Raw genomic sequence first — 163,359 nt, 5'->3', positions numbered from 1 at the left:
GTGGCTCTCGCCTTTCCAGGCAGGGTTTTCACCTGCTAAGTTACTCAACCTACGCTCGGTCGCTTCTACCATTATCCCTTCCGATCAGGACCGATCAGGACCGATCAGGAGGTTAACCCTTGTTCTTGCTTTTGAAAACAAACTCGTAACGTTGAATTTTTTTACCACATTATTCTTGCACCGGTTCTCGTTGTATATTTCGGTGCTGCAGAACCGCTTGGTTAACGAATGAGAGCCACTATGTTAATGAAATAGAGCCACCTTTTCGTAAAGGAGAGCCACCTCGTTCTGAGGTGGCTCCCGTCCTTGTAATATTGAACTAACGTTTCCGTTAGCGTAAAAATGAACACATTTTTAGCATTGAACAGTAAATTTATAAAACTTTTTATCAACCGCCATAACGGGGAAGTTAGCTGGCAACTCATCCACCGATACACTTACAAAACCATTTTTCTCATAAAATCTATGAGCGGCAACAAATTGAAGTGTAGTCCCTAGGATAACTTCTTTGATTGACTTGACTTTTGCCCATTCTAGTACAGTACATAAAAGCTGACTTGCGGTACTGAATATTTTACCTCTGTAGCTTTCTTCAACAAACATTTTTCTTAGAGCAACTTGATTATTTCCTATGTCGACCAAAGCAATAGTACCAATAACTCGGTCATTATGCAAAGCAACCCAAAAGTTACCCGTCCCATTCTGATAAAAACTTACGATATTAAAGAGATCGGGTTGATCGTGCTTCGTTATCGGGATATTATATTCGTTTTGCTGAATATTAAGGATTAATTCAACAACTTGAGATTGAAATTCATCGGAATATTCTTTAATAATAATACCTTCTGCCATAGTCACACCATCCTAAAATTATGTTTAATCACTACTAAAATACTATCATCCGTATCCTTGTTTCTACAATCTTTCCAAGTCTGAATATTCAGCTCTTCTGCCCCGTTAGTTTAGTCCCCGCCTGGCTCTCTAAAATAACATAATGGCTCTATTTTATTAACACGGTGGCTCTCACAGATTAACCACATGGCACCTCGGCACCGAAATATTCACTCGTCGTTCCTTGGGTGGTCTCGGGAAGCAAAGCGAAGTGGAAAGGTCAATATCTCAGTCTATGGAACGCCTGATGCATGGGATGCTTGTTTTTTAAGTTGCCGATAACCCGTTCCACTCTAAAATGAAACGGCAAAATCGAACGTGATATCCGGGAATCCGTTCTCCATTCTCCATTCTCCAATCATAGCATTCAAAAATCCGCTGATAGGCACTCCTTCTGAGGCAAGGGGATAATGGTACGATTGTTCCAAAATGACACGGAGATTAGGTTAAGCCTAGATGAGTAGATGTCCATAAAACTTATACTTTCTGATGATTGAACGAAGCCCGCTCGTCGAAGACGACCAGGTTATCATGGCGACAGTTATTGCACCAAATAGCTTGCCGCCAATTCTTCGCTCGTCCACTCCGTCGGCCATTGCGGAAAAAGGTCAGTCTCGGCGCACACGGCCATTCGGTGGCCTTCCATGGCGTACAGTCGCAAGGCGCGCTGAACGGATGACGGCTGGGTTTGCAAATAAGGCAATTCTCCTTGGAATCGCACGGAAAAAGACTGCAAAGGAATCGAAAGTCCCCGTCCCTCGGCTTTCACGTAGCTTTCTTTGCAAGCCCAAATCTCGTAAAACCGCTCTAGGCGCAGCGTCTCGGGCATGTTAAAAATAGAGTCGCATTCTTCTCTTGTAAAATAACGGCTCGCGATGGATAAATCGATGGCGCGAATCCGCTCCACGTCGATGCCGACGGGGCGATCGTGAACCGCCGCCGCGATCCAATGACCGGAGTGGGTTAAATTGAAATGGAAATCGCTTCGTCCTTCGAGAAAAGGCTTGCCGAATTCATTACTTTGGAATGATGCTCTCGTCATCGATATCCCGAGTCGCATCCGGATCAGATAACGAATCAAAATATCGGCCAGCAACGTACGCTGCGCATCCTCGTCCCTTCGGAAGCGTCTCAACCGCTCCCGCCTATCATTCGGCAAATCATCCGCCAAGCGCATGAACAGATCCGCCGACAGCGGCTTCGTCATTTTGACGGCGAATACGTTAACCATCCGAAACTTCCTTCCTGTAGGTCGATACGACAATTATACTTCCATAACTACCGCTTCTTGAAAACTTGCGGCGACCTCCTCCAACTCTGCCTCCAGTCCGGAGTACTCTTCTTCAAGCGTCCATGCGACAAGCTGGTGAAAATGCGACGAGGTTTCAACAACCGTAACAAGGTATGTAGTCGGAATGTCATCTACCGTAATAGGAAAAGAAAATTGGATGGCGGAGTTGCCGTTAACCAGAATGTTATGGGGAGCCACGATGAACTCCCGACTCTTCATTTCCGCGACGAAATTATCCTCGACGATCGTCTCATATTCCTCGAGAGTCGTCCCTTCGTCAAACGCCTGTTTAGACTCCGAGAGAACAACAAAATATTTTTCCTCGTACCGATTCGAAATGGAAATATCCGCATCTTCATGTAGTTCCGAATCGCTGCTCCAACTGGACGGGACCGTAATTTGGAATTGTTCGTCTTCGCTTAGGTAAGTTTCGCTCATTTGGCTGTCCCGTATTATCGAGGATATGCCATATACGCCAGATGAGACTGACACTATAGCAAGAATAGAAAAAGCAACCGCCAATATCGTCGTTTTGCCTTTGCTATTGATATTCAAGTCCCGAACCTTAACGACGAATGTCTTCGCCGCCATATCGCCCAACCGCTGCTTTTTTCGCGTGGCCAACACGCTTATTCCTGCCGGAAGCCCTCCCATTAATAGAGGATTCGTATCCACGAGACGCAATACCGTGCGTATCAACGACTTCACGAATCCGGGTACCCTTCCCTCCTCGTTCACTGCTTGAATACGAAGAAAGAATTTCCCGAGCGTATAGCCGGTGAACCCTTCAAGCAGCAGATAATAGGAAATGATAATTGCAATCCACAGTAAGAAGGCAATCGCTAAATAATCGTCTCCCATTTTCTCGCCTAATGCCATCATGCCAATGAAACCCGCCAATATCAGAGTATCAATAATCGTTGCGGCCCATCGCCTAAAAAATAGTGAAGGTCCATAGGTCGAAGCAATCGATTCTATCGTCGTAGAAGGTAAATAATCCGCTGTTTTCTGGTCCATTGGTGTGCGCCTCATCATCTTTTGTCTTGGTCAAATATATTCCATTCTATTCCTTAGATTCCTTCTTTATCAGATAAAAACCGACAAAACATCCTACAACGTTTCGACAGCAGAATGACTGCATTCTCCCACGCGAGAGCCTGCAGTCATTCTTAGTTCATGCTTGTTCATGCCATACTTCCTGCAGCGAAGAGCGGAACAAGGTGTCCAGCTGTTCATCCATTCTGCTCTCGCCCGTTCTCGACTTCGCTGCCGCCTGTTCGAGATATCGCAGTCTATCTTCCAGATACTCGTTGATCGGATTCAGCCGCGGCTCGTAATCCAGCTCCTCGCCCGCCTTCTTCCGAACGAGCAATTGCTGCACCTCTTGCCACAACGCTCCGTCCTTAGGTATGAGCCGTTCCACTAGTAAGTCGAACTCCATCGGAGGCATTTCGCCGTATTGCTCTATCCACTCGCAAGCCAGGACGGGACGCAACACGTAGAAATACTTCTTGATCCGAACCTGCTCACCTTGCAAATACATCCGGTAATTGCCGCGGGCCATATTCAGGTAGTGGTAAATGCAAGACTTCGGCGAAAAAGTTAACGGGGAAAATTCGCGAAGCCGAGACGTTGCGCTGTATCTTTCCGCGTACCGTATCGGCGATTGCAGCCACTCCAGCAAAGGCGGGTTCGACTTGCGGTACAGGTTAAGCGCTTTACGCAAATCCCAGCCGCTAATGTCCAGTTGGTCGTTGATCGGCCGCTCGATGACGTCCCGCTTATCGAAGATGGACAGATACCACTCCGGTTGGCGAATATAGATGAACCTCACATCGTAATCGCTATCTTGCGAAGGAAAGCCCCATGCCCTGCTTCCCGATTCGCACGCATAGAGGATGCGGACTTGCTCTTCCCTTTCTATATGAACTAATTGTTCGGCTATCGTTTGATGGATCTCTCTCATGTCCTTTCCCCCATTCCTACGGAGCGACCATGATCGGAATCTTCATGTTCGCCTGATTTGACGCGTTACTCGGCATCCAGATCTATGCCGTCGACTTCTTGGACGATCGTGCCGTAACCTTTCGCCGTCCGTGCAATGTAATGAAGTACCGTGTCGCTCCAACCGTATACGTAGAACGTATTGCGGTCTTGAGTCGGAACCATAGCGCTGCAATAGGGTGCGATGTCGATAATAAACGCTTTGACGTTCGGATTTACTTTCGCGCGATATTTCGACAGAGCCTCGTAAAACGGGCTTCCGCTGTTTTGTTGTTCATCCGTGATGATGACGATCTGGTCGACTTTGCGCCGCTCTTCCAGCAGCTTCCGTACCGGAGCTCCCGTATCCGTACCGCCGCGGGCCCGAATCCGCTCTGCCTGCGACAAGATGCTGTCCCGACGGGAAGGCCTCGCATCCTCAACCTCGGTATCGAATAACCAGAACAAGGAGTTTCCTTGCGTTTTCTTGTACAAGGCCAGCGCGAACACCGAGCCGATCTGCAAGTACTCCCCGTCCATCGATCCGGAGATATCGAGGAAGATCGCCGTTCTGTCTTCCAAGTCGGGCAGATTCTCGAACGTAAACTCCACCGCGTCCCGAAGAGCATCTTGCAAGATGGGATGTTGTACCTGACGGAACGCTTTGGCGAACCTGAAAGGCAGTATCTTGGCCTTCCGAAGCGTACGCCGATCGGTCAATCGGGCAACCACCGTATCTAGGTTGTTGCGATCTTCAAGAACGCCTGCGCGCTCCAACGTGTTCAAGTGACGCAACAACGCGAACGTCGGCATTTGTTCGATCAACGCTTCCCACACCGCTTTCGTCGGCTTCACCGCCCCCGTCACGACTTCATGCGGAAGCTTGCCCGTTTCGATCCAATGCAATTGCTCCGCTTCCGTAGCCGCGCGTTTCAAATACTCAAGCGCCTCCACTTGCGGTAGCAAAGCCAGATTAGCTTCTTGACCGCGCAAGTAACGGAACAGCGCTTGCTGTTTCAAATCCGCGGGCTTCGGGTGAGCCGTCGCGATCGCATCGCCCAAGCTGTACCCTCTGCCGCGCCCGTTGTACTTGATCGCCCAGTACTCGGACACCCCGCTCAAGAAACGGTTTACTTGCCGTTTCACCGCTCTGCCGCCCTCGCCGCGCCCCATGCCTTGAAGAATCGTCAGGAAGTCGGACAAGTCGGAAGGAATTCGGACGACGTGCATGAAAATCTTCGCGAACAGGTCCGGCCGGATACCCGACAGAATCGCCAAGCCGAGTAAGGGCTGCAAGCGCATATAACCTTCGTTCCTTGCATAGACAAGCGACTTCGCCATGAATTGCGGATTGCTCTGCGCCATTTCCCGGTGCTGCTCTTCGGCCTCCGCAAGGAGTGTTTGCTGGTCCGCATAGTAGGTATTGCCGAATGTATTGGTTGTCAGCATCTGTAGATACTGTTCTTCAATTGAACGGGTATAGGCAGGATATCCATCCTTGTTCCACGTTGTCGGCCTCATGGCCGAAAACAGTTTTTTCGCAAAACTCATCGATAGAACCTCCTTAGATTAGAACCGGCGAAGAATAAGCGGGGAAGGTAAACTGCAGGACTCGAACCTGCCGTATAGCCCGGGTATTCCATTGGTGCGCTTCAGTAGCGAAGAAACCCTCCCCGGCGCCTCGCCGGTCGTCATCCTTCATAAATGACATCGTTGAGGAAAAAGTCGGAAAGGTACGCTGCTCTACCAGCTGAGCTACCCCGCCTTGCGGCGGGAGTTGGACTCGAACCAACGACATGCCGAGGGAATTCGAAGTAACCCTTCCATACGCCTCAACGATATCCGCCTTAGCCTTTCGACGTCGGCTTCATGAACCTATCTTCGCTCATCCGCGGCTTCGCGAACATGGCGTAAGTATGGCGACGAATAAAAATCTTCCATTTCCCCCAACATCCGTGCTTGGTACAATGAAGATTAATCGCGATTCGGTACAGGCTGGAGGTACGCAGGTGGCTCGAGAAAGCTTCGATAAGGAAATTCAATTCCTTCGCATGCTGGCGCTAGCCGGCGGCGCTTATAGCAGGCAACAATTCGCCGAACGTCTCGGTATTTCCGTCCATACCTATGACAAGACGCTTCGGAATCTCAAGGAAATGCTCGGCACTCTTCAACAAGGCAACTTGAATGAGCAAGGATCCGAGTTATCCGAAGGGCTTCGTTACAACTACTATGAATCCGCCGACCCGCTGCTCCTCTTCCTATTCCGCGCCAAGTCGTTGAAGGAAACGGAAAGCATTCGGCTTACATTGCTGTTGACCGCGCTCCAGTCGCAAGAACTAACTGCCAAAGACCTGCAAGATCTGTGCAGCGATCAGATGCCGGCCGAATTCCCGTTGCCGGATGAAAAGACGGTTCGGGGCGACCTGAAGTATTTGGAGGACGTCGGCGTTATTATGCGTATGAGCGGAACGCGCCCCTATAGGTACAAAGCGTCCAACGACTTAATCGATCGATTGTCGGAGGAGGAGCTTCTGGATCTCTTCGACTACGTCGATGTCGTAGCCAATACCCAGGTACCTTCCGTACAGGGCTATCTGTTAAGAGCCACTCTGAAGAAAGCGTTGCTTAAGCGCGGCTTCGATACGGATGCCGCCGAGTCTCATCGCTATAAATACCACTACCATTCGCGCATTCTAGACGAAGCGCATCTTTATCCTATTTTTCGTGCGATCCAGCGGCGCAGGACGCTTAGGTTTCTCTACTTGTCGCCTAAGAAAGGAAAGAACTATTCTTCGCAGAATACGAACCCTCTCTTTGAACGGGAAACGGAAGGCAACATGCAGACGCTTCTTCCCCTTCGGGTCGTATATGACCACCAGTACGGGCGTTGGTATGTCATTGGACATAGTCCTCGGCTGGGGTTGATGAAGTTCCGGATGGAAGGATTAACCCAAGTCGAAGAAGGAGAATCGGTTTCGGAAGACTATTTCACACAGCGATTGAATGCCATCCTAGAGCAAATGAAATATAGCTGGGTAACGGATACGTTGCGGCCTATTAAGGTTGCGGCGCGTTTCTACAACCCTGATCGATCGGGAGCGAATTTCGTTCGAGAGCGCGTAGAGGCGCAAGGACAGTGGGGCACGATTACGGAGGAATCCGATTCGACGTTCCGATTCGAAATCATAGTTAACGGAGTAAACGAAATCAAGCCGTGGCTGCGCAGCTTCGGGTCTAGCTGCGAAGTGCTGGAGCCCTCATGGTTACGTCGGGAGTTCATCGCGGAGTGGAAGGAGATTCGGGATTACTATGAATCTGTTCGAGAAAATCTTTAACTACAGGATCATTTCGCGTCTGGACGAGACAGGCTCCTTCGCGCTGACCTCTCAAGAACGGACATGGCTGAAGACGATGCTCGAGCATTCCGCCTCGGCCGCGGCCTTCACCCCGGATACCTTAAGCAAATTGGGGGAACTCTTGCAGAGCGAATCCGCCGATGATATTCGCGAGATTATTATCGAGAAAGCCAAAAGCCGCGAACGCCAAGTCTACCATCCGATGCTTCGAACGCTCCGCAGGATGATTATGTTGAACCTTGGCATTCGCCTTACCTACGGCATTAAGCATGGCGGGGTAAAGTCTAACCAGACCGGCTTCCCCTATAAGCTAGAGTATAACATGGTCAAGAGAGAATGGTATCTGCAATGGTACAGCACGCGCAACCACTCTCTTATGTCTACCAAATTGCATAACATCGTGTCCGTCGAGGAAAACGTTCTGTCCTCTGAGCGGATCGCAGCCTTAAAGGACTTATTGAATCACTTATTGGAGAAACGCAAAGAACGCGCCGTCGTCCAGGTTATCCAGACGTACAACGCGGAGCTGTCGCGCATTCTATATGCCTTCTCCTGCTTCGAGAAGTCCGTGTCTTACGATGAAGCTTCTAACGTCTACTTCATCCACATTACCTATCTCGCCGACGAGAGCGAGTTTCTATTGTCGAAGATCCGGTTTCTCGGCTTGAGAGTAAAAATCGTAGAAGGCGAGCGACTTCAAGAGCGTATGCGGGATTCAGCTGCCAAGGCTCTCTCGCGGTATGGGGTGACGGAGAGATAATAACCGCTCTACGAATGGAATATCCGCGGGAGCCCAATCATACTCGCTAAGCTCAGAACGACCTGCCCATCGATATTCGTCATGGTCGGTTAACTTTATTTCGCCTTGCGAATATTTAGCCATGTAAGCGATCAGCTTGATTTGGACGGTTCCGTAATCATGCTCGTTATTACCGAACCACTCATAAGGAATAATCTCGATTCCCATTTCCTCTTGAAGCTCACGAATGAGACAAGTTTCCGGCGATTCGCCAGGCTCGAGTTTTCCGCCGGGGAATTCCCACATCCCCTCTTGCGACTTCCCCTTTTTACGCCTTGCGATTAAGATCTGTCCTTGGTCGTTTTCAATAATTGCCGCTGCTACTTCGATCATCTTGTTCACTCGCTTCCTACACGATCACTTTATTCGCCGCTGGCATCATAGCTGGAGTCGTTTCCTATTACATTAAATTTAACATTAAATTAACCATTTGTAGTTTCATCGAATTTTCTTCATCTTCAGGAAACTTTACCAATATTCCCTTTGCACTAATTAAATGCTCTCTACAAAGCTTATCGTTACCTTTTCTACGATAGATCGTAGCTATTTGAATATGTATGTCAGCAATTCTCGGATGATCATTTACAAATTGACTTCGAAATATTAAAAGAGCTTGATTAAATATTGCCAACGCTCTATCAACTTCGTTAATTGTAAATAATAATCCACCATAATTAAAATAATCCTTTCCCACTTCAATGTGATTCTCATGATAGCACTTGCAATCTATAGATATTCCTTTTTCATATTTTTCTTTCGCCAATTGAAAATATTTTGAATCAAGCTCTCCCATCTTAGAATAAACCATGGCAAGATTTATATATGTTGTTGCTATCTCAGGATGAATTTCCGTTCCATAGATCATAAAATTCATTTTTATTGATTTCAACAAGTAATTCTCAGCTTGTTCTAACTCGTCTAAAGATTCGCAGCACCATCCAAGATTATTTAATAGTTTCGACATTTCAGGATGTGCATCCATTTCCGAATATACTTTTTCGGCTATTTCCAATGCTTTGTTAAAGTAAATATAAGCCTCACGAGGGTTATTTTTTTCCATATATGCTAGACCAATATTAATGAAGGTTTTTGATGTATTCGGGTGTTTAGTTCCATAAATCGCGATAACACTTTTTAAAGCATCTTGAAAAACTTGCAGGGCTTTTTCTATGTTAAACTGAGAGATGTATAACAACCCCATATTATTTAACACTTTTTCCTTTAATGGATTATGGTTTAAGTAATAATTATCTGAGATTGTAATTGATTTTTGGTAATAAACCAATGCTTCTTCATATTGGCCAATTTCTTTCAGTGCTTCAGCGTAATTATTATATTGATTTGCCAGGTTAATATGGCTATATCCATACAAACTTTCTTCAATTGAAATTGTTTCTCTTAATATTTGTATGGCATTTTCAAACTCACCAAGTAAAAAATAAACTGCTCCAATATTACTCTTTGTTTGAACAATAAATTCTTCAGCATCATTTAAGTTACTATATAAATGTAGACTCTTTTGAAATGCGGCTAACGCTTCTTTATACTTCCCCATTTGCTGATATAGCACCGCTATATTATTATAACTTTTTGCTAGGTTAACTGGATTTAATGTATGTAGTTTTAAGTCTATATTTAGAGCATTCATATAGTGAGAGAGCGCGCTACTATAATCACCAAGATTCTCGTAAGCATACGCCAATTCATTAAAATTATGTGCCAACATGACTTCACTTCTCGTAGAACTAGCATCATCGAGATGTATGCTCCATATCTCCAGAGATTTCTTCAAGTGTTCAAGCGAACCATAATAATCTGCCACTTCACGCACAAGAAATTTGCCGCATGTAAAACTTAACTGAGCTGTCTCAAGTGCGTTTGATTTTAGAACATCTAATTGTCTTGAAATACTAATATAATGGGGCAGTAGTAAGTAAAGTTCTTCACGGATATTTCTTTCTTTTGTGTTGAAATGAGAACCATCAAGTAACAGCTCTGAAAGAGAACACAATATTTTTGATTTATCTGTTTGTAGTTCCATCTGTGTTACCCATTGCACTAATTTATGAATCGTTATTCCACTATCAAATATATTAATTAACGAATAACTAGTTAGGTACCCGATTACAGTATCAACTTGATTCTCCAAGCCGAATTGCCTTTCTAAATGTTTAATTAATATCCTTAATAACCTAATAGGGAATATAGAATTAGATATAAACGCCAACCAACAAATTACTTCACTGGAAATCCGAGAGCTTTTGGATATATTATCAAATGTCTTTCTCCAGACCGTAGTCACTACAAAGTCATATTCAGCTGAAACACCCTTTATTTTTATCGGACTAGAGGTGGCTAGTAAATACGATTTTCTTTTTTCATCACGTATTTCAATTAAGTATTGTTCAACTGTAATTTTTGCCATACGAATATAAGATCCGGCTTGTACCAATGCGAGAGGAAAATTAGCTAACTCATCTGCAAGTTCTGCAATAAAGTTATTTTCGTTCTTTTGTTGTGCATAAGTACTTAATAAATTTTCTGCCTCGTTGTTTGATAAGCCTTGCAACTCTACCGGCAAATCTATATTGAACCAATGATCACTTTGTGAAGTGATTAATACATCACCATTACCAGTTCGAGGAATATACGGTGAAAGTAAATCTTCACTCGGTGCATTATCCAATATCAATAACCATTTTCGAGCAGTATCATTGGCTTCTAACATTTGTATAAAACTGTTGTTTTTATTTCTTCCAATATTTTTTTTACCTTCAAGAGATATTCCCAGTTGATTACATATTTCAGCTGTATCTGATTCAATGGTTTCAACACTTTCAGCATTTATCCAAAATATCGAATTATAGCAATCAATAAAATTGTACAAGTACTTTAGTGCTGTTTGTGTTTTACCTATCCCCCCCATTCCTTTAATCACAACCGTTTGAATACCTTTCTTTTTATCCAGAAACTCTTTGATTCCTTGAATAAATATTTCTCTCCCAACAAAATTACGGTTCTCTTGCAAACTCAAGTATCTAAATCCACTCCCATAGACTAATTCATAATTTTCATCAAAATCTCCGATTATTGTTTTCATTTTATCTATATCCAGATTGATAAACATTTCTTCAAGATCTTTAACTAGTAATGGCTTACATCGAATTCCATGGGAATCTTGAAGCTCTTGTAAAGTAAGTTCAATATCAGGGTGAACACCATTATATTTATCATTTACTACAAAGAAGAATTGATTAATCCCTGGCCATTGATTATACAACCCCAAAAAATCATCTTTGATTTTTTTTATAGTCACTGCTGTTTTTATCCCGATGTTCTCAGGGGCATAAACTTGGTAATATACTCCAAGTAAATCATCGAACCCGTCATTTTTCCTATCTCCTACAGCACCTTGAGGCTTTACGGGCCGAAAGTTTTTATTGAAGTACATCATGACTTTACAAAATAAGTCCTCAAACGCTTGACCATTACTTGCCAATATTTTATTTTTAAATAATATTCTCTGAATCATTCTTGTGGAGCTCCTCATTGATACCACTTCCCTTCCCACATTTATCTATCTACTTCTTTATGTCATATTCAACTTTTAAACTCTTTTATCTACCGATAATGTTACTACGTGAGCAAACTACTAATTTCCACTTGATCACTGAAACCACTTCCCAATCCGTCATTCCTTTGTTTGATCCACCATTATCTCCGACAACACGCTAGCCTGATCCACATCCTGCGAATCCCACTGCACCTTGACCTTGCCTTGACGCCGCTTCTCTCGCCACTCACGAAGTTGTTCGTCCGTCTCCAAGCGAAGCTCAGCCACTTCTTCTGCCCGATCGAAGATGTATGCGCTTGTCACCAGCACATGCTTGATTCCATATACGCCAGGAAGGATCGGCTGCTGTAACGGCAACCACTCTTCCACGTCGAACCTTACGTATAGCTCGCTACTGGCATTGCGCCGTGAAGGAATTTCGATAATCTGCTCCCTCGGCAACACTTGCCACGACCGAATTCTGCCGCGAAGGTAGATCCCCGCTTGATCTCTCCCGAACTTGGCAATCGATTGAAAAATTGCGATATGCTCGAGCCCCGCCAACTGTCCATGGTCTGAAAAATGCTTCAAAGGAACGTGGTAGAACCGATGCTTCCTTAGATCCTCCAACTGATCGCGGTGGCTGAGCGCGCCGACCAATATTGTTTTGCCCGACAGCTTGTCCGCATAGTAGTCCTTCGTTCCGCGTTGCTGATTGGCGCGTTCGTAAGCTTTCTCCGGGCTATCCATAATCAGTTCATCCAGGAACTTTTCCATTAGCGAAGTCGCGCTTGGCAGGAAAGGCAAAGCCCCTACGTTCACCAGCTCGATGCTTTTGTAGAATTTATGCTCGCGATATTCTTCCTCGTTAGGATAAGGAAACAAGACGTATGCTCCGAACATCGCGCGCTCGTAATCCGCACGTTGTCCCGCTTCTGCCGTCTCATATACGATGGCATCCCGGTATCGATGCATCGTGTTGATATCGTCCTCTTGCGGCCCTGGCGTGACATAGTCTCTTCGATAGGCGGTTCCTTCATAAGCCGGATTAATCCGATACTTAGCATCGAACACGTATTTGTACTCGATCGCGGAATGCTCTTTTTGCAGCGTCAGGATGTTATCCGGTCTCTGAGCGACAGTGCGACTCCTATCGCCGGATGGCAACGCATTGTACTGCAGCGAAAACTTCTCGCCGTTACGAGGGTTGCAATAGACGATGCGAGACTCTTTGGTTCGATCCAACGTTACGAACAAACCTCCGTGATTCAGCTTAATCACGTTCTGCGAGACGAGCTCGTATTTACGACTTAGCAAATCATTGATTTTTAGGAAGCACCAATATTCATACAAGGTAGCCAGATCCTTCAGGGACAACCGGAACAAGTCATTCTGGATCGATAACCCCTTCATCAGCACCAGGTAATTCCGGTACACGTCTCTGTAGCCGGGCGCCATCTGCAGCACAAGCGTAATCGAAAGCTGCTTCATATCCCTTACCTGAAGAAAATCAATCCGAAGGAGCCGTTGCAGTTCATTTTGCATTTTATCGATTTGCGCGATAAGGTCCGGATCCTGTGCCCTGCTCTTTTCGCTGAGCAACCTCTTGAAGGTTTTGAGCCGTTGCTGCACCCGAAGAAGAACCCATCTTACGAATCGATTTGCCGGAGTGTCGTAATCGATATGGCGACGCGTCTCCAGCAACCGTGTCGGAGAGTATCGTTGGCCTTGGACATTTAGCTGGCCGTTTACTTCGTTGGGCGATAGTAAATAGGGACGTTTAGCAAGATAAGCCACATTCGCGCGGCCGGGCTTCTTCACTCGCGCGGAATCAATTAAGCGATTCTCCATTAGAAGTTGATAATTGGGCGCATTTCTGATGAGTTCAACTTGATGGGTCAGGTTACCGAACAATTGCCGGAGAATGACGAAGAACTCCGAGAGACTCTGGCGACGAGTCTCTTTTAACCCCATAAAACTATGCGTCTTCCGCAAGAAGTCGAAGGATAGATTGTACATTTGTGCGTTGACGTCTTGAAGAATCGCCTCGTAGTCTTTCTTGTATTCCATCTTAGATGGGAAGATTTCGAGTTGTAGGAGAAATACCGTACGGCCATGCAGCCGAAGTTCCAATTCGGTAAACCCGACCTCGTTCTGAAAGTTCAGGATACCGGAAAGCAGACGTTTCCCCTTCGGAAGAACCGCTTCACGAAGCGAAACATTATCATGGTAAAAAGTTATCGGGAGGTCCGCTTCCAGCTCAATAATCAACTCGTAGTTCTGCGTTTCAAATAATAATGGCGGGCTCGACACATCCCGATCCCACGACACCAGCCGACGTTCTTCTGGCGAAAAACGTTCGACAGAAAGTAATTCCAGTTCCTCGCTAATCGCTTGAGGCAGGAATCGAGCACTCATCCATGAGGAATCCTCCTGACGGTGGAGCTGAAGCGCCTCTACTGCTGGATGGAACGGCTTCCCCTGCAGGTAGAGATTAAACCAATTCGTCTCGATGCGAAGAAGTTCGACCGCCCGACTAGGAGAGCCAGTAGGAAGTGAAGCCATCCTCTTCCAACCTCCGCAACATAAAGAGGATTTTATTCGCGCTTAAAGGATAAATGGCTTGTTCGGTTGTCTTGGCAAGATTCCCCCACAGTTCGGATGAATCGTCCTCCAACTCATTTTTGTTTAACCTCTTGTTGAGAGCCGTCTCAAGGAGTTGCAATAATACCCGCTTCACCGAGCGATTGCTGCCTTGGATTCTGGGTAGGATTTTCTGGAGCATTTGCAAGTCGAATGCTTGCTCATCGCTCATCAGGTTCGCCTGCGTGTTGTACAGCAAATAGAAGCAAACGGCATCGCGAATGCGGAATCCGACATGGGCATGCACGGTTTCCAAAATATCATTAATTCGAACAAGTTGCTCCGTCGTGGATTGAATGGCACTTACTTGCTCGCCGTAATATGCATCGACAAGCTGCAAATATTTCGAGCACAGAAAGTCGTTCGGAGCAGGTTGGGGCATTACCTGGTCTACCGTACTCGGTTCGGGATATTGATTCAATTGAATGTAGTTGAACTCAATCGTATTGGCACGGTCAAGTACCTTTTTACTGAATGGATGGGTCGTCTCGTCCATATTAACGGTTCCTACCAGATAGACGTTACCGGGGATACGGAGATCTCCGTATGTGTCTCTATCTTCGGATGTTGTCAGTAGAGAAGGCTGAATGAGAACGTCCGTGACGACTTGATCGTCTTGGCGCTTTTGCGTTTCAAGAATGCTCAGAATATCACTGAAATAGTGTTCCACTCGAGCAAGATTCATTTCGTCCAGACAGACGAAATATGGCTTGTTCTGATTGGCTGACTGGGATGCTTCGAGCATGATTTCTGCTAGCGGCCCGGGGCGGAATCGTTCATTGAGATCTTTATATCCAATTAAGTCGGCGGGGTCGCTCCAATCGGGACGTACGGGAATCAGCTTGTATTGACCATTGTCACGCGTAGCGCCGAGAGCTTCCGCGAATAGCTCGACCAGCTTGGTTTTACCGGTGCCGGATACGCCTGCAAGGATAACGAACGGCTTTGTTTTTAAGGAGAGGTAGAAGTTTTCGATAAGATACTCCGGGAAGGAGAATCCTTTCTGGCGTATGTATGCTTTAGCGTGATCAAGACGCTCGGTCACGGTGAGGTCTGCGAATTGAGGCATTGTCTCGGTCACTGAATTTGGCTCCTGTCTGTTACGGGATTGGATGACGATATCCACATACTGCTTGTAGTTAGAGACTACGTTGCCAAGATCCGCAATAAGCTGTTCTTCGGGAGGTAGGTTGTTGCGATCATACTTGTAGTAGGCTACCGTGGAGACCTGATATTCCCGACCGAGACCACCGGAGGTGAGATGAATTTCCTCATCTTTCGTAAGTCCATCCAGCGGGAGTATTGATCGGATTTCTTGCACTTTGCTCCGAAGATACTTGTGGCCTTCCACTTTCCCGTTCTTATTCGGTTCGGTCACACCCTGCGCCAACGTCAAATAGACGGAAGACATATCCTCCGCGAACAGGTAGACAATATACTCGCCAATTTGCGTCGACTCGGTAAGTCGGCGATCCATAATGGCGATCCATGGAACGGTTGCCCATACCCCCATACCGACAGAAGCTTGGACCTTGAAGTTTGAATTGTCGGCGATAAAATCGAGTTCTTTGAACCCCGCCGGAATCTGTTGACGGACGTACATGCCGAGCGAATTGTTTTTTAGCGGTTCACGCTTGGCTTCAAGATACTGATTCAGTACACCGGACAGTGCGCTTCCGATTGTAAAGTCAGACGATTTACGCTCGCTATGATACTGCTCAAGCATTTGAAAAGCATGATCGTACAATTCAGTAAGTACGCTCTGACCCCATGAGTTCAGAAGACGCTCTTTGAAGGAAAGGGTTTGAAGCTGGGGATTCTGATCAAGTATGCTCCCGAGAGCAGCTATTGGCGAATAAATAATTTGATTAACCTGTCCCTTGGTGACATCTGCCCAGCGATTTGCAGGGGTTACCGGAGAGTCAACGGGTTCACCATTAGATTCTCTATTTTGTAATAGTGAGAGGAAACGTGATTTTACATTTTCGAGAGAGACTTCACGCTCCCCGGATTCATTCATTTCCTGGAGCAGTGCCATAATGAGGACCATTTTATAGGATTTTTGTTTGACTGAGAAAATTCCAGTTAACTCGCTTGGCAAGCTCATGAAGAAACCACCTTGATAGGAATGTAGGAATACGACATTATTCCTATAATTTCGTCAAAGTGGTTGGGGGTTCCTGCTAAATATAATGATAGAAACAGGGAACAGGAGAGGATTTATCCTGAGAGATTAAAATCATACAATCAAATTTCAAATTAAATTGCTTTAGTATTGTATTTAACTTCATAAATCAAAATATCATTCTCATCATTTTCAGACATCTTTTGAATAAGAGTTTGATTAATTTTAATTGTGTTCAACTTAGTGTCTATTTCGACGTATTCTCTGTAGTCATTAATAATTAAATTAGCCAGGCCGTTACTAAATCCATTCTTTATTAAAGCAATCTTGTCTTTATCGGATGTACCATACTTGATATTTTCATAAAAGGCACCTTCAAGTAAACCAAAATCATTCATTACCTCTATATATTTAATTAAAATATTATCTAAGAAATCTTGTTCGTCTTTTATACGCACAATGGCCAAGTTTATTCGTTGTACTTGATTTTTCTCCTTAATATCTGTCCATAAATCCCTAAACCCCTCCCTTTTTTTATCTCCCCATCTACCAACGTATACATCAGAATCGTCCTGTTTCTCAACACGTCTCCAATATTTCAGAAAACTATTAATCATTTCTCGATAAGAAGCATTACTGATTCTCCAATTAAGAAACATCTGGTAAAAACGACGTGACTCTTCGTATGATAACCTGCTTAAATTCTTGTAGTCATCTCCTTCTTTAACAAAGGGTAAAAATATTTGTAATATAGCTTCAAACACTCCTTCAGCCGATCCAATGCTTTCACCTTCATAAGTATCAGCAATTTGCTGCATCTGATGCTCACTAACTATAATATCTATTTCAGTGATATTGTTCATAAAGCATAGTTTACCAATTTCGGTTTGAACATAGCTTTTACTATATCCATTGATAATACCCGGTTCAAAGTTTTCAATAAACTCATCTGCAATTTCTTTTTTTTGATTGTTTGCATCCGTGATACTTACATTCTTCAAAAGTACGTTTGATGGTTCATCTTTTTCTATTTTATCTACTTTCATGCAACCACTTATAAACTTTTCAATATTAGCATTTTCGGAGTAGTATTCTGAGCCCACTAAAAAGATTTTAGGCTCAAGTTTCTCTAAACCTCCGTTCTTTTGTGAAAATATCTCATTAAACCTGCATACTCTTCCAATAAGGTTCTTAAATTGAGAAGGACTTAATTTCCCTCGTCCCTTTTTGTTGTCCAGAAGAAACATTTTATCTAGAGGTAAATTCACTCCTTCTAATAAGGTTGAACTGGTAATAACGTAATTCATCATTTGCTCAGTAGTGAACAAATTTTCAATATATAATCTCACATTATCTGGAACCGACCCATGATGATAAATAAATCCTTTTCTAATACATTTAATCAAAAAGTAATCACCATGCATATATTCGCTTAATTCAGCACACGCATGTTCAATAATCTCTGATTCTAAATTAGTAAGTCTAGAGCCGATCCTAACTGAAAGATGTTCGATATCAATAGGTTTGTTCAAGTAAATTAAGTTCTTATTACTCTTGTTTCTTAAAATAAAATCAACATCGTCCTGATAATCACCTAAATCCAGATTAAAAAAATCATCAACAAAATGATCATACATCACAAAACTTTTGCCAACCCTGAAATCATATATATAAAATCGTTCTGTTTTAATGTATTCATTGATTTTAAATGTTTCCGTTGTATATTGTGAATATTTCACATTAAGATTTGTGCTATCTATTAAGAAAGGGGTAAGGAACTTAAAAACAATTTTTTCATTTCTTTTTTCCAAAATTGAAATTGTTGCTGCCAACAATATGCTTCTATCACCATTTTCAAGTAAATTGTGAGCTTCATCAATAAAAACTAAATTAAAAGATAACGTTGGATGCTTTCGAAGGAGCCTTAACAGGCGCTCTTGAGTCAATACAGCTGTAATGTTCCCTTCACCTTCAAGATACATTTCCGGATGAGTAATTATTTTCTTAATATTGGTTATATTAGCCTTAATTAATCTTCTTTTTGTCTGTGCTAGTAAAGCTTTTGTTGGAACAACTATGCATACATTTCCATCCTTTCTTTTCAATAATGTGGAGATAATTAATTCAGATTTCCCATATGAGGTTGGTGCAACTACAGCTATTGACTTATCTTGTTTTTCATCAAAAAAAGCAAATAGATCTAATTGTTGATCACTTAAATATATGTTATCTCTTTTATTATTCTCTAATAGTGAAGAGTAAAATGATCCGAAAAAAGAAGAATCAAAATTTGATTTATATTTCTCGATGTTTTCAATAAGTTTCACAATTGGAATGAGTCCTTCATTGATTGCAACATCATAAAGTGGTTTGTAGTCCTTCGTAAAATTACAATAAAACACAAGGATTCTATAGCCCAATCGAGAGATATCTGTGTTTTTATCATTTAGAAATATAATTGCTAGAGATAACAATTTTTCAAATTCAGTTCTACCGCCAATCTCTCCCACAACCAAAGTTCGATACAGTTCTTTGAAATTTGTGTTTCGTAACCTAGCAAGTGTAAGTCCCTTCATCACTTTGCCTCCTCTCTTAGAAAATCTACAACATTTTGATAGGTAGCTTTTTGAATTGAGAAAACGATAACATTCTTAAATGGTTTATCCTTGCTCAGTTTCCCTGTAAAATTATTCACTTCATATTCTTTGATTTCATCAGTAAGGCTTGCAAATAGTGACGCTACTAAAATAACGTTTTTATCCGTACTTTTTGCTCTCTCTTCAGCAACCTCATCACCGATTTCACCAAGTATATCCATTACAGCATCCTTCATATCTTTTTTGTTTGCTAATGCAGTTGTCGCACCGTTAATTGCGTTTTCCCAAAAAGTTACCTCATTCTCGTTCAATCTTTTCTCCAAATCCCTTTTTGCAGTACCAAGCAATGTAATAATAGTTTCACCCGCATTTTTGTTCTGGTGACGCTCACCTGATTTCACTTCAGTGATCCATAATTCTTTTTTTCCACGAGAATATAAAATAACATCGAATCCTTTTTTTATACTACGTTCTTCAAGATTAAAATATGGAGATACCGCATTGAACTCAGTAAAAAACTGAAAAATAAGAATATGCGTTAATAACTCCCCTATCATCCCAAGTTTAGTGTCAGAAGATTTAGAATCGTATCTTTTAAGAAACTCTTTCAGAGTATTTTTATAATTATAAGTTTTCCGTACAGACGCAGCTTTAGAAAGACCATAACAGACTGCTGATAATTGATTCCGTATTACCTCTTTTATTTCATTCGAAAGATGATCTATATGACAAATTGCGAATTCATTTCTTCTCTGGAATCTAATCCCCGTAACTATGGCAATTGGCATTTAAGGTAATCCTCCCTTTCTACTAGTAACAGTTTAATAATTTGCATTTATACATACATAAATCAGGTATAAAATACAATATACTCGCCATATTCTGCGAATGCTGTCGAATTAACGCGAAATATATTACAAACAATCTCAAAAGTCCTTTCCACGTTCTCAACTCTAATAACTAATGAACTATTTTATCCAATCTTCAGTCCCCTCACCGTGCCAACAGGTTCCGAGAAGCTTTCGAAGTTTTCTACCGGGCCGACAATTTGAGGAATCCGGAAAACGACGTTACAGGCTTTAGCCATACGATAGCGCGGCGAATCCTTCGGGCGCACAACGGGGAGCTTACTGCGGGGAATCGTTTTTCCATTGGCGTGAGGAGGAGCGATACAATGCATCGCCATAAATCCGCCCGATTCTCAAAAACACCGACCAGAGAGTCGGTGTTTTTGTTATTAACGTCCGCGTAATGCCCGACGAAGAACTGAAGAAGGTTACAGACGCCTCCGCCGATCTTGCCCCACTGGGGAGCGGCGATAAGCGTGGCGATGCCGACTGCCGAGAAGATCAAACCGGATTGCAGCGAAGCATTGCCCTTATCCGCCCCAAGCTGAAGGACATACACGGTAATCAGCGGCTCCAGCAGCATGACGGAGAACGTACTGAGCGCGACGAGGCTTAGCAAGGTGACGAATGTTTTATTCGCCCATGCCGTCCGGAGATCGTCGCGGATGTGGGAACGCTTCGCCGTCTTGTCGAATTTCGTTTCGTGAACGAAAAAGGTCGCGATCAACGCGGCGACGAGCACCACTTCCGCGGAGAACACGAAAGCTTCCCGGTTGCTCGTATAGTGGCTGACAACGCCTCCGATCACGGGCCCTATGATGCCACCAGTAGCTCCAGCCGTTGCCATGATGCCGAGCGCATAGCCTGCCTGTTTCTCTGGCGTATTGGTTGCGACGAGCGTGATCGATGGGGACGTAGCCGGCTAACAGCCCTTGGAACACTCGCATGACGAGGAACACGTACGGGTCATGTATGAAGTAAGTAAGTGAGTAGGTACAAAGCCGCCAAGCTATACCCCGAACGGATAAGCATCGGCTTGCGTCCGTATTTGTCGGCAAGCGAGTCCCAGTAGGGCGCGATGAGCGCGCTCGCCAGAAACGTGATCCCGAACGCGAAACTAGGTTAGAACCGATTCCGCCGGAACGCGGCTATAACCATCCGCCGGAAGGTAAACGACGAACTTGCTTCCTTTGCCGGGTTCGCTTTCCGCCGCGATCGTTCCGCCGTGACGCTCGACGATTTCTTTGGCGATGGCCAGACCCAGACCGCTTCCCGTCGACGGGTCGGACTGGGATCCCCGGTTGTTGCGGTCGAATATCCCGTTCAGGTCCTCCGCTCCGATCCCTTGTCCCTCGTCCTCCACGCTGATCCGCACGCCGTCCGCCCGAATCGTCGCCTCCAGCCTGACCCGCTTGTTCGCCGGCGAATATTTGCACGCGTTGTGAACGAGATTCGATAGCACCCGACGCATGCCGTGCGAATCGATCGTCATGAACGGATCGCAATCGGAGCGGATCTCTTTCTCGCATTGCAGCCCGGCGTTCTGGACGAACTCCTCGAAGAAGACGAATTCCCTCTCTACCCATGGTTTCATGCTCAACTCTTCGGTCGATTCGTATGTCGCGGCCGCTTCCTGCTCGGCCAAGCTCAACCTGAACAAGTCGTCGATGAATCTCGTAATGTAGACGACTTTCCCGTACAGATTTTCCAAGTGCTTGTTTTGCTCTCCCGGGTGCACCTGAATGCCGAGCATCATCGCTTTGATCCCGCCTTGCACGACGGTCAGAGGGGATCTCACGTCATGCGAAATGTTCTGCAGCAGCTCGTTGCGTCTCCTCTGGGATTGAACGAGCTTCTCGGTTCGTTCGCCCACCGTATGCTCCAATTCCTCGTTCCACCGCTCCAACGTTCGGACCAGCTTCTCTTGATTCGAGATCATTTGCCGCTGTGCGCTGATCATCTCCCTCTCGAATTGCCTTGTCTGATAGGATAATGCGGAGGTGATTACGATGAATTCCGTAACGGATCCCAACTGATAACCGTAATGGGTCAGCACGTTGTAACCGGCCAAGCTGAACGTGTACAGTACGGAAGGGTAGACGAGACCAATGAAGGCGATCAGAGCAAGAGCGAGATATCGCGCCGCGATATTGCCTCGGAACACGCTGAGGAGAATCGTCACGATCATTAACAAGGCGATGACAAGCTCGTACCAGATGGCGATCGTGGAGAATCCCGGCCAATGAAAGAGAAGCGCCAATACGACGAACGGCGACGCCCATTTTATAGCTATAACCACATAACGCAATGAGGAGGCATACACGTTCAAATGCAGCACTTTGACTATGAAGAAAAGCGCAAACCACAAGCAAAGGATAAAGAAGAAGAGGAAGATGCCCTCGTAAGAATCGAAAGTTCGCAAGAGCAGCCGGATCAGACTGCTGTGTTCCCCGAGCATTTCTTGGGGCAAACCGTTCCAGAATAATTGGGACAGCGCGAAACAGACGATATACAGCGAATAGAAAAGGTAGGCGTTGTTTCTCATGAAGACATACATGGAGAAACTGTACGCCGCCATGAGCAGGACGAAACCGTAATACAAGCCGAAAAGCATATATTCCGCCCGGAGCTTGCCGTGATAGGCCGAAGAACTCATCAATTCGAGCGGGAGAATCATCGACCCTTCGGTCGTCGCCCGCAGATAGAGAGTAACCGGGCGATCGGCGGGCAAGGCGAGCTCGTAAGCCCAATAATGATCCGCCAGCTTCTCGCCTGCCCCGATACTTTCGTCCGTTCCCAATCGTTGTCCGTCCGCGTACAAAGCGACCGTATCGACAATGGCATTCGACAATCGAAGCACCCATCGATCCTTCGAGGTTTCGTTCGTTATCGTCGACCGTATCCAGTAGGTATTGCCGTCGAGCCCGAAAGCCGTGCGGCCCGATGCGGGAACAAACCGCTCCTTCGCCGGCGATACCTGAACTTGCGCATAGGTCAACGAACCCTCCGGATCGGAGAGCACTTGCATGCCTTCGTTCAATCTCACCTTCTCCAGCCCTTCGGTTAAACGAATGACGGAACTCGGGACGCCGTCGGAACTCTGCCGGCTCTCCCACGGCATAAAAAGGAACCAGACGAGAGCGACTCCCGCAACGAACAGAAGAATGGAGAGGAAAAACAGACGATTGCGTTCTGCGAAGGTCTTTTTCATCAAAAATCGCACAGGATACTCCGATCTTCTATAAGTCGGAGAGGAATGAGCGTCAGGCGTGAGCCTGAATGCCTTTTTCGGATACTTCCTCTCCTCTAAAGTATGCTATAATTGACATTGCAAGGAGGCGAACATATGATCGTAACGGTGACGGCAAAAATAAAATTGAAGCCAACCCAAGCTCAAGCAGAAGCTTTACTGGAAACTATCTCCGCTTATCGTAAAGGCTGCAACCTCGTATCTTCTGTGGTGTTTACCACCAGACAATTAAAGCAGCCTGCCCTGCATTTAATCACCTACAATACGCTTCGCAGCACCATTGGCCTCCGTTCCCAGATGGCCCAATCGGTTATGAAGACCGTCATCGCCAGATACAAGACCAATCGAAGCAATGGCCACGATTGGACGCTAGTTCAGTTTAAGCAGCCGGAGTACAATCTCGTATGGAATCGCGACTATTCGTTAACCTCCGGTTTGTTTTCGGTGAACACCCTGCAAGGGAGAATCAAGGTTCCCTTTGAAAGGAAGGCGATGGAGGCATACTTCGATGGTTCCTGGGTGTTCGGAACCGCGAAGCTTGTCCGCAAGCATCACAAGTGGTTTCTGCATATTCCGATGTCCAAGGAGATCGCCGAGCCGCAGTTGGAAGAGATGACGCAGATTGTAGGCATCGATTTGGGAATCAACTTTCTCGCGACAGTCTATGACACGCAGGGCAAAACCACCTTCTTTCCGGGAAGAGCGATTAAACGAAAGCGAGCAAGATACAAACAAATACGCCAGCAATTGCAGAAGAAGCAAACGCCATCCGCCCGCCGTAAGCTCAAGCAAATCGGGCAGCGAGAAAACCGTTGGATGACCGATGTGAACCATCAGGTCAGCAAGGCACTCGTGAGCCGATATGAAGCGAATACGCTGTTTGTGCTGGAGGATTTGACGGGCGTGCGCAACGTGACCGAACAGGTCAGGCTCAAAGACCGCTATATATCGGTATCGTGGGCGTTCCACCAGTTACGCAAGATGGTGGAGTATAAGGCACAGCTTGCAGGGGCTAGGGTCATTGCAGTAGACCCGAGGTACACCTCACAAGCATGTCCCCGCTGCGAGCATACGCAGAAGGCCAATCGAGACAAGAAGAAGCATCGCTTTTGCTGCAAGAAATGCGGCTATCGGAGCAACGATGACCGAGTAGCGGCGATGAACCTTTTAGCCAAAGGAAAGGCATACCTTGAAGAAGGTGCAAGCATAGCATGACTATGCTTGCAGGGCAGCTGTCAATCTGCCCGTCGGTAAGCAAAGCATGCCGCAGATGTGACACCATGTTCTTAATGAACAGCCAAAGATCGGAGTCGAAAGACGTTTGCACGATTGGGTAGTCACAAGCCGCCACGTCAAACATCAGTTAAGTGGGGGTTATTGACGGACTGACCTCTCTACCTATCCGATCTAGTACATTTGAAATTATAAAGAGCCAAGGTGATGTTCAAGTAAAGTGTTACTTTTTGTCGAGTTTTGAATGAATCAAGCTAAGAACAATAAAGAAAAGACAGAGCCTAATACGGCCCTGCCCTGCCTTTGTCAATATCTGAATGGAATCGTAAAATAAAACCGGCTGCCTTCGCCGGGCTCGCTGTCCGCCCAAACCGTTCCTCCATGCCGATCCACGATTTCTTTGACGATGGATAGCCCGATGCCTTGTCCAGGTTTGTCATCGGTTTGTTCCAGCCGGGAAAGCCTGTTAAAGATCAACGGCAAATGTTCGGCTTCGATTCCCGGCCCATTGTCCCCTACCGTCACCCGTGCGCTGCGATCGTCCAAAGACGCCTCCAGCTTGACCGTCCCGTTCTTCGGAGAATACTTGCAGGCATTGTCGATCAAGTTGGCCAACACTCGCTTAATTGCATGCTTTTGAACGTGAACTTCAACTTCTCTCAAGGCAGGTTCCACCCGGTATTCGCACCGCATACCCGCCTGCTCGATATCGGACGAAAATTCGTGAAACAAGCTCTCCATCCATTCGCCAAAACGAACGATCTCCCGCTGCTCCTCTTCCGCCGAAGCTTCAAGCTTTCCAAGCTGGCTCAACTCCTGGATATAGCGATACACATCGAGCACTTTTTGGTGTATATGGTTCAACATCCTGTCTTGTCGCTCCGGATCATGAATCAATCGTTGCATGAAAGCTTCGACTCCACCCAGAACATAAGCGAGAGGAGCGCGAATATCGTGGGAAATGTTCTGGAGAAGTTTCGTCCGAACTTCCAGTTCCATGCGGGCGCGATCCTTCTCCCTCTGCATAAGCAGCAACCGATTGTACAGAACGAAACACAAAAGAAGAAAATCGACAACGGATCCGAATTGCATGCCGAAGTTAGCGAACGTATTGTCGGGGAACAGGCCGTAAGACATCATGATTTTGGGCATCCCGAATACAACGGTTGTCAACATGGCGATTGAAAAAAACACGGCGACTCTGCTGCCTTTAAAGGCGCACCAAAGGATGACAGCTATGATCGCGATTACGGCCGTCAGCTCGAATACGGAAACGTAAGGACCGATTCCATGTCGATAAAAAAGGGCCCACGCCGCCGTTGCAACCGGACATAGCGCCATGAACACCCGCATGACGATATCCGCCGGAAAGAAGCGCTGACGAGTGTCCAAGATTTTTCGGAAAAACGGAAAAAACGTCCAGATGGTTATATAGACGAGCAAATGATGCACGGCGCTTTTCAGATGATCGCTTCCGAATAGCGTCCGCTCCAGGCCGTTCCAGATGAAATTGGAAGCGCCGAAGCTGACGACTCCAATCAAATAGTAGAGAAAAGCGGTGTCGCGCGTGAAAAATAAGAGAATCAGCACGAATACGATCACAATGGCGATTAACCCATAATACAGACCGAAAAAGAAATAATACTTGGTTTGCGTATCATGATACGTCAATGGATCCAACAGCTTAAACGGGATCGTCATTTCGCCTTCCGTCGCCAATCGGAAATAAACCGCAGTCGTTTCTCCGGGAGGAAGCTTTACCTCATACGCCGGATAGTTTCCGCGCAGCGGCTTCGCTTCAACGGTCGAATAAAATTGAATATGTTCGATGAGCGGATTATCCATTTGCACAATCCAAGTATCGTTCGAGGTTTCGTTTCGCACGGCGACGCGGAACCAATGAACCGACGACTGGAAGCCGAAAGCAATCTGTCCGTGAATCGCTTTGAATTGCCGGCTTATGTCGGGCGACAAAATTTCCTCATACGACAGATTCCCGCTATCGTCCACCAGCAGCTCCATTCGGTCGTTTAGCGAATAAGCATGTTGCGGATTAGGCAATTCGAGAAGTCCCTTTTGCGCCTCGGCGGCGCTGGCCTCTGACGGCTGGATCAAGAGGATCCCTACAATCAGGTAAAGCAAAGCGGCGATGACCCCGCCTTTTCTCACCGTCGAGCCACTCCTTTCAACTTAGATTGGCATCGAATTTATAGCCGAAGCCTTTCACGGTATGGATGTATTTTCGTCCTTCGGAGCGGGTCTCAATCGCTTTGCGAAGATGATAAATATGCGTCTTTACGGTGTCCGGAGAATAGTATACAGAATTTCCCCAGACTTGAACGTACAGCCTCTCGGCATGAAGCACCGTCCGTGGCCGGGAGGCCAGGGCGATAAGCAGCTGCATCTCTTTAGCCGTTAGTTCAACGGCATGTCCATTAACGGATACGGTTACGCGATCCAGGTCGATTTGCATGCCGGGAAAGGTTAACGTGTGCCCGGATTTCCTTGCGGCTGCAAGCTGCATGCCCCATCTTAAATTGGACTTGATTCTGGCCTTGATTTCATCTGAACGGAACGGCTTTACAATATAATCGTTACCGCCGGATTGAAGCGATTTCAACATGGCGTCCGTATTCGTGTCGCCCGACAGGAACAAAATTGGCTGGTGATAGCTAAGGCGAATTTGTCGGCACAATTCCGTGCCATCGGTGTCCGGCATGTGCAAATCCAAAATGATTAAATCGGGATCCACGCTGTTTAACATGGACAGCCCTTCGCTTCCGCCGTATGCGCTATATACTTGATATCCCTCTGCTTCTAGAAATAGGCCGAGAATCTCGTGCAGCCAGGGATCGTCATCGATCACCAGTATTTTTTCGGTCAAGGAGGCACCCTCGCTTTTTCATGTCATTCACACGAATTTTACCATGAATTCCGCAAGAGTTTGCAATTATCTAATATGAATGTGCGACGGTACGGTACGTTTCTTCCATAGTGCCACCGTAAGCCCAAAAATGTTACTATACCGATAGGGCCATTCCTTCATGTCATGAAGAAGAGGAGACTGCGAGTTGAAGCCCAACGTCATTTTCGTCATCGACGACGACCCGGATATCCAACAGCTTGTGACGGCCTTTCTGTCCCACGAGGGATATATCGTCCGCAACGCGCTCAGCGCCTCCGAGGCGCTTCGTTTGCTTACGATCGAAGAGCCGGATCTGATCGTCCTGGATATCCAGATGCCCGACATGGACGGCATTACGCTCTGCGACAATATTCGCAAACATTATCGGCGGCCGATTCTGTTCGTATCGGGTTCGCGGAATCAAGAGCATAAGACGCTCTCTCTCAAGACCGGCGGCGACGATTTCATTAGCAAGCCTTTCGACCCCGAAGATCTCGTGCTGCGGGTGAAAGCGAATTTACGCTGGAGCCGCCTGATCGACCTGACTCCAACCAAGGAATCGAAGCTCGAGTTCCCCGGATTAAGCATCGATCTGGAGCGAAAGACGGTTACGGTGAACCATCGGCCCGTGCCCCTGCTGGCGAAAGAATTCCAGTTGCTCGTCGAGCTGGCCAAGAAACCGAACCTAGTGTTCCACCCGGAGCAGCTCTACCGCCAAGCATGGGACGATGACGCCAATTACTCCAAAGATACAGTGAAAGCCCACATTTCCAACCTACGCCGCAAAATTGAGCCGACTCCGGCCGAGCCTCGGTACATTATGACGGTTAGCCGTCTCGGTTATAAATTTAATCCTTATGGCGTCGCGGCATCGGAAAAGCGTTAGTCTATGCGGAAAAGGCATCATCCTCATGAACGAAGGATGATGCCTTTTTCATTTCCTTTTATCCCTCGTAGGGGACTTCGAACAGAATATTAGGATGGGAGGCGAGCTGGGTCGCCGTCGCTTTCACCCTGACCCTGAGGTAAGTCCAAGTGTTCGGAAACGCCCAGTTGTCCGACGGGATGGACGTATAAGTCGCCCCTTGGTTCGTGGAATATTCCATGGCGGTCGTCGATCCGGACAGGACGATCGTCGAACTCGGCCCCGCGTACATGGTGAAGGTCGGAGCTGCCGCGACCGGCAAGACGGTGCCAAGCACCTCGGGCTCGGACGCTAATACCGTCGCTGTCGCCGGTATGCGGACGAGCACGTCTCCCGGCGCGTAAGTCAGTCCTGTCGTCGACGTCGTGTAGCTGCCTCCGCCCGGACGGAACTCGTAGATGCCGTTAAGACCGTTCACCCATTTGTTGGCCACATGATAGGTCACTCCGCTTATCGGAGCGGCGGCCGCGGCCGCGATCGTACCTATCGTCTCGGGCTCCGACGGCAGCACGGAGTCCGTCGCCCGAACGCGGACTTCGACCAGCCCGGCTACGAATTCGACGCCGCCGGACAAGGTGCTATACGCGCCTCCGCCCAGACGGTATTCATACAGGCTGCCGAGCCCGGTCACCGTTCCCGCCGCGATGTTATACGTCGCGCCGCTCGTCGGAGCCGGCGCCGCGGGAGCGATCGTGCCGATCGTCTCGGACAGCGATGCCGGCTTCGTCGCCGTCGCCGCCACTCGAACCTCAACGTCTCCGGCTATGAAAACGACATTGTCGGTTAAAGTTTGATAAGCGCCGCCGCCAATACGGTACTCATAAGACGGGTCGAGCCCCGATACCGTGCCGTTAACGATGCTGTAGGTCACGCCGCTCGTCGGCGCGCTCGCGGGCGATACTTTGGCCGGAACGATCGCCACGGCCGCCGGGTCGGAAGCGAACGCCAAACCGCTGATTTTGACCCTGACGTGGATATATTCGTACGACTCCGGATCGATATTGTCGTAGCTAACGCCGCCTGCCGTAAAAGACGTCGCGCCCGACCAAGCCGCATCGTCTCCCGGCAGAACCGCTTGGTTGATCAGCACGTATTCGTAAGTTTTCCCGGCTTCCAACCCCGTCAGCTTCGTCCGGTCGGGGAGCGTGCCCTCGGCCAGGTCCACGACCGGTACGCTCGCCGCCGCGATCGTGCCGATATTCTCGGGCAACGACGGCAACGAGGAAGCGGTCGCTTTCAAGCGAACCTCGACATTCCCGGCGATAAAGGTGATGTTGCTTGCTTGGGTGCCGTAGGTTCCGCCATTCAATCGGTATTCGTATAGCGAGCCTAATCCCGTCACCGTGCCTTGGACGAGATCATAGACGACCCCGCTCGTCGGCGCGGCCGGCGTTGCGATCGTACCTAGGGTTTGCGGTAGCGATGCCGGCTTGGTCGCCGTCGCTTTGATTCGAACTTCGACCGTGCCTTCCGGGAACGCCACGCCCGTTGCCGTCGTGCCGTAGGCTCCGCCGTCCAGGCTGTATTCGTAGATCGAGCCCAGTCCGGTTACGGTACCCGCCGCAACGTCGTACGTCACGCCGCTCGTCGGCGCGCTCGCCGGCGACACGTTCGCCGCGACGATCGCGACGTCTTGGATGGCCGAGGCGAATGCCGACGAGGTGACCGCTTTTCTGACATGAATATATTCGTTCGCTCCCGGATCGATGTTATCTTGTTCCGTTCCGCTTGCCGTGAACGCGACCGCCGTCGACCAGGCTGCCGCATTTCCTGTCAGGACGGCATTGGAGTCTAGTACGTATTCATAGTTGACTCCATTAACCAAACCGGTCAGCTTCGTCCGGTCGGCCGCCGTTCCCGCTGCCATGATGACGTTCGACGCGGCAGGCGTTGCGATCGTTCCTAGGGTTTGCGGCAACGATGCCGGCTTGGTTGCCGTCGCTTTCACGCGAACTTGTACCGTTCCTTCCACAAAGGCGACTCCCGTTGCCGTCGTGCCGTAAGCGCCGCCGTTCAGGCTGTATTCATAGATCGAACCCAGTCCAGTTACGGTGCCTGCCGCCACGTTGTAAGTCACGCCGCTTGTCGGCGCGCTGGCTGGCGACACGTTAGCTGCGACGATCGCTATGTCTTTCACCGCGGATGGAAGATTGGCAGCCGTTGCTTGAGCACGCACATGGATATGGGCGTTCGCTCCCGGATCGATGTTATCTTGTTCCGTTCCGCTTGCCGTGAAAGAGACGGCCGTCGACCAGGATACGGCATTTCCTGCTAAAGCGGCATTGGAGTCTAACACGTATTCATAGTTGACTCCATTAACTAAACCAGTAAGTTTCGTCCTATCGGCCGCGGTTCCCGCTGTTAAGTTGACGTTCGGTGCGGCAGGGGTTGCAATCGTACCGATCGTTTGCGATAACGATGCCGGCTTGGTTGCCGTTGCTTTCACGCGAACTTGTACCGTTCCGTCCACGAACGCGACTCCCGTTGCCGTCGTGCCATATGCGCCGCCGTCAAGGCTGTATTCGTAGGTCGTTCCCAGTCCGGTTACGGTGCCGGCCGCCACGTTGTAAGTCACGCCGCTCGTCGGCGCGCTGGCTGCCGACACATTGACCGCGACGATCGCGACATCTTTCACCGCGGATGGAAGATTGGCAGCCGTTGCTTGGGTGCGAACATGGATATGGGCGTTCACTCCCGGATCGATGTTATCCTGTTCCGTTCCGCTTGCCGTGAAGGAGACGGCCGTTGACCATGCAGCCGCGTTCCCTGCCAGAGCGGCATTGGAATCGAGCACGTATTCATAGTTGACTCCATTAACCAAACCGGTTAGCTTCGTCCGATCGGCCGCCGTTCCTGCCGCCAAGGCTACGCCCGGCGCGGCCGCAGGCACCGCGATCGTTCCGATCGTCTCGGGTAGTGATGCCGGTTTGGTTGGCGTCGCATTCACCCGAACTTCAACCGCTCCTTCCACGAACGCGACTCCCGTTGCCGTCGTGCCGTAAGCACCGCCGTCAAGCCTGTATTCATAGGTCGTTCCCAGTCCGGTTACGGTGCCTGCCGCCACGTTGTAAGTCACGCTGCTCGTCGGCGCGCCGGCCGGCGACACGTTGGCCGCGACGATCGCGACGTCCGCGACCTCCGAGGCGAATGCCGACGATGTGACCGCTTTTCTTACATGGATGTATTCGTTCGCGAGCGGATCGATGTTATCTTGTTCCGTTCCGCTTGCCGTGAAAGAGATCGCTGTCGACCACGCTGCCGCATTCCCTGCCAGAGCGGCATTGGAGTCAAGCACGTATTCATAGTCGACTCCATTAACCAATCCGGTCAGCTTCGTCCGGTCGGCCGTCGTTCCTGCCGCCAATGCCACGCTCGGCGCGGCAGGGGTTGCAATCGTTCCGATCGTTTGCGACAACGATGCCGGCTTGGTTACCGTCGCTTTCACGCGAACTTGTACCGTTCCTTCCACGAAGGCGACTCCCGTTTCCGTCGTGCCGTAAGCGCCGCCGTCAAGGCTGTATTCGTAGGTCGTTCCCAGTCCGGTTACGGTTCCTGCAGCTACGTTATACGTAACGCCGCTTGTCGGCGCGCTAGCTGGCGACACGTTAGCCGCGACGATCGCCGCATCCTCGACCGCCGAAGCGAGCGCTTCTTCCGTGGCTTTAGCACGCAAATGGATGTAGGCATTCACGCCCGGGTCGATGTTATCCTCTTCCGTTCCGCTCGCCGTAAACGCGACGGCCGTCGACCAGGCTGCCGCGTTGCCTGCCAGAGCGGCATTGGAATCCAGCACGTATTCATAGTTGACTCCATTAACTAAACCAGTAAGCTTCGTCCGATCGGCAGCCGTTCCTGCCGCCAATGCTATGTTCGGCGCGGCCGCAGGCGCCGCGATCGTTCCGATCGTCTCGGGTAACGAGGCCGGTTTGGTTGACGTCGCTTGCACGCGAACTTGTATCGTTCCTTCCCCGAACGCAACCCCTGTTGCCATCGTGCTGTACGCTCCGCCGTCAAGGCTGTATTCGTAGTCCGTTCCCAGTCCGGTTACGGTGCCTGCCGCGACGTCGTAAGTCACGCCGCTCGTCGGCGCGCTCGCTGGCGACACGTTCGCCGCGACGATCGCGACGTCCGCGACCTCCGAGCTGAATGCCGACGTTGTGACCGCTTTTCTAACATGGATATAGGTATTCGCGCCCGAATTCACGTTATCTTGTTCCGTTCCGCTTGCCGTGAAAGCAATAGCCGTTGACCACGCCGCTGCATTCCCTGCCAGAGCGGCATTGGAGTCCAGCACGTATTCATAGTTGACTCCATTAACCAATCCGGTGAGCTTCGTCCGGTCGGCCGCCGTTCCTGCCGCCAACGCCACGCTCGGTGCGGCCGCAGGCGCCGGGATCGTTCCGATCGCCTCCGGAAGCGAAGCCGGCTTGGTCGACGTCGCTTTCACGCGAACTTGTATTGTGCCTTCCGCGAACGCAACCCCTGTTGCCGTCGTGCTGTACGCTCCGCCGTCAAGGCTGTATTCGTAGTCCGTTCCCAGTCCGGTTACGGTGCCTGCCGCCACGTTGTAAGTTACGCTACTTGTCGGCGCACCAGCTGCGGACACGTTGGCCGCGACGATCGCGACGTCCGCGATCTCCGAGGCGAATGCCGACGATGTGACCGCCTTTCTTACATGGATGTATTCGTTCGCGAGCAGATCGATGTTATCCTGTTCCGTTCCGCTTGCCGTGAAAGTGACCGCCGTCGACCATGCGGCCGCATTGCCTGCCAGAACGGCATTGGAATCCAGCACGTATTCATAGTTGACTCCATTAACCAAACCGGTGAGCTTTGTCCGGTCGGCCGCCGTTCCCGCTGCCAAGATGACGTTCGGCGCGGTAGGCGTCGCGATCGTGCCGATCGTGTGCGAAAGCGAAGCCGGTTTCGTTGCCGTTGCTTTGACGCGAACTTCGACCGTGCCTTCCACGAAGGTCACGCCTGTTGCCATCGTACCGTAGGCGCCGCCGTCCAAGCTGTATTCGTAGATCGATCCCAGTCCGGTTACGGTGCCTGCCGCCACGTCGTAAGCCACGCCGCTTGTCGGCGCGCCGGCTGCCGACACATTGGCCGCTACGATCGCGACGTCCGCGACCTCCGAGGCGAATGCCGACGAGGTGACCGCTTTTCTGACGTGGATGTATTCGTTCGAGAGCGGATCGATGTTATCCTGTTCCGTTCCGTTTGCCGTGAAAGCGACGGCCGTCGACCATGCGGCCGCATTCCCTGCCAGGATGGCATTGGAATCCAGCACGTATTCATAGTTGACCCCATTAGCCAAACCAGTAAGCTTCGTCCGGTCGGCCGCCGTTCCCGCTGCCAAATCAACGTTCGGCGCGGCAGGCGTTGCGATCGTGCCGATCGTCTGCGACAGTGAAGCCGGTTTCGTTGCCGTCGCTTTGACGCGAACTTCGACCGTTCCTTCCGGGAACGCCACGCCCGTTGCCGTCGTGCCGTAGGCACCGCCGTCCAGGCTATATTCATAGATCGAGCCCAGTCCGGTTACGGTACCTGCCGCGACGTCGTAAGTGACGCCGCTCGTCGGCGCGCTCGCCGGCGACACGTTCGCCGCGACGATCGCGACATCTTTCACCGCGGATGGAAGATGGGCATCCGTTGCTTGAGCACGCACATGGATGTAGGCATTCATGCCTGGGTCGATGTTATCCTCTTCCGTTCCGCTCGCCGTGAAAGAGTCTGCCGTTGACCAGGCTGCCGCATTCCCTGCCAGAGCGGCATTGGCATCCAGCACGTATTCATACTCGACTCCATTGACCAGCCCGGTGAGCTTCGTCCGGTCGGCCGCCGTTCCTGCCGCCAATGCTACGCTTGGCGCGGCCGCAGGCGCCTCAATCGTACCGATCGTCTCGGGCAGCGAAGCCGGCTTCGTTGCCGTCGCTCTAACGCGAACTTCGACTGTTCCTTCCGCGAACGCGACTCCCGTAGCTGTCGTGCTATAAGCGCCTCCGTCAAGTCGGTATTCATTGATCGAGCCCAGTCCGGTTACGGTACCTGCCGCGACGTCGTAAGTCACGCCGCTTGTCGGCGCGCCAGCTGGCGACACGTTGGCCGCGAAGATCGCGATATCCTTAACCGCCGAGGCAAGAGTCCCCGCCGATGCTTGAGTACGCACATGGATATAGGCGTTCGTTCCCGGATCGATGTTATCCTTTTCCGTTCCGCTTGCCGTGAACGCGACGGCCGTCGACCATGCAGTCGCATTTCCTGCCAGAACGGCGTTGGCATCCAGCACGTATTCGTACTCGACTCCCGCGGTCAATCCGGTTAGCTTCGTCCGGTCGGCCGCCGTTCCCGCTGCCAAGGTCACGCTAGGCGCGCTAGGCAGCGATGGCCCCACAGTACCGCCTCCAGTTCCGCCGCCGGCCCCCCCGCCTCCGATTTGCGCCTCTCCGATCTTCACGTTATCTTTCTGAGTTCCGTCAAGTGCATCCGGCTTCTTCTCGAACGACGAACCGCCTGCGTCATCGTTGACGGTCGCCTTCTCGATGTTGCCGAGGCCCAGCAGCTTCGCGACCGCATCGAGAACGAGCGATACGATCCTCGCTCCCGAATCCACGTCGACGACGGTATCCGAAGCGCCTTCGTTCACGTTCAGCTTCTCGATGGAACCTTGCGGTATATCGACTTTAACCGACTGTGCCATAATATCGACCGAACTGAAGTTTCCCGACAGCGTGACAACGGAGTCTTTTGGAAGCTCCGCGGACAATTCAACGTCAGTAAACGCCGTTCCCGATACCCTGTCTTCTTCTACCTTCGCCGACGATTTCAAGATGACCGTTTGTACGGTCGTAGAGCCTTCCGCCACGATTCTCACCGTACCGTTCGCCTTGTCGACCTCGACCGTAAGAATTACGGAGTCGACGAAGTGAACGGAGTTCGCTCCCCCTCCGTTTACGAACGTTTTTCTTAATACCTTAACGTTGCGGATCGTCACGTCGCCTTCGCCGATGCCTTGTCCAAGAGTCAAATCTCCTTTCACGATAAGGTTCCGCAGGGTAACGCCCGCAACCGAAATCGTGACGTTACCGTCAATCGTGCTCGTCCCGGATGCCGGACCATAGGTTCCCGCTTGGTCGTAACCGACGTTCTCGCCGGCGGCGTTGCCGTTCGACGCCTTTAGCGCGTTGCCGATCGCGACGACCGCTTGCGCTCGCGTAATCAATGCCCGCGGCTTGAACGTGCCGTCCGGAAATCCGTTCATAATCCGGTTGACCGACATCGCGCCTACCGCCCCTCGGCTCCAAGGAGCGATCGCGACCGAATCCGTATATTCGGACGCATTCCCTTGCGTCGTATCCAGCTTCGCCAGCTTGGCCAGCATGACCGCCGCTTCCTCGCGGCTGACCGGCTTGCCCGCGCGGAACGTGCCGTCCGCGTAGCCGTTGACGTACCCTGCCTTGACAGCGATCGCGGCCTGCGGGTATACCCAATCCGTCCGCTTCAAGTCGGCGAACGAGGCGGCCCCTTGCTCCGTTAACCCGAAAGCCCGGTTGACCAGCGTGACGAACTCCCCTCTCGTTACTTGGCCGTTCGGTTTAACGGAACCGTCCGAATAGCCGCTCAACCAGCCTTTGGCCACCCATTCCCGCAATGCGACTTCCGCCCATGAACCTTCGATGTCCGACGTCTTTACTGCCGCTGCAGCCGACGCCGCGCTTAATGAGGAGACTAGCATGCATACCATAAGGATGTAGCGTAAAAAAAGCTTTAAGGTTTTCATTCTTTCATGTTCCTCCTTGTAATACTGAAATAGCATGTCGAATGCCGTCGCCTATTAGTTTAAAAAGTCTCGGTAAAATGGCGGTAAATTAGATAGAAAAAGCGGCACGCCCCGATGCATGCCGCTTCCGCTTCTTCATGACTTTCTTAACCGTGCGTAAAGTAGTCCATCATAGCCTTTCTTAACGCGGCTCTCGTGACCGACTGAAGCGTGGTCAAATTGTCGGCCAAGCCCAGCGACGCGAGCGGAGCGACTGCGGACATGATGTTCAGAACCTGGAAGCCGAGCTCGTTGTGGTAGACGTCCCACAGCGTGCCCCACGTGTCGTCGAAGCCGTAGCCGGCTTGGACTAACTGGATGGTGGCGGGTATCCAATCCCAGCCGAGCTGCTTCATGACGCGGGCGGCGTCATTGGAGCTGAGGCCCGCTTCGCGCATGATCGCGAACGGGATCCCTTCGGCGAGATCGGTCAGCATTGCGCTGATGGCGCTGTCCAAATCCGACTGGATGAAGTTCACGCCGATATCGGCCACCGCCTTGAGCGCCTCGTACACTTGCATGTCCGTAAAATAGCGTCGGCCGTCGTACGATTGCATCAGGGAGTGTCCGAGTTGTTCGAGCGTCAGCGGCGAATTTCTCGAGATCGCTTGGGCGACCGTCGGCAGCGTCCACGGACCGCTCGGTCCGAACCACAGATTGACGGCGTAATCGTAAGGATTGCAGTTGACCAGCTTAAGCGCCTTGACCAGATCGTCGAGATTCCTCCAACCCGCGTCGTACAACGACTTGATAAAAATGCTTGGGCGTTCGTCTATCGCGTAAGAGACGGCGACGATATCCGCGAAAGAATAGTTCAAGCTCCGCATCGTCCTCATCACGGTTCCGGCTTCATACATGGTCAGCCCATGACCGATATCGGACAGCGTATAGCCCAACCCGGTCACCGCCGGAATCGTCTCCGTCAACGGGTATTTCCAGATGCCGTCCATTAAAAAGATGGCGTCCGATGCTTTGATTCCGAGATTACGAAGCTGAGCGATCGCCGTCGCGTCCCCTTTTACGATGTCACGCAAAGCTTCCATCATGTCGGAAGTGGAGTACCTGGCCTGTTTCATCGCCATGAGAACTTCGCCTTGCGTCTTGGCCGGCAGGGCGAGCTTAATCGCAGGGTAGGTCAGCTTCGAGATGTAACCGCGCACGCGCAGTTCTTCCGCGATGTCCTTCATATTGTCTACCCCGAAGAGTTGAACGAGCACGCGCGCGATTTCGTCGGCCAGATTCCCGGCGAAGACGTTGTCGATCGCGTTCACGATGTCGTGCCGCGAGTACCCCGTTTGGTACATCAACCGGGCTATCTGAAGCGCGTCGTCGATATTGTAGACTTGCTGAAGGCCGATAAGGATATCGTAGGAGGAACGGCCCCTGCCTCGTTCGTACTCGACGTACAACTGCGTCGTGTCTTTCTGGAAATAAGCTCCGGCGACGGTTACGGCATCCGGAAGGTAAGAAACGGCCATCGATTCGATAAGGGCGAATACCGTGTCCGTCGCGCTTAATCCGAATATACGGACGACCATGCCGACTGCTTCTGAGGTCGGAACGTTCATCGTCTTCAACAAAGCGAAGGCGGATTTAGGCAGACCCAGATTGGCCGCCCGCAACGTCGCTTCCAGCCGGTTCGTCACCTCCGGGAACACGGCCGCGATGACGGCGTCCATCGCCGGCACGGTGTCGGCGTTGAGCTTGCCGTCGTAGTACGTCCGAAGGATCGCGGGCAGCACGTCTTCCCGCGAATAACCTGCGGCATAGATGGCTCTGGCCATGACGATCGCATCGGTCGTGCTGAACGTGGCTTTCAGCGTCATGGCGGCATAAGTCGACGATAAGCGCTGGTCGTACATGCCTTGAGCCATGGCCGAGAACGGGTCGGTCCCGAATACGACGGACACGGCCGCCGTCACTTCCTCCGGTGTATAGGCGACGCCTTGGGCGTTCAGCCAACTCGTCACCTGCTCGATCTTCTGGGAAGTCGAGCCGCCGACCAGATTGCGGAGCGCCTGCGTAACTTCGTTCAGGCTGTAACCCATGCTTTTCAACCCGAAAGCCATTTGATCCCTCGTCACGCCGCGAACTTCCAACAGGAATCGCGAGACGTCCGACGAGTTGTAACCCGCATCCTTGAATTGTTGGCCGTTCAGATTCAGCCCGACGCCGATTTGATTCGTAGTGAAACCCGCGGCGGCCAAATCGGTAATCATCTGGGTTTGGGTCCGCTCGTAGACGTTGCTCAAAATATACGAAAGCTGATAGAACCCGTTCAGGCTGGAAATATACGAGGTTCTTAACGCGAGCGCGGCCTCGGCGGCCGTCGCCCCGTATTCCTCCTTCAGCGTCCGGCCGAGTACGACGAGATCCGGCTGGCTATCCGTAATCAGTCCGGTGTCGCTCATGACCCGGATCATGTCGGGCATCGCGGCCCCGCTCGTGGAGACCATCGCGCGCGCAATCTCTAACTTGCCGAAGGAGGGCAGCAGATCGCTGGCTAAGTTGTAGGTATTCGCGTTCCCGATGCCGATCAGGTACTTGGCGATATCCGTGGCGGAATACCCCGGAATCGCTTGATTCGTCGTCGTATTATAGGCACCCGTCGTGAGCAGCTTGACCAAATTGGGGTTCGACGCGTTGCCGTATGCCCGGGTGGCGAGGCTGTTCAATTGGGGCTTGATATTAGTAAGCTGAAAGCCCATATTGCCCAGCTCGAGAACGACTTCGCTCGCGCGCGCTTGCGTCAGCGGACCGTTCGGCGCGAGATAATTCATGAGCTCGCTCAGACCGAAGCTAGCCTGGGCCAGCGCTTGGGCGATCGTAATCTCTCCCGGAGGCCTCGTCGTAATCGTCGGCACGCCGAGCTGCGCGAGCATGCTCGCGTTCTCCGCGAGCGTTCCGCCGAAGACTTGGCGAACCCCGTGAGCGGCTTGGTCGACCGGATAGCTCCGAACGCTCGTTCCCGACGGCGCGTCCTTCGCGAGCAGATGAGTCATCATCTCCGTCCTCGTATGAATGTCGGGATGCGTCTTGAGCGCGCGCGCCGCCTCGTCCGCCGAGTAGCCGGCATCGAACAAGCTTTGGACGACGTAATAGGTGATGCCCCCGTTGCCCGAGTACATGTACCGGTAGTAGTCCATTAACGAATAGGCGCTCTTTAAGGCCGCATACGGATTGCTCGCGTAAAGAAGACCGTGCAGCGTATCCATGAATGTATATCCCGCGCCGCTAAGCGCGGAAGCGGTTTGCTCTCCGGTCGCGTCGTAAACGAAATGCAGCATCGTTCCCGTGTCTTCGCCGGAATATCCGAACTCCTTGAGCAAGCTAGCCGCCCTGTTCGCATCGTCCGCATAGACGTTCATCAGCGTCTCGCCCGCTTTGGAGGCGTTGTAGCCGGCCGCTTTGATCGCCGCGACGGCCTGCCGGTCGTCGTTGCCGTACACTTCGCGCAGCACCCGTCCGACGTCGTTGGAGAAAGTCGAATAGATGTTCAATATTTTGGCTGCTCTTTCGTTCGTCGTGCCGTAATACTTGCGCATGGACTCCGCCAGCTTCACGTTGGAGAAGAAATAGCTAGCTCGGACGACTTCCACGTCGGTTTTCCCGACTTGCTTCAGCGCCCTTACCCAATCGTCGGAGCTGCCGTTGTTGTTATAGAAGTTTTTGCCCAGGTTCAGCAAATTCAGAATGCGTGCCGCATCCAAGCCGATCAGCAGATGATAGACGCTGACGCCTAGCGGCAGGAGAAGATCGGGCATGTTCTCATTGGTAACCCCGTAAACGGTATACATCGCTTTGATGAGATCGTTCGTATTGTAGCCGCCCTCGAGCATCGCCTTGGCCGCCGCGCTCGCGTTCGCCGCCGCGTTGTTCTTCAAGTCCGTCGCCGCCTGCTCGGCTGTCATTCCCTGCAGCCGGTCGTAGGCGGCTCTGCCCCCGAGAGTGCTGCCGTCGGTAAAGATCCGATAGACGAAAGCGGGAAGCGCCTTATTGTCGGTGGAATGAATCGTTCCCGGCGCATAGCTCAGCTCCAGCGTGTTCGGATTAACGGACGCGCCGAGCGCGAGCTCGACCCGGGTCGCCGATGCCGACAGCGTCGCGCCCGCAATCGAGACAGGCGCGCCGGAGCTCGTCAGCGCGAAGCCCGCAGGCGACTCGGGCAGAGCGGCGAGCGGCTTGCTGAAAAGCAACACCAATTTCGTCAAATCCGGACTGACCATCGCGCCCGTCACCGCGGGCACGTCCGGGATCGTGACCGATACGCTGCCGCCGAAAACATATCCCGGCATCGCGAACGATAGCGTATACGCGGCGCCGCCGGTCAAGAAGCCTTCCGCCCTGTAGTTCGCGCCGCCGTCCGTCGTGCGGACCTTCGAGACGAGGGCGGGCATGCCGTCGGCATTCACCATGACGAGGTTCGCGATCGTCAGATTCGGAACCGCGGGCGCAAGCTTCAGATCGAAGCCGCCGGCCGACGGACTGCCGACCGTCGCAGTTACGCGAGTGACGGAAGAGCCCCCGCCCGTTCCCGTTCCCGTTCCCGCTCCGCTTGCGCCCGAGCCTTCCACGACCGCGCCGCCGACGCTCGCGGTCAGGCCGTCCGCGACGATCGTCTGCGACGGCTTCTGGGCGATCGTGACGCCCGCCGACGTTACCGAGGCCGTGCCGATCGTTCCGTCTCCTTTAATCGTCGAAGCCGCGTCCGCATTGACGGTCCCGACCTGCGTTTGCCGCGCCAACGTGATGTCGGCACCGGCGGCTTGTTCGGTCAGCGTCAGCATATCCACCTTGCCGCTCGCGACGGTCAGCTGCGCGGCCGCCACCAGCACGACGTTCGGGAAATCGCCGTCCAGCGTCACTTCGCCGGTCGTCGACACCGTCACGGTGCCGTAGCTCGCGCTGCTTCCGCTGGCGACTTGAAGCGTGCCGCCCGACTGGACCGTCACTTGATCGACCGCCGTGGAGCCTTCGATGACGACGCGGACTTGTCCATCGACCTTCGTCACGAAGACGCGGGTCAGCGTGGAATTCAAGATGTGCACGCTGTTCTTGCCGCCGCCCTTGATCGTCGTCGTTCCTTCGACGGCGACCCCGTCGAGCGTAACGTCGCCCTCCCCAACCCCTTCGCCGAGCAGCAGATTGCCCTTGATCGTCGCGTTCCGCAGCACGACGTTCGGTACGTTGATCGCGACGTCCCCTTCGTACGTCGTCTTGCCGGAAGCCGGACCGTAAGTCCCCGCTTTATTAATATCCAGAACAAGAGTATTCGTCGACTCGCCGGACTGCTTGCGAACGCGGTCCAATAGGACGACCGATTCGGCGCGCGTCAACGGCTTGCCGGACTTGAACAGATTGCCGTCGTACCCTTTCATGACGCCGGCCTTCACGACGGCGCTGATGGCGCCGCGACTCCACGCCGCCATCTCTTTCGCGTCCGCGAACTTGCCTGCTTCGGCCGTGCTTGCCTTGTCCAGCTTCAGCAAACGCGCCAGAATGACGGCCGCTTCTTCCCGCGTCACGGAAGCTTCCGGGCGGAACGAGCCCTTGCCGTTCCCCTGCATGTAACCCGCCTCTTGCGCCCTCGCCGCATCCAGGGCGTACCATTTCGCTGGCGGTACGTCCGAGAAAGAGACCGTCGCCGCCTTCGAATAATGAAAAGCCCGGTTGATGACGGCCGCCAGCTCCGCCCGCGTCACTTGGCCGTCCGGACGGAATCGGCCATCCGGAAAGCCGCTGACCAACCCTTCTTCCAGCCATGCCTGAATCGCCTTTTCCGCCCAATGGCCGGAAATGTCCGTCCCCGCCGGCGCCGAGCTTGCGGGTTGATTCAACGCCGCGATGACATCCGCGACGGCCGCCGCGCTTGCCTTATTCGTATGGCCGGGAACCGGCAAGTTCTGCACAAGCAACGTAAGGACAAACAGACAGACGACGATCCGCCTGCTCCACGCTTTTATTTTCTTCTCCATCATTTCTCCGCCTTTCGATGCAACCTTATTTCAATTCGACACAATCTCCTTCATCTTAGCGACTCGTGGTAAAATCGCGGTAAAATGGCGCAGAGAAATGTAGAAAACCGCCTCTAACGAAAGCTTGTTTATGGATAGGCAATCCCCGACTGCGAATACTACTTCGGTAGTCCCAATTATCGGAGGGTTTCCCATGAGAATTCTAATGACTTTTGTAATCGGAATTGCGTTCCTCTTCCATATCGGACCGGAGTTGCCCGCCGTGCAGGCCGCGCCGCAAGTGGTTGTGCCTCCCGTCGTAAAGGATGTAGACCCCCAAGAAGACTACAAACCGGAAGCTTACCGCGCAGGCAGAGGAAGCTTCAGGTCCGGAAGAAGCGGCTATACGGGCGGAACTACGAGCGGAGTAAAGAAGCCCGTTGCCAATAATCCAGCGAACAAAGCTCCTTCTGGTGCGACAAACCGATTCGGCGGCGGCTTATTCGGCGGACTGCTTGCGGGAACTTTGCTCGGCAGTCTGCTGAATCCGTTCGGCTTCGGCGGATACGGGAGCGGCGGATTCTCGTTGATCAGCATCTTGTTCTGGGGAGTCATCCTGTTTGTCGCCTACCGTCTGCTGCGCAAGTTCATGAACAGGTCGCGTTAGCGCCGAAACGATCCGCTCAACCGCGCCGAAGCGGCGGTTATCTTGTACCGGATCTGGGGATAGGGGAAGGGGCACTTTTCTGCTATTTTGGATAACTCTTCCTTCTGATTTACGAACATTCAAGTTAGGGCAACGTCTGTGCCATCCTTGTTGGCAGACGTGAGCATAGAGAATAAGTTGGCTCTCTTGATGGAGGAAATGGGCTTTGAAAGGACACCCGAACCAAGCGATTGCACCCTAGTACTCTCTTGGAAGCAAGGCAGCGACTGGTTCACCGTCTATGACGAGTCTTCCGATTCTGGTGAGTTTCAGGATGCGGATGAACTAGCTTCTGCCCTGTCCAGAGAGTTCGGAGCCCATGCGGTCAGCAACATCGTGCTCGACATCGATTTGTTGTACATGAGGCAAGAGGAACGGACAACCGTCGAAATGGACTTCCTATTGCAAGCAGGTAGCGACAAAAAACAATTGGCGGATATCTGGCAGCAGGACTCTGTTGTTGCGGAAGAGAAGCTGGCAGCCTTAGGGGAAATTTACGGTTGGGACATGGATGCTGCGGGAGTCGGCTATTCCAATAAAAGAGAACTATATAGACGGTATTAATGATGCCGTTATTGAACACTGGCGTGAGGTACGGCGGGTTGAGAAGTTATAACGGTATTTTATAGATGTAAATATAAATGGAAAAAATACTACTAATTTCTACGAATAATCAGTTAATTGAAAACTAAAGGGAAAAAATGAATTTAACTCTTCCGAAACACCTCCATTTGGCTATGAGAAGGAAAATAAGCGTACTTTTTCCCTTTAGAAAGTCAGGATTTCGAAATACAGCTTATTTAAATGCATGATTTCCCTCTATATAGACAGTGGCGTGAGGTACGGTTGGTTGAGAAGTTATATCGGTATTTTAAAAGCCGTCAATATAGGTTATAAAGAAAGCGATCGCTTCTACTATTTCCGCGAGAAAAATCCGGCGTCTCCGTTTTATACGGAGTACGGCCCGACCCGACTGGAAATGGGAATGTTCTCTTCCTATTGGGCTCTGGAAGCAGGCGCCCTCCGCTCCAAATGGACAAAATCCAAACAATATCCGATAATACGTCTAACGATATTTTTCGGAGGCTCACCATCATGCAAAAACTAGGCAGGAACGACCCATGCCATTGCGGCAGCGGCTTGAAATACAAGAAATGCTGTTTAAGCAAGGATGAGGCGAGCCATGTCGCTCGAGTCGTTCAACTTCAACCGAAGTCCATCGTAGACATTATTGACCGCGAGTTTGCTTGGCCGAATGAATTGCACAGGCTGATCGCCAAGCATTTTTACAAGCAGACCGACGGTTTGTATGACCCAGAAGAAATCCTCGAGATCCTTCAAATTTGGAATGACTATGCCAACGAGACGGTTCCAATCGTCAAAAAAATCGGCGTATACCCCGCTGCGCTAGAGTATGTCCTCTGCCAAGAATATGGCTATGAGACGACCCAAAGCGAATTAGCCGACAAATATAACATTTCCGTCACGACATTGTCCCAACGCTCGAATCAGATTTTCGAATTTATGAGCGATTATATCGTCCTGCCGCCGAATGCCAAGCCCAACGCGGCTGTTGCCGTGAATGCCTCATCCCCATCCAGAATCAAGATGGAACAGGAAATGCAGAACTTGCATGCCTTGCTCGAGGAGCAGAACTTCTCCACAATGGAGGAAGCTAACGCGTTCCTTCAACAACAGTTGAATAAGAAACCGCCGAAGCGCAAAGCGCTTAGTCCCGCGGAGCAAGCAACCGAATTGCTCTATGCCGCATGGGACGAGCCTAATGCGCAGCGACGGATCAAGCTGGCCCAAGACGCGCTTCGGCTAGACCCGAATAGCGTCGATGCGTACAACATCCTTGCCGATAGCGCGTCCGCCACGCCAAAGGAGAAAGCCTTTTATTACCGACAAGGAATGGCGGCCGGGGAGAAAACGCTTGGAGAATCATTCTTCAAGGAGAACAAGGGGCACTTCTGGGGATACGTGCCGACGCGCCCTTATATGAGAGCGAAGAAAGGGTACGCCGAAACGTGCGCGGAGATGGGGAATATACCCGAGGCCATTAAGCATTACCGCGAGTTGCTCGAGCTGAACCCGAACGATAATCAAGGCGTTCGAGATCTTCTGTTGCCGGCTTACATCGAGACGATGGAGTGGAAGAACGCAGCAGCGTTAATTAAACAGTACGATGACGATGGCAGCGCGACTTTCAGTTACGGCCGAATTCTCGTCGAGTTCGGATTGAACGGGCAATCCGTGAAGCTATCTGAGCTAATCAAGAAAGCAACAGGGCGTAATCCTTATGTGCCTGCGTATTTGCAGGGCAAGAAGCAGCTTCCGCGGGAATTGCCGGAATATATTGGATTCGGCGACGACCAGGAAGCCATCTTCTATGCGCTGCTCAACCGCCATTTGTGGATGGTTCGTCCTGAACTGCTGCAGCTATTGCCGGTCGGACGTAAGTAGCGCAGCGACCGCGCGCAGCAGGAGGACCACTCGTCAAGCTGATCCTGCATTCGGTCGCCGCAATCGGTCGTCCGAGACATACGCCGCGTTACCCAAGCCCGCATTCATCGGCCGGACTTTTTCATCATGCAAACCCCCGGCCGCAAGCGGTCGGGGGTTCCTCTTCAACCGGACGTTACTCCGACACGGCAGACGCGACAGGCTCGGCAGGCACCGCTGGCACGGCTGGCACCGTAGGCTTAACGGTCTTCACGAAGTGCGTCGAATAGCTACGCTCCACGTGCTCGTTGCCCGATTTCGTGAAACGGAGCAGCCGCTTCGGCCCTTTTCCCCAGGACTTATACGCGGTATAAGAAGGCTTCAGATTTAACTCCGTCGCCACTTTACGAAACTCTTTCATGATGAAGCTGAATTGATTGAGGTTGCCGTGAAGAACCCTCTCGAGATAAGGGATTCTTCTGAAGCGCCATTCCTCGACCAGCTTCGGCGTAATCTTCTCCATCGTCAAAAACAAATCCAACGGGCTCGCGAACCCTTTACTGTGAATTAACACATGTACGGTATGACGAACTTTCTTCTGTAGCTCCTGTCTATTCAATCGTAAAACGTTCCTTTCGAATGGTTTTCACTCTCGATCATAATAGCGATTAATAGAATTTTGCAACATAGCCTGCTTTATGTCTACATCTATATCTGAACTCTGCGATTATAATGATGAGGAGAGTGAATTCACGATGAGCAAGGTGATAGAAATGGAACGCAAAGTTACGAAATTCGGCAATAGCCTAGGGATCACCATGACCGAAGCCTTAAAGCAGATCGGCGTTGACATGGGAGATACCGTCACCGTCGACGTAAGGGAAAGCACGGGCGAAATCGTCATCAAAAAAGCGAACAAAGTCACTTTGCCCGCAGGGATTAGCTCCGACTTTATGGACACGCTGTCTCAAGTCATGGAGCAGTACGACGAGACGATTAAGGGCCTAAAGGATCGTTAACATGGCGGACATCCGGTACCTTACCGTTCAAGAGATCATCGCCGTTAACGTCGCGCTCATTCAGAAATACAGTTCGGGGGAGATCATAGGCGTTAAGGACGGGGGCTTGCTGGAATCGGCCGTCTTACGTCCCCGCTCCCCTGCCTTTGGCGAAGACGCCTATCCCGCTTTGTTCGATAAAGCCGCATCGCTTTTCGAATCTCTCGGGCAAAACCAACCTTTTCACAACGCCAACAAGAGAACGGCCTTCGTTGCTCTCGTCCTCTTTCTTAAATATAACGGCCGTAAATTCGGTATGGATCAGAAGGCTGCCGAGGATTTTACGGTGGACATGGTGAATCATAGGTATTCGTTTCTTGAGATTGCGGAAATCATCGAGAAGCATAGTGATGGTTTGTCTGAGACCTAATTTTCTGCTGAGCGCTCTTCATTCAACGCCGCGATAGCCCATTTTCCTATAACCTTTAATCCGTTTCTTATACATGCCCATCAGAACAGGCTCCTGTAGGTCAATGTAGTCATAAATTTTCACTTCTTGCTTATTTGCATGAGCCCGATGCAATCTACCGGCATATTGCTCCAGTGAACCCGTCCATGATATGGGATGAACCAAGAACAAGGTGTCCAGCCTCGCATCGTCGAAGCCTTCGCCAATTAATTTTCCTGTTGCGATCAGCACCCTCTCTTCCGTGTCAGGGACATTTGCTATTTGCTGGCGAACAGCCTCTCTTTGCTTCTTCCCCATGCCACCACGAAGAACAATGATATTTCGGGCAAAATGACGTAGTCGATCTTCAAAATATTCCGCGTGGGAAGTCCGTTCGACAAGCAACAGCGGGGATCGTCCTTCTTCCAGACTTTGCAGAATATCGTTAAAGATCATCGTATTGCGTTCTTCATCCGTCACTAAATATTGATACACATCTTGAATTCCCGACTTTTCCATGTTTATAGGCATCTTAAAGCTCGTATATCGGGGAACCACCGTCAGCGAAAACCCGCGAGAATTCCCTATCATTTTGGCGTCAATCTTCATGCGAATGGGTCCAAGCTGCATTGCAACAATTGCCTCTTGGCCATCTTGGCGCTTTGGCGTAGCCGTGAGTCCAAATACGTACTTTGCCTTAGCTTTCATAAGAACTTGCTCGAAGCTGTAAGCAGATACATGGTGGCATTCATCTACGATAACTTGCCCGTACTCATCGATCCATTCCTTGACTTCGCCTTTGTAGTTCATACTTTGAATTACCGCAATATCCACAATACCTGTTCGGCTGTCCTTTCCGCCCCCGATCATCCCAATGGAATGCTTCGGCAAATCCAAAAATGTCTGCAGTCGCGATTTCCATTGATCCATCAGCTCCCGTCGATGAACAAGAATCAATGTATTGATCTGACGCTTTGCGATAATACTCGCGGCAACAACCGTCTTGCCGAATGCCGTAACGGCGGAGAGGATCCCGAAGTCATGGGCAAGCATGGCCCTGGACGCAGTATCTTGAAGTACCGTCAAAGAACCTGTAAAAGCAGCATCGATTCGGTTTCCTCCGCCCCGTTTATCCTCGACATTCACTTCTACATTGTTCTGCTGAAAAAGATCCATAACCACCTGATAGCATCCTCTTGGTAAAGCAATATATCGGGCAAGATCTTCTGCACAACAAATAACCCTAGGTTTACCATAGGTGGAGAGCCTCATGGCCTGCGTTTTATAAAAATCCGGGTTTGAAAAAGAAGCCAGCCTCATAAGTCTGTTAATAGCTCCCGAGGCGAGCCCTTCTTTACTTATATAGAGCCGATCGGACAGTACGATCTGAATCGTCGCCGGTAAATCCAGCTTCCAAGAATCTTGGGAAGACTTACCCTTTCCTTCCCAAGGCCGTTCATCCTCATCGTCATCCGCATTCTGTAGACCCGCATGAAGATCTCCCTCGGAGGCATGAAGTTGAATAAACCTAGACACTTCCTCCTCTTTCATTTTGCCCAATCCGGCCAAGAAGTGCCATTGATCTTCATAAGGTTCAAACTTGTGATCGACGAAGACGCTGTTTCCATTTTTTCTTGGCCCGCCCTGAAGCGGTAAAGCAATCAGATTGCCGAAGCCCCCTTTAGGAAGAGTATCCTGGTTAGGAAACAGACGGTCGTAAGAGTCCAGACCGAGCTGATATCTATTTTTCATTGTAAGTGTCAAGAGGGTTGAACCGAATCTTCTAGCCCAGCCCGCATCTATCGGTTCCTTGAAAAATATCCAGATGTGCCCGCCATTTCCGGAGCGTGAGCGTTCAAGCGCTGCGGGAATGCTATTGTCTTTGCAAACCTGCATAACCGCCGCTGCGTCCTCTTGCCAGTTCTTTTTATCGAAATCCATGGCTAGGAACCAGCAACTCTCATCCAGCAGCATCGGATAAATCCCTATTGTCTTATCCTGTCTTGCATCCAAGTGCTTTGAAATGACTTCGTCTGTAATGGGGAGAAAATGCTGATGGGCACATGCAGAGCATTTCACTTTCGGCTTCTGGCAGACTGCTGTCCATTCATTGCCGCAGGCCGGCGAGTAGCCCGACTTTCCCTGCTTATTGCTCCATCGATTCGGATATACATCCTCACGCCCGCGGAAATAGCTTTGATATAACGCAAGCTTATCCTCAACTTTTGAGAATTGGTGAACGATTGCAGGTTCTTTCTTTTCCGTTGTGTCCAAATGATCGCGTCGATCGGTTAAGTCATCTTGCTCTTGTTGCGCAAGGTTCACATCAGACTCAAGTGACAGCATAGCTAATTGGTTGCTAAGGCTCTTGACCTCGCGCTTTAACCTAATCTGTTCCTGTTTAAGCGCTTCGATTTCCACCAACGCGGCTTCATACTTTTGCTGAATGTTATCCATTGGTACACGTCCTTGTCGTTGCGCATTCCAAGTCACGTTTGAACTCTTCTATTACATTTTACCGCAGAACTCGCGATTATATCATCCATTCCAGAACTCACTAAAATTAATTTACGAAATGACTCGCTTAGTCTTTCTCAAGAAGAATTAGCCGAAGCCCTCAATCAATTACTGCATTTGGCTTTTGATTATGCGACAGAGGCTGACAAACCACTATTGTATACGACCGGGCAAATCGCAACCTATTTCGGGGTATCAACAACGACGATCAATAACTGGTTGAGAGACAAGCGTATTGTTTATCCTGGATTAGATGATAAACAGTCTTATAAACAAGCTAGAATCCCCGATACTGCCACCTATAAATCCACGAACGGTAAAGAAACCGTTCTCCGCGAAGTCATTCAAGAATATGAACATCAGAAAGCACTTGAACCAGAATATGATGAAGTCGATCGAATGAAGAGCCTTGTACAGGCGCTATTAACCTTTGAAGCCAAGTATGGCGGCAAATATGAGGAAGTTTCGGCGCGTTTGGGAGATCCACAGTCCTCAGCCGATTGGAAATGGGCTCGCGATGCCGATGAATGGAGTTATGTGATAAAGGAGATCACGCGTGAACGGTAGCCCGCGGAGCAATCTTAACCAAACAATAATAACGAAACAGGCTGCCGACAATTCGGCAGCCAGTCTATTTCTACGCTATATATTCCAGTCATTACACCGACACGGCTTCGCGAGCCGTCTGCAACGGCGCGTTCTCGCTTAGACCAAGCGCCTCTGCCGTCGAAGCATGAATCTCGCGCAGAAGCTCCGGATTGTCCATGAGCGATACGCCATAAGAAGGAATCATTTCTTGGATCTTCGGTTCCCACCCTTTCATGTGCAGCGGGAAGCATTTCTTCATAACCTCGAGCATGACGTGGACGGCAGTCGAAGCACCCGGAGAAGCGCCTAGCAAGGCCGCGATCGAACCGTCGGCCGCGCTGATGACTTCGGTGCCGAATTGAAGCGTTCCTCTGCCGGCTTGCGTGTCCTTGATGACTTGCACGCGTTGGCCGGCTACGACGAGATCCCAATCTTCGATTCTGGCGGTCGGGATGAACTCTCGCAGTTCTTCCATGCGCTTCTCTTTCGACAACATCACTTGCTCGATCAGGTACTTAGTTAATGACATGTTCTTGGCGCCTGCCGACAACATCGTGACGAGATTGTTCGGCTTGACGGAAGTGACCAAGTCGAACATCGAACCGGTCTTCAAGAACTTCGGCGAGAAGCCGGCGAAAGGTCCGAACAGCAACGATTTCTTATTGTCGATAAATCGGGTGTCCAGATGCGGCACGGACATCGGAGGAGCTCCGACCTTCGCTTTGCCGTAGACTTTGGCATGATGCTGTGCGACGACTTCCGGATTATTGCACACCATGAAGATCCCGCTGACCGGGAATCCGCCAATGCGTTTTCCTTCGGGAATACCGGACTTTTGCAACAGATGCAGGCTTCCGCCGCCGCCGCCGATAAACACGAACTTGGCCGTATGGCGCTCGACGATTCCTCTGTCGTTGCGGATTTTCAATTCCCACGAACCGTCGCTCGTACGCTTCATATTATTAACGCTATGATTATATTTGATATCGACGTTGTTGTCCTTCAAGTGTTCGAACAAACTGCGCGTTAAAGCCCCAAAATTAACATCGGTACCCGTGTCGATTTTGGTTGCGGCGATTGGTTCGTTCGGTTGACGATTCTGTATGATAAGCGGAATCCATTCCATCAGCTTGGCAGGGTCATCGGAAAATTCCATCCCTTGGAACAGCGGATTGTCGGACATCGCTTCGAAACGATTTTTCAAGAACGCGACGTCCCGTTCCCCTTGCACCATGCTCATATGAGGCAGCGGCATGATAAAGTCCTGCGGATTGCGGATCAGCTTGCTGTTCACGAGATAAGACCAGAACTGCATGGACAGCTGGAATTGTTCGTTAATCTGAATCGCTTTGCTGATATCCACGGATCCGTCCGGTTTCTCGACCGTGTAGTTCAGCTCGCACAGCGCCGCATGTCCCGTTCCCGCGTTATTCCACTCGTTGGAGCTTTCCTCGCCCGCGTTCTCGAGCTTCTCGAACACCGTAATTTCCCATTCCGGTACTAGCTCTTTCAGAAGCGTCCCTAAAGTCGCGCTCATGATGCCGGCACCGATTAGAATCACGTCTGTTTTCTTTTGTATGTTGCTCATGTTTATCCGTCCTTATTCCCTGCGTCTTTTCTGGTTCAATTTCACTCTCTCTATTTTATCACTATTAGATATAGATTAAAATAATGTCCTTGTGCCAATGTTGGAAGAAGACAGGGCTAGTTGTAGATAAGAGATTTCTTATGCGAACCATTTGAAACCGACTATCGCCCGCGCGACAAAAGCCGACCTCATGTGGCCGGCTTTTGTCATGAAACACTTGTTACATCTTATATCTGCTCAGTACATCCATCGCCGATCAGTACTGGCATCTTATTGCTCATTCAATACCCGTTCAATCCGACATCCCGATTCATCGAACTGAATTTCATACTTCCGGCCGTCCGCCGTCTCCCGAATTCTTTTCTCATTCCTAATATAGTAAATGGATGCTCCTGCTTGCTTAGCCTCTCGTATCGCTTGTTCGGCAGCTTTGTCCAGAATCTCTTGTAATTCTTCTCCTTTTGTGAGCATGAAAAACACTCCCCTGCTATCGCGCTTTAAATTCCTTTTATTCAGTATACGCATAAATACGAAATGACCGCCAACTACTTTTAAAATGGCTGAGTTCAGTGTGAATGTTGCTTAGAAACAACGTAGTTGGAATATTTAACAGTAAAATGTGCATGAAAAAAGATACATGGTAAGGCCTCTGCATGAATTATATGCAAAAGGTGCACTTCATTTGGCGGATTTCAACTGATGCAGGATAAATCCGGTGATTTTAATGTATGTATTACATCTATTTCACCAGATATCTGAGTTTTAGCCGAAATAACTGCATGTTTTACAGTTCATTTGTCTGTCATTAAGCCACAACAGAGTGGAACTCAGCCTTTAAAATCGATTTTTTCATTCTTCCGGATGCCATTTCACCCGCGCCCCCCTTATCGTTGAAATTGAAACCAACCGAAATCGAAGCGGCTTCCCGGAAGGAAGATGAAGGTCACTTTTTGTTCGCCCGCGACTTTTGCCAATTCGAATACGCGCTGTTCGTATCCATCGGATTTCGCGAATTCGATGAGTTGATTGCTTTCGCCATCCGGATTAGCGAACCGAACATGAATCGTATTGTTATCGATCGTCGACCTGCCGTACACGACAAGCTTCGTCGCTCCATCGCCCGTAAAGTCCATTCGTTCAAACTCTAGAGACACATTATTTCCTATGCCTTCAATGCAATTTTCCGTTATGGCGAACGTATCCCCGTAGATGCGATCGCATTCCGCCGCGTGATTGTGCTCGAAGGCTCTATTCTTCTGCTCGAATGAAAAACCCTTGATGTGCACCTTCTGCCGGAGAACGAAACAAATTGAGGTAAGGCCGCGGAGTCTCTTGGACAAGCGATACGTTTCTTCCTGATACACGTTCCACCTGGACGGCTTCTGATAGATGACATCGGCCAGCAGGGCGCTGCCCTCTTCATCCGGCATCCCTTCCCAGATTTGCAGGGCATACTCTTCGCTGGATAAGGCGAATATAGGAATCGTGAGGGTGTCCGAGCCGTAAGAACCAAAGTCGATATCGCGAAACCCGACTTGGGTTTCTCCGTCTCTGCTCGTCGCTACCCCTCTTTCGTTGCCATTGCTTAGTTCGCCTTTGCAATAATCATAGAGGCCTGCGGATATGAATCCGTACGGATCCTTGTAGGCCGTGCCGAGACCGACCGCCTCATATTCGAGCTGGGAGATGAGCTTCGTCTTGTCGCTGCCGTTCTTGCTCATGCAACGTAGCCGGAATTGCCCATCCCCTAGCGCGGTAATCTTCGCTTCAAGACCGGACGCTTCCACGCTGGCGATGTTCGATGCGATTCCTGCGTCATTGACGACGCTCCACTCGACTTCTTGGTAGGAAGCATTCTCGGGGTATAGCCTCGCGCGCACGACCATCTCTTGTCTCGATTCATCGAACGCCTGTCTGGAATCGCTTACGATCTCGATCTTCCGAACGGGGATTTCCTCTTGCCCGCCCATGACGCATGGCAGATCTTGATTCGTCGCGAATGCGGAGATCCCCTCGAAGGCCGCCGCTTCGCCTTGTACCGGGAGTGACTCGAATTCCGCGATTCGTCTCTCCATGCCGACGGAGGATACTTCGATCTTCATCTTTCCAGGTTCCAATGTGGCTCCGATGATGGCCATCAGCTTGCCGCTGAACAACCTCCTGCTTAACCCTTTGTACGGATCGAAGTCGGTGCTGTCTCCATTATCCAGACCCAGCAATCGACCGGCTCCCGTAACCTCGACCCGTACGCGATTATTCGCATTATCTACAGGATTTCCATTGGCATCCTCCATCGTGATCTCGACGAAGATCAAGTCCGTACCATTGGCCAACAGTGTATCCTTATCCGCGTGCAAACGGATCTTCTTCGCGTCTCCGAACGACCTTCTGGCATCCGTCGCAATAACGGCTCCCGTCTCATCGTAGGCGATCGCTTTGATTTCGCCTTCTTCATAAGGGACCTTCCACCAGCCGACGAGCTGCGTTCCCCGCTCATGGTCAATCTCATAGGTTCCGATCGTGTTGCCATTGAATTGCAATTCGATGGTAGGCGCGTTCGAGCACACCCGCACATCGATGATCTGGCCCTTGTTGAAATCCCAATAAGGGAAAATATGCACCATCGGGTGGGTCTTGTAATCCGTCCATGCCGCTTGATAGATATAATACGAATCTTTCTTGAACGTAGCCGTATCGATCTGTCCGAAATAAGAGTTCTTCGTATGATAAGGCGTCGGCTCGCCGATATAGTCGAATCCGGTCCATAGGAATTGGCCGAGGGAGAACGGGGTATCTCTCTCCGCGATGATGCAGGCTTCCGCCGACTTGGCCCCCCAGCTAGTCGAACTGTTCCCGAGAGCCGAGCATTGCTCGTCGTCGTCGGTCAGAATGGATCTCTCGAACGGAAAATGATAGACGCCTCTGCTTTGCACGATCGAGGCCGTCTCGCTACCGTAGATGATCCAATCCGGATGCATCTCATGATGGTCGCGATAATATTTCTCGGCATAGTTATAGCCTGCAACCTTCACGATATCCGCGCATTTCTGAGCGTTCTCCCACGGCATATAATTCGATCCGATCGTAATCGTTGCATTTTCTTTCGGATCGTATTTCCGCACTTCATTCATGAGCATTCTCGTTACTTCTTGCCCTCTCTCGTCCGCATGCGTATCGTAGATCTCGTTCCCGATGCTCCACATCAGCAAACTCGGATGATTCCGATCGCGCATCACCCAGCTTCTCACGTCGGCAGAAGCCCATTCCTTAAAGAATCTTGCGTAGTCGTACGGCGTTTTCGATCGTTCCCACATGTCGAAAGCTTCCGAGACGACCAGCATGCCCATCTCGTCGGCCAAGTCCATCAGCTCTTCCGCAGGCATATTGTGAGCGGTCCGAATCGCGTTAACGCCCATCTCTTGGAGGATCACAAACCTTCTTTTCAGCGCTTCCTTGTTAAACGCGGCTCCCAAGGCGCCTAAATCATGATGCTCGCAAACCCCGTTTAATTTCATGGCTACTCCGTTTAACCGAAAGCCTTGCATAGGGTCGAGCAGGATCGTTCGAAAACCCGTATGCTGGGTGATCGTTTCAACGATATCCCGATTTCCGTCCACCTCCCGATCCGCCGCGGCCAGTCGCAGCTCAGTCGTCAACCGGTATAAATGAGGCTCCTCCGTGCTCCATAACTTAGGATTGTGGACCGTTAGCCTTTGTCTGCGACGAGTCACGGGATTGTCGCCCGCGGCAATCCCAATCCGATCCGAGACGGCCGCGACGATGTGATCCTTATACAGCAATGTTTGAGTGATGTGCACGTCTTCATGGACGTTCATCTCCGTATCGACTTCGACCTGCCATCCCTCGTCTTCCTGTCTCGCGGTTATATAAATGCCGTTCGTCGCGATATGATTGCGATCCCTAGTCTTCAACCATACGTTGCGATAGATCCCGGCACCCGAGTACCATCGGCTATTCGGGCTTTGGTGGACGACCTTCACGAGGATTTCATTGTCCCCTTCCGCGAGGACCTCCGTGATCTCGTGTTCGAAGGAGGAATAACCGTATTTCCACTCGCCTGCAAGCTGACGATTCACATATAGGGAAGAGTCCATATATACCCCATCGAAGCACAAGAGAATCTGCTTGGCCTCTTTCGTATAGGTGAATCGCTTACGGTACCAGCCGATACTGTCTTCATACAGATTTAGCGTCTGATAGATGAGCCAATCATGGGGGATATCGACCGGTTGAAAGGACAATCCGGCGCTATCCGTCATTTCGAGGCCGCTTTTGGCAAATTCCCATCCATCGTTAAATAGCGTTTTTTGGTTCATGGTAGATACGCTCGCTTTCTTCGGTAAAATAGAATCAGGATCCGCGGCAACTCGTCGATGCGATCGACCGTGCCGCAGATCCCTTTAATAGATCGTCCGGTTATGCGCGTCGGAAATACCGGACTTGCGATAAAAGTACGTATTGATGACATCCCGCCATTCCGCCGCGTGCTTCGATTGTTGCTGCAGACGGCTTAGTACGCTCGCATAGCGGTCGCCATCTACTTTTCCTTCCAAGCCGCGCCACGCCTCCGCAAGCCCTTCGGCCTGCTCGAACCCTTCGAAATGCGAGTCGTAGATGTGCTGAATGACGGTCTTGCCGGACTTCAGCACGTGCGTATAAGGGACATGGTGGAAGAACAGCAACAGCTCGTCCGGACAGCTCTCGACCGATTCGTAGCGCGCGGCGGGAACATCGTGGTACTGCCCGGCATAGCCGGTTCCCGTGCTTACCGTGCGGTTTACTCCGATACCTTGATTATCGGCGAAATGGTAAGTCCCCCACTTGGAGTATTCATATCCGTCGACATTAGGGCCGTAATGATGGCTCGGGTTGACCATCCAGCCGATTCCGAGCGGCGACGTGTAGTTCTCATAGATGTGCCAGGAATCCAGCAGCATGCGGCTGATCGTCTCGACGACTGCAGGGTCGTTCCCGAACGTGATCCGCACCCATTCATCCGTAATTTGCTCTGACGTTAGTGTCGGACTCCAGGCTAGACGGCCGAAACCATAATAATTCGCTTGGGCCAGAATATGTCCGGTCCAACTCGGTTCGTCGCCGATGTTGGCTATGCCGGCGAAACCGCCGAGCGGGCGGTCCGTCAACGCTCCGGTTGCCACTCCCGCCACCGTCGAGCCTTCGCCTAATGCATAAGTGTCGAAGTCGATGGCTTCCTTCCACTGCGGAACGAGGTAACACAGATGCCTCTGCTGCCCTGTATACTCCTGGGTAATCTGCAGCTCGAGCACTTGATTGGTTAGCGGCATGCCGCCGAATAACGGGGATACCGGCTCCCTTACCTGGAAATCCACCGGACCGTTCTTGATTTGCAAAATAACGTTCTCGCGGAACTTCCCGTCAAGCGGACGGAAATGGTCGTACGCCGCCCTGGCCCTGTCGGTCGATCGGTCGCGCCAATCCTGCAGGCAGTCATATACGAAGCAGCGCCATATCACGACTCCGTCGTAGGGCTGAAGCGCCTCGGCGAGCATATTCGCTCCGTCCGCATGGTCGCGCCCGTACGTAAAAGGCCCCGGCCGGAATTCCGAGTCGGCTTTCACAAGGAAGCCGCCGAAATCCGGAATATGCCGATACACGTCGGTTGCCCGTTCTGCCCACCATTCTCTAACCTGAGGGTCAAGCGGATCGGCTGTCGTCAGCCCCCCTAGCTCAATCGGACTAGCGAAGTTGATGCTCAGGAAAAGCCGGACGCCATATTCCCTGAATACGTCCGCCACCTTCGCCACGGAAGGCAGTAGCTCGGGAGCAATCAGCCTCGTTGCCGTCTCGTTGACATTCACGTTGTTAATGGAAATCGCGTTCAATCCGACGGCTGCCATCATCCGAGCGTAATCCCGAATGCGATTCCAATTCCCAAGGAAAGCTCCATGGTGGAAAAACACCGATCTGCCCGCGTATCCCCGTTCGATGCTGCCGTCCATGTTGTCCCAGTGGTCGATCATTCTCAGCTTGCCCGCCGGATTCTCTACGACGCGAAGATCGCGAATGCGTTGTCCGGTTTGAAGCAGACGGAGAAAATGAAACGCTCCGTACAGCGCGCCCTTGTCCGTCTTGCCGGCAATGGCAATGAAACGGCGCTCCGGTTGTTCGACGGTTCGCAGCACATACCCCTCATCGCCCACGGCTTCCATGTCGGCCTCGTCCATCAACCCTTTAAGTTCGGCGCTATCCAGCGTGCCGACGAGGAGAAAGCGCTCGCTATCCGAGCTCCGGCTCTCTTGCGGCCTGCGGCCAAGCATTGAACCGATTCCGTCCCTAAGCTCCTCGCATGCCGTTGCCAATAGCGGAGCATGCCCGGAAAAAGCAGCGACGACCGTGCCGCACCAAGGCGCGTATTCCTCCGCTTGATCCGGATTTAGCGGGGCATAGCGCAGCCAAGCCTTGTAAGCGTCTCTTGGAACCTCCCCGTTGCGGAAGGTCGTTTCATTCTTGGTCTTGTTGTCATTTTCCATATCGTAATCCTCCATATAAGCTTGCAACAATTAAGCAATAAACGGACGAAATAATCCGCTAGTCGCTTTAGGCAATGATTTCAATTAACATTAAAGCTTGTTGATACAGCTACATTCGTATGTGGATATTATAGAATTAAGCGTTTACAATATTCTATAGACCAACTAGAGAATAGTTGTAATAATTAAACCTATTTTGAATCTCTGAGCAATAAAGGCGGTGTTCGACTTGGATTTGGAGCAGATGCAATACCTTGTCCCCGACATTTATTACTACGTCGACAGGCGGTGTTTTCCCGATTGGGAAATCATTAAGCAAACGATCGATTTTCACGACCTTACGTTCGTCGTCGAAGGAAAGTCGAATTATTACGTCAATGGCGTCCAATACGCGGTGGAAGCCGGAGACGTGATCTATATCCCTAAGGGCAACGTCCGCGAAGCGCATACGTTCAAGGAAAGTCCGATGCATTCCTATGCTTTCAATTTCGACTGGCTGCCGCACGGAGGTCCGGACGCGCTTCCGCTCCGGATCGTGACCAAAAACGTCATCTCGAATGAAATATTCGGACGTATCCATCAGTTCACGCAAGTATGGATGGGCAAGGAACCCGGATACGTCATGCAATCAAGGGCGTTGTTCATGCTGATCATCCATCGGCTTCTGATGATCTCCTATCGAAACGGCGTCCATCATCAAGCCGATCAAAGGGTGAACAAAGTGCTGGAATACGTAACCCGGCACTATCCGGAGGAGCTTGATTTAACCGGGATGGCCGACATCGTTAACCTTCATCCGGTCTACCTCGGGAAATTGTTCAAGAAGAACACGGGCTATTCGTTCAAGGAATATTTGAACCTGATTCGTATCAATCATGCGGAAATGCTGCTGTCTACCGGCGGATTTTCCGTCACGCAGGTCGCCGATCGGTGCGGCTTCCGCGATATTTCGTATTTCAGCAACGTATTCAAATCGATCAAAGGATACTCCCCTTCGACCGTGATCAAATAAAATTGTATGTAGGCAAACGCCCAAGGGAACTTCATCAGATCGCATAAGAAAAAGGAACTCGCTCGGAGCTCCTAATGGATGTGGGTATAGGTCTATTCTCATTCGTCATGATTTAGGAATTCGATCAATGAAGCGTTCAAGCGCCCCGTCGAAAGGGAACTCCTTGTTATGGATGCGAGTTTGCAAGTTTGCTAATTCAAGCTTAGCCCTCTGGATGAGCGGATCCGGGTAAGAGAACTTAACAGAATTGCTTTCGAATTCATCTTCATCGACGACCATCCATTCTCCGTTTCTTTGGATGAGGTCAAGGTCCAGATCGACGAATGTAACGGTGTTCCCCTCGATTGTGGCGGGCTCGTTGATGTTGCAGTAGTACTGTTGAATTTTCCCGTCCCTCACATCCGCGCTTACGGTAAACCAGGAATCGAACGAGAAGAACTCCAGGGTCCAGTTATCCATCGTAAAAATCTTTTGTTTGGTATGATGCCGCAGCTTTCTGCCGTATTCGCCTAGCACGAAAATATGCGATGCCGATCGTTCCAGCAAAATGGTGTCCCATTCGTAGTGCAGGCGATTTCCGTACTTGAGCGCTTGAATGTGTATGTTGGTGCTCATCGAACCATCCCTTTAAGGCTTCTAACCATTAACCTTGGTTAACATCTGCATAAACTTCCACCGGATCAGCGGACTCCAACAATCGATACAGCACTGTACGATGAAGCCACTAGGTTCACTTGCCAGATGAGGATGAGTAGTAAGAATGCATTCATACTTCGTGCCCACCACTTCGAACAGGCCAAAAAACTTTTATTCTCCAACTGAAAGCAGCCGATACGCGATACGATTCTAAAAGAATTATGCTTCAGGGCAACTATCGCCGGCCAAGTCATCGTTTTTTTACGACTCTTCAAGTGACCTTATCAGCTTGCGAAACCAATGTAATTCTCGTTTGTAAACACCCTTTATTTTTAATAACGCAGTATAGTTGGAGATATAACTATAACTATTTTCATGTTGTAAACTAAAATCTCTTACTATTAATCGCATAGACTGCTCAAACAGCTTCTTGCTTAAATCAATTTGTCCTTTAATTAAGTACGCTAGGCTGATAGCACATATGTTACTGCTATACTCCAATCTATTGGTTTGTCCCAGCGCCTCAATCATTGACTTGCATTGATTACTCACCTCAATTGCTTGATCAGGCTCGCGTTTATCAACATACAGCATCGCTAAGCAAGTGAGATCCTTGACAATTTCCATATGAGGTTCCACCAGCAACTGACGATCTAATGCCAATGCCATCTCCATATGTTCCTGAGCGAGGTTGAATTGGTTTAAATGCTGATAAAGCCTTCCTAGATTAAGATAACATGCTGCCGCGTCAAGGCTCTGATCCAACTTTAAGAAGCGGTAGATATCCAATACTTTCTTATAGCTTCTTTCCGCCTCTACATAATCACCTTCATTGCTATGGATCAAAGCAATATTGTTATATATGACCGCAGTAAAAAAGCTATATTCATTGTATAGATCCTTACGCAAGCGTAGAGCTTTTTTGAAATATCTCAAAGCTTTGTCATACTCGGTCAAATAGTAATATGATAGCCCAAGATTATTATATTGCCTGGTCAATAGCGACTTATCCTGCAAGGATTGACTGATTTCAATGGCTCTTAGGAAATAACCGATCGATTTCTCGAATTCACCTTTGTCCACATAGAGCTGCCCAATATTCCCCAAGGCCGTAGCGATCAACTCTTCGGAATTTCCATTCTTATAACCCACTTCAATAACTTTTTTATAGTGACTTTCGGCCTCTTCATGAAGGCCCATCTCATGGCTTATATAACCCAACGTATTTAATAGAGTGAGGTATTGTTCATCCGCTTCGGACACGTATAGCTGATATGTTTTCAAGGCTTGGTCGATATATCTCTTTGCCTTATCTAATTGGCTGAGCATTCTTTCAACGCTTGCCAACGAATTTAAGAAGTTAGCTTTGTTAGCCGGATGGATTTCATCATTTGCCAGCGCCTGTTCAATATGTTCTTGAGCTTTAACCGGATTGCCTATTCGATAGTAGAGAATGCCTATTGTGTGTAGCCAAATAGCAGTCTTAGGATTTCGATCCCCGTAAAAACGAAAAACCAACTCAAGTAGACCTGAACTCTGATCCTCACATAACTTATACTGGTCTGTTGCCATGTAGTATGTAAATATCCGTTCTTTCAAGTGTAAAAATGATTCCATATCAACTTCCAAATTTTCGGCGTATTGAACGACGGACGAAAGGTGCGGAACATATTGCGGATCAAATGATATCCCGTTGAGGGAATAAGTTAGTTTTTCCAGTTCTCTCACAGCGAATCTCACATAATATACCCGCTCTTCATGAGTCAGTTCATCGCGTACGACCGCTTGTACCAACCGATGGATAGAGAAATGATTTTCCTTAGCTTGAATTAACGAGAATCGAAGAAACTCCGCAACGATATCATCCAAATCCATCAGAGTTAGTATCTTATCCGTCCAGCCTTCAACGACTTTTCCATCATAGATGAACATCGATTTGGGAATAGAATCGCCTGCCAAAAAGGAACAAAACCTGATAAATTCCCGACTTGCTGGAATCTTTTGCTGCACCGCTTCAAAGGAGATATTCCACGTAGCGGAAACCGTCAACTGATCATTAAATGGTCTCCCCCTCGCAATCATTTCCTTAGTGTAACTCTGAAATCGTTCTAAGTAATCCTTCATGGAAATCCGAGTCTGGCGAATATAAGCGCTGGCTTGCTCCAAAGCAAGCGGAAGATTCCCGAGTTCTTCGGCGATACGTGCAGCCGTTGCTTCATCATCTAAGCCTGTCCTTTTCAGGAGAAAACCAACTGAATGTGGACGCTTCCATACATCCAAGGTAATTGTTTGCTCCCAATTCGGATTTCTGGAGGTGATAAGTACATTCCCCTGATGCTGTGTTGGAATGTAAGGATATAGCTCCGCCTCGTTGTCTGCATTATCGAAAATAAGAAGCCAGTTCGAGTGCTTTTGAAGCCAACCGTGTAGTAACCTCACTATGGAATTAGTCTCATCCTTCGTATCAGTCACCGGTAAATAGAGTTTACGACAAATCATCTCCATGTCACTTAATATTGTTGAATGGTCTTCGGCACGAATCCACCAAACGAGCTGATATTCATCCATATACTTGTAAGCGTATTCTACAGCGAGCTGCGTTTTACCAATGCCTCCAAGTCCACTAATCGTCTGCACCAAAGATACGAACTTCCCAGAGGTTAGCTTGGCACGAAGCTCTTCCATCTCCTGATCACGGCCCGTGAAATTGGGGTGTTGCCGAAAAGGTACGTGAAATAACCTGGAATAAATCGGATTTGTAGGCAGAACGGGAACTTCAATTGGAGAAGGCTCGGTTAAAAAAAAACTGTGCGACTTCCGTCGCTCCCATTCTTCCGCACGTGGGTCGTATTCATAGGGAATCTGCGTAAATGAACGTTCTTGTACGTTAATTCGAACTATAGCAAAGCTATTCCGATAACCACTGCCCGCATAAGAAGCTCCTCCACATATTACAAAAGCTTTATCGTTGATGTGATCCGGCCGTTCTGGAGAAGCGTGAACATGGCCAGATAGAATTAGATGGCTACGTTCCGCCAGATAAGGATAGGAACCAGGTCGATCCGGATAAGTACGTTGATCTGCATCGTGAAACCATTCTTTCGGATGATGCACGACGGCCAAAGTGAGTAGAGATTGGTCGTAATCCTCTTTATTAGCAAGTAGGGCCTGTGCCTGCAGAAATTGCATCTGAGGTAAACCTAGCCATAACTTACTTCTGTCCTCTCTCCCTCGGCAAAACCAAGCGGAATTTAAGACAATGATTCGCAAGCCACATATTTCCCTAACACCGGTTAAATATGAGTGGCCCATACCGGTTGAAAGTGGGGTGACGGGAAAGTCAGCACAAAACGTATTGAACGAGTCAAACGGTCTTGTGAAATTCGTTAGATTTTCATAGCTAAGCCAGAGATCGGCGTCTTCGGAGGACTGGGGGGGATTCATTCCGAGCGTTTTTCCTCGTTCAAGATCATGATTGCCCGCACACACGACAAGTCGGGAGTCATCCAGACCGAGTAATGCAAGTATACTTTTAAGCCACTTGGCAGCCTTTTCGAACCCAGATGGTTTACCTTGCCAAGTAATATCTCCTGATACAACAACCAGATTCGGGCGTTCACGCACTGGTAATTCCTGTAGCAAACGACTAATGCCAGATAGAGCATTATAACGTTTCGCCAAGAAAGTTGGTTCTTTAGGGGATTCCATATCAAAATGAAGGTCAGATAGATGTAATACGTTGACAAATTCCATAGCTCTTCTCCCTGGAGATACTGACATAATTAAAATGAAAAAGCACTTCACCCACTTGCATTCAACAATATTCAACAAGCTTTACATTTTTTCCTGCAATGACGAATATCGTTCGACTCAGCAAAATAGTGTCACATTCGTAGTGCAGGCGATTCCCGTCGTGAGTCCTTCCGGAACATGCGGATTCCCGTTTGGCCAGCAAGCATTGGCGTTGAATGGCGCGAACAAGAAGGTCCGTGGAGCGGGGTGTGGCGAAGGCGGAGCAACAGCAATATTTTCGATACGAGATGGACGATGCCCGGGGCGCAGGCGATTACGGCCGTGTTGACGATCAACGTCTTCGGCAACAACGTCCAGGTTCAGCGCAGAAACAGCAGCGACGGCAATGACTGCAACTACACCGGCACCATCGCCGCAGACGGCAGAACGGTTACGGGCACTTATACGTGTACGCGAGGCGGCGGGTCTTGGCAAGCTACGATTACTTTTTGAAAAGAAATCGCGATACACCCGGCATTAAGAGTCGGATGTGTCGCGATTTCGCTTTTATTTTATTGCTGTATTTCTCCGTACTTTATAGCAATTGTATAAGTTGTTTGTTGATCTGTAATTTTTATCCCTACACCTTTAGTCAACATTTCGCGTGTCAGTTTACGATGTGTTTTGTATTTACGTTGAAAAACCGTTTCGTTGAAAGAGATCAAGTGAAATGGCGAGTTATTATTTCTATCATCTGTGTTCAACTCGTCGGATTCTATGCCTACAGCTTCTTTTATTTTTTCATTAAGGAAAATAAACGATGCCCGAAATGAAACATCATGCTTTGTGGAGTTTGATACCACCGCATATACTTCTAGTTCACTCTCTTTTTGGTTCCATCTTACGACACTTTGTTGATCTACGGTTATTTGGTTTTTTTCAGCGCAAGATGTGCAGCAACAAATGAATACAATAAAAACGATAAGTACACGTATATGCATACTTCATCTCCTATCAGACCGAGTCAGCCATCTCACTGCGAATTCAAGAATGGTAAGATCTCTTAAAAGCATAAATTTCGCAGAGAAATCCTTACAACGGCCAACCGAATCCTTCATTTGAAAAATGGCATCATCGAGGTTCATCCATTTCATCTGCATGCCAAGTTGAATTTCTTTTTCGGTTAACGCTACAGCTCCTTGGCTGCTTATTACCTTTGCGATATAGCAATAGGATCGTTGCATAAACTGATTTCTAAATTTATGTTCATCGATATATCCTAATTCATGGAGGATTGCGGCGCCGAATCCCGTTTCTTCCCTGACCTCGCGTAAAAATGCCGCTTTTTTGTCCTCTCCCTCTTCCACTCCGCCACCAGGCAGCTTATAAAGATTGAGGTTTGACATCTCCATCATGGCAACTTGTAATTCGTCATTCATCAGGACCCCTCTGGAAGCAAACCGAGATACCCTATTCATGAGTAAAGGTTCTCCGCCAAAAAAATCACTGTCTGTTATACTCTTAATCAGTCGCAAGCCTTTCACCATCTTCTATGTTGGATCGTATTCAATGTTGTTCCTCCTGAATGCTAGAGGCTACGATTCAAAGCACCCGTTTGGCGTATGGAATCATTCGGATCATACTTGCGACAACAAAACAAATGACAACGGATAGAGCCGAGACAAGAATCCATTTCAAGATTGCCGGCAAATCTATCCCGTGAAAAGCCAATGTCCAACCGACGATAATCGGAGGGTGTATCAAATAGACCGTATAGGCATTTTCCGATAACCATTTAGAAAAAACGCTTAGGGTATTGAATCGTTTTTGGAACCAAGAAAGCAGGGATAAAATAATTCCTATACAGACGAATGGCTCCCACATTGCGTAGAGGAATGCCTGAATGTTTACACCGCCGGCAAAATGGACTTCTCCATCTAAAGCCCCGGTTAGTATGAGTCCAACAGGCAGCATAGGAATCATACAAATGGCGATCCATTTCCACATTCGTGTCAATTTCTCGGGTATGTATGCCAACCATCCTTGTCTTTGCGCGATGATGCCCGCAATGAACAACAGAATGTAGGAAGGAAAGTAACCCAATTGCAATTCCAAAGGCCCCTCGCCAGTAGGATAAACCAAACGTACTAAAAAAGCGGTGAATCCAACAACGATCGCCACTACGAACAATGTCTTAACGCTAGGAAATAATATGGATTTCTTTTGTTCAGGTCTACCTTTTACAACGAATCGAAAAAGCATATATAGCAATGCGAAGTAAATGGAGGCTTCCAAAAACCAAGTAGGGCCAAAAAATGTCCAACGAAAACTCCAAACATTATCATTGTAAAACTGAGCCATGGTTTGCTGATCTCGAAATTTGGCAAACCATACCGTCATCGGGCTAATCACAAAGTAATAAACGAGAAGAGGAATACCTAAGCGTATAAGTCTGTCCCTAAGAAACCGGATTGCTCCTTTTCTCTCATACGATATCGGAATGAAATACGCAGATATAAAGAAGAAAAATCCCATAAAAAAAGATTGGCACACGGCCGTGAAGATCGTTAGAAGAACCATGGTTACATTAACCTGACTTTTATCCACGTCTTCTAGAATCCAAGATCCAGCCGCTCCATAAGCAATGGATGTATGAACAAAAACAAGCAGTATGGTTAAGAACACTCGTAGGCTGTCTAAGTATGCGAGCCGCTGATTCATTCTAATTAACCCCCTTAATAATTTCATATTATACTACGAGATCATTATCAAGCCCGTCGAAATTCGTGAAATTAAAAATAATCCCCGCCTAGCCATATCGGCGAAGCGGGGATTATTCAAGAATAATTTCAGTTGGGGCAACCCGTCTTTTCCCTCACACAAACGGAAGATCCGAAGCCGGCAGCCAGAAACGGCACATCGGCGGCGTCCCTCTCAGCTCGTCGATCATGTTCAACACGAGCAGATTCCAGTTAAGGAACCCTCCGTTCATGACGGGCTCGCCGGTCTGCGGCACATAGTATTCGTGCAGCGTGCTCGTGCGCTCCAGATCCCTGCCGAGCAGCAGCACCGTCTTCTCGCACAATTCTCTCGCCTGATCGGCAAACCCGTAACGCATCAGGCCCCGGAAAACGACGTAGTTGCTGACGATCCACACCGGTCCCAGCCAGTTCGACGGATTGTTCGTCGCCCGGCAGTCGAACATTTTCTCGTCCTGCGCCAGCGTGGCGATTCCGCTCGGACTGTTGAACGTGTTGGCGTCCGCGGCATGATCGCCGGCAAGGTAAGCAGCTTGCCAACGTTGCGCGACGCCGGACCAAAGCGGGATAAATCCGGTCCAGGCGCGAATCTTGATGGGCAGCGTCTTCCAGAAGACGCCGAGCCCCTGATGGAACCAGTCGTAATGCCGGGTGCGGACGTCGACGTCCGCCGAATAAAAAAACTTGTCCCGAGGGTCCCAGCATTCCGCGTCCAAAGCCTTCGTCAGCTCGATCGCCTTGGCCCGGTATACGGCGGCCCGGTCCGCCCGGCCAAGCGCCTCCGCGATGACCGCCATCGCCTTCAGCTCCGACACCATGAAGGCGTTCAAATAGACGTTCGCGGTCGAGAACCGCGGGCGTCCGAATGTGGCGGGATCGTTGTCCATCCCGATCATGATGTCGTCCGCCCATACGTACAGCCCGCAATTTTCATTCTTGTAGTTGGTATCGTAACAGTCGAAATAGAGTTCCAATTTGTCGTAGTCGTCCTCGATCCAGCCGTAATCGCCCGTATAACCGCCGATAAGCGCGATTTGCTGGCACAGGAACGGCTTATGCATGTTCGTGACGAAGCCTTCCTTGCGCTTGGCGATCAGATAGGGTTCAGACAGGTCGGGCATAAAGTCGAGCTTCGCGATCATCATCGGAATGTAGCCGTCCTCCATCTGATGATCGAGGAAGTTGCGGACGTTGCCGATGGCATGGCGAACGTACTTGTCCCTGCGCGCCCGATCCGGCTCCGTCTCGGCCAGATGGAACAGGGCGTACACGGCCCAGAACGAATCCCAGTCCCATAAATTCCCGTCATAGATCGATCCCGGATCGACGAAGGGGTGCTTCAAATCATGGACGGGCTCCTTCAAGATCGTGTCTACCTGCGACACGATAAACGTCCTTAGCTTCTTTTCGTAAATTTCAATCGTCATGCGCAACTTAGATTCCCCCTCTTTCCGAAATGCCCGGAATCAGCCTTTCATCGCGCCCGCGGTCATTCCCTCGACGATAAATTCCTGAAGCAGGAAATAAAGAAGGAGAATCGGCATGATGACCACGATGATGTCCGCGAAAATCAAATTCCAGTCCGAGCTATACTTGCCTACGTAGTGGTACACCGACACGGTAACCGTCCATTTACCGCCGTCCGTCAGCAGATAGAACGGTCCCATGAAGTCGTTCCATACGGAGACGACCGTCAGCAGCGAAGCGGTAACGAGCACCGGCTGCATCAAAGGAAAGATGATGGAGACGAACAGACGGATCGGACCGCAGCCGTCGATGACGCCCGACTCGTCGAGCTCGCGCGGCACCGATTTCAAGTAACCCGTCATCAAAAACAGCGTGAACGGCAGCAGCACCGCCGCGTAATAAAAAATCATGCCTTGATACGTGTTATGCACGGACAAATTCATCAGCAGACGGATCGTCGGAACGATCGACACGGGCATGACCAGTCCGACGATAAACAAGTAGTACAGCAATCGATTCATCCGCGTGTCGTTGCGTTGAATGCTGAACGCCGCCAACGAAGCGAACAGGTTCGTCAGCAGCAGAGCTCCGACGGAGATGATCGCGCTGTTCGCGTACCCGGATGCGATTTTCGCATTTTCGAAGACGGTCGCGAAATTGCCCCACTCCCATGTTCTGGGCAGCGTGATATGGAATTTGCCCGCATCTCCCGCGTCCTTAAGCGCATTAAGCGCAATCATCGCGAAAGGCACGATGACGACGGCGGCCATCAGCAAGAGTAATATTTCTACAATAAGTAGCTTCGCGCGGCGGGCCGGCATCATAGGTCCACCTCCCTCTTGCGCAGCATGCGCAGGAACACGATTGCGACAATGGATATGATCAAGGTGAGCACGAGGCCGGAAGCGGTTGCGTAGCCCCAGTTGCCCCGCGAGAAATTGCGGAAGATCAGCGTATTGAACACTTCCGTGTCGTAGCCGGGGCCGCCGTTCGTCAGAACGAGCACCGTCTCGAACACCTTCATCGAGTTGATGACCGTAAGCAGGATATTGATCGTGAACGACGGAGCGAGCAGCGGAAACACGACGTTCTTGAATCTGCGCAGCGCGCCGGCGCCGTCGACGTCCGCCGCCTCCAGCAAATCTCTAGGAATCGTCTTGAGTCCGGCCAAATATACGACCATCGCGAATCCGGCGCTCCTCCACACCTCGGTCATCATGATGGAGAAAAGCGCATACCGGGAATCGTTGAGCCAATCGACCGCGAGTACATCGAGCCCGATCCAGCGCAGCGCTTGATTGAGCGGGCCGTCTTCAGGGCTGTAGATGGCCGTAAACACGTAGCCGATGATCAGCGGCGCGATGACGACCGGCGTATAAAAGGCTGTCCGGTAGAACGCGGTTACGCGCGTGCTCCGATTAAGCATCATGGCCAGGAGCAGTCCGATCGCGTTGACGAGAACGGTGACGACGACCGCGTATAGGAGCGTATTCCGGACGGCCAGCCCGAGAACGCCTTCGGAGAACAGGTCCCGGAAATTGTCCAGGCCGATGTAATGGACCTCGTCGCTGTAGGCGCTCCAGTCCGTGAAGCTGTAAGCGAATCCGGTCAGCGTCGGATAGACGAAAAACAATCCGTAAACCAACAATGCCGGAACGATAAAATAAAACGGATAGCGCGTCCGGTTCCAAGCCTTCATTATGCATCATCCTCCGCATGGCGGATTTCCGGCGAAAACTGCCGGAGGGAGCGGCCGCGCGGCCGTTCCCCCCGGGACTTGCATACGATCAAAATCCGGGTATTTTTTTGTTTTTGCCGTCCAGCTTGTAGTTGCGGTCCATTTGCTCTACGGCTTTTTGCGCGTCGCCCTTGGCCACGAGCTCCTGCGTAATCTTGTCGAAGTCGATGATGCCGGCCGGCAGCCGCAGCTGAATCTGGATAATGCCGTTGCCTGCCTCGATGTAGTCGTAGATGTCTTGCTGGCCCGGGAACAGCGCCGTCTCGACGCCTTTGTAGACCGGAATGCCCGGATTGTACTTATACCAGATCGCGAGCGATTCAGGCTTCGTCATATAGCGGGCGAGCTCCGCGGCCGCTTCGGCCCTCGGCGACGTCTTCGTGACGAAAATCTGTTTCGGAGGATACAGGGCCACGACCCCTTCGTCCTTGTCCGTAGGAAGCGGGAAATAACCGATATCGTTCACCTTGTCTCCGAAACGCTTCGACACTTCCGGAAGCATCCAATCGGCCTGGAAAACCATCGCGGCCGTTCCTTCGGCCAGCGCCTGCTGCTGATCCTCGTAAGTGCCCGCCAGCAAGTTCTTGTTATAGTACCCTTTCGCGCCGAGCTCGTATTGGAGCTCGAAGACGTGCTTCATTTCCGGAATGTCGGCAAAGCCGAGCGTGTTCGAGATCAGCTTCCGCACGCCTTCCTCGCCGCCGATCGTCGGCATGACGTACGACTGGAAAGCCGACAGCGGGAAGATTTGGGTCGGCCAGCCGGTTTTGCCCGCTTCATAGAACGGAACGATTCCGGCGGATTTGATCGCCTCCGCATTGGCCAGCAGCTCGGCGTACGTCTTCGGTACCGAAAGGCCGAGCTTCTCGTACACCTTCTTGTTGTAGAGAACGCCCATCGCGTTGTACGTTCCCCAAGGCATGCCGTAAATTTTCCCGTCCGCCGTGTAGAAGTCCTTGACGGCGGTCGTCAGATTGCCGACGAAGCCTTCCGAGGTTAATTCGGCGAGATTTTTGTCCGCCTGCATCGTCACGTACGCGTTCGGCCCAGCGAAGAAATAAAAGATATCCGGGGCGTCCTGCGTGGCAAAACGCGTCTTGATGATGTTCTCGTACTGGTTCACGTCGGGCAAAATTTGAAAGTCGACCTTATTCCCCGTCTCCTGCTCGAATCCGGCGAATATTTCCTTGAACGCCTGCGCTTCTGCGTCCCCATTCGCCATCGTGGCGAACGTCAGCTTGACGGACTCCTTCGGCGTTTCCTGCGTTTCCTGGGCTACCTTTGCGGCCGGCGATTCCGTTGCGGCCGGCGATGACGGTTGCGATGCTTGGTTATTGTCGTTCCCGCTTCCGCAAGCGGTAACGGCAAACGCCAGCAGCAGCGCCGACGCCATGGCCGAGCCTTTCTTCCATCGTTTCATTCCGTTTCCCCCAAATCGTTTAGATTGGCTTTTCATAACCAGTATAGAAAACGCTTCCGTATTTGAAATGGGGATCGTTCACTCGTTTCATAGGGGAATCTCACGATATCCGTGTTCACGGCCTCGGTTCATTAGGCTGCTTCTTGTATTCTCTCGGCGTTTGCCCGGTCCAATGCTTGAACAGCTTGCTGAAATAGAAGGGATCGGAGTATCCGACCATCTCCGCGATGTCCTTGAACAGCAGGCGCGGCTTCTCGCGGATGAGCCGCTTCGCCTCGGCCAGCCGGATCTCGGTCAAACAGTCGATCGGGCTATGCCCGTACCGGCGCTTGAACACCCGCCCAAGATAGGAAGGATTCATGCCGAACCGATCTGCCAGCTCCGTCAGGCCGATATTCCTCATGTAATGGCTTTCCAGATACCGCTTGATTTCCTCCGTTCGCGACGAATCGGACTCTCCCTCCCGGTCGAGAGAATCGAAGAAGGCGCCGAACAACTCCTTCACGTTCCGGGACATCTCGGCCGCGTCTCCCGCTTGCCAGACCGCTTCCTCCAGCTCGCGATTGCGCACCAGGTCGGCCGCTTTCGGAGACAGATCGGGCATTTTCCGCATCCAGTCCTGAAGCCGGAAACGCAGCGTTGCGATCCACTGAACCCTCGTCGCGGCGCTCCAAGCCTCCGTATGAAAGACGATATCCAACTTATGGAGAAACTCGCTCTTCCTCATCTTCGCCAGCCGCTCGTCCAGCTCCCGGCCGAGCCCTTCCGGAATCGGCAGCAAAGGAAGGGAAAAGGCGGGTTTCCCCCGTTCGGGAAAAAGCGTACGAACCCCTTCCAGCGGGAATCCGTCGATGGCGGCCTGAGACAGCTTGGCCAGCAGCGGCTGAAGCTCGGAAGGCAATTTGCGCAGCGTTCCGGCGGCAATGCAGGCGCAACCGATTCCCAATCCGGAGGCCGCGCAGTCCAGCAGACGGCCGATCCGCTCATCCGTCAGCCGATGAACCCCGATCACCGCGATCCGTTGATTGACCGCCGTTCCGGGAATGACGTATATGTTCTCCCCCGCATTCAGACAGGGCTTCAAATCCAGCCCCCATTCCTCCTGCGCGCGGTAAAACTCCTGTTCCGGAGGCGTCCATGCGCAGAACACCGCATAATGCGCGTGGTAGAAATATTCCTCCGCGCGCATCCGCAGAGGCTCCGAGGCGTCAACATGACGTTGATAGGCCCATTGCGTCAGCCACTCCGTCTCCACCAACGCCTGGTTTTTCATCAGCCTGGCTTTGACCGCGGCCAGAAATCGCGCGAGCTGTTCCACGCTCGGCGGTTTCAGCAAAAAGTCGCTCACCCCGAGATCGATCGCCTTTCTCGCGTATTCGAAGTCCCTGTAGCCCGTTAAAATCGCGAACTGCGTGTCCGGGTATTTCCGTCTGGCAAGCTCGATCAGCGACAGCCCGTCCATGACCGGCATATAGATGTCCGTCAGAAGAACATGCGGCTTCACCAGATCCCATTCCATCCAGGCATATTCTCCATTCTCGTATTCGCCCACGATTTTGAAATCCGGATCGATCGAGCGGATTTTGTCCGCGATGCTTTGCAGAAGAAGCGGCTCGTCTTCAACCACGACGATTCTGAACATGCGTATCCTCCCTCTTGGCTCCGAATGCGATCTCCAGCTCCATCCCTTCTTCCAGGTTGCTTACCCGGAACGACATGGCTCCTCCGTAAAATAAATAAAGGCGCATAAGGGCGTTTTCCAGTCCCATTCCGCCGATTCCCTGCTTGCCGACATTGTCCGGCGACACGTATCGGCCGATCTCCAGATCCTCCGCGAACCGTTCGATTCTGCCCAGCGCATCCTTCCCGAAGCCCACGCCGTTGTCGGAAATCCGGATCGAGAAGCCGCCCTGCTCTCCCGGCCGGACGACGACGCGAACCCACCAAGGCGGATGAACGCTGCGAAAGCCGTGCGCGAAGGAATTCTCGACGATCGGCTGCAGCACCAGCTTCGGAAAGGCAAGCCCGTAAAGCGCCTCCTCCGCTTCGATGTCGAATTCGAAGTGTTCCTGATAGCGGAGCTTCATCAGTTCCAAATAGTTGCGCGTAAAGCGCAGCTCTTCGCCAAGCTCCGTCTGGTCGGCGTCCCGTCGGCTGATGTAGGCCATCATCTGCATCATGCTGTGGCACATGGCCGCCGCCTGTTCCGCCCCTTCCTGCTCGGCCAGAACGCCGATGGAGCTCAGCGTGTTAAACACGAAATGCGGCTGCATCTGCGCCTGAAGAGCATGAAGCTGCGCCTGGCTTTCTCTGCGCTGCGCCTCGAGCGCCAGTTCGACGGACTGGTTCAGCCTCGCTTTGAGCGAGAAAAAACCGTCGAACAGCTCCTGTATTTCGTGCGAGGCCTGAGCGTAAGTCCGGTCGCCGTTGCCGGCTTTGCGAATGTGCAGGCGCTCGAGATCCCACCGCTTGATATCCCTTAAGATGAGCCGGATCGGCTTGGTAATCGAAGAAGCGATCACGTAAGCGAGCAGAAGCGCGATCAGCTCCGCCGCGATCGTCACGGTAATGACCACGTCGCGGAGCGCGTTCACCGGCGCGAGCAGCTCCGACTCCGGCAGCGCGGCGACGATCGACAGCCCGTAGGACGGCGAATGCACCCAGTCGAGCAAATATCGGGTTCCGTCCGCCGTCCGGATGAAATGGCCCTTCTCCCCGGACGGTCCGGCCGGAATGTCCGACCAGGCGAAAGGAGGCTTGGACTTTGCGCTTGCATCCGCCGGATAGAACGAACGCCCTTCCCCGTCGAAGACGAATAGACGGAGGTCCGACCGCTCCGCCGCATCGCCGATGATGTCGACGAGTTTGTCGTACGATTGCTGCACTTCGACGAATTTGGGCGAAAACGCCGCGTTGTTGGGGAAAAACCGGACCAGGGAAAAGACGAGCCCGTCGGACTGAAACCAGGTGTCCTTGCGAGGAGGAACGAGATATTTATCCCCGTCCCTCTTCATGACCGCATCCAGCCATTCCGTCCGCAACATCCGCTCCTTCAGATCGTCGTAAGGGTCGATCTTCAAGCCGTACGTGATCAGATCCCCGTTCAGATTAAAGACATTGATTTGCTGGGCGATAAACGAAGGGCCGTTCAGCGTGGACAGCGTCATTTCGAGCGACTTCTTCAAATCCAGCCCTTCGTAGCTGTCCGAAGAGGCGGCAAACGCTTCCTCGAAGCGGTTTTGAAAGACGGGGCTGTACAGCACTTGCGCGGAAATCCGATCCAAATCGCGGAACACCTGGACGAGGGAGGCATCCACGCGCCGCAATGTCTGGTTGGAAGATTCCAAAGAGCGCTCCATCAGAATGTCGGCGATGCGCGTATAGAAGAAAATACTGAGCGATGCGATGATGAAAGAAATGATGAAGGTGAACGACACGAACAATCTGTTGCGTATTCCGAATCCGCGCATAGAGCCCGCTCCCCCGCCGCTGAATTTCAAACGATGGCTTTGCTCTAAGCATAGCATAGGCAGGGAATTTCAGTTAAAAGTAGACATTTTACAAGAGTCGATGTAGAGATCTTCCATGTACATCGGCAGCCGAAACTTTTACATTACGGTTACAAGGAGGGATTCCGATGACCGTGAGGCTGAGAGGGGAAATTTTTTTCGAGGACGGATTTCCGATCTTCCTGAACCGGGAGACGGAAGGATTCCGTACCGCGATGCACCGGCACGATTTCTTCGAGCTGAGTTTGGTTGCGGAAGGACGCGGACGTCACTATATCGGCGATACCCAATTGGAGACGACCAAGGGAGACTTGTTCGTCATCCCCATAGGCACCCGGCACGTCTTCCGGCCCGATTCGGCTAGCGACGCGGACCGGCTGGTCGTGCACAACCTCGTGTTCGACGCCGCCGGACTCCCGGAGCTGTTGCGGTGGCTGCCGGAGGATGCCGGAATCGCGAAATTGCTGAAGTCCCGAGCGGAAGCACCGGAGCGTTGGCTTGCCTTGAAAGACGAAGATCGGCTGTTCGAGAACATCTTCATGCAGGCGTACCTGGAATATACGGAGCGTCGTACCGGATATCGGCCGATGATCGCCGCGCTGCTGCTGCAGGTCTTGCAATGGATCGACCGGACGACGCGGGAGAAGCGATCCGCAGTCCCGGTCGGCTTCGAATCGCCCGCTCCGTCGCAAATGCGGGACGCCATCGACGAGGCGCTCCGCTTTATCGACCGGAACTATTCCGACAAGCTGACGTTGAAGGAGCTTGCCGATCGCGCTTACATGAGCGTGAACCATTTCCAGCACCATTTCAAGAGACGGACGGGACAGACGTTCAACCGGTACGTGCAGGACGTTCGGATCCGCAATTGCTGCCAATTGCTGAGAACGACGGACAAGTCGGTCATTCAGACGGCGCAAGAAGTCGGCTATTCGGATATGAAACATTTCCACTCGCTGTTCCGCAAGATGACCGGCCATTCGCCGCGAGCGTTTCGTCTCGCCCGCGTGTGATCCAATAGAGGAGGAATACATCCATGACGCTGTCCATTGCGTCTTGCACGACCGAATATGCAGACCGGCCGCTCGGCCTTGACGTCCGGAAGCCGCGGCTCGGCTGGAAGCTCGTATCCGGAGAAAGGGGCGCCGTTCAGAGCGCCTACCGGGTCGTTGTCGCCTCGTCCCGCGAAGCGCTCGACCGCGACGAGGGAGATTTGTGGGACAGCGGCATCGTCGCGTCCCGCCAGTCCGTCAACGTGGTCTACGAGGGAATCGCGCTCGCGTCCGGTCAGGAGTGCCATTGGAAAGTCTGCGTCCGGGACGGCAAGGGGCGCGCATCCGACTGGAGCGAACCGGCGCTGTGGACGATGGGGCTGCTCGAGCGGGGAGATTGGAAAGCGAAGTGGATCGGCCGCAAGAAAGAAGCGGGCCTGGAGTTCCAACCATGCCCCTATGTTCGCAAGGCCTTCAAGGTCCGTTCGGGCTTGCGCCGGGCGACCGCCTATGCGACGGCGCTTGGCCTGTACGACCTGCGCGTTAACGGGGAACGGGTCAGCCCGCCGTTCGCTCCGGGCTGGACGGATTACAACGTTCGGGTCCAGACGCAGGCCTATGACCTGACCGGCCTGCTGCAAGAAGGCGGCAACGCGCTCGGCGCGGTCGTCGGCGACGGCTGGTACGCGGGAACGGTCGGTTTTCTCGGCAGGCACGTGTATGGAGAACGGCCTTTTTTTCTGCTGCAGCTTCATCTGGAGTACGAGGACGGCTCCTTCGAACGGGTCTGCACCGACGAAAGCTGGCGTACGGCCAAAGGACCGATCGTCTACTCCGACATGATCAAGGGAGAAGCCTACGACGCCCGACTGGAATGGGAGGATTGGGCGCTGCCCGGCTTCGACGACTTGGCTTGGGAGACGCCGGACGTCCGCCCGGGCTACAACGGATTGTTGACGGGGACGCCGGAACCGCCGATTCGGGTGACCGAGACGCTTCGTCCGGTGTCCGTGCGCCGGACCGATTCCGGCACCTACATATTCGACATGGGTCAAAATATGGTCGGCTGGACGAGACTTCGCGCGAGAGGACCGCGCGGGGCGAAGGTGACGGTCAGCCACGCGGAGATGCTCCGTCCCGACGGTTCCCTGTACCTGGACAATTTGCGGGAAGCCGTGCAGCAGGAGCATTACACGCTGCGGGGCGAAGGAGAAGAGACGTACGAGCCCAGCTTCACGTTCCACGGCTTCCGCTACGTCGAAGTCATCGGATACCCCGGAGAGCCGGGACCGGACGACATTGCCGGGCAGGTCGTTCATTCGGACATGCCCGTTTCCGGCAAATTGGAGACGTCGAATCCGATGATCGACAAGCTGTACGCGAACATTACTTGGGGGCAGCGAGGCAACTTCCTGTCCGTGCCGACCGATTGCCCGCAGCGCGACGAACGGCTCGGCTGGACCGGCGACGCGCAAATTTTCGCGCGGACGGCTTCGTACAACATGGACGCGTCCCGGTTTTTCAACAAATACGTCATCGATATGATCGACTGCCAGCAGCCTTCCGGGGCGTTCACGGACGTCGCGCCCGACGCGGGCTGGATCCGGCACAAAAACTGGAATACGCGGCTGAACTGGTACGCCCCGGACAACTCGGGCTGGGGAGACGCGGGCGTCATCATCCCGTGGACGTTGTACCTGATGTACGGGGACGTCCGCGTGCTGGAGTCGAACTACGGCGCCATGGTCCGCTGGGTCGAGTATTTGCGTTCCACGACGGACGGCCTCGTCCGGCCCGGTTACGCGAACTACGCCGACTGGCTGTCGATCGGAGCGGACACCCCGAACGAAGTGCTGGCGACCGCTTATTTCGCTTACGGCACGAAGCTGCTGGCAAGCATCGCCGGCGTGCTCGGCAAGCGGGAGGACGAGGCCGTTTACGGCGAGCTGTTCGGTCGGATCGCCGAAGCTTTCCGCTCCGCGTTCGTCGGCGAAGACGGGCGCATCTTCGGCGACACGCAGACGGTGTACGTGCTGGCGCTGCAGTTCGGGCTGCTGACGGAAGAGCAACGGGCCGCGGCCGTCGGCCGTCTCGTCGCCGACATCGAAAGCCGGGGCAACCGGCTGTCGACCGGTTTCCTCGGCGTCGGCTACCTGCTGCCCTCCCTGACGGACAACGGCCGGCTTGACGTCGCTTACCGGCTGCTGCTCCAGGAGGAATTTCCGTCCTGGATGTACTCGATCAAGCACGGGGCAACGACGATCTGGGAGCGCTGGGACGGATGGACGGAGAACGGCGGCTTCCAGACGCCGTCGATGAACTCGTTCAACCACTACTCCCTCGGTTCGGTCGGGGAGTGGATGTACCGGTACATGGCCGGCATCGAGGCCGACCCGTCGGCGCCCGGATTCGAGCGCGCCGTCATCCGGCCCCGTCCGGGAGGAGATCTTAAGCGCGTCGCCGCGGAATACGAGACGCCGTACGGCACCGTCGCGTCCGCGTGGTCCGTCGGCGCGGACGGCTCGTTCCGGCTGCAAGTATCCGTGCCCGCGAACGCCTCCGCGGTCGTGCATGTGCCCGGAGCGAACCCGCGCCTGTCCGGCGCCGCCGACGGCGTCGAGGCGTTCGGCGTTGAAGCCGGCGCCGCGCGGTTCCTCATCGGCTCCGGAGACTATGTCTTCGAGTCCGCAGTAGACGGCGGAGACTACGGTGCGGGTTCCGCATAACGCCAAATAAAAGGCTTTAAACCGCGAAAAGCAAGCCCCAAACCGGACCTGGATACAGGTCCGGCTTGGGGCTTGCTGCGTTGTTACCTCCTATTCGGGATCAATTCGTATAACTCGCTAACTTCACAACCGAGGGTATCGGCGATAGATAACGCTGTCTGAAGAGGCATGACTCTCTTGCGTTCTATATAGTCGGAGAGACGCTCCGGTTTATAAAGCAAATCTCGGGCGAGTTCATCTTTGGTCTTGCCGGATTCGAGCAAACGGTCCTCAAGCAAACAACGGCCAAGCTCGTATTTCATTCGGCCACTCCTTTGACCCCATTTTGGGCACATACCCCATTATGCACGAAGCCGGAACGTCTGAAACCTAGGACCATTTACATTCTAAAATGACTAAGCTGCTCTTGGGATATTTTCGTCATCTGGAGTAATTCATCCGCGGAATCCAATAAAGTTTTCATTACCCGCGCCTGATTCGTCATCGATTCCGAGGCGTAGTTCGTTTTCTCCGCCGATAGTTTGGCAATATCAGCGACTTCATGGACGGATGCCGTAACTTGCTCTGAGCTTGCGGAGATTCGCTCCGTTAGGCTGGATACCTGCTGCACGCGATCTACTAATCTCTGTGAAGATTCCAGTATTTTAGTGAATATATCATTCGCATGATTAATGGCTGCAATTCCTTTGTCGGTCTCTACGATCTCGTTATTCATGGATACGCCTAAGCTATTAATCTTACTCGTGATAGCTTCTAATTTTTCGGATATATCATCTGTAGACCTCTTAGACTGATTAGCCAGTTTTTGAATTTCGGAAGCGACTACCGCAAATCCTTTTCCATGTTCTCCTGCGCGCGCCGCTTCTATGGATGCGTTAAGCGCAAGTATGTTCGTTTGTGCCGAGATATGCGCTATGGCTCCGACGATACCTTGCACCTGTTGCGATTGGCTCGTCAGGAATTGTACTAATTCGCTGGAGCTCTTGACGGAAGCATTGATTTTATTCATTTGATTGAAAGCACCGTCTACGGCCAGATTGCCCTGAATGGCTTGTTGATGCGAGTTGAATGATTCATCAAGAACATCTTGGGCGGATTCGGCTATTTTCTGTATATGAATCGCGATTTCGTTCATAGCATTCGAGCTTTCCTCGGAATTAATGAATTGCGTCTGCGTTCCGCCGCTTAACTCGGCCATTGCACGATTGATGTCGTCCATTTCCTTCACGGATTGCGTTATCGCCTTTGTTAATGCGGACGAGGACGTAGTGACTTTACTGCTCGTGTTTTTACTTGCGCTAATCATTCTTTTAAACTCGCCGATAACCGTGTTAATAGGCTTAACAATGTCCCCGATTTCATCTTTCGTATAGGGAACAAGCTTGTTCGTTAAGTCTCCTTCGCTAACCTGAATAAGAGATGTATTAATATAGTTAATCGACTTCCTGACGGAAATATAGAATCCTATGAAAATATATAATAAAATGATAAATCCAATAACGACGGCAACATTAAACACGAATGCTTTAGATTCATATGCATCTACTCTATCCTTGATGAGCCCGTCTAATAAGCTTAACTCCAGTTGGTACAGCTCCGAATGATGCTGCAGCACCTTCGTAGACATTTGTAAGTAATCATTCACTGGAAGTAATAGCGTTGATGTATGCAATAACTCATTATTAACTAACTCGGTAAATTGATTTAATTCTTCTTCATGCTTTAACCTGGATGCTTCGAGCTCCGCGCTTAAAGAAGGATTTTGTTCGATGACTACTTTAATCCCGTTGCCGATGTCATTCGCGGAATAGTTCAACAAAGCCGTCAATGACAATAGTTGATCGCGTTGTTCCTCGGTCATGGCCTTAGCCAGTAAATACTCCGACCCTGAATCACGAATTTGCGCGAGCTTTTCAGTGGCAAAAGGGATCTTGTTAATGACCCCGTCCATTAAATAGTAACTATCCAGGTCCGGATCAAGAATTAAATTCGACGAATCCCCGACTTCTGCAATTAGTTTGATGCTTCGGTCGATGATATTGGATTGGTTGTCCAAACCGCCGGTTACATCCATGATTTTCCAATCGTCATATATTTCATGTATCGATCCTTCGACCTTTAATTCTTTTCCCAGCTTATCATCCACGGCAAAAGTTTCTTGAAACGCTTTTTCTATTTCTACATTGTTTTTTTCTATTTGTTCTTTTACGGCAGCTTCCTTATTGGATAGATAGATGTGGGATAGCCCTCGACTTTCCTGCATTTTCGCGATTAGAATTTGCAAAGGGGCTATATATTCAACGCCTAGTCTCTCTTTCGTATTAAACGAAATGAGATCGCTTGATTGACGTTGATACATGTAAGACATGACTACCATTGGAATAAAAATCAATAATCCGATAACGAGAAACTTATATGCATACCTCAATCTTCGAATCAACTGTTCGGATAACCAAAATAAATTCATCAATATCCTCCTATTATGGACTCCCTGTTGTCCTTCGACTTTATCAGAACACATTCTACTTTCTACAAATTTTGACAAAACCCTTTGTTTTGAATAAAATTATTCACGCTTGCTCAGCGATATGATCGGCCGTTCGAATGGCAAGCGCAACCGTAGTCAACGTTGGATTGCCGGACCCGATGAATGGCAAAACACTGTTGTCGGCCACATACAGTCCGGAAATCCCGTGAACTCGACCGTACTGATCCGTGACCGAGGTCGAAGGATCATTCCCCATACGGCACGTACCCGAGGTGTGATGCAAATCTCCGGTAGGTACAAGGCAGATTTCACCCATGGCGATATCGGCAACGGAAGAAATCCGCTTAACCGTATCCACCATCTTTTGAATTTCGGCTTGTTCCGCTTCGCTAAAGGAAAAGTACACTTCTATTTCCGGTACCCCGTATTCATCTTTTCTGTCAGGGTTGAGACTGACCCTGTTTTCATATCGCGGATCAATCTTGCCAAAACATTGGAGAAGTATGTCCAGCTCCTCTAGAAACGGTTTTTCTTCGGAAGATGGATACCAATCGTAACCGCTCGGCCCTACCAGACGGATTTGATAGGGCTTTTCCGGCGTTCCGGTAATTAATATGGCAAGAGTTCCTGCAATGTCCGTAAAATCGCTGCGCTTCACTTTTCCGGGAGCCAGCATAAAAACTTGATTGGTCATATAATGGCCGACCGCCCCTCCCTCGATACCCGAATTGAGAAGCAAACGCGGAGTTTCATACGTACTAGCCGACAATACGACCGTTTTGGCCTTGAGAATATAAGATCTCATATCAGGAGACATGACCTTGACGCCGGTAGCTTTCCCCTGATCGACCAGCACTTGGACAGCACGGGCGTTAATAGCCAAATCGAAAGATCTGAGGAATGAAGCTTTAGCTAGCAGAGAAAACGAACTAAAAAAAACATCCGCGTGAACTTCCCCGAACTTTGTCGGCTGAAGATCAGCGGCTATCGGCATATATCTCGATTCGGGAAAACCGCCTTGCTGCAGTCGAGTGAGCAAACTCTCCGTTAACGAAGACCCTTTGGCATATTCTTGGGTAACGTTCATGACCCGCTCGGCCATGGCATAATAGGTTTCCATTTCAGGAATCGGAACCGGCCAATCCGGAAGCAGGGACAAATCCAAGCGAGAAGTAACTAAATCCCAGAATACGGTCCTTCCCCCAAGGCAAATAACTTCTCTTGCCCCAATAAACTCCGGTAGGGAGCCTTGCAAAGATTTCGATATATATTGGTAGTATTGCGTAAGACGCGTACGATTCATCATAGGAAGGTTGCGGCCATGCGATGGCATAACAATGCTTCCTCTTTCAATAATGCCAATCCGTTTACCGTTATTCCGCCACTGTTCGCACAGTCTCCAGAGCATGGTTCCTCCTCCGGCGCCTGTACCTACAATCAGAACATCGTATTCGTTTTCCGCCATGGTTTCCAATGGAGTCAGAGGAATCCAATTATCGATATATTCTGATGGTTGGGGACAAGTCGGAGGAATAGCGACTTGCCTCATGTCCGATTCGGTGACGAAAGGAAGATTTATCAGCTTACCGGCGATGTTCTGATCGGGGTGTTCGATGGATGGATTAAGCGTTATGAGATCATCAATCGATACACGCTTCTGATCCGCGATGATTCGGAGCGTATCGTTGTTGCGAGCAACCCATATTTTCAATGCCATGAAGCCCCCCCCCCCCCTTTTTTGCATCTAAAGCCTAATTGAGTTTATGTAAGGGGTGCTGGGAATTAGTCTATTTTTGCGAGCTTCTCTTGTACTCTTGCAAGGAAACGCCGAACACTTTCTTAAAACGGTGGCTGAAATAATAAGGGTCCATAATCCCCACCTTCTCAGCGATCTGATAAGCTTTCAAAGTGGTTCCGCTTAAGAGATTAAGAGCTTCATCCATTCGAAGCTTAAGAAGATAATCGGTAAAGCTCTGGCTTGTTTCCTCTTTGAAAATCCTGCTCAGATAGCTGGCGTTGAGTTGGAATTTTTGCGAAACGGAACTTAGCGAGATTAACGTTATTAATGATAGAATCCGATAAAGCCGCCATCTTTGGAATTCGGGTCCGAAAATTGCGACCACATCGTGATCTTGATTTTTTCATCCGACGCGCTTGCGGACGACGAGCTTGCGGAAGTCTCTGGCGGTTGCGGAGTTGCGGACTCCCCGCTTTCTTATTTGCTGTTACCGCACGCAGCCAGTGCGATCATAAGAACAGCAGCCAGACTCAATATTGTCATTTTTCTGTAAAACTTCATCTGCTTTGACCTCCCGTATGATAAATAAATCGTTTACATTCCCTATTTTAAGCGACATCGCAGAAATGAAAATGTATGCGCTTTACTAAAAAGATAGAATCTTTTTACCTGAATGGAAACACCCGCCGGACTCATCCCATCCAGGCGGGTGTCATTAGACAATATTCGGGGCCTGCCGAGCACCAGCACGCCATACGGTTCCAGTTCGAAATCTCCCTCCAAAGAGTTGCCGCTTAGCAGATCTATCGTTTTACGCTGTAATTGCACGATTACCGACTTTCCTGAAAAGTTAAGCGCAAAAATGAATTTCTCATCTGTCACTGGATGACGGCGAACAGCCAACTCCACCTCGGTCGGCGCACGAACAACGTCCCTTTTCCGCATCTTATATCGACTCTACGATGGCGACGCCCCAGCGCTCCAATTCGATCCGTTCGCCGGAACGAATCGGCCGGTCAGCCAGAAGCTCTTTGCCTTCCCCGTGCGAATAATCGAAAGACTTCGGCTCGTCCGAATAGTTGAAATAATAACGAATCGTCTTGCCCTGCTCGTTCGTTCCCGACTTCACGATCAGCGGGAACCGCAGCTCCTGATCCAAGCCCAGCAGCCCCGCTTCCCGGCAGACTCGCTCCAGCAACTTCCCGACGACCGCTTCGCTCGGCATGCAGCCGATATAAGTCGCCGTACCCCGTCCATGCCGATTGGAGGTAATCGCCGCATACGCTCCCCAATGCGGATGGTCGTACCAGGCGAGTACCTCCGCCGTCGTCGGCGTGAGCAGCTCCATCCAGACGCCGACCCCGTTCCGATCCTCTCCTACGCCGAACGGATCTCCCTTCAGCGTTACGTTCTTCGGCTCGACGAACTGGCTGTACCGAATGCCGCACGCCTTCTCGATCAAGCCGGGCTGAACGCCGGTTCGAACCTGGATATGTTCGTCGGCGAATCCGCTCTTGAACGTGTACACGACGCGGCCGCCGTTCTCCACGTACCGATTCAGCCGTTCCAATAGCTCGTCCGACGCAGCGTAAAGCGCCGGCACGACGATAATCTCGTACTTCTCGAACGCTACACTGGAGCCTGGATGCACAATGTCGCAGCCGATATTCATCTCGTACAGCCGGTCGTACGCCAGGCGGACGATATCGTTGTAGCGAACGTTCCCTCCGGGCAGCTTAAACCATTCGAGCGCCGTCAATGCTTCGTTGCTGACGAGCACGGCAGCTCGATTGTTCTTCTTCAGGTTGACGAGCCTCGGCGACAGCCGGGCGAAATCGCGGCCGATCGTGGCCGCTTCTTCATAAGTCGGATTCGTTCCCAGATCGTGGCTGAGCAAGCCTTTCCAGTACGTCTCGAACGAGTTATGGATCGAATGCCAATGCCAGTATTCGACCATGTTGGCTCCGGAGGCCAGATGGCTGAACGCCTGAAGCCGCAGCTGCCCGGGGTAAGGCGTCCAGTTCGGAAAAGCCTGCGCCTGCGTCTCCAGCACGAAGTAATTCGTTTCCTTCAGCGAACGGGTGGAGTCGCCGCCGAACGAGATTTCCTTCCCGGTCAGCTCGTCCTGCGAAGGATGGTAAATATCGACTCCCGCGATGTCGAGCGCCTTGGCCGCTTCGAAGTGATCGACGTCCGGCTGGACGCCGAACGAATGACCCCGCCACTCGAAATCGAAGTTATGCGTCACGAATTGATCCGGGCGCTTGTACTCGTTCACGATGGAAGCCTGCCATGCCAGAAATTCGGTGACAAGCTGCCGCTGGAATCGCGCGAATTCCGCGCCCAGGCTTCCGTTAATCGTGCCGACGGCGGACGGAAAATCCTCCCAGCTATTGATCCGGTTGCTCCAGTAATCAAGGCCGAATTCCCGATTCAGCCGCTCCAGCGTGCCGAATTTGTCCTTCATGTATTTGACGAACCGGAGCTGCACGTTCGGGCCGCTCGTCCGGTAATGCTTCGTCTCGTTGTCGACCTGATAGCCGATGACCGCGGGATGGCCGCAGACGCGCCCGATCAGCTTGCGGATGATCCGTTCGGAGTAGAAGAGGTACGTCGGATTCGCGATGTCCATAATCTGCCGGGCTCCATATCGTCCGGGGCCATCGGGCGTCTCCGCCAGCACGTCCGGATACTCCTTGACCATCCAGGTCGGCACCGCGTACGTCGGCGTTCCGACGATGACGTGAATGCCCGCCGCATGCATGGCGTCCAGCACGCGATCCACGCTGGAGAAGTCGAACACGCCGTTCTGCGGCTCGTGCGTGCTCCATGTCGACTCCGCGATGCGGACTAGGTTAATGCCGGCGGTCTTCATCATCTCGATGTCCGTGCTCAAACGCTCGTAAGGCATATATTCATCGTAGTAAGCAACCCCGTAAAGCAGCTTTTTCATCGTCGGTCTCTCCCTTATCTATCCTCTATAGGTTATTTCGGTACTGATTCGGCGTCATTCCGGTATGCTTCTTGAACACTTGGAAAAAATACTTCTCGTCCTGGTAGCCGGATTCATGCGCGATATCGGAAATTCGCAGACTGTGGTCCTTCAGAAGGCGGGAAGCGTGCTCGATGCGAATTCGGTGCAAGTAATCGATGAAGCTCGTCTGCATCTGCTGCTTGAACAAGTAGCTGATATAACCCGGCGTAACGTACACCTCGCGAGCGACCGATTCCCGGCTGATATCCTTGCGGAAGTGCTCCCGGACATAAGCCAGCACAGATTCGAACAGCCTGTTGCCGTTCTTCCGGGCGTTCAGATGCTCGGCTATCTTCAGCGCCGTATCGGTGAGCGAAGCCATAATATGCTCCAGGCCGGAACGGGCCAACATGCGGGTGATCTCGTCCAAGCCGCTGCCGAACACCTCGTGAACGTTCACGTTCTTCTCGATGCAATCCCGGTAGAGCGCGAAGTATAGGGCAAAAATCGAATTGATGACGCTCTCCTTCAGGGAGCTCTCCGGCTGCAGAGCGGAGAGAAACGCCTGCAGGCTGTCCCGGATCGCCGCTTGCTCTCCCTTCGCGATCGCTTGAAGCACGGCCTTCTCATCCGCAAGCGGATAGGATGAATGGGTGAAATCCTCTTCCTCGGCCGCTTCCAGATAATCGGCGATCTTTCCGTTGCCGCCGTAGAACCGGGCATTCAGCGCCTTCTCCGCTTCCCGGCAAGACGCTCGCAGATGCCGGATGCTCCGGTCGAAGCTTCCGATTCCGACGGATACGGTGAACTTGAGATAGCGCTCCGAATTGCGCTGAATCGCTTCGGCGTACGGCACGAGCGTCTTCGCGTCCAGCCACTCCTCCGCGTTCAGAAGAAGGAAGAGGTCGTCGTGGTGCTCGAAGGCGGCGCATCGGCATAAGGGCGCGAACGTTTCCTCGGCGATATTTTTCAAGGCATACTTGAAGAGTTCGATATCGACGCTGCCATAACTCTGTTGGACCCGGTGGAAATCGTCGATCTGAACGACCAAAGCGCCGAAGAACGTGAACGGGAACGAGATATCGTTCAGCTTCAGGTTGGCCAATAGCCGATCGTAAGGCGGGCGTTCCGTGAGCGCCAACCGGCTCAGCGCATTTTCCTTCAAGAAGGGGAAGCTCTCCCTGAAGCCGCTCTTCAGCTCCTCCAGCCGTTCCTCCTCGCGCCTCTCGTCGGCGATCTCCTCGGTCAGCTGCACGACCAGATCGAGGATTTCCTGCCTGCGGCTCGGCTTGAGCAGATAGCGGGAGGCGCCGGCGGTCATCGCTTTCTGGGCGTAGGCGAATTCGTCGTACCCGCTCATGATGACGTTTTTCGTGTTCGGATATACTTCGGCGACGCGCTCGATCAGCTCCAGTCCGTCCATGACCGGCATCCGAATGTCCGTCAGCAGAATATCGACGCGATTGAGCTTCATGATCTCCAGCGCTTCCGCGCCGTCGCGCGCTTCTCCGACGATCTCGATCCGATGCGCCGCCCAATCGATCAATGTCCGGATTCCCGTCCGGGCTCTCTCCTCGTCGTCAACGATAAGCAGTCGGAACATTCTCTTCACTCTCCCCGTTTTGAAGGATTGCAGGAATGACGATCTCAACCTTCGTTCCCTTGCCCGGTTCGCTGTCATAGCGGAGCCGATAGCCGTCCTTGTAATAATGCTTTAACCTCTCGATCACGTTGCGAACGGCGTAACCTCCCGTCTCGCGGGCGACGTTCACGTCGCTCTCCCTTGGGATCTCGGTCAGCTTGGCCATCTCCTCGGGTTCCATTCCCGAACCGGTATCCTCGATGATGAACCGCAAGCAATCTCCTTCCCGGACGCCCGAGACGCGAACGAAGCCGCCGCCCCTCTTGCGCTCGATGCCGTGAACGATCGCGTTCTCGACGAACGGCTGCAGGAGCAGCTTCAGCATGACATAGTCGTCCAGCTCGGCGGGAATATCGATCCGGTAATCCAGCACGTCCCGGAACCGCATCTTCTGCAAGCTCAGATAGAGCCCGAGAAGCTCCCGCTCCTTCGAGACGCTGGTGAAGCTCTTGCCGCGGTTCAGGCTGAGGCGGAACAGGCGGGACAGGTTGATGATCATCTCGCTGATTCGTTCCTGGCCCGCGGCTTCCGCTTCCCAGAAGATCGTATCGAGCATGTTGTACAGAAAATGAGGGTTGATCTGCGCCTGCAGCGCCTTCAGCTCCGCTTCCTGCTCCCGAAGGCGGAGCACGTAGACGTCGTCGACCAGCGCCTTGATGTTCGCCACCATGTTGTTATAGCCTTGGCTCAAATAGCCGATTTCATCGCCGTACTTGATCTCGACCTTCTCGTCGAATTGGCCGTTCTGGAAGCGGCGCATGGACAAGAGCAGGTTTTTGATCGGGGCGGTCAGGAACGAGGTCAGCAGCAGCATGACGGGAATGCTCATGAGGAGCCATCCTCCGATCAGCAGAGCAACGAACAGCTTGATGGAATTCAACTCTTTGGTCAGCGTGCCGAGCGGAACCGCGTAGAGGTAATCCCAGCCGTTCTCCCCCTTGCTGTACGTCAGCAGCAAGTTCTCTCCGTTCAGCTTGACGACCCTTGAACCGGACTCCGGGACCGTAGATCGGAGCTCGGCCCATTCCGAACGGTCCGCCTGATAGAATGATTTGCCGGCTTCAAGAAGAGGGGTTCCGGTCGAATCGAGAATGACGATTCCGTGATCCTTATCATATAGATTGGCCAAGTATTGCCCCATGATCGTCTCCCGGTTGACGCCCGCGAAAATAAAGCCGATCGCGGAGCCGTTGTTGACGTTCCGCACGATGCGGGTCATGCCGATCTTATCTTTCCGGTTGTTCCGAATGAACACGTTGTTCTCCTCGGTCAGCGGAAACCAGAGGGGAGACCCGCGCAAAGCGGCGGTCTCGTCGTAGATGCGGCTGGCGGCGATCTCTTGAATCGTGCCGGATCCGCTGCTGTCGTCGGTGGCGACTTGGAACAGCGGCGGCCCATCCTTGCCATACAAAGCGACATAGTCGAAGTTGCCCGTCAGCAGCATCTGATTCATCAGCGTTGCCGTCGAGCCGGTATATAACAGCGGATCCAGCGAACCGGACGGGCGTTCATCCTGCTGGAGAGTCTTCTGGATGAACGGATCCATGGCGAACACCGTCACCCAATTGGAGACGGCCCGCTGCATCAATTGCATATTGTTCTCCGCGACCCGAACGACTCCGAGATTGGTGGAGCTGACTTTGCTCACGATCTGGGTCCGGGACGTCTGAATGGCATAATATCCAAGCGCAACGGAGAAAATCGTCATGAGCAGCGTGAACAAGATGATGATCTTATATTTGAGACTTAATTTCAGATACGCGCGCAGCATGCGGATCACAAGCCTTTACGATTCTTTGATGTTATTCTAGTCTTCCTGCCCGACGTTCACAATGTCTTCGGCGAAGGATTCGACAATCGTCTACCTTCGTCTTTTTTTCTCTACTGACCGGCCTGCCGGCGGCTTGCTATGATCAGAACGGGGACTGGAACCATCAGGTCCGAATCGAAGATCAGGGGGATTAAAGATGAAGAAAATTTCCAACTGGACGCGTGCGTCCGTACTGACTCTAGCGATCGCGTCCGTCGGCGCGCTGTCCGCTTGCGGCGGCGACAACAACTCGAACACGGCATCGGACACCGGTAACGGCGGCAACGGAAGCGGCGAGAGCAAGGTAACGCTTCGCTTCTTCTCGAACCTGCCGGACCGCAAGTCCGGGCAAGGGCTTGCCGAACAGACGGTTATCGACAATTACATCAAAGAGAACCCGAACGTCAAGATCGACGTGGAGACGCTCGCCGAAGAACCGTTCAAGAACAAGCTGAAGGCTTATATGTCCTCCAACGAGCCGATCGACATCTCGATGGTTCACGGCGGCGCCGAACTCAGCACGCTCGTTCAAGCCGGTTACGTCAAGGAGCTTGATCCGAAGGCATACGAAGGCGAACAATTCAACTTCCTGCCGGGCGTGTACAAGTCGTTCACGTTTAACGACAAGCTGTACGGCTTGCCTCGCAACAGCGACTACGAAGTGATCTATTACAACAAGAAGCTGTTCGAAGACAACGGCGTCAAGGTGCCGACGACGTTCTCCGAACTGATTGACGCGGCCAAGGCGTTCCGCGACAAGGGCATCGCCCCGATGTCCACCAACGGCAAAGACCTGTGGAGCTTCGGGTTGATGTACCAGAACATCGTTCAGCGTTACAGCGGCGATCAGAACCTCATTCTGGATACCATCGATAAGAAGAAGAAGCTCGCGGAAGACGATAGCTTCCTTAAAGCCGCTCAATATCTCGCGCAGCTGCGCGACGTTAAGATTTTCCAAGATTCCTTCATGACGGCCGATTACGGCGCATCCCAGAACCTGTTCGCTCAAGGCAAAGCGGCGATGTGGTACATGGGCTCCTGGGAAGCCGGAATGGCGACCAACGCGAGCCTTCCGGAGGAATTCCGCGACAACCTGGGCGTTATCCAATTCCCGATCGCGGAAGACGGCAAAGGCAAGATCGACGATCTGATCGCTTGGAACGGCGGCGGCTATGTGCTAGTAAGCAGCTCGAAGCACCCTGAAGAAGCGAAGAAGTTCTTCGATTACCTGATGAGCGCGAACCAATGGGCGAAGACCGCTTGGGATACGGGAGCTGCCGTACCGGCGCAGAAGTACGAGCTGACCGGTTCGGAGAGCGAAGTTCAGAAGAAGCTGACCGACATTCTGGTGAAAGCGACCTCGACGGCCGGCGCTTCCTTCATCGACTACGGCACGCCTAAGTACAAGGACGATACCCAGAACGCGTTCGGCAAATTCTTCGCAGGCAACCAGTCTCCCGAAGACCTGGTAGCGGCGCTCCAATCGGCGGCGGACAGCCAGTAATCGCATAGACGGAGGGGATAAGGACAGGGCGCTCCTGTCTTTATCCCTTTCCAAAGGATGGAGAGATAATCATGCATCGAGTGTTTCGAAACAAAACGGCGATCTTCCTGTTCGTGGCCCCCGGGATGCTTCTCTTCGCGCTTACCTTCCTGGCGCCGATCCTTCTGAGCGGCTACTACTCGTTCACCGATACGGTCGCACCCGGAACGAAATTGACGATGGTCGGCTTCGACAACTATTCCAACCTGCTGTTCCACGACGCGAAGTTCTGGCTGGCCTTGCGGAACGCCATTCTTCTGGGGATCGGCTTTATCGTCCTTCAACATCCGATCTGTATCTTCTTCGCCGTACTCTTGGACCGGATCGGAGGCAAAGCGGAGAAAGTGTTCCGTACGATCTTCTTTATCCCTTGCGTCATCTCCGTCGTCGTCATCTCGAAAATGTGGCTCTCCTTGCTGGATCCTACGTTCGGCATGCTCAACAAGGTGCTCGACTTCGTCGGCTTGGACATGCTGAAGCATGCCTGGCTCGGCGAGAGCAGCACGGCGCTCGGCTCTATGCTGTTCATCCTCATCTGGGCCGGCTTCGGCTGGGGACTCCTATTCTATTACGCAGGGGTCAAGGGAATCTCCGAAGACCTGTACGAAGCCGCTCAATTGGACGGAGCTTCGGGCCTCAAGCTGCACTTGAAAATTACGGTGCCGCTGCTGAAGCCGGTTATCGCGGTCCAAGTGACGCTGGCCATCATCACGGCGCTTAAGCAGATGGAGACGGTGTTCCTCACCACCAACGGCGGACCTGGCGATGCCACGCAATTCTTGGCGGTTTACCTGTACAACAAAGCCTTCTCGGCTAGCCAATACGGCTATGCCAACGCGATATCCATCTTGTTCGTCATCGTCTGTTTGATCGCGACTTATCTGAGCAACCGATTCACTCGCAGCGATGCGACGGAATTCTAAGGAGGGCGACCACATGAGAACACGCAAGAAAACGGGAATCTGGATCTTTTTCCTAATCGTCGCCTTAGGACAATTATTCCCGCTCATCTGGCTCATCGATTTCTCGTTCAATACGAGCGCCGATTTCTATTCCGACAGCATTCTGAAATGGCCTAGTTCGCCGCAATGGCAAAATTACCTCAACGCTTGGGTGGACGGGAAATTTTTAAAATATCTGATTAACAGCTTGATTGTCTCTTCGGTAACGATACTGTTGACCGTCGTCTTATCGTTAACGCTGTCTTACGCGTTTATCCGCATGCAGTGGAAAATGCGCGCCTTGCTCTATTCCATTCTGCTGCTCGGCATCATGATTCCGATTCATGCCACGCTGCTTCCGAACTTCGCGATTTTCAAAGAATTGGGCTTGACCGATTCGTACCTGGGACTGATTCTGCCTTATACGGCCGTATCCGTTCCGCTCGGTACGTTCATGCTCAGCGGATTCATGCGGAGCATCCCGAAGGAGATGGAAGAATCGGCGCTCATGGACGGCAGCAACATCTACCGCATGCTGTTCCAGATCATCGCGCCGCTCCTCAAGCCCGCGCTCGTCACGATCATCGTCACGACGTTCCTCAATTGCTGGAACGAGTTCATCATGGCCTCGACGTTTCTTAGCAAGGATTCGCTTAAGACGCTTCCGTTCTCGGTGATGAACTTCGCCGGCCAATATTCTTCCGATTACGGCTCCCAATTCGCGGTCATGGTGCTGACGTCCATCCCGGCGATCATCATCTACGCGGTGTTTAACGAGCAGATCACGAAGGGCGTCACTGCGGGCGCCGTTAAAGGGTAATGGCTAAGGGCTGGTCTCTGCTTAGCAGGCAAGCATATTGTTGGCAAACCGATTAGGCAAGTTATAGCTTGCCTAATCGGTTACTGATTCCTGCGAAAGTGCAGGAATTTCGCCCCATATGGGCTTACAAATCCAATATTCCTGCGAATTTGCAGGTTTTCGGGCCGATATTCATAGAGATAGCAAAGCAAATTCATGTAATTTTGCAGGTTTTCTTTATCCTTGGTATTGAGACGATGAAAAACATGCTGTTTTGCATCTTTTCGGGAGCGCACGGTCATACTTCCCACGCCCCGACTCTTCCGGTCGGGGTTCCGTATATTAGACTGAGTCCCCACACCTGAATGGTTTATTGCTGGCGAGCGTCAGGCCCTTCCTGGAGCATCTTCCGCGTTGCCAAGCACAAGAAAGCCCAGGCTGTCCGCCCGGGCTTTCTTGCTTTCATACGTTTAGTTCGGCTTCCCGGGTTTGCTCCAGGATTTCTCGTCCAAGTAGGCTTTCGTGACACCAAACTTATCGAAGTTCGGCGCATACTGCACGACATTGCTGAAACGGTAGGAGTTGTCGTTATACAGCGTAATCTTGTTCACGCCTTTGCGAAGCGTAACGTCGACAACCGTATTTCGCGTGGAATCCCACGATAAGGTATTGATGAAGTAGATGGTTTGCGAAGTGCCGTCATTCACCGCGATTTGGGCGTACCGCTCCACGAGGTCCGTGTTGTAAGGATGAATGTATCCCGTCGGATGCTCGGCGGTCACAATCGGGGGAGCCGGCTCGTTGTTCGAATAATCGATGGACAGCTTGTAGCTCCCCTTCTCCGGCACGGTCACGGTAATCGTGATGCCGTTCGCCTTGCTCTCCCCGATTCCCGTCACCAGCTTGCCGCCGGAAACGTTGGCATTGTCCAGGATCGCGGCGGTGCCGAAGAGACTGGCTTGCTCGGCTTCGACAACGATCGTCTGCTCTTCGGTCGTCTTCGCGTCCCACGTCAGCTTCATGTAGTCGATGGCCGCGGGAGAAGCGACTTCCAGCTTGATCAGATTGACGCCGGCCGTCAAATACAGCTTCGGACCGCGAGCCGAAGTCATCTTCCCTTTGGAGGCGTCCAATTTGATCCGGTCCATCGGACTCCATTCGGTCGAGAGGACGGCTTCCGCGGAGGCGTCGGAAGGATGCTTCACGATCCGTTGGGACAGATGAACCATGCTTCCTTCATCCGCCGCATAGCCAAGCTCAAGATCGTAATAGCCATTCTCTTTGACGACTGCCGTAAATACCATTTCGCCGCTGCCTTCCGCGTAGCCGCCGGAGCGGAACCCCGCTCTCGAACGGGCAAAGCTGAAGCCTTCGCCGTATTGCGCCTCCTCCGCCTCCAGTACGTAAGCAGGCTCGCTTCTCGATCCCGTTTGACCGATCCAAGTCAAGTCCGCCTTATCCAGCGTAGCGTCGGCGCCCCCGCTCTTGCCGAACTGCAGGGTATGCACGCCCGCCGTCAAGTCGAGATAGAGCGCTTTGCTCTTGAAGTAGTCGGCGAAAACCGTGGAATCATAGACGAGCTCTCCGTACTCGTTTCCGTCGATCGTCAGCTTCTGCTTGGCGAGCTGTCCTTGCGCCCGGTTTTTCCCGTTCGTCGGAGGAGCCTCGTTCCCGTAAAAGACCTCGAGCTTGTAGGCGCCGGATTGCGGAACGTCAACGGTATAGGTGACCGTGCGGAACTCCGAGCTGAGTCCTCTTACGTATTTCCCGTCGGACACGGGGCTCGCATCCCAGTACCCGATGGCGACCCCTTCGGCCAATTGGGCTTGTTCCGCTTCGTAGGTCCGCGTCCATACCCGCTCATAGCTGCCGATCGATCGGGACGGTTCATCCGTAGCCGGAGTCACGATCGCATAGAAACCGTCCAAAGCATGCGCATCTTGAACCGTGATCGACAGATTGCCTTGAACGAGATCCACGTTGCCGTCGAATTCGATCCGCGGCGATTCCAGCGTTCCATAGTAGCCGGTAAATTTGGTGCGGTACAGCTTCACATGAACCTTGTCGGCGCCTTGGAACGCTGCGGTATTCGCCAAATGGTGCAAGGATGCCGTCGCGACGCCGTCCTGGCCTCCGAACAGCGCGTATGCCCGCGATTCGGCATTGTCAACGGAAGCGAGCCCGTAAAGTCCGTCGAATTTGGCGTTTGTCGTCTCGATATCGACGGTATCGCCGGACATATCCGCATACCATTTGTACAGCCACCATGCCCCGTTCGGCTTATTCGCGTCCGCGGCCAGCTCGTTCAGGGAATTGGCCAGATGCCAGTAGGCGATCGAACCGTACACCTTCTTGGCCTCCAACCGGGACAGCCACTGAATCATGCTTCCCGCCGCGCCCGGATCTTCGAACCAGGAATATTCGTTGATGACGATTTGTTTGGCCGGAATCCCGTAGGCGGCTTCAAGCCCGCGGTAATGCTCATAATGGGACTCCCAGTCCGCTTCGAAACCGTTGTTTGCTCCGTTCCCCAACTCATGCCACGTCATGACGTCCGGGATGCATCCGTTCGTTTTGCAGTATTGCATGAATCCGTTCATGACATTCTTGTTGTAGCCGGCCAAGTTCGGACCTGCGACCCTGGCTTCGGGATCCTCCGCCTTGACCGCGTCGTACAACCGCTTCCAGGCGGCGAAGAAACCGTCCGCATCCATATTGCCCCCGAACCAGATTTGATCCGGCTCATTGAACAGCACGAAGACGTATTTGTCCTTGTTCCGCTGCTGCTTGATCTTGCGTACCGTCTCGACAGCCAACTGTTCGTATTGGTCTAGTCCCTTAAATTCATAAGGCCACTGGTAATACATATCCTGAATGTAAATTTGGATCTGTTCCGCGCCCGCTTCCAGGACGGTGTCCGATACCCGAACGCCGTCTCCCGTCGGATGCTGAAGACCGCCGGGCGCTTTCTGAACGACGACCTTGGGCTTCAACGGCGTCAACAGATCGAGCGTAGGCACGTTGGGCTCGCTGATCCCATAGAGGAAACCGGAAGCGCCGTGCATGATCGGTCCGTTCGACCGGTCCATATAGAAGTTGGCGATCGCTCCCTTGGCCGGGTCCGTGAAGAACAAATCATAGGCAGCCTTCGCCTTGCCGTTCGAAGAGGTCACTTCGATCCGGTAGTTGAAGGTGCCGGCCTTCCGCACCACGGCCGTTGCCTGAGGAATCGCAGGCTGCGGAACGATAAGCTCCGGCGCCGGGATTTGGGACACGTCGGAAACCGGATCATACAACGCCGTCTCGTTAGGAGTCGCCGGGATGAAGCGGTCCTGGATCCGAATGCCGGCTAACGTCGCATTGTATCCGTCGCCGACAAGCTTCAGCACTTGGTCGGAGCGCAGGGCCGTTTTGAAAATCATGACGTCGTCGATTTTCGCTTTCAAATCCGGATCCGCGGTGAAACGGGAGCGTCCGATGGCGTTTTTCGTAAACGCACTCGCCAGAGCGAAGATGCGATTGTCCGCGTCCATGGATTGTACGGGCGAGCCGTTGACGTAAATCGTCTGCCGGCCATCCTGGATCGAATAGGCCACATGGACCCAATCATTCTTGGGGATCCCATACCCGTTCATATATTGCTTGCCGTCCCCCGTATTGACCTCGCTTCCGTTCTGGGACGCCACATATATGAAAGGTGCCTGATTCGAGCCGTAATTCGCCGATCCCGCATCGAATAACCGAGACCAGCCGTGAACGTCGTTCGGCAGCTTGGCCCACATCGCCACGGTGAATCCGCCGGTCGCCGCCACGTTTTCGAACAGATCTGCCGGAAGGCCCAGCCATCCTCCCCCGCCGTTCGGTCCCCCGGGCAAATTCAGGACGGAACCCCTTTCGGCGTCCGAGATGACGCCGGCTCCGCTCTCCAGCTTGGCATCATAAGTCCCGCCGGGTTTCTCGTTTAACACCCCTCGGTCGGCGTTAGGAGCCTGATCGAAGGTGTAGTAGTAATCGGGCGCGATTCCTTCCGGCAGCGGACTCTTCAGATTGTCTATGGCGCTCTGAAGCTTCTTGAGCATCTGGTCGATCTGTCCTTGGGAAGCTTTGTTATCGGCAAGCAGCGCTTCCGCTTCCGCGATAACCGACTGCAAATACTGGAAGGATGCGTCCGAATAATCTCCCTGCTCGATGCTCTCCGCTTGGTTCAGGAGGGCGATCAGCTCGGCGGGATCTCCGATTCCCGTCATTTTCGCGACGTCCTCTTCCGTCAAGTACCGGGTATAGAATTTGAAATCGTCGATTTTTCCCGTGAAATTTCCGTCCGACGCGTATAGGGATCGCCCGATCGCAGCATGGACCAGTTGCTGCAAATACGCGCTATCGAAAAACTTGGGCAAGACGGAGGAGATGTTGGTCGATCCGAACCGTTTGATCACGGCACTGTTCACATCGGCGATTCGGCGGCCATCCAGATAGACGGCGTAGGCATCATTCTTCATCGTCATTACGAGATGCTGCCATTGATCCGCCTTGAAGGAATCCTGGTAGACGATGTCGACGCCGTCCGTTGCCGCGCCATTCGCCGCGATACCCGCGAACAGCCTCATATTGTAATCGCCGCCGCCTCTGACGAGGGCAAGCTCGGGATCCGTCCACCAACTGGCCCCGGAGAACGACGCTCCCAGCGGATGCGGGCTTGCGGAGAACAGTCTCGTATAGCTCGCATTCTGATTCATCGGCACCTTCAGCCAGAGGGAAATCGCGAACCCGTTCGTTCCGTTGACGCCGGCGAATAGATTGCCGGGAAGCGTAAGCCAGCTCCCCCCGTTCGCCGCGCCTCCCGGAAGGTTCAGCACTTTGCCGCCGCGGTCCGAGTCGTCGACGACGGCAGCCGTGCTGCCAAGCTGGGCATCCGGACTGCCCGTCACTTCATTGCGCACGACCGACCCTTCCGCTTGCTCGAAGGAATAATGATAGGCAACGTATTTGTCGAGATCGGAATTGTCGTAGGAATGGTACAGCAAGCCGGCTTGTTCGGCGGAGAGCGCCGCGTTATAGAGCTGAATGTCATCGAACTTGCCGGTCATATCCGGGTCGGACTGATATAACGACCTTCCGAAGTCGTTATGTGTAAGCGCATCCAAATAAGGCCGGTCAAAAAATGCTTGCACGACGGAGTTCACGGTCGCGCCAGCCGTGCTGTTACCGCTCACGAGCCCGCTCGACCCGGTCGGACTGCCGTCCAAGTATACGCGATATGACCCGTCTGTTTTATTCATGGATACGATAAGATGCTGCCACCGGTCTTTCGCGAGTTGGGCCGGCCATGCGACATCCCCTTTGTACGCGGCTGCGGATGTCGGGGAAGTCCCGATGAAGATCCGATGATTGTACGTTTCGCCGCCCGTAACGATCGAGAATTCTGGGTCGTTCCAGCTGTTGCTGGACCCGTTGTACGTAAGTCCCTTCTCCGCCAAAGTCGAAGATAGCAGCCTGGTGTACGGAGTCGCTCCCGTTGGCACCTTCAGCCACATCGCGACGGTCAGTTGGTCCGTGACCTGGCTGTACAAATCGTTGGGCAGCGATAACCAGCCGCCTCCGGCAGCTCCTCCCGGCAAGGAAAGCACTTCGCCGCGTTGTTCGTCGTTCATCACCGCAGCGTTTCCGCGCAAGGCGGCAACCGATTCGCTGTCGTTCATGTTCGCGTTGTTTGCCACCGTCGAACCTTGTACTTCGCCGTTGTTGAAGCCCCAGCTGTACAGTGGAGCAGGAACGGTTACACCGTTGCTCCCCTCTGCGTGGACGCCGATCGGCAATGCGGATGCCACAATCGCGATGATCAGAAGCTTCGCCAACCAGGGTCTTGTCCATCTTCCCATTATGTTGCGCCTCCCTCTCTTGCTTGGTCTTGAGCATTTGTAAGCGTGCTCAGCCAGCCTTGAGGTTATTATAGGAGAAAGGGATTCGCATTGTAATGCGGGAAAATTAAGCACTAGGTTGAATATGTTCAGTAGGCAGAAACTGGATAGATGCAACCGGTCGAATCGAAGTCCATGATGTGTCGTTAGTTGGAATTCGATCAATGAAGCGTTCGAGCGACCCTTCGAAAGGGAACTCCTTGTTATGGATGCGAGCTTGCAAGCTTGCCAATTCAAGCTTGGCCCTCTGGATGAGCGGATCCGGGTAAGAGAACTTAACCGAATTCCTTTCAAACTCATCTTCATCGACGACCATCCATTCCCCGTTTCTTTGGATAAGGTCTAGGTCCAGATCGACGAAAGAAACGGTGTTACCCTCAATTTTGGCGGGCTCGTTGATGTTGCAATAGTACTGCTGAATTTTCCCGTTCCTCACATCCACGCTTACGGTAAACCACGAATCGAACGAGAAGAATTCGATGGTCCAGTTCTCAACAGTAAAAATCTTCTCCTTGGTATGATGGTGCAGCTTCCTGCCATATTCGCCTAGTACGAAGATATGAGAGGCCGATCGTTCCAGTAAAACGGTGTCCCATTCGTAATGGAGGCGATTTCCGTACTTGAGCGCTTGGTGCTCATTGAACCATCCCTTTAAGACTTCTAACCATTATCCTGGTTAACCTCCGCACAACCTTAATATCGCGCCGCTTTCCCGGCCTCCACGGGATTACTGGAAGCCTCTTGAGTCAATTGTACCATACGCGAGTTGACTCTCTCGTTACGGCCGCGCGAACTTGCGGACATTTGACAAAAGCAGAAGTTAGGAATAGGATCGTAACCATAGTACCGCATTAGAACTTATAGTACCGCGAGGAATTGCACGGGAGGCCGACGATGAATCAACAGAATTCGGATGACAAAGCAAGGCGGCGAATTCTGCAGTATGCAAGCCGTAAGTTTGCGACAAGCGGGTACTCTCACGTATCGATCGCGCAGTTCGCTTCGGAGCTCAAGATGAGCAAGTCGACGCTTTATAAGTATTTCCAGAGCAAGGAGGAGCTGTTGAACGCCGTTATCGATGATTTCTATTCGAGTTTCGAGCAAGAGATCGATAAGATCGCCATGGACCCGGGCATGAATATTACCCAAAAAATTCAGGCATTCCTCCTGATTGTCCGCCAGCGGTTCGCTTCCGTTCAGGTATCGGCTATCGAGGACATGCAGCGGGCCGCCCCGGAGGCTTATGAACGGTTGGAAGAACGCCGTAAGGGGATTATCACCGGCAATCTGATCCGATTATTCGAGCAGGGAGCGCGCGATGGCTATTTTCGTAAGGACATTCCGCCCGTAATTATCGCGAATCTGCTGCTGAACGCGCTGCAGCATTTGGAACATCCGCAGTTCATGACAGGGACATCTTATACGTTCACGGATATGTTTCAACACGTCTTCTCGATCTTGTTGGAGGGAAGCTTGTCGGATGATGGGCGTAAGGAATTTCGCAAGTAGAAGATGCAGGAACAGATTAATAATGGAGAGGCGGTTGATGTCCTCATGAAGGTCATCATCGTTGGCGCAGGCATTGGCGGCTTAAGCGCTGCGATCGCCATGCGCGGAATCGGATGGAATGTCAGCGTCTATGAGAGCAAGCCGGAGGTGCGGTTCAGCGGGGCCGGACTCGGTATCGGAGCCAATGCGGTGCGGGCGCTACAAATGCTCGGATTAGAGAAACCACTTCAGCGGATCGGCAGGCCCATGAAGCAGATTCTTATCCTCTCGAAGCAGGGGAAGCAGCTGAGCCGTACGGCGACGGACGAGCTCGCGGATAAGTACGGTCCGAATCAAATGAATGTAGACAGGGCGGAGCTGCTAAGCTTGCTGATGAATGCTTTGGAACCGGGGGACATCGTCAAGACCGGGAAAGTCTGTACAAGATTCGAGCAGGATGCGAACGGCGTAAAAGTATGGTTCGAAGACGGATCGGCGGAGGAAGGCGACTTGCTGGTGGGAGCGGACGGAATCCGATCCGCCATCCGGCAGGCCCTGCTTCCGGATGCGCGGCTGCGATATTCCGGATATACCTGTTGGCGTGCGGTTGTCGATACGGATGCCTCAATCCGTCATGACCCGGATCTATTATCGGAAACATGGGGCCGGGATGGACGATTCGGCATCGTCCCGCTTACGGGCAACCGCATCTATTGGTACGCCTGCGTGAACGCCCCCTTCGCCGACTCCGATATGAAACGGGTAACGGTGACGGACTTGGCCAAGAGGTTTAAGGGATATCATCGACCTATCCCAGAGCTGCTAGAGCTTTCGCGCCATGCGCGGCCGCTGCATCACGATATTGAATATTTGCCGCCGATCTCCAAGTTTGGTTACGGTCGCGCCGTATTGATCGGCGATGCCGCGCACGCTATGACGCCCAACTTGGCGCAAGGCGCCGGCCAAGCGATTGAAGATGCTTTGTTCCTCGCAGAGCATATGAGAAGAGAATCGGATGTTCCGAGCGCATTGAGAGGATTCGATCGCGACCGCGTGAAGCGAACCGGAACGATCGCCCGGATGTCGAGCCGTATCGGACGCGCTGCCCAGCTCGATGGGCGCCTGCCCGTCGCCTTGCGCAACGCGCTTTTCCCCCTGATTCCAAGCATATTCATGAAGAAGCAGCTTGAGTTTCTGTACAATGTTAACCTGGAGAACATAAATGGGTAAACTGTGCGCCCCATACGAAACCGACTACTTCGTGGCGGTTTCTTGGGTCGCGGTTTTTTATTCGCCAAAGCAAAATCCACAACCTCATGCGGTTGTGGATTTACATGGTGGAGGCGAGGGGAGTATTCTATTCTTATGCAACTTGATTGCAGTAAGGAGGGCTTATTTTGTCAGTACATCATGGCAGATATTCGGGTTATCTATTGGTGCATTTTATCGGGGAACAGCCTGACGGCGAGCAGGTCTATTTCTCTTACAGCGAGGACGGCCTGCATTGGAAAGACCTGAACGCGGGCTTACCGGTTCTGCGTTCCGAATTGGGGGAAAAGGGCGTAAGGGATCCGTTCTTAGTGCGCTCGCCCAAGGAGGACAAGTTTTATCTGATTGCTACGGATCTTTGCATTGCAAACGGAAAGGGCTGGTCCGCTGCGCAGAATGAAGGAAGCCGCGACATGATCGTATGGGAATCCGCCGACCTGGTGCAGTGGTCTTCTCCGTGGGCCGTTACGCTTGGAGTACCTGGAGCCGGCTGCGTCTGGGCGCCGGAGGCGATATATGACGAAGCCTCGGACGATTTCTTGGTGTTTTGGGCTTCCGCGACGCAGGAGTCGCAGGAAGAAGAGCGGAAACAAAAAATATATAGCGCCCGCACCAAGGATTTCCGCAGCTTCACAGCGACGGAAAAGTATATTGAACGAGAAAACCACATCATCGACACCACGATCATTGCCCACAACGGCACCTACTACCGTTATTCCAAGGATGAAACGACTAAGAATATCCGGGTTGAAAAAGGCGCATCGCTGGAAAAAGACTCATTTACCCCTCTGCACGTTCCGGTTTTGGAGGAATTGTTAGGCGTGGAAGGCCCGCAAATTTACAAGCTCAACGACCGCGAGGAATGGTGCCTTATCGTGGATCGCTTTGCGGAAGGAAAGGGCTACCTCCCTCTACTGACCTCCGACCTTGAAAGCGGTGAATTCAAGGTTCTGCCGGATGGGTCGTTCGATTTGGGGAAAACCAAGAAACGTCACGGGGGTGTCCTCCCTATTACCGCTGCTGAGTGCAGCCGACTTCTGGCGGCGTTCGGAGACGGCCATCAGGTGTTACCTGGGCAATTCGCAGATCCGGATCTTGTGAAGTTCGGCGACCGCTATTACCTTTATCCGACAACCGATGGTTTCACGGGCTGGTCGGGTACGCGATTTCATGCGTTTTCTTCGGCTGACATGCGTATCTGGAGAGACGAAGGCGTGATTTTGGATCTTGCGACGGAAGATGTGCCGTGGGCCGTCGGCAGCGCATGGGCTCCAGCCATCGCCAGCAAAAACGGTAAGTATTACTATTATTTCTGCGGCAAAATGGAAAGCGGAGAGAGCGCCATAGGCGTTGCGGTGGCCGAGACTCCGGCGGGCCCGTTCCGTGCGCAGCCGCAGCCGCTTATTACCATGGAACAGACGAATCGACTTGGTATCGCCATGGGACAGGCTATTGACCCATCGGTCTTTTTCGAGGATGACGGTACGGCTTACCTGTTGTTCGGAAATGCGCATCCTGCAATCGTACAGCTCAGCGAAGATATGGTAAACGTAACTGAGGATACGATGAAAAATCTTGCCGGCCTGCACGACTTCCGGGAGGCGGTCACCGTTCTGAGGCGCGGGGGGCTTTATCACTTCACTTGGTCCTGCGACGACACCGGCAGCGAGGATTATCGCGTGAACTATGGCACGTCGGAACATCTTTACGGACCGATCACTTACCGTTACCCGGTTCTTGTCAAAAATAAGGAAAAGGATATGCTCGGCACCGGTCATCATTCGATTCTCCAAGAGCCCGGCTCCGATAAGTATTGGATAGCTTATCACCGGTTCGTCACGCCGCTGACCCGGTTTACGCAAGGAAAAGGCTATCATCGCGAAGTCTGCATAGACCCGCTCGCCTTCGGCGAAGATGGGCTGATGCGGCAGGTGCAGCTGTAGCGGATGCCCGCGTAAACGGGGCGGCAAAACGCTCCCCAGCTTATAACAAAAAAACGCTCTTCGTCCAATTGGGACGAGGAGCGTTTGTACGCGATGCCACCTTGACATTACGACTTACGAGTTGTTCAAGGATTGCCTGCGGGGTCTCCGTAGATGATGCCTCGACCGTTGGTCCCGATATAGACTCGGCCGTAAATTCGCGGATCGCCCGTGATGGCGCTGTTGGTAACGCCGTATTGGTGCTGGTTGTCGTTGATCCGCACCCATGTTGCTCCCGCGTCGTCAGAGCGGTAGATGCCGCGCACGTTATCGATCTTCGCCGATACATACAAAGCCATGTACGTTTGCCCTGGCGCCGCTTTGCCGAAGCCGACGACATCGGCCTCCTGGACGTTCGCCAGCTTGGTAAACGATGCCCCGGAGTTGGTCGAGTGCCACAAGCCGTATACGCCGCTTGTTTCATTGCCGCCCGCAAGCCAAATATCGCCTTCGACGCCCGGCATCGCTTTGAAGTTGAGGGCGCCTGCGGTCGGTAAGCCGGCGGCCGTCGTCTGGGTGAAGGCAGTGCCTCCATCGGTGCTGACATAGAATTTGCCGGCCGATAAGGCGTAGAATTTGCTCTTGTTCACGCGGTCGGCAGCGACCTTCGCTCCCGCGGGTACGCCGGTGCTGGCCGCCCAGGATTTTCCTCCCGATTTCGAGTAGAACACGCCCACATCCGGCGTACTCCACACCAAGGAGCTGCCATCCGCCGCCACTGCGATGTTGCCCCCGCCTGTCGTACCGCTCGGCTCCGCGCTCGGGTTCGACCAGGTGGATCCGCCGTCGCTGGAGAGCGCGATAGATTTGGCCCGCGAATTGGCAGCGTAATCCGCCTTACCGACACGCGCCATATAACTCGGCTTCAGCTCCGCATAATCGAGGCTGGTCGTGCTGCTCGGGTTGGCCAGTATTTTGGCGGGGGCGACGGTAACGTCGTCGTGCCGGAAACCGGAAACGTCTCCTACCGCGCTGATCAGAGGCGCGCCGGACGGCGGGCTGATCAGATCGATGACGGCCATCTCCTCAAGACCTTTGGCCATGACGGTAATATTGATTTTGCCGCCGCTGTCCCATGTCGTGAGATTGTTCGTTCCATATATGGTAGCGCCCGTACCATACATCATGCGGTCCGAGTTGAACGGATCGATTTCCAGATCGCCGATCATCCAGCCCAGCTTTGGAGCCACTTCTGGCGATCTTGCATCGTAAACGGCTTCGAGATCAAGCCAAGGGGCGGCCGAAATATCCTGCGTGTACCTGAAAGTTCGATTCGGATACCGGGCCCAGTCCCATATTCGGGTCCAGGTCGCGCCTGCGTCGGTGCTTCGGAATAGAATCGCGTCCGGCCACCAGGAGTTCAAGCTGGCAACCATGATCGTGTCCGGATGCTGGGCGTCGACGGCAAGGCCGCCGTAGCCGTAATAGTTGTCGCTGCTGCTGCTCGGCACCGGGCTGATGTTCGTCCATGCCCCGTTCGCCGTGTTGAACTTCCACAGGTCGCCTTTCGTCCCGTCATACGGACCGATACCATCACTGTAGGAGATGTAGAGATTGCCGTTCGAGAGTACGCCATGATGCGGCAAATAACCGGTAGGCTGGCCGGGAACCGCCGACCAAGTAGCGCCGCCGTCGGTGCTGCGGTAAATGCTCGTTCCCTTATCCCCCACCCCGGCGTAGATGGTTTGCGTGGCGTTGCCCGACGTGCCGGTGCTCTTGTCGAACGTGATCCAGGCCAGTCCGAAAATATCGCCTTGATACGAGTTGGATGGGTCTTGGACGTAGTTCCCGGGGTTCGGGAAGCTGGTCACCTTGCTCCAAGTAACTCCGTAGTCCGCGCTCTTCCACAGACCATTGCCGCTGCGAGCCCCGAAGTAAAGGATGCTGTTCTTGTTCGGATCGATAACCAGACGTTCGCCGATCGACCGGCCCGGCATGTTGCCGCCGACCTTGAAGGGCAGCTGCGTCGCCTGCCAGGTGTCCCCCCTGTCGGTCGAACGCATAATATACCCGTAGTTCGGATCCCATTCGTTCGTGTAGGTGCCGGCAGCGATATAGACGCGGTTCGGATCGACAGGGTCGGTAGCCAGAGCGTCGACGCCGGTTTTCCCCCAATCGTCCCATCCGACGAAGTCGAGCAGCGGAATCCAGCTACTGTTGGCGGGATTCCAGCGGTATGCTCCGCCGATATCCGTGCGGGCATAGATCAAATTCGGTTCCGTGGCGTTATAGATGATTCCCGGAACAAATCCGCCGCCGGCGCCCGTGACGACGTTGCGCCAAGCATAGGCCTGGCTGCCCGCCGCTTCCGTCTTCGAGGGCGCGCCGATCATGAACGAGCCGATCATAACGGCCGCCAGCGTATAAACGAACATTCGGTTGAACAACTTTCTCATACAATCATACCTCCTTATGGATTGGTATTTCTCTGCGATGGGAGCGGTTCAGGTCCGTCGCCCATCCGGTTTCTCTCGACTCCGGTTCCAAAAAACCTGGTCGCTTATCACCTCCTCTTCATTTTATGAATACGCTTTCAAAATATCATAAACAAGGCGACTTCCCCACCTTGATAATTAGTGGAAAAATCATCCACTTATTAGATGTAAAATAATGTTGGATTCCTTGATGTGTCTCTTCTGATAAGGTTGGTGGAGGCGAGGGAGTATCCAATTCTTGATTAAAGTTGCTAAAGTAGAGGATTCTGCGAAGACGTTCTTCTAGGTTAAATTGAATTGCGTGCTCTGACTGCTTCGCAGTCTTCCGCGCGTTCGAACCCCCATTGTCCTCCTTCGGACTGGGCGCTCCCTATCGGCTCCACCATAAAAACACTGACCGCATGCGGTCAGTGTTTTTATGGTGGAGCCGAGCTTACACTAGTGAAGGACATTCCGCCCTTAAAAATCGAAATGATCCGGATCGGGACCGCTGCGCTCGTTGAGGTTCAATCCATCCAGCTTGGCCATGTCGTTCCCGGAAAGCTCAAAATCGAATAGATTCGCATTCTCGGCAATACGATCAGCGCTTACGGATTTCGGGATGGTAATGATGCCGTGTTGCAAATCCCATCGGAGAATGATTTGCGCAGGCGTCTTGCCATAGACTGCAGCCAATTCCGTCACTGTCCGATCGGTGAGCAGCCGTCCGAGCATAAGCGGACTCCACGCTTCCACTTGAATGCCTTTGCTCTTGCAATATTGGCGCAGCTCTACTTGACTCAATCTCGGGTGGAGCTCGATCTGGTTGACGGCAGGCACCACTTTAGCTTCCGACAAGAGATCTTCTAGATGATGAATTTGAAAGTTGCTGACGCCGATCGCCCGAACCAAACCTTCTTCATACACCTTCTCGAGCGCTCTCCATGTTTCCTTAAATTTTCCCGCTACAGGCCAGTGCACCAAGAAGAGATCGATATAATCCAAGTCGAGATTTTTCCGGCTGATTTCGAAAGCTTGCAGCGTCGATTCGTACCCTTGATCGGGATTTTTGACCTTCGTCGTTATGAAAATCTCTTCACGCGGCACGCCGCAAGCCTTGATGGCTCGGCCGACCCCCGGTTCGTTCTCGTATCCGGCTGCCGTATCGATGCTGCGATAGCCGATGCTTACGGCAGCTTTGACCGCATTCTCAACATGTTCCCCATCCTCGGGCCGCCCTTGCCATACGCCCAGCCCAAGCCAAGGCATTTTCACGCCATTATTCAAAACCGTAAAATCTGAAATCGATACTGCCATGCACGTTTCCCCCTATGTACCTAATGTTAATATCCCTCTCAAAACAGCGTCACCCGTCCACGGGGCGGACTCGATCCGAAGGCCCGATGGCGAAGCATGGACAGCAGCCTCTTCCCCATTCGCCGGATTCAGCCAGACCCAGGAATAGATCCCGGTGTTCATAGAGCCGTCCACCCGAATATCCGTTCTTTCCGATACATAAGCGATCAGAACGGGTCTGCCCGGATCAGCCGCGGCAATCACATTCACATTTTCCGCCTCGGCTTCTAATAAGAGTCCGTTCAACGGTTCAAGCAGCCACCAACGAATACTTCCCATGGACTTCTTGATCCTGGCCGCATCCATGCCGCTCTCCAATAACATTGCCTCCCGCCAAGGGACAGGGGCTCCATACTCCATATATTTATAATTGGCGCCTGATTGATGCCATGGCCACACGCCATGCGCGCCATAAGTGATTCCGGCATTGCCGCCGCCCAAGACGCTCATCCATAGGACTCTGCGAACGGCAGCTCGATCGAAATACGTGTCTTTTTCCTTCTCATCCAGCACCTTTAATAGATCATAACACGGTTCGCCATTGAGCACAGGCCTGACGGGACTATATTTGCGGTTCAGTTCGGCATATTTCATGGCGATCTCCGCGCTGTGCCGTACATGGCAAGATTGGAGCATATGAAAATCCAGCCATTCCTTCGCATTGAGATTGTCCGGCGTGTGCGTGCCTCCGTGAAGATGTGCGGTTTTTATTGCGGGATAATAAGAGGCTTTCTCCACTCCCATAGCCGCAGCATCATACACGGCAATCACTTCTTCATCCTGAAAGTCCGTATCCCCCGAGATGATCCATACGCATCCATACGCCGCATATCGCGAGGCGAGATAACGTCCGAATCTATCGGCCATCCGAGGGTCGAAACAATGCCTCTCTACCACTTCTGCCGGTCTAGCATTGGGAACATAATTGTACCATAGAATGACAATGGCGCAGATCATTCCCGCTAGTGACGCTTCCCTTACTAGTTCATCCATCACCTTGAAATAGGAGGGCTGAAGCCGGCCCAGATCATAAGCGCCCGCCGGTTGATCGAACGGATGACGGTAGGCGTAATCCGATGCGTCACACTGCGGCAACGCGTTAAGCTGGACGATATTATATCCTTGTCCGGAACGATATCGAACGTAGTCCGCCCATTCATCCGGCTGGGCATGGGCCGTCGCCGCCCAAGCGGTATCGCCCAACCAGAAGAACGGGGTTCCGTCCTCGTGCATGAACCCCCGACGGCTTTCGTCAACGCCGATAAAACCATGCCGGTGAATCGGATTATCCGTATCCTCTATATAAGCCGTAAATTCTCCATGTCGCTGATGCAGGCCGAGGTCGATTTCATTCGAGCATTCGGTACTCCAAGTCCACCTGCCGGCTTCATTAGGAGCAAATCGAACAACCCACTCCTTCTCCCCATTCCAAAATGCTTCTCCCTCATAGAGACAACCTGACGGAGAAGTCATATGAACCTTAATATCAACATCCAAATACCCGTTCATATAAGGCTCGCGAGCGGTCAATGTCCACTCTGCCGCATACCAAACGGGTACGTTTATTGGCTCCATCGGATTGCTCATCGTCCGCTGTCCCCCATGATCGAATCGCCCAATACCTTCACTTGATGATTCCTTGCGCTCTCATACGTCCCGAATATCAGCTCCAACGTTCGGAGGTTGTCCTCGCCGCTTGTCTGAAACGGAAGCTCGTGATCCAAGCACTCAATAAAATGCTTCTGAAGCCTGTAATGGCTAGCTCCATGGTCCAGATCGGTCGTTTCGGCGAGTACGGTTTCCTGACCATCCGGGTCAATCAATGAAATTTTCCCCGACACGTCCATCTTTAACGTCGCTTCCTCGCCCTCGATGATCAGCGTTTCCTTATGGTTGGCACTTATAGCACCGGGCACCCTACCTGCCGATTCCCGTCTCGTCGCCCAGCTTGCGTCAAGCACCCCGCAGAAGCCGGAATCGTATCCGAGCATAACCACACCGGCATCCTCCCCCTGGATATAAGGGCTGATCGTTTGGGTTTCGGCATACAACCGGGAAGGCTCGCCGAACAGATAACGCCACGTATCGAACCAATGAGCCCCCATTTCATAAAATAAGAGCTTCGGCATGGAACGGAAAAAAGGCTGGGGAATCGGAATATCCGGCATCATGCGGGGGGTGTAATAATCGCTGTGAGCATACCGCGCCGAGTGAATCCGGCCCAACGATCGGGCGTTGATCGCGCGCTTGATGATTTGGAACGGCTGCAGCCATCGCCAGTTTTCGGTCACCATCAGCCTTACATTGTGATCGCGCGTGATCCGAACCATTTCGTACGCTTCTTCCAAGGAAAGCGCAAACGGTTTCTGGCATAGGATATGTTTCCCGGCTTTTGCCGCCATCGTTACCAATTCGAGATGCGTTTCGGGACCCGTCACAATGTCCACAATGTGGATGTCGGCTCGCTGCAGCATTTCTTCCACACTCGTATACAGCCGATCCGGCGGGATGGAATATTGCCCGGCGCGTTGCTCCAGCTTCCCGCGCGTCCGATTGCATAGTGCCGCTATTTCGACATTCTCGATTCGTGCCCATGCGTTCAAATGCTTTTCCGACCAGTAGCCCGTTCCGATTAATCCGACCTTCCACATCAGCCGATCGCCCTTCCCTCGGCTTCCGGATGAGACGGGATATCGTAAACGCCAAGCGCGGACTTGTAAAGGATCCATTGCTGATCATCCTCAGTCAACCCGCTCGTTCGCACCTTCCCTAATTCCGTTCCGGCATTATCCGCATGATCCGTACCGAATAGAAAACGGTGAGCTCCAAGCTCATGAACCCAATGGCGAATGAGAAAGCCCCCCGTCCAAGTAATATCCGCATAAAGGTTAGGATGATCCTTCATGGCGATATACGTTTCGCCGGCCAGCACCATCATCCCGCAATGCGCAATGACGATCTTCACGTCGGGAAACTGCTGAGCAACGGGGATCAGATGGGAGGGGTTGGCGAAAGGAATACCCGCCCCCGTATGAACCATAACGGGCACTCCCAACGTCCGGGCCAGCTCGAATACGCGAAGGCCGTCTCTGCCCATCGGATTAACGCCATGCGCGGAAGTATGAATTTTGATGCCCACGAATCCCATCTCCTCCACGCACCGCCTGATTTCCCGTTCATACTCGGCATCCGGCAGATGAGGATTCGGATTCGCCATGCCGGCGAATTTGTCGGGATGTTTCCGGCACAGTTCGTAAATCGCGTCGTGCTGATGGCGCACTTCTTCCACGGTATGAACCAACGCCGGCTGAAGAATTGTAAAATCGATTCCGTATTGGCGGATCTTCTCCCACTGTTCTTGCTCCGTGAAGTCTTCATCGAACACGCGGTCATAACCCAGGTGAGCATGAACGTCGATTATCATCGCAGCATCACTTCGATTTGTTGTTTGACATTGTCGGGGTCGAATAGCGATCTCCAATCGTCATTCAGCCAATATTGGCGGCCGTATTCCATGGCGACCTTGCAAGCGTCCGAGAACGGATTGCCCGCTTCACCGAACGCAATAGCGAGCTCGATCCGAAGATGCCCCAGCATAAAATCGCGAGCGGCGTCATGCGGCACTCCGCGCTTAACCGCTTCATCCATGGCGTCCTTCAGGAAGACCGCCACAGCAGCACCTATCGTTTCAGCCATGGTCGGTTCCAATATCGCCATCTGTTCGACGGTGATACGATGCACTCTGAGAATGGGCGCATACATGGCGCTCACAATCGATTCGCCTTTCGCATAATCCTCTTCGGGACCTTGCATCAGCGCGCATACGACAGCCTGTTTAGCGGCAATTCCGCCGAAATAATCCTTTATCGCTTCCGGTCCCATCTCATCATTAAAAATCGGCGGGTGGCATGGATGGGCAACAAAATAAGCCACATCGGCACGTTCCGGCAAATGTCCCAAATAGGCGGCAGCCGGATCAAGCACGATCAGCATAGATCCAGACTTCATCATATCTGGAACAATCATCGCGGATACGGCTCTGATCGCGACATCGGGCACGGCCAGAATGACGGCATCCGTGCCCGTGACCGCCTCGGCCAACGGCGTAGCGCGCAAACCCCGCACTTCCAAATGGTGCAAACCACGTTCTCCCGTTTCTACATAGAACATTTCATATTGGCCGTATTGCAGCAGGTTATCGGTAATTCTGCATCCCATTTTGCCGCCCGCGCCTACGATAGCGATTTTCATTTCGACATCCCTCCTGTTTGCCTTTCTAGCAACCGTTCAACACGCGAATGAAATAATCGGCTTTGCCCACTTGCCCGCCTTTTAACGTGATTTCCAAACCGTCAAACACCTCTCGATCGGAAAATGCCCTGCACAAAGGTCCGCCCGGGGCTATCGGCGCCAGAACCTCCAAAGCGTATATGCCGAGTTCCTTCGTTACATATCCGGATGTATCTCCGCCCGCGACTACGATTCGGCGAAGCCCCGTCCTTTCGATCAGCTCTCCGCATAGCTTGCCGAATTGCTGACCGATAAGCCGACCGGTGTCGAATGCTTCCAGCCCTCTATCGATCAACCCGTTCTGAATTGTCGCAATCGTCTCGTCCTCCGGGCCAAGCGCGGAATATATCACCACATTACGTTGATCCGACAACGCCCTGACGCATTGTTCAAGAAGCTCCCGTCGGGCCGCATCGGCTGTATCCGGCCGCAAAAGCCGTTCTATCGGCGCCCGAATTCCCTGAAAACCGTATGCGAAAGCCGCTTCCAACTGTTGTTTCGTCACTGGGGAACAGCTGCCCGACAATGCGACTAACGGTTCGGCTTTTCCGGGGGACGGGAGCTGGCGCGTATCGTTGGAAATGAGACCGCATGCCTTCCAGTGTTCAACCAACGCGTATTCGATACCGGACGAGCCGACGGCGAATATCGGCTTCTGCTGCGCTTCTTCCCAGATTAGAGCACCGGCCTTGCCAAGCCGTTCGTTATCAAGCACATCGAATAAAACGATATCGGGGTTTTCCTTCAACCGTTCATTCCATCGCTCGCGGACTTCCTCCGGGGAACCGTTCAACTCCTCCAATTGAAACAGATCGAGGCTTCGGGAGGTTTGCCCGGACAAGTGCCGCCGCAAGTCCGCTTCTCCCATTGGCGTAACGGGGTGATTAGCCATAACCGGATGCTGATCCAACCGATAGACGGCATCTCCCAATCCGGCATAATGGTAGCCGAATACGGTATATCTCCTTAGAGCCGGCACCCCGACTAGCAACGGAGTAAACCGCCCTCTAGGAAAAATTTCCGCGGCGATGTCCATCGCTTTGCCAATGCTTCCGACGGCGTGCGACGAATCGAACGTCGAGCATATTTTGTAATGAACGACAGGAGTCCCATAAGAACGCAACGATTGGAAAATAGGGGGCAATACCTGTTCCATTTCTATCGGCGATAACGAGCGACTTATTCCGGCCACGCCGAAGGCTTGCAGGTCAGGGAATTTGTTCTGCAGCAATTCGGATTCTGGCGGGTCCAGAAACAATACCGTCTTGATTCCATGCAAAGCCAATGCTTCCATAGCATCTGTTGAACCCGTGAAGTCGTCCCCGTAAAAGCTTAGTAATAATTTTTGCGGCGGTTCTGCCATCCCCTTCGCCACCTCTTATGCTCCTTTCTCGCCGAATGCTTCGAGCGCTCTTCGCAGAGCCGGACGAGAACGGGCATACTCGTCGACCGGGATTCCTTGGACCGCAGCCTCCCAGGCTTCCAGCATACTGGCCACTCCCGCTTCAACGCCGTCGGGATGAGCCATAATGCCGCCCCCCGCGATATTCATGAGATCGCAAGTTCTCAGCAGCCGGAATGTTTCAGCGGCCGTTGCCGCGGATTGTCCGGACGATAACACCGGCATGGCGTCATAACCGCCCAACAACGGCGCTTGTAACGCCTGAACCGATCGGATAACCGATTCGTTGCTTTCATAGAACTTGCCGTTTAAGGCGTTGACGTGCAGATGGTCCGCTCCGGCCAGACGGCAGAGCTTCTGGTATGGGGCAAACGCCATCCCCAATGCGGGATATCGGGTCCAATAGCCGAACCCGTTCCGATGGCCGTGAATCGGAAGCTCGCTGTAGCGGTTCAATTCCGCCAAGCCGCTAAATCCGATGCTGTTAATGCTGACCATTACGCAGGTGCCGCCCGATTGTTTGACCCAATCATGATTTCTTCTCAATTCATCGATATCTCCGGTAATGTTGAATGCATACATCACTTTTTTCCCTGTTGCGTCCGCAGCCCGTTCGATTTCCTCCATAACCGCCTTGACCTTCTGTTCGAACGGCACAAACAACGGATTGGCGTTCAACTCGTCGTCTTTAATAAAATCCAATCCCGACAATGCCAACGTTCGGACCAGGGGCCGGAGCTCGTCAATCGTGAGTCCGATACTCGGTTTAATAATGGTGCCGATGATAGGCCGCCCGTGTACGCCGACCAAATCCCGGGTACCCGCTGTGCCAAACTTCGGACCTTTGTATTTGCTGGAGAAAGACGGAGGCAGCTCTAAATCGATTAATCGCAGGCCGGAAAGCTCCCGAAGCTCGAAGAGATTGCCTGCAACGGTTGCAAGCAGGTTAGGAATGGAAGGCCCCATATTGTGGTAAGGGAAAGACAGGACGACTTCGCCGCGATAATAGCTTCCATCATGATTATGGGGAGGCCGGGACCCGGGAAGCGAAGGCGTTCGCACGATCTCGAGCGGTGTTATGCTCTCGATGTTCGCGGCGGAACGGCGCTTCACTTCGTCGGTTTCTCCGGGCACGGCCACAAAGGTGCCGGTGGATTGCTCCGCGGCCATAACCGCAGCCGCCGTGTGCAGCGAATGAGGCGTCTCTACCCAATACGTAGCCGTAACTTTTTCTTCGCTAAACACAATACCACCCTTTCATGAAGGCTGTGTTCCGCACAATTGTTGCTTAGTTTCCTATGGCAGAGGATTTAATCGATTAATATCTATTTGTCGTTGTTTCCGTTATTGCCGTTGCCTTCGTCGTCCGATAATTTGACAGCTTCAATATCATCCACGTAGATCGTTCCGCTGCCCGGCTTACCTTCGCCTTGACCGAAATAAAAGGCAATTTCTTTGATGGTGTCCGGTTCGACAATGCCGTTACCGCCTTGAAACCATCCGGGGTGGGCAAAGCTTGTAAACGGAATCTTGACGATCCTCGCCGATTTTCCCGTCAGGGTAAAACCCGCTTCCCATACTTCGCCGTTCGATTCATGGAATTGGACGGTCAATTGCCGCTTCGAAGCGTCCGGTTTAAGCCAAAACTGAATCGCCCCCGCTCCTGTCCACGAGTCGCTATAAGTCCTGTAAACGCCGGAGAATCCCGGATCCCCGATCGTATAATCGAGCCTCATCGCATATAACCCGTCGTGCTTCTTCGTGCCGTCCAAAGCCGCCGTTACGCTGTTCCCGGCCGTATTGCGCCTCCACTTATTAGCGAGATTGGCGTCCAAGCCGTCATAACCCTCAAAGTCGTCAATGACGTAGCTTTCAGGAATCGGAGGTACGTAAGGCCCTAATCCCGTTTCTCCATTATTGAGGGTATAGGTGTTACTGTATAAGGACTGTATAGTTCCAAGCGTATTGTTATCGGTCAGAAACCCCGGCCACGTCATGAACCAAGCATATCGGGACTGTGAAAGCTTCAGCGTATCGATATTCGGCAGCTCCCCGTTCTCGCCGATGCCGATCGCTCTGCCTTCGCCGATCGCGAGCAGCTCGTCATAGTGCCGCTGCTGATAATCATTGTTGTAAATATCCGCCGCCAGCACGTCGACATACGAATGTCCGGGGTAATACGGAGCTTCCTCAAACGACCAAGCATTTAGCGCGTTAGGATTCCAAACCCAAATCAGGTTATCGAGGCCATGATAGTCCGTATATCTCTCATACATATTCACCCACAATTGTTTGAACAGCTCCGGCTTTCCGCCCCACCAGAAGAAGGTGGCATTCATCTCGTGATAAGGGCGCCAGAGAACAGGCACGCCGGCATCCCGCAATTGTTTCAGGTACTGAGCCACTTCATCGATCTGTGCCAGCCACGCATTATACAGGTCGGTTCCCGGGGTGACCAATTCGGTCATCTCAGCTTCCGTGTAGCTTCCCTGAACGCTGCTCCAACCTGCAGTGGGACCATCGCTTGGCTTGCTTTGGTGAAAAGTCAGAGCAACGACGGCGCCTTCATTCCACCTTGCTATGGCCGTATTCACCATCTGTTGGCGCAGCGCTCCGATATCCCCACCGGTATAGAAAGCAAAATCGGAACCCCACAAGCCCGGGTAATAACCGGTCAAATCCGCCGCCTTCTGATACCATTCATTCGGAGCTTCGTAATAATTATGCTGGCCTGACAAAATCCCGTTGCCGGTAATGTCATATAATCGATTCAATAAACCTCTCGCTTCTTGCGATGCGGCAGGATTGACCGGATTCATCTGCAGTGTGCTTGCCGTTACGCTCGCATAATCCGACAGCAAATCAGTTTCGTTCTGAGCATAAATTCGGAATGCATAGGAAGTTGACGGCAGCAGATTATTAACCGAATATTGATAAACGGACTGCTGATGATCCGCAGGAACCGCGATCGTGGTCCATTGCTGTTCGTCTTCTTCCTTGTAAGAAACGAGATATCGAGCAACGCCAAGCACATCCGTCGACGGATCCCATTGCAGCTCGACCGACAACCCCGTCACTTCCGAGGCGACGCTGTTGCCAGGAGTGCTGGGAAGAAGCTCAGCCGGAACGGGCGGCAATTTGGCAATTTGGATATCGTCCATAACATAATTCTCTCCCGAGTTATTCCATAGATTGATTCTTGCGTGGGTAGAGTTGGCCGAGGTCTGATAGACCAACTCCCTATACTGCCATTCCGTAGTTCCTTGAACGGGGATCGGCACGGCAACTTCGCCCCCCGGTCCAAAAAAACTTACGCTTACATTGGCATCTTGCGAATTTCCGTTGGCGGATTTGATCCAGAACCCGATGACATAAGAGGTGTCCGGTTCTATGGCGACGGTCTCCGAAGCTCCCCCCGTATTCGGCAAGACCAACAGCGAATAGTCGCCGCCGTGATGTTCGGTTTGAGTTGTCTCCAGGCTGGTCCATACTTCCCAACCGCCGATGGTTCCCGACTCGAATCCGGCATTACTCAGCAAATTCGGCCCTCCCGTAGATGCAATCGCCGTAGCGGCATCCGACCGGTTTCCCGACGTGTCCACTGCGCTGACTTTTATAAAATAGTTCGAGTAAGCATCCAAACCGTCCAGCGTGTATGAATAACGGATTTGCGACTGATCGTGGGCCGCCGTTGCGGCGGACCAGGTGTCCGTTCCAAACTTTTTGTAAGAGATTTCATACGCCTGAACGCCTTCATTGTCTACAGAGCCTTGCCAATTCAATATCAGTGCTTGGGGTTGATGTGTAACCGACAGCTCCCCGGGGATGCTTGGCTTTTCTTGATCGACGGCTTCCCGAATCACCGCATCATCGATATAGTAATCGATCCCGCTATCATTCCAGAACGCGATACGCATGCTGCTCGTATCGTCAGTGGCAGTAAACACGATCTCTTGATATTCCCATGACGTGCTTCCGGTAAATGGAATCGGGATCGTGCCTTCCTGACTGCCGAACGTATTCAAACCGATATTGGCGGATACGGCTCCCGCAGCGGAGAACTTCACCCACAGTCCTACGGCATACTTTTTTCCGCTCTCTACGCTCACCGTGCTCGAGGCACCGCCGGAATTGATTTTCACTAGCAATGAATGGGTCCCGCTACGACTCTCGCTCTCGGTCACTTCCGGCACCCCCCACTTCTCCCAAGTGGCATCGCCCGATTCGAAACCGCCGTTTGAGAGCATATTATCGCCAGGTGCCGCATCCGAAACAGTTGGGAAACAAATCGAAATCGCGACTAGACTGACCACTAGAAGCCGGAAGCAAACCGATTTCCATACAAGACCGCTTCGTTTCATCAATAATTCCTCCGATTCCAAATAAGAATGTTGGGATGTTTCCAACATAACGCGGATCCCGGTTCGCGTTCAATCGACGGGAACAACGATATGTATAACTCTCCAACGCAAAATAAAAAGAGGCTTCCGAAGTCATTCAACTTCGGTGGAGCCTCTGCATTCATTCCTTGCTTATCTGGCTTTCTCTTTGTCCTGTTCCTGACAGGCTGGAATCGCGATCAGGACCTTCGTCCCCATCCCGAGACCGCTATGGATCCGAACCCCGTTTTCCTTCCCGTATTGGAGCTTGATTCTTTCATCCACGTTGCGGATTCCGTAGCCCCTGCGAACTCCTTTATCCGTGAATATTTCGGCGATCGTTTCCTCGTTCATTCCGATCCCGTTATCCGAAATGCTGAACTCGATTCGCGATTTCGATAGGGAAGCCGCGACATCAATTTGAATTTGATCGCCACGCCAGGCATGCTCCAGAATATTCTCTATGAAGGGCTGCAGGATCAACTTAACGGTATCGTATGGATAGATGGCCGAATCGATGTCATAGTTCACAGTCATGCGACTGCCGTATTTGGTCTTCTGTATATCGATATACGCTTGCATCTGCTCGATTTCTTTCTCTATAGAAATAATCGTTTTGCCGTCATTGAGCGAAAGGCGGTAAAACTTGGCGAGACCCATGACCATTTGGTGCAGCTTGTCGATTTCGCCGAACTTGGCCAGACGGCTGATGGACGATAGTGTGTTGTATAGGAAATGAGGGTTGATTTGCGCTTGCAGCGAAGCGAGCTCCGCTTCATTCTTCAATAAGTTGGTCACATAAACCTGCTGGATCAAATCATGGGTATTCTGCCCCATCACGTTAAGAGCGGAAGCGATCTGGGCAAATTCATCCTTTCCTTTGAACAGGATGCGTTTATGAAATTCGCCTTCCTGGAATGAACGGAGCGTTGCGACGATCTTGCCTACCCTTCTGGCAAAATATCTAGATACCGCAATACTTATAAAGGACAGCACCAGAAAGCTGGCCAGACAAACAAGGATGGTCAAATTGCGGACTTTCTTGGCATGCTCGTTAAATACGGAATGCGGGATAGAGGCAACAATATGCCACCCCATCTCCGGGATCGATTGGGTCAAGAGCAATTCCTCCGACGCATCTGACCCATCCTTGCTTTCCTGCCCCACGGCACCGGAAACGAATATCGGCATGTTGTCCTCATCGTATACGGCAAGCTTGCTGGATTCCCCGATTTTGGCATAATGGACAGAGTCCAGAAGCTCGTTTAATTTGACCGTTACTCGAATTAATCCGATCGCCTTCCATTCCTGAACATCCTCCATCCGCCGCAGCAAGGAGATGTTATCGAACTTCTGATCCAACCCGACCTGCTTCCAGATGACGCCATCGTTTTTTTTCTTGTCGAATGACAACCCTGTCCACCATGCCTCATTCTCTATTCTCTTCTGATGAAACACGTCGTAGTTCTTGAACCCCGACAAAGGGTCGATCGTCTCGCCTCGCAAATTGTACATTTCCGGAAATGTGTCATTCTCCAGGTATAACGTCAGCAATATATTGCTGTTGGTATAGTTCAGAACATTCTCCAAAGTCGGAATAATATATTGTTTGGTCGTCTCGTACGTGTACCATCCTTCTTCATAATTCCTCAGGTATTTCTGGAGCGTGTAATCATAATATAATCGGCTTGAAATTCGATTGATATCATCGGTTTTGTACAAGATGTTGTCGCGAATCTGCTCGAGAGTTCCCCTGATGCTCGCGCTGATTTTCTCTTGTAAAGCCTGCACGGTGATCGTGTAAGCGAAAAATCCGACCGCAATGACGGGGATCATGACGAATAAAAGGTAGGTCATAAGCAGTTTTTGGCTGAATGGGATATAGGTCCTTTTCCTGTATGTTCGTTTCATAGATTCACGCTCAGCATTGCTTGCGATAATCGCCTGGAGTCATCCCGAATGTTTCCCGGAATTGTTTGCTGAAGTAGGTCAGGTTTTTGTAGCCCACTTGCCCGGCAACCTCGTATATTTTTACCGTCGGAACCCTCAGCAGCTCTCTTGCCCGTTGCAGCCGGGCTTGGATCACATAGTCGCTGAAGTTCATTCCGGTCCCGTCTTTGAACAAATGGCCCAAATGATTCGGTGAGAAGGAGAAATGATTGGCTGCATCGCGAAGCGTAATATTATGGTGTAAGTTGCGGCTTACATATTGATCGATTTCTTCAACGAGTTTGCGGTTTTTCTTCTGTTTCTTCAAGTAAAGCAACTCGGACAGCTCGAACAGCCGTCTACGAAGCCAGGACTTAATGTCTTCAATGGTTTCGAAATGAAACAAAATATCCAAATCCTTCATCTCGATGCCAAGCAGTTTATACAGATTCTCATTCAAAACCCGCATATGAACGTCCAATCGGGAGATCACATGCAACGAAAAGTTATATATGCTTAGCCGGGAGTTCAAATTCTTGACCAGAACGAACAACTCCTGAATGCAATCGTCAATGCGGATCAATTCGTATTGGGTCATGGCGGCGAACATCTCGCTCAATATATCGTCAAGATCTTTGGCGCTTCGCGAGAAGTCGGTTTTCGTAACCGAATGTAGAATGATTCTGGATTTCCCCAAGAACATTTTCAAATTTAGCGCTTCCGAAGCCGCCATATACGATCTTCTCATATCCCCTACCGCTCTAATAACCGGACCGACCCCAATCGTTACGGTTAACGGGAATTTATCGGAAATACTTGCGATAAGCGGCTCGAACAATCCTAAATGATTTTCTATGCATACAAACAGGATCATCCTGTGGGCTTCGGACTTGCAAACGACAATGCCGCTCTCATTGCACCAATCGATAATAAATTCATTCAATTTTTCCAATTTATCGTTGCGTTCGGATTCATGATAGCGATTCAACTTCCATGAGATGTCGTCCATCTCTAATACGGCTATGCACATGTCCCGACTGCTCCAGTCGAGCTTGGCGCGTTCGAGTAGCCCCGCTTTGACGGAATCGCTCGCGTTCCCTTCGACAACCCTCAACAAGAGTTCATTTCGGACAAGCGGGATCGAGCTTTCGAGAGCGAGCTCTTCCGCTTTCTTCATTCTCATCCGGTCCATCTCCGCTTTAATGCCGGCCAGAACCCGATAAATCTCATCGTCGTCGATCGGTTTCAAGATATATCCGTATGCGTTCATCTGGATGGCCTGTTTGGCATAATGGAAGTCCTCGTAACCGCTTACAAGAACGGTTTTCAACTCAGGCAAATGCTCGAGCGCCTTACTCATCAATTCCAATCCCGACATCATCGGCATCTTGATATCCGTCACCAATAGATCGACCGCTTCTTTACGGATGACCTCCAACGCGGCAAAACCGCTGTTGACCGCCGAAACGACCTCCATCTGCAGACTCTTCCAATCGATAAGCCGCTTCAAGCCTTCCAAATCGATATCTTCGTCATCAACCAGAAGCACCTTGTACAACTCGCTCACCCCGATTTATGGCTGTAATACGAGCAGGAAAGAGGGTATACTTGTGAGACCAGTATATCCTCTTTCCCGTATGGGCGTGTATTATTTTTTCATCTTTTCCAAATTGCCTTTCCATTTGGCGGTATGATAGTCCAGAAGCTTATCAAATCCCAATTTGACTGAATCCTTATCGGCTTTGTCTATAATCGCGAGCACTTCCTCATCCGATTTCGCAAACATCAGTTTCGCTCTAACTTCAGTATATAGGTCTTTGACTGCCGATTGGGCAATTCCTTCTTCCGTATCCGGAAGCGGATCGAGATTGACGAATTCCGTCATATTCATGGAGGTTTTCCAGTATATGGTGGACTGCGCTACCGTAGACCAATTCCGCTGTTCCTCCGGCAAAGTCATCTCCAGCGCGGCTTTGGACGAATCTACATAGGTCGTATTGCCCGCCCAGACAAACGATCCCAACTTCAGTTTGTCCTTCTCTTCCTCCGGCGTGGTTTTATAGGCTTCATTCGGAATTGGAACGCCGTTCGAATCGGCTTCGTCCCAAAATAATCCTTGCGGACCAAAAAATAATATGCGCTGGCCTTCAGGGCTCGTTGACCAGTCCAGGTAAGCGAAAATCGCTTCGGGGTCTTTAGCATTCTTCGTAATAACGACTGCGTTCCAGCCAAGCGAGTTGTATTCGTTCACGAGGATCTTGTTCGGATCAAGACCCGCTTTGTGAATCGGCCATATGGCTTGATACCCGCCGCTCGGATCAATCGCTTTCCAAGCGTTATGTCCTTCCCTGCCGTAATTGGCAGCATCGTCGAATACGAGTACCGCTACCTTGCCGGTTTTCAGCTTTTCTTTGACTTGATCGTCCTTCTGGGTGAAGGCATCCTGCGTAATCAATTTTTCGCGGAACAGTTTATTCGCGAATAGCATGGCATCTTTATACACCGGATCCTTAAAGATCGATACCAGCTTATCTCCTTCGGGATAATAACGCATCGAGGCAAATTGGGTCGGATGATTCTCTGCGAATCCGGACGACATGACCTCGATCCCTTTCCCGCTAAAGCCCACTTCCAATGGAATAACATCGGTATATTTCTCTTTAACCGTCTTCAAGTATGCGTACAGATCATCGAACGTTTCCAGCTTGGGCGAACCGAGCTCCTTGTATATCTTGGTATTGATGACCCAACCGCCGTTCCCGTTCGGGCTGGATGTATACCAGTCCGGGAAGATATACAGCTTGCCGTCATCGGAACGAAGCATGTTCAGCGTGTCTTCTCCGGCATATTTTTTCAAATTCGGGTATTTATCCAGATAGTCATCCAAAGCCACCAATTGATTCGCTTGCCGCAAACGCTCAACGATCGCGCCTCTGTCCAGCATCATGACATCGGGCAGCCCTTCCGAAGCGATCATCGTGTTCAGCTTGGCTTCCGCCGCACCGCTCGACTGAATGGGAGTGACCTCGATCTTGAGATTCTCCTTTACCCATTTGCTTGTCGGATCGGCGCCCCATGGCTCGATTGTCATCCAATCGTAGTTTCCATAAAAGCTGAAGCTTGCGGGTCTCACCTGTTTCATCGTACCGTCGTAGACTGCTTCGGGTTCCGCGGCCTTCGTTTCAGCGGCCTTCGTCTCCGAAACATTCTCTTTCACGGTATTGTTTCCGTTTGTTGCCGTGTCGTTCCCGTTGTTGCTGCACCCTGCAATGACCGCAATGGCCGCTAACAAGGCGATGCCGATTCGAGTAAGCCGAATGGATGCTTTCATGCCTTATTACCCCTCTCATTCTAAATGATATCTTGCAGGCCAAGCGGCCTTAAAACCGCGAAGATGTTATTCCTTTAACGAGCCGACCAATACGCCCTTCACGAAATACCTTTGCACAAACGGATATACCAGGATGATGGGCAATGTCGCGACCATCATGGTCGCCATCGTGAGCGACTTGGTCGTAATCGTCTGCGCCCGATTCAATTGATCCAGCGCGGCAGCATTTCCCCCGGTAGCTTCCAGCATCTGCTCCGTCATATTGGAATTCATGATTTGCTTCAGAACCGTTTGAATCGGCAGCAGGTCCGTCTTGTTGATAAAGATGCTTGGCCCGAACCAATCATTCCAATGCCCGACCGCCGTGAATAAGGACAGTGTCGCAATAACCGGCCCCGATATGGGAAGAACGATTCGGAATAACGTACCCCAATGGCTGCTTCCGTCTATTTGGGCCGATTCCTCCAATCCCTCGGGCAAGCCTCGGAAAAAGGTGCGAAAGATGATCATGTTGTACACGCCGATGATGCCCGGAATCACCATCACCCAGAAGGTGTTCATCATCCCAAGCTCGCGGCACAGCAGGAAGAACGGGATTAATCCTCCGCTTAAATACATCGTAATGACGCAGAAGATCATATAGTATTTTTTGCCGATCAAATCCTTCTTGGACATCCCATAAGCAAATATAGCCGTAAACAAAATGGATAAGAGCGTACCGATCGAAGTCCTTAATACGGAAATATAGAAGGAATTTAACAATCTGCTATCTTGTAGAACAACATAATAGTTGTCCAAGGTGAATTTTCTGGGCCAGAAGGTCACTCCGCCCAATGAAGTATCCGATCCCGAATTAAAAGAAATGACGAGCGAGTTCCAAAATGGATAAAATGTCGTAAAACCCAGCAGGATGAGTAGAGCATAAATAAAGAAATGCATGATTTTATCTTGCGTCGTAAGCCTCGTAAGCCATCACCTCTATTCCCTCTCGCATCATGGTCACCATAAGCTTGTTCCGAGCCTTCTGGCAATGGCATTCGCGACTGTCAGCAGAGCGATATTGATTATGGCTTTGAATAATCCGACGGCTGTCGCGTAGGAATATCGCGAATTCAGGATGCCTATCCGGTACACATACGTATCGATCACATCCGAAACTTCCCTTAGAATGGGATTCGTGCCCAGAACGAGAATATCTTCAAATCCCGCATTGAGAATATTGCCGACGGACAATATTAGAAAAATGACGATCACAGGCGCGATGGAGGGCAGCGTTATCAGGAACATTTGCTTAAACCGGCTGGCTCCGTCGATCGAGGCCGCTTCATACATATGAGGATCCACGCCAGCGATGGCGGCCAGATAAATAATGGTGGCAAACCCGATCTCCTTCCATACCCCGGCACCGACCAGTATCCCCCAGAAATATTCGGGTATCGATAGGAAATTAATAGGCTCTTGCACGAGATTCAATTTCATCAGCAGCATATTTATACTGCCGTTATCCGTCGCCAGCATAGACATCGCGAATCCGCCGACAATGACCCACGATAAGAAGTGCGGCAAATAACTGATGGTTTGGATAACCCGTTTAAAGAACATCTGGCTGATTTCGTTAAGCATTAACGCCAATACAATCGGAGCGGGGTAGCCGATAAACAGCTTCAGCAAGCTGATGACAACCGTATTGCGCATGATTCTCCAGAATTCTGGGGCATGGAAGAAAGCTTCATAATGTTTAAACCCCGCCCACTGGCTGTGGAAAAACCCTTTGAAAATATCGTAGTCCTGAAAAGCCATAAGAACGCCGTACATCGGGATATAACTGAATACAAAAATGAACAATAGCGCAGGGATGACCATAAGCTGAACATCCCATTGCCGCACGAATCGCTTCCATCCGGATTTAGGCTTCAGGATAGGAAACGGTCCCTGCATAATATCCGGTATGTTGTGGTTTTTCACCGTTTCACCTCGCTTATTGAGATAAAGCTTGCTTTCTATACCCAATCATAAATGTTCTTCCATCATCCAACTACTCAGGTAAACAATGAAAGATGATATTATTCAACGCTCCTTATTCGGGTACTAAGAAAAACCGTCAAGCTAGTTACTCGATTATTTCGTATAAATGATTCAGAGCGCTTAAAACAAAGGGCTGGCCCTCCGTCGTTCTCACGACTTTGGGACAGCCCTATTGGAAATTACGTTACCAACACCATATCAAGGCGTGATAACCACTCGGTCCGCGACGACCACATAACCGCTGGAACTGACGTTTTTTGTCCCTTTTACCCGAACCTTTATCGTATGTGTGCCGGACGACAATGCCGGGCTCGTCCATATTAAGGTGTTGTCGGCCCGAACTGCGGCATAAAAATCGACATCCGTCTCTGCACCTCCATCTATCGATATACCGGCAATTCCATGATGGGAAGCCTTCGATGCATAAACGGCAATATTTGTGCCGCTGAATTGGACTTGGTAGTACGAACCCGTCGTTAGAGAGTAGTGGTCGTCATTGTTATATTTGTCCACCCCCGTGCTTGTCGACCAAGTTCCGGAATACTCGAATTGATTCAATCCCGTTCCCGTCGTCGCATCGTTGACAGTCGTAATAGGCGTAGGCGCTCCCGTCGTATAGATCTCCATTCCCATCAGCATAGGATCGCCCGTTACTTTGACGAGTTCCATATTTAGCGCATCGTCACCAACCGTTACGTCATAAGGGCCGTAACGCTGCCAATTGCCCAGAGTAAGCTGGCCGATCGGCGATGATGTAACCTGCGCGCCCTCCAGCTTCACATGAAACGATCGGTAATTGCTGGTGTAATTCTCCATGGCCCATACATACACCTGATAGGAGCCATTGGTTATCGTCTGGCCGACCGAAAAGTTCGTATTATGATAGACGACCGTATTCAGCATAGAGTTGGTAGCGCTATCCACAGCCGGAGACGGCGTAAACGAAGTACTCCCGCGGCTTATCGTGGAGAGCGTTAACCCTGCTGCGCTTTCCGCCAACCAACTGTTGCCGTTAATCGTGACCGCCCCTCCGTTCATATTGATCCCCTTCACGAAGGCCGCGCTGCCGGAAGCATCCGTCGTCACCGTTACCGCGTTGCTTGCCGCCGAAACATTGGCCGCCGCGTCCTTGGCTTTCACCGTAAACGTATAAGCCGTAGATGGAGACAATCCCGTCACCGAGTACGAGGTTCCGGCAATGTTCGCCGTGTTGACTTTGATCGAGCCATTATACACATCGTAACCGGTAACTCCGACGTTATCCGTTGATGCCGTCCACGACAATGATATCGACGTGGCTGTCTTGGCCGGTGAAGTTAAGTTTGTCGGCGCTGTCGGAGCTTGCGTGTCCGTTACGATATTTACTTCATCTCGGGTCAGGACATAGCTGTGATTGTACAAATTGGTTGTGCCCGCCCATGTGTTGTTATCTACCAGGAAATTACCCCAGGTCATAAACCAGCGATATTTGTTCTGGGTCGAGCTAAGAACGGACGGATTCGGATGTTCTCCGTTTTCCCCGATGGCAATGACCTTGCCTTGACCCAATGTCCACAAGTCGTCATGATAGCTTTGCTGGTAATCGTTGTTGTAAATATCGACGGCCAGAATATCCACCTTGTTTGTCCCCGGAAAATAGGTCGAGTACGGATCGGAGTCAGCGTTCGGAGCGTTTGCATTCCAAACCCAAATCAAGTTATTCAACCCATGATAATTCGTATACCGATCATATATGAGGTCCCACAATTTCCAAAAGTTCGGCTGTTTCCCCCACCAAAACCAACCGCCGTTCATCTCATGATAAGGACGCCACAAAACCGGAACATCGGCATCGCGCAATTGCTTTAGGTACACGGCTGCTTTGTCGAGTTCCGCTATCAGCGTGTTATACTGCGATGTCCCCGGCGTAACAATCGTATCGAACTCGGATTGGGAGATCCCCGGTTGTACGCATCCGTTCCAGCAATAACCCGTCCCCGGCTTGTTCTGATGGTACATCATGGTCACGATACCGCCCGCATTATGCCAAGCTATCGCGCTGTCGACAACCGCTTGACGCTGCGATGTCAACTGGGATTCGCTCTGACCCGATATCACTCCCAGCTCGTATCCTTGAACTGCCGGATATTTGCCGATGTTGGAGTTGATCAGTTCCGCGTAATAATCCGGCTGCTCAAGCCAATGATGCTGACCGGATAAGATTTTGTTGCCTTCCAGGCTGTATAGATAAGCAAGCAAATTTTGAGCTTTCTGCGAAGCATTGGGGTTGATCGGGACAAGAGCCGCCTCGGCTAGCCGAATACCCGATGTTAAAATTACCGGAAGTGCCAATACCACAATCATTAGGACCGTTAAGCAACTTTGTCCAAACCTTTTCAATCGCGATACCCATTTTCTCATCAAATCACATCCTCCTCTTAAATAGAATTGGAAGCGCTTTCCATTATCAATATACGCCTGTCTTTCCGATGAAATCAATCCGATTTTTCAATGAAAAGTGATACTATTCAACGCTCCTCATTCGGAGGCCACAAATGTATTTCGTAACGTGCCAATGCCCTCTACCGTTGCTTCCACAACGTCACCAGGCTTCAGCCACACCTGAGGCCTCTGCCCCATTCCTACTCCAGGAGGCGTACCCGTACTAATAATATCGCCCGGCTGCAGCGTAATCGTATTCGATAGGAACGATACTAGATATGGAATATCATAAATTAATTCCTTTGTATTCGAATTTTGCATCGTTTCGCCGTTCAGCTTCAAGGAAATACTTAAGTTTCCAGGATTCTCGATCTCATCGGCGGTTACGATCCAAGGCCCCAGCGGGGCGAAGCCGTCGATCGCCTTGCCGCGTGTCCACTGAGGCTCGTTTAATTGAATATTCCTTGCGCTTACGTCGTTGAGAACGGTGTAGCCGAACACATAATCCATAGCGGTTTCTTTCGACACCTTCTTGGCCTTCTTGCCAATCACGACCGCAAGCTCGACTTCATAGTCGCATTGCGATACTTCATCCGGTATGACCACCTCGTCGCCATGACCGGTCAAGCAATTGTTGTATTTGGGGAAGAGAACCGGCACCTTCGGTACCTGCATTTTCGATTCGATAACATGGTCATGATAATTAAGTCCGATGCAGATGATTTTCTCGGGATCCGTCACCGGCGACAAGAGCTTTACTTCCTCCAAGCGATAGGCAGCGACCGCTTTCAGGGATTTGATATTGGACTGTCTGATGACATCCCGCGCCGTCCCTGAGGTGTTTAGCGCCACTACCGTGGATTCTCCTTCAAGTATGCCGACTTGGAGCTTACGTTCTTCGTCCTGTAAATGATAGAATTGCAATAGCTTCATCGTTGTCGTTCCTCCCGTTATGTTAGATACCTTGAGTATCCAGCTTAAATCGTGCTTCGTTAATGAAAGAGGTGATTATTGCGTGCAGGATAAGACATTGAACCTTAAGCTTGTTTGCGATGCTAAGGCGAAATTAGGCGAAGGCCCAGTATGGGATACCAGCAGAGGCTGTCTCTATTGGGTAGATATCCTGGAAAGCAGACTCCATATTCACGATCCACAGCATCCCCAATCTGACGAATCAATAGTGATCAGCCCCTATATTAGCTCAATCGTTCCTAGACTTTCAGGGGGCATAGCTCTAACGTTGCAGAACGGATTTTACGCTTTCGATAGGGATACCCAGAAAACGTCGCTGCTCGCGGAAGTTGAATCAACATTGACTGACAACCGCTTCAACGATGGCAAATGCGATCCCGCCGGGCGGTATTTGGCGGGGACCATGTCGATGTCATACCAACCGTCCAAGGGTACTTTATACCGTATGGACGCCAATCATTCGGTACGGCCGCTTTTATCTGAAGTGAGCATATCAAACGGGCTGGCATGGACTGCCGATGGTACAACCATGTATTACGTTGATACGCCAACACGGCAAGTAGCTGCGTTTGATTATGATATGGAGACAGGAACCTTACGAAATCGAAGAATCGTGGTTGAAATTCCAGAAGAGCAAGGTTTCCCCGACGGTATGACCATCGACTCGGAGGGGATGATCTGGGTGGCCCATTGGGGTGGATGGCGTGTGACAAGATGGAACCCGAATACCGGGAAACAGTTAGAATATGTTCCGGTTCCTGCTTCGCAGGTAACTTCATGCACATTCGGCGGTCCAAATCTGGATAAGTTGTACATAACGACCGCTCGTATCGGACTCAATGAAGAAGAGCTTACGAAACAACCCCATGCTGGAGGACTCTTCTGCGCAGAGCTCGTTATCCGAGGAACTCCGGCCGTTCCGTTCCAAGGATAGAAATAGGCTCGCTAACCTAAGCTTTAGTTTTTGAACAGTCGCCAATTCTTTCAAACAAGAAATCCACGACATGCTTGACTTCCATATGTGAATTCGCGCCCTGTTTCCGGACGCCCAGCTTCATCTGCAGCAGGCAGCCCGGATTGCTAGTGAGTAGATAGCGGGCCTTGGTACTGTTGGCGTGTTCCATTTTATGATCCAGAATTCGACCGGCCATCTCAGGCTCCGTGACGTTATAAATGCCCGCCGAGCCGCAACAGCGGTCCGCTTCTTTCATCTCGATGAACGACACGTTGGCCACTTGCTTCATGAGTTGCCGCGGAGCATTCGAGCTCTTCATCCCGTTCCGCAAGTGGCAGGAATCCTGGTACGTGATCGTAACCGGTTCAGATGCATTAGCGCATGAATCAGCGAAGGACGGCATTCTGCCGTGATCTACCAACAGCTGGCTGACGTCGATCACCCGGGAAGCAAACCATCCGGCAAGCTCGCTATACTTGGGATCATCATGCAGCAGATGGTCATAATCCACTAACTGAGCGCCGCATCCGCCGGCATTGGAGACAATATACTCTATGCCGGCTTCTCTGAAGACCGCAAGATTGGTCCGTGCCAGAGCTCTCGCTAATTCCATCTCGCCGCTATGTGCATGGAGTGCTCCGCAGCACACCTGCTCCTTCGGAATGACCAATTCGAACCCTGCCTCGGCCAACAATTTGACCGTATTTACATTCGTCTCGGCAAACAACACATCCATAATACAGCCCCTGAACAAGGCAACTCGGGCGATCATTTCTCCTTTGGCAGGATAAACGGCTCCAAGTCTCTCAACCACGCCTCTTCCAGTCGCATCCGGTATAATCTTTTCCATTTCACGCAGATGCTTGGGGAACAGCCGCATCATTCCGCTTCCCCTTACCATGTGGCGTAATCCGAATTTCTGATAGGCGGCTAGCGATCTTCCGAGCCATTTAAGTCTTCTGCGATGAGGTAATATTCCCTTGAAAAACAGCTTGCGAATCCCCGTCATGGGAACGCTGTGATCTGCGTGATCTTCGATGGCATCACGGGCCTGCTCGATCAATTGCCCGTATTTGACATCGGCCGGACAGGCCGGTTCACATGCCCTGCAGCCGAGACAGTGATTCATCTGATCTTGAAATGCCTGATCAGGATCCATAATGCCGTCGGCAACGGCTTTCATGAGCGCGATGCGCCCGCGAGGAGATTCCGGCTCGAGGCCGGTTTCCCGGAAGGTGGGACAAGCAGGCAGACAAAATCCGCAGCGCATGCAATTGGTTAATTGATCGTAATCCAGCTTTCCCAGCAGCGTTGTAGAAAGCGGGTTGCTGTGATCAATGGCCACGGTCGATCACCACTCTTTTTCTTGTTTCCTTGGCAAATATCTTACCCGGATTGAGCAGGTTATGCGGGTCGAATGCCCGTTTAATTCCATGCATGACCTCCATTCCGGCCGTTCCTATTTTCCATTCCAGAAACGGGGCTTTGACCAGGCCGACACCATGTTCCCCGGTAATGGTTCCGCCTAATGAGATGGCGGCTTCGAATATTTCTTCGAATGCCTGCTCCACACGGTGAATTTCTTCATGGTCTCTTGCATCCGTTGTCGCTGTAGGGTGAAGATTACCGTCCCCAGCATGACCGAAAGTGGCGATGGAGACCTTGTATTTTCGGGCAATTTCATTGATTCGAAGCACCATATCAGCTATTCGGGAACGAGGGACCGTTGCATCCTCCAGAATGGTGGTGGGGCGAAGGCGCGCCAACGCGGTAAAAGCGCTACGCCGCGCCGTTAGCAACCTTTCTGCCTGCTCCCGGGTTTCCGCGACGACTATCCGGTCAGCCCGCTCCAATTCGCATATTTCCCTGATCCGTTCGATGTCGCGTTCTACCGTATCCGGATCGCCGTCCTGTTCGATTAACAGGATGGCCTTCATATCGAGCGGAAGATCCAGCTTGGCGAAATCGTCCACAACCCGAATCGTAGCGTTATCCATAAATTCGAGCGTAGCGGGAATAATCCTCATCTCAATAATTCGAGACACCGTCCTTGCCGCCCCGTACAGATCTTTGAACATGGCGAGCATCGTCTTCTTGCTTGCCGGCGGCGGTACCAGCTTCAAGGTCGCCTCGGTAATAATGGCGAGCGTCCCCTCGGAACCTACCAACAGCTTCGTCAGGTCGTAGCCTGCAACATCCTTCATTAGCTTCCCGCCGGTTCGAATGATTTCTCCGTTGGCAAGAACGGCCTCCAAGCCGATCACGTAATCCTTGGTCGTACCGTATTTAAGTCCGCGCAGGCCGCCGGAACACTCCGCGATATTACCGCCAATCGTCGAGATTTTCATGCTGCTCGGGTCGGGTGGATAGAAAAGTCCAAGCGATTCGATATGGACAGCGAAATCTGCCGTAATGATGCCGGGCTGCACCGTTGCCGTCAAATTTTCCAGATCGACTTCCATAATCCGATTCATACGGTGCATAACCATCACGACGCCGCCTTGAACAGGGACCGTGCCTCCGCACAGATTGGTACCGGAGCCTCTCGACACTACAGGCACACGGTAAGCCGCAAGAGCTTTCATAATATCAGCGACTTGGCGGGTATTCTCGGGATAGATCACACCATCCGGCAAACTTTGGAGCATGGGTGTCCCGTCGTAAGAATGTGCGACAAGCGCTTCTGGATCATCCCGATAGAATTTCTCACCGACAATCTGCCGCAGCTGCAGGGTAAGAGTTGCATCCAACATAAATATATTTCCCCCCCCTAATTGTTCAGGTCATCAATGATCATCATTAGCCTCTAATCAACCCTTTCCGACAGTCGGCTCTATGAATTTCTGCTGGTCCTCGTTTCTTGGACGCAAGAATTTCAAGTCGCAGCCCTCATGGGCTTGCTGTACTTGATGGGCAAACAAGCTGAGATAGCCTCTTTGATGCTTGTGCTGCCGGGGAACCAAATCTTCCATTCTTTGATTCAACTCCGTATCCTCAATCAGCAGATCCAGCCTGCCGGCCTGCACATCCAAATCGATTACATCTCCATTTCTTACAACCGCTAATGCTCCGCCAACAAACGCTTCGGGTGAAACGTGTAAAATAATGGTTCCATAGGAGGTGCCGCTCATTCGCGCATCGCTAATGCGAACCATATCGGTTACACCCTGCTGCAATAGCTTCTTAGGGATCGGAATAGAGCCCCACTCCGGCATACCCTCCGCAACTGGGCCGCAATTTTTTAGTACTAGGACGGAATCCTTGTCGACATCCAATTCATCGCTGTCAATGCGATTCATCATATCTTGGTAACCATCGAAAACGACGGCTTGACCCTTATGGATGAATAGTCCGTCACTTGCCGCGGATCTTTTGAGAATCGCTCCTTGCGGCGCTAAATTACCTTTTACAACGGCAATACCGGATATGAATTTAAAGGGGTGATCGATAGTTGCAATGACCTCTGGTCGAAATATTTCCGATTCACGGTACACTATTTCTATGCTTTCGCCGGTTGCTGCCAGACAGTCGCGATTTAGGTAAGGCAATAATTGTTGAATGACCGCCGATAATCCTCCCGATTCATAGAAATCATCCATATTGTAAGCACCGCTGGGCTGCAGGTTCACCAACAGCGGCACCCCGTTGGATGCTTTAGCATATTGCTCCAGCTCAATATCTATCCCAAGCCTTCCCGCGATTGCCGTGAGGTGCAAGACGGCATTGGTCGAGCCGCCGATGGCTGCCAATAGCTTTATGGCATTATCGAAAGCATCCGGCGTCATCAGTTTAGAAGGCGTTAATCCCTCCTTGACCATCTCCACGATTCTGCGTCCCGTAAGTTCGGCCGCCTCTTTTCTTTGGGCATGATTAGCCGGTATGGAAGAAGTTCCAGGCAGCATCATGCCCAGAACTTCCGAGATGCTCTTCATGGTTGAGGCGGTACCCATTACAGGGCAGCCTCCGAGACTGCAGTTCATGCATTTTTCTATCTCCATCCATTCACTAGCATCTAACTGCCCTGCGCGACGCTCGTCAAGCACCTTCCAAAGGTCTGTGCCATAATTTAATGTTTTTCCGCGATAAGTACCCGATGTCCGATGCCCTGCGGCCAATTGCAAAGCTGGAATATCACAACTCGCGGCGGCCATTAACTGCGCAGGGGTAGTCTTATCGCATTCACATAGAAGAACGACGCCGTCAAGAGGAAGGGAACGAATTAATTCTTCGATGTCCATCGACATTAAATTTCGATAAGGCAAATCCGAGGATTTCATGAAATCCGCGGCTGTTGTAATCGTATGCAATTCTACTGGGTAACCGCCAGCCAGCAACACTCCCCGCTTTACGTACTCCACCAGCTCTTTGTGCGGATAATTGCAGCTATTAAGATCATTCCACGAATTAAAAATACCCACGATAGGCTTACCGATATAAGAATCCGGCAGATGGCCAATCGCTCGCATTGCAGCGCGATGCTGAAAGGAAATGTCCGGTGCGGCACGGAACCATTGATCGCTGCGAAGATTCAAGGAGCTGACTTCCTTTCCTTAAATGTAAATATCGAATTTTCCGGAATAACTGCTCTTAAAGATTTATCCGCTTGGTACAATCCCATGCTCTGACAATGTAAGTGCGGGTTGGTGATGTACAATTCGAACGCTGCGGGATTGCAATCTTCAAAGTGAACTTGAATTTCAATTGGCGTTGCACGACTATTAATCCCCACAATCGAAAGCCCATCTTCCGGATGTAAAAAGGCAGTTAATAGAGCTTCGGTCTGTGCGCATTCTACTGCAACCCTTACGCTTTGCGGCCGAACGTATCGAAAAATTTGCTTGGCTGCGTAGAATCTCTTTTTGGGAGTATAGGAATGTCTGCCTCTGCGAAGCAGTCCGTATAAAGTCCAGGCAAAATCATGGTCATGATAATTGTCGAATGCGTCCCACACCAATCCCGCTTGAGCGCCATCCTGCAAACAAATCAATAGACGTTGGGTCGATCGCATCGCAACATCCCATTCGCTCTCGCCCGTTTCATCTAAGTCGCCATATTCGGTCATCCAAAATCGGATCGAGCCATCCGTCCGGGCGTTGAGATACGAAGCCAACTCATGGACTCTAATGGTCTCATAAGTATGCATGCCTATTACGCCAAGATAAGGCCTTATTTCCGCACTATCGAGCAAGTGCATAACGTAATCCAGATTAAAAATAGCTTGTTCAGCGGTAACCAACCGAATTTCGGATAGCCCATGAATTTTAAGTTTTTCAACCAATACTTCTATGGCTTTAGTGAATTCCAAGCCGTTCAGCCTTGGCCCCTCGGGAGGTCCAAGATCCGTTTCATTCAAAGGCCCGAACCATTCAAAATCGATTTGTTCGATTTCTGATGCCCATTTAATCATCGAGACCATCATTTCGGCAAAGGAATCGTAATCCTTAAGAGTCATTCCGTCTTCAGCCAACATCCAGCTCGGAACTAATCCGCTGGCATTTAAGTAGGGTTTTATTCCCCGCCGATTTAGATACTTAGACAATGCCCAGGTTTGAGAGAATATAGGGCCCCCATATACTTTGCTATAGGTTGACTCGGTTAATATTGATTTATCATATCGATTGTCCGGATCTACCCAATTGGAATTCCCGAATACGTCCACCCGAAACAGCGACGCTCCTAAATCGTCGATGAGCAAATCCATAACGGGAGTAAGCGCACCATTATTCCAATATTGCGGATTTAAATTAACGCCGAAGCCATCGATCGTTTGAAAGATGTCTCCGGCCTTTACAGTTGCTCGTATTGTCCCCAACTCAGCAGGGATATGAAGATGATAGGCATTCAAATGAATCTTCCTCTCCTTGCTTAGATAGCTGCCGACGCTGCGCCATCCACATAAAGACTGGAACCTGTAACTGCCGATGACTCATCGGATGCCAAAAATAATACCGTATAGGCAACTTCCCGAGTTGTAGCCATCCTGCCAAGCGGTTGTTGTCTTTTGATAATCGGATAGAGCTTATCCATGCCCCCTAGCTCTTCGGCCAGCTTGACGTTCATTTCCGTATTCACCCATCCGGGACAAATGGCATTGCAACGTATGCCTTGTTCGGCGTACGATACGGCTATTTCTTTCGTTAACCCGATGATCGCCGCCTTCGAAGCCGTATACGCCGAGTAGCCTGGTTCCGTTAATCCCGCCATTACTGAAGAAGTATTGATGATTGAACCCGATCGCTGTGCCAACATCTTGGGAATCGCATGCTTGCACATCATAAACATGGATGTCACATTCACATCCAGCACCCTCCGCCATAGCGTCGTTTCGAATGACGTTATATCCCCGGAAGGCATAATTCCAGCATTGTTAAACACGACATCGATAGCTTCGAATTGATTAATGGTTTGGTCAACGGTTGACTTTAATAGGTCTTCTTCAGAAATATCCCCGCAAACCGCTATTGCCGTTGTACCTAAGGAGTTGACCTCATTTAAAGATTCATTAAGCTTTTTATCGTCGCAATCAACGAGCACAAGGTTAGCCCCCTGCTCAGCGAACAGCCTAGCGGTTTCCCTTCCAATACCAGAGGCTGCCCCTGTGATTATCGCGGTTTTTCCCGCTAATCTTCCCATAGACATCTTCAGCCTCCTTATTTACGCATTTCTATTAATACCGACTCTATAGCAGCCAAAGTATACTCGATATCCTGATCCGTATGGACAAAGCTGATATGATTCCGCTTAAGGTTCATCGGAACTTTGAAAATTCCTTTTTCCAACAGCTTAAGGCGATATTGAACATAGAAATCCGCATCGTTATGTTGTAAATCCGTATAGTTCTTCGCTTCAAAGTCCATAAAATAACTCGTAAATACCGAACCGATCCCTGCAACGAATGAGGATATTCCTAACCGTTCATGAATATCCCGGATACCTGAGCGCATCTTCTCCCCGAGACGGAAAATATGATCATGGACTGGAAGTGTTTCCATGACTTCAATGGTGGCAATCGCAGCTGCAGTGCCTACGGCATGCCCGTTATACGTTCCCGCAAACCAAACGTCGCCTCCCGGGTTTGTGTTAAATCTAGACATATACTTGTCTTTGCCGGCTATAGCCGCAATCGGATAACCATTAGCCATAGCTTTCCCCAGGGTAGTCAAGTCAGGCGTGACGCCGGCTATCGCTTGATAACCGCCAATATGATGCCGGAATCCGGTAATCACCTCATCGAAAATGAGCAATGAATCATTCTCGTTGCAAAGGATTCGGAGCCCCTCCAGAAACCCCTTTTCCGGCAATATGCATCCGATATTATGAGGAATCGGTTCTATGATTAAAGCGGCGATTTCACCCTTATACTTCTGAAATTGTTGAGCGACATCCTCTAAATCGTTAAAGGTGCAAATAAGCGTATGTTCGATAGCCTCCTCCAACATACCGGCTGAACCAGGGTCCTTCTGTCCAATCTTATCCCATGCGCTTAACATATTGACGGCAACATAATCGTGCCAACCGTGGTAGCAGCCTTGAAATTTAATAATCTTTTTCTTGGAAGTAACCGCTCTGGCCAATCGAATAGCGTGATAAGTCGCCTCCGACCCTGAATTGCAAAATAATACTTTATCCGCCGAAGGAACATGCCGGCATACTTTTCGAGCAAGCTCGATTTCTAGATCCGTTGTGCCGAATCCGTACAGATCCGTCCGATCAAGCGCTGTTTTTACTTTCTCATTCACATAAGGGTGGTTGTGACCTAATATAAAAGGTCCGAATGCAGCTTGATAATCAAGGTAGCGATTATCATCAGCATCATAAACGTAGGCACCTTCTGCTTTCGTAAACACGAGATGAGGATTCACATTTCGTATCGAGGTATGGACTCCTCCAGGCGTATATTTCTTCGCTTCATCAAATAACCTATCGTTTTGTTCGAGTTTCATAAGATCCCCTTTCATTTATTTATTTGGGCGATGTAGAGGCCGTTTCCGCAGGTTGCTCCAATAATGTGAAGATCCGTGTTTGTATCGAAGCCTATTCCCTTCCACCTTAAGGCACCCAACGATGGATCCGTAATATCGCACCAAGTATCGCCTAAATCTTGACTGTACCAAACCGATGAAGGACTGTTAGACCAATAAAGAGGTTCGCAAGCGATAACCATTTCCCTATCCCTAACAGCTACCGAACTGGCATTAAATATTCGATCATCGAGAGGAAACAGCTTATTCCAGCTCACGCCTCCGTCCTTGCTCCTCCACAGCCCTTCCCGAATAAATCCTGCATAGAGCCAGCCTTCTCGCTCTTCATCCGCCTTAATCAGATTCAATACCGAAGCGCGATGATTATGAAACGGCAACCCCTCTACTCTTATCCATGAATTTCCACAATTTCTAGTTACGAACAGTCCCTCGGTTCTTTCCCCGACATATAGGGTATTCGCATGGTGAGGATCAACCGCTAAGAGTTGATTCGTTCCACATGCGTTTTTGGTTTGATAAACGACGACGGATAAAAGCTCATTCTCAATCCAATAGGCTTGATGGGGTAAAGTTTCTATTTCGCTGGTGAAGGGATCGTTAATTCGATTCCAACTCTCTCCCCAATCGGAAGTTCGATAAATCCCGGCACCCTGTTTTAATTTCCCTTCTATTAGCGCATAGAAAGATCCTGGATGTTGAGAATCCTCCGCCAACACCTGCACGAATAGCCCCTTATCCCACTCCTTCACGATCTCTCCCGTTATGCCTCCATCCTTGCTTCTTACCATACACCCGAATTTATTCTCATCACCGACGATGCCATACATCATGAATGATTCATCATGCCGCGAAGCGACGATACCATTACTTGCAGGATGTCTATCCGCCGCGAATGATGTGCTTTTATAGGAAACACCTCCATCCGAACTAATTACGGGGGTATAATCCGCCAGCGTCACGAAGACTTTATGGTTGGTGGGGTGAATATATACAGATTCGGCACAAATCGTTTCTGTCCCCCGAAACCCGTTGGCATTCCATGTTAGACCGCGATCTTCGCTAACAGCCACACCGTACCAGTTACTCATGTAAAGTCTATTGGAAAACTCCTTGTCCACGATTACCTTGGATATGGCCCACCCCGCCCACCTAACATTCATATAATCAGGGTAATCATACAAATCATCCTCATTGTGCAAGTTTATTAGACACCAGTCTGCTCCGCAGTTATCCGTTCGATATATAGCAATAGAAGGAGCATCCTTATGATGCGGGCGCACATGCGCAGCAGCGTAGAAACATCCAGGATTCAAGGGATCCGCTGTTAGGGTACCGATAATCAAATGGTTATCGAGTCCAACACCGCATTCGTTCCAAGATTCCCCGAAATCCTCCGATTTGAGAATTCCGCGTCCGATATCCGCTGCCAGCAGTATGGACGGATCATTAGGATGAAAAGCAAGCTCAACCATATCGCATCTCTTGTAAATCAAACTCCATGTTGTACCCGAATCGTTAGACATGTATAAGTTCCCGTTACGTCCCCGGGGTGTATCCTGCAACAGAGTTAAAAAATTATTTAACGTCCCTTTTTTCTCATAATCCCAACCATCGCAAATCGCGGAATCCCCGATGGTCGATGCATAGACGAGCCCTCTTTGATTGGGGTGAAAATGAACGAATCCGATTCTCTCGCCGACTAATCCCTGACAAGTCCACCGGATCCCTTCATCCTGACTAACCCATAAACCTCGTGAATACCCGCCTGCAATTACCGTTTGCGGTTGAAACGGATCGACTTCGATGACCTCGCCATACATGCGCGTAGGTCCATTACCGTAGAAATCGACATCTTCCGAGACGAGAGTCCACGTATTTCCTCCATCTATTGACTTATGGATACTTCCAATCATTTCGTTCCCTCTTGCCTCTCCCGAACATCTAAACAATAGGAGATCATTATGCGGGCTAATTGCCATGCTTTGCACACTGTGATCATGGCATGCAGCCATCCCATTATTAATACATTGCCAGCTCTTGCCTCGATCCGTACTTCTAAAAACACCCGCTACATCGCATCTGGCATAGATGATGTTCCTATTATTGGGGTTTTGGACAATTCCCGTAATATACCCGCCACCGCCAAGGTTCGAATTTTTCCAAGTAAACATACTTATATTCGCTCCTTTCCCTTATTACATAAGAACTTCGATATATAATCATATTAATGAGATGCGAACTTGTTAGTATAGGGAATAAATCAACGAAATTGAATAATCTCCAACGAAAAAAAGCTGTCCCATAAGTGACATACGGGCAGCCATTTTGCTATTTCACTCGATTATGGTTTTTTTGTATTTCGGATTTTGGTTATGTTTACGGAAGGAAGTTGGCGAATGGCCCATTTGACGGGCAAATGCATTTCCGAAGTAGGCAGCATCGTCGAAGCCGACGCTGTTTGCTATTGCCTGCATGGATAAATTCGTCTGGCACAGCAACAATGTGGCTTTCTCAATGCGGTACCTTAGCAGAAATTCGTAGGGAGCGACACCCATATGCGCTTGAAACAGCTTTGTAAAATAAGCTCGTTCAAGACCGACTTGCTTGGCGATCAACGGGATGCTAATCCTTTTCTGGTAATGTTCTTCTATGAACCGTATGGCTTGCGTAATATAGAAATCTCTTCGACTTTTCGTTTCGCGGGGAGAGGGGAGACGGACTCCGGTTTGCAAATGCATATAGGAAGAGAGCATCTGCAGCAACAACCCCAAGCAGTATGCCTCCGCGGCAAGATCATCTGCTTCGGAATATTGCATCAGCTCCGCGAACAGCGATTCCGCCTTCTTCGGATCCGCATGCGTATGAGTCGGAAACTGTTCGGTTATCTGAGCAAGCTCTAGAAATTCAGCCATGTTGGGACCATCAAAGCCAATCCAATAATACGTCCATGGGTCCTTCGCATCCGCCCGATAGGACGAGGGCTGGTTGGGAAACATGCAGAAACTATCTCCGGCCTTTAGCTTATAATCACAGCCTTCCGTGGTAAAAACGCCAGAACCTTGCACGATATAGTGTAGTAAATAGTGGTCGCGCATCGCCGGACCGTACAGATGCGAAGGGTCGCATTGTTCGATTCCGCAGTAATGAAGCCGGATTCCCGTATCCATTCGGCAGTTCATATAATGTTCAGTAAATCGATTTTGCATTCTAACCCTCCAGTCAAAAAAAACACAAATTCATTGTTTTTTTAAACGAATTTAGGTCATATTCTTCGTATGATAACACAAAAAAGATAATTTATAACACAATCCTCCTCTACAACTCTTCACTCGCTCGATTTATATTAGAAGGACTAGAACTAAAGAGGAGATTATCCTATGCGAATTAAAATAGCAGGGCTTTACGAGTACCATTTGGAAAGCGAGGATTCCGCCTTTCGTGCTTCGCTGCGACTGGAACGCGAATCCGCAGGCGTGGAAATCGTTCATTTAACCCTAGAAGCTGATTCGCCGACGGTACCTCCCGTAATTAAAATAAATTGGTTTCATCCTATAGTGGACGTTCAAGGATTGTGGCATCCCACAGCGCTATATAACAAAGGATTGCGGGCCGACTGGTACCCTCCTATCGAATCCAAATCCACCTATTCGGCTCCCGTGGCCTGTCTCTTCAGCGCAGAGGGTTTGAATCGACTGACTTTTGCCTTCTCGGATGTGCTTAATATCATTAAGTACGATGCCGGCGTTAACGAAGAGAGCTCCACCTTCGCTTGCTGCGTCTCTCTTTTCGATACGCCAACGACACCTCTGTCGCATTATGAGGCATCTCTTCGGGTAGATACTCGGGAGATCGCTTATTATAATTCCCTGGATGAAGTAAGCCGCTGGTGGAGCACTTATGAATCTAATTGCCCCGCCGAGGTACCGGCTGCGGCGATCGAACCTATGTATTCAACCTGGTATACGTTCCATCAGCAGTTAACGCACGAGGGAATCGAGGAGCAATGCAGCTTAGCCAAGGCATCAGGCTGCAATGCGGTTATCGTCGACGATGGCTGGCAGACATCGGATAATGCCAGAGGATATGCGTATTGCGGAGACTGGCTCGTCTGCGGCGAGAAAATTCCGGACATGAAAGCGCACGTCGAACGCGTCCACGCGCTCGGCATGAAGTATTTATTGTGGTACTCCTTTCCTTTCGTCGGCCGTAACAGCGAGAGTTGGGTCAAGTATCAAGACAAGCTGCTGTTCACAATGGACGATCTGGCTGCCGGCGTGCTTGATCCGCGTTATCCGGATGTACGTGAATACCTCATCGGAATTTACGAGAAAGCACTGCTCGATTGGGATTTAGACGGCTTTAAGCTTGACTTTGTAGATATGTTCCGACAGCCTGACAATGATAACGCCGAGGAGGACGACGGTCACGACTACTTATCCGTTGCGCAAGCCGTCGATGTGTTGCTGAGCGAGGTGATGAAGCGGCTTCGCGCGATCAAGCCGGACATCATGATCGAGTTCAGACAGAACTACATTAGCCCGCTCATGCGTAAGTACGGCAACATCTTCCGGGCGGCCGATTGCCCGAACGACGCCATTCAGAATCGGATCCGGACGATCGATATTCGGCTGATCTGCGGGAAAACTGCGGCGCATTCCGACATGATCATGTGGAATTCCGACGAGCCTGCCGACAGCGCAGCGCTGCAACTGATCAACGTTCTCTTCTCCGTCCCACAAATTTCTGTTCGTCTGGATACGTTGCCCGAATCTCACATGGAAATGCTGACTTTCTGGCTTGCGTTCTGGCGGGAGCATCGGGACGTGCTGCTTCATGGATCTTTGGAGCCTCATCACCCTGAGCTGCTCTATCCACTGGTCATCGCGAGGAATAGCAATGGCTTGATTGCCGCCGTCTACCAAGACACGATTGTCCGACTGGAAGGGTTGGAGCCGGCGAAAGTCGTTATCGTGAACGGAACTCGCGGTGACCGGATCGCTTTCGAGGCCATGGAGCAGATGGGCACGAGAAATGTCCGCGTCATAAGCTGCACCGGAAAAACCGTTGCCGAATACAGCATGGAAGAAACACGCGGCCTGCAGGTAATAGACGTCCCCCCCGGCGGCTTAGTGGTGTTGCGTCAAATAGGGTAACACTGCACCCATTCACCCCTTCATGGTTGGAATACACACAATGGCTGCAGGATACCTGGTCCGACCATCTTCGTCTTGTTCATATTCGAATGTCAATTCATAGATCGACAACAGTTCTTTCATCTGCTGCTTGGAGAATGCCATGATAACATCTCTGTTGCGCTTAACCGCTTGCGGTTTGTCTCTTACAATTGAAAGGGTTTCTGACCTGACTATCAACACTTCTCTATCGCTCCTCAAACGAAACACGACTACTTCGTGTCGGTTTCTTGGGGAGCTATTTTATGGTGGCGGCCTAAGGGGAGTATTCAATTCTTGATTTAAGTTGCTGACGATGCGAACTCGACGACGACAATCTTAGAGGTAGAATTGAATTGCGTGCTCGGTCTGCCTCGGCAGACCTGCGCGCGATCGAACCTCCTTGCCCTCCTTCGGACTGGGGCGACTCCCTTGTTCAACTCCCCAATCGAATCCGACCATTTCATGTCGGATTCTCGTGTCGTGTTTCTATGGCGGCGCCTTAAGGGGGGTATTCAATTCTCGATTAAACTTACTAACGATGCCTTTTCACCGATGACAACCTTATAGGTAGAATTGAATTGCGTGCTCAGACTGCTCCACAGTCTTCCGCGCGATCGAACCCCCTTGCCCTCCTTCGAACTGGGGCGACTCCCCAATTTACTCCACAATCGAGTAGGCCCATGCGCAATTGCATGGGCCTCTCACAGATCCGTACGTGCGGGTCATCGCATACGGCTCTTCCAGTAATTATCCCCTCTTGGGATGAAGTTCATTGTAAAGATCGGTTAGCGCGCATAAACCAATTTCGCTGAACCAAGCATTGGGTATAGCATACTGTGCGTGAAAACTGTGTGAATTCCTCCAAGCGGTCATTCTCATCTGCGGTAGTTTTCCTGTAAACTTCCTGCGCCTTAGTTCCCGGTGCAATTTGCGGATTTTCTTCCAGCTTCTGAGTTGTACTGCTCGAAGTCTTCTTCGTATCCACGCATCCATTTCCTTAAAGAATACTTTCCCTTGTCCGTGCGCGAAGTAATTTCCCCATCCACGTAGGTACGGATTGAGTTTCCTTTTCACCAGTTGCTCCACATTCACTGTCTGGTTTCGGCGCGTTATCTCTTTCATGCGTTCCTTAAACTTCTGCTTTGCTTTGTCCGACGGAGACATTTTTCTTCCCTGTCGAAATACATACCCAAGAAATACAAATGCTTCTATCCTGCTGTTTACGATTTTTGTTTTCTCAGGGTGTACTTTCAAACCAAGCTCTTTCTCTAGGAACTGAACGACCGAATTTAACACCCTTTGTGCACCCTTTGGCGTTTTACAACATATGACAAAGTCATCTGCGTAACGCGTTATTCGGTGTCCTCGCTCTGTCATCAGCTTATCCAGTGGATGCAGATAGATGTTTGCCAGTAGCGGACTAATGACTCCGCCTTGCGGCGTGCCCATTTCGTTGAGGTGGAAACTGCCGTTCTCCAAAACACCTGCTTGCAAGAAGCGCCGAATCAACTCCAATACGCTCCCATCCACCACTTCTTCCCTCACCGCTTCAATCAATTTCTCATGCGGTATCGTATCGAAGTAGGACTTCAAATCCGCATCTATGACGTAGGTGTATCCCTCCATCAGGTCTTTGCGAATCTTCTGCAGAGCCATGTGTGCGCTTCTTCCTGGTCGGAATCCAAAACTACAATCTAGAAAGATTTCTTCAAAGATAGGTTCCAATATTCGCTTTGCCGCCGCTTGTACGACTCGGTCTCCTACGGTAGGAATGCCTAAAGGTCTTTGTGTTCCGTCCGTTTTCGGGATATAGACGCGCTTCACTGGTTTAGATCGGTACGTCCTTGTCCGCAAGGCGTGCTGAAGAGCTTGTACATGGCTCTCCAACCCGGATTCGAATGCTTTTATGGTCATTCCATCCACGCCTGCGACTCCCTTATTTCGCTTGACCTCTCGGAAGGCTTCCTCCAAGTTTGGCGTTGCCCATATCTTGTCGATAAGGCTATACCATCTACGTTTCTTACCATTCTTTACTCCCTCACGGAAATGCTTGACGCTTTGCGTCTGTTCCTCCATGCTCGTTTGCTTCCCTTCAAGTTCCGGTCGTGTAGCCTTGCGGCAGTGTTCCGGTTTGTTCGTTGGTACTACGCTCCAGATGGTCTACCCTTTTGTTCGACCTCGGTTCTTCGCACTTCATGGCTCCCCGACTTCTATCTGGCTCATGGCGATTACTCCAGCACTCCTCTTCTACGGTTTCGGGCTTCGCATCAAGTCCCCGCCTTTTGGGTCAGGGCTTGCATCGGCGACACTTGCGCCGATTCACTTGCCATTACGGCTTTTCCGGCAAGCTTGTTCACTACTATCCCTACGTCTGACTTCTCACCACCCATAGTTGCTCCTTAGCCATCACAGCTTTGTTCGCAATTTACCGCTTTTGCGGAAACGATGAGACCTCCTTGGGTCACGTCATCAACTTTCCCCCGAATCCAGTCCTCCTAACTTTCGAGATCAACGGTGGTATTGGATGTTCCCTTCTTTTGCAGAGTTATCCGATCTCGCCAGCCAACTTGGTTTAGCCGTCTGTTCCGGGGTTTGCCTTCACATCCTCCGCACGCATCCTTACGAACTACGCACTATGTGTCAGCTATGCACTTCCGCCACCTCGCGGTATACTGGAGACTTTCACTCCTTAGTCAATGCGCTGCCAAGCGCACAAAAAACACTGACCTCATGCGGTCAGTGTTCTTATGGTGGAGCCGAACTTACACTTGTGAAGGACCTAATTATTCGTCATCCGGACGATTGCGACAGGGGGGCTTAGGCCAAGAGGCGTTTACGGTCCTGTCGTCGCTTTTCTGTTCGGACCGTCGAAATTGGAATTTCCGTCAGACGAGGGGTTATTCGGGAATCTCTTTCTTGCGATGTTGTGGTCGTCAACGTACGCACCATTCAATTTCCGGATGGTGAAATTCGCGACCAAATCGTACATGTAAGCTAAAAGCCAGCCTAAGGCTAGCTTTTACAATTTACAGTATTTTATTAGAAGCATGAATGGCTTTCAGCAAAATGCTTTTCCGAACATCGAGGGGTACTTCATACTGCTCATGAGCATATGCCCATGGGCTCACCTCGACTTTCTTGCCGGCCTGCGACAACCGCTCAATGACCTCGGACAAGGAATTTAACGGATTACCACGTTCCTTCAAGAGAATTTGCGACAGTGACAAGAGATATGCATCCCGGTCCCGCAAAGGAACAACCATTCTGCCGTTTGTGATCTCGACTTGCTTCTCGTAATCGCAATAGTGATCCGAAATTCTCCAGCCTGCCCACTTCGGTTGCAGCCTTTGTACAAGGTTCGAATACACGCCCGCATGCCACAGATCGATTGTCTTCTCGACCGCATCAATGTGGAACCCGTCCGTAGGAAAATCCTCCGTCCATTCTCCGAGATTGATTCGTGGGTAGCCATATCCGCGACGAATGGACTGTATCATGCCCTGGCCGCATAATAGGTAACCCTCACCCCCCCCGTCCAATGGAAACAGGAGCAGCTCCCCGTCTTCAAACCGAATGCTTCCTATTGTGTCAGTCCATTCGAGGTCTGAGGGAGGCGAGAGACTCATGTCGCCTCGATCGACCTCTCTCGAGGCAATCACTTTCTCAATAGGAAACCTGACATATCCTGCTAAGTCTGCAATTCCCTCATAACCCCATCTCAGTTCCCAACCTTCCCAAACCTGCTGCATTAACGCAAGATAGTGCTTTCTTAGCGGGATATCATTTTGAATATCCTCTCCGCCATAGAAAAGCAATACCTGATTACCCGCATCCATCACCACTCCGCCCTCAGCCCAAATGTCGTTAAGCCATCTGGACTCATCAACCAGAGTCTGGTTCCTGATAAAAGCTTCCGCGTATTCGGGTCCCCAGAACAGATGTACAGGCAATGTATTGGCGCACCAATGATTGTAATACAAGTCGTATTCGCCGTCGGAACGGGTGATGATCAAATTAACTCTTTGTCCCATTAATATCACTCCAGATTCCCAGGTTACAAAGTGTCAGATCCGAAAAACTTTCCCTCGAGGCACAAACGGCAAGTACTGTCCTTTCGGCAAAATAAATGCATGTTCCCTTCGAATGGTTAGTCGATCGCAGTAACCGTCCGTAATGATGAGAAGCGGCCCCTTAGTTGGGAAATCCTCCGCCGACTCTAATAGATCAACGGCCGGCTGAATGATTGTGCCTCCCCTTCCTTTTACGGCTACGCGATCGACAATATCTTCAGGTGCCATGTATCCTTGATCGTAGACAGCCGCATCGCAAAACAATACCCGAACCCGCGGAACGTCACGGGAAATACTGTAGCTTGCAATAGCCCCTAAAGCTTTGGCCAACAGTTTGCTGTCCATCGACCCGGACGTATCCAATACCACACCGAAAGTTCTTCCCTCTTCATCCCCTGCGTTCGGAATCCATCTCGGTCTTGGAATATCAGGCGTGGAAGATTGCCTGCGGCTCACTCTCGCATAAGTACGAATCTTCTCAATAGGGGAAAAGTAATGATCGAACCATTTGGCCAACTCGACGTCCCATGGTATTGGCGGTTGGGCTAGCGCTTTGATTTCTTCAACCAACCCGGCAGGAAGCAGCCCCCGGTTCTGCTCCTCATGATAAACAAGTCCCTGGCTTAGAGCGCTGCGATAAAACTCATCAAGCGAAATCCCATCCTTGCGGTTCCACCAATCCGGGGTTCGTGGCTCCATAATATCGCCCAGTCCGACTCCCCGAAAAGTAGCCAGCTTGCGGTATAGTCTCATATCGGTGACTATACGATCATAGATAGCCTCTGCGGACAAACCCTTCAATTCGGGGTCGAGTAGGCCGCCTACACGCGGGAACGCTCCCAATCCCATTTCCAACAACCAATGATTAATAACATAATCGCAAGCTACATTCCATAGGTAAGGATCACGTCCCTCCGCTCTTGCGTGATGTCGCAGCCCGACATGAAGGATCTCATGCGCCATGACGAAACGGTTCTCCTGCTCATCCAATCCCGCTGCCGGGTTCATGTATATTTCCTTCATCTCAGCGTCAACCGCAGCAACGGAAATGGACAATCTTTGGCACAGAATCGGGTCTTCGATAATCTTAAAATCAGCTGCCAGTGCGCCGATGAGCGGGTAACTGTTGATAAACCAATTTTTCGCTTTTTGCGCTAATGTCAGCGCTTCTTTTTCCGCACCTAAGTATGCCTCATAACCGGCCGACACTTTAACCGCGCTGCTGACGGCCATTGCCAGTCCTTTGCCGAAACACTCCTGCCAGTTCACTTTTCGGTCCCAATAATTTGACTTAGGAGGCTTCAAGAGCATATCCGTGCATCCATGTCCTGCCGTTCCCAAGCCGTAAAATCCGCCAGACAAGCCTCTTTCCAGAAAACCGCGGTATAGGTCATCTTCTGTTTTCACCGAAATATCGATCCCCGCATCCATATCTTTCGGCGGTTTTCCAAGTTTCATATCTCCTAGAAACTTAGCGACGAATACATCGCAAGCTGCATTCCATAGGTCCGGTCGTTCTTTCTCCTGAAAATGCCCGAACCCCAAGTGCAGCAGGCAGTGGGCCAAAATGTAAACCCATTCCTGCGACTCCGCCCTTTTCTTCGGATGTACATGAATTTGACCGTTTACGGTAACGACAGACCATCCCTGCTCCGGACACAAGTTCCCTTCCTTACGGACAAATTGAGCATGGTATGCAAGCGGAGCAAACATGGGGTGCTGGTTAATAAACTCCAGCCCCTCAAGAAACTGCTTTGCAGCCTGATCCAACTCAACCTTTTTATTCACCATCAGTTCGCATCCTTCTTCTGCACAAGCCTTGGCAGATCCCGGACAACTTCAACCAAGAACCAATCCGGCAGGCCTTCATCTTCATTATTTTTCGCAACCACTAATTGAGCAATTTCGAGGCTGATTGTGCTTAGCTCCTTAATCAGCGCCTTGGCACGGTGAGCCAGCTTCTTGTGATGCTCCGACACCGCATCCTTTGATGATGGCAGTTCTTTAATCAACTGTGAACGGAAAGATTGCGCCAGGAAATATAGCACGTCCCGGTCCTCTGGCAAATAGGGCCAATTTCCTTCGCCTTCCATAATGGCGGCCAGTTGATACTTATTTGCGAGTTGTTTATGAAAAGCTTTGAACTGGCCAGCATGCTGGGGAGACAAGCATCCATGGGCCAAAATCTCAATCGTTTCGGCTGTTGGAGTATCGCCGTACTCTTTCAGGGCGTCACTAAGCATATGCCAGGAACGAGGCGTGGAAAATGGCTCTTCATGCTTGGGCGGTTGCACCCACAGATGGTCGGGCCTGGTTTGGATATAGTCTGTAATGAGCGGATGAATGCCGTTCTGATAGGCCCATTCGAGCCATTCCCGATGGGATACCTTCAACGTCACATGGAACATCCGGTTTACGAGTGCCGAGGACATCGGTTTTACGATCGCGCTATCCTGGGCTCTATTTCCTGCTCCAATGACGATCGATCCTTCCGGTAGCACGTAATCGCCGATTCTCTTCTCCAGTATCAAGCTGTAGAAAGCCTTCTGTACCTCATGCGTACAGGCATTCAATTCATCGAGAAATAAGCAATACGGCTCTTCTCTGGCAATCATGCTAGGCGGGCAAAATTGGCTTTTGCCATTCACAATCTGCGGGACTCCAATGAGATCTTCTGGAGCTAGCTGGCTTCCAAGCAAAGATACACACGGTAACCCGACCATTTCCGCAAATTGTTGAACGAGTGACGATTTACCGATCCCAGGTGCACCCCATACGAATACCGGACGAACGACAGCCACATTTAATAGCAGTTCAATTAATTGTTTTTGCGTTAGAGAAGTGGATATATTCATACAACATTCCTTTCATCGTTCAAGAAAATAAAAAACCACAGGCAATCGGCCTGTGGTGAACAGCAATCATGAATGATTCCCTATACTACAAACAGATGGACTGACTGCCAACTGCATGTCGCAATGAGACGTTATTCTTATGATTGGAGGCCGAAACTAACGGTTTATGCAGTTGTTGTAATTTTGCTGAATGTGCACTTAACACGTCGAACGCCTCCCTTCATAATCATCTAATTATTTACATCATATTTACCCATAGTCTAAAAGTCAATGAATAAAAAGTCGACGACGCAGGTCCAAACGATACGAGATTCATGATGTACGGAACGGCGATTCGCGTCCTCGGATTCCAGCATAGCGTTCCCTCGCTACTAGTTCCGGTCGAGAGGTATGAAAGAAGCAATATTCACGCCTGGTTCTTGCCGATGCAGTTCGCTGTAGCGGCGAAGGGCTTCTGTAGAATCAGCGAACGTATCAATTACAATTACTTCATCAATGTAGCGATGTCCTTCCGCATAATGAGCCTTCGTTGCCTCTAAAACAACCCACTCCTCCGGAAACCGTTCCTGTCCTTGGCTCCCCAAACGAAACCGACTACTGCGTGGCGGTTTCTTGGGTCGCGTTTTTATTATTCGCCGCGGGGTATTCAATTCATTATTGGACTTGCTGACGAAGAATACTCGACGATGACAACCTTAGCGGTGGAATTGAATTGCGTGCTCGGTCTGCCTTGGCAGACCTGCGCGCGATCGAACCCCATTGTCCTCCTTCGGACCGGGGCGACTCCCCATTTCGCTCCACAAAAAAACTCTGACCTCATGCGGTCAGAGTTATTATGGTGGAGCCGAGGGGAGTCGAACCCCTGTCCGAAGGCAACGCCACATGTGCTTCTACGGGTGTAGTGACAGATTTGATGTCACCCTAGAGACTCCCCGTCACCGGATTCCCTTCGGGTCAGCCTGATTGTCTTCTTCCGCTAGCCCCAGGCGGAGACTAGACGGCGTATCCCACTAGAGTTGGCCCCTATCCCGCCACATGGGCGATGGAGAGTAGAAGCTTAACAGTCAGTTTCTTAGGCTGCTGCTAAAGTTGGTTGTTGTTTGCCGTTTAAATGGCTTTCCGCGTTGTTAAAGCAGACGCAGCCCTACTACCCGCTACCCACGCTCGTTCTACCCCCGTCGAATCCAAAAACGGCCCCTAAAGGTGGTCGTCCGTCCAATCGGTCGGAAACCAGGAATCTCACCGAAAAACAGATGAGTCGAACAAACGATAAATCTCATTTCGTCTTGCTTGTTTATTATAACACGTGCGTCTTGCCCGATGCGAAAATAATGCTGCCAACGTTGCCAGTCGCTTACTTGTATACCTTCTGCTTCTCGCGAAGGATGCGCTGGATATCGCGTTGAGAGTCGCGTTTGGCGTCGGACTCGCGCTTGTCGTACTGCTTCTTCCCTTTGCCGATGCCGATCAAGCACTTCGCGTAGCCGTTCTTGATGTACACGCGCAATGGCACCAACGTGTACCCGTCGCGCTTGACGGAGCCGAGCATCTTCGTAATCTGCTGCTTATGCAGCAAAAGCTTCCTTGCCCGGGTCGGATCGACCGGATTGTGCCGGTTGCCTTGCTCGAACGGGCTGATGTGCATGTTGTGCAAGAACATCTCGCCGTTACGAATCGTGGCGAACGCGTCGCCCAACTGGGCGCGTCCCGTCCGAAGGGACTTGATCTCCGTGCCCGTGAGAACCATGCCGGCTTCGATGGCATCTTCGATGAAGTAGTCATGGGACGCCTTCTTATTCTGAGCCAGCGGCTTGTCGAACTGGTCTTTCTTGCCCATTTCCCTTCACCTGCCTCCGCCTTCTATGCCTTGCCTGGTTACGTCGCCAATGGCGCGAACGAGCGCCGGACATTCATTATATCACGCGCTCGCCCGCGCCATCAACAGACCGACCTTCCTTACGCTTTAGACTCCGACAACGCTTGGTCGAGCAGAGCCATCCGGATGTACACGCCGTTCACGGCTTGGCGGAAGTACGCCGCGCGCGGATCGTTGTCGATCTCCTCGGAGATCTCGCCGGCGCGAGGGAGCGGATGCAGCACGATCGCGTCTTGGCGCATGCGCGACAGCAGCTCGGCGTCAACGATATATTGACCGGACGCTTTCTCGTACTCCTCCATCGAAGGGAAACGTTCCTTCTGGATGCGGGTCTGGTACAGCACGTCGACCGTGCCCGCGACCGAATCCAGATCCGTCGTCTCTTGGTAACGGATGCCCTTCTCGTCCATGTACTTCTTCACGTTGTCCGGAATCCGCACGTTGTCCGGGGAGATGTAGTACACCATGACGTCCTGGTAGTTGGCCAGAATGTAGCTCAGCGAGTGGACCGTCCGTCCGTACGCGAGGTCGCCGACCATGGCGATCTTCAGCCCTTCGATCTTGCCGAACTGCTTGCGAATCGTATATGCATCGAGCAATGCCTGCGTCGGATGCTCGCCCGCGCCGTCGCCGGCGTTCAGTACGGGCACGTCCGCTACCGCCGCCGCGCGCTTGGCCGCGCCGATCTCCGTATGCCGCATGACAATGACGTCGCTATAGCCGCTGATGATGCGGATCGTGTCCTCGAGCGTCTCGCCCTTGATCGCGGACGAGAACTGCGAAGCGTTCTCCGTCCCGATGACGCTACCGCCGAGCCGGTGCATCGCCGATTCGAAGCTCAGCCGGGTCCGCGTGCTCGCTTCGAAGAACAAGGACGTCATGATCTTGCCTTGATGACGTCGGTCCCCGCCGCGCGAGACGACGTCCTCCATCTCCTTCGAGGAATCGAACAAGCGCTCCAGCTCGTCCCTTCCGAATTGCTTGGCCCCGAGTACGTGATACAGTTGTTTCATTTTGTCAGCCTCCCCGACATTCCGTTCGTTCGCACACCAAGTACTATCCTATAAGATACGGCGAACTTTGTAAAATGGAATCGACGATCCGCGGCGCAATCGCTCCCGATGCGAAAAAGAGCCCCCGGCCCTATGGCCGGAAGGCTCCGCTCGCTTATTCTTTCGGCGCTTGCTGCTCGCCGGATTCCTTCGCCGCGTTCGGCTTCTTGCGCTTGCGGGGTTTCTTCTCGCCGGCCGGCTTCGGCACCGCGACTTCCGCCTTCGTGAGCGGCTTCGCCGCGCCGCGGGAACGATCGCCGCCGCCCGGTTTGTCCGCGCCGTCCGAACGCGAACTTCCGCGTCCACCGCTACCTTCGCGGCCACCGCGACCTTTGCGCTTGCCGTAGTTGGACATGCCCTCGTCCGTGCCGTCGTCGCTGCTCTTATAGTTACCGGAGCGAGGGAGACCCCACATATCGATCTTGTTCGCGCCGCCGCGTTTGGACGTCGTCGGCGTCGCCGCCCCGTTGCTCCAGATGCCGCTTCCGAACGAGCTGCTGCCGCGATTGGCGTTCGGTCCCGCGTCGTTGGAACGCGCCGGAGCGCCTCCGCTGCGCTTGCCCGCGGATCTCGGCGCCGATGCTTGCTGCACGGCAGCTTCCACCGTAACCGCGACAGCCGCCTGCGCGTTGCCGCCGTTCCCGCCGTTCGCGTTGCCGCCTCCGCCGCCGGATTTGCGCCGCTTGCGCTTGCCGCCGCCCGTTGCCGGTGCCGCGCCTTCTACCTCGCGCGCTTCCGGCTCAGCCACCGCGACGCCCGGGCCGATCTCGCGGCCGCCCGATTCGCTGCCGCGCCGTCCGCCGCTGCGATCGCCGCGACCCGCGTTCCCCGCGTCGCCGCCTTGACCGCCGCGTCCGCCATCTCCGCCGCCGCGCTTGCCGCGTCCGCCGCCGTCGCCTTTACCCCCGCGACCGCCGCGTCCACCGTCGCCGCGTCCGCCTTCGTCTCCGCCGATGCCGACCCAGCGTCCCGCCGCGTTCAGCTTCTTGCGCTTGCGATCGCCTCCGCGACCGCCCCCGCCTCCGCCGCCCCCGCCTCCGCCGAACCCGCCGGAGCCGCCGCGCAAGTCGAACGAACGTCCCGCGCCGCGAGGCTTCATATCGACCATCTCGAAATCGATCGTATGGTCGCTCATGTTTACCTTGCCGACGCGAACTTTCACCTCGTCGCCAAGACGATAGATCTTCGACGTGCGTTCGCCGATCAGCGCCATGTGCTGCTCGTGGAAGTTATAGAAGTCGTCGGTCAGATCGCTAAGACGAATCAACCCTTCGACCGTGTTGTCCAGCTCGACGAACATGCCGAAGCTCGTCACGCCGCTGATGATCCCGACGTATTCCTCGCCGATCTTGTCCAGCATGTACTCGGCCTTCTTCAGCTTCGCCGTGTCCCGCTCCGCCTCGACCGCCGTCCGCTCGCGCTCCGAAGATTGTGAGGCGATATCCGGCATGCGGGCGTTCAGCGAATCGTACCGGTTGTCCGAAAGCGTGCCGCCGTTCTCGAGCACCTCGCGGATGACGCGGTGAATGACCAAGTCCGGATAACGCCGGATCGGCGACGTGAAGTGCGAATAATAATCCGCGGCAAGTCCGAAGTGCCCAAGGGACTCCGCGTCGTACTTCGCCTGCTTCATCGACCGCAGCATCATCGTGCTAAGCACCGTTTCTTCCTTCGTGCCCTGAATCTGTTCCAATAAAGTCTGCAGCGCGCGAGGATGCACCGTATTGCCTTTGCCCCCGTGCACCGCGTATCCGAAATTGCCAGCGAACTGCATGAACGTCATGAGCTTCTCGCTCGACGGCTCCTCGTGGATCCGGTACAAGAACGGCACCTTCAGCCAGTGGAAATGCTCCGCCACCGTCTCGTTCGCCGCCAGCATGAATTCTTCGATAATTTGCTCCGCGATCGTCCGCTCTCTTTTCACGATATCCACCGGTTTGCCTTGCTCGTTCACGATGACCTTCGATTCCTGGAATTCGAAGTCGATCGCGCCGCGACGCATGCGCATATCGCGCAACCCCATAGCCAGCTCGCGCATCAGCTTAAACGTATCCTCGAGCGCCGCGTAACGTTCCGTCACTTCCGGATCTTCGCCCTCGAGAATCTTGCGCACGTTCGTGTACGTCATGCGCTCCGTCGTCCGGATGACGCTCGTGAACACGTCGTAGCGAACCCGCTTCATCGTGCCCGGCTCGAACTCCATCTCGCAAGACATCGTCAGCCGGTCCACTTGCGGATTCAGCGAGCAGATGCCGTTGGACAGCCGGTGCGGCAGCATCGGGATGACGCGGTCGACCAAGTATACGCTGCAACCGCGGTTGTAAGCTTCCTCGTCGAGCTTGGACTTCTCGCGCACGTAGTAGCTCACGTCCGCGATATGCACGCCGAGCACGTAGTTGCCGTTCTCCAGCCGTTCCACGTTCACCGCGTCGTCCAAGTCCTTCGCGTCTTCGCCGTCGATCGTCACGATCGTCTTCGAACGCAGATCCCTGCGTCCCTGCTTCGCGATCTCGTCTTCCGTGATCGTGTCGGGAGCCGCTTCCGCCTCGGCGAGCACGTCGCCCGGGAAGCTCTCCGGCAAACCGTGCTTACGGATGATGCTGAGGATATCGACGCCCGGATCGTCTTTGTGCCCGAGCACTTCGACGATTTCGCCCTCCGCGGCCGTTCGCCCTTCCGGATACGTGAGAATGTTCGCGACGACCTTCTGGCCGGTCACCGCGCCCTTGAAATTCTCGCTGCGAATGAAGATATCCTTATTAATCCGCTTGTCGTCCGGAACGACGAAGCCGTAGCTCTCGTGGTTCGTGAACACGCCGACCACCTGCGTGACCGCCCGCTTGACGATGAGCACGATCTCGCCTTCCAGCTTGCCGTTCTCGTTCTTCGCCGACACTCTGGCCAGCACGATATCCCCGTTCATCGTACCTTTCATGTCGTTGGCATGAATGTACAGATCCGGGTGTTCCTTATCGTCGGGGATCAGGAACGCGAATCCTTTCGGATGCGACTGAATCCTTCCGCGCAATAAGTTCATTCTCTCCGGCACGCCGTAACGTTCCGTCCGGGTCCTATGAATATGGCCCTCTTGCTCCATCTCGGTCAACAGGCGAAGGAAGCTCTTGAAGTCCTCCGCGTTATCTATGCCAAAATGTTTCTCCAATTCCTTATAAGTCATCGGTTTGTACGCGGTTTCCCGCATGAAATCGAGCAGCTCCTGCTCCGTGCACATCGGCATCCGTTATTCACCTCGTCCTACGCTTAGTATATACATTCCCGGCGTTCGTCAACCGGGGAGGCGACCTCAGCTTGGTCCTCTTACCACTGTATTCCATTGTCGGCGGTTCGTCCATCATCTTTCTCGACGCGAAACGCAAAAAAAGACAGGAAGCGCATGCTTCCTGTCCGTTGTCGGCGAATGTCGATTAGTTTTTGACGAAATAAGCGACTACCAGCGAAAGGATGAAAAATCCGACCGCCAAGCCGACCGTCAGACGTTGCAAGAACAAGTCGATACCGCGTGCTTTCTGTTTGCCGAACAATTGCTCCGCACCGCCGGAGATCGCACCGGATAACCCCGCGCTCTTCCCGCGTTGAAGCAGAACGACCGCAATAAGGCCCAGCGAGAAAATAACCAGAATGACTTTGAGAACGACGTCCATCGCTTACACCTCCCAAATACCGCTACAAAAACAGTATTTTCATTGTAGCATAAGCCCCATCGGGTTGACAACCTATGTCTATGGAAGCTTCCTGCCAGTTTCTCCCGAAATTCCCCTTTAGAGGTTGTTCAAAAAGCCCGATTTTGATCACGAAGTGAATCAAGAAGCTTATTCGACATCGAATCTTGAATTCAGCCGGAACTTCCGGTTCTCACGTAGGTTTGCCTACGCTCCGATCCTCATTCCCTAGCTTCTTTCAACCTTCTTGGTGCTGAAAACCGGTCTTTTTGAACACGTTTTTTTAGAAGAAGTCCATCAAGTGCGTCGTCCGAGGCGGAACTCTTTTCTCCAGCAACGCCACCGCGGTATCGCTACCGACGATTCGGCCGTATTCCCGGAGGAACGCCGGTCGGCGGTTGCCGAGCAGCATCGCCGTCAGCGCTTGGATGTCGCACGAGATCGTCCCGTTCGCAGATTCTTCCTGCTCCGTCGTGCGCGCCAGCTTGCCTTCCCCGTTACTGCTCCAGTCGAGTCGGAACAAGCCGTCGTTCCAAGGCGCCTGCGCGTCCGCGATGCGAAGAGCGACCGATTCCCCGTCCGTCCCGGGCGCCCACGCGTACTGCCGGACGAACGCTTCTGCGTCCACGATACGCGACATGAAGTATGGGAGGATTTCTTGCTTGATTCTCGGATCGGAGAGCAGGAACGGCAGCGGATCGTCGATCGGCGCGATCAACGTCGCCTCTTCGATCATCGAGTCGTGGTTCGCGATATACGTCCATAAAGCCACGCGCGCCTTCTCGGTCGTGTTCGCCATATCGTGCACGGTCAATTTGCTGTCGGCGACGTCGTAGAATACGTACCCTTCCGTTTGCCCGCTTTCGTTCTCGTACACCGCCCAAGTGCCGTTTTTCGTCAGGATCTTATTTTCCCACCAGTCGTCGTTCCGCGCCAACGTCCCGCTGTATCTCGAGGCATAGGCCGAGTAGACGCGATTGAGCGCCTCGAAGTCCGGCTTCGCGACCCGCTTCACCAGTCCCGGCACGTATAATCGGGCGGGCAGCAGCCTCGTCGGAATCGTGTACTTCTTCCGTTCGACCGTCATCTCCCAACCGAATTTGCGGTAAAAAGGAAAAGAGAACGGGTGCAGCATGCTGATCGAGTGGCCGTCCTTCTTCATCGTCTCCAGCGCGTGCGAGAGAAGCTTGCTGACGCATCCCTGACGCCTCGCGTCCGGCCAAGTCGCCACGCCCGCGATGCCGCCCATCGCCAGCTTGCGTCCTTGCACCCACGCCTCGAACGGGATGATGATCGCCGCGGACAGCAGCTTCCCGTTCTCGTCGAACGCGCCCCAATCGTGCTCCGGCCGGTAAGTTTTCCGTCTCTGCTCCATATTGCTCTCGTCGAATCTCAACTGGAACGCGAATTGGGACAACGCCATGCGCTCCTCGAATTCGTCCATGCGCAGCTGTCTGATTTCCATCGCCGATCCCTCTCCCTCTTAAGTACTATTGTAATCTTTATCCTAACAGATTCCCCGCCATGGTCACCAGAACGCCGAGTCGCGGGCATCGGCGTTCGATTTGAGCGAGGCGAATAACCGGACTTTTTCCGGCTACTCCGCTCAAGCGACCCCTCTGACGCGAAATAACCCGACCTTTTCCGGCTAATCCGCTCAATCGACCCCTCGGAGGCGAAATAACCCGACTTTTTCCGGCTACTCCGCTCAAGCGACCCCTCGGAGGCGGAGTAGCCCGATTTTTTCCGTTTACTTGACTCGGTTTGCCCGACGAAAAAAACCCGGCATCCGCCGGGCTTCCCGTTCCCTTCTCTTACAGCCAGCCGCGAGCTTTGAACCACTCGAAGTTGAGCTTCGCGCTTTCGAGGGAAGAGACGTCGTAACGCTCTTGCTCGATGATGACGTAATCGACGCCTGCTTGTTCGCATGCCTCGAGCGCGGAATCCCAGTCGACGGAGCCTTTGCCGATCTCGGTGTCGGTGCCGTCTTCTTTGAAGTCCTTCGCGTGCACGACGGGCAAACGTCCCGCGTACTTCTTGACGTAAGTCGCCGGGTCTTGACCCGCGACCTTCACCCAACCGAGGTCGAACTCAGCGAACAGCAGGTCGGAGGAAACGCGGTTGAAAACACGGTCGATGACGAGCTCGCCGTCTACCGGCTTAAACTCAAAGGCGTGGTTGTGGTAACCGAATTGCAGGCCGGCCGCCGTCACGATCTTCGCCGCTTCTTCCAGCGTGTCCGCCATTTTGTTCACGTCATCTACCGTCGGATTGTCTCCGAGCGGGTAAGAAGGCACGATAAAACGTTTCAAGCCGAGCTCGTTCGCGAACTCCACTTGTTTCTTCAAGTTATCCCAGATTGCCGGGTCGTTCACCGAAAGGCCGATATGCGCGGAAGGCGCGTTCAAGCCGGCGGCGTCGAGCGCTTGGCGAACTTCTTTGGCCGAATGGCCGTAATAACCGGCCAGCTCCACGTTACGGTAGCCGATCTCTCCGATTTCCTTGATCGTGCCCAGGAAGTCCTTCTCGCTACGGTCGCGCACGGAATATAACTGAATACCTACTTGCGGCTTGCTCATTTGAAAGTTCCACCTTCCATCGTTTGAGGTGCTAATCTGATTTTATTATAGACCTCTCGTATCATTCCCACGATGGGGGGATTTGGCTTCTTTGTATGGGATTTTGGGAGCTGCTCTCGCCCAAGCTTGCCCGCTCGTGATATAATTGGAACAAATTTACCGAAAAGGTGAGTGTACGAGTGATAGGTCGCAGCGGCAATCCCACACTGAAGGACAACTCTTTCGAACGAACGAGGCATTACGGCGGCACGGAAAGAATGACGATCGAAGGCACGGTGAACAAAGCCTTCATTACCCTCGCGATCTTGCTTGGCGGCGCATTCGTCTCCTGGTCCATGTATTTCGACGGGCAGAACGTCATGCCTTACTTGATCGGAGGCGCGATCGGCGGCTTGATTCTATCCCTGATCATCACGTTCAAGGCAACGACGTCGCCTTATCTCGTGCCGGTGTACGCCGCGTTCGAGGGCGTGTTCCTCGGAGCGGTTTCCGCCAATTACGAGGCTCGTTTCAATGGCATCACGTTGCAGGCTTCCTTGCTTACGATGTGCGTGTTCGTCGCGTTGCTGCTAGCGTACAAAACGCGGCTTATCCGCGCGACGGAGAACTTCAAGCTCGGCGTGTTCGCGGCCACGGCCGGCATCATGCTCGTTTACTTGGCGAGCTGGATTCTCGGCATGTTCGGCGTAACGATCCCTTACTTGCACGACAGCAGCCCGATCGGCATCGGCATCTCGCTCGTCATTGTCGTCATCGCGGCGCTGAACCTCGTGCTGGATTTCGACTTCATCGAGAACGGCGCGCAGCAAGGCGCTCCGAAGTATATGGAATGGTACGGCGCGTTCGGCCTCATGGTCACGCTCGTATGGCTGTATCTGGAGATGCTTCGCTTGCTCTCGAAGATCGCCAGCCGGGACTAACGAATCGGCATCAAGGAAGAGACGGAAACGGGTTATCGCCCGCTTTCGTCTTTTTTTCGTGATAGGGGTCGTTGACTGGAACAACTTTCCTCACCTTACTATCGTCTAATTGTTGTATAGAGATCGGAAAGGATGAACCGCCGCATGGATCAGTTGCCGAATCCGCCATCGGATGGAAACTTAAGCCCCGAACAACCGGTTTCACCGCTCGCAACGCCGGAAGGAACGACCGCAACCCGGATCTCGCGCCAACCGCGCCGAAAGAACGTTCGCCGCATCCTTCTCTACTCCGCGCTCGGCCTTGTGCTCGTTCTCGGCTCCGTTGCGGGATATTACGCCTACTCTTTCTACTCGTTCGCGAACAAAATATACGACGATCCGCGAGATCGCGCCCAGCCCTCGCCGTCGGCGACTTCGAACGGCAACGCCCCGTCCGTCATCCCGGTCGCGCAACCGCCAGAGTGGGTGGGCGACGAGCGCATTAATATTTTGCTACTTGGCGGCGACTCCCGAGGCGTCAACAGTTCCTCCCTGCCACGGTCGGACTCGATGGCTCTCGTCTCCATCGATCCCGTAGCCAAGACAGCCAAGATGTTCTCGCTGCTTAGGGATACATACGTCGTCATTCCCGGCCACGGCCAGAACCGGCTTAACGCGGCCATAACGCTCGGAGGCAAACTAGACGGCCCGCTGCTCGCGATGGATACCGTCCACTTCATGACCGGTCTGCCCGTGCACTTCTACGTCTACACGGATTTCGAGGGCTTCATCTCCCTCATCGACGAGCTCGGCGGCATCGACTTCGAAGTCGACAAGAGCATGAAGCACACCGACAACGCCGACGATCCAAGGTACAATATCAAGCTGGAAAAAGGCCTGCAGCACCTCGACGGCGTCACCGCGTTGCAATACGTACGCTTCCGGAGCGACGCCATGTCGGACTTCGCCCGTTCGGAGCGCCAGCGCCAATTCCTGTTCGCCATCGCCGATAAGCTGCAGAGCACGACGTCACTCCTTAAGCTTCCGCAAGTGCTGGACGGCATTGCCCCTTACATCAAGACGAACATCCCGCCCGGCGATCTGCTGAAGCTCGCTCGGCTCGGCATGAAGCTCGATACGAGTCAATTGCATGGCGTCCAGATCCCGCAGAACGGCGCGTTCAAGAACGCCCTCGTCGAATCGATGGACGTACTCGTGCCCGACGTCGAGAAAATTCAGAGCTATATCCAAGAGCAATTGCAGCCGCCGACGGCAACGAATCCGATGTAATTTCGCATGCGCAAGCACTTATATAATTTCAGTAACTGGAATCGCGCGTTGCCGCGTTATAAAGAAGGACGAACCCGAGTGCCGAGGCACAGGGTCCGTCCTTCTTTATTTTCGCGCCGTGCTCCAATGGCCGTTTTATATTTTCAGAACCTCCAGAAGCTTATAGATCATCGCTGCGGCTTCCGCCCGGGTTGCCTTATGATCGGGACGGAAAGTTCCGTCCTCATAGCCGTTCAAGATTTCTGCCGACACTGCCGCCTCAATCGGCGCTTGGGCCCATTCGGGTATGGCCGCAGCATCCGTGAAGCGACCTGCTCCGCTCTCGGCTACGTTCTCTTCCGCGCCCAACGCGCGTGCGATCATGACGGCCATTTCCGCACGAGAGATCGTCTGATCGGCCTTGAACCGTACAACCCCTTGCTCCGAATATCCGCCCACGAGACCGGCTTTCACCGCAGCGGATACGGCAGATTTGGCCCAGACCGGAATCTCGCTATCATCCGCAAAATCGGTAACTCCCGTGGTTGCCGGAAGCCCCAACGCTGCGGCTAGCATTGTCGCAAATTGCGCCCGCGTTACCGTTTCATCCGGACGGAACGTTCGATCCGGGTAGCCTTGGATCACTTTCATGCCAACAAACCGTTCGGTATACGCCGTTGCCCAATGCCCTGCCAAATCGGCAAACTGTGCCGGCTCGTATTCAAATACGGCGAATTTCGTGAAATGGCTGACGCTTACCGTTACCGTCCCGTCCGCGTTAACCGTTCCTCCGATATAAATCCATCGATGCTGCAGTTCGTTGTAGTAATAGACGGCCGCTTGACGCCCATCGCCGATTTTGTCCGTTTCATAATGAAAGGTGATTTCCAACGGCTTATCGAACGTATGACCTGTCGAGCTTGTAAATTCGACCACCTGGCTTACCGCTTCAAGCCCGCCTGTCGGCGGAGCCTGATTAGGGGCGACAATCGCTACGAATATTTTCCCGTCTTGAGGTACAGCTCCAGCCGGAACCTTCAGCTTGGCCACATCCTTGATTTCCCCTGACCCGCCTTGCTGCGGATCGACGTTCATTTGCAGCTCGTCGTCACGCGTCGTTTCCGAACCCGATGCAGGGGCCGAGCCGATGTCACCGCTTCCGGTACCGCCGCTGCCGCCTGAGCCGATCGTGATTTTCTTCGCTTCGAATTGCGCCACCGCCGCGTTCAACGCGGCAATCGTAGCATCCACATTCGCTTGCGTAGCGGCGGCGTCGCTCACCACCGTCGACGCGGCCGTTATCGAGGCTTGCAGGGTCGCCTTCGACCCGCTTGGGTACTGACCGTCGGCAGAGCCTTCCGTCGCCGCGTCATGCTTCGATTGAGCCGCTACGATTGCCGTTTGCAACGACGACTTATTCACCATGATGACCTTGGATTCGAATTCCGCCACCATCGCGTTCAGCGCGGCAATCGCAGCATCCACTTGCGCTTGCATAGCGGCGGCGTCGCTCACCACCGTCGACGCGGCCGTTATCGAGGCTTGCAGGGTCGCCTTCGACCCGCTTGGGTACTGACCGTCGGCAGAGCCTTCCGTCGCCGCATCGTGCTTTGTTTGAGCCGCTGCGATCGTAGTTTGCAATGACGACTTATTCACGATGATGATCTTCGCTTCGAATGCAGCCACCGCCGTGTTCAGCGCGGCAACCGCAGCGTCTACTTGCGCCTGCGTAGCTGCGACGTTGCTCGCCACCGTCGACGCAGCCGTTATCGCCGCATTTAGGATTGCCTTCGACCCAGTTGGGAATTGGCCGTCGGCCAAGCCTTCCGTCGCCGCGTCGTGCTTTGCTTGAGCCGCTCCGATCGCCGTTTGCAACAACGACTTATTCACGATGATGACCTTCGTTTCGAATTCCGCCACCGCCGCGTTCAGCGCGGCAACCGCGGCATCCACTTGCGCTTGCGTAACTGCGGCGTCGCTCGCCACCGTCGACGCGGCCGTTATCGAGGCTTGCAGGATCGCCTTCGATCCGGTTGGGTACTGGCCGTCGGCCGAGCCTTCCGTCGCCGCGTTGTGCTTCGCTTGAGCCGCCACAATCGAGGAAGCAAGCGCAGATTTGACAACGGGCGGAGGAACCGCAATTTTCACTCGGTCGCTCTCCGAACGAAGAGCGGCAACATCCGTCACGGTTACATAAACGAAAGGACCTGCGATTCCCTCCTCCACGTCTACCGTCAAGCTGCCGGCCATGCCGCCCTGCGTGGCCGTTCCGATTCGATTACCCCCGGAAGGCGAATCGTAAACATGCACGATTGCTTGCGCGGCTACATTCATGACGGTCAATCGATCCGATCCGGTCTCATGGTTCATTATCGTTACGTCATTAGGCAAAGGGGAAGGCGTCTTCTCTTGATCGACCGTAACGGAAATCGTTGCCGTTACGGTATGCCCTTGTCCGTCGCCAACTTCCACGCTAACGTCCGTCGTGCCGACTCTGACGGGCTGAAGGACCAGCCTACCGTTCGAATCCAAGCTTACGAGAACGATATCCGGTTCGTCGGAAACCGGACTGCCGAGACGGAGGAGATCCGCCGCATCTTCGTCCGTCGCCAATTGTCCCGCTTCGACGACAACCGGAGCGCCGCCCAAAGTAAGCGTACGGGATTGACCCGTTAGCGCGACCGACGGACGGTTCGTCGACGGAGCAATGCTCACATCGTGAAAATAATACTCGTCAAGCGCATCCGTCTCGCTGTTCAACTGTATGAGTGCCAAGTATGCGGAGCTAGACGACGTGACACCGGCGGGAAGCGAGATTTCATCCCCGCCGGCGGTTGCCGACATGACAACCGTATAGGACTTTCCGGCTTCCAGGCTGACGCCTGAAGACAGATACAGCTCAAGCCGATGCCCGCTATTGTTGATAGAGACATTCGCATGTGGAACAGTCGAACCATCCGTATTGTCGCGGATCACATAGTCGCTCTTATTTTTGATCAGCGGATCTACGCTTAACGATGGCGCGTTCGTTTCCTCATATGGAAAGTCGAATCGAATGACGTTTGCCCTGTCCGAAGAAGGCGTGAACGTGACGATCTCGTCGCCCGGTTGCAGCCTGTAGTCCGTCTCCAGCTTCAACCCGATCGTCGGAGCGGATTGGAACGTGCCCGGCGACAGGTTCCGAACGGCAACGTCGACGGTGCTGAACGCGTTGCCCGCGGCATCCGTCGCGACTCCCCCCGCGTAGGCGATCGTCACTTCGTCGTTATTCGTGGCCGTTGTCGCTAGCAGTTTAGCGAGCACGCCTCGCTCATTCTCTATTTGCGCGGCAAATTCCAACGGAACCGGTTCCCCGTTTACTTTAACCTGGAAATCGCCTGCGCCAAAGTAATCCGGCTTCACAAGATCCTCTGTATATTCGAATATGATCACGTCCCGGTTAATGACCGCGTTCGTAATGACCGGCGGCGTCTTATCAATGGAAAAATGTACCGTTACGCTATTGCCGCTGCCATTCGTCACGACGAGGGTGTACGTTCCTTCGTCGCTAACGATCGAACCGTTTTCGAAAGGGTTGCCATTAAGCTGCGCCGTCGTTCCAGTAAACGTGATCGTACGTCCCTCAGCATACACTCCGCCTTCCGCCACCCCATCGATGGTAGGAAGGGGCTCATTGACCGAAAGCGCAACCGTCGTCTTCGGACCGCTGGCGCTATTATGATTGGCCTTGTAAGTAAAACTGTCGTTGCCAATAAAATCGGCGTTGGGAATATAAGTAAACGTTCCGTCTTGATGAAATGTCAAAGATCCGTGAGCCGGCTCCGCCACGACGACGGCTGCCGACGCATTCGTGTCGTTCGCGAGCACA

General features: G+C 51.8%; 102 protein-coding genes, 1 tRNA gene, 1 other RNA gene and 2 pseudogenes (1 of these 106 cut by a window edge). 25 read left to right on the top strand and 81 right to left on the bottom strand.

The window, feature by feature from the left end:
• Nucleotides 1-232: hypothetical protein (locus tag ACFPPD_RS23225; RefSeq protein ID WP_378083522.1), on the top strand; the 232-nt coding region annotated here is incomplete at its 5' end.
• A gap of 122 nt (nt 233-354) precedes the next feature.
• On the opposite strand, the gene ACFPPD_RS23220 is transcribed toward ACFPPD_RS23225, so the two are convergent.
• The 6 genes from ACFPPD_RS23220 to ACFPPD_RS23195 all read right to left on the bottom strand — a co-directional run bounded on the left by ACFPPD_RS23220 (nt 355) and on the right by ACFPPD_RS23195 (nt 6,012).
• Nucleotides 355-852, bottom strand: a complete 498-nt coding sequence (locus ACFPPD_RS23220) for a GNAT family N-acetyltransferase (protein ID WP_209745960.1) — start codon at nt 850-852, stop codon at nt 355-357.
• 580 nt (nt 853-1,432) lie between these two features.
• Entirely contained in the window at nt 1,433-2,122 is a 690-nt protein-coding gene (locus ACFPPD_RS23215) for a 4'-phosphopantetheinyl transferase family protein (protein ID WP_209745958.1), read from the bottom strand.
• 33 nt (nt 2,123-2,155) lie between these two features.
• Complete coding sequence (locus ACFPPD_RS23210; RefSeq protein ID WP_209745956.1) at nt 2,156-3,199, bottom strand: RDD family protein; 1,044 nt, start codon at nt 3,197-3,199, stop codon at nt 2,156-2,158.
• Between the two features lie 157 nt (nt 3,200-3,356).
• Nucleotides 3,357-4,148, bottom strand: a complete 792-nt coding sequence (locus ACFPPD_RS23205) for a nucleotidyltransferase domain-containing protein (protein WP_209745955.1) — start codon at nt 4,146-4,148, stop codon at nt 3,357-3,359.
• Between the two features lie 65 nt (nt 4,149-4,213).
• On the bottom strand, nt 4,214-5,716 hold the full coding sequence (locus ACFPPD_RS23200; RefSeq protein WP_209745953.1) for a TROVE domain-containing protein: 1,503 nt from the start codon (nt 5,714-5,716) through the stop codon (nt 4,214-4,216).
• Nucleotides 5,717-5,933: 217 nt separating this feature from the next.
• Nucleotides 5,934-6,012: transfer RNA gene (locus tag ACFPPD_RS23195), tRNA-OTHER, on the bottom strand.
• A 162-nt stretch (nt 6,013-6,174) separates the two neighbouring features.
• On the opposite strand from ACFPPD_RS23195, the gene ACFPPD_RS23190 reads away from it, so the two are divergent.
• Both ACFPPD_RS23190 and ACFPPD_RS23185 read left to right on the top strand, forming a co-directional pair.
• On the top strand, nt 6,175-7,500 hold the full coding sequence (locus ACFPPD_RS23190) for a helix-turn-helix transcriptional regulator (RefSeq protein ID WP_209745950.1): 1,326 nt from the start codon (nt 6,175-6,177) through the stop codon (nt 7,498-7,500).
• Nucleotides 7,475-8,281: a WYL domain-containing protein gene (locus tag ACFPPD_RS23185; protein WP_209745948.1), complete on the top strand. Its 807-nt coding sequence runs from the start codon at nt 7,475-7,477 to the stop codon at nt 8,279-8,281. Before ACFPPD_RS23190 ends, ACFPPD_RS23185 begins: the two co-directional genes overlap by 26 nt.
• On the opposite strand, the gene mutT is transcribed toward ACFPPD_RS23185, so the two are convergent.
• The 8 genes and pseudogenes from mutT to ACFPPD_RS23145 all read right to left on the bottom strand — a co-directional run bounded on the left by mutT (nt 8,237) and on the right by ACFPPD_RS23145 (nt 23,297).
• Complete coding sequence (gene mutT / locus ACFPPD_RS23180) at nt 8,237-8,653, bottom strand: 8-oxo-dGTP diphosphatase MutT (RefSeq protein ID WP_209745946.1); 417 nt, start codon at nt 8,651-8,653, stop codon at nt 8,237-8,239. The genes ACFPPD_RS23185 and mutT overlap by 45 nt on opposite strands.
• Nucleotides 8,654-8,720: 67 nt before the next feature.
• Nucleotides 8,721-11,852: a tetratricopeptide repeat protein gene (locus ACFPPD_RS23175; protein ID WP_209745944.1), complete on the bottom strand. Its 3,132-nt coding sequence runs from the start codon at nt 11,850-11,852 to the stop codon at nt 8,721-8,723.
• Nucleotides 11,853-12,011: 159 nt separating this feature from the next.
• Nucleotides 12,012-14,438: a DUF2357 domain-containing protein gene (locus ACFPPD_RS23170; protein WP_209745942.1), complete on the bottom strand. Its 2,427-nt coding sequence runs from the start codon at nt 14,436-14,438 to the stop codon at nt 12,012-12,014.
• A complete protein-coding gene (locus ACFPPD_RS23165; protein ID WP_209745940.1) occupies nt 14,410-16,623 on the bottom strand; it encodes an McrB family protein in 2,214 nt (737 codons plus the stop codon). The genes ACFPPD_RS23170 and ACFPPD_RS23165 overlap by 29 nt, the downstream gene beginning before the upstream one ends.
• A gap of 152 nt (nt 16,624-16,775) precedes the next feature.
• Nucleotides 16,776-19,217, bottom strand: a complete 2,442-nt coding sequence (locus ACFPPD_RS23160) for a DEAD/DEAH box helicase (RefSeq protein WP_209745938.1) — start codon at nt 19,215-19,217, stop codon at nt 16,776-16,778.
• Entirely contained in the window at nt 19,217-20,026 is an 810-nt protein-coding gene (locus ACFPPD_RS23155) for a Hachiman antiphage defense system protein HamA (protein WP_209745936.1), read from the bottom strand. The genes ACFPPD_RS23160 and ACFPPD_RS23155 overlap by 1 nt, the downstream gene beginning before the upstream one ends.
• Nucleotides 20,027-20,486: 460 nt before the next feature.
• Nucleotides 20,487-21,199, bottom strand: a pseudogene (locus ACFPPD_RS23150) (MFS transporter); the annotation flags it as partial.
• Between the two features lie 4 nt (nt 21,200-21,203).
• Entirely contained in the window at nt 21,204-23,297 is a 2,094-nt protein-coding gene (locus ACFPPD_RS23145) for a sensor histidine kinase (RefSeq protein WP_378083539.1), read from the bottom strand.
• Between the two features lie 135 nt (nt 23,298-23,432).
• Between ACFPPD_RS23145 and ACFPPD_RS23140 the strand changes: the two genes are divergently transcribed.
• Nucleotides 23,433-24,551, top strand: a complete 1,119-nt coding sequence (locus tag ACFPPD_RS23140) for an RNA-guided endonuclease InsQ/TnpB family protein (RefSeq protein ID WP_209745932.1) — start codon at nt 23,433-23,435, stop codon at nt 24,549-24,551.
• Nucleotides 24,552-24,875: 324 nt separating this feature from the next.
• Here ACFPPD_RS23140 and ACFPPD_RS23135 read toward each other — a convergent pair whose 3' ends face one another.
• Together ACFPPD_RS23135 and ACFPPD_RS23130 are read right to left on the bottom strand one after the other, a co-directional pair.
• Nucleotides 24,876-26,738 carry a sensor histidine kinase gene (locus ACFPPD_RS23135; protein ID WP_209745930.1) on the bottom strand — a complete coding sequence of 621 codons (1,863 nt, stop codon included), beginning with the start codon at nt 26,736-26,738 and terminating at the stop codon, nt 24,876-24,878.
• 16 nt (nt 26,739-26,754) lie between these two features.
• Nucleotides 26,755-27,453 (bottom strand): response regulator transcription factor, encoded by a 699-nt coding sequence (locus ACFPPD_RS23130; protein WP_209745928.1) that lies wholly within the window; start codon nt 27,451-27,453, stop codon nt 26,755-26,757.
• Nucleotides 27,454-27,640: 187 nt separating this feature from the next.
• On the opposite strand from ACFPPD_RS23130, the gene ACFPPD_RS23125 reads away from it, so the two are divergent.
• Nucleotides 27,641-28,360 carry a response regulator transcription factor gene (locus tag ACFPPD_RS23125; RefSeq protein WP_209745926.1) on the top strand — a complete coding sequence of 240 codons (720 nt, stop codon included), beginning with the start codon at nt 27,641-27,643 and terminating at the stop codon, nt 28,358-28,360.
• Nucleotides 28,361-28,418: 58 nt separating this feature from the next.
• Here the strand turns inward: ACFPPD_RS23125 and ACFPPD_RS23120 are convergent, their stop codons facing one another.
• Together ACFPPD_RS23120 and ACFPPD_RS23115 are read right to left on the bottom strand one after the other, a co-directional pair.
• Complete coding sequence (locus tag ACFPPD_RS23120) at nt 28,419-36,182, bottom strand: S-layer homology domain-containing protein (RefSeq protein ID WP_209745924.1); 7,764 nt, start codon at nt 36,180-36,182, stop codon at nt 28,419-28,421.
• Nucleotides 36,183-36,328: 146 nt separating this feature from the next.
• The gene (locus ACFPPD_RS23115) at nt 36,329-42,196 is read right to left on the bottom strand and encodes an S-layer homology domain-containing protein (protein ID WP_209745922.1); all 5,868 of its coding nucleotides are present in this window, start codon (nt 42,194-42,196) and stop codon (nt 36,329-36,331) included.
• Between the two features lie 193 nt (nt 42,197-42,389).
• Here ACFPPD_RS23115 and ACFPPD_RS23110 point away from each other — a divergent pair, with 193 nt between their 5' ends.
• The 3 genes from ACFPPD_RS23110 to ACFPPD_RS23100 all read left to right on the top strand — a co-directional run bounded on the left by ACFPPD_RS23110 (nt 42,390) and on the right by ACFPPD_RS23100 (nt 45,347).
• The gene (locus ACFPPD_RS23110; protein WP_209745920.1) at nt 42,390-42,842 is read left to right on the top strand and encodes a hypothetical protein; all 453 of its coding nucleotides are present in this window, start codon (nt 42,390-42,392) and stop codon (nt 42,840-42,842) included.
• A 189-nt stretch (nt 42,843-43,031) separates the two neighbouring features.
• Nucleotides 43,032-43,445 carry a hypothetical protein gene (locus ACFPPD_RS23105; protein WP_209745909.1) on the top strand — a complete coding sequence of 138 codons (414 nt, stop codon included), beginning with the start codon at nt 43,032-43,034 and terminating at the stop codon, nt 43,443-43,445.
• A gap of 531 nt (nt 43,446-43,976) precedes the next feature.
• Nucleotides 43,977-45,347, top strand: a complete 1,371-nt coding sequence (locus ACFPPD_RS23100; RefSeq protein ID WP_209745982.1) for an SEC-C metal-binding domain-containing protein — start codon at nt 43,977-43,979, stop codon at nt 45,345-45,347.
• A 175-nt stretch (nt 45,348-45,522) separates the two neighbouring features.
• Here ACFPPD_RS23100 and ACFPPD_RS23095 read toward each other — a convergent pair whose 3' ends face one another.
• Nucleotides 45,523-45,867 (bottom strand): hypothetical protein, encoded by a 345-nt coding sequence (locus ACFPPD_RS23095; protein WP_209745907.1) that lies wholly within the window; start codon nt 45,865-45,867, stop codon nt 45,523-45,525.
• 214 nt (nt 45,868-46,081) lie between these two features.
• On the opposite strand from ACFPPD_RS23095, the gene ACFPPD_RS23090 reads away from it, so the two are divergent.
• The gene (locus tag ACFPPD_RS23090) at nt 46,082-46,345 is read left to right on the top strand and encodes an AbrB/MazE/SpoVT family DNA-binding domain-containing protein (RefSeq protein ID WP_209745905.1); all 264 of its coding nucleotides are present in this window, start codon (nt 46,082-46,084) and stop codon (nt 46,343-46,345) included.
• A gap of 1 nt (nt 46,346) precedes the next feature.
• Entirely contained in the window at nt 46,347-46,754 is a 408-nt protein-coding gene (locus ACFPPD_RS23085) for a type II toxin-antitoxin system death-on-curing family toxin (protein WP_209745903.1), read from the top strand.
• 18 nt (nt 46,755-46,772) lie between these two features.
• On the opposite strand, the gene ACFPPD_RS23080 is transcribed toward ACFPPD_RS23085, so the two are convergent.
• Nucleotides 46,773-49,229: a TOTE conflict system archaeo-eukaryotic primase domain-containing protein gene (locus ACFPPD_RS23080; protein ID WP_209745901.1), complete on the bottom strand. Its 2,457-nt coding sequence runs from the start codon at nt 49,227-49,229 to the stop codon at nt 46,773-46,775.
• 216 nt (nt 49,230-49,445) lie between these two features.
• On the opposite strand from ACFPPD_RS23080, the gene ACFPPD_RS23075 reads away from it, so the two are divergent.
• On the top strand, nt 49,446-49,856 hold the full coding sequence (locus ACFPPD_RS23075) for a hypothetical protein (protein WP_209745899.1): 411 nt from the start codon (nt 49,446-49,448) through the stop codon (nt 49,854-49,856).
• Nucleotides 49,857-49,947: 91 nt separating this feature from the next.
• Here ACFPPD_RS23075 and ACFPPD_RS23070 read toward each other — a convergent pair whose 3' ends face one another.
• The 4 genes from ACFPPD_RS23070 to ACFPPD_RS23055 all read right to left on the bottom strand — a co-directional run bounded on the left by ACFPPD_RS23070 (nt 49,948) and on the right by ACFPPD_RS23055 (nt 57,998).
• Entirely contained in the window at nt 49,948-51,465 is a 1,518-nt protein-coding gene (locus tag ACFPPD_RS23070) for a malate:quinone oxidoreductase (RefSeq protein WP_209745897.1), read from the bottom strand.
• A gap of 270 nt (nt 51,466-51,735) precedes the next feature.
• Nucleotides 51,736-51,936, bottom strand: coding sequence for a hypothetical protein (locus ACFPPD_RS23065; RefSeq protein ID WP_209745895.1), 201 nt, complete (start codon nt 51,934-51,936; stop codon nt 51,736-51,738).
• 413 nt (nt 51,937-52,349) lie between these two features.
• Entirely contained in the window at nt 52,350-55,802 is a 3,453-nt protein-coding gene (locus ACFPPD_RS23060; protein WP_209745893.1) for a glycoside hydrolase family 2 TIM barrel-domain containing protein, read from the bottom strand.
• A gap of 84 nt (nt 55,803-55,886) precedes the next feature.
• Nucleotides 55,887-57,998: an alpha-glucuronidase family glycosyl hydrolase gene (locus tag ACFPPD_RS23055; RefSeq protein WP_209745891.1), complete on the bottom strand. Its 2,112-nt coding sequence runs from the start codon at nt 57,996-57,998 to the stop codon at nt 55,887-55,889.
• A gap of 229 nt (nt 57,999-58,227) precedes the next feature.
• Between ACFPPD_RS23055 and ACFPPD_RS23050 the strand changes: the two genes are divergently transcribed.
• Complete coding sequence (locus tag ACFPPD_RS23050) at nt 58,228-59,010, top strand: AraC family transcriptional regulator (RefSeq protein ID WP_378083504.1); 783 nt, start codon at nt 58,228-58,230, stop codon at nt 59,008-59,010.
• Nucleotides 59,011-59,115: 105 nt separating this feature from the next.
• Here ACFPPD_RS23050 and ACFPPD_RS23045 read toward each other — a convergent pair whose 3' ends face one another.
• Entirely contained in the window at nt 59,116-59,625 is a 510-nt protein-coding gene (locus ACFPPD_RS23045) for a DUF402 domain-containing protein (protein WP_209745889.1), read from the bottom strand.
• Nucleotides 59,626-59,907: 282 nt separating this feature from the next.
• Nucleotides 59,908-63,399, bottom strand: a complete 3,492-nt coding sequence (fxsT, locus tag ACFPPD_RS23040) for an FxSxx-COOH system tetratricopeptide repeat protein (protein WP_209745887.1) — start codon at nt 63,397-63,399, stop codon at nt 59,908-59,910.
• A gap of 246 nt (nt 63,400-63,645) precedes the next feature.
• Between fxsT and ACFPPD_RS23035 the strand changes: the two genes are divergently transcribed.
• On the top strand, nt 63,646-63,891 hold the full coding sequence (locus ACFPPD_RS23035; protein ID WP_209745885.1) for a hypothetical protein: 246 nt from the start codon (nt 63,646-63,648) through the stop codon (nt 63,889-63,891).
• Nucleotides 63,892-63,950: 59 nt separating this feature from the next.
• On the opposite strand, the gene ACFPPD_RS23030 is transcribed toward ACFPPD_RS23035, so the two are convergent.
• The 9 genes from ACFPPD_RS23030 to ACFPPD_RS22990 form a co-directional block, all read right to left on the bottom strand.
• On the bottom strand, nt 63,951-64,379 hold the full coding sequence (locus ACFPPD_RS23030) for a hypothetical protein (RefSeq protein ID WP_209745883.1): 429 nt from the start codon (nt 64,377-64,379) through the stop codon (nt 63,951-63,953).
• A 3-nt stretch (nt 64,380-64,382) separates the two neighbouring features.
• The gene (locus ACFPPD_RS23025; protein ID WP_378083499.1) at nt 64,383-64,817 is read right to left on the bottom strand and encodes an NUDIX hydrolase; all 435 of its coding nucleotides are present in this window, start codon (nt 64,815-64,817) and stop codon (nt 64,383-64,385) included.
• Between the two features lie 163 nt (nt 64,818-64,980).
• Nucleotides 64,981-66,099, bottom strand: a complete 1,119-nt coding sequence (locus tag ACFPPD_RS23020; protein WP_209745881.1) for an acyltransferase family protein — start codon at nt 66,097-66,099, stop codon at nt 64,981-64,983.
• 154 nt (nt 66,100-66,253) lie between these two features.
• Entirely contained in the window at nt 66,254-67,564 is a 1,311-nt protein-coding gene (locus ACFPPD_RS23015; RefSeq protein WP_378083537.1) for an MGH1-like glycoside hydrolase domain-containing protein, read from the bottom strand.
• 39 nt (nt 67,565-67,603) lie between these two features.
• Entirely contained in the window at nt 67,604-68,428 is an 825-nt protein-coding gene (locus ACFPPD_RS23010; RefSeq protein WP_209745877.1) for a carbohydrate ABC transporter permease, read from the bottom strand.
• Nucleotides 68,425-69,303: a carbohydrate ABC transporter permease gene (locus ACFPPD_RS23005; RefSeq protein WP_209745875.1), complete on the bottom strand. Its 879-nt coding sequence runs from the start codon at nt 69,301-69,303 to the stop codon at nt 68,425-68,427. The genes ACFPPD_RS23010 and ACFPPD_RS23005 overlap by 4 nt, the downstream gene beginning before the upstream one ends.
• 88 nt (nt 69,304-69,391) lie before the next feature.
• Entirely contained in the window at nt 69,392-70,762 is a 1,371-nt protein-coding gene (locus ACFPPD_RS23000; protein WP_209745873.1) for an ABC transporter substrate-binding protein, read from the bottom strand.
• A 115-nt stretch (nt 70,763-70,877) separates the two neighbouring features.
• Nucleotides 70,878-72,404 carry a helix-turn-helix domain-containing protein gene (locus tag ACFPPD_RS22995; RefSeq protein WP_209745871.1) on the bottom strand — a complete coding sequence of 509 codons (1,527 nt, stop codon included), beginning with the start codon at nt 72,402-72,404 and terminating at the stop codon, nt 70,878-70,880.
• Complete coding sequence (locus ACFPPD_RS22990) at nt 72,382-74,232, bottom strand: sensor histidine kinase (protein WP_209745869.1); 1,851 nt, start codon at nt 74,230-74,232, stop codon at nt 72,382-72,384. Before ACFPPD_RS22990 ends, ACFPPD_RS22995 begins: the two co-directional genes overlap by 23 nt.
• A 167-nt stretch (nt 74,233-74,399) precedes the next feature.
• On the opposite strand from ACFPPD_RS22990, the gene ACFPPD_RS22985 reads away from it, so the two are divergent.
• On the top strand, nt 74,400-75,284 hold the full coding sequence (locus tag ACFPPD_RS22985) for an AraC family transcriptional regulator (RefSeq protein WP_209745867.1): 885 nt from the start codon (nt 74,400-74,402) through the stop codon (nt 75,282-75,284).
• Nucleotides 75,285-75,307: 23 nt separating this feature from the next.
• On the top strand, nt 75,308-77,989 hold the full coding sequence (locus tag ACFPPD_RS22980) for a family 78 glycoside hydrolase catalytic domain (protein ID WP_209745865.1): 2,682 nt from the start codon (nt 75,308-75,310) through the stop codon (nt 77,987-77,989).
• 83 nt (nt 77,990-78,072) lie between these two features.
• On the opposite strand, the gene ACFPPD_RS22975 is transcribed toward ACFPPD_RS22980, so the two are convergent.
• The 8 genes from ACFPPD_RS22975 to ACFPPD_RS22940 all read right to left on the bottom strand — a co-directional run bounded on the left by ACFPPD_RS22975 (nt 78,073) and on the right by ACFPPD_RS22940 (nt 88,602).
• Entirely contained in the window at nt 78,073-78,291 is a 219-nt protein-coding gene (locus ACFPPD_RS22975; RefSeq protein ID WP_209745864.1) for a helix-turn-helix domain-containing protein, read from the bottom strand.
• 77 nt (nt 78,292-78,368) lie between these two features.
• Entirely contained in the window at nt 78,369-80,456 is a 2,088-nt protein-coding gene (locus tag ACFPPD_RS22970; protein WP_209745862.1) for a methyl-accepting chemotaxis protein, read from the bottom strand.
• Between the two features lie 103 nt (nt 80,457-80,559).
• Complete coding sequence (locus tag ACFPPD_RS22965) at nt 80,560-82,194, bottom strand: GMC oxidoreductase (RefSeq protein ID WP_378083491.1); 1,635 nt, start codon at nt 82,192-82,194, stop codon at nt 80,560-80,562.
• A gap of 70 nt (nt 82,195-82,264) precedes the next feature.
• The gene (locus ACFPPD_RS22960; protein ID WP_209745858.1) at nt 82,265-82,600 is read right to left on the bottom strand and encodes a helix-turn-helix domain-containing protein; all 336 of its coding nucleotides are present in this window, start codon (nt 82,598-82,600) and stop codon (nt 82,265-82,267) included.
• Between the two features lie 218 nt (nt 82,601-82,818).
• On the bottom strand, nt 82,819-83,160 hold the full coding sequence (locus ACFPPD_RS22955; protein WP_209745856.1) for a Beta-galactosidase C-terminal domain: 342 nt from the start codon (nt 83,158-83,160) through the stop codon (nt 82,819-82,821).
• Between the two features lies 1 nt (nt 83,161).
• Nucleotides 83,162-85,168, bottom strand: coding sequence for a beta-galactosidase (locus ACFPPD_RS22950; RefSeq protein ID WP_209745854.1), 2,007 nt, complete (start codon nt 85,166-85,168; stop codon nt 83,162-83,164).
• A gap of 25 nt (nt 85,169-85,193) precedes the next feature.
• Nucleotides 85,194-86,792: a response regulator gene (locus ACFPPD_RS22945; RefSeq protein ID WP_209745853.1), complete on the bottom strand. Its 1,599-nt coding sequence runs from the start codon at nt 86,790-86,792 to the stop codon at nt 85,194-85,196.
• Entirely contained in the window at nt 86,770-88,602 is a 1,833-nt protein-coding gene (locus ACFPPD_RS22940; protein WP_209745851.1) for a cache domain-containing sensor histidine kinase, read from the bottom strand. Before ACFPPD_RS22940 ends, ACFPPD_RS22945 begins: the two co-directional genes overlap by 23 nt.
• A 196-nt stretch (nt 88,603-88,798) precedes the next feature.
• Between ACFPPD_RS22940 and ACFPPD_RS22935 the strand changes: the two genes are divergently transcribed.
• The 3 genes from ACFPPD_RS22935 (at nt 88,799) to ACFPPD_RS22925 (ending at nt 91,945) form a co-directional block, all read left to right on the top strand.
• Nucleotides 88,799-90,145, top strand: a complete 1,347-nt coding sequence (locus ACFPPD_RS22935) for an ABC transporter substrate-binding protein (RefSeq protein ID WP_209745849.1) — start codon at nt 88,799-88,801, stop codon at nt 90,143-90,145.
• Nucleotides 90,146-90,216: 71 nt separating this feature from the next.
• Nucleotides 90,217-91,107 (top strand): carbohydrate ABC transporter permease, encoded by an 891-nt coding sequence (locus ACFPPD_RS22930; RefSeq protein ID WP_209745847.1) that lies wholly within the window; start codon nt 90,217-90,219, stop codon nt 91,105-91,107.
• Between the two features lie 13 nt (nt 91,108-91,120).
• Nucleotides 91,121-91,945 (top strand): carbohydrate ABC transporter permease, encoded by an 825-nt coding sequence (locus ACFPPD_RS22925; RefSeq protein ID WP_209745845.1) that lies wholly within the window; start codon nt 91,121-91,123, stop codon nt 91,943-91,945.
• A 449-nt stretch (nt 91,946-92,394) separates the two neighbouring features.
• Here ACFPPD_RS22925 and ACFPPD_RS22920 read toward each other — a convergent pair whose 3' ends face one another.
• Nucleotides 92,395-97,803, bottom strand: coding sequence for a LamG-like jellyroll fold domain-containing protein (locus tag ACFPPD_RS22920; RefSeq protein ID WP_209745843.1), 5,409 nt, complete (start codon nt 97,801-97,803; stop codon nt 92,395-92,397).
• A gap of 106 nt (nt 97,804-97,909) precedes the next feature.
• The gene (locus ACFPPD_RS22915; RefSeq protein WP_209745976.1) at nt 97,910-98,422 is read right to left on the bottom strand and encodes a DUF402 domain-containing protein; all 513 of its coding nucleotides are present in this window, start codon (nt 98,420-98,422) and stop codon (nt 97,910-97,912) included.
• 314 nt (nt 98,423-98,736) lie between these two features.
• Here ACFPPD_RS22915 and ACFPPD_RS22910 point away from each other — a divergent pair, with 314 nt between their 5' ends.
• The 3 genes from ACFPPD_RS22910 to ACFPPD_RS22900 all read left to right on the top strand — a co-directional run bounded on the left by ACFPPD_RS22910 (nt 98,737) and on the right by ACFPPD_RS22900 (nt 102,542).
• Nucleotides 98,737-99,351: a TetR/AcrR family transcriptional regulator gene (locus ACFPPD_RS22910; protein WP_209745841.1), complete on the top strand. Its 615-nt coding sequence runs from the start codon at nt 98,737-98,739 to the stop codon at nt 99,349-99,351.
• 45 nt (nt 99,352-99,396) lie between these two features.
• A complete protein-coding gene (locus tag ACFPPD_RS22905) occupies nt 99,397-100,560 on the top strand; it encodes an FAD-dependent monooxygenase (RefSeq protein WP_209745839.1) in 1,164 nt (387 codons plus the stop codon).
• 167 nt (nt 100,561-100,727) lie between these two features.
• Entirely contained in the window at nt 100,728-102,542 is a 1,815-nt protein-coding gene (locus ACFPPD_RS22900) for a glycoside hydrolase family 43 protein (protein ID WP_209745837.1), read from the top strand.
• 134 nt (nt 102,543-102,676) lie between these two features.
• On the opposite strand, the pseudogene ACFPPD_RS22895 reads toward ACFPPD_RS22900, so the two are convergent.
• The 16 genes and pseudogenes from ACFPPD_RS22895 to ACFPPD_RS22820 form a co-directional block, all read right to left on the bottom strand.
• Nucleotides 102,677-104,977: pseudogene (locus ACFPPD_RS22895) on the bottom strand (WD40/YVTN/BNR-like repeat-containing protein); the annotation flags it as partial.
• A gap of 498 nt (nt 104,978-105,475) precedes the next feature.
• Nucleotides 105,476-106,312, bottom strand: coding sequence for an aldo/keto reductase (locus ACFPPD_RS22890; protein WP_209745834.1), 837 nt, complete (start codon nt 106,310-106,312; stop codon nt 105,476-105,478).
• A gap of 12 nt (nt 106,313-106,324) precedes the next feature.
• Nucleotides 106,325-107,938, bottom strand: coding sequence for a glycoside hydrolase family 140 protein (locus ACFPPD_RS22885; RefSeq protein WP_209745832.1), 1,614 nt, complete (start codon nt 107,936-107,938; stop codon nt 106,325-106,327).
• Entirely contained in the window at nt 107,935-109,002 is a 1,068-nt protein-coding gene (locus ACFPPD_RS22880) for a Gfo/Idh/MocA family protein (protein ID WP_209745829.1), read from the bottom strand. The genes ACFPPD_RS22885 and ACFPPD_RS22880 overlap by 4 nt, the downstream gene beginning before the upstream one ends.
• Nucleotides 109,002-109,775, bottom strand: a complete 774-nt coding sequence (locus tag ACFPPD_RS22875; RefSeq protein ID WP_209745826.1) for an amidohydrolase family protein — start codon at nt 109,773-109,775, stop codon at nt 109,002-109,004. Before ACFPPD_RS22875 ends, ACFPPD_RS22880 begins: the two co-directional genes overlap by 1 nt.
• Nucleotides 109,772-110,602, bottom strand: a complete 831-nt coding sequence (locus ACFPPD_RS22870; RefSeq protein ID WP_209745823.1) for a phosphogluconate dehydrogenase C-terminal domain-containing protein — start codon at nt 110,600-110,602, stop codon at nt 109,772-109,774. The genes ACFPPD_RS22875 and ACFPPD_RS22870 overlap by 4 nt, the downstream gene beginning before the upstream one ends.
• A 25-nt stretch (nt 110,603-110,627) precedes the next feature.
• Complete coding sequence (locus tag ACFPPD_RS22865; RefSeq protein WP_209745819.1) at nt 110,628-112,004, bottom strand: four-carbon acid sugar kinase family protein; 1,377 nt, start codon at nt 112,002-112,004, stop codon at nt 110,628-110,630.
• Between the two features lie 15 nt (nt 112,005-112,019).
• Nucleotides 112,020-113,288 (bottom strand): ribulose-bisphosphate carboxylase large subunit family protein, encoded by a 1,269-nt coding sequence (locus ACFPPD_RS22860; RefSeq protein WP_378083479.1) that lies wholly within the window; start codon nt 113,286-113,288, stop codon nt 112,020-112,022.
• An 80-nt stretch (nt 113,289-113,368) separates the two neighbouring features.
• Nucleotides 113,369-116,290 (bottom strand): glycosyl hydrolase, encoded by a 2,922-nt coding sequence (locus tag ACFPPD_RS22855; protein ID WP_378083531.1) that lies wholly within the window; start codon nt 116,288-116,290, stop codon nt 113,369-113,371.
• Between the two features lie 285 nt (nt 116,291-116,575).
• Entirely contained in the window at nt 116,576-118,279 is a 1,704-nt protein-coding gene (locus ACFPPD_RS22850; RefSeq protein WP_209745813.1) for a sensor histidine kinase, read from the bottom strand.
• A gap of 64 nt (nt 118,280-118,343) precedes the next feature.
• A complete protein-coding gene (locus ACFPPD_RS22845) occupies nt 118,344-119,900 on the bottom strand; it encodes a response regulator transcription factor (protein WP_378083529.1) in 1,557 nt (518 codons plus the stop codon).
• Nucleotides 119,901-119,999: 99 nt separating this feature from the next.
• Nucleotides 120,000-121,682 (bottom strand): extracellular solute-binding protein, encoded by a 1,683-nt coding sequence (locus ACFPPD_RS22840; RefSeq protein WP_209745807.1) that lies wholly within the window; start codon nt 121,680-121,682, stop codon nt 120,000-120,002.
• A 66-nt stretch (nt 121,683-121,748) separates the two neighbouring features.
• A complete protein-coding gene (locus tag ACFPPD_RS22835; protein ID WP_209745804.1) occupies nt 121,749-122,621 on the bottom strand; it encodes a carbohydrate ABC transporter permease in 873 nt (290 codons plus the stop codon).
• Between the two features lie 60 nt (nt 122,622-122,681).
• The gene (locus ACFPPD_RS22830) at nt 122,682-123,620 is read right to left on the bottom strand and encodes an ABC transporter permease (RefSeq protein ID WP_378083527.1); all 939 of its coding nucleotides are present in this window, start codon (nt 123,618-123,620) and stop codon (nt 122,682-122,684) included.
• Nucleotides 123,621-123,905: 285 nt separating this feature from the next.
• A complete protein-coding gene (locus ACFPPD_RS22825) occupies nt 123,906-126,050 on the bottom strand; it encodes a glycosyl hydrolase (RefSeq protein WP_378083525.1) in 2,145 nt (714 codons plus the stop codon).
• A gap of 174 nt (nt 126,051-126,224) precedes the next feature.
• Nucleotides 126,225-127,061, bottom strand: a complete 837-nt coding sequence (locus ACFPPD_RS22820) for a fumarylacetoacetate hydrolase family protein (protein ID WP_209745799.1) — start codon at nt 127,059-127,061, stop codon at nt 126,225-126,227.
• An 82-nt stretch (nt 127,062-127,143) separates the two neighbouring features.
• Here ACFPPD_RS22820 and ACFPPD_RS22815 point away from each other — a divergent pair, with 82 nt between their 5' ends.
• Nucleotides 127,144-128,034: an SMP-30/gluconolactonase/LRE family protein gene (locus ACFPPD_RS22815; RefSeq protein WP_378083475.1), complete on the top strand. Its 891-nt coding sequence runs from the start codon at nt 127,144-127,146 to the stop codon at nt 128,032-128,034.
• Between the two features lie 16 nt (nt 128,035-128,050).
• Here the strand turns inward: ACFPPD_RS22815 and ACFPPD_RS22810 are convergent, their stop codons facing one another.
• The 8 genes from ACFPPD_RS22810 to ACFPPD_RS22775 all read right to left on the bottom strand — a co-directional run bounded on the left by ACFPPD_RS22810 (nt 128,051) and on the right by ACFPPD_RS22775 (nt 139,243).
• On the bottom strand, nt 128,051-129,400 hold the full coding sequence (locus ACFPPD_RS22810; protein ID WP_378083472.1) for a (Fe-S)-binding protein: 1,350 nt from the start codon (nt 129,398-129,400) through the stop codon (nt 128,051-128,053).
• The gene (locus tag ACFPPD_RS22805) at nt 129,390-130,808 is read right to left on the bottom strand and encodes an FAD-binding oxidoreductase (protein ID WP_209745793.1); all 1,419 of its coding nucleotides are present in this window, start codon (nt 130,806-130,808) and stop codon (nt 129,390-129,392) included. Before ACFPPD_RS22805 ends, ACFPPD_RS22810 begins: the two co-directional genes overlap by 11 nt.
• A gap of 57 nt (nt 130,809-130,865) precedes the next feature.
• Nucleotides 130,866-132,587 carry a dihydroxy-acid dehydratase gene (locus ACFPPD_RS22800; RefSeq protein ID WP_209745790.1) on the bottom strand — a complete coding sequence of 574 codons (1,722 nt, stop codon included), beginning with the start codon at nt 132,585-132,587 and terminating at the stop codon, nt 130,866-130,868.
• Nucleotides 132,584-133,900, bottom strand: a complete 1,317-nt coding sequence (locus ACFPPD_RS22795) for a glycoside hydrolase (protein WP_209745788.1) — start codon at nt 133,898-133,900, stop codon at nt 132,584-132,586. Before ACFPPD_RS22795 ends, ACFPPD_RS22800 begins: the two co-directional genes overlap by 4 nt.
• 20 nt (nt 133,901-133,920) lie before the next feature.
• A complete protein-coding gene (locus tag ACFPPD_RS22790) occupies nt 133,921-134,694 on the bottom strand; it encodes an SDR family NAD(P)-dependent oxidoreductase (RefSeq protein ID WP_209745785.1) in 774 nt (257 codons plus the stop codon).
• Between the two features lie 11 nt (nt 134,695-134,705).
• Nucleotides 134,706-135,998 carry an aspartate aminotransferase family protein gene (locus ACFPPD_RS22785; protein WP_378083467.1) on the bottom strand — a complete coding sequence of 431 codons (1,293 nt, stop codon included), beginning with the start codon at nt 135,996-135,998 and terminating at the stop codon, nt 134,706-134,708.
• A gap of 11 nt (nt 135,999-136,009) precedes the next feature.
• Nucleotides 136,010-138,208, bottom strand: coding sequence for a beta propeller repeat protein (locus ACFPPD_RS22780; RefSeq protein ID WP_209745780.1), 2,199 nt, complete (start codon nt 138,206-138,208; stop codon nt 136,010-136,012).
• Between the two features lie 162 nt (nt 138,209-138,370).
• The gene (locus tag ACFPPD_RS22775; RefSeq protein WP_209745777.1) at nt 138,371-139,243 is read right to left on the bottom strand and encodes an AraC family transcriptional regulator; all 873 of its coding nucleotides are present in this window, start codon (nt 139,241-139,243) and stop codon (nt 138,371-138,373) included.
• A 738-nt stretch (nt 139,244-139,981) separates the two neighbouring features.
• Here ACFPPD_RS22775 and ACFPPD_RS22770 point away from each other — a divergent pair.
• Nucleotides 139,982-141,190, top strand: coding sequence for a glycoside hydrolase family 36 protein (locus ACFPPD_RS22770; protein ID WP_378083463.1), 1,209 nt, complete (start codon nt 139,982-139,984; stop codon nt 141,188-141,190).
• 768 nt (nt 141,191-141,958) lie between these two features.
• Here ACFPPD_RS22770 and ltrA read toward each other — a convergent pair.
• The 11 genes from ltrA to ACFPPD_RS22715 all read right to left on the bottom strand — a co-directional run bounded on the left by ltrA (nt 141,959) and on the right by ACFPPD_RS22715 (nt 157,323).
• Nucleotides 141,959-143,287 (bottom strand): group II intron reverse transcriptase/maturase, encoded by a 1,329-nt coding sequence (gene ltrA, locus ACFPPD_RS22765; protein WP_209745771.1) that lies wholly within the window; start codon nt 143,285-143,287, stop codon nt 141,959-141,961.
• 950 nt (nt 143,288-144,237) lie between these two features.
• Nucleotides 144,238-145,242: a hypothetical protein gene (locus ACFPPD_RS22760; RefSeq protein ID WP_209745769.1), complete on the bottom strand. Its 1,005-nt coding sequence runs from the start codon at nt 145,240-145,242 to the stop codon at nt 144,238-144,240.
• Nucleotides 145,243-145,275: 33 nt separating this feature from the next.
• Entirely contained in the window at nt 145,276-147,072 is a 1,797-nt protein-coding gene (locus tag ACFPPD_RS22755) for a vWA domain-containing protein (RefSeq protein ID WP_209745767.1), read from the bottom strand.
• On the bottom strand, nt 147,072-148,136 hold the full coding sequence (locus tag ACFPPD_RS22750; protein WP_209745765.1) for an AAA family ATPase: 1,065 nt from the start codon (nt 148,134-148,136) through the stop codon (nt 147,072-147,074). The genes ACFPPD_RS22755 and ACFPPD_RS22750 overlap by 1 nt, the downstream gene beginning before the upstream one ends.
• Before the next feature lie 836 nt (nt 148,137-148,972).
• Nucleotides 148,973-149,334, bottom strand: a transfer-messenger RNA (tmRNA) gene (gene ssrA / locus ACFPPD_RS22745).
• Nucleotides 149,335-149,490: 156 nt separating this feature from the next.
• Nucleotides 149,491-149,973 (bottom strand): SsrA-binding protein SmpB, encoded by a 483-nt coding sequence (smpB, locus tag ACFPPD_RS22740; RefSeq protein ID WP_209745763.1) that lies wholly within the window; start codon nt 149,971-149,973, stop codon nt 149,491-149,493.
• Nucleotides 149,974-150,092: 119 nt separating this feature from the next.
• On the bottom strand, nt 150,093-151,025 hold the full coding sequence (pyrB, locus tag ACFPPD_RS22735) for an aspartate carbamoyltransferase (protein ID WP_209745761.1): 933 nt from the start codon (nt 151,023-151,025) through the stop codon (nt 150,093-150,095).
• Nucleotides 151,026-151,179: 154 nt separating this feature from the next.
• Entirely contained in the window at nt 151,180-154,296 is a 3,117-nt protein-coding gene (gene rnr, locus ACFPPD_RS22730) for a ribonuclease R (RefSeq protein ID WP_209745968.1), read from the bottom strand.
• 193 nt (nt 154,297-154,489) lie between these two features.
• The gene (secG, locus tag ACFPPD_RS22725; RefSeq protein WP_209745757.1) at nt 154,490-154,726 is read right to left on the bottom strand and encodes a preprotein translocase subunit SecG; all 237 of its coding nucleotides are present in this window, start codon (nt 154,724-154,726) and stop codon (nt 154,490-154,492) included.
• A gap of 301 nt (nt 154,727-155,027) precedes the next feature.
• Nucleotides 155,028-156,209: a GNAT family N-acetyltransferase gene (locus tag ACFPPD_RS22720; protein WP_209745754.1), complete on the bottom strand. Its 1,182-nt coding sequence runs from the start codon at nt 156,207-156,209 to the stop codon at nt 155,028-155,030.
• Nucleotides 156,210-156,558: 349 nt separating this feature from the next.
• Nucleotides 156,559-157,323 carry a sugar phosphate isomerase/epimerase family protein gene (locus ACFPPD_RS22715; protein ID WP_209745751.1) on the bottom strand — a complete coding sequence of 255 codons (765 nt, stop codon included), beginning with the start codon at nt 157,321-157,323 and terminating at the stop codon, nt 156,559-156,561.
• Between the two features lie 179 nt (nt 157,324-157,502).
• On the opposite strand from ACFPPD_RS22715, the gene ACFPPD_RS22710 reads away from it, so the two are divergent.
• Together ACFPPD_RS22710 and ACFPPD_RS22705 are read left to right on the top strand one after the other, a co-directional pair.
• Complete coding sequence (locus ACFPPD_RS22710) at nt 157,503-158,243, top strand: Bax inhibitor-1/YccA family protein (RefSeq protein ID WP_209745748.1); 741 nt, start codon at nt 157,503-157,505, stop codon at nt 158,241-158,243.
• Between the two features lie 144 nt (nt 158,244-158,387).
• Nucleotides 158,388-159,512: an LCP family protein gene (locus tag ACFPPD_RS22705; protein ID WP_209745745.1), complete on the top strand. Its 1,125-nt coding sequence runs from the start codon at nt 158,388-158,390 to the stop codon at nt 159,510-159,512.
• Between the two features lie 135 nt (nt 159,513-159,647).
• Here ACFPPD_RS22705 and ACFPPD_RS22700 read toward each other — a convergent pair whose 3' ends face one another.
• A protein-coding gene (locus tag ACFPPD_RS22700; RefSeq protein ID WP_209745742.1) for a tail fiber protein crosses the window boundary here: on the bottom strand, nt 159,648-163,359 show its 3' portion. Its footprint extends 938 nt past the window's final position; the window shows 3,712 of its 4,650 coding nt (coding positions 939-4,650); its start codon lies beyond the right edge, outside the window — the gene reads right to left on this strand; its stop codon occupies nt 159,648-159,650.

This window comes from Cohnella suwonensis, assembly GCF_042655365.1.
GTDB classification, from domain to species: Bacteria; Bacillota; Bacilli; order Paenibacillales; family Paenibacillaceae; genus Cohnella; species Cohnella suwonensis.
This window is presented reverse-complemented; position numbering and strand designations above follow the sequence as displayed.

Bases quoted from the DNA above. Each gene is read 5' to 3' on its own strand.
- ACFPPD_RS23220 (WP_209745960.1), bottom strand. From the start codon at position 852: ATGGCAGAAGGTATTATTATTAAAGAATATTCCGATGAATTTCAATCT.
- ACFPPD_RS23215 (WP_209745958.1), bottom strand. From the start codon at position 2,122: ATGGTTAACGTATTCGCCGTCAAAATGACGAAGCCGCTGTCGGCGGAT.
- ACFPPD_RS23210 (WP_209745956.1), bottom strand. From the start codon at position 3,199: ATGGACCAGAAAACAGCGGATTATTTACCTTCTACGACGATAGAATCG.
- ACFPPD_RS23205 (WP_209745955.1), bottom strand. From the start codon at position 4,148: ATGAGAGAGATCCATCAAACGATAGCCGAACAATTAGTTCATATAGAA.
- ACFPPD_RS23200 (WP_209745953.1), bottom strand. From the start codon at position 5,716: ATGAGTTTTGCGAAAAAACTGTTTTCGGCCATGAGGCCGACAACGTGG.
- ACFPPD_RS23185 (WP_209745948.1), top strand. From the start codon at position 7,475: ATGAATCTGTTCGAGAAAATCTTTAACTACAGGATCATTTCGCGTCTG.
- mutT (WP_209745946.1), bottom strand. From the start codon at position 8,653: ATGATCGAAGTAGCAGCGGCAATTATTGAAAACGACCAAGGACAGATC.
- ACFPPD_RS23175 (WP_209745944.1), bottom strand. From the start codon at position 11,852: ATGATTCAGAGAATATTATTTAAAAATAAAATATTGGCAAGTAATGGT.
- ACFPPD_RS23170 (WP_209745942.1), bottom strand. From the start codon at position 14,438: ATGGCTTCACTTCCTACTGGCTCTCCTAGTCGGGCGGTCGAACTTCTT.
- ACFPPD_RS23165 (WP_209745940.1), bottom strand. From the start codon at position 16,623: ATGAGCTTGCCAAGCGAGTTAACTGGAATTTTCTCAGTCAAACAAAAA.
- ACFPPD_RS23160 (WP_209745938.1), bottom strand. From the start codon at position 19,217: ATGAAGGGACTTACACTTGCTAGGTTACGAAACACAAATTTCAAAGAA.
- ACFPPD_RS23155 (WP_209745936.1), bottom strand. From the start codon at position 20,026: ATGCCAATTGCCATAGTTACGGGGATTAGATTCCAGAGAAGAAATGAA.
- ACFPPD_RS23145 (WP_378083539.1), bottom strand. From the start codon at position 23,297: ATGAAAAAGACCTTCGCAGAACGCAATCGTCTGTTTTTCCTCTCCATT.
- ACFPPD_RS23140 (WP_209745932.1), top strand. From the start codon at position 23,433: ATGATCGTAACGGTGACGGCAAAAATAAAATTGAAGCCAACCCAAGCT.
- ACFPPD_RS23120 (WP_209745924.1), bottom strand. From the start codon at position 36,182: ATGAAAACCTTAAAGCTTTTTTTACGCTACATCCTTATGGTATGCATG.
- ACFPPD_RS23115 (WP_209745922.1), bottom strand. From the start codon at position 42,196: ATGGAGAAGAAAATAAAAGCGTGGAGCAGGCGGATCGTCGTCTGTCTG.
- ACFPPD_RS23110 (WP_209745920.1), top strand. From the start codon at position 42,390: ATGAGAATTCTAATGACTTTTGTAATCGGAATTGCGTTCCTCTTCCAT.
- ACFPPD_RS23105 (WP_209745909.1), top strand. From the start codon at position 43,032: ATGGAGGAAATGGGCTTTGAAAGGACACCCGAACCAAGCGATTGCACC.
- ACFPPD_RS23100 (WP_209745982.1), top strand. From the start codon at position 43,977: ATGCAAAAACTAGGCAGGAACGACCCATGCCATTGCGGCAGCGGCTTG.
- ACFPPD_RS23090 (WP_209745905.1), top strand. From the start codon at position 46,082: ATGAGCAAGGTGATAGAAATGGAACGCAAAGTTACGAAATTCGGCAAT.
- ACFPPD_RS23085 (WP_209745903.1), top strand. From the start codon at position 46,347: ATGGCGGACATCCGGTACCTTACCGTTCAAGAGATCATCGCCGTTAAC.
- ACFPPD_RS23080 (WP_209745901.1), bottom strand. From the start codon at position 49,229: ATGGATAACATTCAGCAAAAGTATGAAGCCGCGTTGGTGGAAATCGAA.
- ACFPPD_RS23070 (WP_209745897.1), bottom strand. From the start codon at position 51,465: ATGAGCAACATACAAAAGAAAACAGACGTGATTCTAATCGGTGCCGGC.
- ACFPPD_RS23065 (WP_209745895.1), bottom strand. From the start codon at position 51,936: ATGCTCACAAAAGGAGAAGAATTACAAGAGATTCTGGACAAAGCTGCC.
- ACFPPD_RS23060 (WP_209745893.1), bottom strand. From the start codon at position 55,802: ATGAACCAAAAAACGCTATTTAACGATGGATGGGAATTTGCCAAAAGC.
- ACFPPD_RS23055 (WP_209745891.1), bottom strand. From the start codon at position 57,998: ATGGAAAATGACAACAAGACCAAGAATGAAACGACCTTCCGCAACGGG.
- ACFPPD_RS23045 (WP_209745889.1), bottom strand. From the start codon at position 59,625: ATGAGCACCAACATACACATTCAAGCGCTCAAGTACGGAAATCGCCTG.
- fxsT (WP_209745887.1), bottom strand. From the start codon at position 63,399: ATGGAATTTGTCAACGTATTACATCTATCTGACCTTCATTTTGATATG.
- ACFPPD_RS23030 (WP_209745883.1), bottom strand. From the start codon at position 64,379: ATGCATATACGTGTACTTATCGTTTTTATTGTATTCATTTGTTGCTGC.
- ACFPPD_RS23025 (WP_378083499.1), bottom strand. From the start codon at position 64,817: ATGAATGACGAATTACAAGTTGCCATGATGGAGATGTCAAACCTCAAT.
- ACFPPD_RS23020 (WP_209745881.1), bottom strand. From the start codon at position 66,099: ATGAATCAGCGGCTCGCATACTTAGACAGCCTACGAGTGTTCTTAACC.
- ACFPPD_RS23015 (WP_378083537.1), bottom strand. From the start codon at position 67,564: ATGACGATTGAAATTTACGAAAAGAAGCTAAGGACGTTTATCGTGTCG.
- ACFPPD_RS23010 (WP_209745877.1), bottom strand. From the start codon at position 68,428: ATGATGCCGGCCCGCCGCGCGAAGCTACTTATTGTAGAAATATTACTC.
- ACFPPD_RS23005 (WP_209745875.1), bottom strand. From the start codon at position 69,303: ATGAAGGCTTGGAACCGGACGCGCTATCCGTTTTATTTTATCGTTCCG.
- ACFPPD_RS23000 (WP_209745873.1), bottom strand. From the start codon at position 70,762: ATGAAACGATGGAAGAAAGGCTCGGCCATGGCGTCGGCGCTGCTGCTG.
- ACFPPD_RS22995 (WP_209745871.1), bottom strand. From the start codon at position 72,404: ATGTTCAGAATCGTCGTGGTTGAAGACGAGCCGCTTCTTCTGCAAAGC.
- ACFPPD_RS22990 (WP_209745869.1), bottom strand. From the start codon at position 74,232: ATGCGCGGATTCGGAATACGCAACAGATTGTTCGTGTCGTTCACCTTC.
- ACFPPD_RS22985 (WP_209745867.1), top strand. From the start codon at position 74,400: ATGACCGTGAGGCTGAGAGGGGAAATTTTTTTCGAGGACGGATTTCCG.
- ACFPPD_RS22980 (WP_209745865.1), top strand. From the start codon at position 75,308: ATGACGCTGTCCATTGCGTCTTGCACGACCGAATATGCAGACCGGCCG.
- ACFPPD_RS22975 (WP_209745864.1), bottom strand. From the start codon at position 78,291: ATGAAATACGAGCTTGGCCGTTGTTTGCTTGAGGACCGTTTGCTCGAA.
- ACFPPD_RS22970 (WP_209745862.1), bottom strand. From the start codon at position 80,456: ATGAATTTATTTTGGTTATCCGAACAGTTGATTCGAAGATTGAGGTAT.
- ACFPPD_RS22965 (WP_378083491.1), bottom strand. From the start codon at position 82,194: ATGGCATTGAAAATATGGGTTGCTCGCAACAACGATACGCTCCGAATC.
- ACFPPD_RS22955 (WP_209745856.1), bottom strand. From the start codon at position 83,160: ATGCGGAAAAGGGACGTTGTTCGTGCGCCGACCGAGGTGGAGTTGGCT.
- ACFPPD_RS22950 (WP_209745854.1), bottom strand. From the start codon at position 85,168: ATGAAAAAGCTGCTTTACGGGGTTGCTTACTACGATGAATATATGCCT.
- ACFPPD_RS22945 (WP_209745853.1), bottom strand. From the start codon at position 86,792: ATGTTCCGACTGCTTATCGTTGACGACGAGGAGAGAGCCCGGACGGGA.
- ACFPPD_RS22940 (WP_209745851.1), bottom strand. From the start codon at position 88,602: ATGCTGCGCGCGTATCTGAAATTAAGTCTCAAATATAAGATCATCATC.
- ACFPPD_RS22935 (WP_209745849.1), top strand. From the start codon at position 88,799: ATGAAGAAAATTTCCAACTGGACGCGTGCGTCCGTACTGACTCTAGCG.
- ACFPPD_RS22930 (WP_209745847.1), top strand. From the start codon at position 90,217: ATGCATCGAGTGTTTCGAAACAAAACGGCGATCTTCCTGTTCGTGGCC.
- ACFPPD_RS22925 (WP_209745845.1), top strand. From the start codon at position 91,121: ATGAGAACACGCAAGAAAACGGGAATCTGGATCTTTTTCCTAATCGTC.
- ACFPPD_RS22920 (WP_209745843.1), bottom strand. From the start codon at position 97,803: ATGGGAAGATGGACAAGACCCTGGTTGGCGAAGCTTCTGATCATCGCG.
- ACFPPD_RS22910 (WP_209745841.1), top strand. From the start codon at position 98,737: ATGAATCAACAGAATTCGGATGACAAAGCAAGGCGGCGAATTCTGCAG.
- ACFPPD_RS22905 (WP_209745839.1), top strand. From the start codon at position 99,397: ATGAAGGTCATCATCGTTGGCGCAGGCATTGGCGGCTTAAGCGCTGCG.
- ACFPPD_RS22890 (WP_209745834.1), bottom strand. From the start codon at position 106,312: ATGGCAGTATCGATTTCAGATTTTACGGTTTTGAATAATGGCGTGAAA.
- ACFPPD_RS22885 (WP_209745832.1), bottom strand. From the start codon at position 107,938: ATGAGCAATCCGATGGAGCCAATAAACGTACCCGTTTGGTATGCGGCA.
- ACFPPD_RS22880 (WP_209745829.1), bottom strand. From the start codon at position 109,002: ATGTGGAAGGTCGGATTAATCGGAACGGGCTACTGGTCGGAAAAGCAT.
- ACFPPD_RS22875 (WP_209745826.1), bottom strand. From the start codon at position 109,775: ATGATAATCGACGTTCATGCTCACCTGGGTTATGACCGCGTGTTCGAT.
- ACFPPD_RS22870 (WP_209745823.1), bottom strand. From the start codon at position 110,602: ATGAAAATCGCTATCGTAGGCGCGGGCGGCAAAATGGGATGCAGAATT.
- ACFPPD_RS22865 (WP_209745819.1), bottom strand. From the start codon at position 112,004: ATGGCAGAACCGCCGCAAAAATTATTACTAAGCTTTTACGGGGACGAC.
- ACFPPD_RS22855 (WP_378083531.1), bottom strand. From the start codon at position 116,290: ATGCTCTCAAACGGCGGTTTCGAATCGGGCGATGCCACTTGGGAGAAG.
- ACFPPD_RS22850 (WP_209745813.1), bottom strand. From the start codon at position 118,279: ATGACCTACCTTTTATTCGTCATGATCCCCGTCATTGCGGTCGGATTT.
- ACFPPD_RS22840 (WP_209745807.1), bottom strand. From the start codon at position 121,682: ATGAAAGCATCCATTCGGCTTACTCGAATCGGCATCGCCTTGTTAGCG.
- ACFPPD_RS22835 (WP_209745804.1), bottom strand. From the start codon at position 122,621: ATGCATTTCTTTATTTATGCTCTACTCATCCTGCTGGGTTTTACGACA.
- ACFPPD_RS22830 (WP_378083527.1), bottom strand. From the start codon at position 123,620: ATGCAGGGACCGTTTCCTATCCTGAAGCCTAAATCCGGATGGAAGCGA.
- ACFPPD_RS22825 (WP_378083525.1), bottom strand. From the start codon at position 126,050: ATGATTGTGGTATTGGCACTTCCGGTAATTTTAACATCGGGTATTCGG.
- ACFPPD_RS22820 (WP_209745799.1), bottom strand. From the start codon at position 127,061: ATGAAGCTATTGCAATTCTATCATTTACAGGACGAAGAACGTAAGCTC.
- ACFPPD_RS22805 (WP_209745793.1), bottom strand. From the start codon at position 130,808: ATGTTGGATGCAACTCTTACCCTGCAGCTGCGGCAGATTGTCGGTGAG.
- ACFPPD_RS22790 (WP_209745785.1), bottom strand. From the start codon at position 134,694: ATGTCTATGGGAAGATTAGCGGGAAAAACCGCGATAATCACAGGGGCA.
- ACFPPD_RS22785 (WP_378083467.1), bottom strand. From the start codon at position 135,998: ATGAAACTCGAACAAAACGATAGGTTATTTGATGAAGCGAAGAAATAT.
- ACFPPD_RS22780 (WP_209745780.1), bottom strand. From the start codon at position 138,208: ATGTTTACTTGGAAAAATTCGAACCTTGGCGGTGGCGGGTATATTACG.
- ACFPPD_RS22775 (WP_209745777.1), bottom strand. From the start codon at position 139,243: ATGCAAAATCGATTTACTGAACATTATATGAACTGCCGAATGGATACG.
- ACFPPD_RS22770 (WP_378083463.1), top strand. From the start codon at position 139,982: ATGTATTCAACCTGGTATACGTTCCATCAGCAGTTAACGCACGAGGGA.
- ltrA (WP_209745771.1), bottom strand. From the start codon at position 143,287: ATGGAGGAACAGACGCAAAGCGTCAAGCATTTCCGTGAGGGAGTAAAG.
- ACFPPD_RS22760 (WP_209745769.1), bottom strand. From the start codon at position 145,242: ATGGGACAAAGAGTTAATTTGATCATCACCCGTTCCGACGGCGAATAC.
- ACFPPD_RS22755 (WP_209745767.1), bottom strand. From the start codon at position 147,072: ATGGTGAATAAAAAGGTTGAGTTGGATCAGGCTGCAAAGCAGTTTCTT.
- ACFPPD_RS22750 (WP_209745765.1), bottom strand. From the start codon at position 148,136: ATGAATATATCCACTTCTCTAACGCAAAAACAATTAATTGAACTGCTA.
- smpB (WP_209745763.1), bottom strand. From the start codon at position 149,973: ATGGGCAAGAAAGACCAGTTCGACAAGCCGCTGGCTCAGAATAAGAAG.
- pyrB (WP_209745761.1), bottom strand. From the start codon at position 151,025: ATGAAACAACTGTATCACGTACTCGGGGCCAAGCAATTCGGAAGGGAC.
- rnr (WP_209745968.1), bottom strand. From the start codon at position 154,296: ATGTGCACGGAGCAGGAGCTGCTCGATTTCATGCGGGAAACCGCGTAC.
- secG (WP_209745757.1), bottom strand. From the start codon at position 154,726: ATGGACGTCGTTCTCAAAGTCATTCTGGTTATTTTCTCGCTGGGCCTT.
- ACFPPD_RS22720 (WP_209745754.1), bottom strand. From the start codon at position 156,209: ATGGAAATCAGACAGCTGCGCATGGACGAATTCGAGGAGCGCATGGCG.
- ACFPPD_RS22715 (WP_209745751.1), bottom strand. From the start codon at position 157,323: ATGAGCAAGCCGCAAGTAGGTATTCAGTTATATTCCGTGCGCGACCGT.
- ACFPPD_RS22705 (WP_209745745.1), top strand. From the start codon at position 158,388: ATGGATCAGTTGCCGAATCCGCCATCGGATGGAAACTTAAGCCCCGAA.